Raw genomic sequence first — 219,867 nt, 5'->3', positions numbered from 1 at the left:
TTGCAGCAAATGCACGGCGGGCATGTCAATTCGGCATTGGTAAAGTCAACTGTTCTTACCTAGTTTGAGTGTCAGGGAAGGGACCAAACACTAAGAGGTTTCCAAAATGGCTGCTCACGCAACTGACATTTCGTTCGCCAACCACGGTCTGCGGGACCGCATCGCGTCGTTCTTTGCCGCAATCGGCAAGGGTTTGTCGACCTACACCTATGCTCTGTCGCGCGCCGAGCAGGTCAAGGCCTTGTCGGCAAAGACAGATGAAGAGCTGGCAGAGCTGGGTTTGACCCGTGATCAAATTCCGCAATACGTGTTCCGCGACCTGTTTTACGTCTGATCGACGAAAAAACATGCGGTGTCACCCACTGCTTAAAGCCCTGAGCTGAGAATTCAGCTCAGGGCTTTCTATTTGGTTCAAGTTATCAAACCTTGCTGGCCCGGTATTCCGAGGGCGGCATGCCAAACCGTGCTTTGAACAGCCGAGAAAACTGGGCCTGATCGGCAAAGCCGAAGCGATAAGCGACCTCGGCAAGGGTGATATCGCCGGAATTTCCCAGCCTATCGCGCGCGGCAATAAGCCGTTGATCGCGGATCTGCTGGCTGACCGTGCCATTCACGTCCTTGAACAGATCATGCAGATAGCGCTTCGAAATCCCGCAACCTTCCGCGATCAGATCGGGCGACAGATCCGGGTTTTTCAGGTTCGACCGGATGAACTGATCAACGCGTTGCAGATGCGCCGCCCGAACCGATGACGCACTTGAACTTCCGGCACCGCTCTCGTCTTCAAGAGTGAGGCCAAGCAATTCCAGCATTTGGCGTCCGACAATCTCGCTTGCGGCGCGGTTCACGCCGCTTAGCTGAGAATGACTTTGCTGCACCATGTTGACGAACAGACTGGCCGTGCCCGATGTTGCATCGAAAACCTGGGCACAGAAACGGTCGGGCTGGCGGACGCGCTCGGATAGCGCTGCCTTCGAGACCTTGGCGACGAACAAGTCGTTGGGGCGTTCATAGATAAAGCGATAGGGCTCGTCACCGCGTTCAATGATAAAGCCGCCGGGTTCACAGCGCACGTCCCGCCCCAACTGCCGAAACTCGACCGCTGTGCTTTTCGGGATGGTGATCAGGTATTCTTCTTCACGGGCCTCGCGGATGTGGCGTTTCCTGCGTTCATAGTTTGCAGGTGACGATGTCAGCCGCGACAGGCTGACATGGCCCATATCCTTGCGCATCAACCGACCATTGAATTCAAGCGGCGACCGGAAGTGGAGTTGCAGCGGGAAATAGGCTTCTGCGATGACAGATGTCCATCCTGCCGCACGGTCCTGCGGCGGCAGATGGTCTGTTGAGAATCGTAATGGCCTGTTCACGCCGCTTGTCCTCTCAAAGGAATACTTCCCTCAGGTTAGCCCATTTCACGCAACAAACAAATGGAAGGCGCATTCCTGCACGGATGATCAAAGGGTTCTGCACCCAGCGTCAAGACCATTGGCAGGACGGTGTGAATGATCGGTTCCAGACATTCAATGCAGAGAAATAGCGCCCGGTTCGATGACGGCTTTCAAGCCTGAAACCCGAATCAGGATTGCTTTTCACCAGGAAAAAGAGGACCGAAAATGGCCAAGACAGAGGTTGATCCGATTACCCTTTCAGTGGTGCGCGGGGTGCTGGAGACCACGCAGCGAGAGATGACACTGGCACTGGAGCAGACCGCACGCAGTTCGGTGTTCAATCTGGCGCATGACTATTCCACGGCTTTGTTCAATCACACGCCCGAGATGATTTTGCAGGGGCAGGATATTCCGATCCACCTTGGCTCTCTGATCCCGGCGATGAAGACCGTTGCCGGGTTCTTTGATGGCGACATCAACGAAGGCGATCTGATCCTGCATAACGATCCGGCCTATGGCGGCAGCCATATCATTGACACCTGCATGTACTACCCTGTGTTCTATGAAGGCGAGCTGGTGTTCTGGACGGTCTGCAAGGGCCACCTGACCGATATCGGCGGCCCGGTGCCCGCAGGATACAACCCAGACGCCAAAGAGATTTACGCCGAAGGCCTGCGCATCCCACCGATCAAACTGTGGGACAAGGGCGTTCCGCGCGACGACATCCTTAACATGCTGCTGACCAATATGCGCGCGCGCCGCGACCAGGAAGGCGATTTTAACGCTCTGATCGGGGCTTGTCAGGTTGGTGCCCGCAACCTGACGGCGCTTTTGGATAAATACGGCAAGGACACGGTGCAGGCGTGTATCGAAGAGCTGCTTGTCATGGCCAACAAGCACATGAACAGCCTCATTTCCGACGTGCCGGACGGGACATATTCCGGCACCGCTGTTCTCGAAGATGCAGGACACGGCTTTGGCGACTTCGACATCACCGCGACCGTCACGATCAAAGGCGACAGCTGCCATATCGAGATCGAAAGCCCGCCGCAGATTCCCTATTTCATCAACTCCTACGAGGGTAATTCGTATTCAGGCGTCTACCTGGGCCTGATGATGTTTGCGCAATTGCCGCCACCCTATAACGAAGGGCTTTACCGCAATGTGACCGTGGACATGGGCAAGAAGGGGTCGCTGTGCAACGCGCAAAGCCCCGCGCCCCACGCCAACTGCACCACGACGCCCATGGAAACCCTGACCGATGCGGTTCGCCTGGCGTTCGAACAGGCGGCACCCGACAAGGTTTCGGCCTCGTGGGGGCACGCCAATGGGTGCAACATCGCCGGTTGGGACAATCGCCACGACGAAGAATACGTCACCATGGTGCTGGCCTCGATCATTTCGGGGGCAGGGGCTACGAACAGCCAGGATGGCTGGCACGCCTGCGGACCCGAGTGTTGTTTTGGTGCGCTAACCTCGGGTGACATCGAAATGCTGGAACATTCCTACCCGATCATCATCCACGAATACGGGCTGATGCAAGACAGCGGCGGCGCAGGGAAATTCCGCGGCGGGTCCGGCACCCGTTGGGCGGTCGAGCCGCTGGAAACTGACATGACGATGATCACTTTTGGCGAAGGTCGCCGGATACCCGCGATGGGTGCCGCTGGCGCCAAATCCACGCTGATCGACAAAAAGGTTGGCCGGCTCGAGATCACCCGAAACGGCGATACCGAGGTCATCACGGACAACGTCATCGAAACCATCAAACCCGGCGAAATTGCCGCCAACATGAACCCCGGCGGAGGCGGTTTTGGCAACCCGTTCGAGCGTGACCCGTTGAAGGTTGTCGAAGACGTGCGCAACGGTCTGGTGAGCATTGAAGGCGCGCGGCTCGACTACGGCGTGGTCATCTCGGACGCTGAAACACTGGCTGTCGATGAGGCCGCCACCGCCAAGGCCCGCGCGGCCTGAGCCCCGATCGAAAGGACAATAACATGCGTACTCAATATCGTCTGGGCATTGATGCCGGCGGAACCTTCACCGATTTCATTCTGGCCGACAAATCCGGCGGATTGCAGATTTTCAAAGTGCTCTCAACCCCGACCGAGCCGACCAAGGCCATAAGAAACGGCCTGGCTCTGATCACCGAGGAAACCGGCCTGACCGCCGAAGAAATCGTTTCAAATTCAGACCTTTGCATTAACGGCACCACCGTCGGGCTGAACGCTTTGATCACCCATACCGGTGCGAAAACCGGCTTGATTGCCACGCGCGGCCACCAGGATTCGATTGAGATCCGTCTGGGCCACAAGGAAGATGGCTATCGCTATGATCCCGATTATCCGCCCGCAACCATGCTGGTGCCGCGCCACCTGCGGCGCCCGGTAACAGAGCGCGTCATCTCGACCGGCGAAGTCAAAACGCCCATGGTCGAAGAGGACGTACGCGAGGCCTGCCGCTATTTCATTGCGGAAGGCGTTGAAAGCGTCGCCATCAGCTTTGTCTGGTCGGTCCTGCACCAGGATCACGAATTGCGCGCCGCCCAGATCGTGCGCGAGATGATGCCCGATGTGCGTCTGACCGTTGGCTCTGTGCTCTACCCTCAAGTGCGCGAATACACGCGGACATCGACCGCGATCGTGAACGCCTATCTTGCGCCGATCCTGCAACGCTATGTCGAGGCTATCGACGCCTATTTCCGTGAATTGGGCAGCCAGCACCCGGTGCGGTACTTCCAGTCCAACGGTGGTCTGGCGCTTGGCAAAGTCGTCAGCGATCAATCCGTCTATGCAATCAACTCGGGCCCGGCTTCGGCACCGCAAGCGGCGCTGGATGTGGCTGCGCCCTGGGGCGACAAGAACATCATTACCTGCGACATGGGCGGTACGTCTTTTGACATCACGCTGACCCGTGACGGGCAGGCGAACGTGAACAAGAACATCGACTTTCTGCGGTATCGTATTGGTATTCCGATGATCCAGGTCGAAACCCTGGGCGCAGGAGGCGGTTCGATCGGTTGGATCGATTCAATGGGCCTGATGCAAATGGGGCCGCAATCGGCCGGATCCGAGCCCGGCCCCGCCTGCTACGGTCAGGGCGGCGAGAGCCCGACCACGACAGATGCCAACCTTGTCCTGGGCTATCTGAACGCTGATGGTCTTGTTGGCGGGCGGCTGCCGCTGGACGTTGAAAAGGCACGCACAGCGATAAAGACCAAGCTGGCCGACCCATTGGGTATTTCGGTCGAAAAAGCCGCCTATGGCATGTTCACCATCGTGAACAACAACATGGTCAACGCCATTCGCCGTGTCTCGGTCGAACGTGGTTATGACCCGCGCGATTTCGTGTTGATGGGGGCTGGCGGGGCGACAGGCGCCCATATCACGGCCCTGGCGCGTGAAATGGGGGTCAATAAGGTCTTGATTTCAAAGCTGGCTTCGGGGCTTTGCGCCTACGGTCAAATCATCTCGGATGTGAAATACAACTATATGGCGCCTGCGCCGATCCGCGTGGAAGGCGCCGAGTCCGCGGCGAAACTTGACAGCCTTTTCAAGGGGCTAGAGGCGAAAGGACAAGAGGATCTTGCCGGTGACGGGTTCGCCGAGGACAAGATCTCGATCCGGCGCAGCCTTGATATGCGCTATGTCGGTCAGGTCCATGAATGCACGGTCGAGATTGATCCGTTCGATGTCACCGAAGACCGGCTGGAGGACATCAAGGCAGCCTTCCACGCCCGCCACAAAGAGCTTTACACCTATGACGAGCCTCACAGCCCCGTCGAAGTGGTGAACGTCGAAAGCACGATCGCGGGTCATGTCGACAAGCCTGATCGCATGATCATCGGCGCCGGTAAGGGCGCGGGCGCGACGCTCAAGGGGACCCGGCCCATGGTGTTCTCGAACGATGGCGCCGCGCAGAGCACCCCGGTCTATGACGGCTCTGCTATGGGGGCCGGCGACGAACTGCAGGGGCCGGCAGTGATCGAAGAGGTCACGACCACCATCGTTATCGAACCTGGCTGGACCGTGAGCCTGCATGAAAGCGGCGTATACGTGCTGACCGCTGACATGGCGGGTGAAGAGACCGTCCAGAAAGCCAGGAAGCTGGTCGAGGCCTGATCGGTGAGCATCGCAGCAGTTCATAATGCACCCTCCCTGACGGCGTCGGGGGTGACGGTGGCGTTCGGCGGGTTCAAAGCCCTGACGGATGTGTCACTGAACGTCACTCCTGGCGCCGTGCATGGGCTGATCGGGCCCAACGGCGCGGGCAAAACCACCATGGTCAACGTGCTGACCGGGTATCAGGCCCCCACCACCGGGACCGTTTTGTTGAACGGGCAAAGTGTCGGAGACCAGACGCCCCACGCGCTGCGCCGCGATGGCGTTGCGCGCACGTTCCAGGCGGGGCGGCTTTTCACCGGGCTTGATGTGCTGGACAATCTGGCCGTGACGGGGGTGGGCCTGGGCCATTCCCGCCGCCGCGCCGAGGCCGAGGCGTTGCGCCTGCTGGACTGGATGGGCGCGCCACATCTTGCCGAGCTGCCCGCTGCGGGCCTGCCCTATACCGACGAACGCCGTGTCGGCATCGCCCGGGCGTTGATGTTCCAACCGGATTTCCTGCTGCTGGACGAACCCGCAGCCGGCATGTCCGAACTGGAAGCCGAAGACCTTGCCGCAATCATCCATCGCATCGCGAACGAGATCGGCTGTGGGGTTCTGTTGATCGAACACAATGTCGGGCTGGTTCTGTCGGTCTCGCACCATGTCTACGTGCTGGATGCTGGGCAGATCATCGAAGAGGGCGACAAAGACGTCATCCTTGGCAGTCAGGCTGTGCGCGAAGCCTATCTTGGCGCAGAACACACGGAGGATGCGTAATGTCCAAACTGGGTGTTTTCGACGTTTCCGTGCGCTATGGCAAAGTGCCTGCCCTCACGGATGTGACGCTTCAAGTCGAAGAAGGCGAGCGGGTATTCATTTCAGGGCCGAACGGCGCTGGGAAATCGTCGCTGCTTAACGCGATCTGCGGCGCGGTTGCCACATCTCATGGCCGGATCGAGGCGGATGGCGATCTATTGACCGGCCGCTCACCTGAGGCGATTGCCCGGCTGGGTCTGACGATGGTGCCCGAGGGCCGCGATATCTTTGGCACCCTGACCGTCGAGGAAAACCTGCGGGTCGGCACCGGTCTGCGCCGGGACAAGACCGCTGTCGAGAGCGATATCGAAGAGGTCTATCTGAACTTCCCAATTCTGGGCGAGCGCCGCCATGCCAATGCGGGGGCGCTGTCGGGCGGGCAACAGCAGATGCTGGCGATCGGGCGTGGTCTGATGACCAACCCCAAGCTGATGCTGGTGGATGAACCGTCGCTGGGCCTCGCCCCTAACATCGTCGATCAGGTCTACGAGACGCTCGTGAACCTGCAAAACGAACGCGGTCTTACCCTGATCATTGTCGAACAAAGCTCGGCGCGGGCTGCGCGCGTGGGCGGCCGTATGGTGCTGCTACGAGGCGGCGCGGTTGTCGGCGAAGGGGATGCCGCAGAATTCGCCGAAAGCGACCTGCTTAAGGACGCCTACTTTGGGCAAGACCGTGCAGAGGGGACGTCATGAACGCTATTCCACAACTCTTTTTCGATGCGATGAGCCTTGGCGGCATATATGCCATGGCCGCATTGGGAATCGCGCTGATTTTCGGCGTGATGAACCTGGTGAATTTCGCCCATGGTGAATACATCGCCTTTTGCGTGTTCGCCCTGATCGTGCCCTCGACAGACGCTGTGGCGGTCATGTTCCTGGGCAAGGCCCCCGCGTTCGTGCTGATCCCGTTGCTGCTGATGATAGGCGCCGCTGTGGCGGTGGCATCCGAGTTTTTCGTCTTCAGGCACATGCGCAATGCAACCCCTGTTGCGATGATGATTTCATCCTTTGCGCTGGGATTTGTCATCCAGAATGCCCTGCTGGCCATCTACTCCAGCCGCCCCAAGGCGATCAGTCTTTGGCCGGATCTGAACACGCCCGTCTCGGTGATCGGGGCCTCGGTCCCGTTGCTGCAGATCATCGTCATCCTTGCGACGCTGGTCGTCGTGGTGACGCTGGCGCTGTTGTTGAAGAAGACCCGGATCGGGCTGGAGATGAGAGCCGCAGCCGAGAATTTCACCATGGCGCGCCTTTTGGGCGTGCGGGCAAATGTGGTTATCACCGGAGCCTTTGCCCTGTCGGGCGCGTTGGCGGCAGCCGTGGCCATGATCATGGCCACTCAAACCGGGGTCGCGGACATTCGGATGGGCGGGCAGATCATGTTGGTTGCCTTCATCGCCACTGTCATCGGCGGTCTGGGTAGCTTGCCGGGGGCCGTCGCCGCCGGGTTCTTGATTGGCGCGGCATCGGTGATCCTGCAGGGCTTTCTGCCTCTCGAGGCACGGCCCTTCCGGGATGCGTTTCTCTACACGCTCGTGATCTTCAGCCTGTTGTTGCGGCCGCAAGGCCTGTTCGTGCCGCGTTCGGCAAAACCGAGGGTTTAACACATGGCACAAACACATAAACAAAAGCGCCTAAGCGCATGGTCCACGCCCGTTCTGCTGATCCTTGTCTTGCTGGTGTTCACGTTGCTGATCTCGGTTCTGGGTGACAAATCGCTTGCGCGTATGGCGGCGCAGACGTTGATCCGTGTCACCTTTGTGGTGGGGCTTTGGATATTTGTCGGAAATTCAGGTGTGGTGAGCTTCGGGCATGCCGGGTACATGGCGATCGGTGCCTATTGCTCGGCCTGGCTGACGCTGAAACCGCAGATGAAGGAGCTTTTCCTGCCTGATCTGTGGCCCTTTCTGGCGAATGCTGAATGGCCTGTCTTGCCAGCGGCGATTGCCTCGGGCCTGCTTGCGTCGCTTGTGGCGCTGGTATCCGGCGCGGCCATTTTGCGGCTGACCGGGATTGCGGCCTCGATCGCGACATTTGCCTTTCTGGCGATTGTCTACACGGTCTATTCCAGCTGGGAGGGCGTGACAGGGGCAACCTCGTCGGTTGTCGGTCTGGCGCGGTATTCGGATCAATGGGTGACATTCGGATGGGCTTCGGCAGCCGTTCTGGCCGCGGCCTGGTATGCGAACTCGGCCTCGGGGCTGGCGCTGCGAGCGACGCGCGAAGACGAGGTGGCCGCCTCTGCCAGCGGTATCAACATGTACCGCCACCGACTGCTTGCACTGGTTCTTTCGGCGTTCTTCACGGGGGTCGCGGGCGCGCTTTTCGGTCACTCTTTGGGCGTGCTGAATCCCAATAGTTTTTACCTTGGGGTCACCTTCATCACGCTGGCGATGCTGGTTGTTGGCGGCATCGGAAGCCTCACCGGGGCGGTAACCGGCGTTCTTGTTTTGTCGATCATGATCGAGGGTCTTGTTCGCATGGAACGTGGTGTGGAGATCGGTGAAACCACGCTGGCACTGCCGACCGGGGCCCAGGAAATCATCATCGGGATCGTCATGATCCTGGTTCTCATTCTACGTCCGGCCGGTCTGTCCGGCGGGCGGGAACTTCGTCTGCGAATTGGCGCGCGCTGACCGGACAACAAAACCAAACTGCCGACAGAGGAGACTACAAATGAAACAGCTACTAACTGCGACAACGCTTGTGCTGAGCCTTGGCGCCCCCGCGATGGCCGACGATATCACCATCGGTTTTGCCATTGCCAAATCCGGCTGGTTGCAAGCCTATGACGCACCGGCGGTAGAAGCGGCGCGCATACGCATCGATGAAATCAACGCGGCTGGTGGCCTGTTGGGCAAGCAGATCAAATGGATCGAGGCCGACACCAAAAGCGATCAGGCCCAATCGGCCAGCGCCGGTCTGCAACTGGTCGATGAAGGCGCAGACATGTTGATCGTGTCCTGTGACTATGATTTTGGTGCCCCTGCGGCGTTGGCGGCAGAGGGGGCGGGGCTGAACTCGTTCTTCCTGTGCGCTGAAGACATCAAGGCGGGCATTCAGGGCGTCGGCCCCAACAGTTTCTCGGCCTCGGTTCTGGCTGCGGTTCAGGGCGCGACGGTGGCCGAATGGTCACTCAATTCCCGCGATGCCAAGACCGGCTATGTCCTGCTTGATACGACCATCGAGTACAACAAGGGCATCTGCACCGGCTTTGACTGGATGTTCCCCAAAGCGGGCGGCCAGATCGTCGGCCGGGACACGTTCCTGAATGGAGATGCCTCCATCGCCAGTCAGATCACCCGCATCAAAGGCCTTGCAGCAGAGCCTGACGTGATCATGCTCTGTTCGTACATTCCCGGGGCGGCGTCTGCAGTGCGCCAAATCCGCGCCGCTGGGATCAACTCGACCATCCTGAACGGATCTGCAGTCGATGGGTCCTATTGGCTGGACGCAACGCCTGATTTGTCCAATTTTATCGTGCCGGTTCAAGGTTCGATCTACGGCGATGACACGCGTCCTGCCGTGAACGAATTTCGCGATGCCTTTGAGGCCGCAACAGGCGCTGGCCCGTCCAGCACTTATGTTTATCCCGGCTATCTTCTGATCGACCTCTGGGCCAAAGCGGTCGAACGGGCCGGCACCGTAGAGGCCTCGGCCGTGACTGCTGAACTTGAAAGGATGGACGCAGAGCCCACAGCCTTTGGCCCGCGGAGCTTTTCGGACCAGATTCACCACCAAAACACGGCAGAAATGCAGATCGTCGAAATCACAAACGGTGTGCCAGGTGTGATTGGCAGCTTTACGATCAGCGAACCCGTGCCGCTGGACGTTCTGCTGAAGTGATATACCCGGCGGCATCCCAAATGGGGTGTCGCCATCCACCGGATTCTCCACCTGGCTTGGTCCGCGGACAGCGATCAAGACGGACGGGAGCCTGCCAGTCGAAGCAGCTAGACCGACGTCAGAGAGAGAATATCCATTGCGCCGAGCGGTATTTGATCCGACCTTGGGAAAGCCGGTACGATCGAGTTGATCCGTCAAAATGGTCGATACGGTTAACGCGGATCACTCACTATTTGGGGCAAGATCGTCAGCCTGGTGTTTTGCTCGCGCAGAGAAACGCCCGTCGCCTGTCGAAGGGATGGGCTTGACCTGACCAGAAGCTGAATGATCCTCTGTATTCGAATTGGAGGCTGCGGCCAAATGGGTTTGAAGTGCGCTGAAAAGTTCCTTCTTTGACAGGGGTTTGGGCAGAAAGCCATCCATTCCAGCATCGATACAACGATCAATGTCATCCTTGAATGCACTTGCGCTATGCCCCAAAATGACGGTGTTGGACAACTGTGGCGAACCCGACCTGATCCGCCGCGCGGTTTCATATCCGTCGATACCAGGCATGTTGACGTCCAGCAAAACAAGGTCGAAGCTTTCTTTCCCTAACATAGCAATCGCCTCGTGGCCGCTGCGGGCGGTTTTTGCTGTGTGATTCAACGAAGCAAGGATAATTTTGGCGATTTTCAAGTTGGTTTTGTTATCGTCAACTACCAACACGTGATAAGAGTGCTGATGGCCCGGCGGGTTGGTCGCAAACTCATTGTTGACCAAAAGACCTTGATCCGAAGCTTCTTCCGGTGAAGCAACGTTAAGGCGGAGAGTGAAAAAGAATTTACTACCAGAGCCCGGTTTGCTTTGGACTCTCAGCTCCCCTCCCATGGCGGTGACCAGTTGCTTGCAAATGGCAAGCCCCAGACCACTGCCTTGATACTCGCGGTTGCTCCGATTGTCGACTTGCGAGAACCGCTCGAAAATCGATTGCGTATCCTCTTGTGAGATACCGATGCCGGTATCCTTCACCATAAACTCGACCTCAACGCCCCCTTTTGCGGCGACCTTATGGGCGACACCAAGAGTAATATTTCCTTCCGGAGTGAACTTGATCGCGTTCCCAACCAAATTTGCAAGAACTTGCCGAATTCGGGTTTCATCCCCCAACAACAGGTTTGGGCCTTCAAAGTCTGAAGTCGTTTCCAGTACGACGTTTTTTTTCTTTGCCGCCGTGTCAAACATTCCAAGGATCGAGTTAAGTAACGATCCTATTGAGAACGCTTCGTTTCGGAGTTCGAATTTTCCCTCTTCAAGTTTCGAAACGTCCAGGATGTCATTGATTATGGCTTTCAGTGATTTTCCGGAATCCTGGATCGTTGCGACCAGGTGGCGTTGCTCCTTGGGTAAATCACTTTCCAGCAAAAGTTCCGCAGTCGGTAAAATACCGTTCAAAGGTGTTCTGATTTCATGGCTCATCATGGCAAGGAAGCGCGATTTTGCTTGTGCGGCATGCTGGGCCTCGTCGCGCGAGGCAATGAGTTTTTCCTGGTTTTCCTTGATGGTGAGCCGCATGAAACGAAAGCTGTCAGTCAGCACGCCAATTTCGTCCTGAGAGGCGTGGGGGATGCTGGCATCATAGTTGCCCAGTGACATTTGCTTGGCGGCGGCGGCCAATAACGTCACGCGCCGAACCACCCAACGCTCGAACAGCAATCCAAGCACCAACAGAGAACTGAGGAAAAACAAGGACATCAAGATCGTCAGCGTCCGCACTTGCCGCCTGATCTTGTCCAGCTCGTTCGAGATGTCCGCCCCGACGGTCAATACAGCAAGGGTCTTGCCTTCGAATGCGATTGCCTTGCGCGTACTGATCGTATCATCGCCCTCGATTCCAAGTGTGTCGAAGAGGGGATAAAGCTGTACCCCACCTGCGCCAGTTAGGGTGACTTGACGCCAATTTTCGTTTCGTGCCTTCGTGCTGTCCAAGGTTTCAAATATTGCGCCATACTGGTTTTGTAGAAGATATGAGACCAGGGAATCCGAGAGGATTTCTATTTTACTATCAAGGTTTTGCACCTGCGCTGTAGACATGACGCGCACAATCCGAGGCTCCCAGATCAACGAGAGTCCCGCGACGCAAAGAACCATCGTTCCGGCCAGCAACGCGATGAAGCGCGTGCGGAGCTTGGTCTTTGCGCCGGTGCGTCTGAGCGCGGGAACATGTTGCATGCCGGTCAAACTGCCTCAGTTCTTGTGAAAGAATTTTTCCAGTCCCATGGATTTTAGCTCTTGATAGTCAGAAATGCTGGCTGGCGCTGCTTCGAGGATCGGCACTTGCTCCAGCATCTCGCGCCCATAGCCTGTTTGCCAAAGGGACAAGAACGCGTTCTGGACGGCTGTACGAGCCTCTTGTGGAACCCGAGGGTGCGCTGCAATGGGATGGGGGGCAACCCGCGAGGTCTTGTACAGAACCCGCAGCTGTTCAGATATTTCAATAGGTTGCGATCGGAACGTCCCCATTACGCCGCCCGCTGCTGCAACCTGTTTCAAGATAACGTTCAAATAGGCGGACCCATGGGTCGTCACATAGGCAGGAGTGAAATCGACGCCATGTGAGTTCGTCAGGTCTGCGCGGATCATGAGCGACGCCCCAAGGGCATTCGGAGCCGGAAAGGCAATTTTCTGGCCGTCGATATCCTGCACATCCGTATAAGGGCTGTCGTCGCGCACGACCAAAATACCATAGAGCTCGCGAGCACCGTCCCGGATGATTGGCTGATAATCCTGAGCTTCATTGGCGCGAATCGCGTGATATGGGTTCATGTAGGCAAAGTCGAATTTGCCCTCGATCAGCGCTGCCTCGAATTCCGGTATCGTTGATGTGCCAATGATTTCAATCTGGTGACCACTTCGTCGTTCCACCTCGTTCAGAATCGGGGCCCAGATGCGCGCCAGTTTGCGTGCCTCGAATTGAGGAACGATTCCAAAGGTATATGTCTCGGCCCTGGCGGTGAGGTTGGAGGCCAGAACAATCCCTGCAACCAATGCAAATCGCAAAAAAGCAGGTGCGATGCGTTTCATCCCATGTCCCTTCCTATGTCCGGTCATTTGGGTCCTGCGGGCTCGGATAGGGGCCGGGCCCAGGTGATAGGACAGAGCATCGTGCGAAGGGGTTAAAAGTTTGATACTCGCAAAATTTTTTCGAACGCTTGTTACCTTTGTGGATGAAACTTGGGTTCTGAGACGCAGCAACGGATTGTGTGCTCGGCGTGCGGATGTTTCATCCACGCGGCCCATAAGTCATTAAAATGCGAGATATTTTGTTAACCTTAATCAATCGTTAAGTCTTTTTTTGTTCCGTATGCGCATGCACACTCTTCGCGATAATTAATCGACGAAACTCGCCTTAAAAGGAGCATTTGAATGCCTTTCTTCATGATCGGGACACAAAGATCGGGGTCGAACTTGCTGCGCGTGATGATTAACCAGTCACCGCAGATTGTTGCTCCGCATCCGCCGCATTTCCTGGAACGCCTGGGGCCCCTGTTGCCGGGCTATGGCGATCTGTCGGTGGACCAGAATTTCCTGGCGTTGATTGATGACGTGATTTTGTTGATCAAAACCAACCCGGTCAACTGGGATTTGGGTGCGATCGACCGTCAGCATCTGCTGAAAACCTGCCCGGAACGATCATTGGTGGCGCTGAGTTTTCAGGTTCACGATCTGCTGGCGCAGGCGGTTGGCGCCCGTGACTGGGTGTGTAAATCGCTGGCCAATGTGCACTATGCCGACGAAATCTCGCGGTTTGGCGGCAGGAACGCTAAATTCATCCACCTGCACCGGGATGGCCGGGATGTGGCCGTGTCTTTCCGCAAGGCAATCGTGGGCGAAAAATCAGCCTATCACATCGCCAAACAATGGCAGGAAGAGCAGGACAAGGCTCTGGCATTGCAGAAAAAATTGCCGCAGGATCAGTTCATCTCGGTCCGGTATGCCGATCTGGTGCGAAACCCTCGGGACGAGCTGCAGAAACTGTGTGATTTTATGCAGATCGACTTTCTGGAACAGATGCTGGAGTTCCATAAATCCCGCGAGGCGATTACCACCTCGCAGGCCGGACAGATGTGGAGCAACGTTCAAAAGCCGATCATGTCCGAGAATGTCAGCAAGTTCCTTAGGGAGCTGAGCCTGCTGGATGTCTCGGTATTCGAGGCCGTCGCCGGAGAGGCGCTGACCGCGCTTGGTTATCCGCTGACCAGCAGCTTCCAAGAGGAGAATGAGCGCCTGAAAGCCAAGGCCATGGAGACCGCCGACCCGGTCGACCTGCAACGCCGCAGTGCGCAGGCTCGTGCGTTGGAAGACATCAGAAATCGCCTGAAGGGCGAGCGTCATGTCGCATGACACGGTGACAGCGCCTGACCATGCTCCGTCGTTGTGGCGGCTGTTTGCGATCTTCTTCAAGATCGGCTGCATCGCGTGGGGCGGATACATGGCGCTGGTCTCGGTTGTGCGGGCCGAGGTTGTTGAAAAACAACGGCTTATGTCGGATGACGAGATCATGGAGGGCGTTGCCCTGGCGATGGTCCTGCCGGGCCCTGTGGCGGTGAATGTCGTCGCATTCGTCGGTAACAGGCTGGCCGGAGCCCTGGGGGCGCTGGTCTGTGCGACGGCGGTGATACTGCCGTCGTTTGCCCTGATGATCGGCTTTGCCGTTGCGTTTTTCTCGGTCGAGGATCAATTGATCGCCCAAGCCCTGGTGGCCGGTATCGTGCCCGCGATCGCGGCCATTATTCTGAACGCCGCGCTCAAGATGGGTAAGAACGCCTTGGCCGGCCCCTTGGACTGGGCGATTGCCGCGCTGGCGGCCGCGTTGGTCATCTTTGTGGGGGGCATTCTGATGGTGTTTCTCCTCATTCTCGGGGCGGGGCTGATCGGGATTTTGCGCTATCGATCCTCGATCAACGCCGCCGTCCCCAATCGAGGCACCCCGCAACGGTTTGGCCTGAGTTTCTGGGTCACATCGACGTTTCTTCTGGCCTGTATCCTTTTGTTTTTGAACGCGTCTCAGCTGGCGCCCGCCGGGGCAGTGGCGCAGATGTTTTCCACCTTCTCGGGGATGAGCCTGATCCTGTTTGGTGGTGGATATATCTTCATTCCGATGCTGCAAGAGGCCGTCGTCGGCACCTATGGCTGGCTGGCCGATGACGAGTTCGCGGCAAGTATTGCCCTGGGTCAGGTCACACCTGGTCCGATCCTGATCAGCGCCACTTTTGTAGGCTATAAGGTTGCCGGATTGCTGGGGGCATTTGTCGCGACTGTTGCGATATTCATGCCGCCTGCCTGCCTGATCGTGCTTATGTCAAACCAGATGGACCGTGTCCGCAATTCGACCATGTACCAAGCCGCCCAAAAAAGTATTCGCGTGGCTGTGGTGGGGATGATCACGGCTTCGGGTCTGGCTTTGCTCGGAACGCTCGATTTCAGCGCGCTGACGCCGGGACTGCTGCTGTCTTTGGGGATTTTTGCCGCCTCACTTTTGGCCTTGATCGGCTTCAAGAAGGGTGAAGTCTGGGTGATCGTGATGGCGGGCGCGCTGGCTGCGGTGCCGCTGCTGGTTTGAATGCCCGCTGCGGGCGTAACCTGTGAAAAAGTAAGGCCCCACGGGTGTCCGTGGGGCCTTGCGTTTATTTGGCGCTCCGCTTCGCGGCTTTGGCGACAGCTGTGCGGGCACGGTTTTTCTTGCTATTGGACTTGCCCTTTGGCGGCGGCGGTCCCTTGGGCTTTTGCCCGCCCGGTTTATATCCACCGGCTTTCTGTCCGCCGGCTTTCTGACCGTCCGGCTTACGGCTGGGCTTTTTCGTGCCGCCGGGCACGCGTTTGGCTTCGCCATGGGCGCCGTCGTGATCGCGGCGCTCTTTGTCCCAGCGCGGTTTGGTCGACTGGGCCCGGTCTTCGGGCTTGGGCTTGCGTTTGCGCGGGGTGGGGTCGTCATTCCAGTCGACGGGCCCCGATGCCTTGGCTCTGGACGGGGCGTTACCGTCGCGTTTGCCTTTGAACGGAGGCTTGGGCCCGCGGCTTGGGGCGCGGTCCAGCACCGGAGCTTTGTCCAGTTGCGAGACAACCGCGCCGGGTTCCAGCGTCATGTCAGCGCCCAAACCGTTCAGGAAAGTGTGTACGCTGCTTTCTTTGATCTGAACAAAGGACTGGTCTTGCTGCACGCGGATAGCGCCGACATCGTCGCGCGTCAGGTTGGTACTCTTGCACAGCATCGGCAGCAGGCGGCGCGGCTCGGCGCCGGCATTGCGCCCGCCCGTGACTGCAAACCAGACGCTGGCGCCAAAGTCCTGGCGCGGTGCGGGTTTGGAGTCCAGTTCGGCCAGTTCCTCGGGGGCAGAGCGGACCGACCGATAAAGCCGCAAGTAAGCCGCAGCCAGTTGCTCGGGTGAATAGGCCTCGGCAAGCTTGTCCACGGTTTCGCGTTCGGATTCTTCGGTTGTGGTCTGCCAGGTGGCATCGCCCAACATCCGCTCTTCCTCGCGCTGGCTGACGGCCTCGGCTGACGGCGCAGCGGTCCATTCAGCCTTGACCTTGGCCCAGCTCAGGATGCGGTGGGCCTTTTTCTGGTTGCGCTTGGTCACGATCAAAGCGCTGACGCCCTTGCGTCCGGCGCGGCCTGTCCGGCCCGACCGGTGCAGCATGGTTTCGTGGTTCGAGGGCAGCTCGGCATGGATCACAAGATCCAGCTTGGGCAAGTCGATCCCGCGTGCTGCCACGTCGGTGGCCACACAGACCTGCGCCCGGCCGTCACGCATTGCCTGCAGCGCGTGGGTCCGTTCAGACTGGCTCAGCTCGCCCGACAGGGCCACCACCTGGAAGCCACGGTTAGACAGGCGCGTGGTCAGCCGGTTCACCATGGCGCGGGTGTTGGCGAAAACGATGGCATTGGGCGCGCGGTAATACAGCAGCGTGTTGATGACGGCCTTTTCGGTGTCATGCTCGGCCACGTTCTGCGCGATATATTCGATATCGGCGTGCTGAGTGGTTTCCGACTTGGTGATGACCCGGATCGCGTCTTGCTGATAGTTCTGCGCCAGTTGTGCGATGGAATTGGGCACCGTGGCCGAGAACAGCAGGGTCTGCCGGTCTGCGGGGGCCTCGCCCAGGATGAATTCCAGATCCTCGCGGAAGCCCAGGTCCAGCATCTCGTCCGCTTCGTCCAGCACCACCGCACGCAGCGCCGACAGATCGATCGAGCCGCGCATGATATGGTCGCGCAACCGGCCCGGCGTGGCGACAACGATGTGCGCACCGCGCGCCAGTGCCCGGCGTTCGTCGCGCATGTCCATCCCGCCAACGGTCGAGGCCATGACAGCGCCGGCCTTGGCAAACAGCCAGCTCAGCTCTCGTTTGACCTGCAAGGCCAGTTCACGTGTGGGGGCGATAACCAGGGCCAGAGGGGCCTCGGCCTGGGCAAAGTTTTCGGCATCGGCCAAAAGGGTCGGAGCGATGGCCAGGCCAAAACCCAGCGTCTTGCCGGATCCGGTCTGGGCCGAGACCAGCAGGTCTTTTCCTTGGTATTCGTCGGCCAGAACGGCCTGTTGCACCGGGGTCAGTTTGTCATAACCACGGTCATCGAGTGCGTCACGAAGTGCTTGTTTCACGGGGGAGTTCTTTTCATTGGGGGGTCGCTTGGAATCAAGGACCAGTGCCTGCCCCATGCAGGCCGCACCCTAATGTTTCGCGACGTGAAGAGGCGCGCTTACGGCATCCGCAGGCGTTTGTACAGGCGTTGCGACGGAATTCTTGGCTTTAGGCGCCGCGCGTTAGGGATTCGAGGCCAAATAGGCACGCCAGCTGCCAAAGCCCGAGATATCTGTTGCGGTTTCGGCGGCCGCGCCCTCGCAGATGAACCCGTTCACAATATCGCCCCCCGCCAGAGTGACCGAGCCGATGCCCAGCGGCGCAGGGATCAGCCGCATGAACGATCCGAATTCCGCCAGCGGCATCTGCCAGACTTCAACCGCGATTTCGTGACCTGTGCCGGCTGCAACGCGGATAAGGCCGGGGCGGGGGATGTCGCCGGGCAAGGCATAGAACTGATAGTCCGGCGCGGTGGTCGTGGCTTGCTTCAGAACCGCGCCCCGTTCGGTCAGCTGCGTATTCAGTGGCAGTCCCGCCATATGCGCGCCGCAAACTGCAATGCGGATCATGTCAGGCGTTTGGGCGGCGGGCAGGTCGGCGGGTGTCAGGCTCCAGTCGGTGGCGCCAAGACGGCGCTGGCCCATGGCCTCGATCCGGGTGGCCAATGCTGCCACTGTCGCGTCCTGTCCGGCTGGCGCCAGCAGCGTAACGCTGCCCGGGCGGCCATCGCTGCGGGCTGGCGTCGGCACGGCAATGCCGCACATATCCATCAGGTTCACAAAGTTGGTATAGGTTCCGAAATTGCTGTTGGGCGTCACCGGATCGGCCTCAAGATCTGCAACGGAATAGAAGGTCGGGATCGTCGGCACGCACAGCATATCCAGCCCCGACAAAGCGGGCTCGGCCTGACGGATCAGCTCTTTCAGCCGGTAAATCCCCTTGAAAGCATCCCCAGCAGACAAGCTTTCCCCGGCCGAGATGATCTGGCGCGTCACCGGGAACACGGCGTCCGGGTTGGTTTTCAACAGGTCCTCGATCACGACATAGCGTTCGGCCACCCAAGCGCCATAGTACAGCATTTCAGCCACTGCATAGAGAGGCGAGAAATCAACCTCTTCGATGGTGTACCCCATTGATTTCAAAGTCTGAACCGTATCGTCAAAAGCGGCTTGCTGCACTGTGTCCCCGAAAAACTGGATGGTCTGAGGCGAAGGGATGCCGATGGTCATTTTCGCCGCCGGGCTGGTCAGATCGGGCACGTCAAATTTGCGGGCATAGCTGTCGGCAGGATCGTATGCAGCGGCCGCCTGAAAGGCTGCATAGGCGTCCTCGACCGTCAGCGCGAAAACCGAGATCGTGTCCAGCGACCGGCAGGCGGGCACAAGGCCGGTGGCCGACAAGCTGCCCAAACTGGGTTTCAGCCCCACGATGTTGTTCAGCGCGGCGGGCACGCGGCCCGATCCGGCGGTGTCTGTCCCCAAAGAAAAACTGACAATCCCATGGCCAACGGCAACACCAGACCCACCCGAGGACCCGCCCGGCACGATCTGCGGATCAATCGAATTCAGCGGCGCGCCATAGGGTGTGCGTACGCCCACAAGACCCGTGGCGAACTGATCCAGGTTGGTCTTCCCGATCAACAGCGCGCCCGCTTGAAGCAGCTGATCAACCACAAATGCATCAGCCTCGGCAGTGTATTCATAAGCGGGGCAGGCGGCGGTTGTCGGCTTGCCTGCGGCGTCGATATTGTCCTTGATCGCGAAAGGAACGCCCCAAAGCGGCTTGGACGGGTCAAAATCCCCCAGCGCATTGGCTGCGGCCAGAACCTCGGACTTATCAAACAGATACAAGAAGATATTAGGATCGCCCACCGTCTCGATCTTGGCGAAAACCTGCTCGACGATCTGCGCGGGCGAGGTGCCGGACTGATAGGCCTGATGCAAGGACGAAATGGTCAGCGGAATGTCGGTCACGCGGGACTCTCCTGTCGCAATAATGGGCAAGGGGCCGCAATCGGGCCTGTCGGTCCAGCATCTGGCTTTCGGCGGGATGCCACAAATGCTAAGAATTCACAAAAGCGGTGCATTTTTTGCACCAGTTGGGGGCTCCATGCGACATTTACAGGATTATGCATTCATCGAGGCCGTGATCCGTGCCGGTTCTATCCGGCGGGCTGCCGAGGATATGAATATCACGGCCTCGGCCCTGAACCGCCGGATCAACCGGTTCGAGGACGAGTTCGGATACGAGATTTTTGAACGCTTGCCGCGCGGGGTGCGCCTGAACCCGGCAGGCGAGCTGGTCTTGCACCACATCCGCTCGCAACGCTCGGATTTCGCGCGGCTGCAATCGCAGGTGGCTGATCTGTCCGGGGTGCGGCGGGGGCATGTCTCGATTGCCTGTTCACAGGCGCTGTTGCCCTATTTCCTGCCCGAACAGATCGCAAGGTATCGGGGCGAGCATCCGGGCGTCACCTTTACCGTCAACGCCCGCGACCGGCTGGAGGCTGAACGCGAGCTGTCCACATTCCGCTCTGACATCGCGCTGGTGTTCGAACCGCGTCACCTGGTGGATTTCGAGGTTCTGCTAAGCATTACCCAGCCGATCTGCGTGCTAATGCGCCGCGATCATCCGCTGGCAGGCGAGGGAGAGCTGCGTCTGCGGGACTGCCTGGAACACCCCTATGTGGCGCCGTCTTCGCAATTTGCGGTGCGTGTTTTGCTGGATACTGCGGTGAAACGCACGAATTTCGAGCGTTTATCCCCCATCGCCGAGTCCGAAAGCTTTGATTTCATGCGTCACTATGTGCTGCGGGAAAACGCGCTTTCGTTTCAGTTTCCCGTGGGTCTCAATCTATCCGCGAGCGCTGACTATGTCGTCCGCCCCTTGTCTGATCGCGACGTGGAGCCGGGCAACCTGTTGATGGGACAACTGAAAGGCCGGGCGCTGCCTGTCGCCTCGGCCCGGTTTGTGCAGCAGTTGACCCAGGCCTTGCAGGGGCCATTTGTCTGATCGCCCCCCAATAGCGGTGCAATTTTTGCACCGCTATTGGAAAAAACTAGCATAAGACAGAACCGCTTTGGCCTTTTACGCTCCGAGTCGTCATTCAACCAAAGCGCTCCGGCACCTCTCGCCAGGATCGCTTGGGACCAACAGGAGCGCACATCGTGAAACACAAGACTGCACTAACTCGTCGTCATTTTCTGAATACCACCATGGCCTTTGGGGGCGCTGCGATGGCAGGCTCGATGCTGCCCGGTCAGGCGCAAGCAGCCAAGGACCTGACCGTCGGCTTCATCTATGTGGGGCCCAAGGATGACTTTGGCTATAACCAAGCCCATGCCGAAGGCGCCGCTGCCGTCAAAGCCATGGCAGGCGTCACCGTCGTAGAAGAGGAAAACGTCCCCGAAACCGTCGATGTCCAGAACACGATGGAATCGATGATCAACTTTGACGGGGCCAGCCTGCTGTTCCCGACCTCGTTCGGCTATTTCGACCCCCACGTGCTGGAGATCGCGCCCAAACATCCCGATGTCCGGTTCGAGCACGCCGCTGGCCTGTGGTCCGAGGGCATGCCCACCAATATCGGTAGCTATTTCGGCTATATCGGCATGGGTCAGTATCTGAACGGCATCACCGCCGGGCATGCCTCCAAGTCCAAGAAAATCGGTTTTGTCGCCGCCAAGCCCATTCCGCAGGTCTTGCAGAATATCAACTCGTTCCTGCTGGGCGCACGGTCGGTGGACCCTTCGATTACCTGTCAGGTGATCTTTACCGGCGAATGGTCGCTGGCCGTTAAGGAAGCCGAGGCCACCAACGCCCTGTGTGATCAGGGATGCGACGTCATCACCTGCCATGTGGACGGCCCCAAGGTGGTGATGGAAACCGCAGCCGGGCGCGGCGCCTATGTCTGCGGCTATCACGCGGATCAGTCCCCGCTGGCCCCTGAAAAATATCTGACTGGTGCTGAATGGAACTGGGCCGGGGTCTATACCGAAATGGTGCAAACCGTGTTGGATGGCGGCACCGTAGGTAACTTTGTTCGGGGCGGGCTGTCGGATGGGTTCATCAAGATGTCCCCGCTGGGCCCGGCCGTGTCCGATGCCGCCCGCAACCAGTTCGAGGCCACAAAGGCCGAGATCATGAAAGGTGGATTTTCGGTCTTCAAAGGCCCGCTGAAGGACAATGCTGGCAACGTGATCGCCGCCGTTGGCGAAAGCTTTGTTGAAACCGATATCGCGCTGGAAAGCATGGGCTATCTGGTCGAAGGCGTTATCGGATCGACGAGCTAAGCATGAGCGATATGACGACAGCCGACTCTTCTGGGATGCAGTCCACTTTGGCGAAATGGGTGCCAAGGGCCGAGCCTGTCGTCATCCCGCTGGCAGCCCTGCTTATGGGGCTGCTGGTGTTTTCGGTGTTTTTGCTGTTCGTCGGCAAGTCACCGTTTCAATTCTATGGGCTGATCTACAAGGCGGGGTTCAGCTCGGGGTTTTCGTGGCAAAACACCCTGTCGCGCGTTGCCCCCTTGTTATTCGCGGGTCTTTGCGTGGCTTTACCAGCCCGCCTGGGCCTTGTCGTGATCGGCGGCGAGGGCGCCATCGTTCTGGGCGGTCTGGCTGCGGCGATCCTGGGCGCATTGATGGCCCCGGCGCCTGCGATGTTGGGCTTTGCCGTGATGGTGCTGGGCGCCGCGCTGGCCGGAGGGCTGTGGATCGGCACCGTTGGGTGGCTGCGTTATGCGCGCGGGGTGAACGAGACCATCGCCTCGTTGTTGATGGCCTATATCGCGATTGCGCTGATGAACCACTTGGTCGAAGGCCCGTTCCGCGATCCGGCCAGTTTGAACAAACCTTCGACCCTGCCGCTGCCTGATGCGCTAAGGGTCGGGGACATGCCCATCGGCATCGACGTGCATTGGGGATTCGCCGTGGGTGTGATCGCCTGCATCACCGCGTGGGTGCTGATGGATCGCACCACAATTGGCTTCGCCGCCCGCATCGCCGGCGACAATGTCCGCGCCGCGCAGGTGCAGGGGCTGCCCGTGGGCAAGCTGATCGTTGGCTTCACCGCGCTGGGCGGCGCCATGGCGGGCCTTGCCGGGTTCTTCGAGGTGACGGCCATTCATGGCTCGGCCAATGGCTCGTTGATCTCGGGCTATGGTTATACCGGCATTCTGGTCGCCTTTCTGGCGCGGCATAACCCGTTGGCGATCATCCCGGTCGCTATCCTGCTTGCCGGATTCGAGGCCTCCTCGGGTCTTGTGCAGCGCCGTATGGATTTGCCCGACGCGACCATCCTGGTGATGCAGGGCATCGTGTTCGTTGTCCTGTTGTTCAGCGAAACACTGTACGGAAAATTGGCGATTTTTAATCCGAAAACACCGGAGGAACGCGCATGAGCACCGCCGCAGATATCGGCCTTTGGGGCGTTCCGCTGGCCATCATCGGGGGCGCAATCCGGGTGTCCACGCCGTTCTTGTTCGTGTCGCTTGGCGAATGCCTGACCGAACGCTCGGGGCGCATCAATCTGGGCCTGGAAGGCATCTTGGTGTTCGGCGCCATGTCCGGCTATGCCATTGCGTTTGAAACGGGCTCTGCCTGGATGGGCGTTCTGGCCGCGGCATTGGCCGGCGCCGTTTTCGGCCTGTTTCACGGCTGGATCTGCAAGTTCAAAGGCGTCAATGACATTGCCATCGGGATCGCGTTGATGCTGTTGGGGATGGGCTTGGCCTTTTTCTTTGGCAAACCCTATATCCAGCCCGTCGCGCCCGATTTGCCCGCGTTTTCCCTTGGTTGGTGGTCGGGTATCCCGCAAGTACAGGCCGCATTGCAGGTGAACGCGCTATTCATCATCGGAGCGGCCCTTGCAGTGGGGCTGGCCTGGATGTTCCGGTCCACCCGCGTGGGCCTGACGATCCGCGTTGTGGGCGACAGCACCGATGCGGCCCGCGCCATCGGTCTGAACCCCAATACCGTGCGCTTGCTGGCCACCGCTGCTGGCGGCGCGCTGGCCGGGATCGGCGGCGCCTATCTGTCGCTTTACTACCCCGGAAGCTGGAACGAGGGGGTCAGTTCGGGTCAGGGCCTGATGGCCGTGGCTCTTGTGATTTTCGCCCGCTGGAACCCCATTAATTGTTTCTGGGCGGCGCTGCTGTTTGGCGGGGCCGGGGCCTTGGGTCCGGCGCTGCAATCTGTTGGCGTGACCAGCGGCTACTACCTTTTCTTCGCGGCGCCCTACGTGCTGACGCTGGGTCTGCTTATCCTCACTTCCTCACCGGACAAGGCCATGGACGGCGCCCCCGGCGAGCTGAGCATAACCAAATAGGAGCCACCCTACATGAGCTATATCGACTCGGACCCCTATAACTGGCCCTATAACGGCGACTTGCGGCCTGACAACACGGCGCTGATCATCATCGACATGCAGACGGATTTCTGCGGCAAGGGCGGATATGTGGACGCGATGGGCTATGATCTGTCGCTGACACAGGCGCCGATCAAGCCGATTAAGGCGTTGCTGGCGGATATGCGTGCCAAGGGCTACCACATTATCCACACGCGCGAGGGGCACCGTCCCGACCTGACGGATTTGCCGCCCAATAAACGCTGGCGCAGTCAGCAAATCGGCGCGGGCATTGGCGATGCCGGCCCGTGTGGCAAGATCCTGATCCGGGGCGAGCCGGGCTGGGACATCATCCCCGAGCTGTACCCTATGGACGGCGAGCCGATCATCGACAAGCCGGGCAAGGGCAGCTTTTGCGCCACCGATCTGGAGCTGTTGCTGCGTACGCGGGGCATCGAAAACCTGCTGCTGACCGGGATCACTACAGATGTCTGCGTGCACACCACCATGCGCGAGGCGAACGACCGCGGGTTTGAATGTCTTCTGGTCGAAGATTGCTGCGGGGCCACCGACAAGGGTAACCATGACGCGGCGATCAAGATGGTGAAGATGCAAGGCGGGGTCTTTGGCTCGGTCTCGGACAGCGCGACGCTGATCGCGCAACTGCCATGAGCCACGAACCCGCTTTGCCCACGGGCGCCATCGGGGTCGAGGCCGTGGCGATGACCATGAAATTCGGCGATTTCACTGCATTGGATGACGTCACGCTGAACGTCCGTCCGGGAACGTTTCACGCTTTGCTGGGCGAAAACGGTGCGGGGAAATCCACGCTGGTAAAATGCATCATGGGGTTCTACCACGCCACCCAAGGCGGCCTGTTGGTGGACGGTCAGGAAAAGCGGGTTCGCGACCCGGTTGATGCACAGAAACTGGGCCTTGGGATGGTGTATCAGCACTTCACGCTGGTGCCGTCGTTGACTGGGGCGGAAAACCTGCTGATCAGCCGCGCCGACGCGCCTGCGGTCATCTCCTGGCAAAAAGAGCGCGCAGCCCTGACGGCCTTTCTGGACCAGATGCCATTCAAAGTGCCCCTGGACCGGCCTGTCAGAACGTTGGCGGCCGGGGAAAAGCAGAAGCTGGAGATCCTGAAACAGCTTTATCTGGGCAGCCGGTTTTTGATCCTGGACGAGCCGACCTCGGTTCTGACCCCGGCCGAGGCAGACGAGGTGCTGGGCCACGTTCGGTCGCTGTGCGAGGCCGGGCAAATCTCGGTTCTGATGATCACCCACAAATTCCGCGAGGTGACGCAATTTGCCGATGATGTTTCCGTGCTGCGGCGGGGGCGGTTGGCCGGATCGGGGCGGGTTGCGGACCTGAGCCGGGACGACATGGCCCGCATGATGATGGGTGGCCAACCCCAGGGTCACGACACGCAGCGCACCGAAACGGAAGGTGCTGTTGTACTGTCGCTTGATGGCGCAATGGCGCGCGATCGCAGCGGGTTGAAAGCCATCCAGATCGACGCGTTGCAAGTCAGGGCAGGCGAGATTCTGGGCATTGCAGGCGTCTCTGGTAACGGCCAGACCGAGCTGATGGAAATGCTGACAGGCCAGCGCAAACTGACGGGTGGGGCGATCCGGGTCAAAGACACGGAATTCAAGGCCACTCGGCGCCAGGCAGCAGCTTTGAAGGTGCGCTATCTGCCCGAAGAACCGCTGCAAAATGCCTGTGCACCCTCAATGAGCGTGGCCGAAAACCTGGCCTTTCGTCTGTTCGACAAGGGGCAGGGCGCGCGGCCCAAATTCTGGAAAAACACGCGTCAGATCATGGAAAATGCCCACGACCGGATCGCTGAATTCAAGGTCAAGACAACCTCGCCACACAGCCCGATCTCGGCTTTGTCTGGGGGGAACGTACAGCGCGCGGTGCTGGCGCGCGAACTGACCGGGGACGTGGACTTGCTGATCGTGGCGAACCCGTGTTTCGGGCTGGATTTCGCCGCTGTCGCAGCCATACGCGAGCGGATTGTGACCGCGCGGAACCAGGGGGTGGCCGTATTGCTGATCAGCGAGGATCTGGACGAGATACTGGAGCTGAGCGACAGGATTCTGGTAATGAGCGAGGGAAAGATCGCCTTTGAAACTACTGCCGCAAAGGCCGACACGGCCCAGATCGGCACCTATATGGCAGGGCATGCATGATGGCAGTGATTTCGGCGCAACCTTTTGATTTTACATATGATCCCAAGGCTATTGGGTTGGTGATGATCGACTTTCAGCGCGATTTCATGGAGCCCGGAGGATTTGGTGAAACCTTGGGCAATGACGTTAGCCTGCTGCGGGCAGCAATCCCACCGGCGCAGCGATTGCTACAGGCGTTTCGCGTGGCGGGACTGCCGGTGATCCACACCCGCGAATGTCACAAACCTGACCTGTCCGATCTGCCCGAGGCCAAGCGAAGCCGGGGCAATCCCAGCCTGCGGATCGGGGACGACGGCCCGATGGGGCGCATCCTGATCTCGGGCCAGCCGGGGGCGGACATCATCCCGGAACTCTACCCCGCAGACGGTGAATATGTGATCGACAAACCGGGCAAGGGGGCATTCTATGCGACCGAATTTAGCGAGATTTTGCAGGGCCTTGGCCTGAAGCAACTGATCTTTGCAGGCGTCACCACCGAGGTTTGCGTGCAAACCACCATGCGCGAGGCCAATGACCGCGGCTATGACTGTCTGCTTGCGACGGACGCGACCGAAAGCTATTTTCCAGCCTTCAAGGCTTCGGCGATCCAAATGATCACCGCGCAAGGCGGAATTGTTGGCTGGGCGGCAGATGTGGACACGATCGTCGGAGGTTTGGATGCCGGATAACTATGTCCTTTCGGGTATCCTGGCCCGAGGTTGGGCGGACCTGCCCTTCGAGCCGTTCAAGCCCGGGATAACCATCCATTGGCTAGAGCAGGGCGAACCTGCAATTGCCCTGTTGAAGTACGAACCCGGGGCGCGTGCTCCGCTGCATTTTCACCCCGCAACGGAATCTGTTCTGATCCTGGAGGGCGCGCAATCGGACGCGCATGGAACCTATCATGCAGGGGATTTCGTGTTGAATTTCAAAGGCACGCAGCACGAAGTCTGGAGCGAAAACGGCTGTGTCGCCCTGCTGCAATGGGCCAAGCCGGTACAGTTTCTTTGAAGGGGCATCCAATCCGCTGAATGCCCCTTGGCTGCTCTGCGCCGTGGGTTCAGGTGAAATCAGCGCGCGGCACGACGACTTCGTAGTGCTTGACTTCGGGCGGTTTGGCAAAGAAACCGCCGACCAATCCGCGCCAGTCTTGAAACAGCGGGCCTTCGCGGAAATCGATGGTGTGGTTTTCCAGCGTCTCCCAGCGGATGATGACCTCGTATTCGTCAGGGGCCTCGGTGCATTTTTGCAGATGCAGACCCCGACAGCCCTTGGCTTGGCGGAACACATTGATCGCCTCGGTGACGGCGGCTTCAAATTCGGCACCAGACCCGGGGGTCACGGTTATATGAGCGACTTCGATAATCATAACTAAGCTCCTTCGAAGAAAGGTTTCAGGCGGGCATAGCCGGGTACGTGGATCGAGGTTCCTCCGTCCGAGGCCATGGTCTGACCGGTGATATTGCGCGCCGCGTCCGAGGCCAGAAAGACCACCAGATGCGCGATATCTTCGGGAACTCCCAAGAAGCCAACAGGCGTTTCGCTCAGCACGGCCGAGTGCAACTCGTGCGGCAGGTTTTCAAGCGCGGCCTTGGTGCCGGTCAGGCCGGGCAGGACCGCATTGCAGCGAATGCCCTTGTGGCCGTGGCTGGTGGCAATGGCGCGGGTCATCTGGATCACCGCCGCCTTGGACGACGAATAAGCTGCCTGGATCACATGGCCTTGCAATGCCAGGTTCGAGGCCGTGTTGACGATCGAGCCTCCCCCTTGCGGTGACATGATCCGTAACGCTTCGCGGCAACACAGCATGGTGCCACGGGTATTTACAGCGAATGACCGATCCCAGACCTCGGTGTTCATATTCTCGATATTGCCGTCATTATGGGCCACTTCGGGTGTCAAAAGCGCCGCGTTGTTGTCCAGGAAATCCAGACGGCCATAGGTGTCCATTGTCTTTTCAAACATCGCTTTGATGTCGGATTCGCGTTCCAGATCCATCTGAAAATGAGTGGCTTCACCCCCCGCAGCACGGATGTCAGCCGCTTTCGCCTCGGCAGCATCGTCCGAAATGTCGGCGACCAGAACTTTGGCACCGCTGGCGGCCAGGATCGAGCTGACAGCCCCACCAATTCCACCTGCGCCGCCGGTGACAATGGCGGCTTTGTTCTCTAAATCGTAGTGCATGATGTCTCCGTTTTGCTTGTTTGTGCCGCGGGGGACAGGACCACGCAATTAGGCACATTTGTGTACCTGCAGGGCTGGCGCTTAGGTGGGAAAATTCTGAGCATCCACGATTTCCACAATCAGATCACAGGGGTCCTTGAAGAAGAAAGCGGCCGCAGGAGGGCGCGGATCATCTGGTCCAAGTGTCGGATTCTCTTCGGCAATCATTGGGTCGCCGGGTTTTCGGATGATGCCAATGATCTGAACATCGGGCCGAGCGTGCAGGATGTCCAACGCGCGCTGGCAGTTACCCACCGAAAAACAGGGATGCTTGGTGCCCTGTTCTGCCAGGTCTGTGTTGGGGGCCTGACGATGGGCTGGCACCGGGGTCGATCCTGCCTTTTGAAAGATCTCAAACCGAAAGTCATCGCGGCGCAAAAAAACCAGATGCGTGTCGATGGGGGGGATGTATTTGCGATCCTCGACCACCATCCCAAACACATCACCGTAGAATTCAATCGCGGCCTTGATGTCATTGACCGAGAAACCGACATGATGCCATTTCAGATCGGGAAAGAGCCCCTCAGTCATTGTGCGCCTCTTTCAAGCGGTCGTCATGTCGTTGCTGTTGGCGTGCCAGTTCCGGGTCGTAGCGGCCATCTGTCAGGACGAAAGCCATGCGGCAAATGCGATCGGTGCGGTTGGTCCAGGCGTGAATCGTGCCGCGTTGAACGACGAATTCACCCTCTTCCAGAACGACCTCGGAATCATCCAACAACAGCACGATCTGCCCCTCCAGAACGATGCCGTAATCCACGCTTTCGGTGCGATGCATCAGCGGATGACGTCCGGGGATCACGTGTTCGGCGTTTTCTGCCAGACCTACCGCATCGAACAGCTTGCGTGCGGTGTCCTTGTCAAAGTCCGGGCCGTCCTGGCCCTCGGGCGGGATGTCGACAAAGCGCACGACCACGCCATTTCTGGGCGGTTCGGTGTCGCGATGCAGGTCCGTGGGTTCTGGCTCTGCGGGGGTCACTTCAGCGGGCATCTGGCGGGTGTTCCACAGCTCGTAAAACGCCAGACCGGGCTGGACGTCTGACCGTGTCACATGGGGCGGTTCTCCGTCACTCAGGACAATCGCTTTGCCGGTCTGGTCATGGCCGGTCACCACACGTCTGACGGTTCGTTTTGCCATTGTTCTTCCTGCTTGTCAGAGCGCCCGCAGCGCGTTGTTTGATCAACTGTACAATTAACCGAGGCGAGCCAGCAGGCAATTCGTTTCCTTCAATGCGGCATATCGGTGACGCCGATAGATAAGGGCGAATTGCTCGGGCACATCAATGTGCCTTCTTTTGGGGTGGAAAATTCTGCGTATGACTAGCGGAACGAACAGATCCGACGGGAGGAAAACATGTCGAATTATGATGTTGTGATAATGGGCGCGGGGCATAACGGCCTGACAGCCGGTTGTTACCTTGCCCGCGCGGGCAAAAAGGTGCTGATCCTGGAACGTCAAAGCTTTCCCGGCGGCGGTGTGGTTACGCAAGAGCTGAACAATCCGGGCTACCGTCATGACCTGCACAGCTCGTGCCATATCATGATCCAGGGCAACCCGATGCTGACCGAGGACGAGTTGGAGCTGAAATCCAAGTACGGTCTGAACTATCGCTACTCGGATGTGCCCTATGCCTCGATTTTTCCAGATAACAAGACGCTGATCACCTACAAGGATCTGGATAAGACCTGTCAGGAGATCGCCAAGTTCAACGCCAAGGACGCCGAGACCTATCGTGCCTTTGCGACGCGCTCGATGGAGATGCTGCCGATCATCACCTCGGGTCTGTATTCGCCGCCCATTCCCTTTGGCGCCTTCATGGCCATGCTGGACAGCTCGGACGAGGGGCGCCTGTTGCTGGACGCCATGAGCCGCTCTTCGCTTGATCTGGTGAACCAGTATTTCGAAGGCGATCACATCAAGATCCACCTGTTGAAACTGGTGTCGGAGAACCTGCAGCTGCCTGACGATCTGGGCACTGGCATGGGTATTTTCCTGATGCCCGGTATCATCCACAAATGGGGCGTGTCCCAGCCGGTTGGCGGCTCGGGTGGTCTGACCGATGCCTTGGTGCGCTGTTTTGAAGATCAGGGCGGGGAAATCCGCTATAATGCCGAAGTCGACAAGGTGCTGATCGAAAGCGGCGAGGCCGTTGGCCTGCGCCTGAACGATGGCGAGGAAATTCGCGGCAAAGAAGGCGTGGTCGCCGCTTTGCACCCGCATGTCCTGTCGAAATTCGTCGAAGGCATCGACGAGGCCGTGGATCGCCGCGCCAAGGCGGTGAACCCGTCGCCGCAATCGCTGTTCGTGTCGCACTATGACCTGAAAGAGCGCACCAAATATGCCGCGGGCGAAGAGATCACCACCGCGACCATGCTGGAGTATTTCCCCTACGAGGACATGACCTCGTTCATGGATGATTTCGCCTTTTTGCGTCGGGGTCGGATCACGCCGCGCCGTCTGCTGGGCGGCGGCGATGAAACCCATGGCGATCCGACGCGTGCCCCCGAAGGGGCGGGGATCTTCCATTCGATCACCATGGCGCCCTACTGCATCGAGGGCAAAACCCCCGAATACTGGGACGACTACAAAGAGGAATATGCGGCCGAGACCCTGAAACAGTATCAGCCCTTCATTCCCAACCTGACGGATGACAACATCATCGGCGCCTCGCACTGGTCGCCGCTGGATATGGAGCGGTCCTCGCCCAACTCGTTCGTCAAAGGCGATATGCATGGCTGCGCGCCGTACATGTACCAAACCATGGGTCACCGCCCGACCCCCGATCTGGGCCAGTACACCGTGCCCGGCGTCGAGAGCCTGTATCTGGTGGGCCCGTTCATGCATCCGGGCGGGGGCGTCTATGGTGCGGGCCGCGCCACGGCGCTGCGTATGTTCGATGACATGGATATCGATTTCGAAAGGGTGATCGCGTAATGAAACTTCTGGATAACACCGGCAAAGAGCTGATGACCGTGTCCAAGCTGGAAGCGGATGATCGTAACTTTTTGGTCATCAAGGGAAAAATCTTCGGGGCGATGCCGATGACGGCGAAACTGTCCCCAGAAGAGGCCCGCGCTGCGCTAAAGATGCTGGACCTGAAAACCATCTGGTTCATCCTTACCATCCTGCTGCGCAAATCCAAGCCGGCCAAGGACAAGAAAAAACGTCAGCCCTAAGGCCTGCCCTGGGACCGCGCGCTACAGATGGCGCGCGGTCTTCTCGTACCTGCTGTGCTTTTCACGGCCATGCTGCCGGGATATGCTCTGCCCTGAGGGCGGAGAGAACATGGACTCAACAGACATCGCAGAATTGCTGAGCATTGGCGAAGGCCAGCCGACTGACGCGTCGGACCCGAGGGTTGGCGGTTTGCAAAGTTTGGTGCGGGGGATGGGGCCGGTGGCCCCGGAAAAGGATGCCCCCGTGCGCGAGGTTGTGGCGCGTCTGGGGGATAACTGGTCGGCCTTGATCCTGAAGGTCTTGGCCACCGGAGAGTTCCGCCATGCCACTTTGAAACGAGTGATCAGTGCGCTAGCGGCCGAGTCAGATATTTCGCAACGGATGCTAACCCTGCGGCTGCGGGCACTGGAACGGGACGGATTTGTCAGCCGCCGAACGGAAACCACAGTGCCCCCGCGCGTGCACTACGCGCTTACCCCTTTGGGCCGCGAGCTTGAGCAACAGCTGACTCGTCTGATCGAGTGGATCGAGGTTCACGACGCCGAAATCAGGCAGGCGCGCGACGACTTTACTGACGCAGAGTCGTCACCCCGGCCGTGGTGAATTTCAGCAAGGCCGAATAGGCCGCCGCCAAATCACCTGCTTGCACGTCATTGTCGGTCAGACTGTCCAGGCGGCGGTGTTTGGACACGGTCACCAGCATCAACTGCAACGACATGGTAAAGGCGCGCGCCAGTTCGCTGCGCCCGACCTTGGGAAGAATCTGGTAAAGACGATCCAGAAATTTTCTTGCAGTCGCATCGAAATGCTCGGCCAGCAAATACAGCCAACGATCGCCATCCGTCAGGCGCGATAGAACTTGCATATAGCTGACCCAACCGGCGTCCCCGCTTTGCACCTGTTGAAACAAAGGGGACATGAACGCATCCAGCACCGCGCCAACATTTGCGTCTGCGGGAAGGGCAGCCAGATTGGCTTCGCGTAGCTCGCACAGTACGCTGGCTCGCCGGGCGACGACCGATTCGAAAAGGTTCTGCTTGGTCCCGAAATGATAGCTCGCCAGAGCCAAAGTGACCCCGGCTTGCTCGGTAATGTCACGCAAAGATACCGCATCGAACCCGCGATCCCCAATCAGCTGTTCCGCAGCGTCAAGTATTAACTGCTTGGTTTTATTGCCATTTGCGCGGGTTTGGGCTGATTTGGACATGAATTCACCTTGGGTATGCGTCTGGATTTGATGTATCGGCTGGATCGATAGGTTGTGTGTGAATTGTCGATTTTTCCGTTACTTGGTTGAGTGTATAAATAAGGGATATGCGCGGAAAGGAAAAGCCGCTTGGCTTGGGGCAAGACCGCGCAGCGAAAAACACCGCCATGAACTGGCGAAGGGAGGACAAGATGACCAATTCGATGAAACAGAAGGTGTCGCGCCGATCCGTGTTGCGCTCGGGCGTACGCCTTGCCGCTGCCAGCTCGGTATTAAGCGCGCCTATGGTAAACACCGCATGGGCGGCCAATGACACGATCAAGGTCGGCTTCATGGCGCCGCTGTCCGGCATCCGCTCCAGCTTTACCGCCACAACCGAGCACACCATCGCCACCGTGCGCGAGTCGCTGAAGGACGGGCTGACCATTGGCGGCACCACCTATAACGTCGATATCGTGGTCAAGGACAACCAGTCCACGCCAACCCGTTCGGTTCAGGTCGGCAACGAGCTGATCCTGAAAGAAAACCCCGATCTTATCCTTGTGGCAGATGCCGAGGGCGCCACCGCGATCGGCCCGATCGCAGACGCGCGTGGCATTCCCACTTTGTCGACCATGGGCCCCTGGCAGGCCTGGGCGTTCTCGCGCAAATATGACCCGGCCAAAGGGTTCCCCTACACGTTCCACTTCTTCTTTGGAGCGGACGAGCTGGGCCGGATTTTCCCGTCCATGTGGAACCATTTGGGCAACAATCACAAGATCGGCGCGCTGTTTTCCGATAACGACGCGGGCCGTGTGATGTCGCACCCGAAAATCGGGTTCCCCCCAGCGTTCAAAAAAGCGGGCTATGAAATCGCGGCCGATACAGGGCTGTTCCGTCTGGATACCGATGATTTCTCGACCCAGATTTCAGAATTCAAGCGCGCGGGCGTGGAGATCGTGGCAGGCACCGCGTTCGAGAACCACATGGCGACCTTCTGGAACCAGGCGGCACAAATGGGTTTCCAGCCCAAGATCTGCACCATTGCCGCTGGGCTGCTGTTCCCGTCGTCGGTCAATAACCTTGGTGATCGTGGAGACGGCATGTCGACCGAGGTTTGGTGGACGCCGGACATGCCCTTTGCCTCGTCGCTGACGGGTCAGTCGGCCGCTGACGTGGCTGCGGCCTATACCGCTGCGTCTGGTGCGCAGTGGACACAGCCGCTGGGGTACGAGCACGCACTGTTCGAGATTGGCGTGAACGCGCTGAAATCATCGGGCAACCCCAAGGATCGTGACGCTGTGCGTGACGCGCTGGCCGTTTCGCGCACCGAAACCGTGATGGGCACCGTTGACTTTGGCGGATCGCCGCTGAAATCGGTGGGCCTGACCCACACCGTTGGCGGCCAGTGGCAGAAAGCCAGCGAAGGCCCGTTCAAGTTCAACCTGGAAATCGTGGACAACTCCACCAACCCGGCAGTGAACGCGACGGCTGACTTCAAGGCATTGGCCTACTAAACTCGGGCAAGACCCGGCAGCGCTACATGCTGCCGGGTCTTGCATATAGTCGGGGCAGAGCAGGGCCCCAGGGGGAATTCAATCATGAGCCAAGTGCTTCAGGTCTCGGGGCTGAACAAGGCCTTCGGTGCCATCGTGGTGGCCAAGGATGTCAGCTTTGCCATCGACAAGGGGGAATGCGTCGGCGTGATCGGGCCGAACGGCGCTGGAAAATCCTCGGTGTTTTCGCTGATTGCTGGCGTGCTGAAACCCGACAGCGGTCGGGTGGAATTGCTGGGCCGCGATATCACCAAACTGCCGGGGCACAAGCGTGTGCATGCCGGTATCGGTCGCGCCTTTCAAATCCCGCAACCCTTTGTTGGTCTGACCGTGTTCGAGAACGTCCTGTCCGCCGCGTTCTCGGGGGCGGGGCTGAAGGGGCGCGAGGCCGAGGATTGGGCTTGTGACGTGATCGCACGCACAGGCTTGGTGGAAAAGGCTGACACTCTGGCCGGATCGCTGTCACTGCTGGATCGCAAGAACCTGGAGGTTGCCAAGGCCGTGGCCACCAGGGCCGAACTGCTGATGCTGGACGAGATCGGCGCAGGCCTGACCGAGCGCGAGGTCGCCCGGCTGGTCGAACGCATCGCTGTGCTGAAAGAAGATCACGCGATCATCTGGATCGAACATATTGCCCATGCCCTGAAACAGGTTGCCGACCGCATCCTTGTGCTGAACTTCGGCGAAAAAGTCGCTGACGGCGAGTTTGAAACGGTCATGTCCTCGCCCATCGTGCGCGAGATCTACATGGGCCTGAAAGAGGATGCCTGAGGGCAGAGGAGCGGGCAGATGAAATTGATCGAGATTGAAAGCTTGGAAGCTTATTACGGGGACATGCAGGCTTTGTTCGGCGTGGACCTGGACCTGCGCCCGGGCGAAGCGTTTGGGTTGGTCGGCGCCAATGGGGCGGGGAAATCGACCTTGTTGCGCTCGATGGTGGGGTTGGTGAACGACCGGCGGGGTCATATTCGCCTGGCCGGCGATGACATCACCCATATGCAGGCCGAGGACATCGCCCAGCAGGGGATTGCGCTGGTGCCCGAGGGGCGGATGCTGTTCGCCTCGTTGAATGTCGAGGAAAACCTGATGATGGGGGCAATGAACCGTCGGCAGGGGCATTGGACGCTTGAGCGGATCTATGACCTGTTTCCCATTCTGGCCGAGCGTCGCAAGCAGATGGCGATGACCCTGTCGGGGGGGCAGCAGCAGATGGTCGCCATTGGCCGCGCGTTGATGTCCAACCCGCGTGTACTGCTATGTGACGAGTTGTCGTTGGGTCTGGCCCCGGTGATCGTCAACCAAATCTATGAAAGCTTTGCCAGAATCCGGCAGGACGGTCTGTCCATCATTCTGGTTGAACAAGATATCGAGCGCGCCATTTCGGTTTCTGACCGAATGGTTTGCCTGCTGCACGGGCAAGTCACGATGCGGGTGGATGACACCTCGCGCGTGAATCTTGACCAGCTAAGCGCAGCGTATTTCGGAGAATAAAACCATGATCTGGGTAGAAACCATATTGAACGGCGTGTTCCTGGGCGCGCTATACGGCATCCTGGGTTTGGGCTTGGCGCTGGTGTTCGGCGTCATGCGCGTGATTAACGTCGCCCATGGTGATTTCATCGTGCTTTCGGCTTTTCTGGGCGTGTTCACCGCCGCCACGGTGCCGGGCATTCCGCCCTTGCTGATCATCGTGCCGGTCGTCGTCGTGTCGGCCTTGATTGGCTGGCTGTTCCAGACCGTATTAATGAACCGGGTGATCGAGACACAGGACATGCTGGTGCCGATGCTGCTGACCTTCGGGTTCAGTTTTGTGATGCGCAACATCCTGTTGGAAACCGTGGGGGCGAACCCTGTGACGCTGGATGCGGGCGCGCTGAGCCGGGCCTCGATTTCCTTGGGTGAGTTGAACGTGGGCGTGCTGCCTGTGCTGACGCTGGCCGTGTCGGTGGTGCTGTTTGGCAGCCTGCATTGGGTGATCGGTCATACCGAGTTTGGCCGCGTGGTGCGCGCCACCTCGGACAACCCGCAGATCGCGCGGATCATGGGTGTGCGGCCCAAGCGGATCTATGCGCTGGTGATGGCGCTGGCGCTGGCGCTGGCCGCGATTGCGGGGATGTTTCTGGCGATGCGGACCTCGTTCACGCCGAACTCGGGGATTGATCGCATCCTGATCGCGTTCGAGGTGGTGGTTCTGGGTGGTTTGGGCTCTTTCTGGGGGGCTTTGCTGGCTGGGATCGCATTGGGCGTGACGCAGTTGATTGGCTTCCGCTTTGATGCGAACTCGGGGCTGCTCTATGCGCACCTGCTGTTCCTGTTCTTCCTTATCGTCCGTCCCAATGGCATCTTCGGGAGCAAGTAAATGACCATGATCCGACTTCTTCCTCTGGGCGTGGCCACGTTGCTGCTGGTGATTGCTCCGAGCTTTATGAATGATGGCCAGATGGCCCTGGGCATGGAGATGTTCACGGTGCTGATCATCTGCTCGATGTGGAATTTTCTGGCCGGCTATGGCGGGTTGGTTTCGCTGGGGCATCAGGCCTATTTCGGGATTGGCGGCTACGCGACGTTCCTTGTCTCCAACAGCCTGGACATCCACCCGTTTCTGACACTGCCGCTGGCGGCGCTGGCGCCCGGGATCATCGCCCTGATCCTGAGCCCCTTGATGTTCCGCCTGAAGGACGCGTATTTCGCCATTGGGTCCTGGGTGCTGGCCGAGGTGATTTTCATCGTCGTGCAGCGTTCGGACACGCTGGGGGGGATCACCGGGATGCCCCTGTTTACTGGTGGGATGCTGGGCGCTGATGTCTATCGCAATGTGTTCTGGCTGTCGGGAGGTGTGGCGCTGGCGCTGACGGTTGGCGCCTATCTGCTGCTGCGTTCGGGCTTTGGGCTGGGTCTGATGTCGGTGCGCGACAACGAGGTCGCCGCGGCCTCGGTCGGGGTGGATGTCACCCGCAACCGTCGCTATGCCTATGTGGTCTCGGCCGCTGGTGTGGGCTTGGCCGGAGCGATCTATCTGCTGCCGAACTATTTCATCCAGCCCGGCACCGCGTTTTCCGCCGAATGGACGGTGGTCATGACCTTTGTCGTGGTGATCGGAGGCATCGGCACGCTTGAGGGCCCCATTCTGGGCACCATCCTGTATTTCATCATCCGTCAGGGCGTGACCAACGGCCTGGGGCTGGACGGTAGCTGGTATTTGGTCGCTTTGGGGGCCGTTGCGATCCTGACCATGCTGGTCGCCCCCAAGGGGCTGTGGCCCGTCCTTCGCGACCGTCTGGGCGTGGAATGGCTGTCGGTGCGGCGCAGCTATCCGAATTAAAGCTTTCACTCACAGAACGATAAGGGCCGCAGCGCAAGCTGCGGCCCTTTTTATTTGGGATTTGGTCTCTCGGCAGCCGATTGGTGATTGGCGCCCTGACCCCTGTGCGATTATTCGTTCCAGTAGATAAGCGGCAGACCGGAAACCGGGCTTTGGAAATAGGGTATGTTGGTGCCCTGCAAGGAGCCCAGGTAGACGGTTTTCAGATCCGCTCCACCAAAGGTCAACGACGCCATCCAAGGGCAAGCGGTCCCGCCACAGGCGCCCATCAACTCTGGCGTCACTCGGCCTTCTTCCCAGGCTTTGTCCAGCTCGGCCAGGGCCTGGGTGTCGCCTCCGGCATCCAGGATCGTCAGCAGATCACCCTGCGGGGTGATCGCCACCAGCCGGTCTGCCATGATCAGGGTCGTCCACAGGTTGCCATAGGCATCAAAGGCAATGCCGTCGTTGAAACCACCCAGGTTGGATGGCCCATATATCTGGCGATCGACCAGTGTGTCGCCCTCGACCCTGAACCGGGTGATGTTGCGGGCGGTGGTTTCGGCGACATAGAGCCACTTCTCATTGGCATCAAAGCGCAGCTCGTTCGTGCCGCACAGATTGTCGGCCACGATCCGCGCGCCGCGTTCGTCAATCAGCGCGATATAGCCATCGCGCGAGTTGGTTTTCACGTGATCCGTCCACGGGTTCATCGTGGTGGTCACGGTCAGCCAGAGCCTGCCCTTGCTGTCGCGAGTAACGAAGTTGGCCTTGCCAAACGGCTGACCGTCCACGTTGTCAATGATCACGCTTGTGGCGCCGTCACGCGACATGCGCTCGACCTGATCGGTGCCGAAATTGGCGATCAGGAAATCACCGTTCTTGTCAAAGGTCAGCCCGTTGGGCAGCGAGCCCAACGTGTTGACCAGCCGATCCTCGAAGGATGAGGCGGTGTTGGCCGCAAGCCCCTGTTGCAGGATCAGTTCCTGCGTGCCGTCCGGGTCGATCCGCATAACCCCGCCGCGGCCATCAGCGGACCACAGTGTGCCATCCGGCTCGGCCAGAATGCATTCGGGGCGTTCCAGATCGTGCCCGACGAACTTCAGGTCTGCCGGGTCGATCTGAAATCCGATCAGTGGATTGGTCATGCTTTCATCTCGTCAAAGGTTTCGGCCATCCAATCGGCGATCATATCGCGCGAGAAGGTGCCGTTATCCGCGCCGCAATGCTCGACTTCGAAATGTTCGGGCATGGTGACGAAGTAATCGACCTTGGCGTTGACCGCCTGATCGCGGCTTTGCTCCGCATATTCCACCGGGATCTGCCGGTCGCCCGAGCCATGCATGATGAAGAACGGACATTCCATGTTGGCGATCACCGGGGTCAGGTCCATGTTGGGGGCCCATTCCATGAAATCGTCCACCGTGTCCTTGCCGAACACCCACATCACGTGATCCCAATAATGCGGCACCGGGTTGTCGCCCTCGCGTTTCATGCGGCGGACCTGCATTTCGCCCCAGTTGTGGTTCGCCCCCATGACGCAGCATAGTTTGTATCGCGTATCCATCGAGGCCACGCGCGGTGCGTAATACCCCCCCAGGCTAAGGCCGAACATGCCGATCCGGTCATGGTCCACATCCTCGCGGGTCAGCAGGTAGTCATAGGCGGCCGAGCCCCAGGCCTCGGCGTCATAGCGCCCTACATGGCCCAGGTTGCGCAGGGCCTCGCCAGTGCCGGGTTGGTCGATCACCAGCGTCGCCACGCCGCGCACGCGGTTGGCCTCGGGATTGCCGGCGCCGTAAATCTGTTCCTTCATTGAATCCAGACCATTGCAGGACACGACACAGGGGGCAGGGCCATCCACGCCCTGCGCGGGCACGAACAACGCGGTGAAATAGCTGTCTTCGTACGGAATTTGAACGAATTCCACAGGGGCGCCTTGCAGTTCGACCCCTTTGCGGAAGTATTTCAAGCCGTCGTTATAGGCCTGCCAGCGCGGAGCATAGTCGCGTGATTGCATCCGTTCGGCCGCCAGCAGATAGCCCGCAGCGCGCTGATACTTGATACCTGCCGATAGAGCGCGGCCTTTTTCTTCGTCCGCTTTGGCCGAGGCCAGCACCTTGTTGGCGACGATCAGCCAGCTGTCAAAAAACTGCGCGGTGCCTGCGTCCTCGCGCTTGGCGGCGGCTTCGCGGATGGGGCGGCAGGCTTCGTCGATCTCGCCGATATTTCCGCCACACATCAGGGCCAGGTTGGTCGACAGGTTCCAGATATAGTTTCCGGGAAAGGGTTCGAACATGGGATGTTCCTTTTGTTATTCGACGGTCCAGCCGCCATCCACGACCAGCGAGGTGCCAGTGACCAGCGCCGAGGCATCCGAGGCCAGGTATTGCACGGCACCCATCAGGTCCTGCACCTGGCCCAGACGGCCCAGCTTGATCTTGGCCAACACGCTGTCCAGAAATGCCTGATCCTGGAAAAACGGTTTGGTCATAGGGGTTTCGATAAATGTCGGCGCGATAGTATTGGACCGGATGCCATGTGCGGCCAAATCCAGCGCAAAGCTTTTGGACATGCCTTCGATCGCCCATTTCGAGGCACAATACAGCGACCGGTTCGGCCCGCCAACATGGCCCATCTGGCTGCTCATATGGATCAATGATCCGGGCTTGCCCGCCGCGATCAACCCTTGGGCCACGGCCTGAGCGACAAAGAATGCGGATTTCAGGTTCAGGTCCAGAACCGCGTCATAGTCATCCTCGGCCACGTCCTGCATGGGCATGGGGCGGTTGGTGCCCGCGTTGTTGATCAGCACATCAAAGGGGCCGGCCTGCGCGATTGCTGCCTTGGCCCCTGCCAGATCGCTGACATCCAGCACGATGGCGCGGGCTTTCTGGCCACGCGCGACGATCGCATTGGCGGCGTCGGTGATCTCGGTTTCGGTGCGGGCGGCCAGAACCACTTCGGCGCCCATCTCAGCAAGCGCTGCGGCGCAGGCGAGGCCAATGCCCCGGCCCGCGCCCGTCACCAGTGCCGTTTTCCCTGCGAGGGAGAACCCAGGAGAGGTTGGCAGTTCCATGCCTCAGCCCTCGACCAGGTCCAGGCCGGGCTGCGGCGCTGCACCTTCGGCATAGGGGACGTTCTGTTGACCATAGCGGCGCACGCGGACATTGGCCTGCTCGGCGTGGCCTTGGAACCCTTCCAACATACACAGTCGCGAGCAGTAGCGCCCCACCTTGGCCGAGGCCTCGTCCGTGGTAACCTTTTGATAGGTATGGGTTTTGATGAACTTTCCGACCCACAGACCACCGGTATAGCGCCCAGCCTTTTTGGTGGGCAGCGTGTGGTTGGTGCCGATCGCTTTGTCGCCATAAGCCACGTTGGTGCGCGGCCCCAGGAAGAGGGCACCATAGTTCACCATGTTCTCCAGATACCAATCATCACGGTCGGTCATGATCTGTACATGCTCCGAGGCGATGTCGTTGGCGATCTTCAGCATCTCGTCATGGTCGTCCGCCACGATCACCTGACCATAGGTTTCCCAGCTGGTGCGGGCATGGCCAGCGGTGGGCAGGATACCCAGCAGGCGCTCGATCTCGGCCATGGTTTCCCGCGCCAGTTTTTCCGAGGTCGTCAGCAGCACACAGGGGCTGTCGGGGCCGTGTTCGGCCTGGCCCAGAATATCAGTGGCGCAGATCTCGGCGTCCACGGTTTCATCTGCGATCACCATGGTTTCGGTTGGGCCTGCGAACAGGTCGATGCCAACGCGGCCATAAAGCTGACGCTTGGCTTCGGCCACAAAGGCGTTGCCGGGGCCGACCAGAATATCAACCGGATCAATGGTTTCCGTGCCAATGGCCATGGCGCCGATGGCCTGAATGCCACCCAGGGCATAGATCGTATCCGCACCCGCCATGTGCTGCGCAGCCACAATCGCGGCGGCCGGTTTGCCCTGATAGGGCGGGGCGCAAGTGATGATACGCGGCACGCCCGCCACCTTGGCCGTCAGTACCGACATATGGGCCGAGGCGAGCATGGGGTATTTACCACCGGGCACATAGCAGCCTGCGTTCTGAATCGGGATATTCTTGTGCCCCAGAATGACGCCGGGCATGGTTTCCACCTCGACTTCTTGCAGGGCGGCTTTTTGCACTTCGGCAAAGTTACGCACCTGAGCCTGCGCGAATTCAATGTCGGCGATGTCCTGTTTGGACAGCTGCGCAATGCAAGCATCGATTTCCTTTTGCGTTAGCCGATAATCGTCGCGATCCCATCCATCGAATTTGACCGACAGCTCGCGTATGGCGGCGTCGCCGCGCGTCTCGATATCGGCCAGCGTGGCCTCGACCGTTTCGCGCACGGATTTGTTGATTGCTGCAACGGCGGACGGCTCCGCCCCCTCTTTCAGCCACTTTGCCATCGGGCTCTCCCTTCGTTTCCTGGACCTGGCGGGTGGACATTACAGCCCGCCCTTTTCCTCGATAAAACCGATATCGCTCGTGTTGTCCTATTGTTTGTATCGATGGGTGCGTCCCCTAAAAACGATATCCCCCGTCAGGTCTGCGCCCCTGGAATGTCTTGTTTCATTGGGGTGGCTGTTATACTAATTGGTCGTACAACCAAATAAAAGATAGGATTTTCGATATGAAGATCGCAGTGATCGGAGCAGGGGGATTTGTTGGCACTCAAGTCTGCAAAATCCTTGGGGAAATGCCGGAAATTTCTTCGATCTCGATGTTGGATCGCGTTGCTCCGGTGGGTATCGACCTGGCCAAGGCGACGTTTTTCGAGGGCGATTTCTCCGAATCAGTGCTGCGCCAACAGGCCCTGGACGGGGCTGATGCCGTGATTTGTCTAGCGGCGATCCTGGGGGGTGGGGCCGAGCAGAACTATGCGCTGGCCCGCCGGGTGAACGTGGATGCGACGCTGGACCTGATTGAGGACCTGCGGGACCGTGCGCCAGACACCCGGTTCGTTTTTGCCTCGACCATCGCGGCCTATGCCAAGCCGCTGCCTGATCCGGTGACCGATACCACGCCGCTGGCCCCCACGATGGTTTATGGCGCGCAAAAGGTGATGATCGAGGTTGCCCTGTCCAATTTCGCAGCGCGCGGATGGCTGGATGCCGTTTCGTTGCGGCCCTCGGGGGTGATGGCGCGCGACGGGGCGGATGCGGCGCTGAAAACCGCCTTCATGTCGCGCCTGTTCTGGTGCGTGAAACGCGGCGAGGATATCACCTTGCCCGTGGCCGAAGACAGCAAGACCTGGCTGACCTCGGTCGACGTCGTGGCGCGCAACTTCATCCATGGCGCAATGCTGCCTGTTCTGGGCGCCAACCGCGCCTTTACCCTGCCGGCCCTGTCGCTGCGCTATGGTGATCTGGTCGCCGCGCTTCGTCGGGCCTATCCCGACAGCCCATCTCGGATCCGGTTCGACCCGGATCCCGAGATCGTGTCGCTGTTCGGCAGCTATCCTGAACTTGAAACTGAAACAGCCGACCAGCTGGGATTTCTGCGCGATGCGGATGCCGATGCGCTGGTGGCGAACGCGATGGTCTGAGGAGGACTTCATGAGGCTTGCAACACTTCCTAACGGCACCCCGGATGGGCGCCTGCATATCGTCAGCCGGGACAACGCCCGCTGCACCCCGGCCAAGGCGGTCGAAACGATGCAGTCAGCGATGGAAAGCTGGGACGAACTGCGCCCCGCGCTGGAGGCTGAATACGCCGAGCTGAACGCTGGTGGCGGCGACGCCTTCGATGCCGCTCAGGCGCTGGCCCCGTTGCCGCGCGCCTGGCAATGGCTGGATGGATCGGCCTTTGAAAGCCACAGCGATCTGATGGATGCCGTTTTCAAGATGCCGCCAAAGGAAAAGACCGGCCGTCCGCTGATGTATCAAGGCATGTCGGACCGGTTTATTGCCCCGATGGGTGACGTACCGTTCGCCAATGAAGAAGACGGGATCGATTTCGAGGGCGAGTTCGGCGTGATCACCAAGGCGACCCCGATGGGCACCGAAGCAACGGCCGAGGATCACATCGCGCTGGTCGTGCAGATCAACGACTGGTCGCTGCGCAAGTTGGCCCCGGTCGAGATGAAAACCGGATTTGGTTGGGTGCAGGCGAAACCTGCCTGTTCGATGGCGCCGGTCGCCCTGACCATTGACGAACTGGGGGATGCGTGGCGAGATGCCCGCGTGAACCTGCCGCTGAACGTGTTCTGGAATGGCGAACGCTTTGGCGCACCTTGCGGCTATGACATGGCGTTCAGTCTGGCCGATCTGGTGGCCCATGGCGCCTATTCCCGCGATCTGGTGCCGGGCACGGTAATTGGATCGGGCACCGTGTCGAACGAAAGTTACCGCGAAGTCGGTTCAGCCTGTATTGCGGAGCGTCGCGGTATCGAAACCATTGACGAGGGCGCGGCCAAAACACCTTTCATGTCGTTCGGCGACAAGGTCCGCATGGAATGCTTAGCCGCAGATGGCAGCCCATTGTTCGGAGCGATCGACCAAATGGTCGTCAAAGCCTGATTGCAAAGACCCGGACACTAAAAAACAAGGGGTGCCATGCGGCACCCCTTTCTTTTGGCCCCGATACGGGTTGAGCCTTAGTACGGCTCGGCAATGGCGTGCAAGCTGTCTTGCATCAGCTTGCCCTGTTGCTCGCTGGGGGCGCCAGCCATTTCCAGCTCGCCCAGTTTCAACGAGTTGCCAACAACCAGGCGGCCACGGGGCAGGCGGCGTTGCATGAAGGCGTGCAGGGCGTCTTCGAGCACCGGAGCCTTCTTCAGCTCGTCCACCAGAACGATCGCGTCTTCGACAGCCATGCCTGCGCCCGAGCCCAGATGCGGCGTGGTGGCATGTACGGTGTCGCCGATCAACGCGACGCGGCCTTTGTACCAGTCATCATCAATCAGGATGGATTCCAGCGGCCGATAGACGATTTCGGTATCCGCATTGATGGTTTCACGCAGTTTTCCGACAACGCCGCCGAAGCCTTCCAGCAGGCCTTTGATCAGGCCCGGCAGTTCTTCAGGTTCGCGCCAGGGGTTTCCGGGCACGGCCTCGAGCAAGTACATATACATCTGCGTGGGCGAGCAAGGGGTGAAGCCGACCTTGATGTCTTGCGACAGATACATCTGCCCCTGCACCCAGTCCTTGGGCGTGTCGAACAGAATGCGCCAGCAAGCCTGACCGGTAAAGCGCGGCGCGGGCGCGTTTTCCAGCGTCAAGTCCCGCATGGTCGAGAACAGCCCATCCGCCCCGATCACGAAATCATAGCGGCCGGTGCTGCCGTCGGTCAGCGTCACGTCCACGCCGTCGGCGTCCTGAGAGTAGCTTTCAACCGTGACACCCAGTTTGACATTGGTGTTCAGCTCTTTGACGCGTGCGGCCATGATCTGGTGCAGGACGGGGCGCAGAACACCGCCCTCGGCCGGGACATCCGGTGCGAACAGGCGTTCCGAGCGGACTTCGCGGATCAGGTTGCCGTCCTTGTCGTTCAGCGTCACGCCGTCATGGCCGTGCCCATGTTTCAGCAGCTCTTTGCTTAGACCCAAATCGCAAAGGGCGCGGAAGGTCAGAACCGACAGGGTCAGGCCCGTGCCATAGACCGACCAGTTCGGGTCCTTGTCCAGCAGGTCCACCTTAACGCCTTCTTCGCGCAGGCGGATGGCTGCGGACATGCCCGCGATGCCCCCGCCGACGACCAGTACCTTGTTCATATGTGTTTTCAAATGGCTCATCAGTCTGTCCCCTTAGTCCCAATCGCCTTCAGCTTGCGTATCGTTCTGCGGTACGTGATCCGGGTGCAGGCGGTATTCCCAACGCTGGTCCGTACCCAGGAATTCGGGGATCTTGTGCATCCAGCTGTAGGTGCCAAAGACTTGGTTCCATTCGCGCGGGATCCAGTTGTCGTCGATATAGTCGCTGTCCGCGCCATACTCGGCCTCGCCGCCCGCTGGGCATTCCAGATAGGAAAACAGCGCCGAGGCGATGCGGTGCCGACCCGAGCCCAGCGGTCCGGTGGTCCAGCCACGACGGGTCATATAGTTGGTGCCGATCATCAGCTCGTCGATATCCTCGACCCCGAAATTGGTGTGGTGATACAGCGGGTAGCCAGGCAGCGGACCAAAGGTCATGTCGATCAGGAACAGGTTGTGATGCTCGTTCGCGCCGTCACAGCGCAGGTAAAAGCCCATGCCGACCTGTTCCTCGGACATGCGGAAATCCAGCATGTCGCGATACCATTCGAATTCCTTGCGCGGGTTTTCACAGGCATAGACGGTGTGGGTGATCACCTTGGGCTGCGCACGGATTTTCCATTTTCGCTGTACGTTCAGTCGGTTAACGGCGCCCGGTGCATTCACCGGATCGGGGGCATAGACCACCTTTTTGCGGTTGAAGACGCGCAGGGCGATGGGGTGTCCGCAGGCGGTCAGCGTGTGCACGGTGCCGTCTTCATCGCGGGTGATATCTTGTTTAGCTTCCAGTCGGGCGGCCAGCTTGTCCAGGCTTTCCTGTGTGTCCACGCCCCAGATGGTTTCCTTGACGCCCTTGTCGCGCAGCACCGATTTGGGCAGCACCGGATCGTCGATATGGCGCAGGATGACGTTCGATCCTTCGTCCAGGCGGTAATGGGTAAAGTCTTCGCCGCTGTCAAAGCGGGGCAGGCCGAAATCGTCGAAGAATCGGGTGCATTCCTCGATGTCATCGACCCCGAACATCAGGGTTTCAATTCCAAGAATGGGCATGTCAGCTCTCTCTTATCGTGTTGGTGGTTTGGCGGCCCAGTCCCGAGACAGCCGCTTCGATAATGTCGCCATCTTCCAGACGGGTCTGGCCGGTGGGCGAGTGTTTGGGGCCTACGGCGACCAGATCACCGGGGAACAGCTGAACCTGCTGGCTCAGCTCGGACAGGGTGCGCGCGATCGGTGCGATCTGGGGGCCGGACCATTCCAGGCGGCTTTCCCCGTTGAAAGAGATCACGCATTGCAGGTTTTGCTGGTCGTCGGCAAAAGCCGCCGGCAGCAGATAGGGGCCCCCGGCCAGCAGAGTGGGCCCTTGCTTGGCGGCTATGGCGTTCCCGGCCTCCCAATCTGCGGCGACGGTGTAATCGGACAGTGTGACGTATCCGGCGATCGCGTCCGCGGCCTCTTGCAGGGTGGCGCGGTGCAAGGGGCGCGCGATCACGGCGCCCAGCTTGGCCTCGGCCCACAGCCCATCTGAGTGCGGCGGGATCAGCACTTTGGCGCTAGGTCCAACCAGGGTCGAGGCCAGGCGCGGGATGAAATCCCCGTCCGCCAATGTGTTCTGGCTAAGGATCTGGCGCGGGGCCGACAGCGGAGCATCTTGCGTAAAGAATTCCAGCGACGAGACAGCCGAGCGGAAGTATTTCCCAGCCTCGGCATCGTCCAGCGCCATGACTACCGCGCACAGGGCTTGAAAGTTGTGATCCCAGTTGCGCAACAGCCCATCCAGGCTGTCGGCCTCGGTCAGGGCCAGGCCCAGACGCGCCGCCAAAGGCAGCACCGCATCCACAGGGATCACCGCAGCATCGTCCAGCACGATAGCTGGAAACGCAGGGCTGGACGAGATGCGCAACTGCGCCAGCGCAAAGGGTATTTGTGGCTTGGTCATGCATCCTCCCAGGTGCGTACTGGGAGGGACGCTAACAGCCCTCAATCAATCCGTGAAATCGATTGTTCAAATCCAGAGCATCGGTTTCGTGGATGGTTTAGGGGGCTTCTTCTGCGAAAGCTTCCATCAGGCGAGCGCGGACCCACGCAAGGCATTCGTCGCGTTCGGCATAGCTGTGCCATTGAATGCATTGGTTCAATGCAGGCATCTCGATGGGCGAGGGGACAAGTTTCAGCGGCAGGATTTCCCGGAACCGTTCGGCCAGGCGCCGGTGCATCAGCCCGATCAGATCGGTGTTCAGCAGCAAGAACGGCAGGGACGAGAAGCTGCCCGCCTGAACCGCGATTTCGCGGTCCTCGGCCCGGTTACGCATGAACCAGTCCTCGTAGCTGGGGGTGAACGTGGCGAATTGAACCGCAGCGTGGCGCGCATTGTAGAACTGCTCTTCGGTGATGCTGTCCCCCAACCACGAATTCTGATCCCAAGCGGCAACAACATATTCGTCCTGATAGTAATGAACGAAGGGATGATCAGGTGACAGATACAGTTCTGGCATGGCAAGCATGTCAACTTCGCCCCGTTCAAGCTGGTCACGCGGGCTGTTTCCTGGTGTCTCGATGCTCAGTACCAGCCCCGGAGCAAGCTCTGATATCGCTTGCAAAGGACTTTGCAGCGCCGAAATCAGCACCGAATCCGAGGCAATCATCCGCACCTCGCGTTTGACAGTCAGGGGGTCAAACTCGGGCGCTTGGATTATCGTGCCGTCGATCTGCGCCAAAGCCGCCCGGACCTTGCCTGACAGTTCCTTGGCGCGTGGGGTCAGCACCATCTTTCGCCCAACCTGGACCAACAGGTCGTCGCCGAAATAATCCCGCAAACGGGCCAAAGCACCCGAGGTCGCCGATTGGCTGAGACATAGCTTGTCGGCGGCGCGACTGACATTTGCCTCGGTTAGCAGCACGTCCAGTGCCACCAGCAGATTCAGATCCAGACCCTTGAAACGCATGTACACTCCTTCTGAATGACATGTATCGGTATCACCGATTGCATGATGTTGAACAATCGCTTTTTCAAATGCAACGAAATTGTGCAGCTAATAGGTAAGCGGAATAGGAGACACAGATGTTGCAGGAATTGTTTGGATTGCAGGGCAAACGGGCCCTGATCACCGGGGGAAGCTCGGGGATTGGGCGCGCTGTGGCCGAGGCGTTCGCAGCGGCAGGGGCCGATGTGGTCATCGCCTCGGACCGGCAGGGCGATATTGATGAAACCGTTGCTGCCCTGGAGGCCGCTGGGGGCAACGCTGTGGGCATTCAGTGTCGCCTGAATGGCCGCGCCGAGGCGGAGGCCTTGGTTTCGCAAGCCGAGGACGCCTTGGGCGGACCCATTGATATTCTTGTCTCGAATGCAGGAATCGAAGGCCCGGTCGGGGACACAGGCGCGGGCGAAGAAGCGCAGTACTTAAAGGTCTTTGACGTCAATTTGCACAGCGCATATTGGCTAGCCGCAGCCTGCAAGGACGGCATGGCGACCCAAGGGGGCGGTGCGATCATCCTGATGGCCAGCCTCTCTGCGCTGCGCGGAAACCGCATGATCGGTCCCTATTCCATGTCAAAGGCGGCGCTGGCGGCGATGGCCCGAAACTTGGCGGTGGAATTCGGCCCGTTGAACATTCGTACTAACGCGATCGCGCCGGGCCTGATCGAAACGCCATTCTCTCGCCCGTTGCTGAGCAACCCCGATTTCGTGGCCAAACGGGTTCACGGTATGACGCCCTTGCGCCGCGTGGGCCAACCGGCAGAGATCGCCGCGGCTGCCCTGTTCCTGGCTGGGAAGGGGGGGCGTTTACCACTGGCCACACCCTGGTCGTGGACGGAGGCACCGTGATTACCGATGGCGGCTGACCTAGGCGCGGTGCGCTTAAACTAACCCGACTTATCATATTGCCAGATACCTTGGATCGAAGAAAACCGCTTTTATTTGGTTGAACGTACAAACTAACAAGACTCAACCTGACCCAGATGGGAGTCAGGAAAACTTGGGAGGAGTACCAATGAAATACCTGCTCATCAGTATGGTGGCAGCGGGCGTAATGCCAGTTGCCGCGCATGCAGAATTCAACACAAGTGGCTCGCTTTACCTTGGCTACGGAAACAACGCCGCCGGAGGGGGTGAGGGCGGCATCGGCGTATTGAACTTGCATTTCGACGGCAATCATCAGCTATCGAACGGCGTGGTCATGACGCTGAAAGGTGATCTTTACGCTCGATCAAACCAGGATGATTTGCCTTTGGTCGGGGACGAACCCTATGACATCGAACTTGGCATGGATTTCGGCGCCGGTGGCAAGTTGACCCTGTCCACATATGCGCGCTGTGACGCCAAGCTGCCAAGTTGGGTCGATGGCAATCTCGAGGATGGCGGCTCGATCGGTGTCCACCCGCGCATCGCGCCCAAATACCGCTGTGTTGGTGGTAGCGCCGCGTTGTTCAACGCTGGCCCGCTTGTCGTCGACAACAATGTCTACCTCTCCTATGAATACCATAACGGGCCATTTGGGCTGGAAATCTACTATGATCCGTTCCTCAGCTATGGTTCCTGGTCAGGAGATGACACGCACACTCTTGTCGACATGACCGTTCCTGGGACGGGTGATTTGCCTGCGCAGGCCGAGATCGTGATGTCCTATGCGACCAAGCCTGCCATCCTGTTCGCAGGAGCAAATGACCTTGGCGATTGGTTTGGTCGCGCTGTGATGCCTATCCCCTCTGCCGAGATGGCAATCATTTACGCGCACCAGTACCAAAACAGTTCGTCCAACCAGCACTCCAACGCGTTTGTGGTAGACTGGAAGCCAAAGGATATGGGCGTGTTCAAGGGTCTCTTTGGCCTCTATGTCCAGGATTCCACGGATGACAACCTGCTTATTTCAGCCAATTTTGGTGGCGAACGTTGGTCGTTTGGCGTGGGCGCCGATCTTGACGGGGATGTCGCTGTCGAGGGCGGTTACAAGCTGAACGACAGTATGGAACTGGTGTTTGGGGCGGACAGCGGCTTTGACACAGGGGATGGTTTTGACTTTGCAGGTTTCCCGCCCCCATTCGCTGCGGGGCGCGGCAATTCTTACGAAGTCGGACTTCGCATGACCTTCTGATCCCTCGGGTGGTCAATATGCGAACGGCCCGGAGCAATCCGGGCCGTTTTTTCTTTCAGAATAAAGCTTTACCAGGCGGTTGCACCGCCATCGATGCGGAAGTCTGAACCGGTCACAAAGCGGCTTTCGTCCGACCCCAGATAGATCGCAAGCCAACCGATGTCCTCGGGCTGACCCAGACCGTTCAACATGATCTTGGCCCGGACGTTTTCCATCAGGGGTGAATCCAGATGCTGCTCGGTCTCTTCGGTCACGGTAAAGCCCGGCGCGATGGTGTTGGCGCGGATGTTGTGAGGGCCTCCCTCCATCGCCAGTTGTCGGGTCATCGCCAGCACCGCACCCTTTCCCGCAGTGTGAGCCAGCGCCGGTAGCCCGTCCAGCGCCACATGGGCATTGGCGGACGAGAAGTTGATGATCGAACCCTTGCCCGATGCCTGCAACAGCGGCCACATCTTGCGCGTGACCAGAAATACCGTGTCGATCTCGCCGCGCAGGGTGATGTCCCAATCAGCTTTGCTCAGCTCGTCCACCGGGGCGAATTTCACGATGGCGGCCGCGTTCACCAGAATATCCACCGTCCCGTCAAAGGCGATGGCGGCAGTATCAGCCAGAGAACCTGCGCTGTCTTCGTCTGTCAGGTCGGCCTGATGCACCCGGATTTGCGGCGCTTCGGCGGTCAGGGCCTGCAAAGTGTCACCGTTTATGTCGCTGGCCAAAACACTGGCTCCCTGTTCAGCCATCATCAGCGCGATACGGCGCCCGATGCCTCTTCCAGCGCCCGTTACGACGGCCCTTTTCCCCTCAAGTCGCTCCACCCGCTATCTCCTGTGTATTGCGCGGCGAGGCTACACCTGTGGGCGCGCGAACAGAAATCGGTTTATTCGATATCCAATATCTGCGCTGCGGTCAGGCTTTCCTAAGATGTGCCGCAAAAGCCGAGGTCGCGGACCCCGCCCGTTCCTTGCGCCACAAGAACCCCAGCGGAGCCAGGGGTGCGCTGATGCCCGCGCGCAATTCGTGGATGTCCCCGGCCGCCAGCCAGGGCAGGGCGACGCTGCGCGGCAGGATGGCCAGGTATTGCCCGGTCAGCAGCATCTCTTTGGTCAGCTGCGGGATGTGCATCACAATCTGGCAGCGGGCGGATTGGGGCCAGCTGTGGCGGGCGGAAAGTTCCTCGAACCGGTCCCGAGCGACCGAGCCGACGCGGTTCAGCAACCACTTCGCGGCACCCAGATCCTCGGGCGTGACCTCGTCCTGCCCCACAAGCGGATGTGCCTGCCCGCAGACAACGACCAGACGGTCCTCCAGGCAGGTTTCGAAGGACCAGCCTTCGGGGATCACCGGGGGGCGGCGGCTGCAAACGATGTCGGCCCGGTCCTCGGCGATCTTGCTAAGAGGGTCGGTGTCATTCACCTGGTTGAAATGCACCTGGATGTGCGGATAGCGCTGCGCAAAAGCGTCCAGCCGACCGTGGATCATCCCGCCCAGGGCGGCCGGGCTGGCCGAGACCCGCACCACACCGCCCTGTTCCTGAAGGCGGCTGGCCACGGTTTCGGCCCCGTCTTCCAGCGCGCCAAGGATGCGGTGCGCGATGGGCAGCAGTTCCTTGGTTGCCTCTGTCGGTTCGACCCCGCGGGCGTGACGAAAGAAAAGCTCGGTCTCAAGCAGCTTTTCAAGCTCGGAAACCAGCTGTGAAATCGCGGGTTGTGTCATGTTCACCGCCTGCGCTGCCCGCCGCATCGAGCCCAGCTCGGACAGTTTTACAAGCACCTGCATGTGCCGAAATTTGGCCCGGACGGTGAACCGGTTAAGAAGGGTGCTGGCGCTGGGGGGCATCGTATTAGTATCCCTTATCTCTGTGTGCCCGTGATTATTATCTGCCTATAGCCGCCTTTGTTAAGCTTAAAACACACAAGGCGTGATCGCCTGACCCGCCTGATGACCGCGAAGGACCGTGACTTGAGCCTGCCTGACCAGACCCCAATCCCAGTGACCTTGCCCAGTGGGATCACACTGAACTATGTACGATCAGGGGCGGGGCCGGCGTTGATTTTCATTCACGGCGCGATGGGTGACTGGCGATCCTGGGGGCCACAATGGCAGGCGTTCTTGCCGCATTTCGACTGCGTGACCTACAGCCGCCGCTACAGTGATCCGAACCCAAATCCTATGAACACCCGCAGCCATAACGCTTTGGTCGACGCCGAAGATTTGCTGGGGTTGATGGATGCCTTGGGTATTGAAAAGGCTGTTCTTGTCGGCAGCTCGTATGGCGGGTTCACCGCGTTGGCGACGGGGCTGAAAGCTCCGGCACGGGTGCAGGCCATCGTTGCGGTCGAGGCGCCGATGATGCGCTATGCCCAGATGACCAGCGAAGGCGCCGCTACGGCCCAGGCCTTCCTCAAGACGTCGGCCCTGCCAGCGCGCGAGGCATTCGAGCGCGGAGACAACGAAAAGGCCGTGCAAATTCTGACGGGCGGCATTGTGGGCCGCGACCCGCAAGAGATCCCGCCCGAGGTCATGGCCCGCCGGATGCGGAACGTGCAGGCGGCGCGCAGCCTTGCCCTGTCGGATGATGAATTCCCGCTGCTGGATCCAAAGGCTCTGGCGCAGCTGCCGATGCCGATCCTGCTGATGTCCGGCGCCCAGACAGCACCCGTGCATGCTGCCATTTTTGCGAATGTCTCCAATGTTTTGGATCGGGCGCGGGTGCGGATCGTGGAAGGGGCCGGGCATTCCGTCTCGCAACAAAAGCCCCAGGTATTCAACAAAGAAGTCCTGTCCTTCCTTCGCGATCATTCGCTGACCAAAGCCCCCCTCAAGGCCTGATACCTGCCTGTCCGAAGGGGCGCCGAGCGGTTTGCTCGGCGCCCCTTTCTGGTTTGCCAGGCACAGCGCGCGCCGGGCCGTCAAAGCAGGCAGGTTAGCCCCCCAGCACCAGGTTCGGCAGCCATGTGGACAGCGCCGGAATAAAGGTCACCATGATCAGCAGGCACAGCATGATCAGGAAGAAGGGGATCGTACCGCGCAGAACCTGACTGACGGGGCGGCCGGTGACGTTGGACATTACGAACAGGTTCAACCCGATAGGGGGCGACAGCAGGGCAAGCTCGATGTTGATCACCATGACCACGGCAAAATGTGTCATGTCGATACCCAGCTCGCGGACTACGACGAACACCACCGGCAGGACGATCAGGATGATCGCGACGCCCTCCAGGAACATGCCCAGGATCAGCAGGCAAAGGTTCATGATCAGCAGGAATTGCCATGGCTTCAGATCGCTTTGCACGATCGAAGTGGCAAAGCTTTGCGGGACACCTGATTTGATGATCCACGACGACACCAGCGTGGCCCCCATGATGATCAGAATGATCACCGAGGTCCGGTCAATCGCGTCGGTCAGCATCTTCGGAATGTCGCGCAGCCGGGCCGAACGATAGAAAAACAGAACCGCGATCAGCGCGCAAAGTACGCCCAGTACGGCGGCCTCGGTCAGGGTGACGAACCCGCCATAGATGCCTCCCAGAACGACGATCGGGATCAGGAAGGCGGGGAAGGCGTGGACATTGGTGCGCACGAACTGGCGGCGCCCGACCATCGGTTCAGCCGCGCCACCGACCTTTTCAGCCACGAAAAAGATATACAGCGCGAACAGGCCCGCCTGCATCAGTCCGGGGATCACTCCGCCCAGAAACAACCGAGGAATGGATTCCTCGGCGATCAGGCCGAACAGGATCATCGGCAGGGACGGGGGGATCAGGATGCCCAAGGTGCCCGCCGCCGCGGTCAGACCCATGGCAAAGGAGGTTTTGTAGCCCTTCTCCTCCATCAGCGGAACCAGCAGGGTGCCCATCGCCATCGTCGTGGCCGCCGAGGACCCGGTGATTGCGGCAAACACTGCCGTGGCCGCAACGCCGGCAATAGCCAGCCCGCCGCGCACCCATCCGATCCAGGCAAGGGCCGCGTCAAACAGCACCCGCGCCAGCCCGCCCCCCTGCATCAGAACCGCCGACAGGATAAAGAACGGTACCGAGATCAGGATTGGCGATTGCAGATGATCCAGCACGTGCTGACCCAATCCGGCAACCGTGCGGCCCTCGGCCACCAGCAGGATCGAGGATACCCCCATCAGCACCAGGTAGATTGGAATGCCAAGGGCAAGCAAAATCAGTGCGGCCAGAACCGCGATCAAGATCAAAGAACCCATTGTCTATGTCCTAGTTGAAGGGGGTTTTCTTGGCGCTTTCACCCGAACGGATCAGGCGGCCCAGACGTTCCAGAATGAACAGCAAATGCACAGAGAAGGCCACGCTAAGCGCTAGGTACAGGATCCAGAACGGCGTGCGCAGGGTGGTTTCGCTGCGTTCATCCCACAAAATGGCGTCATCAACCACCAGCTTGCCTGAATAAATAAAGAACACGGCGACACCTGCGGCAAAGACCAGGGCGAACAGCTCGGAAATGGTCTGCCACTTCGGGCTAAACCGCGCATACAGGAAATCCACGCGGATATGCTGCGCGCGCCGCTCGATCCGGGCGACCCCTAAAAGGACCGCCCAGACCAAAAGGAACACGCAAATCTCGAACACCCAGTTCAATTGGACAGAAGGGGGAACTATGCCGAATTGGATCAGATAGCGGGTCGCGACGTTGTAGACCAACAGTACAAAGGTGATGGCCAGCGCCGCTGCCGTGATCCAGCCGATCAGGCGATCAAGAAAAGCGATCAGTTGTGTCACTTCGAGGCAGCCTGCGTTGCAAGTTGAACCAGGTCACCGTCAAGCTTGTACTTGGCGATCACGGCCTCTTGCTGTGGCATCATTTTTTCGCGCATGGCTTCGGCGGCAGAAGTGTCCGCGTCCGAGATGGTCACGCCCCACCCCTTTAGAACCTCGCGATACTCGCCATCCACCGCGATCGAGTCCACGCGTTGTTCGGCCACGACATCGTTCCAGACCTCTGTGAACAGCGCCTTTTCGGCGTCGGTCAGGCTGCTCCAGTATCCGTTGCTGACGATGGGGATCAGAAAGCCGACAATGCCCTTGTCCCAGAATCCGTACCGCACGCCGACATCGGTCAGTTTTTGCTGCACCACCGATTCAATCGAGCCCATGGTCGCGTCCACCGTGCCCTGTTGCAGAGCCAGCGGCATGTCCGAGCCAGGCATTACGACCGGAACACCGCCCATGCCTTCGACAACGGCCGCCGGGCCAGCGCCCCCGGGGATGCGGACCTGCATGCCGACGAATTCTTCGAAGTTTGTCAGGGGTTTGGTGGTCGACCAATAATAGACGCGGCCCAGGATTGGCCAGTGTCCGGGAACCACGACACCCATCTTGGCGGACAGTTTTTCGTTCAGGATGTCGCCGATCGGGCCGTCCAGCATGTCGGCACGTTCCTGCGCGGTCATGCCTTTCAGGACAGGCAGGTCCAGCACGTTGATATTGGCCTCGACCCGGCTCAGATAGGGTGAGGGGACGATGGCCATGCCGACATCACCACGCGCCACGGCCTTACCCACGTCACGTGCGTTATACAGCTGGCTGGAATCGAACACCTTGGCCTTCAGCGCCCCACCCGAGCGGCTCTCCAGCGCGGCGGCAAAGGTGGTCATTGTTGTCGTCTGGATATGTTGCGGCGGTGTGGCCGACGAGATCACAAGCTCGTCCGCGGCCTGAACGGCACTGCCGGCCGCCGCGCACAAGGCGGCGACGCTGGCGACGGACGCAATTTTTCTGGCAAAAGAAAGCATTCTGGTTATTCCTCCCATTGATGCGGCATGCGCCGCTTATCAAAACGCTACAACGGTCACACATAATCGAAAAATAAAGCACCCCCATGAGCGATAGGTATATCATATCGCTCGGATCGCTTCAGGTGTTCGAGCCTCGAATGGTGTCGATCATAGCGTCAGTGACTTCTTGAGTGGTCGCCGAGCCACCCACATCAGGGGTCATTACCCCCGCGCTGCATACGTCCTCGATGGCTTTCATCAGGCGCGCCGACAGAACAGGTTCTCCAAGATGTTCCAGCATCTGACACGCCGTCCAAAAGGTTGCCACGGGGTTTGCGATCCCTTTGCCCGTGATGTCAAAGGCCGAGCCATGAATGGGCTCGAACATCGAGGGGAACCGGCGCTGAGGGTCAATGTTGGCGGTTGGGGCCACCCCAAGGCTGCCGGCCAGGGCACCTGCAAGATCCGACAGAATGTCGGCGTGCAGATTGGTTGCAACGATCGTATCCAAGCTTTCGGGTTGCAGCGTCATGCGCACGGTCATGGCGTCCACAAGCATCTTGTCCCATGCCACGTCCGGAAATTCCCGGGCGACTTCGGCAGCGATTTCATCCCACATCACCATGCCATGACGCTGGGCATTGGACTTGGTGACAACCGTCAGAAACTTGCGTGGGCGCGATTGAGCAAGACCAAAGGCATAACGCATGATGCGCTCTACTCCGACCCGCGTGAAAATCGCGGTTTCAGTGGCCACTTCCTCGGGCATGCCGCGATGCGCGCGTCCACCATGGCCTGCATATTCACCTTCCGAGTTTTCGCGCACGATCACCCAGTCCAGATCACCTGGTCCCTTGTCTTTCAGGGGAGCGGAAATTCCGGGCAGAATGCGGGTGGGGCGCACATTGGCGTATTGATCGAAGCCCTGACAGATCGGCAGCCGTAGCCCCCACAGGGTGACATGGTCCGGAACATCGGGGGCGCCGACCGCTCCGAAGAAGAAGCGTCAAAGGGTTTGAGCCGGTCCAGCCCATCCTGGGGCATCATCACCCCGTTTGCCTTATAGTAGTCCGAGCCCCAGTCAAACTTGGTCACGTCGAACGAGACATTGCCGTCTCGTTGGGCCAGAGCCTCCAGAACCTGCAAGCCTGCATCAATCACTTCGGGGCCGATGCCGTCTGCGGGAATGGCGGCGATCTTGTAGTTTTGCATGGGACGTCCCTTGTGAGTCATGGTGATTACCGTGACGGTAGGTAGGAATGATATAAGCATCAAATAAAACAGGCAGCCTTGCGATAAGCAAAACCCATTTCCGATGATGCGCCACCGCAGGTAGGACTTAGGAATGACTGATTCAGAAATCTTGGAAAACATCCCCGCTGTTTCGCCGGTGTCGCGCCTTGTGTGGACGGCGATCGTAGACGTTGCCGACCGGCAGGATCTTGGTCCGGCCGCAGGTGGGCATCGCTTTATCGTGCCCATCTTGGGGGGGCGGTTTTATGCCGGGCCCGCATTTGACGGGTTGTCCGGCGCGGTACTGCCCGGTGGAGCGGACCGACAGTTCCTGCGCGCCGACGGCGTGAAAGAGCTGGACGCGCTTTATGAAATGCAGATCGAGGGCGGCCCCGTGATCACCGTGCGGAACCGCGTGATCGTGGACGAGACCCGAAAGCCTGAACGCTATGCCATGAGCGCGATCCAGGCGCGGGTCGAAGAGGGGCCCTTTGGGTGGCTGAACCGGCGCTTGTTGATCGGCACCCTGCTATCTGCGCGGCCCGGGCGGCAAGCGGTGATCATCCGCGCATGGGAGGTGGACACGCCCCGCTAATCCGGCGATGGGGCAATGAAAAAGGCGCGAGGGGTCCCTCGCGCCTTTTCCTTTTCAGCAGAGTCGGGATCAGGCCGTGGCCATCCCTGCCGAATTCTTACTGCGCCAGTGCCAGGCGATAACGCCAAGGGCGACGACGATGGCGGGCCCCGCGATGATCACGCTTTTCATCAGCACCAGCACACACAGGACCAGTCGGATGCCCATCTCGATCCGGCCCATGGGGCGCGCCTCGAACCGGGCCAGGACGCTGGCCAGCAGATACAGAGCCAGCGCGATGCGTACAGCGATCCAGGCCAGGTGCGTGGGGTGCACCCCTCCGTCCAGACCTTCCAAGTAACGCTCTCCGCCACCCACGGGGTTCAGCTGGGCGGCCTCGATCAGCAGCAGCTCGGGGTAGAAGGCAAAGATGAAGGGCACCACAAAGATCACCACGCCTGCGCGCACCGCGGCCACGCCCGTACGCATCGGATCAGCCTTGGTGATGGACGCCGCCGCAAAGGCCGCGATCGCCACGGGTGGAGTGATCGCCGAGGCCACCGCGAAGTAGAAGATGAACATATGCGCGGTAAAAGTCGCAATCCCCAGCCCCACAAGCATTGGCCCCATCAGCAGTGCCACGTTGATATAGGCGGGCACCGTGGGCATCCCCATGCCCAGCAGGATCGCCATCAGCATGGTTGCCATCAGCGCCAACAGCAGGAAGAAGGCGTTTTCGCCGATGATGCCGCCGCTTTCACGCAGCCAGCCAACGATGTCGATTGCGATATAGTTCGAAAGCCCGGTGAAGTTCAGGCAGAAGTCGATCACCGACACGGCCAGGAACATCAGGTACAACCGGCTGACCAGCAGACCCGCGTCGGCCAGAGCGGCCAGGATCTTCTGCGGCGATTGACGGATCTTCTTGTCCAGGAAGAACAGCACAACCAGCAGGGCGGTTGCCCACCACCCGGCCGAACCAGCATCACCGGCCGAGTTCTGGAACAATTGCAGCAACCAGGGCAGGCTTTCGGCGCGGCAGCCATTTTCAGTGATGATCTGCTGCACACCCCACAGCCCGGCCAGAGGGCCACAGCCCACGGCCTCTTTCGGGGTCAGAAGCAGTACCAGGATCAGCAGGATCGGTGCGAAGATCATGACCAGATGCAGCTTGTCCTCGCCGGTCAGGCGCATGTCGTCGGTGACGTCGCCCACGGCCTCGATGCCCTGTTTGCGCGCCTGGAAGACCACGGTCAGGAACAGGCAGCCGAAGTACGCCAGCGCAGGCAGCGAGGCGGCGATGATCACTTCACGGTAGGGGACAACGGTCATGGCCGACAGAACGAAGGCGGCCACACCCATCACAGGCGGCATGATCTGCCCACCAGACGAGGCCGCGGCTTCGATCCCACCCGAGAACGTGCGTTGGAACCCACGTTTCAGCATCATTGGGATGGTCAGCACGCCGGTTGACAGCACGTTCACCACGGGACCGCCCGAGATGGTGCCGAACATGGCCGAGCTGACGATCGCAGCATGGGCCGGACCACCGCGCAAACGGCGAGTCCAAAGGAAGGCCACCTTGATCAGCGACTGCCCGCCAGCGGACACGCCGAACAGCGCACCCAGCACGATATAGGGGAAGACAGTGTTCATCAGGATCGCCATGAACCGGCCCAGGATGCCCTGGGCGTTGTTGACAAGGATGTCCTGCATATTGGGACGGCCATCCAGCAACATGCGCGGCTCGCCGCCCAGTTTGGTGACCAGGTATTTGTTCATGTCGTCGGCGCCGAAGAAGTACCAGATGAACACGGTCAGCATGGTGTAGGTGGCAATCGCGATGGCCACGGCCACCAGCGGCAAGCCCCAGACGCGCACGTTGTAGCCAAGGAACACGATGATCGCCAATGCCATGATCGGGAAGATGCCCAGTCCCAGCGTGTTGATGCACGAAGGATCGTCCACCGTGGTTGGCGGCGGCAGGCCCATGGACTCGTTGAACTCGATCTCTTCTTGCAGGGCGCGGGCGATCAGCTCGGCGCGCTCGCCGGTGAATTGGTCGATCAGGCAAACGCTGTCGATTTCGATCAGGTACGAGGCCGATACGACGACCGCCATGATCACCAGTGCGAAGTCCATGCCAAGGCCAAAGGCGTATTTCAAAGGGCCCTTGTTGCGGAACAGTCGCGCCATGGATTGGTCCAGCGCCACGGTGCACATCATGACCAGGAAACACAGGGGCGCGAGGTATTCAAAGCTGAATCGGCGGATTTTAACATCCTTGCCGAAAGTGTCGGAAACCCAGTCATCCAGCCCCGGAAACGAGGGCAGCGTGTTGAGCAGACCGATGATGACCAGGACAAGCCCAAGCACCAGGGACAATCGAGTGAATAAGCTGGTGGGCCGAACGACGTCGGTGTTCATGGGGGGCTCCAGTCTGTGGGGTTTTGCAGAGTGTAGGGGCCCGGGCGATCAGTGTTACGCCGCCCGGGCGAATGGTGCGCTGTTTACTTGGCACACTCGGGTACGGTGTAACCGGCTTCTTCCCATGCGGCGATTGCGCCGGGGTGATACTTCAGCGACAAGGGTCCGCAGAAACCCGTGGTCTCGGCGTCCAGAATGCCCAGGTTGGTGTTTTTCATGAACGCCGTGCGGTTTTTCATCTCGTCCAGGGTCTTGATGTGCTCGGCCACCAGGGCCTTGGCCAGATCAAACGGCATGTCCTTGTTCACGATGTCGGCAAACGCCGTACCGATCCCGCGGAAGTTGCCATCCTCGGACACCATGCGCACACCGTCGCCATAGCCCATTTCATCCCAGTGGACGATCACAGGCACGTTGCCGGGCGCGTTGAAGATCTTGCGGTAGGCATCGCTTTCGAACACGTCCTTGGGGGTCGAGACGATGACAACGTCACCCGCGGCCTGCATGGTGGTCACACGCTGCGAGGGGAAGGTCAGCGGCAGCACAAAGGCGTCCATCGAACCATCCACCAGAACCGAGGGCAGCTGCCCCCAGTTGGTCTGGTGACCGGTGTAATCCTCGCCATCCTTCAGGCCGGCAGCCATCTGTGCGGCTTGACGCGCGTTCACCAGCGCGGCGCCACGGGGCGGGCCGTTCCAGACGTTTTTACCGCGCAGTTTCTCCCAGGAATCGATGCCTTCGCTTTCCAGCGCGATCAGGCCATATGCGCCCGAGTTGAACGGATACAGCGCGCGCACGTTCGAGGCCAGCTCGGCGCCTTTTTCAGCACCGGTTTTCGAGTATGGGCCACGGCCTTTGTCCAGCAGGAACACCAGGATCAGCGGCATGTTCGAGATGTCCGAGCGCCCTTCGGCGATGTTCATCAACGAGTTGGTCAGCGTCTGGCCTTCCAGCACCTGCAGGTTGGCGATGCCAGCGCGCGAACTGACCTCTGCCATATGCATGGCGGTGGCATGGGTGGCCGCGCCCGGAGTGGTGGTTTCATAGGTCAGGTTGGCTTGCGCCTGCGCTGCGGCTGCGCTCAGCCCCAGTGCAGCCGCAGCCGCCGCTAGCGTTTTGGTTACGTGTTTCATTTCTTCCAGTTCCTCCCTTGGAAAGTTATTCGGCCGCGACGCCTTTTTTCATGTTGGGCGCTTTGCGGCCGCGGTATTTCACTGTCAGCTCCAGTGGAGCTTCGTTTTCGTCATAGATGCCGATCATCACGCCGCGACGGCGGGTTTTTGTCCGCATCTCCTCCAGTTGTGTGTGGCTGCGCGTGGTGCGCTGAGACTGCCGCCGTGCCCAGGCAAACAGCTTGTCATACATCTGGTCGATGATGTCCTGATGGTCCTCGCTGTCACCCAGGTCCCGCAATTCAAGCGGGTCGTTGACCAGGTCGAACAGGATCGGGCGATGCTCGCCCTCGCAATGGACCATTTTCCATTCCTTGGTGGCGACCATGAACATCACGGCGTCGCGCACCCCGTGACCCAGCTGATCCGCTGTGGGCGAAGCCGAGTAGTCGTATTCGCAGATCGCATAGTCGCGCAGGGTTTCGGCACGCTCGCCCCGCAGCACGGGCAGCAGGCTTTCGCCCTCAAGGATGTGGTATTCCGGCTCGCCGCCCGCGACGTCGACAAAGGTGGGGGCCAGATCGATCGCTTCGACCAGCGCATCGCAGACGGTGCCGCGCGTGGCGTCGGCCTCGGACGAGGGGTCATAGATGATCAACGGCACTTTGGCCGAGTTGTCGTGGAAAAAGGTCTTTTCGCCCATCCAGTGATCGCCCAGGAAATCCCCATGATCCGAGGTCAGCACGATCATCGTGTCTTCCATCCGGCCGGTTTCTTCCAGCCAGTCGAACAGGCGGCCCATCTGGTCGTCGCATTGCTTGATCAGGCCCATATAGGCGGGGATCACGGCCTCGCGCACTTCTTTGCGGGAAAACGCCTTGCCTACGCCGCTGTCCATAAACGCCTTTAGTACCGGGTGCGCGGTTTCATATTCGTCGTCCGAGCGGATGACCTCTTGCACGTCTTCGGGGCCGTACATGCTGGCATAGGGTTCGGGCACCACATAGGGCCAGTGCGGTTTGATAAAGGACAGGTGCATGCACCAGGGTTCTTTGGCCTGTTCGATGAACTCCATGCCGCGGCCGGTCAGATAGGGAGTTTCGCTGTCCTCTTCGGCGATATTCGCGGCTTCGGACGAGTTTTTCAGGAACCATCCGGACAGCACGTTGCCTTCGTCATCCAGACCCGAATTGGCGAAGTCGTGCCAGGGGTTGTCGGATTCGTAGCCCTTGGCCTTCAGCCATTTGTTATACTCCTTGGCGCCATCCGGGTCATAGGATCCATCCGGCCCCTCGGGCAGCATCCCGTCGTCGCGTTCAAACACGTCGAAGCCGCATTCGGCCACGCGCGCACCGATGATGCTGTCGCGCTCCAGCCCCAGACGTTCCATTCCCTCGGCGTCCACGCTCATGTGGGTCTTGCCCACCAGCCAGCAGTCCATGCCCAGCTTGCGCAGGTGATCGCCCATGGTCTTTTCACCGACCTTCAGGGGGATGTTGTTCCAGCTGGCGCCGTGGCTGTGCACGTAACGTCCAGTATATGTGGACATACGCGAGCTGCCGCAGATCGGCGATTGGATATAGCAACGGTCAAAGCGCACGCCCATCTTGGCCAGACGGTCGATATGGGGGGTATGCAGGGTTTTGTGACCATAACAGCTAAGATAGTCCCAGCGCAGCTGGTCGAACATGATGAACAGAATATTTTTGGGTTTAGCCATGTATATTTTGCGCCGCGGTCAAACCGACCAGTGCCGCCGCCCTGTATGGCGACTGCTTAGCGTCTCCTCCCTTTTATTTGAAGTAAACGTAACGATTCGATATGCCGTTGAGAAATAGTGATTTGGCAAACCGCATAACGAAACGGTTATATCGAGTGGTTACGATCCCAGCCCAAGGATCTGAACCTCTTCGCGGATGACCTGCATCAAAAGCTGCGCAGGCTCCGACGTTTTTCGCGCCGTTGGTGTGGTCAAACCGACCGCGCCCATCAACTCGTCCTGGCAAAAGTCCAGCGCGGTGACCGTGCCGTCGCGCAGCTCTCGTTTCATTCCGCCCAAGGGCAGGAACACGATGGCATCCGAGACAAGGCTGAAGTTTCGCACGAATTCGAATGAAATGGTTTCGATCCGGTTCTTGAAGCGCGACAGCCCTTTGCCAATGATGAACCGATCCAGCTCGTCACGGATGATCGTGTCAGTCAGCGGGATCACAACGGGATATTCATTGATGTCGTGGATGCTCAGATTCGAGGCCCCGTCCAGCGGATGGCCGCTGCGGGCAAAGAAAACAAGTGGCTCGCTGAACAGGTGTTCGAAGTTCAGGCCTTGCATTGCCTCGGCCGATTGGATGCGGCCAAAGCTGAAGTCAGCGTCGCCAAGCCGCAGATGGTGGTGCAGCCCGCCGCCGGTGGTCGCCTTGAATTCAACATCGATCGAGGGATAGAGCGATTTGAACCGCACCGTCGCCCCCGGCATCACCATGCGCACCACGTTGGGCAGGACATAGGCGCTGACCCGCTGTTCCACGATTTGGCCACGCATGGTTTTAATGCCCAGGTCGACCTGTTCCAGCCCGCCATCGACATAGGAATACAACAGCCGCCCCGCCGCATTCATCGCCAGCCCCGAAGCCGTGCGTTCAAACAGGGTGATGCCCAGCTCTTCCTCAAGCTCGCGGATCGAGCGCGATACCGAAGGCTGCACCGTCCCCATCCGTTCAGCGGCACGCGTGACCGAGCCGAGGTCCGCCACAGCGGTAAAGCAGCGCAAGTGCCGCATACGGATGCGTTTGGAAACCATGGAGGGGGCCTTTGCGGTTGCAGGTCTGTGTACCCTAGCCGAGCCGTCGCTGGGCGTTCAACCTCTGGCCCGGCTGGATTCCGGATAATTTCTATTGCAGCCAAGTTTATATTTCGATATTTCGCGAAATATGGAAATGAATCGAGTCGAACAATTGGCCGCACTGGCCCACCCGCAGCGTCTGGCGATCTTTCGTCTGCTTATGCGCCGCTATCCTGACGCGCTGTCCGCAGGCGAGATTGCCGGCGTGCTGGATGCGCGGGCCAACACCCTGTCGGCCTATCTGTCATCCCTGCGTCACGCGGGGCTGATATCGCAGACCCGCGAGGGGCGCTCGTTGCTTTACCGCGTGTCCCAAGAGCAATCCGAGGGGCTGGTTTCGTTCCTTGTAGATGACTGCTGCCGGGGGCGCCCTGATCTGTGCCGCCCCAGTGGGGCTCGAACCGAAGAGGCCGTGATGCCAGACCGCAAATACAATGTTCTATTCATCTGTGTGGGCAACTCGGCCCGCTCGATTTTTGCTGAATCCATCCTGCGTACCGAAGCCGGGGATCGGTTCAATGCCTATTCGGTCGGGGTGAACCCGGCCACTGGCCTGAACCCTTTTGCCATCGAGATGCTGGCCGACAAGGGGCACGACGTGGGCGTTCTGTACGCCAAGCCCATGTCCGCATTTCAGGGGCCCGACGCGCCCGTGATGGATTTTGTCTTTACCGTTTGCGATCAGGCCGCAAACGAGGAATGCCCGGCCTGGGCAGGACAGCCGATCAGCGCCCATTGGGGCCTGCCTGACCCGGTCAAAGCGACCGGAACCGATGCCGAAAAGCGACTGGCCTTTCAGCAAGCCTATGCCGCGTTGCGCAACCGGATCATCGCCTTTGCCGCGCTGCCGTTTGACAGCCTGGATCGCGTGTCCCTGCAAAATCGCGTGGACGCCCTTGCCAACGATATGGAAATACAATGACGACTTATGCACTGAACGGCCTGGGCCGTATGGGGAAACTGGCGCTGAAACCCTTGCTGGACAGCGGCGCGCAGGTGGCCTGGATCAACGATGCTGTGGGCGACCCAGAAATGCATGCGCATCTGCTGGAGTTTGACACGGTGCACGGCCGTTGGGATGCCGAATTTTCGCATGATGCCGACAGCGTGACCATTGATGGCACACGTATCCCCTTCATAGGCACTTCGAAGATCGAAGATCTGCCGCTAGAAGGCGTGGACGTGGTGATCGACTGCTCTGGCGTGTTCAAGACCGAGGCTAAGCTGGCCCCGTATTTTGCCGCCGGGGTGAAAAAGGTCGTTGTCTCGGCCCCCGTCAAGGACGGCCCGACCGCCAATATCGTCTATGGCATCAACGACGAGATTTATGATCCCGATCAGCACCAGATTGTTACCGCGGCCAGTTGCACCACCAACTGCCTGGCGCCCGTGGTCAAGGTTCTGCACGAAGGGCTGGGGATCAAGCACGGCTCGATGACCACGATCCATGACGTCACCAATACGCAGACCATCGTGGACCGTCCGGCCAAGGATTTGCGGCGCGCGCGGTCTGCGCTGAACTCGCTTATTCCGACAACCTCGGGGTCGGCCACGGCGATCACCATGATTTTCCCTGACCTCAAGGGCAAATTGAACGGCCACGCAGTGCGGGTGCCGTTGCTGAATGCCTCGCTGACCGATTGCGTGTTCGAGGTCGAGCGTGAAACCACCGTCGAAGAGGTCAACGCCCTGTTCGAGGCCGCCGCCAACGGCCCGCTGAAGGGTATTCTGGGCTATGAGACCCGCCCGCTGGTGTCGTGCGACTATACCAATGACGATCGCAGCTCGATCATCGATGCGCCCTCGACCATGGTGGTGAATGGTACGCAGGTGAAGATCTATGCCTGGTACGACAACGAATGGGGGTATGCCCAGCGTCTGGTGGACGTGGCGCTGATGGTGGGCAACTCGCTGTGAGCCAGACAAAGCCAGATGGGTTGGCGGCGTATATCGCCGTCACCGCCGCCTATTGGGCGTTCATGCTGACCGACGGGGCTTTGCGGATGTTGGTGCTGCTGCACTTTCACACGCTGGGGTTTTCGCCCGTGCAGCTGGCCTATCTGTTTATCCTGTACGAGATCGCCGGGATCATCACCAACCTGTCCGCTGGCTGGATCGCCGCGCGGTTCGGGCTGACCTCGACCCTGTATGCTGGACTGGGGTTACAAGTGGTGGCGCTGCTGGCGCTGGCGCAGCTTGACCCAAGCTGGGCGCTGTGGACCTCCGTCGCTTTTGTGATGGCGGTGCAGGGGGCCTCGGGCGTGGCCAAGGATCTGGCCAAGATGAGCGCCAAAAGCGCCGTGAAATTGCTGGCGCCTTCGGGCAATGGCGGTTTGTTCCGCTGGGTGGCCGTGTTGACCGGATCCAAGAACGCCGTCAAAGGGTTCGGATTCCTGTTGGGCGCCGCGCTGCTGGGGCTGTTCGGCTTTGTGCCTTCGGTTCTGGGGATGGCGGCCATTCTGGCGGTGATCCTGATCGCCATCGCGCTGAAAATGCCAAGCGGTCTGCCGCGGGGCAAGAAGGGCGCGAAGTTTTCCGAGGTCTTCTCGAAAGATCGGAACATCAACTGGCTTTCCGGTGCGCGCCTGTTCCTGTTCGGCGCGCGCGATGTGTGGTTCGTGGTCGGCATCCCGATCTTTTTCTACGCCGTCCTGTCCGACGGCAGCGAAGAGGGCAACCGCCGCGCGTTCTTTCTGATCGGCAGTTTCATGGCCGTTTGGACCATCCTTTACGGCGCGGTGCAGGCCTACGCGCCCAAACTGCTGCGGGCCAACACCCGCCCTGTGGGCGAGTTGGTTCACGCCGCCAAGGGGTGGGTCGCGGCCTTGTTCGTGGTGCCCGCGGTGCTGGCCGTTTTGTGCGAAGTGTCAGACGGCGCAAGCACCTGGTTCACGATCACCCTGGTGATTGGCCTGCTGGTCTTCGGCGCCATTTTCGCGGTGAATTCCTCGTTGCATTCCTATCTGATCCTGGCCTTTACCAAATCAGAAAGGGTCACGATGGATGTCGGGTTCTATTACATGGCCAACGCGGCGGGGCGGCTGCTGGGCACGTTGATGAGCGGGCTAAGCTATCAGATCGGCGGGCTGCCGTGGTGTCTGGGCGTGGCTGCGCTGTTCGTGGGGCTTAGCTGGGTGGGCGCGGGCCGTTTGCACGCCCCAAGCGCCCAACCTGCCTAGGCCGCAAGTGGACGCATGGTGGCCGTTAATTCGGCCACCTTCACGCCAAATTTGCGCATCTCGGACCGGTTCAGGATCACGCCGTTCTCCATCAGATACAGCCAATCAGTGACCGACAAAACATGCCCGCCCGCGTCAGGTTCCAGCCGAATGCGGTAGCGCATGCAGATCGCTGCTCCGGATACCTCGCCTGTGGCGATGCCGATCACATCCGGTGCTGTTGCGGTAAAGCGTCCGTCATTGCCCAGGCGCAGGCTCCATTCGCGGCGCTGCGTGCGCCCCCCGGCAAAGGTGAAATCCTCGGTCAGGATGCCGTGCGCGCCCTCCCATTTTCCATGCATCTTTGCCAGAAACCGAGAATTTACCCGCCCCGTGGGGCCGTGGATCATGCCCTCGGACAGGATGGGGCCGTTCAGATGCGTGCGCAGGTCAAACGCCGGGCCTGTTGCTGCGTAATCCTCGGGGCGTTGCGAGGCGAACCGCATCCCCGGGCGCAAGAGGGCCAGCAGGGCCAGCAGCAAAACAGCGATGAAAATCAGGGATATATATTCCATCACAAGTGCCTCAGTTCGACTTGGACGACGTCTGTTTGGCCGGTCGCAAAAGATGCCGCACAGATATCAAGGTAATACAACCAGCTGCGCAGGAACCCTTCATCATAGCCCAGTTTGTAAACTTTCGGACCGGCCTCGCGCAGGCGCTGGGCCCAGATCCGGCAGGTTTTCGCATAGTCCTGACCAAATGCAAGCGTGTCCGAAACACGCAGTCCGGCCAGCGCGGCCTGATCCGCGATCACCCCGTCTGACAGCAGCATCCCACCGGGAAACGTGTGCTGGCGGATAAAGTCTGAACTGTTGCGGTAGATCGGGAAATAGTCGTCGCTGACGGTGATGGCCTGGATCACCGCGGTGCCGGTTTCGGCCAGACGCGCCTTGAGCGTGCCAAAGTAACTGGGCCAGTATTTCTCGCCGACGGCTTCGATCATCTCGATCGAGACGATATTATCGAAGGTGCCGGTCTGGTCGCGGTAGTCGCGCAGCTCGATCCGGGCGTGCCCATCCAGACGCGCGTCGGCATAGCCCTTCTGACTTGGGGAAAGCGTAATGCCGGTGACGTCGTGACCACGCTCGGCTGCGGCCTCGGCAAAACCACCCCAGCCGCAGCCGATCTCAAGCAGGCTGTCGCCGGACAAACGATCCAGAACACGAGCGTTCTTGCGCGCCTGGGCCTGTTGCAGGTCCAGCCCCGGCTGATCGAAAAGAGCCGAGGAATAGGTCATCCCGGGGTCCAGCCACAGTTGGTAAAACTCGTTGCCGACGTCGTAATGCGCCTTGATGTTGCGCGCGGCCCCGGTGGGCGAGTTGGCCCGCATCACCCGATCAACCAGACGGAACTTCAGCCCTTGCAGCATGCTGGGATAGGCAAAGCTGCCGAAGGCGTCCATGTTCAGCAGCGCCAGCTGGATCAGCGTGTCGATGTCCGGACTGTCCCACAACCCGGCCACATAGGTTTCGCCCAAGCCGATGTCTCCGCGCGCAGCCAGGGCCGTGACGACGGCCCAGTCGCGGATTTGCATCTCGGCCTCGGGGGCGCGTTGTCCAAAGCGCAGCACCTCGCCTTCGGGGGTTTTCAGGGTCAGGCTGCCCATGCTGATCTGGGCGCAGCGGTCCAGAAAGTCTTGTTTCACACGTTTTGAGAGAAAGAGCATTGTGTCACCTCGGTCGATGGAGCGTCAGGGCAGGGGCGATAGCGGGCGCCTTTCACGCGCAACCGCAGTGCTTGCCAGAAGATCAGGGCCACAGTCCTGAGCGAGCCCGCAGGCCGGCGCAGCAGGGACCATAGGATCGCGCGGTTGGTCAGCGGCGCGCGCGGGCCGGACAGCGTGGCAATCACGCCCTCGCGGCCGTTTTCATGGATGATGCGAATGGCGATCCGGTCAGGTGCCATGCGGAACTGAAACGCATACCCGCCAGCGATGTCCTGAAACGGCGAGACATGCATCAACTTGCGTGCCTTGATCCGGTCCTGAGCCGTGATCGCGCGAAAGCCGGGCAGGTGGCAGACATAGCTGTGCCTGTTGCCAAAGGTGTTGTTGACCTCGGCGATGACCGCCAGCAGGTCGGTGCCGCGTAGGGCCAGCCAGAAACTGACCGGGTTAAAGCCCATCCCCAAAAGGCGAGGCTGTGTCAGCAGGCGCAGATCATAGGGCTCGTCCAGCCCGGCGCGGGCAAAGCGATCCCTGGCCCATTTGGCGCCGTGACCCTGACCGCGGGGGCCTCCGTGGTGGCGGTCGGGCACGCTGGTCAGGTTGAACCCTCGGCGCGAGAACAGGGCAGGGCCGTCGGTGGCCTCGGGGTCAAGCAGTACGAAATCCACACTATAGCGAAAGCTGTTGGCGATGGTGCCGCGTCGCACATGAGTGGAGTGGGCCTGGATAAGTTCGAAGGCACTCATCACGCGACATCCAGCATTTGCGAGCGCCGCTTCAGGGCCTTGGCCACGCGGTGCGCGCTGGCAAAACCGTCCTCGTGGAAACCATGGCGCAAGTAGGCCCCGGCATACCACGTGTTGTTCTGCCCCTGTATCTGAGCGATTTGCACTTGGGCGTCCAGTGCGGCCCGGTCGAATACCGGGTGACGGAATGTATGCTGATCATAGATTTGCGCCTCGTCAATCGGACGGTTCGGGTTCAGCGTCACGAACAGTTGGTCGTTTTCAGGGATGTTCTGCAGGCGGTTCATCCAATAGGTGACCCCGATCGCAGGCTGATGTTGCCCCGTCTGCGCCTGGTACACCCACGAGGACCAGCAAGCGCGCCGTTTGGGCATCACGCTGGTGTCGCGGTGCAGGATCATTTGATTGTCCTGGAACTTCAGCGCGGACAGCGCACGGAGCTCGGCGCCGCTGGGGTTTTCAAGCAGGCGCAGTGCGGTGTCCGAGTGGCAGGCAAAGATCACCTCGTCGAAATGGGCCGGTTCAGCCCCCTTGGCGCGTATGGTGACGCCGGACGGCGTGCGGCTAACCGATTGAACCGGGGTGTCTGGGCGCAATGCTGTGCCGCGGGATTCCAGGTTGGCCTGCAGACGGCGAACATATTGGATGCTGCCCCCCGAGACCGTCCACCATTGATGTTGACCCGTGGCAGAAAGCAGCGCGTGATTGCGGAAAAAACGCACCAGCGAACGCGCGGGAAAGTCCTTGATCTTGTCGGGCGGGGTGGACCAGATCGCTCCGCAGATCGGCAGCAAATAATAAGCCTGGAACCAGGCGCCCAGATCCAGACGCCGGATCAGCTCGCCCACCGTTAGGTCGTCGCTGTCGGCCACTCTCTCGGCTTGCGTGTTAAAGCGGTTGATATCGCGCACCATGCGCAGAAATCCGGGGCGGGCGAGGTTGCTTTTCTGCGCTACCAGCGCGCCCAGCGTGCGCAGGCCATATTCGAGCCGCCCGTCATCGATGCTGGCGCCAAAGGACATGTCGCTGCGTTCAACGGGCACCTCCAGATCATGAAACATCCGCGTCAGGTGCGGATAGTTGGCATAGTTGAACACGATAAAGCCCGTGTCCACGGGCTGATCACCGCGCAGGCCAGCCAGTTTGGTACGGGCGTGCCCGCCAAGGCGCGGTGCGGCCTCGTACAGGGTGACATTGTGCTGGCCCTGCAATTGATAGGCCGCTGCAAGCCCCGAGATGCCGCCTCCGATCACCGCGATGCGTCTGCCTGTATTCTGTGGGATATCAAACGACATTTTGCCTCCGAGTGTGTTTTGAAAAGGATACGTGTGGGGGCAGGGATCGGATCAATCTGGGCGCAGGAAAATTTATTTGTGATCCAATCGTGGCGCGGCAGCGTAAGTTGAGTATGTTGGCTTATGACCAGATTGATATTGACCCCAGTGCAGCGTCGCCCTCGCAAGAGCGTGGGGCAGTTGTGGCTAGTCGGCGCCGGAGGAAGCAAGTGACCCAGGTGTCCGAGCAGACCCACTGGATGCTGCGCGTGAAAGAGCATCGCGACAAGGCCGCCTTTGGCCTGTTGTTCGATCACTACGCGCCGCGTCTAAAGGGGATGGTGATGCGCTCGGGGTTGGGTGCGGCCCAGGCCGAAGAGATCGTGCAGGACGCCATGCTGAAGGTTTGGCACCGCGCGGCTCAGTTCGATCCCGAACGGGCGCAGGTCTCGGCTTGGATCTACCAGATCGCGCGCAATCAGCAGTCTGATCATATCCGCAAAGAACATAGGCCGGTGCCCGAAGCGCTGAAAACCCCGGACCAGCCCGAACCTGACATGACGCAGGTGGTCGCGCTGGAACAGGAAACAGCGCATCTGCGCGCCGCATTGGACAAGCTCTCGCCCGAGCAACGCAGCCTGGTGGAACAGGCCTATCTGGGCGAGATGAGCCACAGCGAGATCCGCAAGGTAACGGGTCTGCCGTTGGGCACGATAAAATCGCGCATCCGCCTGGGACTGGAACGGTTGCGTCACGAATTGAAAGGAACACGGCCGTGATGGGAATCTCGCATCACCTACCGGATCATATTTTGCTGGCCTATTCGGCGGGCACGCTTCCCCATCCTTACGCGGTTGTGGTGGCCACGCATGTTTCCATGTGTGACGACTGCCGGGCGCGGACACAGGCGCATGCTCATGCAGGTGGGCATCTGATGGACAGCGCCCCGGTGCAGGCCAGCATGTCCGCAGGCTCGAAGGACGCGCTGATGCAGATGCTGGATGCACCCGTTGCCCCGCCCGCAGAGCCGCGCCCGATGGGTATCTATCCCGCCCCGCTGGCCGAGGCATTGAACCACGCGCCACCACGTTGGAAACGGATGGGCATGGGCTCGCGCCAGAGCATTTTGCATAACGGCCCCGAGGGCAGCGTGCGCTTGCTGTATATCCCCGCAGGGCAAGCCGTGCCGGATCATGGCCATAACGGGCTGGAACTGACGCTGGTCCTTCAGGGCGCCTTCAGCGACGAGACCGGCCGGTTTGGTGTCGGCGATGTCGAGGTGGCCGATGACGATCTGGAGCATACCCCGATTGCCGAGCCGGGCGAGCCCTGCATCTGTCTGGCCGCAACCGACGCAAACCTGCGGTTCCGGTCCTTCATGCCCCGGCTGTTGCAGCCCTTGTTCCGAATCTGAACGCGCGTACCCAACGGGTGTTGAAACTTTGTTTGTCCACCACCGATAAGTGCGGTTCGGGGCAGTGCCCAGGGAATAACCCCACGTCTCAAGTCAGATCGTATGACGATTTTGTCTTTCAATTCTCTGATACCCATGCTGTAGTTTTGCAGAATGGTATTTCGCACAGAGAAATGAGGGAGAGAGATGGATTTCGGAATCAGGGAGGAGAACCGGAAGCTGCTGGAGCGTGTCGCCGCGATGGTTCGCGATGAGATTGCGCCACTGGCCGAGGAATACGAGGCCGAAGTGGCCAAAGGTGATCGTTGGCAATACACCGCGCGCCAGTCAGAAATTCTGGAAGGGCTGAAAGCAAAGGCCAAGGCCGAAGGTCTGTGGAATTTTTTCCTGACGGACAGCGATAAGGGCTTTGGTCTGACCACGGTGGAATACGCTTATTTCGCCGAGGAGATGGGTAAAACCCCGCTGGGCGCCGAGGTGTTCAACTGCTCGGCCCCGGACACCGGCAACATGGAAGTGTTCGAACGCTACGGCACCGAAACGCTGAAAAAACAATGGCTTGAGCCGTTGCTGGCAGGCGAAATTCGCTCGGCCTATTGCATGACCGAACCCAATGTGGCCTCGTCCGACGCCACAAATATCTCGATGTCCTGTGTGCGGGACGGGGATGAATACGTGCTGAACGGCGAAAAATGGTGGGCGTCCGGAGCAGGGGACCCTCGCTGCGCGGTCTACATCGTGATGGTGAAAACCGGCGACGATGATCAGCCGAAACACCGGCAACACTCAATGGTGGTGGTGCCCGCGAAAACTGATGGGATCGAGATCATCCGCCCCATGCAGGTTTACGGCGACGATGACGCGCCCCACGGCCACATGCATATGCGGTTCACCGATGTGCGCATCCCGGCGGAAAACCTGCTGCTGGGCGAGGGCCGGGGCTTCGAGATTTCGCAAGGACGTTTGGGGCCGGGCCGCATCCACCACTGCATGCGCGCCATCGGTCAGGCCGAGGCCGCGCTGGAGCTGTTGTGCAAACGCTCGTTGGAACGCGAGGCCTTTGGCAAACAACTGGCCCATCTTGGTGCGAACTATGACATCATTGCCGAATGCCGGATGGAGATCGAGCAGGCCCGCCTGCTCTGCCTCAAAGCCGCATGGTTCATGGATCAGGGCGATGCCCGCGCCGCAGCACCTTGGATTTCGATGATCAAAACGGTCGCCCCGCGCATGGCGCTCAAAGTGATCGACGAGGCCAGCCAGATGTATGGCGCGCAGGGTGTCAGCCAGGACACGCCGCTGGCCCACGCCTGGACCCATGTCCGCACATTGCGTCTGGCCGATGGCCCCGACGCGGTGCACCGCAGGCAGATCGCCCGGACGGAAATCCGCAAATACACCCAACAAAAAGTATAAAACCAACAAAGGGGCCTACGCGGCCCCTTTCTTTCTTTGCTCTCAAAATACTCCGGGGTGAATGCGCGCAGCGCAGAGGGGCAGCGCCCCTCAACCCCTTATTCCGCGGGCTGGAACCCTTCGATCAACTGACGCAGGCCCAACGCGGCCCCGGCAAAGATCGCCAGGAACGTCACGGGTGCCGAGAATGCCAGCATTGAAAACGCGCTCAGCCCCTGGCCGACAGTGCATCCCAAGGCCAGCACGGCCCCGGCGCCCATCAGTGCGGCCCCGGTGATCTGGCGGCGCAACTCGCGCGGGTCTTCGCAGGCTTCCCACCGGAAATGGCCCTTGATCAGGGATCCGATAAAGGCCCCCGTAATAACCCCCGCGACCGAACCTACAGCAAAGGACGGCGCCCTTGCCGAGGCGGTCATGAAATACAGCAAGCTTTCCCCAACAGGGGCCGAGAAACTGTGCGAAACCACTTGAATCTCTGAAAACCCTGTGGTGGCAACCCAGTAGCTGCCAGCCCAGCCGGATACGATGGCGACGCCGACTATGACGGACCAAAAGATCGCTTTGCCTTCGGTGACGAAGGCTTTGTTGGCCAGCGCGCCCAGAATGATCAGGGTCCCGATAACAATCCCGATGACATTGACCGAGGCTCCGGTCCAGCTGCCCAGCAGATGCGCGATGCCCGGCGGCATGTCGTTCACCACGTCCTCTTGCGGGAAGATCATAACCCGAAGCGGGGCCAGCGGTCCGGACAGCACCACATAGGCTGACACGCCCATGACCAGCACGATCACAAAGGCGCGCATGTCGCCTCCGCCCAGGCGGGCGATCGAGCCGAAGCCGCAATTGCCAGCCAGTGCCATGCCATAGCCGAACATCAGCCCGCCCAGCACCGAGGCAAAGGGCATCCAGCGGATCGACAGATAGTAGGAGGTTTCGGTTTGCAAGAAACCCGTGGCGGCCAGCGCGAAGCTGCCCAGCACGGCGACGCCAATGGCCAGTGCCCACATGCGCATGCGCGTGTCCGAGCCGCCATACAGCAGGTCCTCGATCGCGCCCATGGTGCAGAAACGGCCCAATCGCGCAGCCAGACCCAGCAACAGGCCTCCGCCCATGCCGATCAGTGCGACAAGCATTTCTTCCGTCAGAAACTCCGGCATGACCCTCTCCTCCTTAGGATCGCCGCGGCATTCCCGCGTCGTTTTTCAGATTGTCAGGGCAATTGCGCCTGGTCAGCCTTCGTCTGCGCAAAACAGATCGTAGACCAGTTCCAGTATACGCCGAGGTTTGTCATCCGCCAAACGATAATAGATCGCCTTGCCTTCGCGTCGCGGCACAACCAGACCTTCCAGCCGCAAGCGGGACAGCTGCTGAGACACCGCCGCCTGGCGGGCCGAGAGCAGCTCTTCGAGTTCGGTAACAGATTTTTCGCCGGTAACCAGGTGGCACAGGATCATCATCCGGCCTTCATGGCTGACTGCTTTCAGGAAATTGGACGCATTCGTGGCGTTATCCACGATGCGGTCCATCTCGGTTTCCGTGATGGTGTCTGTAAACACCGGCAATGCCATTGTCTGTCCCTTTGGGTTCAAGCCCTGTTTTATGAACCTATTAACTATTTACTACCGTTGTGTCCAGTCCGCCGCTGCGTTGCAGCATTGTCCGGTTAACCAAGCGTCACCCCGAAGCATCCACGAAGTCCGTTTTTGCCTTCAGCATCATGTTCAGCATACCCCAGAAAAAATCCTCGCCGGGGTAGCCTTCGATCCTGCCGATTTCTGCGTTGTTTTCCACCAGCACAAAGGTCGGAGTATAAATGACCTTGCGCGCAAGGCTGATATCTTTTGGGGTGCCCTTTCCGACATCGACCATGCGCAGCGGGGCGTATTTACCCTCGGCCGTGTTGGGATAGATGGGGCCCAGGTCGTCCTTCCATTCGATGCAATAATGGCATCCCTTGCGTTCGAACATGATCAGCTCGGCCGCATGCGAAGGCAGGGCCAGCGAGGTCAGCAGAAGGAAGGAAAGAAGAAAATTACGCAGGCTCATGAAGCACCTGATTGACTGAATGTTATCGAACAACATAATATGAATATGTGAATTGATCAAGGAGTCGCGCCGTTGTTGGATATTTCCTTTGCCGGGGCGGCACTTGCGGGGCTTTTAAGCTTCTTTACTCCCTGCATTCTGCCGATGGTACCCTTTTACTTGTGCTACATGGCCGGCATCTCGATGTCCGAGCTGCAAAAGGATGGGCAGATCGCGCCGGGCGCGCAGCGCAGGCTGGTGATCTCGGCCGTTTTTTTCGCCCTAGGGGTCAGCACCATATTCGTTTTACTTGGGATGGGTGCGACTGCCTTGGGGCAGGCCTTTGCACAATGGAGCCGACCGCTCAGCTATGTGGCCGCTGCGATCCTGCTGCTGTTCGGGCTGCATTTTCTGGGCATCCTGCGCATTCCGTTGCTGTATCGCGAGGCCAAGCTGGAAAGCAAAGCCGAGCCAACGACCATTATCGGCGCCTATGTGATGGGGCTGGCTTTTGGGTTTGGCTGGACACCCTGCGTGGGGCCTGCGCTGGCCTCGATCCTGATGATTGCCAGCGGCATGGGGGATATCTGGCGCGGAGGGCTGCTGCTGTTGGTCTACGGGCTGGCGATGACAGCGCCCTTCATCGTGGCGGCCTTGTTCGCCAAGCCGTTCCTGCGCTGGATGCAGCGGAACCGCAAATATCTGGGGCATGTCGAAAAGGTGATGGGGGTGATGCTGATCATCTTTGCCGTGCTGATCGCCACCAACGCGGTCAACCTGATTGCAGACGCCATGATCCGCTGGTTCCCGAGCTTTGCCGGGCTAGGTTGAGTTTTAATGAGGGAGGAGACTATGAAACGACTGTTGATGACGATCGGCGCGGTGATCGCGCTGGCGCTGCCCGTATCGGCCGAGATCGGCGATGACGGGCTGCACAAGGAACCGTGGATGCGCGATACCTTCAAGGATCTGCGCGAAGACCTGGCCGAGGCCAACGCCGAGGGCAAGCGCTTTGCCGTGATGATCGAGCAGCGCGGCTGTATCTATTGCCGGAAAATGCACGAAGAAGTTTATGTAGATCCGGACTTGTCCAAATTCATCGAAGACAACTTTTTCGTGGTGCAACTGAACCTTCATGGCAGCGACACGGCGACCGATTTCGACGGCGAGGAAATGGCCCAATCCGACCTCATGCGTAAGTGGGGGATTCTGTTTACTCCGACCGTGGTTTTCCTGCCCGAAGAGGTCCCCGAGGGGGTTCAGGCCCCGCAGGCAGCGGTCGCAATCATGCCCGGAGCCTTCGCTAAAAGCACCACGACGGACATGTATACATGGGTCGCGGAAAAGCGGTACCTGCTTGAAAACGGGGAAGATTTCCAACGCTACCATGCGCGCCGAATCCAAGAGCGCAATAACGGTAAATCTGACTGACCTATCTGCGCAATAAATAAAAAAATTCACAACTGTGAATTTGTTGTTGCGTCCAGCGGTTCCGGTGAACTACGGTATACCGAGCTAGCACAGCCAAATAACTATCCATGGGAGGAATCATGCGGCTTACAACACTGACACTGGTGGCGAGTTTTGCTGCCGGGGCGGCCTTCGCCAATCCGGTTGCGCCCGCTGATGTAGTATTCACCGAAGATGGGGCCGTCGAGGCCTCGCTGACCGGTGCGCCGGGCAATGCAGATGCCGGTTTCGACGTGTTCTCGAACAAGAAAAAGGGCAACTGCGTTGCCTGCCATAACATCGAGGCACGGACCGATCTGACCTTCCCGGGCAATGTTGGCCCGATTTTGGATGGCGTCGGTGAAAACCGCTCTGTCGCCGAGCTGCGCGGTATTCTGGTGAACTCGAAAATGACCTTCGAAGGCACCGTTATGCCCGCGTATTACAAGGTTGATGGCTTCACTCGCCCCGGCGACGCCTACACCGGCAAAGCCGCCAAGGGCGCGCTGGACCCGCTGCTGTCCGCTGCGCAAATCGAAGATGTGATCGCTTTCCTGTCCACTCTGAAAGAGTGATCAGGGGCTGAAGACTTAAGGAGACAAACATGGAATTCTCAAGACGCGACACGCTGGCGCTTGGGCTGGGGGCAGCGGCTCTGACCGTTCTGCCGATCCAGGTCAACGCAGCATCCGAAGACGCCATCGCCGCCTTCACTGGTGGAGCAGATGTGGCCGAGGGCGGCGTTAACCTGACCGCACCGGAAATTGCTGAAAACGGCAACACCGTTCCGATTTCTGTCGATGCAGAAGGCGCCACCGCGATCATGCTGCTGGCCACCGGCAACCCGACCCCTGGCGTTGCGACCTTCAATTTCGGTGAACTGGCCGGCTCGCAAGCCGCCTCGACCCGTATCCGTCTGGCAGGCACCCAGGACGTCGTGGCGATCGCCAAGATGGCCGACGGTTCCTTCGCCAAGGCCAGCTCGACCGTCAAGGTCACCATCGGCGGCTGCGGCGGCTAATCAGGACAAGGAGACAAGACAATGGCATCTGGTGTAAAACCCCGCGTCAAGGCCCCCAAATCGGCCGCAGCAGGCGAAGCCGTTACGCTGAAGACCCTGATCAGCCACAAGATGGAATCAGGTCAGCGCAAGAACAAGGATGGCTCGGTCATCCCGCGTTCGATCATCAATCGCTTCACCTGCGAGTTCAACGGCAAGTCGGTCATCGACGTGACGCTGGAACCCGCGATTTCGACCAACCCTTACTTCGAATTCGAGGCCGTAATCCCCGAAGCAGGCGAGCTGAAGTTCACCTGGTACGATGATGACGGGTCGGTCTACGAGACCTCGAAGAAGGTCGCAATCGCATAATAATTCAGGTGACCTGTTTCGGCTCGTTGCATGGCCGGGACAGGTACACCACAGGGAGGAAGCTAGATGAAAATCAAGCACATGACCGCAGTTGCAGCTCTGGCGATGGCAATGCCCGCAATGGCGTTTGCCGACGCAGACGACGATAAGCTGGTCGTAAATGGCGAGCTGGAGCTTGTCACCAAAACCGCCGCACCCGCACACCTGTCGGACGCTTTGGACGAGGTGATGTCGGGCTGGCACTTCCGCTCGGATAACACTCAGGTGATGCAGGCGGACGATTTCGACAACCCGGGCATGCTGGCGGTCGAGGCCGCGATGGATGACTGGAACGCCGTTGAAGGATCCGAGGGCAAGTCCTGCGCATCCTGCCACGGTGACGCCGAAGACAGCATGAAAGGCGTGCGCGCCGTTTATCCCAAGTGGAACGACGGGGCCGAAGAGGTCCGCACGCTGGAAATGCAGATCAACGACTGCCGCGAGAACCGTATGGGCGCTGAAAAGCTGAAATACACCGCGGGCAAGCTGACCAACATGGTTGCTCTGATCAGCCTGCAATCGCGCGGAATGCCCGTCAATGTTGCGATCGACGGTCCCGCCGAGTCAACGTGGGAGCAGGGCAAAGAACTGTACTATACCCGCACCGGTCAGCTGGAATTGTCCTGTGCGAACTGCCACGAAGACAACTATGGCAACATGATCCGTGCAGACCACCTGAGCCAGGGCCAGATCAACGGTTTCCCGGCTTACCGCCTGAAAAACGCCAAGCTGAACTCGGTTCACGCGCGTTTCAAAGGCTGTGTGCGTGACACCCGCGCCGAAACCTACAGCCCCGGTAGCGCCGAGTTTGTTGCGCTGGAACTGTATGTCGCTAGCCGCGGCAACGGCCTGTCGGTCGAAGGCCCTTCGGTTCGTAACTGATCTATCGGCAGGAGCGGCGCTGGTCGCTCCTGCCTTCAAGAAGATCGCAACATATTGATATTTAAGGCCATTCATGGCCTGACCTCTGGCGTATTCGTCAGGGGATTGGGAACACTCTAACCGCTCGGAGTTATTGAGCTATGATCTCTCGCCGCGACTTTCTTCAGGTTTCGATGGCTGCGTCCGCCTTGTATGGCGCATCTGGTTTCGGTAATTGGGCCCGTCTGGCCGCTCAGCAGAAGCTGACCCAGGACGAGCTTTTGCAGTTCGACACGTTTGGCAACGTCTCGCTGATCCACGTCACCGATATTCACGCCCAGCTGAAACCGATCTACTTCCGCGAGCCCGAGATCAACCTGGGTGTTGGCGCCGCCAAGGGGCAGGTGCCCCACGTCACCGGTGCCGATTTCCGCAAGATGTACGGTGTCGCGGATGGCTCGGCCTCGGCCTATGCGCTGACCTATGATGATTTTTCGTCGCTGGCACAAACCTATGGCAAAGTCGGGGGTCTGGACCGCGTGTCCACCGTGATCAACTCGATCCGCGCCGAACGCCCTGATGCGCTGCTGCTGGATGGCGGCGATACCTGGCATGGCTCTTACACCTGCTATCACACCGAAGGCCAGGACATGGTCAACGTGATGAACGCGCTGAAACCCGATGCGATGACCTTCCACTGGGAATTCACCCTGGGCAGCGAACGCGTGCGCGAGATCGTTCAGGATCTGCCTTTTGCGGCTTTGGGTGCCAACATCTATGACGCTGAATGGGACGAACCCGCCGAGGATTTCGCTCCTTATAAGATGTTCGAGCGTGGGGGTGTGAAGATCGCTGTGATCGGTCAGGCCTTCCCTTATATGCCCATCGCCAACCCGCGCTGGATGTTCCCCGAATACTCGTTCGGTATCCGGGATGAACGGATGCAGGAAGTCGTCGAAGAGGTGAAAGCCGCCGGTGCCGAACTGGTCGTGCTGCTGAGCCACAACGGGTTCGACGTGGACAAAAAGATGGCCAGCCGTGTCAAAGGCATCGATGTGATCCTGTCGGGCCACACCCATGATGCTCTGCCCGAGCCGGTGCTGGTGGGTGAGACGATCATTATCGCTTCGGGCTCGAACGGTAAATTCGTCAGCCGCGTTGATCTGGACGTGCGCGAGGGCCGGATGATGGGCTTCCGCCACAAGCTGATCCCGATTTTCAGCGACGTGATCGAACCTGACGCCGCTGTGACCGCCGTAATCGACGAACAGCGCGCGCCCTATGAGGCCGCCATGTCCGAGGTGATCGGCAAGACCGACAGTCTGCTGTATCGCCGCGGGAACTTTAACGGGACCTGGGATGATCTGATCTGTGACGCCCTGCTAAGCGAACGCGAGGCCGACATCGCCATGTCGCCCGGTGTGCGCTGGGGTCCCAGTATTCTGCCCGGTCAAGACATCACTCGCGAAGACATCTGGAACGCGACTTCGATGACCTATGGTCAGGCCTATCGCACAGAAATGACTGGTGAATTCATCCATGTCATCCTTGAAGACGTGGCCGACAACCTGTTCAATACGGACCCGTATTATCAGCAGGGCGGCGACATGGTGCGCATCGGTGGCATGGGCTACAAAATCGACGTCAGCAAACCTCAGGGCGAGCGGATCAGTGACATGACCCTGCTGAAAACAGGCGAGCTGATCGACCCGGCCAAGACCTATCAGGTTGCCGGCTGGGCCAGCGTTAACGAAGGCACCGAGGGCCCGCAGATCTGGGACGTGGTCGAAAGCCACATCAAGAAAATGGGCACCGTAACCGTCAACCCGCATGACAACGTGAAAGTGGTGGGGGCCTAAGCCCCCGCGACCTTCTGGCACTTTATCGATTTAACAAATTCACTTAAATGAATTTGAGAATTCAAGAGGAGGCAAAGACAAATGACAGTCCGCTTCAAAGGTAAACAGCCCTCGCGACGCGCGTTCCTGAAAGGCACGCTGGCGTCCACTGCGGGCGCGGTTGCCGGCGCAGGGGCCGCTGGTGCGGCGACACCAGACCCGTTGATTACCGAAAAACAGGAATGGGCCATGGGCTTGGGCGACGGCGTTGACGCCACGCCTTATGGTCTGCCGATCCAATACGAAGGCGACGTGATCCGCCGCAACGTGGAATGGCTGACGGCTGACACGATCAGCTCGATCAACTTCACCCCGATCCACGCGCTGGACGGCACCATCACCCCGCAGGGCTGTGCGTTTGAGCGCCACCACTCGGGTGCGATTGATCTGAAGAAGGAAGATTTCCGCCTGATGATCAACGGTCTGGTGGATACGCCTCTGGTGTTTACCTACGAAGATCTGGAGCGCTTCCCGCGTGAAAACCGGACCTTCTTCCTGGAATGCGCGGCCAACACCGGCATGGAATGGGCGGGCTCGCAGCTGAACGGCGCGCAGTTCACCCACGGGATGATCCACAACATGGAATATTCCGGCATCTCGCTGCGTGCGCTGCTGGAAGAGGCCGGCGTGAAGCCCGAGGGCAAATGGGTCTATGTCGAAGGCGCGGATGCGTCCTCGAACGGGCGCTCGATCCCGCTGGAAAAGGCGCTGGACGACTGCATGATCGCCTTCAAGGCCAACGGCGAGGCGCTGCGCAAAGAGCACGGCTATCCCGCGCGTCTGGTCGTTCCCGGTTGGGAAGGCAACATGTGGGTCAAGTGGATCCGCCGCATCGAGGTGACCGATCAGGCCATCGAAAGCCGCGAGGAAACCTCCAAATACACCGACACGCTGGAAGACGGCACCAGCCGCAAATGGACTTGGGTCATGGACGCCAAATCGGTCGTCACAAGCCCCAGCCCGCAGTCGCCGATCAAGCACGGCCATGGCCCGCTGGTCATCACCGGCTTGGCATGGTCGGGCCGCGGCGCGATCACCCGCGTGGACGTGTCCAAGGACGGCGGCAAGACCTGGGAAACCGCCCGTCTGGCCAACCCCGGTCAGCCTATGGCTTTGACCCGCTTCTATCTGGATACCGAATGGAACGGTGAAGAGATGCTGCTGCAAAGCCGCTGCATGGACGACACCGGTTATGTTCAGCCAACCAAACACATGCTGCGTGACGTGCGCGGCGAAAACTCCATCTACCACAACAACTGCATTCAGACCTGGTGGGTCAAAGCGGACGGGGAGGCAGAGAATGTCGAAGTATCGTAATCTGTTGATCGGCTCGGCCATCGCTGCCATGACCGCCGTTCCGGCCTATGCCGGGAAAATGGGCCTGGGCCGACCCGCGCTGCCCGAGGAAGTTGCCGCCTGGGATCATGATATTTCGCCCGATGGCACCGGTCTGCCGGTTGGTTCCGGCTCGGTCGAAGATGGCGAAGTGATCTTTGTGGACAACTGTGCCGTCTGTCACGGTGAGTTCGCCGAGGGCGCTGGCAACTGGCCGAAACTGGCCGGTGGCGAGGGCAGCCTGGCCGACAAGGATCCGCTGAAGACCGTGGGGTCGTACTGGCCGTACCTGTCGACCGTCTATGACTATGTCCGCCGCTCTATGCCGTTTGGCGCCGCCCAGACCATGAGCGATGACGATGTCTATGCGATCACCGCCTATATTCTGTATTCGAACTATCTGGTCGAGGATGACTTCGTTCTGTCGAACGAGAACTTTCTGGACGTGGAAATGCCCAACGCTGGCGGGTTCATCGTGGATGACCGCGAAACCAGCGAAAAGCATTTCTGGACCGAGCCTTGCATGGAAAACTGCAAGGAAGGTGAGGTCAAGATCACTATGCGCGCAGCTGTTCTGGACGTGACCCCAGAAGAGGATAAGCCTACCGAGGCCAAGGCCGAAGCTCCGATGGAAGAGGCCAAGGCCGAACCCGCCCCTGCGCCCGAACCAGAAGCCAAGCCCGAACCCGCCATGGCAGCACTGGACCCCGAGCTGGTGAAAGCTGGTGAGAAGGTCTTTAAGAAGTGCAAATCCTGCCATCAGGTGGGCGAAGGCGCCAAGAACAAGACCGGCCCGCATCTGAATGATGTGATGGGTCGGACGCTGGGCAGCATCGACGGGTTCAAATACTCGCAAACCATGGTTACCATGGGCGAAGAAGGCACCGTCTGGAACGAAGAAACCATGGCTCAGTTTCTGGCCAAGCCCAAGACATTCGTGAAGAAAACCAAGATGTCCTTTGCCGGCCTGAAAAAGGAAAACGACATCGTGGCGATCACGGAATATCTGAAATCCCTGTCGCAATAAGCGCCAGGTAAGGGGGGCGGGTTTCCTGCCCCCTTTAAGACCATGTTGAGGGGCGTGGTCCAAAACGTTGGTAAGACCGGGAGGAGGCCATGCCAGCATTTGCACGAACAACCTTGGGGCTGCGTTTTGCGCGGTTGCGGGTTTTGTTGGCCCTTCGCTCTCCCGGAGACATGAAAGACAGTGGTTCCGATTTGGGGCCGCACAAGGGAGACGCGCGTATGTTCACCAAATGGATCAAGTCCGCCGGGCTGGTTGCCGGATTGATCTTTGTCAGCTCTGCCGCGATGGCCGACCAGATCGGCGATGTGGAAAACGGAGCCAAGGTATTCAAGAAATGCTCTGGTTGCCACCAGGTGGGGCAGGGGGCCAAGAACCGGGTCGGGCCGCATCTGAACGGCATTTTCGGGCGCAAGGCTGCGACCGTCAGCGAAGATTTCAAATACTCCAAGGGTTTGCGCCGCGCGGGTGCCGATGGGCTGGTCTGGTCGTTGGACAAGCTGGACGCCTATCTGGAAAACCCCAAGGCGCTGGTGACCGGTACCCGGATGAGTTTTCGAGGGCTAAAGGACGAGCAGGATCGTCGCGATGTGCTGGCCTATCTGCGTCAGTTCTCGGACAACCCGGCCAACATCCCCGAGGCGCAGCCGACGCAGGTCCCACCCGAGGTGGAATTGCCGCCGGAAATTCTGGCCATTGTCGGGGACCCTGACTATGGCGAATACTTGGCCAGCGAATGCACCACCTGCCACCAGCGCAGCGGGGCCGACGAGGGCATCCCCTCGATCACGCATTGGCCGGTCGAAGATTTCGTCATCGCCATGCATGCCTACAAACGCAAGATCCGTCCTCATCCGGTGATGCAGATGATGGCCGGCCGCTTGTCGGACGAAGAGATTGCGGCCCTGGCCGCGTACTTCAAGGATCTTGAAGGATGAACAAGGTCCGTCACTCATAAGGGAGGAAGACTTATGACATTCAACAGAAGAGCTTTTATCGGGACTGGTGTTGCCGCCGCGGCCGCGCTGTCTGCGCCCGCCGTACGTGCGGGCAGCCACGGCAAACCGCGTGTGGTGATCGTCGGTGGGGGTGCTGGCGGGGCCACGGCCGCGCGTTACATCGCCAAAGACAGCAAGGGTGCGATTGACGTCACTTTGGTGGAACCCACGCGGCAGTACTACACCTGCTTCTTCTCGAACCTGTATATTGGCGGCTTCCGCCAGCTGAGCTCGATCGGGCACAGCTATGGCACCCTGGCCAGCCAGTATGGCGTGAACGTGGTGCATGACTGGGCCGTGGGTATTGATAACGACGCGAAAACCGTGTCGCTGGCGGGCGGGGCCAAGCTGCCCTATGACCGCCTGATCCTGTCGCCCGGCATCGATTTCGTTGACGGCGCGGTGCCCGGCTGGGACGTGACCAAGCAGAACAAGATGCCCCATGCCTATAAGGCAGGCTCGCAGACCGAACTGCTGAAAGCGCAGATCGAGGCGATGCCTCAGGGCGGGACCTTTGCGATGATCGCGCCGCCGAACCCCTTCCGTTGCCCGCCCGGCCCATACGAGCGGGTCAGCATGGTCGCGCATCTGCTGAAGAACATTAACCCGACGGCGAAAATCCTGATTGCCGATCCCAAGCCGAAATTCTCGAAAATGGCGCTGTTCCAGGAAGGCTGGGCGAACCACTATGACGGGATGATCGAATGGGTCGGCCCCGATTTCGGGGGTGGCAATGTCGAGGTGAATGCGGACGAAATGACCGTCAGCATTGACGGCGAGGTGACCAAGGTTGACGCCTGCAACGTGATCCCCGCGATGAAGGCCGGCAAAATCTGCGACATGGCCGGCATCACCGAAGGCAACTGGGCGCCCGTTTCGGGCCACACCATGCAAAGCCGCATTGACCCGAACATCCACGTTCTGGGCGATGCGACGAACCAGGGTGACATGCCGAAATCCGGCTTCTCGGCCAATAGCCAAGCCAAGGTGGCAGCCATGGCCGTACGCGGCGCGCTAACCGGATCGAAGGTGTTCCCGGCGAAGTTCTCTAATACTTGTTGGTCATTGATCGACACTGATGATGGCATCAAAGTGGGCGCGTCCTACCAGGCCACGGATGAGAAAATCGCCAAAGTTGATGGTTTTATCAGCAAAACGGGCGAAGATGCCGCACTGCGCAAGGCGACATACGAGGAATCGGTAGGCTGGTACGCCGGTATCACTAATGATATGTTCGGCTGAACGCCAAAAGATCTGTTTCTGGTCCCCTCGGGGGCCAGAGGCACCGACGAACAGGAACTAAGGAAGACCTAGACGGCATGGACTACCAGGGATTTTTTACCGAGTCGCTCACGAAGCTGCGCGAAGAAGGCAACTATCGCGTATTCGCCGATCTGGAACGGCACTTGGGCGCGTTCCCCAAGGCGACTTTCCGCAACGAAGGTGACGCGAAAGACGTCACCATCTGGTGCTCGAACGACTATCTGGGCATGGGGCAGCATCCTGACGTGCTGTCGGCCATGCATGCCGCGCTGGATCGCAGCGGCGCAGGTGCGGGCGGCACCCGTAACATCAGCGGCACCACCCATGATCATGTTGAGCTGGAGGCCGAGCTGGCCGACCTGCATGGCAAAGAGGCCGCGCTGCTGTTCACCTCGGGCTATGTGTCCAACTGGGCGACGCTGGGCACGCTGGGCGCGAAAATTCCCGGTCTGGTGATCCTGTCGGACGCGCTGAACCATGCCTCGATGATCGAGGGCATCCGCCACTCCAAGGCGCAGCGCATTGTCTGGAAACACAACGATCTTGAGGACCTTGAGGCGCATCTGCAATCGCTGCCTTTGGAACAACCCAAGCTGATCGCGTTTGAATCCGTCTATTCGATGGATGGTGACATTGCCCCGATCGAGGCGATCTGCGATCTGGCCGATAAATACAACGCCATGACCTATATCGACGAAGTGCACGCGGTTGGCATGTACGGCGCCCATGGTGGCGGTGTGGCCGAACGCGAAGGTCTGATGGACCGCATCGACATCATCGAAGGCACGCTGGGCAAGGCGTTCGGCGTTGTCGGCGGCTATATCACCGGCACCAAGGAACTGGTCGATTTCATCCGCAGCTTTGCCAGCGGGTTCATCTTTACCACCGCGCTGCCGCCGCATGTGGCCGCCGGTGCCGTGGCCTCGATCCGGCATTTGAAACAGTCGGATCAGGAACGTCAGGGCCAGCAGGCGCGCGTGGCCGAGCTGCGCACGCGTCTGGACGGGATCGGCATCCCGCATATCCCGAACCCCAGCCACATCATTCCGGTGATGGTGGGCGATCCGGTGAAGTGCAAGTTCATCTCGGACCGACTGATGGCTGATCACGGGATCTATATCCAGCCGATCAACTATCCCACCGTCCCCAAGGGCACCGAGCGTTTGCGGATCACCCCGTCGCCCGTCCATTCCGCCGAGGATATGGATCGTCTGGTTGGTGCGCTGGAAACGCTGTGGGCCGAATGCCACCTGGCGCGCCGTCCGATGGCCGCCCAGTAAACCTGATCTGTGGAATTGAATCGAAGCCGGGGGTGCCCAAAGCGCCTCCGGTTTTTTCTTGTGCCAAGGTCGCGGGAACTAATTCAGGGCTATGCCCTTGCAGCCCCCCCGGCGCAACACTAAGACTCTGTTAGCACCAGGTGCGTAAAGGTGCGGTATCAACAGCAGGCGAGCGGATATGAAAGACCCTTTTGAGACATATATGAACACCCTGGTCCCGATGGTTGTGGAACAAACCAGCCGGGGCGAACGTGCATACGACATCTTCTCGCGCCTGTTGAAGGAGCGGATCATCTTCCTGAACGGCCCCGTGCATGATGGCATGTCCAGCCTGATCGTGGCGCAGCTGCTGCACCTTGAGGCGGAAAACCCGTCTAAGGAAATCAGCATGTATATCAACAGCCCCGGTGGCGTTGTGACCTCGGGCCTGTCGATCTATGACACCATGCAGTACATCAAACCTAAAGTGTCGACGCTGGTGATCGGCCAGGCGGCCTCGATGGGCTCGCTGCTGCTGACGGCTGGTGAGGCCGGGATGCGTTTCAGCCTGCCCAACAGCCGCGTGATGGTGCACCAGCCCTCGGGCGGGTACCAGGGTCAGGCAACGGACATCATGATCCATGCCGAAGAGACGCTGAAGCTGAAAAAGCGCCTGAACGAGATTTACGTCAAGCACACTGGTCGCACCTATAAAGAGGTTGAAACCGGGCTGGAGCGCGACAACTTCATGTCGCCCGAGGAAGCCAAGGACTGGGGTTTGATCGACGAGATCGTGACCAACCGCGCCAAAGCGGCTGACGAAGAGGCATAAGCAACCAGCGCCCCGGCTTCCAGATCACACATGATCACTCCGGGGCGTTTTTGACATTGTGGCCGCCCGCAGGCTGCCATAAGCTTGATGACCAATGATGATGCAAGACGAGGCCTGAAAGGGAGACCATGGCGAACAACTCCGGCGGCGACAGCAAGAATACACTGTATTGCAGCTTCTGCGGCAAAAGCCAGCACGAGGTCCGCAAGCTGATTGCCGGGCCCACCGTGTTCATCTGCGATGAATGCGTCGAACTTTGCATGGATATCATCCGCGAAGAAACTAAGACCGCAGGCCTGAAATCCGGCGAAGGTGTTCCCACTCCGCAAGACATCTGCAGCGTTCTGGATGACTACGTGATCGGTCAGGCAATGGCCAAGCGCGTGCTGTCTGTCGCTGTGCACAACCACTATAAGCGTCTCAACCACTCGCAAAAAAACGGCGAGATTGAGCTGAGCAAATCCAACATCTTGCTGATCGGCCCCACGGGTTGCGGTAAGACCCTGCTGGCGCAGACGCTGGCGCGCATTCTGGATGTACCGTTTACCATGGCTGACGCTACCACCCTGACCGAGGCCGGTTATGTGGGTGAAGACGTGGAAAACATCATCCTCAAGCTGCTGCAGGCCAGCGAATACAACGTCGAACGCGCGCAGCGCGGCATCGTCTATATCGACGAGGTCGACAAGATCACCCGCAAGTCGGAAAACCCCTCGATCACCCGCGACGTGTCGGGCGAGGGCGTGCAGCAAGCGTTGCTGAAACTGATGGAAGGCACCGTTGCCAGCGTTCCCCCGCAAGGCGGCCGCAAGCATCCGCAGCAGGAATTCCTGCAAGTGGACACGACCAATATCCTGTTCATCTGCGGCGGCGCTTTCGCGGGCCTTGACCGGATCATCAAGCAACGCGGCAAGGGCTCGGCGATGGGTTTTGGCGCGGATGTGCGTGATGATAGCGACGAGGGCGTGGGCGAAACCTTCAAGAGCCTCGAGCCTGAGGATCTTCTGAAATTCGGTCTGATCCCGGAATTCGTTGGCCGTCTGCCCGTCATCGCGACGCTGGAAGATCTGGATCAAGACGCGCTGGTCACCATCCTGACCCAGCCCAAGAACGCCCTGGTCAAACAATACCAGCGCCTGTTCGAGCTGGAAGACGCGCAGCTGACCTTTACCGATGACGCGCTGGCGGCCATCGCCAAACGCGCGATCGAGCGGAAAACCGGCGCGCGCGGCCTGCGATCGATCCTCGAAGATATCCTGCTGGACACGATGTTCGATTTGCCCAGCATGGAAAACGTCACCGAGGTAGTGGTGAACGAAGAGGCCGCGACCTCGGCTGCGAAACCGCTGATGATCTTTGCCGAAGGCCAAGCCGAAGAAGCCAGCGCCAGCTAAACCCTGCGGCACCTGAGACAAAAGCCCGGTATCCTGCACGGATGCCGGGCTTTTCTGTCTTGCCGCCCGCGCCGTGCAATCGTATCGCTGGGGCAAGATGAAGGAGAGCAATCATGACCATCAAACGCATTCATTCCGGCGGCGAATTCGAAGCCAAGATCGGCTATTGCCGTGCTGTTGTTGCGGGCGGGTTCGTCCATGTGGCGGGCACCGTCGGGCAGGGCGATACCGTGCAGGAACAGTGCCGCGCCGCGCTGGATACGATCAAGGGCGCGCTGGAGCAGGCAGGCTCGACCTTGGCGGACGTGGTTCGTGTGAACTACTACCTGCCCGATGCGGCCGAATTTGAACCCTGCTGGCCGATTCTGTCCGAGACATTCGGTGCCAATCCCCCGGCGGCGACCATGATCGAGTGTAACCTGATCGACCCCAAATACCGGATCGAGATCGAAGTCACCGCGTTGGCGCATTAAGATCACGGCCCGTCGCGAAAACTTGCGCATCTGCGGCATTGGCGGCGGGCCCTGCCACTGGACCTTTGGCACAAATTCGGTCATATCAGGACCAAGGCATTTTGGAGAGACCCATGGGTATTCTGAACACCATCCTCAGCGCAGTCACCTGGTGGAACGGCGGTACGATCAACACCCGTCTGTACACCGCACGCAAAGGCGTGAAAGTCGGCGAGGACGAGCAGGGCAACACCTACTATCGCAGCGTGGACGGCAAGCGCCGTTGGGTCATGTATAACGGCGAGATTGAAGCCAGTCGCATCAGCCCAGATTGGCACGGCTGGCTGCACCACACCTTCAAGGATGCACCAAGCGACAAGCCTTTTGTACATAAGGACTGGGAAAAGCCGCACCAGGAAAACCTGACCGGCTCGGCCTTGGCTTATGCGCCCAAGGGCTCGATCCGTCGCGTTGAACCCGCGCCGCGCGCCGATTACGAGGCGTGGACGCCCGAATAAGGGGCTTTTCAATGTCTGAACACAAGACCGAAGCCTTTGTTGGGGGCGTCGTGCTGGCCGTGGCCATTGGCTTTGTCGCCTATGCAGGTCAAATCACCGGATTTACCAAACAGACAACAGGCTACGAGCTGGGCGCATCGTTCCGCTCGGCCGAGGGCGTGACCGTGGGCACCGATGTGCGTCTGGCTGGCGTTAAGATCGGCACGGTGACCGCGCTGGATCTGAACCCGCAGACTTTCCGCGCCGACACCAAGTTTTCTGTTGCCGAAGGGATCGAGATCCCCGATGACAGCGCCGTTGTGGTCGCCTCAGAAGGGTTGCTGGGCGGCAATTTCGTGGAAATCGTACCCGGTGGATCGCCCTTCAACTTCGCCCCCGGCGACGAGATCGAGGACACGCAAGGGGCCGTTTCGCTTGTTGCGCTGCTGATGAAATTCGTATCCGGGAGCAGCGAATGAAGCGGCTGCTGACCCTGCTGTTGCTTTGTGCCGCGCCCGTGCAGGCACAGGATGATCCCGGTAATGGCGTCAGTCTGGAAATTGAAAACGTCGACGGGGTCGCGACAGGCGCAGGCGCCATTTTGCGCGGTCTGGACAAGGTCAATGCCGAGTTTCAGGACATCGAGATACTCAATGGCACCAGCGTCCGTTATGAGCGTCTGGTGATTGATCTGGGCGAATGCCGCTATCCTGAAAATAACCCTGCTGGCGACGCCTATGCCTTTTTGACCATCCGTGATCAGGGTGCAGCGGAACCAGTGTTCCAGGGTTGGATGCTGGCCTCGTCACCCGCGCTGAACGCGCTGGATCATTCGCGCTATGACGTGTGGGTGTTGCGCTGTAAAACCTCCTGAGCAGAGGCAGGCAGCGGCGGGTCGGTGAAATCTGCATCGTGCTCAAGCGCGTCTTCCAGCAACCGATGATACTGTGCGCGCGGGATTTCGATGGCCCCCAGCGAGGCCAGATGCGGCGTGATGAACTGCGTATCAAAGAGGGAAAAACCCGCCAAATTCAGCCGGTCCACCAGATAAGCCAGCGCGATTTTTGACGCGTCGGTGCGGCGCGAAAACATGCTTTCCCCGAAAAACGCACCGCCCAGAGTGACGCCATAGACCCCGCCAACCAGGATATCGCCTTCGTAAACCTCCAGCGAGTGGGCAAAGCCCAAGGCGTGTAACTGACTGTAAAGAAAAAATATTTCGTCGTTTATCCAGGTTTCTTCCCGGTCGGCGCAGCCTTGCACTACGCCGGCAAAGTCGCTGTTGATCCGGATAGAGAACTCCTCGCGTCGCAGACGCCGGGCCAGGCTGCGCGAGATATGAAACTTGTCCAAGGGAAAGATGCCACGACGGCGCGGATCGACCCAGAAAATCTCGGGATCGTCACGGGTTTCGGCCATGGGAAACACGCCCGAGGCATAGGCGTTCAGCAGCAGTTCCGGGGTCAGGATCGTGTCGTCCTTGGCCATGCCTTGTCCGTAGAAAAAAGGCCGGGCCACGGTGGCCCGGCCATGAAATCACTCGGCCAGATTGGTTTCCAACCAGTGTTCCAGCCAGTGGATGTTGTAGTTGCCGCTGTGGATGTCTTCTTCTTGCAGAAGCGCGTGAAACAGCGGCACGGTGGTGTCGATGCCGTCAATGATCAACTCGCCCAGGGCGCGGTTCAGCCGCGCCAGGGCTTCGGGCCGGTCGCGCCCGTGCACGATCAGTTTGCCAATCAGCGAGTCGTAATAGGGCGGGATCGAGTAGCCATCATAGAGCGCCGAATCCATCCGCACACCAAGGCCACCGGGGGCATGGAAATGCGAGATTTTACCGGGGCAGGGGGCGAAGTTCGGCAGTTTTTCAGCGTTGATCCGCACCTCGATGGCGTGGCCGTTGATTTCCAGATCGTCCTGGGTAAAGGACATCGGCAGCCCCTCGGCCACGCGGATCTGTTCGCGGACCAGATCGACGCCGAAAATGCCCTCGGTCACGGGGTGTTCCACCTGCAGGCGGGTGTTCATCTCGATGAAATAGAACTCGCCCTTTTCGTACAGGAATTCCACGGTGCCGGCGCCGCGATAGCCCATTTTGCCGATGGCATCCGCGCAGACCTTGCCGATCTTGGCGCGCTCTTCGGGGGTGATGCAGGGGCCCGGAGCCTCTTCAAAGACCTTCTGGTGGCGGCGCTGCAAAGAACAGTCGCGCTCGCCCAGATGCACACCCGTGCCCTTGCCGTCACCAAAGACCTGGATCTCGATGTGGCGGGGGGTGGTCAGGTATTTCTCAATATAGACTTCGTCATTGCCAAATGCGGCCTTGGCCTCGCTGCGCGCTGTGCGGAAGGCGTTCTCCATCTCGCTTTCATCATTGGCCACTTTCATGCCGCGGCCACCGCCGCCAGCCGTGGCCTTGATGATCACGGGATAGCCGAATTCGGCGCCGATCTTCTTGGCATCTTCGACAGTGGGCACACCGCCAGCCGAGCCGGGAACGACCGGAATACCCAGATCCGCGGCGGTTTCCTTGGCCGTGATCTTGTCACCCATGATGCGGATGTGTTCCGCGGTCGGGCCGATGAAGGTGATGTCGTGGTCTTCCAGGATCTGCACAAAGTTGGCGTTTTCCGACAGGAAGCCATAGCCGGGGTGGATCGCCTGCGCGCCGGTGATTTCACAGGCCGAGATGATCGCCGGGATCGACAGGTAGCTTTGCGTCGAAGAGGGCGGGCCAATGCAGACGGCCTCGTCGGCCATGCGCACATGCATCGCGTCGGAATCGGCGGTCGAGTGGACCGCGACGGACTTGATGCCCATTTCACGGCACGCGCGGATCACGCGCAGCGCGATCTCACCTCGGTTTGCAATCAGGATTTTATCGAACATGGCGCGGCCCTTATTCGATGATCATCAGCGGTGCGCCGAATTCCACGGCGCTGGAATCCTCGACCAGGATACGTTTCACGGTGCCGGATTTGGGCGCCGGGATGTGGTTCATGGTTTTCATCGCTTCGATGATCAGCAGGGTGTCGCCCTCTTTGACTTGGGCGCCAACGCTGACAAAGGCGGGCGAGCCCGGCTCGGCCTGCAGATACACAGTGCCCACCATGGGCGAGGTCACGGCGCCGGGGTGGCTGACAGGGTCTTCAGAGGACGAGGCAGCAGGCGCGGCGGCGGGGGCTGCGGCGGCAACAGGTGCGGGCGCTGCGGCGACGGGGGCAGCAACTTGCGTGACGATTTCCTGCGCGCGGCTGACGCGGACGTTCAGGCTGTCGTTATCGCCATATTCGCGCATCACTTCCAGCTCGGTCAGATCGTTTTCCGTAAGCAGTTCTGCCAGCGCCTGGATAAAGGCCACGTCTGCGTCTTGATTTTTCTTAGTCATTGTATCCTCGACCGTTTGCGGGTGGCCACGTTGAGGCGCAGCCCTGTGCTCTTCCGCGCGCGTTATAGGTTAAGTTTTGCGCAACGGAAAGCTTTCTTCTGGCAGGAAATGTGGGGGTTTTGCGCGCAGAATTCGAGGGGAAAATTGCACGAAAGTCGTATTTCCTTTGATCAAAGCGGCATTCCGGACAGTTTGGCCACCAGTTCCGCTAGTTTGCGGGCCTGGAACTTCTCCAAAAGCCGGGCACGGTACAATTCGACCGTGCGATAGGACAGGTCCAATTCCTTGCCGACCTCTTTGCTGGTCATGCCGCGGCAAGTCAGGATAGCTACCTCGCGTTCGCGCTGGGTCAATTCCACGATGGGACGTTCTTGCGACAGGTCAGACAAAGACCAAATGCCACGCAGGAATGGGTCTTCGGGGGTTAGGGACTGTCCGCGAACCCGGCACCAGAACAGCTCGCCCGAGCGTCGCCGCATGACACGTTCATCAGAATACCGCCCGGTCTTGCGCATCTGCGCCAACCCGCGCTTGCCGATTTTCTCGTAATCTTCTTTCGAGGCATAGAAATTCGCAAAGGGCTCGCCTTGGAAATCAGCCATCTGGCCACCGAAAATCTGCGCGAACTCGCGGTTACACCCCGAGATGATCCGGTTTTCCAGCATGCACAGCCCTACGGGGGCGTATTCAAAGGCAAGATCACTAAGCTCCATGGCGCAGGTATGCCCGGTTTTGCACGGTGATGCAAAGCGGTGCGGCCATGTGCACTTGCCTGAGAGTGCCAAAAAAGACCGCTCCAAATTAATGGAGCGGCCCAGGAGGGGGATCGGGGCCTTGCGGCCCTGACCACTGGAGAGATCGTTCAGCTCTTATTCATTCTGTTTTCGATGAGGTCGTCGACGACGGAGGGGTCAGCGAGTGTTGAGGTGTCGCCGAGGGATCCATAGTCGTTTTCTGCGATTTTGCGCAGGATGCGGCGCATGATCTTGCCCGAGCGGGTTTTCGGCAGACCGGGCGACCATTGGATCAGGTCGGGTGCGGCGATCGGGCCGATTTCCGTGCGGACCCAGGTACGCAGTTCCTTGCGCAGCTCCTCGGTGGGTTCCACGTCGTTCATCAGGGTGACATAGCAGTAAATGCCCTGGCCCTTGATGTCATGCGGATAGCCAACCACGGCGGCCTCGGCCACCTTGGCGTGGGCGACCAGCGCGCTTTCGACCTCGGCGGTGCCCATGCGGTGGCCCGACACGTTGATCACGTCATCGACGCGGCCGGTGATCCAGAAGTCACCATCGGCGTCGCGGCGGCAGCCGTCACCGGCAAAATAGTAGCCCTTGTAATCCGAGAAATAGGTCTTCTCGAACCGTTCGTGATCGCCCCAGACGGTGCGCATCTGGCTCGGCCAGCTGTCGGCGATACACAGCACGCCCTCGGTCGGGTAATCGGTGATCTCTTCGCCGGTATGCGGGTCCAGAACCACGGTTTTGACGCCAAAGAAGGGCTTCATCGCCGAGCCGGGCTTCAGCGCGTGGGCGCCGGGCAGCGGGGTCATCATGTGGCCGCCGGTTTCGGTCTGCCACCAGGTGTCCACGATCGGGCAGTTGCCCTTGCCGACATTGTCATTGTACCAGTTCCAGGCCTCGGGGTTGATGGGTTCACCCACCGAGCCCAGAACCTTCAGGTCGCTCAGATCGTATTTTTCCACCCATTCGGTGCCCTGGCCCATCAGGGCGCGGATCGCGGTGGGGGCAGTGTAGAACTGGTTCACCTTGTGCTTTTCACACACGGCCCAGAACCGGCCCGCATCCGGATAGGTCGGCACACCTTCGAACATGATCGTGGTCGCGCCATTGGCCAGCGGACCATAGACGATATAGCTGTGGCCGGTGACCCAGCCCACATCCGCGGTACACCAGAAGATATCGCCCTCGTGATAATCAAAGACGATCTCGTGGGTCATCGAGGCATAGACCAGGTACCCGCCGGTGCAATGCACGACGCCCTTGGGCTGACCGGTCGAGCCCGAGGTATACAGGATGAACAGCGGATCCTCGGCGTTCATCTCGGCCGGCTTGGAGTAATCATCCGCCTCCAGCGCCAGTTCGTTATAGTCATAGTCACGACCGTCAACCCAGGTGGTCTGACCTCCGGTGCGTTTTACGACAAGACACTTAACAGTGTCCTTACAGTGCAGCAGCGCCTCGTCAGCGTTGGATTTCAGCGGGGTCTGACGGCCACCGCGCGGCGCGTAGTCAGCGGTGATCAGAACCTTGGCGTCACAGCCGTTCACACGGGCCGCCAGCGCGTCCGGGCTGAAGCCCGCGAACACGATCGAGTGGATCGCACCGATGCGCGCACAGGCCAGCATCGCATAGGCCGCCTCGGGGATCATCGGCAGATACAGGATGACCCGGTCGCCCTTGCGCACGCCCATGTCTTCCAGAATGTTGGCCATCTTGCAAACGCTGGCATGCAGCTGCTTATAGGTGATGTGCAGCGCCTCTTCGGCCGGATCATCGGGTTCGAAAATGATCGCCGTCTGATCACCGCGGGTTTCCAAATGACGGTCGATGCAGTTGGCCGCAACGTTCAGCGTGCCGTCCTCGTACCACTTGATCGAGACATTGCCCGGCTCAAAGCTGGTATTCTTTACCTTCGTGTAAGGCTTGATCCAGTCCAGACGCTTGCCATGCTCGCCCCAGAACGCATCAGGATCAGCCATCGAGGCCTCATACATCGCGTCATATTTCGCTCCATCAACATGCGCGCCGGACGCAAAGGATGCAGGTACTGGGATAATGGGGTCGGACATGGGTTACCTCGAATGGTTAGGGGGGATTTGAAGGCCCGCCCCAGCAAGCAGCAGGGTAGGGCGGGCCTGTCCGGCCTAGATGGCCAGATACTCTTCTCGTAGTTCCTTATTCTCCAGAACTTCGGCGGCCGAGCCGTCAAATACCACGGTGCCGGTGTCCAGGATCACCGCGCGGTCTGCCAATTCCAGAGCGCGCACAGCGTTCTGTTCGACGATCACGGTGGTGATGCCCTGTTCCTTGATCTTGCGCAGGGTGCGCTCGATCTCGTCGACAATCACGGGGGCCAGGCCTTCATAGGGTTCGTCCAGCAGCAGGACCTTGATGTCCCGAGCCAGCGCACGGGCGATGGCCAGCATCTGCTGTTCGCCGCCCGACAGGGTCACACCTTCCTGGTTGCGGCGTTCACCCAGACGGGGGAACAGCTCGTACAGGCGTTCGATCGACCAGCCCAGGGGCGGGGCGATCTGGGCCAGCTTCAGGTTTTCCTCGACCGTAAGGCCCGGAATGATCCGACGGTCTTCGGGAACAAGAGCCATGCCTTTCTGGCTGGCCTGATAGCTGGCCATGGTATGCAGCGGCTGGTGATCCAGCCAGACCTCGCCCTTGTTGATCTGCGGATCATCCAGACGGGCAATCGCGCGCAGGGTCGAGGTTTTGCCAGCACCGTTGCGCCCCAGAAGAGCGAGGATCTCGCCTTCGTGGACGTTGAAGCTGACGCCTTGCACGATGTAACTCTCGCCGTAATAGGCGTGAATGTCCCAGACCGACAGATAGGCCGGGGCGGTTTCGGCAAGGTTGCGACCCTTAGAGAAATCAGGTTTGACGTTCATGGTACACTCTCCTTACGCGGTTTCGCCCAGATAGGCTTCCCGTACTTTAGGATTACCTTTGATGTTTTCCGGGTCGTCCTCGACCAGGGGGGTGCCCTGCGCCAGAACGGTGATTCGGTTGGCCAGGCTGAACACCACGTGCATGTCATGTTCGATGATGGCGATGGTGATGTCCCGCTCGTCGCTGATCTGTTTGAGCAGATCAATCGTGTTGTTGGTATCAGCCCGCGCCATCCCGGCGGTGGGTTCATCCAACAACAACAAGCGGGGCTGCTGCGCCAGGCACATGCCGATCTCAAGGCGGCGTTTGTCCCCCCGCGACATCGAGGCCGTGTGCATGTGCCGTTTGTCGGCCATGTTCATGTCCTCAAGCATGTGCTCGGCCGCGTCCACGATTTCCTTTTCGGACATCATGTTTTCGATCGCATGCATGCGGAAGGCCCCGTCGCGCTTGGCGAAGATCGGGATCATCATGTTCTCGATCACCGTCAGATCCCCGAAAATCTCGGGGGTCTGAAACACGCGTGAGATACCCATCTGGTTGATCTCGTGCGGTTGGCGCCCCAGCACCGACTGGCCGTCAAACAAGACAGAGCCGGTGTCGGGGATCAGCTTGCCCACCAGGCAGTTCAGCAGGGTGGATTTGCCAGCGCCATTCGGGCCGATGATGGCGTGAACCGAGTTTTCTTTCACACTCAGATTCACATTCCCCAGAGCCTGCAAACCGCCGAAACGTTTGTTGACGTCTTTGACTTCAAGAATTCCCATATCTCAGGTCTCCTTATTCTGCAGGTTCAGTGGACGAGGACTTGGTGTCATCGTCGGCTTTTTTACGGCGCAGCAGACGGCCCATACGTTGACCACCTTCGACCAGGCCACCCGGCAGGAAGATCACAACCAGCATGAAGATGATGCCCAGGGTCAGGTGCCAGCCCTTACCGATGAACGGGTACATGATGGTGACCACGAAATCCTCCAGCCCGTCGGGCAGGAACGCGAACCAGCTGTGCAGGATGTCGCTGTTGATCTTGGACAGGATGTTTTCCATGTACTTGATGATGCCAGCGCCCAGAACCGGACCGATCAGGGTCCCGGCACCGCCCAGGATGGTCATCAGAACCACCTCGCCCGAAGCCGTCCAGAACATCCGCTCGGCACCTGCCAGCGGGTCCATCGAGGCCATCAGACCACCGGCCAGACCGGCATACATACCCGAGATCACAAAGGCGGCCAGAGTATAGGGGCGCGGGCTGAGGCCAGTGTAGTTCAGGCGCTGCTGGTTCGATTTGATCGCGCGCAGCATCATGCCAAAGGGCGAGCGGAAGATGCGGATCGCCAGGTAGAAGGCCAACAGCATGATCACAGCACAGAAGTAATAGCCCGCGTTGAAGGTGAACACCCAGGACCCGACAACCAGATCGAAGCTGTCGCGCATCTCAAGGCCGAACAGACCGGGGACGGGGATGTTGCCCCCGGGGGTTTGGCTTGCACCCAGGATGCGGGGATCGTCCAGGGCCAGCTGCAGGCCGGTTTCACCGCCGGTGATGGGCGTCAGAACCGAATAGGCCAGCGCAAACATCATCTGGGCAAAGGCCAACGTCAGGATCGAGAAGTAGATCCCCGACCGGCGCAACGACACAAATCCGATCAGCAGGGCGAACAGGCCCGAGATGACCACCGACAGCATGATCGCGGGGATCACGTTCATGCTGAGCAGCTTGAACATCCAAACCGCCGCGTAGGACCCGACCCCCAGAAAGGCCGCGTGACCAAAGGACAGGTACCCGGTCAGGCCAAACAGGATGTTAAACCCAATGGCAAAGATGCCAAAGATCACGAAGCGCTGCATCAGGTCGGGATAGCCCGCGTTGAACTGCGCCAGGGCCGAGCCCTCGGGGAAGGGGTTCAGGATGAACGGTGCGAACAGCGTCAGGCCGATGACCAGCAACAGCAGACGCGCGTCTTTCTTTTCTAGACCGAACATGTATCAGTCCTCCATCACGCCTTTGCGACCCATAAGGCCACGGGGACGTGTCAACAGAATGATTACGGCGACCAGATAGATGATGACCTGGTTGATGCCGGGGATGATGTCGATGATCTCGCGCATCGAGGCGAAGCTTTCGAGGATACCCAGCAGGAAACCTGCCAGCACCGCGCCGGGCAAAGAGCCCATGCCGCCCACAACCACCACAACGAAGGACAGCACCAGGAAGTCCATGCCCATATGGTAGTTCGGCGAGTTGATCGGCGTGTACATCACACCCGCCAGACCGGCCACGGCCGCGGCGATCCCGAACATGATGGTAAAACGCTTGTCGATGTTGATGCCCAGCAGGCCCACGGTCTCGCGGTCGGCCATGCCGGCACGGACCACCATCCCGAAGGTGGTGAACTGCAGGAAGGCAAAGACAGCACCGATGATGATCGCGGCGAAAGCAAAGTAAACTAGACGCCAGTAGGGATAGATGATCGTGTTCTCGGCAAAGCCAATGGCGGCCCCGAAGTCGAACGAGCCCTTGAAGGCGTCGGGCGCCGGGGTCGGGATCGGGTTTGCACCGTAGTAGTACTTGATGATCTCTTGCAGCACGATCGCCAGGCCGAAGGTCACCAGGATCTGGTCGGCGTGTGGGCGTTTGTAGAAGTGCTTGATCAGGCCGCGCTCCATGATGACGCCGATACCGATCATCACCGGAATGGCGAACAGGATGGCCAGTGGTACCGACCAGTCAATAATTGCAGCACCGGTAGATTCGCCAAACATGTCATAGACATAGGGCACTTGAATCTTGGCCGGGTTACCCAAGAAGTCGGTCTTGGTTGGATCGATGACGGTATGGCTGAGCGTCAGGAACTTGTTGAGGGTCACGGCGCAGAAGGCGCCGATCATGAACAGCGCGCCATGCGCAAAGTTCACAACGCCCAGCGTGCCGAAGATAAGTGTAAGCCCCAGCGCGATCAGCGCATAGGCCGAGCCCTTGTCGAGCCCGTTTAGGATTTGCAGAACTATAGCGTCCATTGTCCCACCCTTGTGTCGGAGTGTGGAAAGAGGGAAGCCCCGTTAAGGGGCCGACAGGGAATGCGGTTTGGGGTGGAGGATGAGGCACTGCCCCATCCTCCGAAGGGCTTAGGCGCCTGCGTTACAGGTGCCCAGCTCGCCGCCAAAGATCGAGGCATCGTACTCGACCTGACCACGCGGCGTGACTTCGACGATTTCCAGAAGGTCGAACTCCGAAGTCGGGTTCTCTTTACCCTTCACGACCAGCACGTCTTTGAAGCACTGGTGGTCCGAGCCGCGATACAGGGTCGGGCCGTTGCCCAGGCCGTCGAACTCGAAGTCTTCCAAGGCTGCAGCAACACCGCAGGGGTTGAAGGTGCCGGCGCGCTGACATGCGTCTGCGTACAGCAGGGCCTGAACATAGCAGGTGTGTGCGCCAGCCGACGGCGGGAAGCCGTACTTGGTGCCGAACGACTTGACGAATGCCTTCGAGCCTTCGTCCTGCAGCGACCAGTGCCAGTTGGCGGAACCAAAGATGCCTTTGATGTTCTCACCAGCACCACGAGCCATCAGGCGCGAGAACAGCGGAACGATGATTTCAAAGTTCTTACCGTTCACCTGCTTTTCGCGCAGGCCGAACTGAACCGCGTTGGTCAGCGAGTTCACCATGTTGCCGCCGTAGTGGTTCAGAACCAGAACGTCAGCACCCGATTGCAGAACCGGCGCGATGTAGGACGAGAAGTCGGTCTGAGTCAGCGGCGTTTTCACGGCTGCAACAGTTTCCCAGCCCATGGCCTCGGTCGAGGTGCGCACGGCTTCTTCGGTGGTATAACCCCAGTTATAGTCTGCGGTCAGGTGATAGACTTTGCGGTCCGTGCCATAGTTGTTGGCCAGGATCGGTGCCAGGGCAGCGCCCGACATGTACGAGTTGAAGAAGTGGCGGAAACCGTTGGCCCGCTTGTCTTTACCCGTGGTGTCGTTCGAGTGGGTCAGACCCGCCATGAAGATAACGCCGGCCTCTTGGCACAGCGCCTGCACGGCCACGGCCACGCCCGAGGACGAACCGCCGGTGATCATCACGGCGCCGTCTTTTTCGATCATCGACTTGGCCGATGCGCGCGCTGCGTCCGATTTGGTCTGGGTGTCACCGGTGACGAATTCAACCTTCTTGCCCAGGATGCCGTTACCCTGCAGCGCTTTCGAGCTGAAGGTGTTCAGCATACCGCCGTCACCGCCACCGTTCAGGTGTTCGACCGCCAGCTCATAGGCGCGCAGTTCGTCAGCACCTTCGTCAGCATAGGGGCCGGTCTGGGGCACGTTGAAGCCCAGGGTCACAGAGCTGCCGGTGGGCTCGTTGGTGTAAGCTGCTGCCGACGATGCGGTAAAGATGGTGGGCAGTGCGACGCCAGCGCCGGCTACTGCACCCGACTTCAGAACGCCGCGGCGAGTCAGTTTGCTATTGGACATATAATCCTCCCGTTTCGTGAAATGCGAACGCACACCTCCTCTTGCGGCGTTCACGTGCACGTTTCTGTGCAAATCTATTATCAGGGCGAGCAAGAAAACTTCGCAACAAGGTCTTTTAATGAAACAATTTTTTTGTAAAGAATATCACAATGCCGTAGTATGCATTGTAAAGAACTTAATTCTGCAACGCAGAAGGTGCTTGATTTGGATGGAAAATTAACATGGCGCAACGTCAGCTGACCGGGTCCCGAATTCGCGAACGGCGGATGATGCTGGGCCAAAGGCAAGCCGAACTGGCCAAAGAGGTCGGAATTTCGGCCTCGTACCTCAATTTGATCGAGCATAACCGGCGCAGAATCGGCGGGAAGTTATTGCTGGCGCTGGCCCGGTCGCTGGGGGTCGAGCCGTCGGCATTGACCGAAGGGGCCGAGGCTGCGCTGATCGCGGTCTTGCGTGAAGCCCGGGCCGCGGACCCCGCCGCTGGGGCTGAACAGGATGCGCTTGAAGATTTCGCCGGTCGTTTTCCCGGCTGGGCGCAGTTGCTGGAACGCCGGCACCGGCGGGTGTCCGAGCTGGAGCGCACGGTCGAAACCCTGACCGACCGGCTGACCCACGATCCGCATCTGGCCGCGGCCCTGCACGAGATGATCTCGACCATCACCTCGATCCGTTCAACCGCGGGCATCCTTGCCGAAACCCGAGAGCTGGAGCCTGAATGGCGCGACCGCTTTCACCGCAATATCAACGAGGATTCCGCCCGTCTGGCCCACAGCGCCAAGGCCCTGGTCGGGTATCTGGACAGCACCGAGGATGGCGCCGAAAGCGAGCTAAGCTCGCCCCAGGATGAACTGGATGCGTTTCTGGGCGACAGCGGCTTTCACATTCCCTTGCTGGAAAGCGACCACCCCGAGGACGTGGACATCGACGCGCTGGTCGAAAAGCAGGAAGTCCTGCAATCTTCGGCAAGCCGGGCGATGGCGCGCAGCTACATGTGGCGTTATGCCCAAGATTCTCAAACCATGCCCTTGGGGGCTACCACCAAGGCGCTGGCCGAGCATGGCCCCGACATCTCGGCGCTGGCGCGGCACTTCCGGACGGACCTGGCCACGGTGATGCGCCGGCTGGCCGAAGTTCCCGAAAGCGTGACCGGCGGGCCTGTGGGGCTTGTGGCCTGCGACGCCTCGGGGACCATGATATTTCGCAAAGCGCTGGACGGTTTCACGTTGCCGCGTTTCGGCTCGGCCTGTCCGCTTTGGCCCTTGTTTCGTGCGCTTTCGCGCCCTTTGACCCCCATTCAGGAAACTGTCCGCCAGGTGGGTCGGGGCGGGGGATTGTTCCGCACATTCTCGATCGCACAGCCGGTTGGCGAGGTCAGCTTTGATGCGCCGACGCTGTTCGAGGCCTACATGCTGATCCTGCCGCTGGGCGCAGGTGAAAGGACCGACGGCAAAGAGGCCGAGATCGGCGTCAGCTGCCGTATCTGTCCAAAGGAAAACTGCCCGGGCCGTCGTGAACCTTCGATTCTAACTGATGGATTCTAAGGATGGTTTTGACACGGACGCCGACTTTGTTGATAAAAGCAGAGTCCGACAGGCACCATATGCACTAAGGGGAGGATGCATGGGGAAACATGTCCTTGTGATCGAAGATGAGCCCAACATTATCGAGGCCATCAGCTTCATCCTGTCCCGCGATGGCTGGCAGGTGGATACGCATTCCAATGGGCATGATGCTGTGGACGTGGTTTGGGCCAAGTCCCCAGACCTGTTGATCCTGGACGTGATGTTGCCTGGTGCCAGCGGATACGAGATTCTGACCGAGCTGCGCGCCAAGGAGGTCACCCGCGATCTGCCTGTGCTGATGCTGACTGCACGCGGTCAAAGCAAGGATCGCGAGATGGCCGAGAAAATCGGGGCGAGCCACTTCATGACCAAGCCCTTCTCGAATGCCGAGGTGCTGGAAGTCGTGCGCCAACTGGTGCCGTGATGGCCAAGTCGCGCCCCTCGTTGTTTCTGGAACGCAAGGGCTATCGTCAGCGCCGCGTGCGCGACATGGCCCGGCTGATGCCCTTTGTTGGGGCGATCCTGTGGGGGCTGCCCCTTCTGTGGGCCCCGCCGGGCGAGTTCGGCATCTCCAGTTCGCGGGCAATCGTGTATATCTTCGGTGTCTGGATCCTGCTGGTCCTGTGCACCCTGGCCGTCACTCGCTGGCTGGACCCGGATTCCGACGCCGAGCAAGGCGATGGATCGTAAGGGGGCACGATGGGCGCGCTGAATCTGCTGATCGCTGTCTGTCTGGGCTATGTGGCGCTGCTGTTCCTGGTGGCCTTCATGGCCGAGCGAGCCGCACAGCGTGGCCGCAGCGGCTGGCTGCGTTCGCCCATGATCTACACCTTGTCGCTGTCGATCTATTGTACCGCCTGGACGTTTTATGGCGCCGTTGGCTATGCGGCGCGTTCGGGGCTGGAGTATCTGACCATCTATATTGGTCCAACGCTGGTGATGATGGGTTGGTGGTGGGGCCTGCGCAAGCTGGTCCGGATCGGAAGAACACAAAGGATTACCTCGATCGCCGACCTGATTTCCTCGCGCTATGGCAAGTCGAACGCGCTGGCGGTTTTTGTCACCGTGGTCGCAGTGATCGGCACGACGCCATATATTGCACTGCAATTGCAATCTGTTACCTCCTCTTTTTCAAGTTTTGCCTTATATGATCCTTCGGTCGCTCAGCTGGGTGACAGTGATGCCACGGCCTTGTGGGTTGCCGTGGGGTTGGCGCTGTTCACGGTGCTGTTCGGCACCCGGAATCTGGATGCGAACGAACGTCACCACGGCGTGGTCATGGCCATCGCAATGGAGGCCGTGGTCAAGCTTTTTGCGCTGGTGGCCGTGGGGGTGTTCGTGGTCTGGGGTGTGGGGGGCGGTGTGTCTGAAACCTTCGCGCGGATCGACAATTCCGACATTGGCCAATGGCAGGTACATAACGGCCGCTGGGCCGCACTGATCTTTTTGTCGGCCGCAGCCTTTCTGACCCTGCCGCGGATGTTCCAGGTGCTTGTGGTCGAGAACGAGAACGAGAACCACCTGCGTACCGCCTCGTGGGCCTTTCCGACCTATCTGATGACCATGAGCCTGTTCGTGGTGCCCATCGCGGTAACGGGGCTGGAGCTGCTGCCCTCGGGATCGAACCCCGACCAGTTTGTGCTGACCATCCCGCTAAGCCAGGGGCGCGACGGGCTGGCGATGCTGTCATTCCTGGGGGGCTTCAGCTCGGCCACGTCGATGGTGATCGTGGCCGCGATTGCGCTGTCGACCATGGTTTCGAACCATATCGTGATGCCGATCTGGCTGTCGTTTACAGGTGGCGGGGCGATGATCTCGGGCGATGTGCGTCACGTGGTGCTGCTGGCGCGGCGTTTGTCCATCGCGGGCGTTCTGGCGCTGGGCTATCTGTACTATCGCTTCTCGGGCGGGGGCGAGGCATTGGCCGCGATCGGCCTGATCTCGTTCGCAGGGGTCGCGCAGTTCCTGCCGCCGCTGATGGGCGGGATTTTCTGGCGCGGCGCAACACGCGTCGGTGCGCTGGCCGGTCTGGGCGTGGGCTTTGTTTTCTGGCTCTATACCTCTTTGTTGCCCAGCTTTGGCGCGGATGCGGTGATGACGGCATCTTTGCTGAGCGAGGGGCCCTGGGGCATGGCTTGGCTGCGCCCGCAGGCACTGTTTGGCATTGGGGGGCTGGACCCGCTGGTGCACTCGGTCATGTGGTCGCTGCTATTCAACACAGTGGTCTTTGTCTTCGTCTCGATGGTCACCTTCCCTGAACCGCTGGAGCGTCTTCAGGGCGCTCAATTCGTCAATGTGTTCCAACATTCGGGCAACCCGCAGGGCTGGTCCGGGGGCGTTGCACAATCCGAGGACCTGCTGATCATGGCGCAGCGTATCCTTGGTGCCTCGGAAGCGCAGGCCTTTTTCCATCACGAGGCCGCCCAGCAGGGCCTTGCCGGGTTCCTGCCCGAACCGACGCCCGATTTCCTGCAACGCCTGGAGCGGGAGCTGTCCGGTTCGGTCGGGGCGGCGACAGCCCATGCAATGGTGGGGCAGATCATGGGGCGGGCCACGGTCTCGGTCGAGGATCTGCTGGCCGTTGCCGATGAAACCGCGCAGATGATGGAGTATTCCAGCCAGCTGGAGGCCAAATCGGCCGAACTAACCCGCACGGCCCGGCAGCTGCGCGCGGCGAACGAAAAACTGACTCAGCTGTCGGTGCAAAAAGACGCGTTCCTGTCCCAGATCAGCCACGAGCTGCGCACGCCGATGACCTCGATCCGGTCGTTCTCGGAAATCCTGCGCGATGCGGATGGGCTGAGCCAGGCAGATCTGACCAAGTATGCCACAATCATTCATTCCGAGGCGATCCGACTGACCCGTCTGCTGGACGACCTGCTGGACCTGTCAGTGCTGGAGAACGGACAGGTCAGCCTGAACTTGCAGCGCGGGGTGTTGCGCGATGTAATCAGTCAGGCCCTGGATGCGACAGGTGTGCAGGGCAACGGGCTGACGGTGGTCCGCGCCGAGGTGTTAGAGGATGTCTCGATCGAATCCGATCTGGACCGGCTGGCGCAGGTCTTTATCAACCTGATTGCCAATGCCCAGAAATATTGTGACGCCGATGCCCCCAGGCTGGCAATTCGCGTGGCAAATCGTGATGGGTATCTGGTGGTGGATTTCGTCGACAACGGCTCGGGGATTCCGTCCGAGGCACAGGCGCTGATCTTTGAAAAATTCAGTCGTGTCAGCGACAACAAGCGCGCCGGGGGGGCCGGCCTTGGACTGGCCATCTGCCGCGAGATCATGATCCGTCTGGGCGGGGCGATCACCTATCTGCCGGGGCAGGGCGGTGCTGCCTTTCGGGTCAGCCTGCCAATGAAAAACGCCAAGGCGGCAGAATAATTTGCCGGGCGTAAGCCTTTGGTAACCCTTGCCAGATTAGGTGTCTAAGTAGATGCGATCTCCGGACAGAATTTTGGCGATTTATGAAAGACATCAGGAATATCATGCAGCTCAAGTCCGCATCGCAACGGGTGCCGGATAATGCAGTGATGACGGCCGAAACGGCGTTGCAGCGGGCCTTGTACCGCGCAGCGCATCTTGGGCTTGGCCTGACGTTGGAAATCGCGCAGTCAAGTTCCCGGGTTCGTGACCGCGACGGGGTGCTGACGCAGGTTCAGCCCTCGGATCTTATTGTTCGGCTGGAGCAGGAAGGCGACGGCGCTGGCGTGATGGTCCTGGATCTGGATCTCGTCTCGGCCTTGGTCGAGGTGCAAACGCTTGGCTCCGTGATGGACAGACCCGCCCCCGAACGCGCGGTCACAAGCACCGATGCCGCGGTTGCCTTGCCACTTATCGACGGTACGCTAAGCGGGTTCGAAGCGCTGCTACCGCGGGATGAAACCGATACGGCGCCTGGCTTTCATTTCGGCGCGTGGGTCCGTGATCCCAGCCTTCTGGCCGCGCAACTGCCCGATGGCGCCTACGATACTTTTGCCTTGTCGGTGACGATCGGCAGTGGAGACCGGACGGGGCGTTTGTTCCTTGCGCTGCCCGTACCACCCGAGCCAACTCCTGATCCGACAGATGCGTCCGAAGATGCCGATCGCGACAGTCTGGGAAACGAGGTTATGGACGCGCCCGCGCGACTGGATGTGGTGCTTCACCGGATGGAAATGCCGTTAGGAGAGATTGGCGCATTGCAGCCCGGCGATGTCCTGACCTTGCCCCTCAGGGCGCTGAGCGAGGTGACCCTTCATGCGGGCGAACGCAAAGCTGTGGCGGTTGGCGTGCTTGGGCAATTGTCCGGTCAACGCGCCGTTTGCATCAAGAGTTTCGGCGCCGGGGGTGGCAAGCCTGCCAGTAGCCCGGCTGAACAGGCGCAAGCGATGGCTCAGGTGGATCTGGCCGACCCCGGGCTGATTGAGGCTACGCCCGCAGCGCCCAACCTTCTGCCGGAAACGCCACAGGCGACGGTGCCCGAAACAGCGGACGACATCTTGCGTGACCTGGGGCTGGGCGAGGGGTTGCCGACAGACCCGGGCGCCTTGGCCAAAGCGCCCGCGCTGCCCGGTGACTTTCATCAAGAAGGGAAAGACGCGGGCGGGTAGGCCTCAGGATTCCAGGGCGGATCGCAGGCCAGACAGATCATAACCGGCCCGTGCAGTCGCTGCCAAAATCTCGTCTGCGGACAGTATGCCCTTGTGACCCAGTGACCAAACCACGCTGCAACGGGTCCCCGAGGCACAATAGGCCAGTACCGGCCCGTCCGAGGCTGCGGCGGCCTCCATCTGCAGGGCCACATTCTCTGGGGTCATGGTCTGGTGTGTCAGGGGGAGAACGAAAAATTCCAACCCGGCGGCCTGTGCGGCTTGGGCCATCACCTCGGCGTGGTGGCTGGGTGGGATTTCAACATCGGGCCGATTGCAGATCACCTTGGTAAACCCGGCCGCCTTGATGGCGGCCAGATCTTCGGGGTTAATCTGCGGGCTGACAGAGTAGCGGGGGGTGATCTCACGGATATCCATGAGATCGATTTATTCCGCCGGGACAGCCCTGTCCAGTCTGACGCGCACGCCGGGGGCGATGATCATGCCCGCGATCATTGCGGCGACAAAGACCCAGTGACCGACGCCGCCATAGGACAGCGAGGCGATCGAGGGGCCGGGGCACAGGCCAGCCAGACCCCAGCCAAAGCCAAACATAACCGATCCCAGCACTAGGTTGCGGCCGATCTTGGGTTCAGGCGGAGTGGGAAAATCACCGCCTACCAGGGGTTTACGCCCCGGAACAAACAGCCAGGCGATAGCCATGGGGATGATCGCTCCGCCCATGACGAAGGCCAGGGTCGGGTCCCAGTTGCCAAAGACATCCAGCCAACCCTGTACCTTGGTGGTGTCCGTCATGCCCGAGATGAACAGGCCTGCTCCGAACAAGCCGCCAGCGATGAAAGCAAAAATCAAACGTTGCATCAGACGATCCCCAGAATGTGACGGAAGATAACCACGGCGATACCGCCAGCCATGATGTAGAACACGGTGGCAACCATGCCCCGCAGCGAAAAGCGCGAGATGCCGCAAACCCCGTGCCCCGAGGTACAGCCATTGGCCAAGCGCGTCCCGACGCCGACCAGAAGGCCGGCGGCGATGATCACGATCCAGTTGTCGGTGATATGGGTGTCGACCTCGCGATAGACAGGGTAGAGCGGGATCGGCAGCAAGAAGACGCCCAGCAGGAACACGGCGCGCTCGGTCCACGAGTTCCAACCGCTGCGGTCCACCAGGCCGCCCAGAATGCCGCTTGCGCCCATGATGCGGCCATTGGCCAGCAGATAAACGGCGCCACCTGTGCCGATCAGCAAGCCGCCGATCAGGCCCCAGATCCAATCGACCGGGATAGAGTTCATCATCGCGTTTCCTTCCCTGAATGATGAGATGTCAATGAATGACCCCGGCACCCGTTCGCGCGGGTCCCGGGGGACGCTGGTTTTCCCAGCTTTTACAGTTTGTTGACGGGCACCTTAAGGAACACGTCACCCTTTTCATCGGGCTCGGGCATCTGGCCGGCGCGCATGTTGACCTGCAACGAGGGGATGATCAGCTTGGGCATGTCCAGGCTGGCGTCCCGCTCGGTCCGCATGCGGACGAAATCGTCGCGATCCTTGTCGCTGGCCACGTGAATATTGGCGGCCTTTTGCTCGGCCACGGTGGTTTCCCATGCATACTCATCCCGGCCCGGTGCCTTATAGTCGTGGCCCACGAAGATGCGGGTCTCATCCGGCAGAGACAGGATTTTCTGGATCGAGGCATAAAGCGTTTCTGCCGAACCACCGGGGAAATCGCAACGCGCGGTGCCAAAGTCGGGCATGAACAGCGTGTCGCCCACGAAAGCCGCATCACCGATCACATAGGTCAGGCAAGCCGGCGTGTGTCCGGGGGTATGCAGCACATCGCCGCGCAGCTGACCGATGTGAAAGCTGTCGCCCTCTTGGAACAGCTTGTCGAACTGGCTGCCGTCGCGCTGAAACTCGGTGCCTTCGTTGAAGACTTTGCCAAAGGTGTCCTGCACGATCTTGATGCGGTCGCCGATGCCGATCTTGCCGCCTACGCGTTCCTGGATATAGGGGGCGGCGGACAGGTGATCGGCGTGTACGTGGCTTTCCAGCAGCCATTCCACCTTCAGATCATTGTCCAGCACGAACTTGATCACGGCGTCTGCCGACTTGGTATCGGTGCGGCCCGACGAATAGTCGAAATCCAGAACCGAATCGATGATGGCGCAAGAGCTGCCAGCGGGGTCACGCACCACGTAAGAGATGGTGTTGGTGGCGTCGTCGAAAAATGCGGTTACTTCAGGTTTCATAAGGGGGTCCCTCCGTTTCATCCATCATATATAATTTTGCGCATATGTTGCAAGGCCTCAATTTACGGTTTGTTTGCGATGGTGAGGCAGGGTTGATTTGGGTCAATGTTTTTGCACAGGGAATGTGCGAAATTGCGGCGCCATTAGGAGGAAGCGCGATGAAAGATTTGGCACATTACAAAGCCACCCTGCTCAAAAGACTGTCTGAACTGGACAGCCGCCTGCATGCCATCGAAGCTGAACTGGACGCCCCGCATTCCAAAGATTGGGAGGAATCCGCGGTTGAAAGGGAAGGGGATGAGGTATTGGAATCTCTGGGCCAGGCCGGTCAGGCCGAAATCCGGGGAATCCAGGCAGCGCTGCAACGAATCCGTGACGGAGAATATGGATTCTGCGCAAAATGCGGCGAGGAGATTTCGTCGGAGCGGTTGAGCGTGCTTCCAGCCACACCTCTATGTCGAAAATGCGCCGCCTAAGGCAGCAAAAGGAGAGGAGAGACAAATGCCAGAAAAAAAATTCATGGACCTGATTTCGCAACTGGAATCCGAGATCGCCGAAGCGACGGACGAAACCCGTCATGAAATCCAAGCCGAGCTTCACAAAACGGTGGAAAAGATGCGCTCGCAGGGCGTCACTATTCCGGCCCGTCTGCGCGAGTTGGACAACCAGGCGATCGACGAAGAAATGGAAGACCGCTTCGACAACATGCCTTTGTAAGCGGTCAAAAGCCTTTTAACAAAGAATCGAGCTCTGAAAAGGGCTTGCATCGGTATGGACGCTTTTGCACCCTGTCTGGAACGGGGTAGGCAATGGCGCCCATTTCGAATTAGGGGTTCTTGTTTGGCAGACAAGCTGAAAATTGAACGGGTAGGCCGGGTTGCTATCATGCTGCTGGCCAACCCTCCGCAGAACTTTCTGGGGCCGTTGATGCGGGCGCAGATTGCCGAGCAATTGCAGCTGCTGGAAGCAGATCCCGACGTTCAAGCCATTGTCCTGACCGGCCGCAGCGCTGGTTTCTCGGAAGGTTACTCTCATCTGCGGCCCGATTTGCGGGAAGGCGCGGTGTCGCTGGCCGATATTTGCCTGCAAATCGAAGATTGCCCCAAACCCGTTGTCGCCTGCCTGACCGGGGCTGCCCTTGGCGCCGGGTTCGAGCTGGCTCTGGCTGCGCATGCACGCGTGGCGCAGACGGGTACGCGGGTTGGAATGACCGATATCGCGCTTGGCGTGACGCCGGGGGCTGGCGGCTCTCAGCGGTTACCGCGATTGGTTGGCGCGCGAACTGCCTTGATGATGATGCTTTCGGGCGAGGTAACGCAGGTCTCAGATCCGCGGCTGTCCGAGGTGTTTACCCAGATCATTGAGCAAGACCCCGAGCCTGCGTCGATCGCGCTGGCCGAAAATCTGGCCTCTGATGGAACCCGACCGGTCCGGACCCGCGACCGAGCCGAGGGGTTCAAGGACCCGGCGGCGTATCAGGACGCGATCAGAACCTGTCGTGCGGCCCTGGGCACGTCCGCGCGCCCGGCACAGCATGCGGTTCTCAGGTTGGTTGAAAACGCCTTGGTGCTGCCTTTCCTTGCAGGACAAGCGATGGAAGAGGATCTTTGCCGCGAAAGCCTTGGCTCGGAAGATGCGCAGGGTAATCTTTACATGCTGTCGGCTTTGCGCCGGTTGGTGAACCTGCCCGAGGCCACCAAGGCCAAGCCAAAACCCGTTCAGTGCTTGGGGGTGGTTGGCAGTGGCCCGGCGGCGGTTGCGCTTGTGCTGGCGGCTTTGGAACACGGGGTGCCGACGGTTTGGTTCGAGCGCGACGAGGCGTCGGTGCAAGGTGCCAAGGAACGGTTGGAACAGGCGCTTGAGGCACAGAAAACCCCGCCAGAACGCTGGTATGAATTGAACCAGCACCTGACCACCACGCATGACGCTGGTGAATTGACGAAGGCTGATCTGCTGATCGAGGCCGTCGCAGACAATGCCAGCACCAAGCAACAGGTGATCGCATGGCTGGCTGGTTTCATGCCCGAAAGCGCGATTCTGGTGACGCACAGCGCGACATTGCCGGTTGATCCGACGGCCCGGGCTTCGGGGCGGGCGGGGCAGGTGGTCGGTCTGTCCGTGGCCTTGGGCGTCAAGCGCGCTCGATTGGTCGAGCTTATCCCCGGTCCCGACAGCGCGGCGGTTGCGACGCTGACATTGCACAGGTTGATGCTGAAAATCGGCATCTCGCCAGTGCGCTGTGGCAGTCAGGGGGGCACAATCGGTCTGCGGATGATGGCGGCGCTGCGGGACGCGGCGGATTACGCGTTGGATCTGGGGGCGACGCCCGCCCAGGTGGATCAGGCATTGGTGCAATTTGGCAAGGCAACGGGCGTCTTTGCCGAGATGGATATCGCTGGTTTATTGGCCGAACTGGACAGGGCCCTGCAGACCCATCACGCCGAGCGCGCGGCGCACCGCCATCTGACCCGCCTGCAATCCCTGGTCACACAGGGGCGGCTTGGTCGGACCTCGGGCAAGGGGTTTTATGACTGGGAACAAGGCGCCCCGAAACCGCGCCCCGAAGATGCCCCGCGCCCCGATGCGCCAGATGCCCAGACGATCACACAGCTTTGCCTTGGGGCCATGATGAACGAAGGCGCGCGTCTATTGCGCGAGGGGGTCGCCCTGCGGCCCTCGGATATCGACATGGTGATGGTACGCTCGCATGGCTTTCCTGCCTGGCGGGGCGGGGTGATGAATGCGTCCGATCAGGTGGGGCTGTTCACCTTGCAGCGCGCAATGCGACCCCATGCCGAGGCCGAGCCGCGCCTGTTTTCCCCCGACCCGGGGATCGAGGCGCTTGTCCGTAATGGGGAAGGGTTCAGCGCGTTGAACGGCGTTGGTGCGAAACGGCGCCGGATCGACGACCCGGCTTAGCCCAGGAACACGCCCAGGATCACCAGCATCAGGCCGATCACCGACATGAACAGCGCGCCCAGGTTGATGGGGACCACGCGCTTGACGGCCTCGCGCAGTTCGTCATCGTTCAGGCCCGCGCGTTTGGCCTTGGCCACGCGGAAAATGCACCACACCAGGCCCAACAGACCTGCCACCGAAATGGCCGCACCGACCCAGACCAGAATATCCATGCTCATCCTTTCGGGGCTGCCCCGCGTGTTTGATCGTAAGCCTGCGCCTAGCAGCTTGGTAGGCGGCGCGCAACGCGGCGCTTTTTCGCATCTGACCCCGGCGGCAGTGCCCGGCGGGCTTGCGGCGCGGCCCATGGCCGGGTAGGGGAGGAAGACACCAATCCGGAGGCAAGAATATGAACGAAATGAACCCCGATGCCACCTACCGCGTCACCGCGGACGAGCTGCGCCAGTTCGTTGAACGGTTCGAGCGTCTGGAGATGGAAAAGAAAGACATCGCCGACCAGCAAAAAGAGGTGATGGCCGAAGCCAAGGGGCGCGGCTATGACACCAAGGTGATGCGCAAGATCATCGCCCTGCGCAAGCGCGACCAGAACGATATCGCCGAGGAAGAGGCCGTTCTGGAGATGTACAAAGAAGCGCTGGGCATGTCCTAAGCGCCTCGCCCTAGGGCATCAGAACACGCACACCGGGGACGTTGGCCATCTGGGCGACGTCCCTTTCATATTGCAGGGCCATCTGGTCGGCCTCGGTCGCGGACCAATCGTCGCTCCCGACTTCTTCCTCCAGCATCTCGGGGCGGGCGAACTTCGCCAGGAAGGCCGAGATGACCCGTCGCTTCTGTTCCTCGGACATCACCGGATGCGTCTTCAGATAGGCGCGAAAACGACGCATGCCGTCCGTGGTCATCAGCTCGGCAATCAGATCAAAGCCGCCCAGGATTCTCTCGTTTTCGGGCAGTCCCATCATCTCGCGCAGGATATGCGCCCACAAAAGTGGCGTGTCCTCGTTGGCCCACAGGGTGATTGGCAGGTCGGGCAGGGCGTCGCGGATGCGCAAGATCAGCTCGGACCAGCGCAGGGCCGAAGGTTCCGAGGAATCCAGGAAAGTCTGGAACGGCATATCGGGGGATTGCAGGTGAAGCTGCGTCAGAAAGGCCGCCGGATTGCGCAGCCCCAGGTACAGCTCGACCTCGTCGGCCTCGAACAGCTCGCAAAATCGCTGCAGCTTGACCTCGGCGCCGGGATAGATCTGGCCGCGCGCCACTGCATTCTTGGGGGTCGAGAAAAACGCCTCGTTTGACAGAATCAGCCGTTCCGGCGGGTCACTTTGCAGGATCGCGTCCAGCAGGATATCACGCCCGTCTTCGGCCAGTTCGCCCTGGGCCATCGCGTTCAGCGTGTCCCGGATCAACATGCGATAGCGCGAGGGACCGGGCACCGCCACATTGCGCGCCTTCAGGTCCTGTGCGTTTTTCAGCAGGCATTTCATCAACCGGTCTTCGTCGGTTGCATGGGCGCCCGCATGAAGAATGATTTTCATTTCAATTCCGTGGCTGCTCGGGTGTTTTGTTGGTCATACCCCGACACGGAGGACAAAAACAGGGTCTTTTCTGGACAGTTTGGCCGCATTCAGGCAATGAAGCGGCATGAGCGAACAGGTTCAGATGCCCGCCAAGCCCGCGCTGCTGCGCGTGATGCCCTCCAACCTGTGGTCGGTCGGGGCCAGCGCCATTGCTGCCATAGTTCTGGCGCCCATTTTGGCCGTGGTCTGGATCGCGCTGAACCCCACTGACAATATCTGGCCGCATCTTCTGTCCACGACCCTGCCGCGCTATCTGGGCACGACACTGGTGCTGATGCTTTCGGTCGGGGTGCTGTCGGGGATGGTAGGCACGGGCGCGGCATGGTTCATTGCCCGCTATCGTTTCCCCTTGTCGGGTTGGCTGGAGTGGCTGCTGCTGCTGCCGCTTGCGATCCCGGCCTATGTGGGGGCCTATGCGCTGGTGGACCTTCTGGAATACAGTGGCCCGGTGCAAACGGCGCTGCGCGGTCTGATGGGCTGGCAAAGCGCCCGCGACTATTGGTTCCCCGAGATCCGCTCGCTTGGGGCGGCGATCATCGTTTTGACAGCCGCGCTTTACCCCTATGTCTATCTGCTGGCCCGTGCGGCCTTCCGCGAGCAATCAGGCTCGACCGAAGAGGTCGCCATGTCGCTGGGCGCAAGCGCGTTGTCGCGGTTCCGCCGAGTGGCGCTGCCGCTGGCCCGTCCTGCCATCGCCGCTGGCATGGCCGTCGTGATGATGGAGACCGTGAACGATTTCGGCACCGTTGACTATTTCGCCGTGCAAACCCTGACCACCGGGATTTTCAGCGTTTGGCTGGAAAGCAACAACGCAGGCGGCGCCGCCCAGATTGCCAGCGTGGTGCTGGTGATGGTGATCATGCTGGTCACGCTGGAAAAGTTCAGCCGCCGCCGCAGCCGGTTCTTCAACCTGTCGGGCCGTCACCGCACGCCTGAACGCAAGCGCCTGACAGGATGGCGCGCCGCGCTGGCCCTGGTTGCCTGCGCGATCCCCTTTGGCCTTGGATTCGTCCTGCCAGCCGGGGTGATCCTGTCCCATGCCCTTGCCAATGCCGAGCGCTGGGCCGATCCCGATCTGGTACAGTCGCTGCTGAACACCCTGATGGTCGGCGGGATCGCTGCACTCGTCACCGTTCTGGCCGCGATTTTCATGGTCTATGGCGTGCGCCTTTCGGGGCGCCAGTTGCCCCGGATGCTGCTGCCGCTGACCACCATCGGCTATGCTGCGCCGGGCGCCGTGCTGGGCGTCGGTATCCTTATCCCTCTGGCCGCGCTGGACAATTTTGTCGCTGACGGTATCGAGGCTGCGACAGGCGTGGACATCGGTCTGGTCCTGACCGGCTCGGCCTTTGCGCTGATCCTGGCCTACGGAGTGCGCTTTTTCGCCATCGCCCAAGGGGCGGCCGACGCCGCTATGGGCCGGATTGCCCCCAGCCTTCCAATGGCCGCGCGCTCGCTTGGGCGTACCCAGGGGCAGGTGCTGCGCCAGATCTATTTTCCGCTGATCAAGGGCTCTGTCGGGTCGGCCCTGTTGCTGGTGTTCGTGGACTGCGTGAAAGAGCTGCCCGCAACGCTGCTGCTGCGCCCTTTCAATTTCAATACGTTGGCGACCCGTGTTCATGATCAGGCCAGCCTTGAAAACCTGGGCGATGCCGCCCCCGCGGCGGTACTGGTGATCCTGGTTGGCCTTGCGGCCGTCACATTACTGGCCCGCGCCAGTCGATAAAGCTCTTGCAGGCCGCTTCCCGTTCGCCTATTTCATCGCCCGAGTGCCCCTATAGCTCAGCTGGTAGAGCAACTGATTTGTAATCAGTAGGTCCGCGGTTCGAGTCCGTGTGGGGGCACCATAATTTACCAATAAAAACAATACTTTGCAGCAAGCCCTGCCTACGGAATGTTGCCCAGATTCGCACCTACATGCGGGCTGCATGCCCCGCTGTGAAGCCCTGACTCGCTCAGCAAAAAGCGCCCCGCTGCACATGCGCTCGGGCCGCACTACCGCTCCAAACGATAAAGAGAAGTCGCTGACCGCTGGCTGGGTTGGGTTTGCGCGGGACATTTGCGTACGCTTCGCGCGGTTCGCGAAACTCCCGCTGACAGAAACTTCCAGCGACGTTATGCTACGCCTCATACCACGTGGCATCATGATCGGAGTTGCTCGCAGGAGAATTGGGTTGGAGTTGATTGTTCATTGCGGATTGCACAAAACCGCGACAACGACGTTTCAGAAGATCTGCGCCGACAATCGAAAAGTGTTGGCCGAAAGTGCGGTTCTATATCCACACTACGACGAAATGCCTCAGCATAGCCGTTTGATGCATAAGATTCAGGCTGAGGGTGTCGAAGCTTTTGGCGACTTCTTGCGCGCTTGCGTTGAAGAGCATGATGCAATAATTGAAACCGTCGTTCTCAGTGGCGAAGATTTCGAAAACTGCCTCATCGATATTGAGACAGCAATTGGAATCGAAAGTGAAGCATACCAGATCGGATTCGAAAAGATAACTTGGCTGTTTGTGAACCGCCCAATGGACAGGTACCTAGACTCGCTGTATTCGGAAATGAGCAAGCATGGTGTGGTTTTGGACAAGTCGGTGATGCTGAGAGCAGCAAATGAGCGGGGATCCTTCTTCGTTTCTACGCGGGATTTCAACTACATGTTTGCGCTAGATTTCTGGAGACATGAGAAGAAATTCTCCAAACGCGTTTCAGGCACGACAATCTCAATTTCGATGGAAGAATTCACCGAAGGATTTTCAGGAAAGGTTTTTTTCCAATCCATCTTGTCTCCTGAACAATTTGCAACGTTTGAAAATGCCGCAATTTTATCAGAAGAGAAATTGAATGAAAGGCTGTCGAGCGAGAGCATTGAGGAGAACTATGTCGCCACGGCATTGCGCATGAACGCGGCAAGACGAACGAAGCTGCCAAATCGTCTGCTGCTGCATTTTCTTGGCCGTCTCAGACTTCGTGGAAATTGAGAACGCTTTAGTTAAGTTGAGCTACGGCACACATGTCAGATCAAGGACAGGTTCCCGACGCTTGCCACCGTCGAACGGCCAAGGGTCGGGTTCACTGAACCCTGACGACCCCCTACCAGCGCCGTTTGCAGCGCGGGCTTGGGGTTTCGCGCGGCTACCCCCTTGGCTCGGTGCGGCCTGCGGCTGTAGCGGCGGCTGTGCCGGGGCTGCGGGTGCGGTGCGCCCTTCCCGCCATGCCACCAGCCATGCAGGGTCGTCCGTCAGCACAGCTTCTCGCGCTCCCATCGCTCCGGTTCAGAAGGGTGCGGGCGCTACTCATCAGCCAACCCGCGCAATGCAGCCCCGAGGCTCAGCGCGGCGGCGAGGTTGGCGGTTGCACGGGCTTGCCGAGCTTCCACCGCTTCAAGTCGGCGCTGGTCCATCACGAGCCGGTCCTCCACCGTCACCGAATAGTCGGGGTTGTGGCGGCTCGTCTCTTGCAGGTATGCGCGCCCACCAACCCGCGTCACCGGCCCATCTGGGACGGGCGCGGGTTGCCGCTCTCGGCGTTCCGTTTTGGTGAACGGCAACTCTGCGAAGCTGCCCCGTCTCATGCTGCTTCCAGCTTCGCTAGCAGTGCATCGACCTCGGGCCAGAAGACGCTGTTGGCTTCGTCGTTGCGCAGGCCGGTCAGGACAGCGAGGGCACGGTTGACCACGGCGAAAGCGTCATCCGGGTCCGCCCCGTCCAAGCGCTCGGTCACCGCCTTGTCGAACAGAGCGACAAACTCGGCCCCGGTGTAGGTCATCAGGTAGACGGTTCCGGTGTCCGGTAGGTTGCGAAGCAGCGTCTGGACCGCCTCGCGGTAGAGCGAGCTTGTGGTCACGCACACCATCTTCCCGTTGAGCATGACCATGATGAACGCGGCGTCGTCGGCTAGCGCATCGACCGCAACGCTCGCCCCACCTGTAGTCTGAATGATCTCCATTACACAGCCTTTCCTTCGAGCGTGATGATGCGCTGTTCCAGTTCCTCAACGGCGCGGATGTTGCCCAGTGTGCCGATGGCTTCGATGATCTGCCGCCCCACTGTCTGACGTCAGCGCTTATGGGGCCAAATAGGGCAATTTGATAAGAGAGTGTTTCTGGCGCATCGTCACCACTGAGGAGTTGAAGATGAGAAAGACAACCAAGAGCCCGGGCGAGAAGATCGTCAAAGACATCAAACGCGCCACGCGTAAACAGTATTCCTCCGAGGAGAAGATCAGGATCGTCTTGGACGGTCTGCGTGGCGAGGACAGCATTGCAGAGCTGTGCCGCCGTGAGGGGATTTCCCAAGGGGTTTACTACAAATGGTCTAAGGACTTCATGGAGGCAGGAAAGAAGCGGCTGGCGGGCGATACAGCGCGAGCAGCGACGAGTGACGAAGTCAAAGATCTGCGCCGTGAGGCCCGTGACCTGAAGGAGGTCGTGGCTGAGCAAACGCTGGAATTGCGCCTTCTCAAAAAAAGCATGACAGGCGATGGGGGCGACCACGAATGAGGTATCCCGCATCTGAGAAACTGGAGATCATCAGGCTGGTCGAAGAAAGCCACCTGTCAGCACGTCAGACACTGGCCAAGCTCGGCATTCCGCGCACAACGTTCTACCGCTGGTACGACCGATACCTGCAACGCGGCGAAGCCGGTCTTGCGGACCAATCTCCCAAGCCAAAGCATGTCTGGAACCGCATCCCGGACGAAGTGCGGCACAAGGTCGTCAAGCTGGCGCTGAAGGAAACAGAGCTCTCGCCGCGAGAGCTGGCGGTGACGTTCACGGATACAGAAAGCTACTTTGTATCAGAGGCTTCGGTTTATCGCGTACTGAAGGCGCATGATCTGATCACCAGCCCGGCCTTCATCGTGCTCAAGGCTACAAGCGAGTTCAAAGACAAAACCACCGCCATCAACCAACTTTGGCAGACGGACTTCACTTACCTGAAAGTTCTGGGCTGGGGCTGGTTCTATCTCAGCACGATCCTGGACGACTACAGCCGTTACATCATCTCGTGGAAGCTTTGCACCAATATGAGGACGGAAGATGTGACGGACACGCTGGACCTGGCGTTACAGGCTTCGGGTTGCGATCAGGTCCACGTCGTTCACAAGCCACGACTGCTGAGTGACAACGGCTCCAGCTACGTCTCTGGCGATTTGGCCGAATGGCTGCAGGACAAGGGAATGAAGCATTCTCGCGGTGCGCCGTATCACCCCCAAACCCAAGGCAAGATTGAGCGCTGGCATCAAACCCTGAAGAACCGCATCCTGCTGGAAAATTACTTCTTGCCCGGCGATCTCGAAACCCAGATCGGTGCCTTCGTCGATCACTACAACCATCAGCGCTACCATGAGAGCCTGAACAACGTCACGCCGTCCGACGTCTACTTCGGGCGCTCACAAGCCATTCTAAACCAAAGAGAAAGGATCAAACGAAACACGCTCGAAGCGCGACGCTTGCATCACAGAAAACACGCCGCATAATCAAACCAACCAGATGAGCCAAACTCTCACTCAGTTTAGGCCCGCTTTGGCTCCAAAAACCCTGACGACGTACAGAATGGCGATACTGCGAAAACTGCGGCATAGAACCTTTCTTCATGCCCAGGGTCCGCCAAGGGCCGAAGTGCCAGTTGGACCCTTCAGCGCGAAGGTCTGGAATGTCCCGTGTCTTGTCAATTCGACACCTGATCCATGCAGCGAGCCGCACGAATGGCTGTTTATTCCGCTGCGCGGCGGCGCGGCACACGGTTTTCGCCCTGGACTGGCTGCCACAGTGCCACTCGGAGGCCGGTGTTAGCCCGAAGCGGACATGACACATTTACGCCAGCGACACCAAACGGACTCGCTCTTCTTATACACCAAAAAACGAGACTGAAGCTGAAACGATAAGGACGCGTTACGATCCCTATCTAAAATTCGGTACCCTGCGGGACGTAAAGGAACGGGCAGAGGATCTCGACCTCAGATCCCGGCGCCGCGGCCGGGAGGGCGGACGGATCTCGGGTGGAACGCATTTCGACCGGGGTCACCTTCAGCACATTCTGAGCAACCCGGTCTATGCGGGCCGCATCCGGCACAAACAAAAAGTCAATGATGGTCAGCATCCGGCTATCATTGATCCGGCGGTTTGGGATAAGGTTCAGGACCTGGTGCAGAGTAGGGCAGCGGTTGCTCACGGCTCCAGACAAAAGGCGACAAGATCCCCTCTGGCGGGCAAGCTCTTTGATGAAACCGGCGATCGTCTGACGCCCAGCCACAGCCGAAAGAACGGCAAACGACTTCGCTGCTATATTTCCCGCAGGCTGGTCAAAGGTCGCAGCCAGAAACATCCGGATGCCTGCAGAACAGGTGGAGGGCTTGCTGGCTGAACTGATTGGGCAGCATCTGACCAGACCCGGTGTCGCGGCAGTGATGACTGTAGATTTGACGGCAGCCGAACTGGTAGACGTCTCGATAAAGCTTCAGGATCAGGGCGATGCAACTGAACGACTGGCTTTGATCTAGCGAGCCGATCTGCGACAGGGTTTCCTGACAGCGCGGCTGGACGAGGCAATGCTTGCTGACCGCCTTGGCTGCATGCCGGAGCAGACCAATCCAGTGGAATTGAAACTGCATCTGGGCGAGGCACCGGCAAAGATCGACAGAACGCTGGTACAGAATATCGTGAAGGGGCGTAGCTGGCTGGCGATGGGCATCGCGGGCAAAACCTTCTCCGAAATTGCCGACACCGAAGGAGTGTCGAAGCGCCGGGTTCAGGACGTGACCAACCTGGCATTGCTCTCGCCTGACGTTCTTGACAGCATCGCTATGGGTGAACCGCCGATGGTCTCACCACGGACTACCTGATCAAGACGCGGTTCTCGGCTGTCTGGTCAGAGCAGCGCGCACAGTTCGCATCGCTCTGAAACAAAACACCCTGAAATCTGTAAACTCGTACCGCCGGTATCGCAAACAGAGACTACGGCCTGAAATCTGTTTGGTTCGTGCTCTTATCTGCGTCTCTGTTGAAAACCCTGTCTGCCAAACGCCCGAAAACGCGACAATAGCGCGACAAACTCTCAGCGTCTGAAAACAGGGAAAATACAGGGAAAAACTGCCGATTTCGCCAATATTCAAGCCCATCGCCTTGATTGTGAATGAGGAAACAGTGGTTTAGCCGCGATTTCCCTAGGTTCGTTAACAAGGAAATTCCGTTCCGACATCAGTGAATTTTATGGAACTAACAGGGAAGCGATACTGAACCTGATCTATGGGGCATTATGATTTAGCTGCCCGAAATTCCTGGAGCCGACGTTCGAGCGGAGTGCAGCGAACGGCTGCCTAGAGCCCTTGGACTAAGCCGCTCCGCGGCATTGGCGCCTTTGGTTGGTGTGGTGACCTGACCAAATCAGTGCGCATTTTGCGATTTTGATGACCTGCCGGACGATTGGGGCCTTCTCAATCATTAGACAGGAGGTTTCCATGACAGAGGAGAGAGTAAGCCCGCTGCGTCAGCGGATGGTCGAAGACATGCGTATCCGTGGCATGGGCGACAAAGCTCAGAAAGCCCACATCCGAGCGATCAAAGACTTCACCGCATTCCTTGGCCATTCGCCTGATACCGCAACGCCGGAGGAACTGCGCGCCTATCAGCTTCATATGACCAACGCAGGGGTCACGCCGTCAACTTTCAATGCGCGGATCGTGGCGCTCAGGTTCTTCTTCGGCATGACCTGCGGGCGGGAGGAGATGAAGCGCTATATGCAATTCCGCACCGAACCGCGGAAGTTGCCGATCGTTCTCAGCGTCGAGGAGGTGTCCGACATCCTGATGGCGGCACCCGGGCCAGGGCTGAAGTATCGGGCGGCGCTCAGCATTTCTTACGGTGCCGGCCTCAGGGCAGCGGAAGTCTGTAATCTCAAGATCGGTGATATCGACAGCGACCGGATGCTGATCCATGTCGAGCAGGGCAAGGGGCGTAAGGATCGCAAGGTCATGCTGTCCCCGGGCTTGCTGAATCTGTTGCGTGATTGGTGGCGCGAGGCCCGCCCGGAAGGCTGGCTGTTCCCGGGCAAGCCAAAGATCAACCCGATTTCGCCGAGGCAGTTGAACCGTGCTTTCACCTCAGCCAAGCACATGGCTGGCATCAGCAAACCGGCAACACTGCACACGCTGAGGCACAGTTTCGCGACACATCTGTTGGAGGCCAACACGGATGTGCGGGTGATCCAGGTGCTGCTCGGTCACGCCAAGCTCACCACGACGGCGCAATATACCCACGTCGCCACCAAAACGATCCGCGACACGGTCAGCCCCTACGAGATGCTGGCCAAGCTGCAGGACCAGACTGTGAAGCGAAGTCTGGAGTGATTGGCTGTCGGGGTGCCCCGGCCAAAGCTAGAGATCGCTGACATCTTCCGTGCCCATGGTCCTGCGTGGCGGCAGGCCAATGCCGGGCATGTCAGCCTCTCGCAACTCAAGGTGATGTCAGCGATAGAAGCCTGCCGGACCGACGCGCTCGGCGGGCATGTGGCCGGTTGCACCAAGTGCGGCCACCATCACATCGCCTACAACAGTTGCAAGAACCGCCATTGCCCGAAGTGTCAGGGGCCGACGGCGCGAGACTGGATTGAGGCCCGCGCCGAGGACCTGCTTCCCGTGGAATATTTCCACGTCGTGTTCACGCTGCCCGCCGAGATCGCGCAAATCGCCTATTGGAACAAGAGGGCGGTCTACGCGCTGCTGTTCAAAGCGTCGGCGGAAACGGTCATGACCACTGCCGCCGACCCCAAACGCATGGGTGCGAAGGTGGGGCTGACCAGCGTCTTGCACACCTGGGGCTCTGCCATGACACACCATCCGCATATCCATATGATCGTGCCCGGCGGCGGTCTGTCGAGGGACGGCACCAGGTGGGTCGCCAGCAAGCCCGGGTTCTTCTTGCATGTGCGCGTGCTGTCCCGCCTGTTCCGCCGCCTCTTTCTGGACGGCCTGATGGCGCTGCACCAAGCCGGAGACCTGGCTTTCTATGGCGACCTGGAGCGGTTGGTCCGGCCGGATGCCTTTACCGCCTGGCTCACCCCATTCCGTAAATCCGAATGGGTGGTCTATTCCAAACCGCCCTTTGGCGGCCCAGAGGCCGTGCTTGCCTATCTGAGCCGCTATACCCACAGGGTAGCGATCTCGAACCATCGCTTGGTCAGCGCGGATGCCCACACTGTAGCTTTCCGTTGGAAGGATTATCGCATCAAAAATGGCGATCGCCAGAAGATCATGCGCCTTGCCACACCCGAGTTCATCCGCCGCTTCCTGATCCATGTCCTGCCCGATGGGTTCCATCGCATCCGCCATTACGGCCTGCTGGCCAGCGGTGTCCGCAAAGCGAACCTCACCAAAATCCGCGCGCTGCTCTGCGTCCAGCCAGTGGAACAGGCGGATAACCACGATCTTGAGCCAGAGGTTGCCCCTCTTACGCTGCGTGAACCCTGCCCATGCTGCGGCGGACCCATGCGTATCATCGAGATCTTCCGTCGTGGGCAAAAACCGATGTCGCGCGCGCCACCAAGGGAGCAGGCCGCATGACCGAACGCCTCGCAAAGATCATAAACCCATGCTGGCAGCTCCATGCAGGCCCGGCCCAAGCCACCTGCGCCGATCAGGTACCAGCGCGGTTCCAGACCGCACATGCACACAGTCCGACGGTTAGCGCTTGGCGGCTGGACTGGGAAGCCCGCGTGTCCACCGCCGTGAAAAACGTGAAACGGCCCGCTGAAATCGCCGTCGCATCAACCGCCGGCGCTCTTTCCCCATAGTCTCACCAAGACCCTCGCGGCTTCGTCCTTGGGAGGTTTTCCAACGCGGGTCGTCCGCCCGCCAAGGCGCCAACCTTACGCCGCGACCCGCATCAGAAAACCTTCACCAAACCGCACGATGCTGCACGCCGTTCGAATGTCCGTATTCATTCGATGTCAAAAGCGTTCACCAAGGAGGCGATAGCACCAAAAGGGTTCCTCGGTTTCGATCGCTTTGTTGAGCCGGGCCGGCGAGAACCCCGTTGCGCGGCGCACGGCACGCCCCATATGGGACTGGTCCGAATACCCCGCGTCAGCGGCAATTCCCGCCAGAGGTTGTTCCGCCGAGCGCCTCGAAAGCTCATGGAGCCGTTCGAAGGTTGAATAGAAAGCCAAACTGCGTTGCGTTTGGCCAGAGAAGCGTTTGATCTTGCGCTCGATGCTGCGCAGGCTGCGCCCGGCTCCTGAAAGCGCGGCACGGGTCGTCAGCGCTGTGGACCAGTCTGATATGCGTGCAGCAGGCTGCCAGATATCCGGCCTCGCGGCGGACCATGCGGCCTGAAGCCTTTGGCAAAATGCGACCCAGCCTTCGGCAGCATCGCCTGCGAAATCTAAGCCCTCGAACGCCTCATCCAGAACGGGCGGCAATGTCGAACAGGCCTCCTCACCGCTAAGGGCACGCCACGCGTCAGGAAAGACACCGACGGTCAACGCGACAACATCACCCTGCGCCCAACTGGATACGGGCATGTCTTGTGGAGGGAGAACCGATTTTTCTCGAAGGGGCGGTATCAGTGCCGCCTGCCGCCAGTTTGTGCCTGATGGCAACAGATGCAGCGTCCCATGCTGAACGAGCGTAATAGCAACAAGCGGTGACGCCGGAAAATGGTTCATTCGGTCGGCATCGGACAGATTTGCCCCGCGTGTGTCCCGATAAACACCGGCCATGAGGCAGCCCGCCAGGTCAGGCGGTGGCAGGAACAGTTTTGCGATCGGCGGCATAACAGGATCCTTTTGACGCAATCATTCTATAATTTGCAGCCCCCGTTGAGACAATAAAGGCCCAACCAGCTAACAAGGACAAAAATATGGGTAAAATAGTCTATTCTGGCTCGTTCCAGCTACGGGTGCGAAGCCTTGCGAAACTCAGTCAGATCGCGATTTCGACGTCGGTGCGGCACGGTTTCGGGCGACGCATGGCCAAGGATTGGGACGCCAACATGGAAACCGGCATCCGGTTCGTCCGTCACCAGTTTACCGCCGCCATGCGCCATCCGGACATCCGGGAGGGGCGCAAACTGTTCGACTGCGTTCAGTTGCAGACGGACGATGTCTATGCAGTTTCAGAGACTGATGCCGAAGGGGTCAAAGGGCGTTGGTATGACCCCAATCATCGCGAAAGCGACGCGGCCCTGCTTTATTTCCATGGCGGAGGGTATGCCTTCCACGGCGGAGTGAGTGGCCGCTTCGCGCAAATGCTGGCGCATCACACCGCAGCAAGGTTGTTCGCCCCCGACTACCGTCTGACACCCGAGCATCCCCATCCTGCCCAGGCAGAAGACGCCATGGCCGCATGGGACTACTTATCGGCGCAAGTGCCCGCGGAAAGGATCGTCGTGATTGGCGACAGCGCTGGCGGGCATATGGCTTTGATGTTGCTTCAGGCTCTGAAAGCACAAGGAAAACCCCAGCCCGCGTTATGCATCGGTCTGTGCCCTTGGACGGACATAGGCGATCGCGGCGCCAGCCTGCACGAAAACAATCCAACCGATCTGGTGCAGGGTTGGATGGCGCTCCAATTCGGCCGCTGGCTTGATCCCGATCAGGCGTATGGGCGGGGTGCCTTGTCTCCGATCTCGTACGATTACAGCGGACTTGCGCCACTCTATTTGCAAGCGGGAGGGCGGGAAGTTTTGCGTGATATGATCATCGACTTCGCGCGCGAGCAGAAAGCGAAAGCAGCCGAAGTGAGGCTCGATCTATGGCCCGACATGCCGCATGATTTTCAGGCCTACGACAGCATGACGTCATCATCACAGGCCGCACTAATGAGGATCAGGCAAGCAATTGACAGTCAACTTCTTGAGGGCGCCCCCCTGCACGGCCTGCAGGATGTGACCGTTGTATAGACGGTGAGAAGATGGGGTTGACGACAGGAAAGCGGCCATTGGCGCAAAACGCAGTAAAAGTCCGCTTTCCGCCCCTGGTGCCGATCAGCGATGTCCGCTTTGGTGAAGGTTTTCTGATGCGGGTCGCGGCGTAAGGTTGGCGCCTTGGCGGGCGGACGACCCGCGTTGGAAAACCTCCCAAGGACGAAGCCGCGAGGGTCTTGGTGAGACTATGGGGAAAGAGCGCCGGCGGTTGATGCGACGGCGATTTCAGCGGGCCGTTTCACGTTTTTCACGGCGGTGGACACGCGGGCTTCCCAGTCCAGCCGCCAAGCGCTAACCGTCGGACTGTGTGCATGTGCGGTCTGGAACCGCGCTGGTACCTGATCGGCGCAGGTGGCTTGGGCCGGGCCTGCATGGAGCTGCCAGCATGGGTTTATGATCTTTGCGAGGCGTTCGGTCATGCGGCCTGCTCCCTTGGTGGCGCGCGCGACATCGGTTTTTGCCCACGACGGAAGATCTCGATGATACGCATGGGTCCGCCGCAGCATGGGCAGGGTTCACGCAGCGTAAGAGGGGCAACCTCTGGCTCAAGATCGTGGTTATCCGCCTGTTCCACTGGCTGGACGCAGAGCAGCGCGCGGATTTTGGTGAGGTTCGCTTTGCGGACACCGCTGGCCAGCAGGCCGTAATGGCGGATGCGATGGAACCCATCGGGCAGGACATGGATCAGGAAGCGGCGGATGAACTCGGGTGTGGCAAGGCGCATGATCTTCTGGCGATCGCCATTTTTGATGCGATAATCCTTCCAACGGAAAGCTACAGTGTGGGCATCCGCGCTGACCAAGCGATGGTTCGAGATCGCTACCCTGTGGGTATAGCGGCTCAGATAGGCAAGCACGGCCTCTGGGCCGCCAAAGGGCGGTTTGGAATAGACCACCCATTCGGATTTACGGAATGGGGTGAGCCAGGCGGTAAAGGCATCCGGCCGGACCAACCGCTCCAGGTCGCCATAGAAAGCCAGGTCTCCGGCTTGGTGCAGCGCCATCAGGCCGTCCAGAAAGAGGCGGCGGAACAGGCGGGACAGCACGCGCACATGCAAGAAGAACCCGGGCTTGCTGGCGACCCACCTGGTGCCGTCCCTCGACAGACCGCCGCCGGGCACGATCATATGGATATGCGGATGGTGTGTCATGGCAGAGCCCCAGGTGTGCAAGACGCTGGTCAGCCCCACCTTCGCACCCATGCGTTTGGGGTCGGCGGCAGTGGTCATGACCGTTTCCGCCGACGCTTTGAACAGCAGCGCGTAGACCGCCCTCTTGTTCCAATAGGCGATTTGCGCGATCTCGGCGGGCAGCGTGAACACGACGTGGAAATATTCCACGGGAAGCAGGTCCTCGGCGCGGGCCTCAATCCAGTCTCGCGCCGTCGGCCCCTGACACTTCGGGCAATGGCGGTTCTTGCAACTGTTGTAGGCGATGTGATGGTGGCCGCACTTGGTGCAACCGGCCACATGCCCGCCGAGCGCGTCGGTCCGGCAGGCTTCTATCGCTGACATCACCTTGAGTTGCGAGAGGCTGACATGCCCGGCATTGGCCTGCCGCCACGCAGGACCATGGGCACGGAAGATGTCAGCGATCTCTAGCTTTGGCCGGGGCACCCCGACAGCCAATCACTCCAGACTTCGCTTCACAGTCTGGTCCTGCAGCTTGGCCAGCATCTCGTAGGGGCTGACCGTGTCGCGGATCGTTTTGGTGGCGACGTGGGTATATTGCGCCGTCGTGGTGAGCTTGGCGTGACCGAGCAGCACCTGGATCACCCGCACATCCGTGTTGGCCTCCAACAGATGTGTCGCGAAACTGTGCCTCAGCGTGTGCAGTGTTGCCGGTTTGCTGATGCCAGCCATGTGCTTGGCTGAGGTGAAAGCACGGTTCAACTGCCTCGGCGAAATCGGGTTGATCTTTGGCTTGCCCGGGAACAGCCAGCCTTCCGGGCGGGCCTCGCGCCACCAATCACGCAACAGATTCAGCAAGCCCGGGGACAGCATGACCTTGCGATCCTTACGCCCCTTGCCCTGCTCGACATGGATCAGCATCCGGTCGCTGTCGATATCACCGATCTTGAGATTACAGACTTCCGCTGCCCTGAGGCCGGCACCGTAAGAAATGCTGAGCGCCGCCCGATACTTCAGCCCTGGCCCGGGTGCCGCCATCAGGATGTCGGACACCTCCTCGACGCTGAGAACGATCGGCAACTTCCGCGGTTCGGTGCGGAATTGCATATAGCGCTTCATCTCCTCCCGCCCGCAGGTCATGCCGAAGAAGAACCTGAGCGCCACGATCCGCGCATTGAAAGTTGACGGCGTGACCCCTGCGTTGGTCATATGAAGCTGATAGGCGCGCAGTTCCTCCGGCGTTGCGGTATCAGGCGAATGGCCAAGGAATGCGGTGAAGTCTTTGATCGCTCGGATGTGGGCTTTCTGAGCTTTGTCGCCCATGCCACGGATACGCATGTCTTCGACCATCCGCTGACGCAGCGGGCTTACTCTCTCCTCTGTCATGGAAACCTCCTGTCTAATGATTGAGAAGGCCCCAATCGTCCGGCAGGTCATCAAAATCGCAAAATGCGCACTGATTTGGTCAGGTCACCACACCAACCAAAGGCGCCAATGCCGCGGAGCGGCTTAGTCCTAGGGCTGTTATTGGCGGCACCGCACCAATTTGCCATGTTTGGGACGGTTCTTTGGGTGAGATGGCTGATTGCATTGAGCGTCGATCATCCCACTTCGTCCTCGTCATCTCGATCAGCTGCGGTCGCTACGTCCTCTGCAGCCAAACGCTCTGGTTTGATTTTTGGCGCTGGTTTCCGCCATTCTTGGAGATTCTGACCAATCTCTCGATAGAAAAAGGGAACCACTTCTTCGAGTTCTTTGATGAAATTGATCTGCTGGGTAAATTTTGCACCAAGCCTACGAGCGATGAAAATATGGAATCGAGTTACCTGTAATCCGTTTTTATCTTTCTCACAGATAGTTGGGTCTGCGATGAGTTCTGACAGTTGAAACTGAGTGGTTTCGCTTCTGCCTGGCCAGGTCATCCTGACGAAAGCTTCCTCCAACTTCTCAGTTTTGATCTGTCGTATCAGCCAGTTAACGCGTGCTTTGGACGACACTCTGTCTTCTGGCGCGCGCAGGGTCATCCCGATATCTATGGTGCGACGCGCAAGATCTGCCACTATTTCGACCGGTGCAGCCGCGTCGGGCACATCCAAAACTAACTGCAATTGGCCATCCTCTCGAAGCAGCTGCAATTCGTCTTTCCGTCGTTGTGCAGGGTCCACGCGATGCTTTCGGGGCAGTTTCTCCTGTACTTCGGCCTCAGTTTGTCGGCTCAGAATAAGAGAGAGATCGCGTGTTTCCTGGTGCCAAGAATCCAATACGATGGCTGCTTCAGGGGACTTTGCCGCGATCTTCCCGCCAGCAGATACAAGCCTATTGAGTTCAGTCCATTCAGGGGGCATTCGATCGAAGCCTTTGACGCCTGCGCTCTCGTGGGTGAGAAAACGCCGGAGTTCATTTAGAAGCAGCTTTTGGTCTTCGTCCGCGACTTTGTCTTGGTTCAGCAAGATGTCAGTGACGGTCAGAATGAACATCCATGACCAGTGAAAAACGGGAATTTTGGAACGGCTCTTGCGAATAGCTTCGACCGGATGATGTTCAGGTTGGGTCGCAAACTGGTTTGAAATTGTAATAACGCAGTCGAGGCCCTGTTCCTTGGCAATTTCTCGGTATTTCTCAACTTGGTCCGCACCAATTTCGGCATTTCCAACCTTGGCTTCCACCAACGCGCGCCATTCGTTTGCCCCTGTACTTAAGACGATCAGCCCATCCGGGCGATCTTTCACCTGGGTTTTTTCGTTTTTGAAGACGATCTCGGTATACGTCTCAAGTTTGGAGCGTTTTCCTACGCGCTTGCCTACTGTGTGCAGTATCTCCGCGCCGAATTCGTCAATCTTCGAAATGCAGGCGAGAACGATTGAGGTGGTTCGTCCTTCTTTTGATGTCGTTGCCAACACCGGAAATAGGCGTGCTACTTCGCCTTGTTCGAGATAATCCGGACGATGCATATGCGAGCCTCCTACTTCACAATTTCGTCAACCTTAGGTGAGAATAGCCACTTCCTACAACCCAGAGCTGCTATGGTGGGTTTTGGCGTGAAGAATTGGCTCAAAGAAGATTGCTTTCCTTACCGGATCCGAAGAGAAAACCAGCGTCCGCTTTGGTGAAGGTTTTCTGATGCGGGTCGCGGCGTAAGGTTGGCGCCTTGGCGGGCGGACGACCCGCGTTGGAAAACCTCCCAAGGACGAAGCCGCGAGGGTCTTGGTGAGACTATGGGGAAAGAGCGCCGGCGGTTGATGCGACGGCGATTTCAGCGGGCCGTTTCACGTTTTTCACGGCGGTGGACACGCGGGCTTCCCAGTCCAGCCGCCAAGCGCTAACCGTCGGACTGTGTGCATGTGCGGTCTGGAACCGCGCTGGTACCTGATCGGCGCAGGTGGCTTGGGCCGGGCCTGCATGGAGCTGCCAGCATGGGTTTATGATCTTTGCGAGGCGTTCGGTCATGCGGCCTGCTCCCTTGGTGGCGCGCGCGACATCGGTTTTTGCCCACGACGGAAGATCTCGATGATACGCATGGGTCCGCCGCAGCATGGGCAGGGTTCACGCAGCGTAAGAGGGGCAACCTCTGGCTCAAGATCGTGGTTATCCGCCTGTTCCACTGGCTGGACGCAGAGCAGCGCGCGGATTTTGGTGAGGTTCGCTTTGCGGACACCGCTGGCCAGCAGGCCGTAATGGCGGATGCGATGGAACCCATCGGGCAGGACATGGATCAGGAAGCGGCGGATGAACTCGGGTGTGGCAAGGCGCATGATCTTCTGGCGATCGCCATTTTTGATGCGATAATCCTTCCAACGGAAAGCTACAGTGTGGGCATCCGCGCTGACCAAGCGATGGTTCGAGATCGCTACCCTGTGGGTATAGCGGCTCAGATAGGCAAGCACGGCCTCTGGGCCGCCAAAGGGCGGTTTGGAATAGACCACCCATTCGGATTTACGGAATGGGGTGAGCCAGGCGGTAAAGGCATCCGGCCGGACCAACCGCTCCAGGTCGCCATAGAAAGCCAGGTCTCCGGCTTGGTGCAGCGCCATCAGGCCGTCCAGAAAGAGGCGGCGGAACAGGCGGGACAGCACGCGCACATGCAAGAAGAACCCGGGCTTGCTGGCGACCCACCTGGTGCCGTCCCTCGACAGACCGCCGCCGGGCACGATCATATGGATATGCGGATGGTGTGTCATGGCAGAGCCCCAGGTGTGCAAGACGCTGGTCAGCCCCACCTTCGCACCCATGCGTTTGGGGTCGGCGGCAGTGGTCATGACCGTTTCCGCCGACGCTTTGAACAGCAGCGCGTAGACCGCCCTCTTGTTCCAATAGGCGATTTGCGCGATCTCGGCGGGCAGCGTGAACACGACGTGGAAATATTCCACGGGAAGCAGGTCCTCGGCGCGGGCCTCAATCCAGTCTCGCGCCGTCGGCCCCTGACACTTCGGGCAATGGCGGTTCTTGCAACTGTTGTAGGCGATGTGATGGTGGCCGCACTTGGTGCAACCGGCCACATGCCCGCCGAGCGCGTCGGTCCGGCAGGCTTCTATCGCTGACATCACCTTGAGTTGCGAGAGGCTGACATGCCCGGCATTGGCCTGCCGCCACGCAGGACCATGGGCACGGAAGATGTCAGCGATCTCTAGCTTTGGCCGGGGCACCCCGACAGCCAATCACTCCAGACTTCGCTTCACAGTCTGGTCCTGCAGCTTGGCCAGCATCTCGTAGGGGCTGACCGTGTCGCGGATCGTTTTGGTGGCGACGTGGGTATATTGCGCCGTCGTGGTGAGCTTGGCGTGACCGAGCAGCACCTGGATCACCCGCACATCCGTGTTGGCCTCCAACAGATGTGTCGCGAAACTGTGCCTCAGCGTGTGCAGTGTTGCCGGTTTGCTGATGCCAGCCATGTGCTTGGCTGAGGTGAAAGCACGGTTCAACTGCCTCGGCGAAATCGGGTTGATCTTTGGCTTGCCCGGGAACAGCCAGCCTTCCGGGCGGGCCTCGCGCCACCAATCACGCAACAGATTCAGCAAGCCCGGGGACAGCATGACCTTGCGATCCTTACGCCCCTTGCCCTGCTCGACATGGATCAGCATCCGGTCGCTGTCGATATCACCGATCTTGAGATTACAGACTTCCGCTGCCCTGAGGCCGGCACCGTAAGAAATGCTGAGCGCCGCCCGATACTTCAGCCCTGGCCCGGGTGCCGCCATCAGGATGTCGGACACCTCCTCGACGCTGAGAACGATCGGCAACTTCCGCGGTTCGGTGCGGAATTGCATATAGCGCTTCATCTCCTCCCGCCCGCAGGTCATGCCGAAGAAGAACCTGAGCGCCACGATCCGCGCATTGAAAGTTGACGGCGTGACCCCTGCGTTGGTCATATGAAGCTGATAGGCGCGCAGTTCCTCCGGCGTTGCGGTATCAGGCGAATGGCCAAGGAATGCGGTGAAGTCTTTGATCGCTCGGATGTGGGCTTTCTGAGCTTTGTCGCCCATGCCACGGATACGCATGTCTTCGACCATCCGCTGACGCAGCGGGCTTACTCTCTCCTCTGTCATGGAAACCTCCTGTCTAATGATTGAGAAGGCCCCAATCGTCCGGCAGGTCATCAAAATCGCAAAATGCGCACTGATTTGGTCAGGTCACCACACCAACCAAAGGCGCCAATGCCGCGGAGCGGCTTAGTCCAAGGGCTGGCAGCGGCCACCGAGAGGCACCTTCACAGCCGGTCCAGGGCGAAAATCGCGTACTGCACCGCCGCAAGGCAGCTTCGAGCCCATTTCGCCCGATGCTGTAGCCGGCATGAATGGCACGGATACCTTCCAAAATAATCGTCCAGCGATGGTCTTTCCGCTTCCACAGCTTCGAGTCGGCGGGCTTTGCAGATATGGTATCCGCTGAGAGGGAGGCGAATTGACAGCGGGGCAGCCTCGCGGCCCATTCGCCCGAAAGCCGCATTCATGGTATTCCTCGACCCGATCGCTCGCATAATGCGACGTTTCACTCAAACTGATCGAAAGCAACAATGGATAAGCTCTCCGTCATGAACGCCTTCCGCCGCATTGTCGAGCGTGGCAGCTTTGCGCGTGCGGCAGAGGATCTCGGCGTGTCACCCGCCCTTCTCAGCCGTGAGATCAAGCTTTTGGAAGAGAGCCTAGGTACGGTATTGCTCAACCGCACGACCCGTTCGATGTCACTCACCGATGCGGGCCGGCTCTTCTATAACGAAGCATCAGGTATTCTTAATGCCGTATTCCAGGTCGAGACCCGCATCCGTGACGGCGCCGGGGCAATTCGCGGCCATCTGAAGGTCAACGCATCCAGTTCCTTCGGTCAGACCGTCATTGCGCCGATCCTGCCCGGGTTATTCGACGCCTATCCCGACCTACGTCTGACGCTGTCGATGGATGACCGGGTGATCGACATGGTGGAGGGCGGCTTTGATGTTTCGATCCGGATCCGAGCGGCGATGCCAGACTCCGCGCTTGTGGCGCGTAAGCTGGGGACGATGCGGCAACGGATCTTTGCGGCGCCGTACTATCTGGACAGTGTCGGCGCTCCGCAAACGCCGCTGGACGTGGCCAATCACCGTGTCATCGGTTTTTTGCTTGCCGATCACCTGACCACATGGACCCTTCATGGTCCCTCTGAAACAGTGACCGTGGATCTTGATCCCCCCATCCGCGTTGGCAACAGCCTTGTGCTGCGCGATCTTCTGATCGCCGGTCAGGGCATCGGCACCTTGCCGGATTTTGTTTCAAAGGATGCAGTCACGCGCGGCGAGCTGGTCCGCGTGCTGCCAGATTGGGAACTGCCCGCACCGGAAATCTACGCGGTGACCGCCTCGCGTCTCGGAATGGATGCGAAAGTCACGACGTTTCTTGATCATCTGAGCGTGGCGCTGCGCCCCTGACATTCTTCAACTCACGTAAAGAGTGAAGTGAAAGCGAGCCGGTTATTCCGGACCGGCTCATCCCCGATCTTCTCAGGTGACGAAACCCGCACACTTGAGAGGATCCCATGACCCGTGTTCTTGTTCTTTATTATTCCAGCTACGGCCATGTCCGCGCCCTTGCCGAGGCCGAGGCCGAAGGTGCACGTTCGGTACCCGGCACCCATGTTGACGTGCGGCGCGTACCCGAAACCGTCCCTGCGGAGATCCGGCAAAAAGCCGGGTTCTTGCCGGACGAGACCCCGGTTGCGTCTACCACCGATCTGGAAGGCTATGACGCAATCATTTTCGGCACCCCGACGCTGTTCGGCATGATGGCCGGTCAGATGAAGTCTTTCCTCGATCAGGCTGGCGGCCTGTGGGCGCGGAATGCGCTGGTCGGCAAGGTCGCGGGCGTCTTCGCCTCCACCGGCTCGCAGCATGGTGGTCATGAGGCGACGCTGCTGTCCACCCAGATCCCGCTGCAGCATTTCGGAATGCTGATCGCGGGCATGCCCTACACCTTTGCCGGTCAGAAGACGGGCGAGGAAATCGTCGGCGGCGCCCCCTATGGCGCGGGCACGATTGCCGGGGCCGACGGGTCGCGCGCCCCCTCCGAGACCGACCTTGCCGGGGCGCGTTTTCAGGGGGCGCATGTCGCCCGGATCGCCGCGCGTCTGGCAGGGGCAAATCAACAAGAGGAGGCCGCGTGATGGCGTCCCTTACCATTGATTTCTTTCACGACGTCGTCTGCTGTTGGTGCTTCAACATCTCGTCGCGTATGCGGCAACTGGCAGAGGAGTTCGACCTCGGCATTCGGCACCGCACCTTCGTCCTGCAGGCCAGCCCAGCCGAGATGGCCGACCGCTGGGGCACGCCCGAAGAGGCCCGCGAGACCATCCTCGGGCATTGGACGGTCTGTCGGCAGGCCAGCGATCAGCCCGAACGCGTCGATATCGACGCCATGCGCGCCGCGCCCTTTGATTATCCCCACGGGATGATCGCCGCCCTTGGCTGCAAGGCTGCCGAACGGATGGGCGGGCAAAAGGCGCACTGGGACATGTTCGATCATCTCCAACGGGCTCATCTGGGCGAGGCGCGCAACATTGCCGACCGCGACACCATTCTGGCGGTGGCTCGCAATCTTGGGTTCGAAGACGCGGGTTTTCGCGAGGCGTTCGACGCTCCGGAGACGGCACGGGCCGTCGACGCCGACCGGCAACAGGCCCGCGTGCTACAGGTCCGCTCCGTGCCCATGCTCATCGTACGCGAAACGGGTGCGCGCCTGATCAGCGGGCCGCGAGAGGATCTGGCCGCACAGCTCCGTGCCGCCCTGCGCCTTGTCGCCTGAAAGGAAACGTCATGACATTCCTGTTACGCCTCACAAGCAAGCGCCCCCGTCGCCGAAAATCACCTGGCACCCTGCCAGATCTTTCGCCCCATATGATGCGGGACGTCGGCCTTGCCCCCCGGTTGGGCACCCCGCGTCTGCCCATCTATCCGCTCTGGTAAACCAACGGATCCGAGGTCCATCATGCCCGATAGCCCCCCGACACTTCACCTGATATGCGGTAAGATCGCCGCAGGAAAATCCACTCTGGCGGCCAGGCTTGCAGGTGCGCCCGGGACTGTCCTGATCGCCGAGGACGACTGGCTGAAGGCGCTCTTTGCCGACGAACTGGTTTCTCTGACCGATTATGCCCGATGTTCCACCAAGCTGCGGCGGATCATGGCCCCTCATGTTGGCGCTTTGCTGAACTCGGGACTCTCGGTCGTCCTCGACTTCCCGGCGAACACGCCCGTGCAACGCTGTTGGATGCGTCGCATCCTCGAGGGCACGACGGCCTTTCATCAACTTCACCTGCTCGATGTATCGGACGAAGTCTGCCTGTCGCGGTTGCGAGACCGGAACCATCAGGGCGACCACCCGTTCACGGCAACAGAAGCCCAGTTCCGTCAGTTTTCCAGCCACTTCACCCCGCCCACGCAGGCCGAGGTTTTCAATGTTGTCAGGCATGACGACGGCGATTGACGCTTGCGCCGCCTTTTCGCCCCTTCAGTAACGGGATTACACATATGTCGAGAAGAACCGATATCTTTCTTACCTCACTTGCGCCTGCAATCTGGGGCAGCACCTATCTGGTCACAACCGAGACCTTGCCAGAGGGCTACCCGGTAACCCTTGCGGCGCTGCGCGCGCTGCCTGCCGGGCTGTTTCTGCTGGCCTTCACGCGATGCCTGCCACCGCGCGCATGGCTGGGCCGCACCTTCGTGCTCGGCAGCTTCAACTTCGCCCTGTTCTGGGTGCTTTTGTTCGTGGCTGCCTATCGACTGCCGGGGGGCGTCGCGGCAACACTTGGATCGCTGCAGGCGATGATGGTCATTTTCATGGCGCGCGGCTGGCTCGGCACACCGATCCGGGCAGGCGCGGTCGCTGCGGCAGCTGTGGGCGCCCTTGGCGTGGCGCTGTTGGTGATCGGTCCCGAGGCCGCGCTTGATCCCATCGGTATCGCAGCAGGTCTGGGCGGGGCCGCCTCCATGGCGGCGGGAACCGTGCTCAGCCGGAAGTGGCAGCCCCCCGTTTCGGCGCTGAGCTTCACCGCGTGGCAGTTGACCGCAGGAGGTCTTGTCCTGTTGCCGCTCGCTCTGGCCATAGAACCGCCCCTGCCACCGCTGACGGCGACCAATCTGGCTGGACTGATCTGGCTTGGCCTTATCGGCGCGGCGGCGACCTATGCGCTCTGGTTTCGAGGGGTGGCCCGGATCGAACCCGGCGCCGTCGCCATGCTGGGCATGATGAGTCCGATGACTGCAGTTTTTCTGGGCTGGGTGGTTCTGGGGCAATCGCTTTCGCCCCTGCAGGGCTTGGGTGCAGTCATCGTTCTGGCTTCTGTCTGGGCGGGTCAGCACGCGACCCGGACTATGCCCGCGCCAAGCCCGATCCGCGCCCCTCTGCGCGGTTAGAAACCACCTGATCCCCCCTTTAACGAAAGGACCCTTCCCATGCCTGCTCTTACCCTATCCGACGACCTTGTCCGCAGCGCGCACAGTTCGCCACTGTCTGAAGTTCCACATTCCAAACTCGTACCGCCGGAATCGCATACAGAGACTGCGGCTCGAAATCGGCCCAGTTCGTGCTCTTGTCTGCGTCTCTGCTGAAATCCCTGTCTGCCAAACGCCCGAAAACACGCGACAATATCGCAGTGAGCTTTCAACGTCTGAAAACATGGAAGTGAATGGCTGGGGTGGTAGGATTCGAACCTACGGTACACTGTACCAAAAACAGTTGCCTTACCACTTGGCTACACCCCAACGGTGAGGGCGTAAATAATGCGATGATTTGGCGGGCGCAAGCCCCAAATGACGAAAATATTGTCATTTTATTCACGCGGGATTCTGGCGTGGGTTGGGGCTTTGCAGGCTTGGGTTTAGTCGCGGATTTCGTCGGGGGCGACGCCCCACAGGGCCCCCTTGGGGGACCAGCCGCGGAAGCCTCCGGTGGAAAGGCGACACCAGTCGGGGCCGCAATCCTCGAGCCGGGCGATGACGCCCATTTCAAGGCGCGCTTTGATCGGTGCAGCCGCGTCGGGGCGGGCGCGCAACTCGAGCAGGTCCTGGTCTACGATGACCGTGCGCATACCCGACAGCAAAGAATAGTGCACCCAGCCGCTGGCGCCGTCGCGGTCGCGCACGCGGCGCCAGTGTTCATATTCGGCGGTAATCTCGACCGGCATGTCGCGGCGCTTGAAAATCCAGTCGATACGGTGCGTGAGGCCGGGGCCGCGGCGCACGTTCGCCTCGCTGGCCTTGATCGAGACATAGCGCGGAATAGGCAGGTTGGTGACTTTCCCACGTTCTTGCGGGGCCGCTGCGGCCAGTGATGCAAGGAAAATACCGCCGATTGCAGTCACGAAGAGCGTCGCTCTCATCGCTGTCACCTGTTTTTTGCCTGTCATGCGCAATTATTTTTTCGCGCCTTATTATGCCGGGGGTTCTTGTGCCTCGGCGATACATCCGCCACTCTGACATCAAAACGCGCAGTTGAAAAGAAATGGGAGGACCCTGATGCCATCTGAGCGCCTGAGTGTTGTCGTTACGCGACGCTTGCCGGAAGTGGTGGAAACGCGGCTGATGGAATTGTTCGACGTCAAGCTGCGTGAAGACGACACGCCGATGACGCGGGCCGAATTGATCGAGGCCATTCAGGACTGCGATGTGCTGGTGCCAACTCTGACCGACGACATCGATGCCGGTCTGATCGGACAGGCCGGCGAGCGTCTGAAGCTGATCGCCAACTATGGCGCGGGTTTTGACCATATTGATGTGAATACAGCCCGCCAGCGCGGCATTCTTGTGTCCAACACCCCCGGTGTGGTCACCGATGACACCGCAGACATGACCATGGCGCTGATCCTTGGTGTGACACGCGGTATCCCGCGCGGTCTGAGCGCCATGAGCTCGGGCGAATGGAACGGCTGGTCGCCGACGGCATTTCTTGGTGGTCGTATCGGAGGCCGCCGTCTGGGCATTCTGGGCATGGGCCGCATCGGTCAGGCCGTTGCTCGCCGTGCCCGCGCCTTTGGCATGCAAATCCATTATCACAACCGTCGCCGCCTGCGTCCCGAGATCGAGCAGCCCCTGGAGGCGACCTATTGGGAAAGTCTGGATCAGATGGTGGCGCGGATGGACGTGATCTCGGTCAACTGCCCGCACACGCCTTCGACCTTCCATTTGATGAATGCGCGGCGTCTGAAGCTGATGAAACCCAGCGCGGTGATCGTGAACACCTCGCGCGGAGAGGTGATCGACGAGAACGCGCTGACCCGGATGCTGGCCACAGGTGATATCGCCGGCGCCGGTCTGGATGTCTACGAGCGCGGCGCCGAGGCCAATCCCAAACTGCGCGAGTTGGATAACGTTGTGATGCTGCCGCACATGGGCTCGGCCACGGTCGAAGGCCGCATGGAAATGGGCGAAAAAGTCATCATCAACATCAAGACCTTCGCTGACGGTCACCGTCCGCCCGATCAGGTCGTCCCCGCCATGTTGTAATACCGGCGCAAGGCCGGGAAAGGAGCGCGTGATGCTACGCCATATCTCGGCCTTCGTTCTGGGCCTGTGTTTCGCCAGCGCAGCCGTCGCCGAACAGGCGGCGGACAGCGTGTTGCCCGAACTTGGCGGAGCAGGAGAGCAAGCCCTGGATCAGGCGGTCGCGGCCGCTCAGCAGGCCAAGGCCAATGGGGTTCCCGTCACCGCAGACGAATGGATGATCGTCGCCGCCAATCCCTATGCCACGCGGGCTGGGGCGCAGGTTCTGCAAGCGGGCGGAACCGCCGCGGATGCCGCCATTGCCGTGCAACTGGTTCTGGGGCTGGTCGAGCCGCAATCCTCGGGACTGGGAGGCGGCGCTTTCGTGGTCTGGTATGACGCGGCCAGCGGTCAGCTGACCACGCTTGACGGGCGCGAAACCGCCCCGCTCGAGGTCACACCGCGCTTGTTTCAAGACGAAAATGGTGCCCCGCTGAAATTCTTTGACGCGGTGGTCGGGGGGCGCTCGGTTGGCACCCCGGGCACGCCCGCGCTGCTGCAGGAACTGCACACCCGCTGGGGCAATCAGCCCTGGGACAGCCTGTTTGACGAGGCGATCACCCTGTCCGAACAGGGGTTCGAGGTATCACCGCGCATGGCGGCCTCGGTCGCGCGGGATGCAGACCGTCTGGCACGATTTCCTGCGACAGCTGCGTATTTCCTGCCCGGCGGAAACCCGGTGCAGGCCGGTCAGGTCCTGACCAATGCAGACTATGCCAAGACGTTGAAAACGCTGGTATATCAGGGGGCAGGTGGCTTTTACAGTGGCCCGATTGCCGCTGATATCGTGCGCACGGTCCGCACAGCCCCCGGCAATCCGGGTGTGCTGAGCCTGCTGGACATGGCGATCTATCAGGTCAAGGAACGCGCGCCCGTTTGCGGCGCGTATCGCGCGCTTCAGGTCTGCGGGATGGGGCCGCCGTCCTCGGGGGCGCTGACCGTGGGGCAGATACTGGGCATGGTGCAGCATCATGACCTGTCCGCAGGGCCGGATGATCCACAGGTGCTACGGATTTTGGGCGATGCCAGCCGCTTGGCCTTTGCAGACAGGGCGCATTACATGGCCGACAGCGATTTCGTGCCTGTTCCGGCCAAGGGTCTGCTGGATGCCGACTATTTGCGGGCACGCGCTGCGCTGCTGAACGATCAACGCCTGCCTGAGGTCGGCCCCGGCGCACCCGAGTTTGACCACGCAGGCCTGTGGGCTGCGGATCAGTCGCTCGAGCTGCCCTCGACCTCGCATATTTCCATTGTGGACCGCTATGGCAACGCCTTGTCGATGACCACCACGATCGAGAACGGCTTTGGCTCGCGCTTGTTTGTGCGTGGCTTTTTGCTGAACAACGAGTTGACGGATTTTTCCTTTCGCAGCCACCACGACGGGCGGCCCATCGCCAACCGGGTCGCGCCGGGAAAACGTCCGCGTTCCTCGATGGCGCCGACAATTGTGATGAAGGACGGCAAACCCGTTCTGGTCACCGGATCACCCGGAGGCAGCCTGATCATCGGCTATGTCGCGCACAGTATTCTGGCCTGGGCCGAATGGGGCATGGATGTGCAGCAAGCCAGCAGCCTGCCGCACCGGATCAACCGCTTTGGTCGCTATGATGTCGAGGACGGGCAGGGTGGGGCAGCCACGGCCAAAGCGCTTGAAGACATGGGATATCCGGTGAAGGTTGGGGCGATGACCTCGGGGCTGGGAATGATCCAGATCGGTCAGGGCTTGACGGGGGGCGCCGACCCAAGGCGCGAGGGGATCGCCCTGGGTCAGTAAGCGTCATCCGTGGCGGATAAAGCTGCCGTTCTGAAGCTCGCGGAAGGCTTGGCGCAGCTCGTCCTGGGTGTTCATCACGATAGGTCCGTGCCATGCAACGGGTTCCTGGATGGGGCGGCCGGTCATCAGCAGAAACCGGATGCCCTCGTCGCCTGCCTGAACCGTGATCTCATCACCTGATCCAAAGCGTACCAGCGTCCGATTGCCTGTCATGTCACGGATGTTCAGTTCTTGCCCGCGGAATTCTTTCTCAACCTTGATCCCCACGGGGTCCGAGGCATCGCGGAACGTGCCCGATCCCGCAAAAACATAGGCCAGCGCGTTCGAGCGCGTGTCCACAGGCAGCACCTTGCGCTTGCCTGCAGGCACCGAAACATCCAACAGCATCGGATCAGCAGCGATCCCGTCAACGGGGCCTGTCTTGCCCCAGAACTTGCCGATGATCACCTTGACCACGGTGCCATCATCGTCAATCTCGACCGGAATATCACTGGCCGTGATATCCTGGTAACGCGGCGCGGTCATCTTCAACGACGCGGGCAGGTTGGCCCACAACTGAAATCCGTGCATCCGCCCCAGCGTATCTCCCGCGGGCATTTCCTGGTGCACGATCCCCGATCCGGCAGTCATCCATTGCACAGATCCGGGTCCCAGAAGGCCCTTGTTCCCCAATGAATCCGCGTGCTCGACCTCCCCCTCCAGAACATAGGTGATGGTTTCGATCCCGCGATGCGGATGCCAGGGAAACCCCTTTGAATACATCCGCGGATCGTCGTTGCGAAAATCGTCCATCATCAAAAACGGGTCGGTCAGCGTCGGATCGTCAAAGCCGAAGACGCGGTGCAAATGTACGCCTGCGCCCTCCATCGTGGGCTGAGCAACCGAGGTGGCGGCAACTGGTCTGAAGGTCATAAGGGATCTCCTGTTCGTTGCGCCTAATGTGGACCTGAACGAGGTAAAATCAAATCCCATCCGGTGAACTCGAGTTGTGCATCCGCGCACACAAGCGCCAACCGGAGCATGGCGCCAAAGGCGCAAGGCGACAAATAAAGCGCGCCCCGCAAGGGGCGCACCATTGGATCAACCGTCTTTGCGGATGGTCTCGTTCTTGGGGTCATATGGACTGTCGCAGGTCACGACGGCATCCCACAGCTGGTCGAACATCTTGACCTTCAGCTTGGTACCCTCGACCGCCAGATCGGGGCGGACATAACCCATGCCGATGCTTTTCGCGAATGCCACCGAATACCCGCCCGAGGTCAGGCGCCCCACCTTGGTGCCGTCTTCCAGGTACAGCGCTTCGCGGCCCCAGGGATCGGCATCTTCTGGCCCGTCGATCAGCAGTGTGCAGCATTTTGAACGAATGCCCTTGGCCTCCATCGCGGCCTTGCCGTGGAAATCCTTGGACAAGTCAATAAAGCGTGGCAGGTCCGCCTCGGCCGGGGTCGCATCGCGGCCAAGTTCGGTGCCGAAGGCGCGATAGGATTTTTCCTGACGCAGCCAGTTTTGTGCCCGCGCACCGACCAGCTTCATCCCGTGCTTTTCGCCTGCCGCCATCAGCTGGTCCCACAAATAGCGCTGCATCTCGATCGGGTGGTGCAGCTCCCAGCCCAGCTCGCCGGTATAGGCCACGCGGATCGCGTTTACCGGACACATGCCCAGCTCGATCTTGCACTCGGACAGCCAGGGGAAGCGTTTGTTCGACAGCACGGTTTCAGGGTCGGCATCGCGGACCAGCTCGTTCAGAACATCGCGCGATTTGGGGCCGGCAATGGCGAACACTCCCCATTGCGTGGTCACGTCCTGGGCTGCCACATAGGCGCCGGGGTTGGCGGCATTCCAATCCTCGATCGCCTTGAACAGATAGTCCTGGTCATAGGCCGTCCAGGCCCCAGCCGAGACGAGGTAATAGTCATCCTGACCACGTCGCACGATGGTGTATTCGGTGCGCGTGGTGCCCGCGCTGGTCAGCGCATAGGTCAGGTTGATCCGGCCCACCTTGGGCAGTTTGTTGGTGGTGAACTGGTCCAGAAACGCGGTGGCGCCGGGGCCTTTGACCTCGTGTTTGGTAAAGGCCGAGGCGTCGATCAGACCCACGCCCTCGCGGATCGCCTTTGCCTCGTTCACGGCATATTGCCACCAGCCGCCCCGGCGGAAACTGCGGGCGTCGTGGTCGAAACTGTCGGGCGCATCCAGCGGGCCATAGTAATTGGGCCGTTCCCATCCGTTCACCTGTCCGAACTGCGCGCCAAGTGCCTTTTGTTTGTCATAGACGGGCACGGTGCGCAGCGGGCGGGCGGCCTCGCGCTCTTCATCGGGGTGGTGCAGGATATAGACGTGCTCGTAGCATTCCTCGTTCTTGGTGACCGCATATTCGGTGGTCATCCAGGGGCCATAGCGTTTGGGGTCCAGGCTGGCCATGTCGATCTCGGCCTCGCCTTCGACCATCATCTGAGCCAGATAGTATCCCGTTCCGCCCGCAGCCGTTATCCCAAAGCTGAACCCTTCGGCCAGCCACATGTTTCGCAGACCCGGCGCCGGGCCAACCAACGGGTTACCGTCGGGCGTATAACAAATTGGGCCATTGAAATCGTCCTTCAGTCCGCTTTCAGCACAGGAGGGTACCCGTTCGGCCATCGCCATATACTGATCCGCGATCCGGTCCAGATCCAAGGGAAACAGATCGGCGCGGAAACTGTCGGGCACCCCATGTTCGAACCGCGCCGGCGCACCGCGTTCATAGATCCCCAGAATCCAGCCGCCACGTTCCTCGCGGGCATAGGATTCGTTGTCCGCGTCGCGCACGACCGGGTGTTCAGGGTTGCCAGCCGCGCGCCATTTGACCAGCTCGGGGTCCTTGTCCATGACGATGAACGTATGCTCGACCGGGATGGCGGGCATCTTGATGCCCAGCAATTTTGCGGTGCGCTGCGCGTGGTTTCCTGAAGCAGTGACGACATGTTCAGCGGTGATGACGACCTGCTCGTCGCTAGGGATCAGGTTGCCACCCTTTTCAATCATTTTGGTGCAGGTTACCTCCCAGTGGGTGCCGTTCCAATGGAAGGCGTCGGCCTGCATCTTGCGCACGATTTCCACACCGCGTTGACGCGCGCCCTTGGCCATCGCTTGGGTCACGTCGGCGGGGTTAATATAGCCGTCCTCGGTGTGATACAGCGCGCCTTTCAAATCACTGGTTTCGATTAGAGGCCAGCGCTCCTTGATCTGCTCGGGGGTCAGCCATTCATAGGCCACATCGCAGGTTTCTGCGGTTGAGGCATAGAGCATGAATTCGTCCATGCGCTCTTGGGTTTGCGCCATGCGCAGGTTTCCGACCACGGCAAAGCCTGCGTTCAGGCCGGTTTCTTCTTCCAATGTCTTGTAGAAGTCGACCGAGTATTTGTGGATGTGCGTCGTGGCGTAGCTCATGTTGAACAGGGGCAGCAGGCCCGCCGCGTGCCAGGTACTGCCGCTGGTCAGCTCGTCCCGTTCCAGCAGCATCACATCAGACCAGCCCGCGCGGGCCAGGTGATAGGCGATCGAGGTGCCGACGGCCCCACCGCCGACGACCAGAGCTTTGACATGAGTTTTCATTGCGCAGACGACTCCGTTGCGTGGATTTTTCCTGATGTTGGCCGATCACGCCGGGGCGCGCATTTACCAGCCGACCCATGATAGCGCGAAACCGACATCCGTCCGCATACGTAGCGGCACATAACCGACCACGCGGTCAAATGGGCTTGCCGCGCTGCAGCGAATACCGTAGATATACGGTGTTTTTGTGAGGAGACCCCGACAGAATGCAAATCTGCCGTACCGTTGCCGAAACCCGCGCGGCCATCGCGGCCTTGCGTGCCAGTGGCAAAACCATCGGATTCGTGCCCACCATGGGGTATCTGCATCAGGGACACATGTCCTTGGTATCCCGCGCGCAGGGCGCTGCCCCAGCCACCGTCGTGTCCATCTTCGTCAACCCGACGCAATTCGGAGAGGCCGCCGATCTGGACGCCTATCCCCGCGATGAAGAACGTGACCTGACCCTATTGCGCGACGCGGGCGTGGATGTCGTGTTCTTACCCGACGTGGCCACCATGTACCCCGAAGGCAACGAAACCATCGTCGAAACCACCCGTCTGGCCAATATGCTGCATGGCAAAGTGCGGCCGGGGCATTTCCGGGGCGTGACCTCGGTCGTGGCGCGGCTGTTTAACATCGTTCAGCCCGACGTGGCCGTGTTCGGCGAAAAGGATTACCAGCAGCTGCAGGTAATCCGCCGCATGGTGCATGATCTGCATTTCCCAATCGAAATCATCGGCGGCACCACCGTGCGCGAAAAGGACGGGCTGGCCATGTCCTCGCGCAATGTGCGCCTGTCGGCCGAGGATCGCGCCGCTGCCGTGGTGCTGTCGCGCGCGCTAAGCGCCGCCGAAGTGGCCGCCCGCCAGCCCGGCGCCACCGTGGATGACATCCGCGACACCATCGCCAACATGATCCAGGCCGAACCGAGCGCCACGCTGACCGGGCTGGATACCGTCTCTGCCGAGAGCCTTGAAAACCTCTTTGGCCCCATCACCGAACCCGTGGCCGTGATGATCTCGGTCCAGTTTTCAGACATTCTTTTGATTGATCAAAGGGTTATCCAAGCATGAGCACTCAGACCCAAATCCGCCGCATCACTGCCCCGCAGATCGCGGCCCGTAAGAATGGCGAGCCCATCGTCTCGTTGACCAGCTATCACGCGCATACCGCCGCGATCGTGGACAAATACGCCGATTTCATTCTGGTGGGCGACAGTCTGGGCATGGTGATGCACGGCATGGACAGCACGCTGGGTGTGTCTCTGGACCTGATGATCATGCATGGCCGCGCCGTGGTGCGCGGCACGCAGCGCGCTCTGGTCGTGGTGGATATGCCCTTTGGCACCTACGAGGAAAGCCCTCAGATTGCCTTTCGCAACGCGGCACGGATCATGCAGGAAACCAACTGCGGCGCGGTCAAACTCGAGGGCGGGGCGCGCATGGCTGACACGATCCGCTTCTTGGTGGAACGCGGCATTCCGGTGATGGCGCATATCGGCCTGACACCCCAGTCGACCAACACGATGGGCGGTTTCAAAACCCAAGGTCGCGATGAAGACAGCTGGCCTGCGCACGAGGCCGATGCCAAGGCCGTGGCCGAGGCTGGCGCCTTTGCCGTGGTGCTGGAGGGCATGGTCGAACCGCTGGCCGCGCGCATCACCAAACAGATCGACATTCCCACCATCGGCATCGGTGCCAGCGCCGATTGCGACGGTCAGATCCTGGTGCTGGAGGATATGCTGGGTCTGAACGAGTGGACCCCGAAATTCGTCAAAGTCTACGGCAATCTGGGCCCAGCCATCGAAGAGGCCGTCAGCTCCTATGCCGACGAGGTCAAATCCCGCGCCTTTCCCGGCCCGGATCAGACCTACAAGTAATACGTCTGCGATTGCGCAGTTGCTGGCAAGTTGCGCCGCTGCCGAAATTGTCGCAACCTACTGTTTGCAAAAGAAAACCTTCGCGTAAACCTGCGAGGATAAGGGCGCCCCCAAGGGGCGTTTGTGGACGATTCTGATGGAAAGAGGACGCGTTCGTCGCTGATACCTAAAGCGCGCTCGCTTTGGGTTCAGGCAGGCCCTTCACTGGTCCCGATCTCCCTTGGAGACGGTCGGCGTTTGCTTCTGTCAGAATTGCCGGTTTGGGCCCATGACCCGTTCCGGATGGTGTCATTCTCCAAGCTCTTTGATTTCGCGCTGTATCGACCATTCGATCAGTTCGGCCCAAAGCTTGCGGGCCAGATCCGGGTCCAAACCCTTTTCGGATGCGGTTGCGCCGACTTTGTTCAGTACCTCGGCCACGCGATCCGTCGTTCGAGCGGGCAGGTCTTCGATTTTCTTAAGGTCCACGGCACGGTCGATATAGCGGCTGCGCGTAACCAGCAGGTTGATAAGCTCGACGTCGATTGCATCGATCTGAACGCGAAGCTGGGCCATGGTCTGGCAGGATGAAGGGGCGAGGAGGGGCGTCATATCAGTAGGTCCAATCGTCATTGTTGTCTCATCCCAAAAGATGACAGAGGTGGCGGACCGCGCGTTCTGATCGATCCTGGCAAAAGGCTTTTGACGGGCTGGGCAGGCGGCCGATGACGCGCCTGATTTGCTGGTCGCCGATTAGCAAATCAAGGTAAAGCGCCACTGCCTGTGCTGTATTGTCGAAGGTAAGCGCGCCCTCGTCGCGGGCGCGTAGCAGCACCTGTTCCAGAAGCGGAAACACCGCCTCGCGCCCAGCCTTGGACAGAGTCGCGCCAAGTTCGCCGCTGCTGTCTGCCGCTGCGGCCCGGTTCAGCGCAACGGCCCGGTCTCCGGTCAGCAGGTCAAGCAGCTTGGGGCCAAGCGTGCCGAGAATGGAAATCGCGTCGTGATCGGTTTCCAGTTCCGCCTTGAGATGCTCTTTCACCTCTTCTGCATTGCGCGTGACAAGCGCCTGAAACAGGCCCTGCTTGTCGCCGTACCAGTTGTACAGCGTTTCATTCGAGGCCCGGGCCCGCTTTGCAATGCCCAGCATAGACGTGCCGCCATAGCCTTTGGCCTCCAGCACTTCATAGGCCGCGTCTTCGATCTGCTGTTGGCGGATGGATCGTTTATCTTCGCGCATTTATTTCTTCCTGCCGTGTTGACAGAAGGCGTAACCGATATTACGGATATGTGCAACCGTAATCACAAATACGCTTTTAGGAGAAGTAATATGACCCAAAATGACCGTACCGCCGTGGCGGCGCTGGCAACCCTGATCGTGCTGCAACTGATCATGCTGTCGGCGCTTTATGCAGGCATCCGGCCGCATCCGCCGGTGGCCACGCCCTTGTTTGGCATCGCCCCGTTTCTTGGCGCCTCGGTGGCCGTTGCGCTGTCCGCGATGATCGTGCAGCCGCTTGCAACCGCCGCCGGGCGCGGCCTGAGCCTGATGGCCGCGGTGATGGCGTTGGTTTCCTTCGGGCCGCAGAAATACTTTGATGCGCAGTTCGCCTTGATCTGGCCCGCTGTTATTCTTGGCCAGATCGCGGCTCTTGTGATCTTGGCCCGCGTGCTGAATGCCCTGCGCCAAAAGGGCGAGGCCGCCCCCTATGCGGCCGCATCCGCGGGACAAGCGTGATGGCGCGCCTTCTTATGCCGATGTCGATGCTCTCTTTATTGAGCATCGGCGCCATTTTCGGGTTCTTCTATGCCTGGATCTGTTCGACCATGTGGGGCCTGGACGCGACCCAGCCTAAGGTCGCGATCACGGCGATGCAGGCGATGAACGCCTCGGTCCGCAACCCGGTTTTCTTTCCGGCGTTCTTTCTGACACCCGTCATTCTGGCCGTGACCGCGTTCATTGCGGCGAACCAGAACTTGATGCGGGCCGCGGTTTTGTTCTTTGCAGGTGGGGCGCTTTATTTCGTCGGGGCGCTTCTGGTCACAGCATTGGTCAACGTTCCGATGAACGAGGCACTGGCGCAAGTGACAGTGCCAGAGGACAGCGATGCAGCCCAAGATATATGGCAGGCCTATTCCGCGCCGTGGCAGTTCTGGAACACGCTTAGAACCATTGCCAGTGGGGGCGCTCTGGTCCTGACCGGCCTTGCCATTTTTTCCCTGAGATCAAAGGCGGCATGATGGAGATATCACTCGCAACATTCGCCCTGCTGGCGCTGGTGGTTGTGGTGACGCCCGGGCCGACAGTGATTTTGGCCTTGTCCAATGGATCGCGGTTTGGCCTTCGGGCCGCCGGCTATGGGATCGCGGGCGCGGCGCTTTCCGACGGCGTTGTGATCGCAGCGGCGGGTCTGGGGCTGGGGGCCGTTCTTGCCGCCTCTGTGGTTTTGTTCAACGTCGTGAAATGGGTCGGGGTCGCCTATCTGCTGTGGATTGGTGTGCAAATGTTGCGGTTCTCGGGGCAGTTGGGGGTGGTTCCAGCACAACCAAACGAGCAGAACTCGGGCGTATCCGGGCGTAAACTGGCGCTATTGCGAAAAAGCTTTCTGGTCGCTGTGACGAACCCCAAAGGGTACGTTTTCTTCACCGCGTTCCTGCCACAGTTCATCGACCCGACTGCGCCACTTTTGGAGCAATATGCCTTGCTTGGGCTGGTCTTTATCGCGACCGACGTGGCCGTGATGGTCGCCTATGCCGGCCTTGGGACAAAAGCGGTGCAATTCCTGAGCGACCGGGGGGCTTTGTGGATCGAACGGTCTTGCGGCGGCCTGCTGATCGCCATGGGCTGCACCCTGGCCTTTATTAGGCGCGGCAATGCGTAGCCCGCTAAATGATCTGCGCAGAACCGGCATCTCAGGCTAAGAAAAACCTCTTTCGTTACCGCGCAACTGCTGGATAATGGCCGCCTAGCCTGACCCGAAAGGAACGCGCGGATGCTGCCCAGAAAAGACCTGTTCGATTTGCCCGAGGGGGTGATCTATCTGGATGGTAACTCGTTGGGGCCTTTGCCCAAAGGGGCGGCTGCGCGGGCCGCGCATGTGATCACCGAGGAATGGGGGCAGCAGCTGATCCGCGCTTGGAACAGCGCTGGCTGGATGGAGCTGCCGCGCCGCGTCGGGGACCGGATCGCACCTTTGATCGGGGCGCCGGCGGGCTCGGTTGCAACCGGGGACACGCTGTCGATCAAGGTCTACCAGGCGCTTGCGGCTGCGCTGCGGATGCGCCCCGACCGGCGGGTGATCCTGTCAGACAACGGCAATTTCCCATCTGACCTGTATATGGCGCAGGGTCTGATCGAGACGATCGGGCAGGGGTACGAATTGCGCACACCCGCACCGCAAGACGTCGCTGCTGCGATTACACCCGAGGTGGCCGTGGTGATGCTGACCCAGGTCGATTATCGGACGGGACGGATGCATGACATGCAGGCCATCACGCGGGCGGCGCATCAGGCGGGGGCTGTGATGATCTGGGATCTGGCGCATAGCGCCGGCGCAGTCCCTGTACAACTGGCGGACGTGGGGGCCGAATTTGCCGTGGGCTGCACCTATAAATACCTCAACGGTGGGCCGGGCGCGCCGGCCTTTATCTATGTGCGCCCCGATCTGGTGGACAGCGTGCAACCCGCTCTGGCCGGATGGCTGGGCCACAAGGCTCCCTTTGCGATGGAGCCGCTCTATCGCCCCGCCATGTCCACCGAGCGTTTGCGTGTGGGCACACCGCCGGTGGTGCAGCTGTCTGTTCTGGATGCGGCGCTGGATGTTTGGGATGAGGTCAAGATGGGCACGCTGCGTGCCGCCTCGATCCACCTGTCGCAGCTTTTCATCACCGAGGTGGAAAAGCTGTGCCCGCAGTTGCGGCTGGTTTCGCCGTCAGATCCGGCGCAAAGGGGGTCTCAGGTTTCCTTTGCGTTCCCTGATGGTTACGCGGCCATGCAGGCTTTGATTGATCGTGGTGTGATCGGGGATTTCCGCGCGCCGGACATCATGCGGTTTGGCATCACGCCGCTGTATCTGGACGAGCAGGACATCCGTCAGGCCGCCCGCATTCTGGCCGAGGTCATCACCGATGAACTGTGGAATGACCCAAAATACCAGACCCGCGCGGCCGTGACCTGAGGGGTCAGTCTTCCCAGTCTTTCAGCCGTTCGCGCACCGTTTCGGGCCACGAGGCAGGCTTGCCCGTACCGTCCACATGCACCAGCGTCGCACGAGTTTCGAACCGGATTTCGCCCTCGGATTCCGCTTGCATGTGATAGCTCATCGAGGTCCGCCCCACCTTTTCCACGCGCAGCACCAGCTCCAGCATGTCGCCGTGACGGCTGGGGCGCAGGAACCGCGTTTCGATGCTGGCGGTGGGCACGCTGTCGGTGCGCAGCAGCAGTTGGAACGGCCAGTCCAGCCCCTCTTCAAAGAAGGTTTCAACGCAGTCGTTCATCATCTCGAAATAGCGGGGAAAGAACACGATCCCCGCCGGATCGCAGTATTTGAACAGAACTTTCTGAACGTAGCGAAATGCCATGAAAATGGAGCCTTTGCATGCAAGAAGAGAAGCGCAAGCAAAGGCCATACACGTGCCGGGGCAGAAAGGAAATGCGGCAGATTTTGCCTTAGACCAGCTGGTGCAGCATGTCCTTTTCATAGGCATGCAAGCTGTCGAACTGGCCAGCGGCCACCTGGTTGGCCCAGTCGGGGTTGGCGATCAACGCGCGCCCCACGGCGACCAGATCGAACTCGTTCCGCTCAACCCGTTCCAGCAAAGTGTCGATACTGGCCGTTTCAGCGGCGCGGAAATCGGCGGTGCCATCATCGGGCAGGAAATCTGCGTTCAGACCGACACTGCCCACGGTGATGCTGGGTTTGCCGGTCAGCTTGCGGGTCCAGCCCGCTAGGTTCAGGTCGCTGCCTTCGAACTCGGGCTCCCAGAAGCGGCGGGTCGAGCAATGGAAGATGTCAACGCCTGCCTCAGCCAGAGGCTGCAGAAACTCGGCCAGTGCCTGGGGCGTTTCGCACAGCCGGGCGCTGTAATCTTGCTGTTTCCACTGCGAATAGCGGAGGATGATGGGGAAATCAGGGCCGACGGCGGCGCGACAGGCCCGGATAATTTCCAGCGCAAATTTCGAGCGCGCGGCCAGATCGCCACCATATGCATCCTCGCGCTGATTGGTGCCGTCCCAAAAGAACTGGTCGATCAGATAGCCATGCGCGCCATGGATTTCGATCGCGTCAAAACCGATGCGCTTGGCATCCGCTGCGGCCTTGGCAAAGGCCGCGATAACGTCGTCGATATCCTCTTGGGTCATCGCGTGGCCTGTCACCTTGCCGGGGCGCGCCATGCCGCTGGGGCTGTGACCGGGCGTGTCACCGCCCGGCATCACGCCGGGGCGCCGGATTGCCCCCACGTGCCAAAGCTGCGGCGCGATCTTGCCGCCCGCCGCATGCACGGCGTCAACCACGCGTTTCCAGCCGGCCAGCGCGTCCTTGCCATAAAAGGCCGGCACGTTGGGATAACCGCTGGCTGCGGGATGGTCGACAAAGGTGCCCTCGGTGATGATCAGGCCCACGCCACCCTCGGCACGGCGGCGGTAGTAATCCACGACCTTGCTGTTCGGCACATTCCCGGGCGAGAAGGTCCGCGTCATCGGCGCCATGGCGATCCGGTTGCGCAGCTTCAGTTTGCCAAGGTCCACGGGGCGAAACAGGATGTCGGTACGGCTCATGGGCGCTCCTTTATTAAATTCCGAGTGTCGGGACGTAATTCCGCGACAGGTTTCCCTCAGAAGTAACGCCTGAATTTACCGGTGCAATTGTTCCCTTGGGTCACATGGACCCAGCGTCAAACTACCAAAGCGGCGCATGTCACCAGCAGGCCGATCTCGCAGATTTGTTGCGAGGCACCCAGCACGTCTCCGGTCTGACCACCAATCTTGGCGCGCGACAAAAGCCCAACCGCAAAGGTCAGCAGGGCGCAGATCGCAGCGCCGGGCAGGGCAGTCGGGCCCAGTGTCAGCACGCCCACACCAAGGGCAAGAAATCCGGCCAGAAGCACCGCCAAGACAGGTGGGTGCCCCACGGAATGGCTGAGCCCGGTGTTCCTTGCATTGGGCAGCCATGTCATCAAAGTGGGCATCCCGGCCCGAGACATCACCGCCACGCCCAGCAGCGCGGGCAACAGCTGGTTCGCAGAGATCAGCAGCTCCAACGCCCACCAGCGCACGGCCAGTCCCAGGATCAGTGCCAGCACGCCATAGGTTCCGATCTGGCTGTCTTTCATGATCTCCAGCCGGCGCGCGGGATCCCATCCGCCCCAGAACCCGTCGGCACAATCGGCCAGACCGTCCTCGTGCATGGCGCCGGTCAGCACGGCCTGTACGGCCAGAACCACCAGCGCGGCAAAGCCGGCGCCCAGCGGCGCCGAAACCCACCCGGACAGCCCGGCTAGCGCGCTGATGACCAGCCCAACAAGCGGATAGGCCCAGGCCGCCTGAGATGCGCGCGCATATGCGTCCTCGGGCAGGCGCAGGGGCAATCGCGTCAGCAGCGAAAGCGCGACGGGCAGGTCACCCATCCGGGGAGTGAAAGAGGTTTTTTCCGCCATGTTGCGCCCTTTTGATCTGTGCACCCCCGATAGCATTGCGCTAAACATCCCGGCAACACTCAGGCAAGCTAAGATCCGGAAAGAGACCCCATGACCCAAGCATTCGCAACCCTCGATCAGTTCCGCTCGATTTTGGCACAAGCCCCGACCGCCGACCTTGAGACCCGCAAAGAGGCCGAGGCGCGAAACGGTCAGCTGACCAAGCCTCCGGGTGCTTTGGGTCGGCTCGAGGATCTGGCGATCTGGTATGCGGGGTGGCGCGGGGATGCGCGGCCTCAGATCAGTGCGCCCCAGGTGGTGGTTTTTGCGGGAAACCACGGTGTGACCGCGCAGGGCGTTTCGGCCTTTCCCGCCGAGGTGACCGAGCAGATGGTGCTGAACTTCCAGCATGGCGGCGCAGCGATCAACCAGCTGTCCAAGGCGTTCGGCGCCAAGATGGATGTTGTCGCCCTGTCGCTGGACACGCCCACCGCTGATTTCACCCAAGCCCCCGCCATGTCAGAGGCCGAGCTGGTTGACGCCCTGCTGACCGGGTGGAACGCCGTTGATCCCAATGCCGATCTGCTGGTGACCGGCGAGATGGGGATCGGCAACACGACCTCTGCTGCGGCGATTGCGCTGGCCCTGTTTGGCGGTGATGCCGCTGATTGGACCGGGCGCGGCACTGGCGTGGATGATGCCGGGCTGGAAACCAAGACGCGCGTCGTGGCCCAGGGCGAGGCGCTGCATGCCGAAGCCATTAAGGACGGTCTGGACGCGTTGCGTTGTCTGGGCGGGCGCGAGCTGGCGGCGATGACGGGCGCGATTGCCCGCGCGCGCGATCTGCGTATTCCGGTGATTCTGGACGGGTTCATTTGCTGCGCCGCCGCCGCATGCCTTGAGCAGACCGTGCCCTTCGCGCTGGATCATTGCGTGGCCGGTCACGTCAGCGCCGAGGCTGCCCATCCGCGTTTGCTGAACGCGTTGAACAAGGCGCCGCTGGTGTCGCTTGGGTTGCGGCTGGGCGAGGGTTCGGGCGCGGCGCTGGCGATCGGCGTTCTGAAGGGGGCGGTTGCGTGCCATTCGGGCATGGCCACCTTCGCCGAGGCAGGCGTGTCGGACGGCTGATCACCGGGCCGGGGCCTTTGGCCCCGATCCCGATCGACCCAGAAGGCTATTCTTCCAGCTCGGCGCGCTCGTCAAGTTTGGCCTGAAGCGATGCTTCCAGTTCCTTGTCCAACTCAAGCGCGCGTTTGATATAGGCTTCGTTTTTCGAGGCAGGGATGTTCGGATCCCACAGCTGCGCCAGATCGCGCACGGCGGCGCGGTCGTGCTGAAAGAACACCTTTTCGGCCATTGCGGCCTCGTATTCGCTAAGGCCGATATTCTCCAGCACATAGCGACCAGCCCGCAACGAGCTGTCGAACATCTCGCGGATGATGTCATCGGCGCCCGCTTTGTACAGCCGGAAAACGTGGTTGCGGTCGCGGGCACGGGCGATGATATGCAGGTCGGGGCGTTCACGGCGCGCGAAAGTGACCAGCCGAACCGAGGCGTCAGGGTCGTCCAGAGCGACGACAAGGATATGCGCTTCTTTCAGGCCCGCGGCGTGCAGCAGCTCGGGCCGGGTCGGATCGCCAAAAAAGCCGCGAAAGCCAAAACGGCGCATCAGCTGGATCGTTTCCATGTCATGATCCAGCACCACGGTCTTGAAGCCGGTGTTCTGAACCAGCCGGTTAACGATCTGACCAAAGCGGCCCATGCCGGCGATGATCACCGGACCTTGTTCGTCAATCTCATCTGCCTCAAGATCAACGCTGTCGTCTCCTGACCGGTGCGAAAGCCAGTCATAAAGGATGAACAAAAGAGGCGTGGCCAGCATGGACAGGGCCACGATCATCAAAAGCTGCTCGGACAGCCCCTGACCCAGAACATGCGTCTGCTGGGCAAAGGACAGCAGGACAAAGCCGAACTCGCCTGCCTGTGCCAACGACAGGGTGAACAGCCAGCGGCTGCGGCCCCTCAGTTTGAACAGGGTGCCAAGGCCAAACAGGATCACGCCCTTGCCCGCGATCAGCGCGGCGGTCAGGGCCAGGATGGGGGCGGCATTATCCGCCAGCAGTGTAAAGTTGATACCCGCGCCCACGGTGATGAAGAACAGGCCAAGCAGCAGGCCCTTGAAAGGTTGGATATCGCTTTCCAGCTCGTGGCGGAATTCGGTGTTCGCCAGAACGACGCCCGCCAGAAAGGTGCCAAGCGCGGGCGACAGCCCAACGGCGTTCATCACATAGGCGATCCCCAGCACGATCAGCAGCGCCAGGGCGGTGTACATCTCGCGCAGGCGGGCATGATGGATATAGCGGAATACCGGGCGGGTCAGGTAAACGCCGGCCAGAATGATCACCGCCACGGCGCCCAGGGTGATCAGGGTCACGCCCCAGCCCGGCAGATCCTGCATCAGCGCCGATATGGTGTCCGTGCCCCCGCCGTGCGCGTCGCCATGGCCTGCAGCCGCATCAGAGCTTCGCTCGATCGAACCGTCCTCGCGGATTTGGGCCAGGGGGACCACGGCCAGCAGTGGCAGCAGCGCCAGCATCGGGATCACTGCAATATCCTGCGTCAGCAGAACCGAAAAGGCCGAGCGGCCTCCGCCGGTTTGCATCAAGCCCTTTTCCGATAGGGTTTGCAGCACGATCGCGGTCGAGGATAGTGAAAATATCAACCCGATCGCCAGCGCTTGCGGCAGCGGTTGCCCTAAGGCCAGCGCGCCGGCCATCACGGCCAGCGTGGTAAGCGTGACCTGCAGGCCACCCAGGCCCAGCAGCTTGTGGCGCATATCCCAAAGGGTGCGCGGCTCCAGCTCTAGCCCGATCAGGAACAGCATCATTACCACGCCGAATTCGGCAAAGTGCTGCAGATCGGCGGTTTCACTGCCCACAAGGCCCAGCACCGGGCCGATTACGATCCCCGCCATAAGGTAGCCCAGGACCGAACCCAGCCCCATCCGCGCGGCAATCGGCACGGCGATCACAGCGGCAGCCAGATAGATCGAGGCTTGAAACAGGATGGATTGCATTGAGTATCCTTTAAGGGGTTAGCAGGGCAGGGGGGCGTCTGGTTTAAATTGGTTCATCACGATCTGGCTTTGCACGCGCGACACCGCGGGATGCGGCAGCAGCACCTCGTGAACCAGCCGGTTAAGCGCGGCCAGGTCCTCGCAATAGACCCGCAGCAAATAGTCAGCCTCGCCGGTCAGCGTCCAACCCGAGATCACCTCGGGGCGCAGTTCGATCAGGCGGGCAAAGGCGCGCGATTGTTCAGGCCCATGAGAGGCCATCTGAACCTGCACGAAAGCCTGCACGCTCAGCCCCACGCGGTGGGGGTCCAGCGTGGCGGAATAGGCGCGAATATAGCCCTCGGCCTCCAGCCTTTGGCGTCGTCGCCCGGCCTGGCTGGGCGACAAGTTCAGCACCTCGCCCAGCTCTAGCGCCGTCAAGTGAGCATTCTTCTGCAATTCGGCCAGAAGCCGTTTGTCCGTATCATCCAACATGTGCGTAGTGTCCGCGTTCTTTGCGAATATTGTGCGACATCTGCGCATATTCGTAAAGGCAAACGGGGTAAAAGACGCATTCGAACGGTGAGGAATGCTTATCCGCGCGGCATTTTCAGAACCACGGATTTTCCGCCCTTGGTATAGCGCAGCTCGGTTTCGGTGATCGAGGACACTTTGCCGCCGTCCAGCCGATCTCCGATCTTGACGGTTTTGTAGCGCCCGTTCTGGGTGCGTACCAGCGCCCGGCGGTCTCCGCCTTTGCCATTCACGCCGATCAGGTTCAGCTTTTTCAGGTTCAAAGCGTTCTTGACCGTCGCTTGACGCGCCACCGATGCCGAGGACGGGATTGATGGGGCGGCAGCGGCAACCTGGGTTTCGACCTTCTGCGTCCGGGCCACCAACTGTGCAAAATTCTCGGGCCGCGTCTTGGGCCGCAGCGAAAGCGCCACGGCCTGCGGCGTCGGGGCGCCTTCGACTTGCGGCGTGATCCAGGCAGGTCGCGCCTTGGGACGCAGTGCCGCCAGCTCGGACAGAGTGCGCCCGCCCAGTTGGCCACGCTCGGTGGTTTCTTTCAGATCGCCGGGGCGTGCGCGCGGGCGGACCTGGGCAATACGCTCCAGCTCGGCAGGGTTCAGGCCATCGCCACGGCGTTCAGGCAGCTTGTCGGGCACCGAAGACGGCTTGCCAGCGTAAACGGTGATGCCTTCGGGGGTTAGGGCGCCTTCGGGGGTGGCGCGTACCAGCCCGCGTTGGTCCACGTCAAAGGTGGTGCCAGCTGCGGTTGGGTTCAGTGTCTCGTTGGGCGGCCCGTCGTGCTGCAAAGAGATATCGGGCAGCGCGATTGCATCCACGGCGCGTACCTGCGGATCAAGCGAGGCCAGATAGACATCGGCATCCCCCGAAGCGTCGGGGACCTGCGGTTGCTCTGGCGCGACCTGCCAGATTCCGGTGGCGATATAGCGTCGCTCGGCCTCTTCGGGGGTGATCAGATCTGGCGTGACGGGCAGCAAAACGGCCTGTCCTTCAGTCAGGGCCGGGTCTGCGGCGCCGGCTGGCTCGACGTCTTGGGCTTCGGCCAGTTCCTCGGCGGTGGCAGCGTTCGGATCTTCAGTGCCCGAGGCGACGTCCATCTCGATCTGTTCGGGGTTCGATCCGAAAAGCCCCGCGATCCCGCCGGGGCTAAGGAAGCTGGCCCAAATTGCGGCGATCGCCAGGAACATCAGCAACACCACGGTCAGAGCCAGGCCCATGTGTCGCGGTTTGCCCCCGATCATCGGCATCTTGGCGGCCGGTTTGCGTGCGCCGAAAAGTGTCAGGCGCTGCTGTTCGTCCTGATCGGCGGTTGGGTCAACGGATTTGGGTTTTGGTGTGGGTTTTGGCTTGGGGGTCGCGATCTTTTGCGGCTTCGGTTTTGCTTTTGGCGTGGCTTCGGCCGTGGTTGCAGCAGGCGCCGGGGGTTTGCGGCTGGACTGGAACCCGGTGGTTGCGGTCGCTTCACCCTCGGGCGGGGCCGGGGGGATCGAAGGAGAGGTGACGCTTTCGATTGCACCCTCAGTCTTTGAAGGCTGGGGCGCAGTGGGGGCTGGCGGTTGGTCCGGGGGAGCGCCCGTGGTGCGCACACTTGAAAACGCCATGACCGGCGCGGCGCCATCGGGGGCCGGGGCCTCGTCATCCGGATCATCCTGGCGCGCATTGGCGTCCAGCAGCATCGGAGCTTCGGGGACAGGGGCGGGTTCTGGTTCTGGCGCCAGTTCAGGATCGGGGATATCCGCCTTGCCGATCACTTGCAGTGGTTGCAGGTCCCGCGCGACGTTTTGCGTGGGGTCCAGCAGTTCCCGCGCAGCCCGCGTCAAGCCAAAGAACGGCTCTCCGGGAAAATCATTCTGTTCGGGCAGGGCGACGAAACTCATCGGGTTGAAACCATGCTCGGCGGCAAAGCCCTCGGCTTCGGCCAATGTTTCGCGTGCGACTGCGGCCAGGAACAGCTGACCGTCATCCAGCGACCAGTCAAACGCCAGTTCGGACAAGGAATAGGGCGTGGCGCCTTCCAGCGCGGCGGCGGCCTCGGTTTCGGCTTCTTCTTCTGATGTCGCAGCCGAACGGACGGTCATATATTTGATCTGGTCGTTGGGCAGCACCAGCTTGGTGTGCACCTTGGACGGGGACAGCCGCTCGGCCTTGTTGCGCAGATCGGCCATAACCCGGGTCAGCTCGGCGTCCGCGAAATCGGCGTCGCCCACCAGCAACCAGCCCGACGGCGCGCGTTGCAGCAGCCGGATTCCTTCAGCGGACAGGGTCAGGGCGAAGTTCGGTTTCATTCTTCTGGCAATAGCATTTCGCGGACCCCGATTGGAGTCCCGTTCCCAACGCGGCGCAGGTTATAGCAGCTTCCCGCCGAGGGGAAGGAAAACAAATATGTGATTGTTGTATCAGACAGAATTATGCGCACCCTAGGGACATGCCGAAAGGAACAGAACATGAGCAAGATTGCGAAATTCCCGCTTAAAACTCCCGGAGTGATACTGGCGTTGGTGCTTGGGCTTGCAGCGTCAGGCCCCGCCTTTGCACAAGAGGTGCGCCAGATCACGGTGACCGGGCAGGGCATTGTTCACGCGGTGCCGGACATGGCCACGCTGTCGCTTGGGGTCGAGCATCAGCACCGTGATGCGAGCCAGGCGATGGCCCAAAGCTCGGCCGCGATGGGTGCGATGCTGAAGCGGCTTGCGGCCTTTGGGATCGAACCGCGCGATGTGCAGACCGGTCAGGTCAGTCTTTCGCCTATTTACACCCATCGCAACAACTCTCAGCCCCGGATCGAAGGCTATCGCGCAGTTCAAAGCGTGAATGTCCGCGTGCGTGATCTGGACAGTCTGGGGCAGGTCATGGGGGCCGTTCTGCAAGACGGGGCGAACCGGTTCTCGGGCCTGCGGTTTGGGGTGCAGGACCCGGCGCCGCTGCAGGATCAGGCGCGTCAGGCCGCTGTGGCCGAGGCACTGCGCAAGGCAAAACTCTATGCCGAAGCCGCAAGCGTTGAGTTAGGCGATATCCTGTCCATCTCAGAGACTGCGGTGCAAAACGTTGCGCCGATGATGCGCATGGCAGCCGACATGGCCGAGGCCGTCCCGATCGCCGAGGGCGAACTGAACCTGACGCAGTCGGTCAGGGTGGTGATCAAGCTGGACTAGGACCTGGACTAGGGCAAAGAAAAACGGCGCAAGGGGACACCTTGCGCCGTTTCCTTTTGTAACGCTGGATCAGCGCGGCAGAGCGGCGTCCAGATCGCGGATCAGGTCGTCGGCATTTTCAATCCCGATGGAAATCCGCACCACGTTGGGGCCAGCCCCGGCGGCGACTTGCTGTTCCTCGGACAACTGACGGTGCGTGGTCGAGGCGGGGTGGATAATCAGCGAGCGCGTATCCCCAAGGTTGGCCACGTGGCTGAACAGTTCCAGCCCGTCGACCATTTTCACGCAAGCCTCATAGCCACCTTTCAGCGCGACGGTGAACAGACCGCCGGTGCCTTTGGGATACAGCGCCTTGGCACGGTCATGATAGGGCGAGCTTTCCAGGCCGGCATAGGTCACAGCCTCGACCCGGTCGTCCTTTTCCAGCCATTCCGCGACTTTCTGCGCGTTTTCGCAATGACGCTCCATCCGCAGGGACAGGGTTTCGATGCCCATCAGCGTGTAATGCGCGGCTTGCGGGTTCAGCGTCATGCCCAGATCGCGCAGACCAATGGCAATGCCGTGGAAGGTGAAAGCCAGCGGGCCGAAGGTTTCGTGGAATTTCAGGCCGTGATAGGCGGGCTCGGGCTGCGACAGCGAGGGGAATTTGTCGCTGGCGGACCAGTCGAACTGACCACTGTCGACCACAACGCCGCCGGTGACGGTGCCATTGCCTGTCAGGTATTTCGTCATCGAATGCACAACCAGCGTGGCGCCATGGGCGATCGGGTTGCACAGGTAAGGCGTGGCGCTGGTGTTATCCACGATCAGCGGCAGACCGGCGTCACTGGCGACTTTGGCCGCAGCGGGCAGGTCGGTGACATAGCCGCCGGGGTTGGCGACGGATTCGCAGAATACGGCACGGGTATCATCATCGATGGCGGCGGCGACGGCGTCCATATCCTCGAAATCGACGAACTTGGCGGACCAGCCGAAACGCTTGATGGTCTGGCTGAACTGCGTGATCGATCCACCATAGAGACGGGTCGAGACCACCACGTTGCGCCCCGGCGCCATCAGCGGGAACAGCGCCATAATTTGCGCCGCATGACCCGAGGAACAGCAAACCGCGCCAACGCCGCCTTCCAGCGTGGCAATGCGTTCCTGCAGAACGGCCACGGTGGGGTTGGTCAGACGCGAGTAGATATAGCCGACCTCTTGCAGGTTAAACAAAGCCGCCGCGTGATCGGCATCGCGGAACACGTAAGCGGTGGTCTGATAAATCGGTGTCTGGCGCGCACCGGTGGCCGGGTCGGGCCGGGCGCCTGCGTGAATGGACAGCGTGTCAAATCCATAGTTGGGGGCGTCTGTCATTGGGGTCTCCTCCTGATAAAAAATTCCGGGTTTTGCCCGGCGGTAATTCTATTGCCAAAATGGATAGGCCATCTGAGAATAGGCGACAATGACAAAGCAACCTTGGGGAGCAATTGATGCGATCCGCCTTTCATCTGGCCTTTAACGTGCGTGATCTGGACGAGGCGCGCGCTTTCTATGGCGGGCTTTTGGGCGCGGCCGAGGGGCGCAGCACTGAAACTTGGGTCGATTTCGACTTTTTTGGTCACCAACTGAGCCTGCACCTGGGCGAACCCTTTGCCACGGCCGATACCGGTAAGGTTGGCGCGCATATGGTGCCCATGCCGCACCTGGGGGTCGTGCTGGAGATGCCCTATTGGCAGCAGTTGGCGCATAGGCTGCAATCGGCGGATCTGGAGTTTGTCATCCCGCCATCCGTGCGGTTCGAAGGGCAGCCGGGCGAGCAATGGACCATGTTTTTCAGGGATCCTTCGGGTAATCCGATAGAGGTGAAGGGTGTGGCAGATCTGGACCGCCTGTTCGAGGCTTAAGCTTGATCCAAAGGAGCGCTGCGCGCGCTTGATTTCTCGTCGTTGCCCCTGCGGGGCGCCTCCTCGGGTGGGCGCGTGGGGCGAATGGTGCGACCGGAATGGGCTTAGCGCATCCAGTAGCCGTTTTCCTTGATCCGTTTACGGATGGCGCGTTCCTTGCGGGGCAGGTCGGCCTGATCGAACAGGGCGCGGACTTTCTGGCCGCGGCCGTGGTAGATCATGTATTTGATCGGGTCGTATTGCTTGAGGACCTTCTTGATCGCGTTTGGCTCGGCGATCTGTTCCAGCACCCTGATCACATGATCGTTTTCGCGCGCGTAGAGCAGCGGAAAGAGGCGGTAGTGGCAGGTGACCTCTCCGTCCAGCAGGCCGGGCGGCACCATGTTCCGACCGCCCCCTAAAGAGTGGATCACAAGCGGCAGGGCGATCTGGTCCAGCCACGGCCACATCGGCTGACAGACCAGTTCGGGTGGGGGATTATCGCGGATTTCGGTGGCATAGCGCAGGTAGCGTTGGCCGAATTCGTGCGGGCATTTGTAGAAGAACCAGCCGGCGTTGAAATATAGGTAGCGTTGCCAATATTCATCGGGCTGGCTGAGATCCAGAGAGCTTTCGAAATCCAGCCCGAACCGGTCGTAAAGCGCCCCCCAGATCTGGGTGAACCCGGGGCCGTAAAGCTCGATCTTGGGCCAGGTGCCGGTCACGTTCTGCGAGGCGCCGGGGCGCGAGAAATCGAAGGGCACGCGGGACAGATCGTCCAGCACCAGCGTGTCGGTATCGAAGAACACGAAGGGTTCCCCCTTGGGCAGGGCCATCAGGGCCTGGATCTTGTTGCCATTGGGATAGCCTTCGCCGAATTCGGGGGTATCGAAGGGCACGATGTGGGCGCCAAGAGATTCCAGAATTTTGATGACCGGCTTGTTGCGCAAGGTCGGGGACTTTGACCACAGGGGGCTGTGGTTGGGCGTGGCGACGATCAACTGGCCCTTGAAACCGGGGCTTTGCTGGCGCAGCGAGGCGGCAAACAGAATCGCCTCGTATTGCAGGCGGTTGGCTTGCCCGACGATTACGATATTGAACGATGTCTGGCTGGTCATGCGCCTGCAACTACCCGATTTTTTTGCGCTTAACGATTTTCGTGGCAGTATGGGCCAAGAGTAGCGGATTTGAAAGAAGAGGAATGTCTAATGATCAACAGGTTGCTTGTCGTTTTGGCCGCTGCAGGGGGTTTGGCCTCGCCGGCGTGGGCCGAGTTCCAGGCCGAGGACCAGACACCCTCGGGCAAGTTTACGACGGCCGGTGAGATCAAGATGATCCTGACGGCGACAAAGCCCAATTGGGTGGCGGTGCGCCTGTATGACGGGCAGGATATCGTGTATTTCACCCAGCTTCTGTCGTGGCGCTGCGGATTGCACCAGGTAAAATATGCGATCAACGATGGGCCGATGCAGACCTATGACCTGCCGCCTTGCCACCTTGATTTGGCTGCACCGAATTCACTGATCGACAACGAGGCGATGCCGATCATGGGGCTGGCGCCCGAGTCGGTTCAGTCGCTTTCGATAGAGATTCTGTATGATGATCTGAGCACCGACAGCGCCAGTTATCAGCGCGGTCAGGTCTTGATTCCCTAAAGCGCAAAAAAGCCCTTGGGCACCATCATTTTCGTCAGCAAAAATTGGGGAAAATGGTGGGCGACCCTGCACTACCACGACACCTATTTCGGCCATATTTTGTTGACCTAAGTGTCCCGCAAATTTGGACTGCGGGACACCCTACCAGTCCAGAGCGGCCAATGCCTGGATGCCATCAGCTGCCAATAGGCGGCGTTGAACCCCCTTTGTATAGACCTCAGATGTGCGCGCTTCGGTGTGTGCCATCACCGCCATGATCTGGTGTTGACTGCAGCCGGACTCGGCCATGAGTTCGGCCACAGCCTTGCGAACACCGTGAGAAGAGCGCCCAGACAGTCCAGCTGCGTTACACCAACGTTGGACCCGAACGCGCAGCGCTTCGGTGGATGCGAATGGCTTGCCCTTTTCGTTTAGCACATAGGCCGGGCCGATGATCTTGGCTGCGCGTGTCGCTTCAAAGAGCGGTGGCAGCATCGGGATGGATACCGGCGCCGATCCCTTCTTGCGCGGTTGCCATTCCAGCCAAACCTGACCGTTGTGGGTCACTTCCTGTTCGCGGCCCAGCCAAATGGCATCGCCAATTCGGCAAGCCGTGAACGCCTGAAGGGTCAGCCACAGATAAGCCGTGGTGCCCTTCGGATGCGCTTTCTTGAACGCCTTCAAGTCTGCTGGCGTCCAAGGTGTCGCGCCACCCTTCGGATTGCGATTGATAGGCGCAATGCCGGCCGCAGGGTTGTGGGCGATTTCGTCACGCTCGATCGCCCAGGCATAGACCGCGCGGATGGATTTAATCAGGTTGTCAGCTGCGCCGGGCCGGTTCGCCCAGGCATCACGGATTTCCACGAATGCGGCCGTGGGCGCATCCATGTCACAATCGCCGTAGCGGGTGCCTTCATGGTCTTCGAAGTCGCACAGGCGCGACAGAACGCTGCGGCGCTGTTTGAGCGTGGCCGGTGACATCTGGCCCGCTTCGACCATCTTTTCCAGAAATTCCATGTAGCGCCCGACCAGCCAGTCCAGCGACCGTTCGGCCACTTTGGACCGTGAAGGCGTCCAGATTTCACCGGCGCGCGCGGCGTAGTAATAGTGCGGGAAATCGGAATGGTCAGGGCCGACAGGGATAGTGATGCGACGGCGTTTGTCGCCTTCCACGCGCACACGGTATCGCGGTGAACCGTTGCGATTTCGCTCTATCAAAAGTCCCGGAAAGTCGACGCGCACCCCATTCACCGTGTTGCCCATTTCTTGGGTTGCAACACTTGCGCAGAAGGTTTGGCCGTGTCCACCGCTTTTTCAGTGACGGTTTCCACGCGCACGGTCCCATCTTTGCTGACCGTGACCGCGATTGGCGTCAGCCCTGCGGCTTTCGTGGCCTCGATGGCGCGCTGGATCGCGGCTTTGGTGACAGTGGGTGCAGGCATGGTCAGTTGGTCACAGATACGAATTGCAGTTCACGGTTCGGGTAGGCCTGAGCGATGCGCGCTTCGGCGTCTTTCTTGGACTTGGCTCGTGTGACGTGCTGGATCTGGCCAACACCTGACACGATGACTTTCACGATGAAGCGTTGCATGTGTCTTCCTTCTCGATCGAGGTTTTCCAATGGAATCGGGCGGCGTCGGCTACGGCATCCGCGATGATGTCGGCGGTGTCGCGGGCAATGCGGCCTGTGCCGTCGCAAAGGTTGCAGGTCATGTCCGCACCCCTCTGCCGCCCGAACGAAAATCCAACAGAGCGGTTTCCCGGCGCAGCTGGCATGCGGGGCAGTTGAAGCCGTTGCCGTGCAAGAACTTATTTGGCATCGCGCAATTCCTTCAGGCTGCGGCTGATGTTGGGCTGTCTGCCGCCAACACCTTTCGGTTTATGACGGCAGACAGCATCCCCTTCCGCGTGGCACTCATACAGCATGGGGTCAGCGAAGCTGCACTTGCGCCCCTGACCAAGCACGGTTCGGGAATTCTCTATGGGCGCGCACGGTGTTTTGTTGTCGTGAGTGATGGCATCCGTGCGCGCCCCGGTCCGGGCTGGCCCCAACAGCCCGCGGCAAAGTGTTCTGAAAAATCCGGGGACGTGGGATGCCACGCCCCCGGCGGGTTGCCCGACCCCGGAGGCAGAATCACAGGCAGTGTTCAACGGGGTCGGTTTTCGAGTTGCAAACATCAGGCTGCATCCTTTGCAGGAAGGCCGCGCAGGATGTTGCGAGCAGCGCGCATCCAGTTGTCGGGTAAACGTTCGATGTCATCGGAGATAGCGGGGACGCCAAACAGGGACACTTCATACAGCACGGGGCTGTAGCGACTGTGATCCTGCGGAACGGTCCAAACGCCATTGTTTTCGCAGAGGTTCTTCAGGTGCAGCAGTTGCGCATCAGCGCTGCAGATTTCCAGAAGGGCAAGCGCCTCAGCTATTCGGGGGAAATCCAGATGGGGTGTCATGCTGCAGCCCCTTTCAAATGTGACAGGATTTCTGCCGTGCGCTCTTCCAAGGTGGCCATGCGCACATTGGTTTCGGCCAGTTCATCACAGGCGTATTGGGTCAGACCCTCGATGCGTTCGATGGGGTCATCATCGACGCCGGTGGCTGGCAGGGCTGGGTCAAGACGTGCCGCAGCCCGGTAGGACATCAGTTCGCCGCAGATGTCAGGCAGCACCATGACCAGCATCGACTGGAATTCTTCGGAGATAACACCGCGCTGCCAGTCTGGTTCTCCCTTGGCCAGCATGCGCAGGTTTTCATCGGTCACCAGTTCACGCGGGGTGAGTGGCTGAACCAGGGTCGCGGCTGCGATGGTACGTAGGTCTTGCTGCATGGAAGCCTCCTTTTTGAGAAGGCATAGGGTAAAAGATTACCAATTGTCAACTGAATAGATAATTTATTACCAATGTCGCGATCCACATTGCGAATCTACGCGAGAGCGAGCCGCAATGAACGTCCCGCACAGGTTGTGCGAATTTAGTGAAAGGATGTTCCATGTCTGAGGTGGAAGAAAAGAAGTTCCAGGCGGCAATTTCGCTGCTGAATGATGCCGAACTGGTTGATCTGGCTTTCAGTCTGATTTGCTCTGACGGTCAAGCGCTTGTTCGGCGCGTTCAAGCCAATCAAGGCGACGATCAGCGGGTAAAGACCGGAAAGCAGCAAGTAGGCGTTCCTCGATAACTGGCCTTGCGTCACCGAAAATGAGGCTTTGAGGGGTTCGGCCAAGCGCTTCCGCTAGGTCTTCGATGGTTTCGAGCCTTGGACTCTTTGAGGCGCCGCTGAGAATTTGCCGGACCATGCTTTCGCTGCCGCCTGCCGCAAGCGACAGGGCGCGGGCGGATGGTGCGCCTTTTTCATCAAGTGCAGCCCGCAAATTGGCGCGAAATTGGTCCGTTAAAGTCATGTGCCAATTCTCATGCGTCACAGGATGCTTGACAACGGATATAAATTACCCGATTAGTGGGTAATAAATTACCAATTGCTAGGGGCGCAAGATGCATGAGCGCAAGATCATCAACGACCTTATCGCAGAAATGCGGCAGTTTTCCGATGACACTGGTGTCGATTTGAAGACCCTTTCTAAACGGGCGACAGGCAACGCGGACTTTTTCAACCGTCTGGTCGGCGGGGGAGATGCAACAACAAGCGTCGTTATTCGTGTTCGCAATCACATGGAAACGAACCGGCCAGACATTCCTGCTGAGGTAAATGCAGCATGAATGAGCGTTCGGATCAGCCCCAAATTGTCGTCGTGTATAGCGATGGTTCGTCATACCCAGACGCTGACACGGTCAAGGGGTTGGCCGACAGAGGACTTTTGCGCGGACAAAGGTTCGAACAAAAGGGCGGACAAGATGTCGGCCAAAAGTGCCGTTCGGAAAATGTGTCCGCACAAAAGTCTGACAGCTTCCCGCATGCCGCCCATAACGCGATTTTGGGCCGGGGTGATTCGGTCCCCGTCTATGACCCGCACCGGGTTCATCGTGAGTTTCCCGACCGCTGGCAGGCTTATATCCGAGCCAACTATCGCGATCTGAACCATGTGCAGCAGGTGTTTGGCGTGTCTGAGCGCACCGCCCGCAAATGGTGGAAGGGCGAAACTGGTGCCAATGGTGGACATGTCGCCATCGCGGTCAATGAACATCCCGTGGCCGCGCCGCGCATGTTGTTCGCGGCGGAGTGATGGCGATGGTGGGGTGCTCTTTTTTTTCACTCGACCGGACAAAAGTACGGGCTTTTGTCCGTAGAAGTAAGTGCGAGGCAGACCTAGGCGTTGCAGGTGGCTTCATAGAGCCAGCTGTTGTCGGGTGTTCCAATGCCATTTGGTTTGAAGGCGTTGCCATTGAACACACCGTTGAAGGTGGTGAAGCCAACATACCCACCGAACGAGTTCTTTCCATTGACTTGGCCGCAAACCAGTGTGCTGACCGTGCCATCTTGGTGGGTGCGTTCGATCATCCGTATTTCCCTGAACTGAGCGGAACTTGGGTCTTTCAACTTGTAGGCTACGGCGCGCTCAACCTCCTGAATCTGCGTTCTTGTCATCGGCACAAGTTTCCGCTCAGCAATTGGAGCCATGCATGCGCTCAGCGAAAGCACCGCTCCAGCCATCACTGCGAAAATCTTCTTCATCTGAATCCCTCCCTAAATCCGAATCCCCGCCACCATAGGGTGCGCTTGCGGGGATGTCAGCATCCGAGACCTGCGGGCACCAGCGCGTTTCGTGCGGGGCTGGGCCATACCGCAAGGGGGCGTGGCCGTCCGCATCTGAGTGCCCCCTTTACCTCCCTGTTGGACTGCGGGCGGCATCATGCCGGTGTCGCCCGCATTTTTCCGGTCGTCCGGGGGGGGGCATCATGAGCGCGAACCGTTCCACCGCTGTGATGCAGCGCCGTCATGAACCCCATGACAGCCTTGATTATTTCCCAACACCGCCTTGGGCCACGCGCGCGCTGTGCGAACGGCTTATGGCGCTGTCGCCGCTTCACCTGCTGCATGTCTGGGAACCGGCCTGCGGCGAAGGCCATATGGCCCGCCCGCTGGGTGAATATTTTGACCGTGTCTATGCCAGCGATGTGCATGACTACACCGACGCCTTCCCGGCGCAGGATGATGTCTGCGATTTCCTGTGTTCGTGGGATCACCCGTCCCGGTTCATGCCCGCGCCGCAAGAATTCACCGGCGAGAAAGATGCGGTGGACTGGATCATCACCAACCCACCGTTCCGCATGGGTGAAGAGTTCATCCGTACAGCCCTGATGCGCGTTCAGGTCGGTGTCGCGGTTTTTGTCCGCACTGCGTTTCTGGAAGGCAAGGAACGCCATCGATCACTGTTCACGCCCACGCCACCCGCGCTGGTTCTGCAATTCGTGGAACGGGTGCCGCTGGTGAAGGGCCGGTTGGACAAGGAAGCATCATCCGCCACCAGCTATTGCTGGATTGTCTGGCTGAAGGACGGCGCGACCGGCACCGCCTTTGACTGGATTGCGCCTTGTCGCACCCGTTTAGAACAAGCCCGCGACTATCCGATTGCGGAAACCGAACTGGCCCCGGCGCCATTGTTTGATCAAGCGCCCCCGGCAGGGGCGCGTAGCCTGACAGGCGCATCGCAAAGCGATGCTGCCGAGAAGGGGGGCGCGGCATGACCCAGAACCCTGTCGTTGCATTCGGGCTGAGCGCCACCGCCGCCGCCATGGGCGCGAAATGCGGTCAAACATCGTTGCGGTCCCGCATGGATCTGGCCATCGCTACCCTTCGCTTGGTGCCGCGCGATGAAGCGGCTTGCACCGCAGTGGCCGATTTCCTTGTGCAAAGTGAACGCGACCCGGTGACGGCGGGCCATGGCCTGCAGGATTTCGTGTCGACCTGGGTGAACCGGATACCGCGCCAAGATACGCAAGAGGTCACAGACGGCGCGCCGCTCTTTGACTGGCAGAAACGGGCGGACCTGCAATGAGCAATCGAACCGCCTCTGCCGAACGCTGTCTGGTCGCCGCCTGTGCGCATCTGAGCATGATGACCGTTCGCAATGAGAATTTCCCGATGTGGGTCAGCATCATCCGCGATGTGCTGCCGGATTGCGAGGGCTGTGCATCGGCCATGGCGCAGCTGAAGGCCGCGGCTGACGTGCTGGCCTCTGCCGAACGCGGCAGACCGCAGGACAACGCCATGACCCGGCTTCGCTGGGAAACGGAACGCTATTTCGCCTTGGCCGCAGCGCATCGGTTTGAGGCGTGGAAACAAGCAAAATCAGAGGGGCAGCGCACATGACATCCAAGGTAAAGCATATCGTCGGGCCGACTATACTGTGCCGCACAGGTGCATATTTCGACTTTGAAGACCCGGAATCGTCCGACTTTACCATCGAGGAGATTGCGCACGGCCTGTCGAACATCTGCCGCTTCACGGGCCAGTGCCGGAACTTTTATTCCGTTGCCGAACATTCGGTGCATGCCAGCTACATCGTGCCGCCAGAATTCGCCTTTGAGGCGCTAATGCATGATGCGCCCGAAGCTTTCATCGGGGACATATCCAAGCCGCTGAAGGGGTTGCTGCCGGATTACAAGCGCATCGAGGACATGGCCGAACGCGCGGTGCTGGGTCGGTTTGGATTGTCGCTGCCGATGTCGCAGGCGGTCAAAGATGCTGACCTGAAGATGTTGAAGGCAGAACAGGCACAGGCCATGCGAAATGCCGATATTTGGCCTGCCGTTCAGGCGCTGGATGCCGCCGATGTCATTCTGAAGTTTTGGCCACCGATTGAGGCCAAAGGCCGTTTCCTGTCGCGGTTCAAGGAACTGGGTGGGGAGGTCTGATGTCGTTTCAGGATGACCCACGTATCAGGTGCGAACGCGGTTCAGGGCGAAACCCTCGACTTGCTGCGCAATCTCCAAAAATCCTTGCGCGAAAGCCTCTTTTTTTGGGCTTCCTTCGCACAGTTCGCGGGGTGGCATGATGGCGCAAGCGTTTTCGACAAACTGTTCTGCGTCGTCTTCATCCCAATCCCGCGCAACGTGGGCCAGCAGCTGCGCCATAAGCGACATCAATGCCCGGTTCTGCCCGGCTAGTCTTCCCAATTCCAGTTCTCTGTCTTTGTTCATCAAACGTCCTTTCCAATCTGGGTTTGGGGTCGAAGCTATTCAGATGGGGGTAGTTTGGCCATGAGTTTTCCAGATGACCCACGCCTGATGGAAGCCAAGGCGATTTCAATGTCGGAGGTCATTGACCGTCTTGGCATCGCGGGTTTGCGGCGCAACGGCTGGGAATTGTCTGGCCCGTGCCCAATCTGCGGCGCCAGTGGTCATGATCCGAAGTCAGGCCCTGTGGATCGATTCAACATAAATCTGCGCACCAATCAGTGGCTGTGCCGAAAGTGTCCCGATGGCGGCGGCGATCAAATTTCATTGGTGCAGTTTGTAGAGCAGTGCAGTTTTCCAGAGGCGTTGACCATCTTGCGCGGCGATAAGCCGAAGGAAGAAACCGAAGAGCAGCGGCGCGCGCGCCAGAAACGCCAAGACGCTGCAAAGCAAAAGGTTGAACGGCAAGCGAGAGAACAGGAACAGCAATCTGCAAAGTTTCGCCGGAAGGCCATTGCGAATGCACGAAGCCTTTGGGCGAACGCGCGTGATGGGAACCTAGGTGTTGTTCCGACATATCTGAAGGCGCGCGGCATCACACCTGAAGCACTGCCGCGCATTCCGATGGCGCTGCGCTTTGTTTCGAAGCTGCCTTATCTGGTCAAGATCAATGGTCGCTATGAGGCAATTCATACCGGCCCGGCGATGGTTGCGGAAATCCTGAACCGACGCAATCAGCTGACCGCTGTGCATCGAACATGGATCGACCCTAATCCGCCGCACGGTAAAGCCAAGATTTGGCATGACGGCGAAGCCAAGGTTTCGAAAAAGGTCTTGGGATCGAAACAAGGTGGCGCCATTCGCCTGCACACCCCTGAAGGCGCTGACACGCTGGTCATGGGCGAAGGGATCGAAACGACGCTGACGGCGATGGTCGCCGACCCGTTCCCGAACGCTGCCTATTGGGCCGGTGTGGATTTGGGCAACATGTCTGGCCGGATGCAGAAGATGAAGGGCCAGCGCTATTCCGGCCTGCCGGACATGAGCGACTCCGACGCCTTTGTCCCGCCGTCCTGGGTGAAGCGACTGGTGTTCATCATGGATGGCGACAGCGACCCTAAGATGACGCGCGCCAAGCTGGAATGTGGGCTGCGCCGGGCCATGGCCCTGCATCCCGGCCTTGAAGGCAAAATCGTTCACGCAGGCAAAGGTGTCGACCTGAATGATGTGCTGATGGGTGCATCCCCTGATGATGAAGGGGGTGATGATGTCTAAGCCATTCGAAATCGGCCCTGACGATGATGAAATCATCAACCAGTTGGAAGACAGTCTTGCGCACTTTTTGCATGCTTACTCTGCCGCTACCGGCATCAATTATTGGTCACTGATGCTGATGGTCTTTGACATCAGCGCGGGTGCTTTGGGCCATGTCGATCAAAAGGCAACGGTTTCGTTGCTCGATGCTACGGCAAAGATGACCAAGGCTCAGGGCAATCCGCCGGCGCAAGTGGATCGCCGTCGCAAAGCGATGTTTCGACTGTTGGAACGTGGCAGTTTTCTGACCTCGACCCCCAAGGGTTCAGCATGATCGGCGCGACCTTCTGTTCCGGCATCGGTGCCCCTGAAGCTGCGGCCCCTTGGGTTGACTGGCGCTTTGCGTCGGAGATTGAGCCGTTCCCCCGCGCCGTGTTGGCAGAGCGGTTCGGCTACCGCGAACCCGGCGATGAAGACAATGATCACTTCCAGGGTGAACCCCTTCTGTGGGGGGATATGACCGAAGTTACGCCAGAGATTTGGCAAGACTACGGAATACCCTTGCCCGAACTGATTGTGGCGGGGACGCCCTGCCAGTCGTTTTCGGTCGCTGGCTTGCGGCGTGGCCTGAAAGATGCTCGCGGCAACCTGACCCTGAAATTTGTGGAGATCATGCATGACATCGTCGCAGCTAGACATGATGGACAGCTTGTTGTCCTCTGGGAAAACGTCCCAGGCGTCCTCAGCGACAAGTCCAACGCTTTCGGATGTTTCTTGGGAGCGGCTGTTGGGTCAGATGGTCCCCTCATTCCAGCTGCCCGCCCGCCGCGCGGTCGAAGCACAGATCACTGGGCATGGAACCGTCGAAGACGTTGGCGTGACAGAGGGCGCCGGAAGTACCGCAAACCCTTCCACAGCCCCAAATGGCCATGCGCAGGTATGGTTGCCGGGCCTTTCGCACGGGCGGCATGGATCGTTCGGGACGCTCAATATTTCGGAGTGGCCCAACGACGCCGCCGTGTGTTCGTTGTCATCGACTTTGGAAACCGGGTCGATCCCGCGCAAATATTATTTGAGCGCCAAGGCCTGCAGGGGAATTCTGCGCCGCGCAGAGAAACGGGGGAAGAGCCTGCCCAAACTCTTGATGCAGGCATTGGTCGCCGCCGCGGCTCAGGAATGAACCCAAATTCCCTTGCTGTGCAGGGGCACCATGGCGATGTGGCAGGCACCGTGACCGCGAAATGGGCCAAGGGTCTGGGTGGACCAGCGGGCGATGAAACCCAGAACATGGTCGCCTTCGATTGCAAGGGAACAGAGGTCCAACACGACACAGTCGCGCCGCCGCTGCGCGCCATGGGTCATGCCGGATCGCACACCAATGGCGGCGGTCATGCGGCTGTGGCCATTCAGGAACGTGCCGTGTCCGAAAACCCCGATGCCGGGCCGGATGGCAAAGGCGTTCGGGATGATGACACAGCTTTCACGCTGGAAGCCCGCACCCAGCCACAGGCCGTGGCCTTCAAGCCGTCACACTACACGCGCGGCAAGGATGGCGCGCCGTCACAAGTTTTCCCGCCCCTGACCGCCGATGCAGACAAGGGCGACCAGGACCCGGTCATTGCCTTTGATCTGAGAGGCCGCGAGGGGGGGGCATTGCCCGAAGGGCCGCACGATACGGCCAACCTGCGCGCGGCCTCTGGCGGATCATCGCGCAGCTACGTGCAAGCGGGTCCGATTGTTCGCCGTCTGACGCCGGTGGAATGCGCCCGACTGCAGGGCTTCGAAGACAATCATTGTCAAATCACATACCGGGGTCGGCCCGCCGCGGACGGCCCCCAATACAAAGCATACGGCAATTCAATGGCCGTGCCCGTGGTCGCGTGGATCTTGGACCGTGTCCAAGCCGCTGTCGCGGCGGGCGATAAGAACTGAACGGGGCGAGGATGACAGGCAACATCGAGGATGTCAGAGGCAAATTTGACGCGGCAGAGGATGTCACCCCTGCCGATGGTCTGACACCGCCTGATGATGGCCGTTTCGGCGGGCCGTCCTATGGCGATGATGGACCGCCGCCCCGCACCCCGGACTTGCCGATGCCCGAAATGGATGGGGCCAAGCTGCCCTTGAACGATACGGGCAATGGGCAGCGGTTCGCGCTCTATTGCGGCGATGATGCCATGTTTGTCCCCCGCGTCGGGTGGCACATCTGGGATGGCAAGCGTTGGAAGCTGGACCCAGACGGCATTGACGTGCGCCGTCATGCGCAGACGATTCATGAGCGCATCGAGAAGGAAATTCCCCACCTTCAGCTGAATTCGGCTGAACAGCGCCGGGTCGACCGCCTAGAAACCATTCGTGTCGACTTGCGAGATTTCGACCAGACATTTGTCGACCTATCCGACGAAGAGCGCATCGAAAAGCGCCAGAATCTGGTGGCGGAAAAGGATAAGTTGAACTCTGAACTCTGGGGACGCGGGTCGACCAGGCAGCGCCACAAGGCCTTCGCCAGATCAGCTGGCAACAGCAACGCCATCAAGAACCTTTTGGCGGAAGCTGTGACCAGCCTTCACCGCGATGTTGAAGACCTCGATGCCGATCCGCTGACAGTGAACACTGAAACCGGAATTCTGAGATTTGTCCGCAAGGATAACCCAAACTTTGGCGTTGCGGGCGCGACAGGATCAAGCCTGAAGTGCTTCGCTGAAGTCGAGATTGAAGAACACACGCGCGTCGTGTCGATCGAGGGCAAGAATCGCCCTCAGTACATCACCAAGATGATGCCGGCCGCGTATGACCCCGACGCCAAGTGTCCAAAGTTTGATGCGTTCTTAGAGCGGGTGCAGCCCGACCCGGCGATGCGGGCGTGTCTTCAGCGTTGGTTTGGCCTGAGTATGACCGGCGAACCGATTCAGAAATTTCTCTACATGTATGGCATGGGTGCCAATGGCAAATCGCTGTTGGCGGGTTTGATGCGCCGCATGTTGGGCGATTATGCCACCATGGTCCGCATCGAAAGCTTGACGGGCAAGAACCGTAAATCCGGCTCAGATGCCACACCGGACCTGATGCGCTTGATTGGCGCGCGCGCGGCCATCACCAACGAACCTGAAGAAGGCGAACGCCTGCAGGAACAGAAGGTCAAGGAAATGACCGGCGGCGACGAAATGCTGGTGCGGAACCTGCATTCCGACTTTGTCGCCTTCACGCCCTATTTCAAGCTGACCTTTACCGGGAACCACAAGCTTGAAATACGCGGCACCGATGACGGTATTTGGCGGCGTCCGCTGCTGTTTCCATTCGATGTCCAGATCCCCGAACATGAGCGGGATGAAAAGCTGGGCGACAAACTCTTCGAGGAAGAGCGGTCGGGCATCCTGAATTGGATGATTGCAGGTCTTCTGGATTATCTGGAAGGTGGGTTGCAAGAGCCAGCACAGGTTCTTGAGGCAACAGAAGAATATCGCAAGGACAGTGACCCGGTGGGCGACTTCCTTGCCACTGGCTGTGAGATTGATGGCGGAACGGATTTCCTTGCCGCCCGTGACCTTGTCGACGCCTGTTACCTCTACCTGCTAGAGAACACCGCCCATGCATGGCAGCCAGGCAATCTGCAGCGCAAGCTGAAAGAGCGCAACGGCAAATATATGCATCCGGCCACGGGTAAGTCCTATACCCGCCACAAGCGAAATGGGACCTGGGGTTATTCGGGCATTCGTCTGACAAACGATATGCGTGACCGACTGGCAGATGCGCCACGCGACCCCAAAGGTCTGCCAATGTTGCGAAAAGATGGAAGTAGCGGTTCTTCGCCGCACTCCGAGGGCTACCCACTGTGACGCGCCGGGCGGCACATACGCAAGCCACCGCCGCCCGCACCCCGCACCCCTACAATCACATTCTTCGAAAATCGGGGCAGCTTTCTGACTTCTGCCCCGTATCGGGGCGCAATTCCCAAATCCATCTGTTGAGAAAAAGCATTTGGTTTCTGAGGCTTGTGACTGTTTCGGGGCGTTTGGGGCGCTTGGGGCAGAAAAATCCGGGTTACGTGCGCGCGCGTATTCTGGGGGGTCTGGGGGGGAGATGTCTTGCGTATAGGTTGCGCCCTTCTGCCCTATCTGCCCCGCGCGCCCCGCCAGACGGATTGCGCTCATGTTTTCAGTGGGTTGCCGGTCTAGCGATTGTTATGGGGTTCTGCCCCGTTCTTTTGCGTTCTGCCCCGTCTGCCCCGCCATTCATCATTAGAAATCAACATCTTGGTTTCCTTTCATTCGAAACAACAAAATCTAGAAAATAGAGGTCAGGCATGAAGCTAAAGAGGGTCGAAAAGACGTGCTGTGTGGATGAAACAGGGGCAAAGCTGGCCTTTCATCTGTGCTGCCGGGATTGCCGCAAAGAGTTGGCACAAGAGGAACGGGCGCGGCTGATGGATGTGGGGACGGCACCGGATGGATGCAGCGCTGAGATTATCACGGCACCTGCGCGCGGCTCGCTTGCCCCGTTCCGTGAAGGCTATTGGCATGAGAAAGACGGCCAAGGTGAATGGCGGCAAGTTCCCTATCGGTCGGGTTGTCCCGGTCAGGCGCGTGACATCTTCGACACCATGACAGACCAGGCAACGCGGCGGGGCGGTGATGCGCCGTTCACAGCCGCACAGGTTGGCGCGGCCCGCGACTATCGTGCCCTGCATGAGCGGGTGCAGTCTGCAGGCGTCAAGTGTTCGAAGGCTTTCGATGTCCAGATGGGTGGTCAAGGCGATACCGATTTCATGACCGCCTATATGCGCGACACCGAACGGCTGGCCATGTTCCATGACGCTATCGGCAGTGTGATTGCCAAGGATATGAAGCGGGTCAGCCCCGACAAAGCGCAGCGCGTCATCATCACAGATGACATCCTTGCCCACGTCGACAAGCGCATCATCACTGTTCGAACGCTGGTGGATGACGTGTGCATCAAGGAGCGCGCACTGAGCGACGTTCTGGGGGCGCATGGCTGGTCTGTGACTGGAAAAAACCGAAAAGCCCTTCGGGACGCCCTGTGCGGCGCTCTGGGGCGTATGCAGGGCATTTGAGTAGCGGAGATACAAAATGTTGTTGACATAAGGACCACCGGATGATTCTAAATGGCTATCATCACGAAATGCGCCCGCAGGAAACTGTCGGGCGCTTTCTTATGGGCGGCTTCCCCGGTGAAACCTATGAAGCCGCACCCGATGCGAACCGTAGCACAGCCGATGGGAACGGCACTGGGGAGAAGGCATCGGGCCGCTGCAGCGGACATAGGGGGCAACTGTCCGGGCCTCAAACATGACTGCAGTCGAAGCTGGCGCACCCAAAAGCCAGCAGGGCAGAGAATACCTGAGAGGCATCCCGCCGGGTCAAACCGGAAGCCAGATAACCGCTGGGCCAGTAAGTCGGCTGATACCGCAGGCAAGTGGCACTGCCCTAATCGGGATAGGGGCAGCGCTGCGACGAAGGGGAAAGTGGCAATGGATATTGGAATGATTGAGGGCGTGACCCGCATCTGCGGCAAGTCGCAAGGCTTCCTTGGCCTTCCGTTGCGTGATGGAACACGCCTCTGCAACGTCGCGGGTGGTGAGGTTCCGACTATGACCAGCGCTTGGTTCCCATCACCTGATGAATTGCGGGCACTGAATGCGGGTGCGGCTATCCATGTGCATATCGACGGCACGACGCCAGCTCCAATGATGTTGAGTGTCGGCCCGGAGCCTGACCCGGTCTGACCATGGGTCGCCTGTCCGCTGCCAAGCCGCGCCTTGGTTCCATGCCATCCCGCTTGGGTGGCGCGCCAAAGTCCGAAGCCGAACGGTCCCGTCACCGTGACCAAGCACACGGATGGCGCAGCTGGTATAAGACCGCGCGTTGGCAGCGGCTGCGACTGAAGGTGCTGCAACGCGACGGCTACACCTGCCAAGCCACGGGTGCGCTGCTGGTCGGCAAGCATCCGGCACCCAACAGCCCGGTGGTTGACCACGTTCGACCACATCGCGGCAACCCAGACCTGTTCTGGGATGAAGACAACCTGCAGGCCGTGTCGAAGGAATACCACGACAAGGTCAAGCAAAGCATCGAGAAGCGCGGGCGGCACTGAGCGCCCAGCCATCACCACAACAATCAATCAAGGGGGGGGCGGTCAAAAGTCTGACGGCCCCAAACGCCTAGACCCGCGTCCCCCCAATTCGGAGATTTTTTTCCTGTGAAACCTGAAAATTCCACTGCAGATCTGGAAACAGACCTCTTTGGAAACCCCTTGCTGCCGATGAAAGACCCGCGCGGGCGAAAGGCGTATGCAAAAAGCAAGGCAAATCAGGAGCTTGTCGTGGACCTGCGCGCCGGGGGTATGACGCATGGGGAAATCGCCACCGTTCTGGGGTGTGATGAAAAGACATTGCGGAAGTATTATTCCCGCGAACTTCATGAGGGTGCGATTTTGGTGCAGGCCGAAGCCATCCGGGTGATGATGCGCAAAATGCGCACCGGCAACATGGCCGCGACAAAACAGGTGCTGGAAATGGCCAGCCTGCAGAATACGCCCACGAAAAAGCCCCAGGCGGCTGAGCCAAAGCCCGAACCTTTGGGCAAAAAGGCTTTGCTGGAAAAGGGCGCGTCCGAAGTGCCGTCCGGCTGGGGCGACCTGCTGGGTGACGGGAAACCGGTGAACTGATGCCCTTCGACTTCGCTTGCCCAGACTGGATTGAAAAGCTTCAATCCGGCGAAACGCCGATTCCTGAACTGCCGCTGGATGATGTAGCGGCGGAACGTGCGGTCGGAGTGTTCAACAATCTGCGCCTACCGGATGTTCCCGGCAATCCGTCGCTTGGCGATGCGGCCGGCGAATGGATGCGGGACATTGTCCGCGCCGTCTTCGGCTCGATGGCCACTTCCGCCGATGCGATGGCGTCCCGTCAGGTTGGCGAAGTCTTCATCCTTGTTCCCAAGAAAAACGCCAAGACCACCAGCGCCGCCGCGATCGCGCTGACCTTCATGCTGCTGAATGAGCGCCGCCACGCGGACATGCTGATCATCGGCCCGACCCAGAAGATTTCGGATGTGGCCTTTGAACAGGCCAAAGGGATGATCGACAGCGACCCGGAAGGGTATCTGCAGAAGCGCTTTCACGTCCAGGACCACAAGAAAACCATCCTGTGCCGTGTCACCAAAGCGCGCTTGATGATCCGAACCTTTGGCATGGACGTTCTGACCGGGGCAAAGCCTGTCTTCTGCCTGATCGATGAAGTTCACATTCTGGGGTCCATTCCCCATGCCGCTGATGTCATTCGCCAGATCCGGGGCGGCATGCTACCATTCCCCGAAGCGCTGTTGGTGATGATCACCACGCAAAGCGACCATCCCCCCGCGGGCGTATTCAAATCGGAACTGCAATATGCGCGCGGGGTGCGGGACGGCAGCATCACGGAAAACGTGCGCCTTCTGCCGGTGCTGTATGAGTTCCCCGAAGACATCCAGACCAGTGAAGACCAGAAATGGCTGGACCCGAAGAATTGGTTCATGGTTACGCCCAACATGGGGCGGTCCATCAATCTGGACCGGCTTGTCGAAGGATTTGAGCGCGCCAAACATGACGGCCCAGGCGAAATCGCCGCTTGGGCCACCCAGCACCTGAATGTCGAAGTGGGACTTGCCCTTCACACCGACCGCTGGATCGGCGCCGACTATTGGCAATCTTGTGCCGAACCGTGCCTGACCAAAGAAGAACTGTTGCGCCGCTGCGATGTTGTCGTGGCTGGCTTCGACGGTGGTGGCCTCGATGACCTTGCCGGGCTGGTTCTGATCGGGCGTTGCCGCGAAACGCGCAAGTGGTTGTTCTGGGCGCATGCCTGGGCGCAAACCGACGTGTTTCAGAAGCGCAAGGAAATCGCGGCGCGGCTGCGCGACTTCGCGGATGATGGCGACCTGACCATCTGTCCCGAAGGCGACCCACAGCGCGACTTCCGCGAAGTGACCCAGATCATTTCGGAAATCAACGATATGGGGCTGCTGCCTTCGCATGGCGCGGTCGGGCTGGACACCTATGGCGTTGCTGATCTGGTCGACATGCTTTTGGAATCTGGGCTGACCGAAGACCAACTTGTCGGGGTGCCACAGGGCTACAAGCTTTCGTCTGCGATCTGGGGCATGGAACGCAAGCTGAAGGACCGGTCGCTGCTGCATGGCGGCGCACCGATGATGAACTGGGTTTTGGGGAACGCCAAAGCCGAACTGCGCGGCAACAACATCTACATCAGCAAATCTGCGGCGGGCAAAGCCAAGATTGACCCGCTGACGGCAGGTTTCAACGCCTTCCAGCTGATGGCCCGTAACCCTGAGCCTGCCGGGCGCGGGTCAATGCTGCTGGACATGGAAGAGGTGCTTGTCTGATGTTCCGTTTTCTTCAGAGAAAATCAGCCGTGGAAGCGCGCATCCTTGAGGCCATCGACAGCGGTGTGCCGGGCGGCGCAACCGCAATCAAGGTTTCGGCAGAACAGGCTTTGGGTGTCATGGCCGTCTTTGCCGCAGTTCGGGTGATTTCGGAAGATGTGGCCAAGCTGCCCGCGAAGCTGAAGCGCGAAACCGAAGACGGCAGCGAAACGGCGACGGCGGAGCCGGAACACATCGTTTTGAGCCGTATCGGGAAGCCCGCCAGTGAAGAGGATGACGGCTTCACTGCAATGGAATGGATCGAGGCGGTTGTGGCAGCAGCTGCGCTTGGCGGGTGCGGCGTGGTCTATCTGAACCGGGTTGGCGGCAAGGTCCGCGAAGTGGTTCCTATCAAACGCGGTTGTTGGCGCGAAGAGCGTGGCAAATGGCGCATCAAATGGCGCAAAGACCGGTGGGAAGAGGTCGACCGCGCTGATTTGATGGTGTTGCGCGGCCCCCAGTTGGGCATGGATGTGACCCAGACTGCCCGTCAAGCCATCGATCTGGCGCGGCGGCTTGACATGATGATGACCAGCCTTGCCAAGAAAGCGGGACGGGCTAACGGCATCATCAGTTCGGAAAGCCTGAATTCGCAGGACAAGGCCCAGACCTTTGTCAGCCGCATCAAGAACTATTTCGGCCCGTCTGGCGATGGTGGTCTGATGCCCGTGGACTTGGGGGCGCTGCACTACATTCGGCTGAGCATGACGCCAGAGGAACTGCAGCAAGACAAGACTTATTCCCGCGTTGTCACCCAGATTGCCAGCGCCTATCGGGTTCAGCCAGCACACCTGATGCATGCCTTGACGGAACACAACAACGCGAGCCTCTACAGTTCGAACCGGCAGCACGTCGAGGTTTGCATCCAGCCTTGGACCAAGCGCTTTCGCCAGACCTTCGACAAGGATGTCCTGGGCGAAGCCAGAGTTTCTGAAGGTTACTATTGCGACATCGCCCTTCAGGGACTTCTGCAGGGTGACCCGGATTCGCGCGCCAAGCTTTACATGGCATTGCGAACAGTTGGCGCGATGTCGCCGCTGACCGTGGCCAAGCTGGAAGACCTGCCGACCAAAGGTGTCAGCGATGACCCGGCATTCCCGCTTTTGACCAACCCGAAACCGAAAGAAGAAAAGGACGGCGACGATGATGACGAATGATTGTTGTCACCCGATGGAACGCAAGTCGGCCGTCGAGGTGGCAGAGGGTCTTGTGACCCCTGAATTCAAAGCGGCCAAGGATGGCACCGTGGAAGGCTATGGTGCAATTTTCGGCAATATCGACAAGGGCTATGACATCGTTGAGGCAGGCGCATTTGCTGACAGCCTGAAAGGCGGCGTCAAGGTCAAGATGCTTTGGCAGCATGATCCCTACAATCCGATTGGTGTCTGGGATGAAGTCAAAGAGGATGACAAGGGCCTTTGGGTCAAGGGGCGCATCCTTGGTGACGTTGAGAAGGGCCGCGAAGCAACAGCCTTGGTCAAGGCTGGTGCCATCGACGGTTTGTCGATCGGCTATCGCACATTGGAATTCCGCGAAGCCAAGGTCGATGACCGTTGGGTCCGCGTGATCGAAAAAGCAGAACTTTGGGAAGTGTCTCTTGTGACCTTTCCGATGAACCCCGAAGCGACCATCGACGCGGTGAAGGCCGCGGCGATGTCGCAACGGGAATTTGAGCGGCAACTTCTGAGGGATTCGAAGATGTCGCGCAGTGTCGTCAGCGCCTTGGTGCGGGACGGCTTCAAAGGTGTTCAAGCCCTGAGTGACTCGGGCGATGAGGACTATTCCGAACTGCTGGAAGCCCTAGAGGCATCCAGTCTCATGAACTCGTTGTCATAGGAGGAAATCATGGCAACTCTTGCAGAAGTGAAAGCAGCGATCGAGGATCAGGCCAAAGGCACCCAGACGTTGCGTGACGAAGTGAAAAAGCTTCAGGGTGATGCGGTCGACCGTGACAGCTTCGCCAAGCTGGAAGCGCTGGTGACCGATCTGGACGAAAAGCGCCAGAAGATGGAAACCGAATATCTGGCGGAACTGAAGGAAGCCAAGGAACTGGCCGAAGAGGCTTCGCTGAAGGCCGGTCGCCGGGGTTCCGGGACCGATGAAGTCCCGAACGAAGACCAGATCGCGCACAAGTCGGCTTTTGTTGATTTCATCCGTGGTCATGGCACGGCGGATCTGAAACACGCCGCCGACGAAGCCGAAAAAAAGGCCCTTGGCTCTGCCACCGGTTCTGGCTCTGGCGTGGCTGTGCCTACCGTGATCGCGCAGGACATCCAGACCAAGACCAATGATGACAGCGTCATGGCCGGTCTGGTGAAGGTCGTTCGCGTCGGCACCAGCGATTACAAGGAAATCGTGGACAAGGGCGGCCTTGGCTTCGGCTGGGTTGGTGCGGGTGATGCCCGTGCGGCCACTGGCAAGCCGGATGTCTATGAGGTCGAACCGGCCATGGGGACCGTTTATGCCTACCCCGAAGCGCAGGAAGAACAGCTGGACGATGTGTTCTTCGACATCGAAAACTGGCTGGTGGATTCGGCCCGCACGTCCTTCGCCAATGCGCGCGACGTGGCGGTGATCGCTGGTGATGGCACCAAGAAGCCGCTTGGTATGCTTGGCACCGCACCTGTTGCCACTGCCGATGGTGCCCGTGCGGACAAAGTGTTCCAGTTCTTGGCGTCTGGCAATGCGGGCACGATTGGTGACGCGGACAAACTGGTCGAACTGGTCTATCTGACCAAGGCCCAGTATCGCGCCAATGGCCGGTTCCTGATGAACTCGCTGACCACGTCCAAGGTGCGCACCATGAAGGACGGCGATGGCCGCTTCCTCTGGGCCGATGGTCTGGCCGTGGGCCAGCCCGCGACCCTGCTGGGCTATGCGGTGTCGACCGCCGAAGCCATGCCTGGGATTGCGGCGAACGCCACGCCCATTGCCTTCGGTGACTTCCGCAAGGCCTACACGCTGGTTGAACGTCATGACCTGCGCGTGACCCGCGACGAAATCACCAAGCCGGGTTTCGTCAAGTGGCATATCCGCCAGCGTCTGGGTGGCGCGCCCACCAATGACGATGCCGTCAAGTTCCTGAAGGTCGCCGCGTAAGCCGGACCTGCAGGATTGCAATGCAATCACCCCGCGAGGTTTGCGCTTCGCGGGATTTTTCATGAGGAGATCGAAAGATGATCAAGCCAATCTTACCGTTCCGCGCTGTCGTGCCGGGTTCGGCATATCCGAAGGAATTCACGGTCGAAGACGAATTCGAGGTGGATTCTGTCGAGGCGGAAGCCGCACTGAACTTGGGTTGCCTGAGCGATGAAGACCGCGTCGAGGTCAGTGAGGCGCTGGGTTTGGGCGAAGACCAAACCGGCGCCGAAGCGGAAGCCAAAGCCAAGGCCGAAGCGGAAGCCAAAGCCAAGGCCGAAGCGGAAGCCAAGGCCAAAGGCGCAGCACCTGAAAACAAAGCGGGCGGAGCAAAAGACTGATGCGCCCGTTTCGAGTGGAAGCGCCGCAGGGCGCTTTGGTTCCCTTGGAAGAACTGCGACAGCAGGTCCGTGTGGATACCGATGAACAGGACAGCTTGATCGAGGCCTATGAACGGTCTGCGGTCGACTTCCTCGATGGCTACACCGGTCGGTTGGGCCGTTGCATCCTGCGCCAGAAATGGGCGCTTCCGCTCGTTGGTAATCCTGAAGCGGTATTTCTGCCGTTCCCTGATTGCCGGGAATTTGCAATCGAACGGCTTGATGCTCAAGGCGCTTGGGCGCAAGTCGACGGTGTCACTGTGACCCAGATGGAAGACTATGCGCTGCTGGTGGACCTGCCCGGCGATCAAACCGGCCTGCACCTGACATGCTGGGCGGGCTGGACAGCTGCCGACGATGTGCCCGAAAATCTGAAACAGGCGGTTCGGCTGTTGGTGGCGCATTGGTTCGACCCGGAAGCTGACAGAAATGCGCGGAGAATTTCGCCTGGCGGGTTGCCGAATTCCGTTGCGGCGATGATCCAGCCGCTTGTGCATGTGTTCGTCTGATGCGCGCAGAAAAATTCAACACGCGCGTGACTTTCGAAGAGAAGGTCAAAGTGCCCAATGGCGGCGGCGGTCACGCTGTCGATTGGCGGGAAATGCTGGGCGCGGACTTGGGTAAACGGTGGGCCGCGGTCTGGCCGGTTGCGCAGCACAAGTCCGACGAAGAGGCCACCGCGTCACATGTCAGCAATGCGCCAGACTACAAGCTGACGGTTCGTACCGATCGCGGCACCCGCACTGTGAAATCTGACTGGCGCGTCATGATCGACGGCCAGCCTTTTGCCATCAAATCCGTTGCCCGCCCCGACCGCGCGCGCGGCACCATCACCATGATCATCCAGGAAGGTCAGCCGACATGAGCCGTTTGAAAGGGGTCACAAAGGCCCGCGCGCGCGCCCGTCAGCTTCCTGACATCCTCGATCAAAAGGCCGTGGCCGCGGTTTCCGACACGGTCGATGAAGTTCACCAGGCGGGCCGCGCGAACATTGACAGCATGGTCAAGCGCCGCAGCGGTCTTTTGCGCCGGCGCTATCGCAAAGCCGTGCGAAAGCAGACGAAAACCGGGAAGGTTGGCTACATCACCAAATCTGCGCAGCGCGCCGCTTTCTATGCGCGGTTTGTGCATGACGGGACCAAATTTGTGACCGCGCGCCCGTTTCATGATTTGGCTGTGGCCCAGACTGAAGGCGCATATGTTCGCCGCATGCGCCGCGCTTTGGGTTCCACCATCCGGGGCCGCAAATGACCGTCGCACAGCGTTGGGCGTTGCAGCAGGCCGTCTATGCCCAGTTGGTCGCGCAGCTGGCCGGTCAGGGCGTCGATGGTGCGGATGTGCCGGTCTTTGACCACGTCCCGTCTAATCCGCCCCGGCTGCATGTGCGCATCGACGGCTTTGGCGTCATTCCCGGTTCGGCCTCGAACGGGCGCCGTGCCCGTCACGATTTTTCCGTGCATGTCTTCGATGACAACACCGGCACCGACACCGGCGCGGGCACGGCAGAGATTGCGCGGCTTCAGCCCATCGTGGTTGTCGCGCTTGAGGATTGGTCCCCGTTAGTTGGCGCGACGGGGATCACGCATATCAGCAGCAACAGCGCCGCAGACGAAGACCCGTTGACCCAGCATGGGGTCAGCCGGTTCTCAACCCACATAGGAGTGTGACATGGGCACAGCAGTGAAAGGCAAGGATCTTCTGATCCACATCCACGATGGCGGCGATCCGGGCGGCATGGTGGAAGTTCCCTATCAGGGGGACGCAACCTACAATCCGGGCAAATCGTCCAATATTTCGGTCACCAAAAACGGCAAACACCCGTATCAGACCGAAGAGGGCGCGACGATCACCTTTTCGTTCGAAAAAGAACGCCCTGCGTTGGCGGTTCATACCCGCCTGCGGACGCTGTCGCAGACCGGCGATGCTGTCGCTGTCGAATACAAAGACAGCAATTCCGGCGGCGAATCCTATTCCGGCAATGCCGTCATCACCCTGGGTGAAGAGGAAAGCGGCGTCGAAGGCGTCATCAAGACCAACGTGACCATCGCCTTTGTGGACGATCCGGTCATCGGGAACGTCGCCTGATGGCGGGTGGCGTTGTCCAGGTCACCCTTGGGGGGGCTTCATACCATATGAAGCCCTCCTACGGGTCGATGCGCGATATTGAGACGCGCACCGATTTCACCATCACCGAACTGTTGGAACTGGTGATCGCGCAGCGCCTCAAAATCCAAGAGGCCGCTTTGGTCATCTGGTTTGCCTGTCAGGCGGCAGGCGAAGGCTTCGATAGCATCGAGGCCGTTGGCGATGTGCTATTCGAAGAGAAGCTGACCAGCCCTGCCTTGCGCAAATCGCTGTCTCAGTTTCTGCTGAACTGCCTTTACGCCCCGGCAGAGGCAAAAAAAAAGTTCGAAGACGAGGTGGCCCCACTCCTGACGGCAGACCTCGATCAGAACGCGACTGGTTAGAAACCACATTTTCCTTTGCGGTCGTTTACCTCGAATGGCCCCCATCTGATTTCTGGCGGGCCACGCCATTTGAGTTCTGGCCCGCTCAGCAAATGCACCTGAAGAAAGTCAAGGCACAGTCCAAATGACAACCGAACGTCTGGTCACAGAATATACAGCTGACACGCGGAACTTCCGCCGTGGCGCACGGGTCTATGACCAGACCTTGGCGCGTCAGGAACGGCTGACCAATGACCGCCTGTCCCGCATCGATCGACGTTGGGAACGGTCGACCCGGTCAATCCTGAACACGCGCACAGCGCTGGTTGGTCTGACAGGGTATGTGGGTGGCGCGGCGCTCAGCCAGCTGCGTAACTATGCCGAACAGTGGCGTGATGTCGAACGTCGCTTGCAGTCTATTGGTGTGACATCGGCGGATGCTCAACGTGATCTGGTCGACCTCGCAATCCGAACCCGCAGTTCAGTGGGCGGCACAGCGGCTGCGGTGCAGCGGATGGCGAAGTCGACCGGCGATGGAATTGAGATCACCACGCGCCGCGTAGAAACCCTGCAAAAGCTATTGGCTGCTGGTGGCGCGAGTGGTTCTGAACGTGCTTCGGTTTCGTTGCAATTGGGTCAGGCCTTGCAATCCGGTGTCCTGTCTGGTGATGAATTCCGGTCCATTCGGGAAAATGCGCCGGTCGAATTCCTTGATGCATTGGCGAAGGCTGCGGGCATCACCCGACAAGAACTGAAGGGTTTTGCAGAAGACCAGAAGCTGACATCGGACATCGTGTTGCGCGCGCTGGATGGGCTGGCCTCGACCGCCGATGAAAAGTTCGGCGCGTTGGCCATATCGGGGGAAGAAGCATTCAGCGTCTTGACGACTGGGCTTGTCGCATACGTTGGGAACGTCGACAAATCTCTGGGCGCAACTTCCACATTAAATTCCGCCATGTCTTTCCTTGGAGAGTATATGGCAGGCGTTGGCGAAGGTGCCGAAACAATGGCATCGGCCATCAAGGTGGCTGGGGCAGTTGCAATTGCCACTGCGGGCAGTCGTGGTTTCGGAGCTTTGAGCAAGGCCTTGCGGGAGTCCTCTGAAGCCCGCCGTCTAACCGTATCTGCAGCACAAGCCGAAAGCCGTGCCAGCCGTCAAGCAGTGATCGATGCACAAACGGAACTGGCTGCGAAGCGAGCCATTCGCCGCGAACGGGAACTGGATCATCAGCGTCAGGTCTTTAGTGATCGGGCCACAACGCAGTCAGCCAAGCGCCGCCGCGCCGCCATTATCGCGGAAGAACAAGCGTTGAGCCGCCTGCAGGTCGCCCAAGCTCGTGCAACAGCCAGTTCCGCAGCCCTTGCCGCCGCGCAGAAGAACCTTGCAATTGCGGCTAGGGCTACGGCTGCAGGGCTGCGTGTCATCAACGGGGTCATGGCTTTCTTTGGCGGGCCAATCGGTTTGGCGATCACAAGTTTAACCTTGTTTGTGGCGTTACTTTCGCAGGTGAAATCCCCTGTCGAGCGTTTGGACGGCGCACTGTCTTCGCTGTCTGCCACAATGGGAAAATTGGAAGGCGTAAATACAACCCTGGCGTCGGACTATGCCGCGTTGGAGCGGGCGCAAGATGACTTGGCAGATGCAACACGTCGCGGAGGTGATGCAGCAGTCGACGCTGCCACGCGCGACGTGGCGGCAATCAATACACGTATCCGTGCCAATGAAAAACTGCGCAGAGAATTGGCGGTTCAAGCGCGCCTTCGCTTGGCCGATGCTCAGCAAGCACACCAGCAAATGCTTGACCAGTTGGCTCGTGATGCGAGGCAAGCACAACTGGAACAATTGGCGAATGCGCCCGATACCCGCAGATTTTTTGGTAAACCGATTGCCGACGCTCAATATCTGGAAGAATTCAATCGCATTCAGCGCCAAAGCCGCGGGGAACTTCTGGAATGGATTGATGCTGAGCATGAGCGCGCGCGCACAATGGCAGAGAGCGGCGCGGCAACGGAGGATTTAACGGAGTTACAAAGATTCTTGATTGAAGAATTGGGGGCATCTGAACTTCAGGTTGAACAGCTTTCGGCGGAACTTGAAGCCTTGGTGGCTCCTGCTGCTGTTGCGTCAGCAGCGATTGATGCAACGGCGGCGTCCGCAAATAACTTGGCCGCGTCCGCGGCAAACGCACAGGCGGGTATCGCGGGCCTTATCGCGGCAATTCCCCACTTGCGTGAAGCGCAGCGAGTAGAAAGCGCCTTGGCAGAAGCGCGCAGCAATCGTGACGCCGCCTTGGCAGGGCTTGGTCCGCAGGATCTATGGGGGCCGGGAGATTTCGCACGGGCATCGGAGATCAATGAACTTTTCAACACGGCGACATCAGAAATCGACGGGACCGCTCAAGCTATTCGTGACGCTGACAAGGCATTGGACGAATACACTGATCGGGCACATTTGGATAGCTTGTCAGCCCGCGAACAAGCCATCATTCGTGAACGCCGCGCATATGATGAATTACGCGCTTCTCTGGTTGAAACAGGGGCTACAGAGGAAGAACTGCGCCGCGCCGAGTTGGCCCATAATCAAAATCTTCAGACCATCGAAAACCGCTTTAAGGAGCGTGGCCGCGGTGGCGGTGGTGGTCGTTCGCGTGGTGGTTCTGCCCGCGAAGCCGAACGTGACCTCGCCGCCGCCCGCGAACTTTTGGTCGAGAATGGTCAGAAAGCGCTTTACATCGAACAGGAGTTGAATGCCGAACGTCAGCGCTTGCTGGAATTGCTGCCCGCCCTGATTGACCTGGGCCTGTCACGGGCAGATGCTGAAGCCGTCATCAACTCTGAACTGGAACGCACTGAAGAGCGCCTGAAGCGGGTCAAGACGGCCAGCGAAGAGGCCGCAGAGTCATTTGCCAAGGGTATCCTTGCCGACATTCGCCATGCCGACAGTCTGGGCGATGCCATTGGACGCATTGCCGACAGGCTGCTGGACCTGGCGCTGGACCCGGTCTTTGATTTCCTGGCGCAACAGTTTGCCAGCTTGGCCACCGGCGGCGGTGGTGGTGGGCTGCTGGGTCAGATTTTCGGGTTTCTGTTCAGTGCGAACGGCAATGCCTTCAACAGTGCGGGTGTGGTGCCTTTTGCCCGCGGTGGTGTGGTCGACCGGCCAACGCTGTTCAGTTTCGCGGGCAACCGCAAAGGGGTGATGGGTGAAGCCGGACCAGAGGCCATCTTGCCCCTGAGCCGCGGTAAGAATGGCAAGCTGGGCGTGGTCGCAGAACTACCCACGACGCCATCAATGCCGGCCGGTTCAATGCAGGCAAATTCGACCTTCAGTTGGACCGGCGACATGGTCATCCAGTCGAACAGCGACGAACCGCAAGAGGTCGGGCGCGAAGCCACGGAACAGATGCGCGCCATGTTCAATCAGATGTTCAGCAAACAGCTGGGTGATGCGATGCGCGGTGGTGGCGTTCTGAATTCGACCTATCAGAAAAAGGCAGGTGCCTGATGCCCGCACCCATTTTCACCCCAGCTTATGAGCCGACGCTTTCCGGGTATTCGGATGAAAAGGCCGCAAAGGTCCGACGTGCCGAGTTTGAAGGGGGCTATTCGCAGCGGTCCCGTGTTGGCCCGAACGCCCTGGGCCGCACTGTTCCGGTTCAATGGGAAGTGCCCGACAGCGTGAAGACCTATATTGACGGGTTTTTCGAAGCCCGCGGCGGGTCTGAGGCCTTCCAGTATCAACTGCCCTGGGACGGGACCGCCAAGCTTTGGACTGCTGAGGCGTGGACCGTTGTGCCTATCGGCAAGCGCGGCGTGGAAACCATGTGGCGCCTATCCGCAACCCTTCGCCAAGAGTTCGATATTCTCTGATGGAACAGTTTGTTGACCCTATCCGCGAAGAGTTGGAGGGCTTTGCGGTTGATGATGTCGTGGAACTGTTCACGGTCGATGCCAGCCGCATCGGCGGTGCGCAGTATCTCTTCGCGCCTACATCGGTGCAGGCGTCGGATGGTTCCTATGTTGCGCCGACCTTTGGCGGCAACACCTACATGGTCATTCCATTTGAATCTGAAGGCTGGGATTTCGCGGCGGGCGGGACGCTGCCGCAGCCGACCATCCGCTTCATGATGGCCCGCGAAGATGGCGATAGCTTGACCATCGCCAGCTATCTGCTGTCCCTGCTGTCATCGCTGGATGACATGCTGGGCGCGAAGGTGCTGCGCATCCAGACCCTGCGCAAGTTCCTTGACGATGGGGCGGAGCCGAACCCGCAGGCGCATATGGGGATCGAGGTCTACACCGTCGCGCGGAAATCGAACCAGACACCGGATTTTGTCGAATTCCAGCTGCAGTCCGCGCTGGACATGGAAGATGTCTTTCTGCCCCGGCGGCAGGTGTTGAACTATTGCCAGTGGGCCTATCGGCGCGCGCTGAGCGATGGCACGTTCGACTATTCCGATGCCACATGCCCCTATGTCGGCAGTTCATATTTCGACGCCAATGGCGATGTGGTCGCAGACCCGAAACTGGATCGATGCGGGCGGCGGCTGGCCGATTGCAAGCTACGCTTTGGTGAGAATGCCAAGCTGCCCTATGGCGGGTTTCCGGGCGCTGGAAAGCTGCGGACGGGCTGACATGGTTTACCATCCTGATTTCTTTCGCCGCCCGGCCAAGCCTTTCACCCGCCGTGTGCTGCGGCAGGCTGCAAAACATGCTTGTGCAGAGGCCCCCAATGAAGCCTGCGGGCTGGTCTGTGATGGCCGGTATGTGCCCTGCACCAATATGGCTGAAGACCCGATGCAGGAATTCGTCATTGCGCCGGATGAACTGGCCGAAGCCTACGCCAGCGGAACGCTTGAAGGCATTATCCATTCGCATCCGGGCGGGCCGTGGCGGCCGTCGCGCGCCGATATGGCGGGGCAAATAGAAACCGGGGTGCCGTGGGCCATTCTGGTGCCGGGTGAAGACGATGCGCAGCTGGCCTGCTGGTGGGGTGCGCAGCGCCCGCCAGTGATGACAAAACAGGGGCTGCATGTGCCGCGCGCGTTTCTGCATGGCGTCAGCGACTGCTATTCGCTGTGTCAGGATTTCTACCGGGAAACCGCCGGTCTGGACCTGCCCGACATTGCCCGCGATTGGGAATGGTGGCTGGACCCGGATCTGCACGGCAACCTCTATGTCGACAATCTTTCGGCACAGGGGTTCGAGGTCATCGCAACTGACCCGCAGACCTATGCTGAACTGGCCCGGCCGGGGGACGCTTATCTGATGGCGATCCGCTCAAAAGTGCCGAACCACGCGGGCATCTATCTGGGCGACGGGTTGCTGCTGGAACACATGCACGGCAACCTGTCACACCGGGAACCGATTGCCCGGAAACTGAAACACATCACCCACTGGCTTCGGCATAGGGGCTGACATGATCCGCACAATTCATCTTCACGGCGCGCTTGGCAAACGGTTCGGGCGCGAAATCCAGCTTGCTGTCGACACGCCAGCAGAGGCGGTGCGCGCGCTTTGCACCATGCTGAAGGGTTTCGAAGCGCACGTCACCGAACGCTACTATCAGGTGTTTCGGGGATCGAGGCGCGCCGGGATCGATCTGGACCCGCAGGAACTGCATGCGCGGTTTGCGGATGCAGAAACCGAACTGCATATCGTGCCGCGCGCTGCTGGTGCCAAGCGGCAAGGTCTGGGCAAGATCATTCTGGGCGGTCTTCTGATTGCCGCGTCATTCGTCATTCCCGGTGGCTGGGCCATCGCAGGCACAGCCATTTCCGGCATCGTCGCGCAAGCCGGTGTGGCTATGGTGCTGGGCGGCGTGTCGCAGATGCTGGCCCCGCAGCGGGCGTCTGACTATGAGAACCGCGACCAGCCACAATCTGAACTGTTCAGCAGCGCCACAAACGTGACCACGCCCGGTGTCGCGGTGCCAGTCATCGTGGGCGAATGCGAAGTCGGGTCGGTGGTCGTTTCTGCCGCCATCCATGTAGAGGACCGCGCCACCGATGCTTGATGACATCAAACCCGTTTCCGGTCGCAAGGGTGGCAAGGGCGGTGGATCGAGCCGCACCCCCTATGAGGCCCCGGACAACCTTCTGACGGATTCCACCGCCTATCTGATTGATGTGGTGTCCGAAGGGGAAATCGAAGGCTGGGCAGATGCGGACAACCCCGGCACCTGCATCTATTTCGATGACACGCCGCTGCAAAACGCCGATGGGTCATTCAACTTCGAGGGCGTTGAATATTGGCTGCGCACTGGGACACCTGATCAAGAGCCGGTGCCCGGCTTCAGTGCTGTCGAAAATGAAGTCGGTGTCAGCGTCGTTGTGGAGCAGCAGCAGCCTGTGGCGCGTAGCATCACAGCAACGGATGTGGACGCAGTGCGGGTCAAGGTGGGTGTGGCTTCACTGTCCACGCTGAACACCGAAAACGGTGATCTGACCGAAGCCACCGTTGATTTCGCCATCGAAATGCAGGCCGGTGCCGGTGGTTGGGAAGCAGTCGGTACCCACACCATCAATGGTAAGACCACGTCCGGCTATCAACGCGCTTACAGGGTCGAATTGCCTGAAGTGCGGCCTGTCTCAATCCGGGTGCGCCGGATCACTGAGGATTCCGACAGCAGCAACATCCAAGATGATCTGTATTTCATTTCCTACACGGAAGTGATCGACGCCAAGCTGCGCTATCCCGACACTGCCTATGTGGCGCTTGCCGTCCCCGCATCGGCGTTCGGTGGCCGCGTTCCGCGCCGTTCCTATCGCTTAAAGGGCGTCAAATGCTGGGTGCCCAGCAATTATGACCCGGTCGCGCGCACCTATGATGAAAGCACCATCTGGGATGGCACTTTCATCCGTGCCTTCACCAGCAACCCCGCTTTCCTGACCTACACCGTTCTGATCGAAGACCGGTGGGGATTGGGTGAACGCATAGCGCCTGAACTGGTCGACAAGTGGCGCATCTATCAGATCGGCAAATATTGCGATGAACTGGTTCCCGATGGTCAGGATGGCATGGAACCGCGTTTCACCATGAATGGGGTGATGAACACCCGCGAAGCGGCCTATCAGGTCATCACTCAGCTGTCTGCGGCGTTCCGTGGTGTGACCTATTGGGGCGCTGGTGCTGTTGTGCCGGTGCAGGACGCGCCTGCGGACCCGGTCAAAATTGTAACCAATGCCAATGTTGTCGACGGCGCATTCAACTATGCGGGCACGGGCCTGAGCGCGCGCAAGACGGCTGTGGTGGCCAGCTACCGGCACCCCGATGATCATTTCAAGGTCAAGGCGGGGTTGGTCTTCGAAGATCACGATGCCATCCAGCGCTATGGACGGCGACAGATCGACACCACATTGGCCTTCACATCCAGCCGGGGCGAAGCGCTGCGCACCGCCAAGTGGATCGTGGACACCAACCTGACCAGTCAGGAAACCGTCAGCTATCAGGCGGGTTTTGATCACGCGGCCATTCGGCCTGGCGACAAGCTTCTGATTTCGGACAAGCACCGCATTGGGTTCCGTGTCGGTGGACGCATCACTGGTGTGGCTGGCGACAGGCTTTCCGTCACGCTGGATGCGCCGGTGTCGATCGAGGCGGGCGAAAGCTATCAGCTGCTGATTGCAACCGATGTCGGGGAATACCTGACCGTCAATGTGGACACCGATCCGGGCGACGGTATCACTGACCTTGGGCTGGTGTCCGCGCTGCCTGTCAATGTGATGCCGGGTGCTGTCTTTGTATTGAGCGCGACCGATATGGAGCCGCGGCTGTTTCGTGTGGTGTCGAACACGCCCGAAAAGCATCTGTTCAACATCGTGGCGCTGGAAGACGATGCCGATAAATATGCGCGCGTAGAACAGGGTATTTTCACCAGCGACGATGCCCCGTTCATCATCCCGGCCAATGATCCACTGTCGCCCCCTGAAGGGTTGACCGCCCAAGCCTTTGTTCGTCCTGATCCGGGGTCGCTGTCCAAGCTGCGCATTTTGGCAAGCTGGTCATCGTCGCTAAGCCCGTTGGTGACCAATTATATCGTTCATATCAAAGAGCCGGATGCGCCATGGCGAAAGGTAGGAGAGACGGCGGAAGCCAGTTTTGAGATTATCCCGCGTAGCGATGCGCTTGGCGAATATCGCGTCCGCGTCCGCGCTGTCAGCATTCTGGGAGAGAAGTCCCCATTCTCTGTCGCCACCCTTCAGGTCGATGACGTTCACCCGCATCCGCCCGCGCCGGATGCATGGGTTGGAACGCCGCGCCCCGGTGCCGTGCTGTTGGCGGGACCAGCCAGCGCCGCGCCGGATTTCCGGTTCTTTGAGATTTACGCGGCCACGTCCGCCGACCCGGCGCTGGTTCATATCGCAGATGTCACAGCGCCAAACCTTGTGCGCGTTGTGCCGCCCGGTGATCCATATTCGCGCTACAAGGTGCGCGAACGCAATTGGGCCGGTTTGGCGGGCGATTACAGCGACTGGATTGCAGTGCTGCCAGACCCCGTTGGGCCGGACGGCCTTGCCCCGGAAGTCTGGACCGCCATTGCTGAAGACGCGACCGGCATCACCAACAGCTTGCTGGGTGATTTTCAGACGGATGTGATTGATCCGATTGTGGCCAGCTTCCCGGCATTGGTGGATGGGTCGATCAACACCTTCGATGCGACCGTGGTGGACCCGATCCGGCAGGCTATCCCGGAAATCGAAGCCGAAATCACCGCTATCGACTATGATCTTGAACTGGTCGAAGTGGGTCAGCGCAGTCTGGACACGGCGTTGGCGCAGATCAGCGATCATGTCCTTTGGGCGCTGTTGCATCAGTCCCAGACCGATAGCCTGATCCGTGATGCGGGTGTCTATGTGGACCCTGACGATGGTCTGGTGCGGATTTCGGCAGTGGAATCGGTGCGCGATGATCTGGGTGCGCGCGTCTCGGAAGCGGAAATCAAGGTGGATGCGCAGGCCGCAGCCATAACCCTGCGCGCGACCTATTCCGATGTTGAAGGCATGCTGGCAGCGGCACAACTGAATGAGGTCGATTTCACCGCCTTTGAGAACCTCAACCTGCGGGTGTCCACGGCGGAAGCCGACATCAATGCGCTGGAAGGATCGATCACGCTGAAGGCTGACACCACCGTGGTGCAGGGACTGGACGCGCGCCTATCAACTGCTGAGGTCGATATTGATGGGCTGGAACAGGCGATCACCCTGAAGGTGGACAATACGGAATTCACTGATGTGGAAACCCGCCTGTCCACGGCAGAGGTGCAACTGACCACGCTGGACGGTCCGGCCATCACCCAGACTGTGGCGGATGTGCGCTATCTGACCGATAGCGTTGCGGCGGCGGATGCGGCCAATCTTGAGGCGCTGCTGGACATCTATCGCAACCGTGATGCCCTGCGCGAAGATTTGGCCTACGCGACCCAAGACATGCGCGCCTTGGTGGATGAAGACCGCGAAGCCATCGCGGAACTGAACCAATCCTTGGGCGCAGTGATTGACGGCAACTCGGCCCTGATCGGGATCGAGCGCACCGCGCGGGCCGATGCGGATGGGGCGCTTGCCACAAGTATCACCGCTTTGGAAGCGCGCGCCGGGAACAGCGAAGCGGCCATCACGGAATTGAACCGGGTCGAGGCTGACAGTGGGTCAGCGAATGCCCGTGCGCTGCATCAGGTCCAGTTGGATGTTGAGGGGGCGACGGATGATGCTGCGGCCAACGCATTCGCCATCAGTGGCCTGACAACACGGGTCACGGATGCCGAAGGCGATCTGACAGCGCAATCGCAGCAATTGACCGACTTGTCATCGCGGGTCACGGACGCGGAAACCGATGTGTCCGGCAATGCGACGGCCATTTCCGGGCTTTCCACGCGGGTGACGGATGCAGAGGGCGTTCTGTCTTCGCATGGTCAGGACTTGACCCAACTGGATGCCCGGATCGGAACAGCTGAAGGCGACATCAGCGGCAATGCCACAGCGCTGACCCAACTGGATGCCCGCGTCACCGATGCGGAAGGCGACATCACGTCCCAAGCGCAGCAGTTGACCAACCTGTCATCGCAGTTGACCGATGCGGAAGGTGACATCACCGGCAATGCCACGGCGATCAGCGGCCTGACCACGCGCGTGACCGATGCGGAAGGTGACATCACTTCACAGGCAGGGCAGATCACATCGCTTTCGACCACGGTGGGTGGGCACACCGCAACCATCAATCAGCATTCGCAGTCCATCAATGGGATGGAGTTGGAACACACCATCCAGTTGGACAACAACGGGCACATTTCCGGGCTGGTGCTGCGGTCGCAACTGGATGATGCGGGCGCGGCGGTCTCTGAGGCGGCGTTTCTGGCTGACAAGTTCGCCATCGTCGGGCCGGGTGACAATCCGGTCTCGCCTTTCGTGGTCTATACGTCCGACACCAATGTCGATGGCGTTCTGGTGCCCGCCGGGGTCTATATGCAGGACGCAACCATCCGGCGCGCCTCAATTGGCACGTTGGAAATCGCAGGCAATGCTGTCACTGGCACGGTTCGCGCGTTTAGCAACCCTTGGCCAAACCTTATCGACGTTACGTCCACAGCGCAGGTCGATTTGATTTCAGTCACATTGGAACGGATTAGTGGGTATTCAACCGATATTCATTTTTCATGCAATTTCGACGCTTGGGGCAATGCTGTCCCCGCACTTCAAGTGCATCGAAGCACCGATGGCGGAAACACATGGCAGCAAATTCGATACTATGCTGCTGGTAGCAGCATCGGCGGTCGCCAAACCTTGGCAACATTCAGCACAGTCGATTTCAACACGGGGTCGGGTCAGACCATTTACAAGGTCACGGCGTCGAAGATCGATCCTTCCCTAACTGGCGGTTACGACGCGAATTGTCGCTTCTTCCGCCTCTACGTCAGCGCAACCCAGTTCAAAAGGTAGGACGATGTTCGCAATCGTGAACGGTGACGGCACGGTCGATAAGGTCGTGTCTGGATCGGCTGTGCAAGCGCAACAGCAATGCGCAGAGGGGCAGGCATGCCATGGGCTGTCTGAAGCACAGGCCGAATTGGTCATGTCGGTCCCATGTGCCCTTCTTGATGGGAAAATTGTTCCTGTCGATCTGGACAACGATGCAGAGGAACAGGCCCGCAGCGCCCGCCTTACGCGCGATCAACTTCTTTCCGCTTGTGACTGGACGCAGGCTCCAGACGCACCGGTCAACACTGCCGCATGGGCAGCCTATCGCCAAGCCTTGCGCGATCTGCCGTCGCAACCCGGCTTTCCATCCAACATCAACTGGCCGGTTCGGCCTGAAGAAACCTGAAGAGAGGACAAAGAATGGCACTTTATTCGACCGGGACGGTCACAGTCACAAATGGGTCCACCACGGTGCAGGGCAGCGGAACCGCATGGTTCGGGGCCTTGCAGGCGGGCTGGATGTTCATTGGCCCGGACGGGCGCACCATTGGCATCGCGGATGTGGTCGATAACGACACTCTGACGTTGACCAAGCCCTATCTGGGGTCCAGCGCGTCCGGGCAGCAATACGAATGTTTCCCGACCATGTCGCTGGCCGGTGATCTGGCCACCGCGTTTCAGGGGATCAGCGCTGATTTCCAAGGAATGATTGACGGCGTGGGCGAAGGAAAGTTTCCGGATGGCAGTGCCGCTGTGCCGGGGGTTCGGTTTGAATCTGACACAGATACGGGCGTCCGCCGGGTATCGTCCAACAAAGGCGCGCTCGTTGCAGGCGGCAATGATGTTCTGACGTTCGCGTCCAGTGGGATTTCCGGCACCGGGGTGCAAACGAACGGGGCGGACGCTGCGGCCAAGGTTCTGAAGGCCGGGGCCGCGAACCTGCTGCTGGATGATGGAACCGCCTTGACGGTGGAAAACGCGACGGGCACCAACAGTCTGGACGCGCTGCGCAAAAGCGGCTTCTGGCGCTACTTGTCGGATACTGTCGGTGCGCCCTCTTCAACCGGCCTTGCCCTGCATTTGTGCCGTTTGGGAGGGATCGAGAGCGCCGGGCGGCACATCCAGATTGCGTTCAGCCATTCCGGCCCGATCTATCATCGCTATATGAACGACAGCGCAGGGGGATGGTCGGGTTGGTCATCTGTGTTGAGCAGTGATCTGATCGGCCAGCTTCCCGAACTGCGCCTGAACGGCAGCGCCATCGGTGGCGGGATGATTGCTGTTGCCAATGACGGCGTTGCCACCATCACCCCGCCCCGTAAGGGCGGGTTCTTACTGCTGACAGATGGTGGCGCATCGGATTATCCGCAACAACGGACATCTGCTTTCATCTATTTCGATGTCGGCAATTCGCTTGTCGCGGAAATGTCGGGCGGGTTCACCACCACAGGCTTGGATGTCGATGTGACCCACACGGTTGACCCGACTGGAACGTCTGGAACCGCTGGCCGCGTTCTGGTGGCAGCGGTTGCCAATGCCATCAAGATCGAAAACCGGTCTGGCAGCACAAAAACCTTCAACGCCACTTTCCTCTAAGGATAGCCCCATGACAATCACAGCCAAACCCACCGAATTCGCCGGTCAATGGACCGTCTCTGAGACCAAGGAAGACAGCGCCCCGTTCGAAATGACGGTGTCTGGTGCATCGTCAGAGGCCGATGCAATCGCTTTGTTCAATGAGGCTATGGCCGGTCTGGCCGATCCGGTGCCAACCCATGCCCAGCTACGCACCACGGCGCTTCAACGGGTCGATCAGGAACATGCAGCCTTCATGCGTCACCTGACAGGCGACGCGACGATTGAAGAGCGCGACACATGGAAGACCAAGGAAGAGGCTGCGCGGGCCGTGCTTGCTGATGCAGCAACGCCCGGCCAGCAAGCCATGTTGGCGCTGGAAGCCGAAGGGCGCGGCGAAGAGGTTGCCACGCTGGCTGCAACCATCGTGGCCAAGGCCGATGGGTTCGCCATGCTGATCGGTTTGGCGTCCAAGCTGCGGGCCAAAGCGCGCGCGTCGATCACTCAGGCAACCGATGACACTGTGCCTGTTGCGGATGTTTCTGCCGCGCTGGACGCGGTGTTCACGGCACTTGGCGCGCAGGTGCAGACCGCCATTGCCGAGTGGCAGGCCGCGTCCTGACGCGCAGGCAATACGCTCTTTTGGGCTGAGCCAAAACCGGGCCGGGCGGTCACATAACAAAATACCCCGGCGGTGAAGCGAACCACCCACTGAATGGAGATGAGCGGGACAATGGAAGATCAGACAAGTTTGGCGGCGCTGTTTGCCAACATGAAAGAGCAAATGGCCTTGCTGGCCTTCTCTGGCATCGGTGGGGCGTTCTTCCGCGCGGTGCTGGCCCCGGAAGAACAATGGAAGCGCCGCGTGGTGCAGGGCATCAGTGGTGCGCTGTCCGCGATCTTTCTGGGCGGTGTGCTGGCCCATGTCATCGACGCGATGACGGGCGCGGGGCTGTTGTCCTATCTGGCCGCAGGCTTCCTGATGGGGTCTGGCGGTGAATTGGCCGTGAAGGCCATGCAAGACAGACTGATGGTGAAGAAATGAACTTCCTTTTGGTTGCTGACAACATCGTGTCATCGGTGCTGGTCATCATCTGTTGGTGGCTGGCGCATCAGAATTCGGGCGGGCGTGAGCCGTTCAAGCGGTCCATCGCCACGGGCTACAGTCTTTTGGCCATGGCCGTTCTGGCCTCCATGCTGGTTCACAACTTCGCAGATCTGCAATGGCTGGTGCCCTATGCGGAACTGGCAGCGCGCATGGTGTTGGCCCTGACCCTTGGGGCTGTCGCCACCCGTCTGGCATGGCTCTATTCGCCGCCGCCAAATCACTGATCAACCCGAACACCTGACCTTAACCGGCCCGCCACCCGTGCGGGCTTTTTTCATGGGGATTGCCATGACGATTGATTGGTTCGCCGTCCAGAAACGGCTGCAAGACCTTGGCTTTGATCCGGGTCCGATTGATGGGGTGCGTGGCCCCAAAACCGATGCCGCTGTTGTTGCGTTCAAGCGCAGCGTGGGCTTGCGCCCGCGCCCCTATATTGGGCCACTGACCTATGAAGCCCTGATGGGGTCACAGGTCCAAAAGGGTGGCAAGCCCGCCGATCTGCCTTGGATGGCAGAAGCAGCGCGTGTCCGGGGGCTGCATGAGGCCCGTGACCTTGGCCAGTTGCGCGGCTGGTTCGACAAGTCGGTCAGTTGGATCGATCCACGCGACGTGCCGTGGTGCGGTGCATTCGTGGCCACCTGTTTCCGTCAGTGGAAACCCGGCATCGACATCCCTGAAAATCCGCTTGGCGCGCGCAACTGGGGCAAGTTCGGTCAGCACTGTAACCCGCAATTCGGGGCGATCCTGACCTTCTGGCGTGGCAGCAAGTCCGGCTGGAAAGGTCATGTGGGCTTCTATCACGGCGAAGACGCCACCCATTTCCACTGTCTGGGCGGCAATCAGTCGAACGCGGTGACGGTATCGCGCATCGCCAAGTCGCGGCTGCTGACCGCGCGTTGGCCCAATGACTTCCCGCTGTCCGGCAAGCGCCTGCAGGTGAGTGCGGCGGGCGTCCAAACCACCACAAACGAGGCGTGACATGCTGAAATTCTTTGGCCGCTACATGATTGGCGGCAGATCGGGCAAGCGGGAGCAGGCATGGGCCGTGTTCCTGCTGTGGTGTGGTGCCTTCGGGTGGATGGCTGCGAAAGAAGCTTCGGGCATTCCCATGGATGGCACTCAGTCCATCCTGTCGCTGGCCTTTCCCATGGTCATCGCCAATCTGGCTTTGGCCCATGGCATGGAATGGGTCAGCACCCAGACCAACATCGCGTCCAGTTGGGGTGAAGGCGAATGATGGCGATTGTCCTTCGCGTCGGTGGTCGGCTGCTGTCAAGCCGCGCCGGGCTGGCCGTGGTCCTGTGTGCCCTTCTGTGGGGCTGGCATGTCTATGACAAACGGCAGGCCATCAACGCCGCCCGCGAAGGCTTTGTGCGCCAGTTTGAACTGACTGCAGCCCAGACCGAATTGGAAACACTGCGTCGCCGGATGGCAGCGGCAGAAGAGGCCAACCGGGTTCTTCAGGAAAAAGTGCAGGTGGCAGAGGGCGAAGCCCTGCGTTTCGCTGCTGAATTGGAGGTGTTCGAGCGTGAGACGGAAATCAATCCTGATGGCGTTGTCGATTCTGGTCTTCTTGGCCGCTTGCGGTCAAACTGATCGGGAACGCATCGACGCCGCCGCGCAGGCGGTAGGAGAAGCTCGCGCGGCTGATGTTTGGCCGGAACTGCCTGCAGATTGTCGCCGGACATCCCGCAGTGGCATTCAGCAGGGTGACAGGCTGGATGTGGCGGTCCTGAAGGCTGATGAAGCCTTGGCTCGCCAGAACGCCCGCACAATCCGCTGTGCGGACTGGTACGATCAGCAGCGCGCCGATGCTGCGGCAGGTGATGTAGAATGATCACGCTTGCCTTCTACAAAGGGCGCGGCAAAACGCGCTGGCAACGGCTTCAGGATGCGGCCATCCGGTTGACCACCCGTGGACGCTATAGCCATGTCGAATTGATTGCGGGCACCGCCCTGCATGGCGACATCGCGCAATGCCTGTCTTCATCTGGCCGTGACGGCGGGGTCCGCGCCAAACGTATCCTACTGAAGCCGGAAAGCTGGGATCTGGTCGAACTGCGGATCGATCCTGCCAAGCCTGCCCAGTTCGTCCGCGCCCGCATTGGCGCGCAGTATGACTATAAGGGCATTTTGCTGTCACAGGTACTGGCCCTTGGCCGTCACGATGAATCGCGCTGGTTCTGTTCAGAGATTTGCGCCGCTGCGCTTGATCTGCCCAACCCACAGCGCGTGTCGCCGCAGTTTCTGTTCGATGTGGTGACCTGGGGCTATCAAGGAATCGAGAACGCTGGGTGAACTTTACCTGAAATTGCGGGACACCTTCCTGCTAACCTATTGATATGTTTAGGGCCGTTCTGATATTTTGCGGGACACCACACCTTTGATTTTATTGGGTTTTTTGGGAAAGTGGTGGGCGACCCTGGAATCGAACCAGGCATGAGTCTCCTCGGCGGAGTTACAGTCCGCTGCCGCACCTTGCAGCCCGTCGCCCGTGTCTGCGGCATTGCCTCAGAACGTGGGGGGGTGATTACAAGCGTCGAACGGGGGCGTCAACAGGAAAATTCCTTGCAGATGCATCACAGGAGGCGCATTAACGCCCCCAGCATGAAATCAAGGGGTAAGCGCGATGAAAAAGCCCAAATGGGTCGTCGAAAAAGAGCAGGCGAAAAAGGCATCTGCCGCCGAAACCGTGTGGATGTTCGGCCTGCATGCGGTGCGCGACGCGCTGCAGAACCCCAACCGCCAGCGGCTGCGGCTGGTGGTGACGAAAAACGCGCATGATAAGCTGGCAGATGCCATCGAAGTCAGTGGCATGACCCCTGAAATCGTGGACCCGCGCAAGTTCAACGTGCCGCTTGATCGCAACTCGGTTCACCAGGGCGCAGCCCTTGAGGTCAAGCCCTTGGAGTGGGGCCGGATGGAAGATGTCTGCGTCGGCAAACCCGATCTGCCGCCTCGCGTGGTGCTTTTGGACAAGGTAACAGACCCGCATAACGTGGGCGCAATTTTGCGCTCGGCCGAGGTGTTCGGAGCCTGCGCGGTGATCGGTACGCGGCACCACTCGGCGCCCGAAACCGGTGCTTTGGCCAAGACCGCCAGCGGTGCGCTGGAGCGCCAGCCATATTTGCGCATCCGCAACCTGTCTGACGGAATCGTGGCCCTGCAAAAGATGGGATATATCGTGCTGGGCCTGGCTGGCGAGGCCGATCAGACCATCGAAGAGGCGCTTGAGGGCAAGCGTGATCGCCCTGTCGCCCTGGTTCTGGGGGCCGAGGGGCCCGGCCTGCGCCAGAAAACCCGCGAGACTTGCGATGCCCTGGTGCGGATCGACTTTGCGGGGGGCTTTGGCTCGCTCAACGTGTCCAATGCCGCCGCCGTGGCGCTTTATGCAGCAAGGGGCTAGTCGTTTACGGGATGTTCACGACTTCTTTACAAGCTCTTTTAATGTGACTTAGCGGTCTTATGTAGATGAGCAGGAGCACGGGGTCGGAACCCCCGCGTCTCAATTCACTGTCCCTCGTTCCGTGACTTGCACCCCGGGTCTTCCCGGGGTGTTTTTTTGCAGAGGCGTAATTGGGTTTGGCACGCTTTGCGGGACTTAGCTGCCATTCAGTTGGATTATTCGTTTACCCTTACATCAAGATCTCGAAAATTCCCCGGCACGGCATCATTACCAAAAGAATAGCATTCCAATGTAACCTCGCCGTTTTCAACAAAAGCGATAAACCCGGTCTGCAATTCACCGGCAGTTCCTGAGATTATTGGTCTGTCTAAAACCACTCTATCCTCGGGTAAACTGCTGTGGCGCAACGTTAGAAAGTACCCAACTCCTGTAAAATAAAGCTCCACCAATTCGCCTTCGTCACTTAATTGCTCAATCAGTAATGATGAAAGCTTTTGAATGGCAAGTCTTTGGAGAATGTCAATTTCGAACTCCTTGAGAATACCCATTGTTTGCGTTCTCCACAAATTCGGAATCAATGTCTGAGACGGTTGCTTGTAAGTCAACATGGGCTCTTCGTCGACGTCACGTTGTTCAAAATAGCGATCTGAGTGCTTTGCATGGGCACGTGGGCACGCTAACGCTTGGGTATGAGCGAGACCTATACAGACGATCATCTGAAAACGATTCTGAAACGTACCCGCCGCGTGGCCGTGGTGGGGGTGTCTATGAACCCGGTGCGCCCGTCCTATTATGTGGCGCGCTATCTGGGTCTGAAGGGCTATACAGTGATCCCCGTCAATCCCGGCCACGCTGGCAAGCGATTGTTTGGCCAGGAGGTGGTGGCCAGCCTGTCCGATATTCAGGGCAGCGTGGACATGGTGGACATTTTCCGCCGCTCCGAGGCAGTGCCGCCCATCGTGGATGAGGCCTTGGAGGCCTTTCCGGGTGTGCAGACCATCTGGATGCAGATCGGTGTGGAACATGCCGAGGCCGCGGCCAAGGCGCGCGCGCAGGGCGTGGATGTGATCATGAACCGTTGCCCCAAAATCGAGTATCAGCGCCTGTTCGGCGAGCTGCGCATGGGTGGGTTCAACACCGGGGTGATCTCGTCCAAGCTGTGACGGGGTTGTCGCTGTTTGCCTTCGGCAAATGCGCCCCACCCGCCGTCCCGCAGTCGGTGCGCATTTGCAAAAGCCTTAAGGCTGACGCGCGGCTTTTTCGGCCAGGCCTGATTGGCCCTGACGGCGCGCGAGTTCGGCCTTCACATCGGCCAGGGCTACGTCGCGCGATTGCAGCATCACCAGCAGGTGGAACAACACGTCGGCGGCTTCGGAAGTCAGGCCGTCACGGTCGCCTTTCACAGCCTCGATGATCGCTTCGATGGCTTCTTCGCCAAATTTCTCGGCCACTTTTTCGGGGCCTTTGGCCAGCAGCTTGGCGGTCCAGCTGTCATCGGGCGAGGCCGAAGCGCGGGTGGCCACGATTTGTTCGAGTTCTTCCAGAGTCATCATTCGATCCTCATCGGGATGCCGGCGGCGGCCATGTGTTCCTTGGCCTCGCGGATGGTGTAATCGCCAAAATGGAAGATCGAGGCGGCCAGAACGGCCGAGGCGCCGCCTTTGGTGACGCCTTCGACCAAGTGATCCAGCGTGCCGACCCCGCCCGATGCGATGACCGGCACATCGACCGCATCCGAGATCGCGCGGGTCAGGGGCAGGTTGAAGCCAGCGCGGGTGCCGTCGCGATCCATCGAGGTGAGCAGGATTTCACCGGCGCCCTTGGCGACCACGGTTTTGGCGAAGTCCACAGCGTCAATTCCGGTGGGTTTGCGGCCGCCATGGGTGAAAATCTCCCAGCGGATGCCGTTTCCCTCGGCGTCGGTTTCAACGGTCTTGGCGTCGATGGCCACCACGATGCACTGGCTGCCGAACTGGTCTGCGGCCTCGGCCACCACGTCAGGATTGGCCACGGCGGCCGAATTGAAGCTGACCTTGTCCGCCCCAGCCAAAAGCAGGTTGCGCACGTCCTGCACGGTGCGCACGCCGCCGCCCACGGTCAGCGGGACATAACATTGTTCAGCCGTACGCTGGACCACATCGAACATGGTGCCGCGGTTTTCGTGGGTCGCGTGGATGTCCAGAAAACAGATCTCGTCCGCGCCGGCGGCGTCATAGGCCTTGGCAGATTCCACGGGATCACCAGCATCGACCAGATCAACAAAGTTCACGCCCTTCACGACGCGCCCATCGGCAACGTCCAGGCAGGGGATGATACGGGTTTTCAGCATCCGGGCCTCTTTCGCGGTTTGAGTTGGGTTTAGGTCAGTTCCGGGGCGGAGGCAATGCGGAGGTTCGGTTTTCGAATGGGGGATGGGAGGGGGCGTTGCCCCCTCTGGCCTGCGGCCATTCACCCCCAGAGTATTTGCCGAGCAAAGAAGCTGGAGCGCTTCAGGATTTGAGCAGGGTGAGGGCCTGGCCCAGGTCGATGGCGCCGTCATAGAGTGCGCGGCCAGAGATAGCGCCGTTGAGGGGCGCGCCGCAGGATTTCAGGTTGCGCAGGTCCTCCAGCGAGGAGACGCCACCGCTGGCGATCACCGGGATCGACACGGCATTGGCCAGCGCGGCGGTTTCGGCCACGTTGGGGCCTTGCATGGCGCCGTCACGGTTGATGTCGGTGTAGATGATGGCCGCGACGCCCGCATCCTCGAAGGATTTGGCCAGATCCGTAGCGTTGACGTTGGTTTCCTCGGCCCAGCCCTTGGTGGCGACCATGCCGTTCCGCGCGTCGATCCCAACAGCCACGTGACCAGGGAATTCCTTGCAGGCTTCGTGCACCAGATCGGGGTTTTCAACGGCCACAGTGCCCAGAATCACGCGCTGCAGGCCCTTGGACAGCCAGCGTTCAATCGTTGCCATGTCGCGGATGCCGCCGCCCAGCTGCGCGGGCACCTTGGTTTGGGCCAGGATTTCCTCGACCGGTTTGGCGTTCACCGGCTCCCCAGCAAAGGCGCCGTTCAGGTCAACCAGGTGCAGCCATTCGCAACCCGCGTTCACAAACTCCAGCGCCTGGGCAGCGGGGTTTTCGTTGAAGACCGTCGCCTTCTCCATCTCGCCTTTGTACAGGCGCACGGCGTTGCCGTCCTTCAGGTCAATCGCGGGATAGAGGATCATGGTCCGGGCCTTTCTGTCACTATGCTGCGCGCGGTTTTGCACGAGCGGCGAGAAATTGCAACTTTCCGCCGCTTTATCGAGGCTTCCGTCATGTCAGGCTTGATCGGAATCGCCTGTGCGGGTCAGGATCAACCCAACATTCAGGGAGGATATCTGATGAAAACTCTGGTTTTGGCCGCTGTGGCGTCGGTTTTGATGGCAGGGGCTGCGTCGGCCGATCCGGTCGAAGGTGTGTGGAAAACCCAGGTGGATGAGGGTTCGTATGCCCATGTGACCATGGCGCCTTGTGGTGCAAGAATCTGTGGGGTGATTTCCCAGACGTTCAACGCGGAAGGCGAGTACAAATCCAAGAACATCGGTAAACAGTTGGTCTGGGATATGGAGCCGCGCGGCAAGGGCGCATACCGCGATGGCAAGATCTGGCAGCCGTCCAAGGACAAGATCTATAGCTCGAAAATGGACATGTCCGGCAATACGCTGAATGTCAAAGGCTGTATCGGCCCGGTTTGCAAGAAACAAACCTGGAGCCGCGTGAAATAAGGGCAATCAGCCCGCACAGGCAGGCCGCGACGCATTTGTGATACGCGCCTGTCACATCATTTATGGTATGGTTGGCGCCGTAGGACAGTACCGGAGGGCACGGTCATGCGGCGCCTTTTCTTATGCATAATGGTCATCGCCAGCGCCTCGGCGCTGCGGGCCGAACCCTTGGTCGGCACCTGGCTGACCACGCCCGACCGAAAAGGGCAGGTGGCCCATGTGCGTGCCGAACGATGCGGAGACGCGCTGTGCGGTACGATCGTCCGGGCTTTTGACCAAAGCGGCATGCCCGTGACCACGCCCAATGTCGGCAAGCGTATCTTTTGGGATGTTCGCCCGCTGGACAAAGCGGTGTACAGCGGCACCGGATGGCTGCCTTTGCGAAACAGGACGTTCAAGGCCACGCTGCGCCTTGCACAGAACACCTTGACCGTCAGCGGCTGCATTGGGCCGATTTGTCAGAATCAAACGTGGAAACGAGTGCAGAACTAGCGCGCGTTACGGCGCCCAGTTCAGGAAGTTCGCGATCATGTGCAGGCCGGTTTTCTGACTTTTCTCGGGGTGGAACTGCATCCCGACCAGGTTATCGCGCCCGACGATGGCGGTGATTTTGCCTGCATAATCCACATGCGCCAGCAGATGCGCAGGATCGGCGACCTTGAAGTGATACGAGTGGACGAAATAGGCGTGATTGCCCGTCTCGATCCCGTCGAACACCGGGTGGTCCGTGTCGATCACCAGGTCGTTCCAGCCCATATGCGGCACTTTCAGGCTGTCATCTGACGGCGCAATCTTGTCCACATCCCCACCGATCCAGTCGAAACCGGGCGTTTCGGTATATTCCAGCCCGCGGGTCGCCAGCATCTGCATGCCGATACAAATCCCAAGAAAGGGTTTGCCCTGACCGATCACCACCTCTTCCATCGCTTCGAACACGCCGCGATGGTCGAACAGGGCCTCGCGGCACGCAGGAAAAGCCCCGTCGCCGGGCAGCACGATGCGATCGGCGCGGCGGATCACCTCGGGGTCCGAGGTCACGATGACCTCGCCCGCGCCGGTTTCATTTGCCATCCTTTGGAATGCCTTCTCGGCCGAGTGCAGGTTCCCGCTCTCGTAGTCCACAATGACCGTGGTCATTTACAGCGCTCCCTTGGTCGAGGGGATGGCGTCGGCCTTGCGCGGGTCGGTTTCGACCGCGATGCGCAGGGCGCGGGCCACGGCCTTGAACGCCGCCTCGGCCACGTGGTGGGCGTTGAAGCCATGCAGCTGGTCCACGTGCAGGGTGATCCCGCCGTGGGTGCTGAGGGCCTGGAAAAACTCGCGCACCAGTTCGGTATCAAACGTACCGATCTTGGGCGCGGCAAAGTCCACGTTCCAGATCAGGTAAGGACGTGCCGACAGGTCCAGCGCGCAGCGTACCTGGGCGTCATCCATGGGCAGGTGACATTCGCCATAGCGCCGAATGCCCTTTTTGTCGCCCAAGGCCTGCGCCAGGGCCTGACCCAGAGCAATGCCGGTATCCTCGACCGTGTGGTGATCATCGATGTGATAATCGCCTTGCGCGCGGATGGTGAAGTCGATCAGCGAGTGGCGCGCCAACTGGTCCAGCATGTGATCAAAGAAGCCCACGCCGGTCTGGTTGTCATAGGCCCCGGTGCCATCCAGGTTCACCGTTACGGAAATTTCCGTCTCGGCGGTCTTGCGGGTGATCGTGGCTGTGCGCATGTCGCTCTCCAAATCTGTCGCGGCTCTTATAGGCGGGCGGTTGCAAATGGCCAAGCCCTTACAGGGCCGTATCTTTCACCGATTGCATCGACACATGGGTCGATGTCGAGCCAACATAGGGCAACCCCGAGATCACCTCGCCCAGCACCCGCCGATAGCTTTGAATGTCGCTGGTGCGTATCTTCAACAGGTAATCGAACGAGCCGGCAATCATGTGGCACTGTTCTATCTCGGGCACGTCCATCACCGCGGCGTTAAAGGCGCTTAGCGCGGTTTCGGTGGTATCTGTCAGCTTGACCTCGGCAAAGGCAACATGTTCCAGCCCCAACTTGCCCGCGTCCAGTACCGCGCGGAAACCTTGTATATAGCCGTCCTCCTGCAGCCGCTTCAGCCGGACCTGACAGGGGCTTTTGGACAGGCCAACCTGTTTTGCCAGTTCGGTCACGGCGATGCGGCCGTCGGTGGACAGAACGCTCAGGATTTTCAGATCGATGCGGTCCAGATCGTCGTTGATCGCTAGGTATTGCATTCAAAGCTCCTGATTTCGGGGCAATTTACAGGATTTGCGGCCATGATTTTGGAAAAATCGGGCAAAATGACTGTGCATTCTTTGCTAGGCTCAGGTCAAGACTTCACCAACAAGAGGGGCCACAGAAATGACTGCGCCAATGTTTGCTGCCGACAAATTCACCGCATCCGATCGCATTACTCAAGCGTTGGAGCCCCTGCGCCAAGCCGTGCGTGCGCAGCAACACCTGCCCGAGGCGCAGGTCCTGACACAACTTCACGCGCTTGCGCCGGCCAAGTCTCAGCGCCAATCGGCCTTTGCCCAGGCAACGCTGATGGTCAAAGGGCTGCGCGAGAAGGGCGACATGGGCCTGATGGAGGTTTTCCTGTCCGAATACGGCCTGTCCACCAGCGAGGGCATCGCCCTGATGTGCCTGGCCGAAGCTTTGCTGCGCGTGCCTGACCGCGACACGATCGACGAGCTGATCGAGGACAAGATTGCCCCTTCGGAATGGGGCGCGCACCTGGGCCAGTCGTCCTCGTCGCTGGTGAATGCCTCGACCTGGGCGCTAATGTTGACGGGCAAGGTGCTGCAAGAAGATCAGGAACCGGGCATCGCCGCCACCCTGCACGGCGCCATCAAACGTCTGGGCGAGCCGGTAATCCGCACAGCGGTCGCCCGCGCCATGAAAGAGCTGGGCGCGCAGTTCGTCTTGGGGCAGACCATCGACGAGGCGCTCAAGCGCGGCAAGGCTCGGGCGCGGCAGGGTTATACCTTCTCGTATGACATGCTGGGCGAGGCCGCGCTGACCGCGCGCGATGCCGCGAAATATCACGCCGCCTATCTTGACGCGATCCACCGGCTGGGCCGCGAGGCCAAGGCGCAGGACATCCGGTCGAACCCCGGTATCTCGATCAAACTGTCGGCTCTGCATCCGCGGTATGAAGTGGCCCAAACCGCCCGTGTCATGGCCGAGCTGGTCCCCGCGACGCTTGAACTGGCCCTGGCGGCCAAGGACTCTGGCATGGGTCTGAACATCGACGCAGAAGAGGCCGGCCGACTGGACCTGTCGCTGGACGTGATCCAGGCCGTTCTGTCTGATCCGCGTCTGGCTGGCTGGGATGGTTTTGGTGTGGTCGTGCAGGCCTATGGCAAACGCGCGGCCGCGACGCTGGACTGGCTGTATGCGCTGGCCGAAAAGCTGGATCGCAAGATTATGGTCCGCCTGGTTAAAGGCGCCTATTGGGATACCGAGATCAAGCGCTCTCAGGTCGAGGGGCTGGAGCATTTCCCCGTCTTCACCCGCAAAGCCGCAACGGACGTGTCCTATATCTGCTGCGCGTCGAAACTGCTGAGCATGACCGACCGCGTTTATCCGCAGTTTGCCACCCATAACGCCCATTCCATCGCGATGATCCTGCAGATGGCGGACGATCCAAGCAGTTTTGAATTTCAGCGCCTACATGGCATGGGCGAGGGGCTTCACGATCTGGTCATGACCCAAAGCGGCACCCGCTGCCGGATCTATGCTCCGGTCGGGGCGCATCGCGACCTTTTGGCCTATCTGGTGCGGCGCTTGCTTGAAAACGGCGCGAACTCCTCGTTCGTGAACCAGATCGTAGACCCCGAGGTCGCACCCGAAATCGTGGTGGCCGATCCCTTTGACGCGCTGGGCGACGGTCCCGCGCCGGGGGTGGTCGCGCCAAGTGATCTGTTCGCGCCCGAGCGCGACAATGCCCGCGGCTGGGACCTTGAGGATGCCCTGGATCTGGAAGCACTCGAGGCCGCCCGCGCACCGTTCCACGCGGCGCAGTGGCAGGGCGGGCCTTTGACGGTCAGCCCCGTTGTGCAGGGCACGCAGGTGCAGGTTGTGAACCCCGCGGCCCCTTCGGATGTGGTGGGCCAACTGACCGAGGCAAGCGCCGCCCAGGCCGAACAGGCTTTGCAGGACGCCCAGCCCTGGCAGGCCCCTGTTGCCGCGCGCGCCGCAGCGTTGAACGCAGCGGCAGATCTTTTTGAATCGCATCATGGCGAACTGTTCGCCCTGCTGGCCCGCGAGGCCGGCAAGACCCCGAATGACGCGATTGGCGAACTGCGCGAGGCGGTCGATTTTCTGCGCTATTACGCCTCTCAGGCGGCTCATCTGTCGGCTCCTGCGCGCGGCGTTGTCAGCTGTATTTCTCCTTGGAACTTCCCCTTGGCGATCTTCACTGGACAGATCGCAGCGGCATTGGCTGCGGGCAACGCGGTGCTGGCCAAACCAGCCGAGGCAACCGGCCTGATTGCCACCCGGGCCACGCAGCTTATGCATCAGGCGGGTGTGCCCGTGGCGGCGCTGCAACTTCTGCCGGGGCAGGGGGGCGCATTGGGGCCTGTTCTGACCGGCAGCGCCCAGATCAGCGGCGTTTGTTTCACCGGATCGACGGCGACGGCACAGCGGATCAACCGCACGATGGCCCAGGGCGCGCAGCCCGATGCCAGCCTGATCGCTGAAACCGGAGGTCTGAACGCGATGATCGTGGACAGCACCGCGCTGCCCGAACAGGCGGTGCGCGATATCGTGGCCTCGGCGTTCCAGTCGGCCGGTCAGCGGTGCTCGGCGCTGCGGTGCCTGTATGTCCAAGAGGACGTGGCAGGCACGCTGCTGCCGATGCTGTACGGCGCCATGGACGAGCTGTCCCTGGGTGATCCGTGGCACCATTCCACCGACGTGGGCCCGGTGATCGACGCCCGTGCGCAGGCAGATTTCGCTGGCTATATCGCGGACGCGCGCGGCCGGGGTGATGTGCTGAAAGAACTGACGGCCCCAGAGGGCGGTCATTTCATCGCGCCCACCGTGATCCGCGTGGACAGTATCGCCGATCTTGAGCGCGAGATCTTTGGGCCCGTGCTGCATGTGGCCACTTTCAAGGCTGAACAGATCGACCAGGTCGTCGACGACGTGAACGCCACGGGTTTTGGCCTGACCTTTGGGCTGCACACCCGGATCGATGGGCGGGTCGAGCAGGTCGCCAACCGGGTGCACGTGGGCAACCTTTATGTGAACCGCAACCAGATCGGCGCCATTGTCGGCTCTCAGCCCTTCGGCGGCGAGGGGCTGTCGGGCACGGGGCCCAAGGCGGGCGGGCCGGCCTATCTGCCTCGGTTTACGCGTGCGGATCGTCAGTCACTGCCGGCAACGCAGGGGGGCGACGCGGACATCACGCAGGTGCAAACCGCGCTGCAGGCCTTGGCGCAAGAGATCCCGGCCAAGCTGAGCGTTCAGGATTTGCCCGGACCCACCGGCGAATCCAACCGGCTAAGCACCTATGGGCGCGGCGTGGTTCTGTGTCTGGGGCCCACGCCTCAGGCCGCGGCGCAACAGGTGCAGATCGCGCGTCAGAACGGCTGTCCGGCCCTGGCTGTGGTGCCGGGGGGCTCGGCCGATCTGGGGCTGGATGGGTTCCTTCCGCGCGAGGCACTGTCGCAGCTGTCGGGCATGGCCCTTGTTGCCTTGTGGGCCGATGATGCAGATATCATCGCCGCTCGTCAGGCCTTGGCTGACCGTACCGGTGCGCTGATCGGGCTGTCGACCGGGGATGATCTGGCCGCGCGCTGCCGGATCGAGCGTCACATCTGCATCGACACCACCGCAGCAGGGGGCAACGCGCAACTGCTTGCGGCCTCGGGGTAAGGGGCGCGCGCAAGCGCCCCTTTCATTCCCGGTATGCGGAAGTATATTTCGCATGATTTCCTTGGCAGGTGCGCGCACCTGTGCTAGCCTTCCTGTCGTAGCGGTGGTGAACGTGCCGCACACAGGGAGGAAAAACATGAATAAACTGATGACCAGGGCCGCAATCGCGGCGCTTGCTTTTGGCTTTGCAACCGAGGCTGTGGCAACCGAATGGAACGTGTCCGTCTGGGGCAAACGCCGCGCCTTTACCGAACATATCGAAAAACTGGCCGAGCTGGTCAGCGCAAAGACCAATGGCGAGTTCACCATGAACATCAGCTATGGCGGTCTGTCCAAGAACAAGGAAAACCTGGATGGGATTTCCATCGGTGCCTTCGAGATGGCTCAGTTCTGCGCGGGTTATCACCGTGACAAAAACCCAACCATCACCGTGTTGGAGTTGCCCTTCATCGGTGTGAACACCTTGGAAGAAGAAGTTGCCGTGGCCCGCGCGGTCTATGCCCATCCGGCCGCGCAAAAAGATCTGGCACGTTGGAACGCCAAGCTGCTGATGCCTTCGCCCATGCCGCAATACAACATCGTTGGCACCGGCGAGCCGCGCGATACTCTTGCCAAGATGGAGGGCATGCGTGTCCGCGCAACGGGTGGCATCGGGCAGGCGTTCAAAACCGTTGGCGCCGTGCCCACCTCTGTGACCGCGACCGAGGCGTATAGCGCCATGGAAAGCGGCGTGGTGGATACTGTGGCTTTTGCCCAGCACGCGCATTTTGCCTTCCGTACCATTGATCAGGCCACCTGGTGGACCGCGAACCTGAATCCGGGCACGGTGAACTGCCCGGTCGTGGTGAACACCGATGCCTATGACGCGCTGTCGGATGCGGAACGCGCCGCTCTGGATGGGTCGATCGACGAGGCGCTGGATCACTATCTGGCCAACTATGGCGCCCTGCTGGCAAAGTGGGATACAGTTTTGGCTGAAAAGAACGTGACCAAGGTCATGATCTCCGAGGCCGAGTTGGCCAAGTTCCGCGCCGCTGCCGCTGATCCGATCCGCGAAAAGTGGCTGGCCGATATGTCCGCGCAGGGCATTGACGCGCAGGGGCTGTATGACACGGTCGTGACCACACTGGCCGAGACCCGCAAGTAACTCCAATCCGCCCGAAGGCTTAGACCCTCGGGCGGTCTGCATTTCAGAGACAGCAAAATAGCCCGAAAAAGGGCAGAAAACAGGGGGATGCATGGCAGGTTCTGCATCGGTGCTTGAGGACGGCTCGACACTCAGTCGTCTAGACCGCGGGTTACACAAGATCGAGACCGTTCTGGCCTTGGTCAGCGGCGTGGCGGTGTTTTCGCTGATGGTGCTGGCGGTCATTTCCGTGGGCGGGCGCAACACCATGAATATGCCGCTGCCCGGATACGTGGACTGGATCGAGCAAATCATGCCGTTGATCGCGTTCATGGGCATCGCTTACACCCAGCGCGACGGCGGGCATATTCGCATGGACATGCTGGTGGGGCAGCTGTCTGGCCGGACCTTGTGGGCGGCCGAGTTCATCACGGCCCTGGCCACGCTGATCCTGATGGCGCTTTTGGTCTGGGGCAGCTGGGAACATTTCCAACGCAGTTTTGATTTCGCCGCGCCTTTCTGGAGCCGCGACAGCTCGATCGATATCGGCATCCCGATCTGGCCCGCGAAACTGCTTGCGCCCGTTGCTTTCAGCGTTCTGTGCCTTCGCCTGGTTCTGCAGCTTTGGGGGTATGGGCGCGCTTTTGTGCTGGGCCTGGTCGAGCCCGTTGCCGTGCCGCTGGTCCTGTCCGCTGCCGCACAGGCCGCCGAAGAGGCAAGCCTGCTAAGCGACGCTGATCCTGTCGATGACCTCAAGGAGCGCCGCTGATGGAACCGATTGAAATAGGTCTTGTTGTCTCTGGTGGTTTGCTTTTGCTGGTTGTTCTTGGGATGCGTGTTGCGTTTGCGGCTGGCATTGCGGGGATGGTTGGGCTGGTTTGGATATTCTGGGCCAAGTTCGGCTATGATCCCAGCCGGTTCGGCAAGGCTTTGGGGATTGCCGTCAAGACCGCGGGGCAGGTGCCGCATTCGAAGATCTCGAGCCAGGCGCTGAGCCTTATTCCCACCTTTATCCTGATCGGATACCTGGCCTATTACGCGGGGCTGACCAAGGCCCTGTTCGAGGCCGCCAAGCGCTGGCTGGCCTGGGTGCCGGGGGGGCTGGCGGTGTCGACCGTGTTCGCCACGGCGGGGTTTGCCGCCGTTTCGGGTGCCTCGGTCGCGACCTCGGCTGTCTTTGCCCGTATCGCCATCCCTGAAATGCTGAAAATCGGCTATGACAAGCGCTTTGCCGCAGGCGTCGTGGCCGCGGGGGGCACGCTGGCCAGCCTTATTCCGCCCTCGGCCATCCTGGTGATCTATGCGATCATCGTGGAGCAGGACGTGGGCAAGCTGCTGCTGGCGGGCTTTATTCCCGGGGCGTTCTCGGCGCTGATCTATGGGCTGCTGATCATCGGCATGGCCGTCACGATCAAGGGGTTCGGCCCGCCCGTGCGCGGCTTTACCTGGAAAGAGCGCTTCGTGTCCTTGCCGCCCGCGCTGCCTATCGTCTTTGTCGTGGTGACGATTATCTTCTTTGTTTACAACCCCTTCGGCGGTGACGCCTGGGGCACCCCGACCGAGGGCGGGGCGATCGGCGCCTTTGTCGTCTTCGTGATGGCGCTGTATCAGGGCATGCGCTGGCCGCAGCTGAAGGACGCCCTTTTGGAGACCGCCAAGCTGAGCGTGATGATCTTTACCATCATCTGGGGCGTGCTGATTTACGTGCGCTTCCTTGGCTTTGCCGACCTGCCGGGGGCCTTCGCGAACTGGATCACCTCGCTCACCATGTCGCCGATGCTGATCCTTGTGTGCATCCTGCTGGCCTATGCGGTGCTGGGCATGTTCATGGATGCGATCGGGATGCTGCTGCTGACCCTGCCGGTGGTCTACCCGGCGGTCATGGCCCTGAACGGGGGCGAGTTCGTCAGCGCCGCCGACAGCAGCTTTGGCATGTCCGGGCCGATGTGCGCAATCTGGTTCGGTATCCTGGTGGTGAAAATGGCCGAGTTCTGCCTGATCACGCCGCCCATCGGGCTGAACTGCTTTGTCGTCGCCGGCGTGCGCGACGACCTGAGCGTGCAGGACGTCTTCAAAGGCGTCACCCCCTTCTTCATCGCAGACGCCATCACAATCGCTCTGCTCGTCGCATTCCCAGCTATCGTCCTGTGGTTGCCGAGTATGGCCTAGATGCGGATCAGGTGATTGTCCCAGGCCAGATCGGCCTGGGCGATCTGGCGCTGTTCGGGGCCATCAAAACCGATGATCCGGCCGGTCCCCGCAGTGGCCACAAAGCCGCCGGGGCCGCGGTTCAGGCCGCAGACGTCTTCTTCGGTGACATGCCAGTCAAAGGCGCCGGTGGCGGCTTCGAACACATGGATCATCCCCCCGCGCGGCGAGCTGATCGCCACCTGCGCGCCATCGCGCGAGAACGCGATCGAACCGGCATAGCCCTTCATCGCGCGGTGCAGAACTTCGGGGGCTTGCCCCAGAACGGGCGCGGCGTCGCTGCCGGGCAGGTAAGTCCCGACCAGGGCAGGGTGGCGGGTGCTATCCCCTTGCCATTGCATCGCAAATCCAACCATCCCGTCGGACCGAACCGACAGGTGCCGGATCGAGTTCAGCCGCAGCTCGGGCGGCAGCTGGGTGATTTCCAGCAGCTCTCCGCTGGCTGAAACAAGCGCAAGGTTCGCCCGCATCGAGGGCAGGTTCAGCGCGGTGCGGCCGCTTTCGGGATGGGTGTCGATGCCGCCATTGGCGATCACGAATGTATCAGTTCCCGGCAGGTGCAGCATGTCATGCGGCCCAACCCCGCCCGAGCTGAAATCACCAATGCGCCGGTATCCGCGGGTCCGGTCCCAGATGGCGATCCGGCCCGTGCCTTGCTCATAGTCATTTTCCGGGGTGAAGAGCATCTGCCCATCAGCCGAGAACACGCCATGGCCATAGAAGTGCCGCCCCTCGGGGCTGTGCAGCTGGGCTTTGACGGTGCCGGTGGCGCAGTCGATGACCTGGGCAAAGGTGCCCGGGCGGCGCGCAAAGGCGACGACCTCGGCCTGGTGGGGATGGGCGGCGGCGGCATGGCCCCGACCCGGCATCGGAACCCGGAAAATGGGCTTTGCGGACGCGTCCAGCCCGATCAGGGCATAGCCCTTTGCCGTTTTTGCGGCCGACAGATAGCGCGGACCGCCCAGATCGGCCCAGCTGACGCTGGGGCTTAGGCTGGCGGCCAGAAGTCCGGCCAGAAATCCGCGTCTTGTGGTCATGTCAGTCCCCGTCCAGCGCGTTGAAACCCGCCGCGACGCCCAGCTTGGCCCCAATATTGGCCAGCTGCTGTTCGCGGATCAGGTCGATGTCTTGCTTCAGGATTTCGATCTGTAGCCGCCCCGAAGGATCGTTGACCCCGGCAAACACCGGATCCTCAAGAGCGGTGGCTTGCGTGATGACGGCGTCAAAGGCGTTGGCGATATCGGCCGACAGGCTGTCATCACCCGCCGACAGGATCAACGCCAGATCACGCAGGGCGGTCAGCGACAGCACCACATGGCGCAATGACCGACCCGAGCGGCGGGCCTCGGCGCGGTTGGGGCGAGGGCGGTCAAACGTGCCCAAGGGGCGGCCCAGACGCGTGTCCGAGGTAAACTCAAGGCCCGCTGACAGGGCTTTGAACAGCTCTTGGTGGACTTCCTCGGTGCTGCGATAGGGGCTGTAATCCTGTCCCGGAGCCTTCATCAATGCGCCGTAACTGCCGCGCCAGTCCTGCGCGATGGAATGGCTGGTGGCCGCGATATCCGCCGTCAGGGCGCGGATCAGGGCGCAGCCATAGGTGGGGTCCGCACGAAAAGCCGGATCATACAGCAGAAATTCCAGCGCATAGTACCCGCGCGCTGCAATCGAAAGCGACGCAACGCCCCCCGGAGTGGTGATGATCGGGTCGGTCGTGGCGATCATCTGCGCCAGCGCCTTGGGGGTTTTGCCGCGACTGTCGGGCCAATAGGCCAGCGCAAAGGCGCGGTTGTCGCTTTCGGTTGGTCCAAAGCGCAGGTGGCTGACGCGGATCCAATGATCAAAGGCCAGTCCCCAGGCGCGGCGCAACTGTTCCGAGTCGGGGGCGCAGTCGGCCTTGGCGGCCTCGGCCATCCGGCGCGAGGCATCCTCGAGCGCGGTGAACCCCGGCAGGATATGCGCGTCGACCGCAGTTTTCGACACGGGTGTTTGCGCCAGCGCGGGCAGGGGCACAAGGACAATGGCGGCAAGCAACAAGGGTTTCAGCATCACAGGCTTTCCAAAAAGGCAATCAGAGCGTCCCGGTCCGGGGCGGGCAGGCTTACAAAGCGGTCTCGGGCTTGCTGGGCTTCGCCTCCGTGCCACAAGATCGCCTCGGTCAGGGTGCGGGCGCGTCCGTCATGCAAGAAGTGTTCGGTCCCCGTGACCTGTTTCACGCGCCCAATACCCCAAAGCGGCGGGGTGCGCCACTCGGAACCCGAGGCGCGGCTGGCGGGGCGCCCATCAGCAAGATCCGGCCCCATGTCGTGCAGCAAAAAGTCCGAGTAGGGCCAAATCATCTGAAACCCGCGCGGATCACCTGCGCGCCGCTGCGTGACAAAGGCCGGTGTGTGGCAGGCCGCGCAGCCGGCTGCAACGAACAGATCTCGGCCTGCGATGACGGTTTCGGGGGCTGCGGCGCGGGCCGGCACCGCCAGCGCGGCCACGAAATGTGTTGTCAGGTTCAGAGCGGTCATGTCCGCCTCGGTTCCCCGCGCGTCCTGATCGCCATGCGGCGCTGCGCGGCAGGCTGTCTGCTGCGCGGTGCAATCGCCCCAGGGATCCGGGAAAAGCGGGGTCGAGATGCCAATGTCATGGGCAAAAGCGTCGGCCACCTGTTCTGTCAGGCTACCGATCTCGGCCTTCCAGCCGAAGCGGCCGACACTTGTCTGGCCGCTTTGGGCCGAGAT

At 60.1% G+C, this 219,867-nt stretch carries 230 protein-coding genes, 3 tRNA genes and 2 pseudogenes (1 of these 235 only partly in view); 143 read left to right on the top strand and 92 right to left on the bottom strand.

The window, feature by feature from the left end; all coding sequences use genetic code 11:
• The first annotated feature begins 106 nt into the window (after nt 1-106).
• Nucleotides 107-334 carry a hypothetical protein gene (locus ACOQOQ_RS16250; RefSeq protein WP_420568018.1) on the top strand — a complete coding sequence of 76 codons (228 nt, stop codon included), beginning with the start codon at nt 107-109 and terminating at the stop codon, nt 332-334.
• An 85-nt stretch (nt 335-419) separates the two neighbouring features.
• Here the strand turns inward: ACOQOQ_RS16250 and ACOQOQ_RS16245 are convergent, their stop codons facing one another.
• Nucleotides 420-1,370: a helix-turn-helix domain-containing protein gene (locus ACOQOQ_RS16245; protein WP_420568017.1), complete on the bottom strand. Its 951-nt coding sequence runs from the start codon at nt 1,368-1,370 to the stop codon at nt 420-422.
• A gap of 246 nt (nt 1,371-1,616) precedes the next feature.
• On the opposite strand from ACOQOQ_RS16245, the gene ACOQOQ_RS16240 reads away from it, so the two are divergent.
• Genes ACOQOQ_RS16240 through ACOQOQ_RS16210 form a run of 7 tightly spaced genes read left to right on the top strand, consistent with a single transcriptional unit; the run spans nt 1,617 to nt 10,158 of the window.
• The gene (locus ACOQOQ_RS16240) at nt 1,617-3,365 is read left to right on the top strand and encodes a hydantoinase B/oxoprolinase family protein (protein WP_420568016.1); all 1,749 of its coding nucleotides are present in this window, start codon (nt 1,617-1,619) and stop codon (nt 3,363-3,365) included.
• A 23-nt stretch (nt 3,366-3,388) separates the two neighbouring features.
• Nucleotides 3,389-5,512 carry a hydantoinase/oxoprolinase family protein gene (locus ACOQOQ_RS16235; protein ID WP_420568015.1) on the top strand — a complete coding sequence of 708 codons (2,124 nt, stop codon included), beginning with the start codon at nt 3,389-3,391 and terminating at the stop codon, nt 5,510-5,512.
• Between the two features lie 3 nt (nt 5,513-5,515).
• Nucleotides 5,516-6,271, top strand: a complete 756-nt coding sequence (locus ACOQOQ_RS16230) for an ABC transporter ATP-binding protein (protein ID WP_420568014.1) — start codon at nt 5,516-5,518, stop codon at nt 6,269-6,271.
• Complete coding sequence (locus tag ACOQOQ_RS16225; RefSeq protein WP_420568013.1) at nt 6,271-7,005, top strand: ABC transporter ATP-binding protein; 735 nt, start codon at nt 6,271-6,273, stop codon at nt 7,003-7,005. The genes ACOQOQ_RS16230 and ACOQOQ_RS16225 overlap by 1 nt, the downstream gene beginning before the upstream one ends.
• Complete coding sequence (locus tag ACOQOQ_RS16220; RefSeq protein ID WP_420568012.1) at nt 7,002-7,916, top strand: branched-chain amino acid ABC transporter permease; 915 nt, start codon at nt 7,002-7,004, stop codon at nt 7,914-7,916. Before ACOQOQ_RS16225 ends, ACOQOQ_RS16220 begins: the two co-directional genes overlap by 4 nt.
• A gap of 3 nt (nt 7,917-7,919) precedes the next feature.
• Complete coding sequence (locus tag ACOQOQ_RS16215) at nt 7,920-8,948, top strand: branched-chain amino acid ABC transporter permease (protein ID WP_420568011.1); 1,029 nt, start codon at nt 7,920-7,922, stop codon at nt 8,946-8,948.
• A 40-nt stretch (nt 8,949-8,988) separates the two neighbouring features.
• Entirely contained in the window at nt 8,989-10,158 is a 1,170-nt protein-coding gene (locus ACOQOQ_RS16210; RefSeq protein ID WP_420568010.1) for an ABC transporter substrate-binding protein, read from the top strand.
• 222 nt (nt 10,159-10,380) lie between these two features.
• Here the strand turns inward: ACOQOQ_RS16210 and ACOQOQ_RS16205 are convergent, their stop codons facing one another.
• Entirely contained in the window at nt 10,381-12,369 is a 1,989-nt protein-coding gene (locus tag ACOQOQ_RS16205) for an ATP-binding protein (RefSeq protein WP_420569790.1), read from the bottom strand.
• 15 nt (nt 12,370-12,384) lie between these two features.
• Entirely contained in the window at nt 12,385-13,221 is an 837-nt protein-coding gene (locus tag ACOQOQ_RS16200) for a phosphate/phosphite/phosphonate ABC transporter substrate-binding protein (RefSeq protein ID WP_420568009.1), read from the bottom strand.
• A 342-nt stretch (nt 13,222-13,563) separates the two neighbouring features.
• Here ACOQOQ_RS16200 and ACOQOQ_RS16195 point away from each other — a divergent pair, with 342 nt between their 5' ends.
• Together ACOQOQ_RS16195 and chrA are read left to right on the top strand one after the other, a co-directional pair.
• Nucleotides 13,564-14,541 carry a sulfotransferase family protein gene (locus ACOQOQ_RS16195; RefSeq protein ID WP_420568008.1) on the top strand — a complete coding sequence of 326 codons (978 nt, stop codon included), beginning with the start codon at nt 13,564-13,566 and terminating at the stop codon, nt 14,539-14,541.
• Nucleotides 14,531-15,760, top strand: coding sequence for a chromate efflux transporter (gene chrA / locus ACOQOQ_RS16190; protein WP_420568007.1), 1,230 nt, complete (start codon nt 14,531-14,533; stop codon nt 15,758-15,760). The genes ACOQOQ_RS16195 and chrA overlap by 11 nt, the downstream gene beginning before the upstream one ends.
• Before the next feature lie 64 nt (nt 15,761-15,824).
• Here the strand turns inward: chrA and ACOQOQ_RS16185 are convergent, their stop codons facing one another.
• Nucleotides 15,825-17,801 carry a DEAD/DEAH box helicase gene (locus ACOQOQ_RS16185; RefSeq protein WP_420568006.1) on the bottom strand — a complete coding sequence of 659 codons (1,977 nt, stop codon included), beginning with the start codon at nt 17,799-17,801 and terminating at the stop codon, nt 15,825-15,827.
• Between the two features lie 162 nt (nt 17,802-17,963).
• The gene (atzF, locus tag ACOQOQ_RS16180; protein ID WP_420568005.1) at nt 17,964-19,754 is read right to left on the bottom strand and encodes an allophanate hydrolase; all 1,791 of its coding nucleotides are present in this window, start codon (nt 19,752-19,754) and stop codon (nt 17,964-17,966) included.
• Between the two features lie 136 nt (nt 19,755-19,890).
• Here atzF and ACOQOQ_RS16175 point away from each other — a divergent pair, with 136 nt between their 5' ends.
• The 8 genes from ACOQOQ_RS16175 to ACOQOQ_RS16140 all read left to right on the top strand — a co-directional run bounded on the left by ACOQOQ_RS16175 (nt 19,891) and on the right by ACOQOQ_RS16140 (nt 27,317).
• Complete coding sequence (locus ACOQOQ_RS16175; protein ID WP_420568004.1) at nt 19,891-20,793, top strand: LysR family transcriptional regulator; 903 nt, start codon at nt 19,891-19,893, stop codon at nt 20,791-20,793.
• Between the two features lie 155 nt (nt 20,794-20,948).
• Entirely contained in the window at nt 20,949-22,073 is a 1,125-nt protein-coding gene (locus ACOQOQ_RS16170; protein ID WP_420568003.1) for a BMP family ABC transporter substrate-binding protein, read from the top strand.
• A gap of 2 nt (nt 22,074-22,075) precedes the next feature.
• Nucleotides 22,076-23,182 (top strand): ABC transporter permease, encoded by a 1,107-nt coding sequence (locus tag ACOQOQ_RS16165; RefSeq protein WP_420568002.1) that lies wholly within the window; start codon nt 22,076-22,078, stop codon nt 23,180-23,182.
• The gene (locus ACOQOQ_RS16160; protein WP_420568001.1) at nt 23,179-24,108 is read left to right on the top strand and encodes an ABC transporter permease; all 930 of its coding nucleotides are present in this window, start codon (nt 23,179-23,181) and stop codon (nt 24,106-24,108) included. The genes ACOQOQ_RS16165 and ACOQOQ_RS16160 overlap by 4 nt, the downstream gene beginning before the upstream one ends.
• A gap of 12 nt (nt 24,109-24,120) precedes the next feature.
• Complete coding sequence (locus tag ACOQOQ_RS16155) at nt 24,121-24,798, top strand: cysteine hydrolase family protein (RefSeq protein WP_420568000.1); 678 nt, start codon at nt 24,121-24,123, stop codon at nt 24,796-24,798.
• Nucleotides 24,795-26,327 (top strand): ABC transporter ATP-binding protein, encoded by a 1,533-nt coding sequence (locus tag ACOQOQ_RS16150; protein WP_420567999.1) that lies wholly within the window; start codon nt 24,795-24,797, stop codon nt 26,325-26,327. Before ACOQOQ_RS16155 ends, ACOQOQ_RS16150 begins: the two co-directional genes overlap by 4 nt.
• Nucleotides 26,327-26,995 (top strand): cysteine hydrolase family protein, encoded by a 669-nt coding sequence (locus ACOQOQ_RS16145; protein ID WP_420567998.1) that lies wholly within the window; start codon nt 26,327-26,329, stop codon nt 26,993-26,995. Before ACOQOQ_RS16150 ends, ACOQOQ_RS16145 begins: the two co-directional genes overlap by 1 nt.
• Complete coding sequence (locus tag ACOQOQ_RS16140) at nt 26,985-27,317, top strand: cupin domain-containing protein (RefSeq protein ID WP_420567997.1); 333 nt, start codon at nt 26,985-26,987, stop codon at nt 27,315-27,317. Before ACOQOQ_RS16145 ends, ACOQOQ_RS16140 begins: the two co-directional genes overlap by 11 nt.
• 49 nt (nt 27,318-27,366) lie before the next feature.
• Here ACOQOQ_RS16140 and ACOQOQ_RS16135 read toward each other — a convergent pair whose 3' ends face one another.
• The 4 genes from ACOQOQ_RS16135 to ACOQOQ_RS16120 all read right to left on the bottom strand — a co-directional run bounded on the left by ACOQOQ_RS16135 (nt 27,367) and on the right by ACOQOQ_RS16120 (nt 29,664).
• Complete coding sequence (locus ACOQOQ_RS16135) at nt 27,367-27,675, bottom strand: antibiotic biosynthesis monooxygenase family protein (protein WP_420567996.1); 309 nt, start codon at nt 27,673-27,675, stop codon at nt 27,367-27,369.
• A 2-nt stretch (nt 27,676-27,677) separates the two neighbouring features.
• Nucleotides 27,678-28,490 carry an SDR family NAD(P)-dependent oxidoreductase gene (locus ACOQOQ_RS16130; RefSeq protein ID WP_420567995.1) on the bottom strand — a complete coding sequence of 271 codons (813 nt, stop codon included), beginning with the start codon at nt 28,488-28,490 and terminating at the stop codon, nt 27,678-27,680.
• An 81-nt stretch (nt 28,491-28,571) separates the two neighbouring features.
• Nucleotides 28,572-29,060, bottom strand: a complete 489-nt coding sequence (locus tag ACOQOQ_RS16125) for a VOC family protein (protein ID WP_420567994.1) — start codon at nt 29,058-29,060, stop codon at nt 28,572-28,574.
• The gene (locus tag ACOQOQ_RS16120) at nt 29,053-29,664 is read right to left on the bottom strand and encodes a cupin domain-containing protein (RefSeq protein WP_420567993.1); all 612 of its coding nucleotides are present in this window, start codon (nt 29,662-29,664) and stop codon (nt 29,053-29,055) included. The genes ACOQOQ_RS16125 and ACOQOQ_RS16120 overlap by 8 nt, the downstream gene beginning before the upstream one ends.
• Before the next feature lie 216 nt (nt 29,665-29,880).
• Between ACOQOQ_RS16120 and ACOQOQ_RS16115 the strand changes: the two genes are divergently transcribed.
• The 3 genes from ACOQOQ_RS16115 (at nt 29,881) to ACOQOQ_RS16105 (ending at nt 32,307) form a co-directional block, all read left to right on the top strand.
• On the top strand, nt 29,881-31,461 hold the full coding sequence (locus tag ACOQOQ_RS16115) for a phytoene desaturase family protein (RefSeq protein WP_420567992.1): 1,581 nt from the start codon (nt 29,881-29,883) through the stop codon (nt 31,459-31,461).
• Nucleotides 31,461-31,703, top strand: coding sequence for a hypothetical protein (locus ACOQOQ_RS16110; protein ID WP_420567991.1), 243 nt, complete (start codon nt 31,461-31,463; stop codon nt 31,701-31,703). The genes ACOQOQ_RS16115 and ACOQOQ_RS16110 overlap by 1 nt, the downstream gene beginning before the upstream one ends.
• 109 nt (nt 31,704-31,812) lie before the next feature.
• Nucleotides 31,813-32,307, top strand: coding sequence for a winged helix-turn-helix transcriptional regulator (locus tag ACOQOQ_RS16105; protein ID WP_420567990.1), 495 nt, complete (start codon nt 31,813-31,815; stop codon nt 32,305-32,307).
• Here ACOQOQ_RS16105 and ACOQOQ_RS16100 read toward each other — a convergent pair.
• Nucleotides 32,273-32,911, bottom strand: coding sequence for a TetR/AcrR family transcriptional regulator (locus ACOQOQ_RS16100; RefSeq protein ID WP_420567989.1), 639 nt, complete (start codon nt 32,909-32,911; stop codon nt 32,273-32,275). The two genes, ACOQOQ_RS16105 and ACOQOQ_RS16100, sit on opposite strands and share 35 nt — an antisense overlap.
• A 191-nt stretch (nt 32,912-33,102) precedes the next feature.
• Here ACOQOQ_RS16100 and ACOQOQ_RS16095 point away from each other — a divergent pair, with 191 nt between their 5' ends.
• The 5 genes from ACOQOQ_RS16095 (at nt 33,103) to ACOQOQ_RS16075 (ending at nt 37,768) form a co-directional block, all read left to right on the top strand.
• Nucleotides 33,103-34,407 carry an ABC transporter substrate-binding protein gene (locus tag ACOQOQ_RS16095; RefSeq protein ID WP_420567988.1) on the top strand — a complete coding sequence of 435 codons (1,305 nt, stop codon included), beginning with the start codon at nt 33,103-33,105 and terminating at the stop codon, nt 34,405-34,407.
• 84 nt (nt 34,408-34,491) lie between these two features.
• Complete coding sequence (locus ACOQOQ_RS16090) at nt 34,492-35,217, top strand: ABC transporter ATP-binding protein (protein ID WP_420567987.1); 726 nt, start codon at nt 34,492-34,494, stop codon at nt 35,215-35,217.
• 18 nt (nt 35,218-35,235) lie between these two features.
• Nucleotides 35,236-35,937 (top strand): ABC transporter ATP-binding protein, encoded by a 702-nt coding sequence (locus ACOQOQ_RS16085; protein ID WP_420567986.1) that lies wholly within the window; start codon nt 35,236-35,238, stop codon nt 35,935-35,937.
• 4 nt (nt 35,938-35,941) lie between these two features.
• Entirely contained in the window at nt 35,942-36,805 is an 864-nt protein-coding gene (locus tag ACOQOQ_RS16080; RefSeq protein ID WP_420567985.1) for a branched-chain amino acid ABC transporter permease, read from the top strand.
• 6 nt (nt 36,806-36,811) lie between these two features.
• The gene (locus ACOQOQ_RS16075; RefSeq protein ID WP_420567984.1) at nt 36,812-37,768 is read left to right on the top strand and encodes a branched-chain amino acid ABC transporter permease; all 957 of its coding nucleotides are present in this window, start codon (nt 36,812-36,814) and stop codon (nt 37,766-37,768) included.
• 110 nt (nt 37,769-37,878) lie between these two features.
• On the opposite strand, the gene ACOQOQ_RS16070 is transcribed toward ACOQOQ_RS16075, so the two are convergent.
• From ACOQOQ_RS16070 to hisD, 4 genes are read right to left on the bottom strand one after another with little or no spacing between them, the layout of a single operon-like run.
• Nucleotides 37,879-38,895: an SMP-30/gluconolactonase/LRE family protein gene (locus tag ACOQOQ_RS16070; protein ID WP_420567983.1), complete on the bottom strand. Its 1,017-nt coding sequence runs from the start codon at nt 38,893-38,895 to the stop codon at nt 37,879-37,881.
• On the bottom strand, nt 38,892-40,046 hold the full coding sequence (locus tag ACOQOQ_RS16065) for an alpha/beta hydrolase family protein (protein ID WP_420567982.1): 1,155 nt from the start codon (nt 40,044-40,046) through the stop codon (nt 38,892-38,894). The genes ACOQOQ_RS16070 and ACOQOQ_RS16065 overlap by 4 nt, the downstream gene beginning before the upstream one ends.
• A gap of 15 nt (nt 40,047-40,061) precedes the next feature.
• On the bottom strand, nt 40,062-40,826 hold the full coding sequence (locus tag ACOQOQ_RS16060) for an SDR family NAD(P)-dependent oxidoreductase (protein ID WP_420567981.1): 765 nt from the start codon (nt 40,824-40,826) through the stop codon (nt 40,062-40,064).
• Nucleotides 40,827-40,829: 3 nt separating this feature from the next.
• Nucleotides 40,830-42,167, bottom strand: a complete 1,338-nt coding sequence (gene hisD, locus ACOQOQ_RS16055; RefSeq protein WP_420567980.1) for a histidinol dehydrogenase — start codon at nt 42,165-42,167, stop codon at nt 40,830-40,832.
• Nucleotides 42,168-42,391: 224 nt separating this feature from the next.
• Here hisD and ACOQOQ_RS16050 point away from each other — a divergent pair, with 224 nt between their 5' ends.
• Nucleotides 42,392-43,306, top strand: coding sequence for an NAD-dependent epimerase/dehydratase family protein (locus ACOQOQ_RS16050; protein WP_420567979.1), 915 nt, complete (start codon nt 42,392-42,394; stop codon nt 43,304-43,306).
• A 10-nt stretch (nt 43,307-43,316) separates the two neighbouring features.
• A complete protein-coding gene (locus ACOQOQ_RS16045) occupies nt 43,317-44,279 on the top strand; it encodes a fumarylacetoacetate hydrolase family protein (RefSeq protein WP_420567978.1) in 963 nt (320 codons plus the stop codon).
• A gap of 77 nt (nt 44,280-44,356) precedes the next feature.
• Here the strand turns inward: ACOQOQ_RS16045 and ACOQOQ_RS16040 are convergent, their stop codons facing one another.
• The 4 genes from ACOQOQ_RS16040 to ACOQOQ_RS16025 form a co-directional block, all read right to left on the bottom strand.
• A complete protein-coding gene (locus ACOQOQ_RS16040) occupies nt 44,357-45,493 on the bottom strand; it encodes an FAD-dependent oxidoreductase (protein ID WP_420567977.1) in 1,137 nt (378 codons plus the stop codon).
• A gap of 12 nt (nt 45,494-45,505) precedes the next feature.
• Nucleotides 45,506-46,501, bottom strand: coding sequence for a VOC family protein (locus ACOQOQ_RS16035; RefSeq protein ID WP_420567976.1), 996 nt, complete (start codon nt 46,499-46,501; stop codon nt 45,506-45,508).
• 1 nt (nt 46,502) lies between these two features.
• The gene (locus tag ACOQOQ_RS16030; RefSeq protein ID WP_420567975.1) at nt 46,503-47,387 is read right to left on the bottom strand and encodes a fumarylacetoacetate hydrolase family protein; all 885 of its coding nucleotides are present in this window, start codon (nt 47,385-47,387) and stop codon (nt 46,503-46,505) included.
• A 97-nt stretch (nt 47,388-47,484) separates the two neighbouring features.
• Nucleotides 47,485-48,393, bottom strand: a complete 909-nt coding sequence (locus tag ACOQOQ_RS16025; protein WP_420567974.1) for a LysR family transcriptional regulator — start codon at nt 48,391-48,393, stop codon at nt 47,485-47,487.
• A gap of 116 nt (nt 48,394-48,509) precedes the next feature.
• Between ACOQOQ_RS16025 and ACOQOQ_RS16020 the strand changes: the two genes are divergently transcribed.
• Both ACOQOQ_RS16020 and ACOQOQ_RS16015 read left to right on the top strand, forming a co-directional pair.
• Complete coding sequence (locus ACOQOQ_RS16020; protein ID WP_420567973.1) at nt 48,510-49,274, top strand: SDR family NAD(P)-dependent oxidoreductase; 765 nt, start codon at nt 48,510-48,512, stop codon at nt 49,272-49,274.
• A gap of 166 nt (nt 49,275-49,440) precedes the next feature.
• Nucleotides 49,441-50,541 (top strand): hypothetical protein, encoded by a 1,101-nt coding sequence (locus ACOQOQ_RS16015; protein ID WP_420567972.1) that lies wholly within the window; start codon nt 49,441-49,443, stop codon nt 50,539-50,541.
• Between the two features lie 68 nt (nt 50,542-50,609).
• Here ACOQOQ_RS16015 and ACOQOQ_RS16010 read toward each other — a convergent pair whose 3' ends face one another.
• Entirely contained in the window at nt 50,610-51,356 is a 747-nt protein-coding gene (locus ACOQOQ_RS16010; RefSeq protein ID WP_420567971.1) for an SDR family NAD(P)-dependent oxidoreductase, read from the bottom strand.
• Nucleotides 51,357-51,447: 91 nt separating this feature from the next.
• Complete coding sequence (locus tag ACOQOQ_RS16005; RefSeq protein WP_420567970.1) at nt 51,448-52,377, bottom strand: LysR family transcriptional regulator; 930 nt, start codon at nt 52,375-52,377, stop codon at nt 51,448-51,450.
• A 123-nt stretch (nt 52,378-52,500) separates the two neighbouring features.
• Here ACOQOQ_RS16005 and ACOQOQ_RS16000 point away from each other — a divergent pair, with 123 nt between their 5' ends.
• Entirely contained in the window at nt 52,501-53,370 is an 870-nt protein-coding gene (locus ACOQOQ_RS16000) for an alpha/beta fold hydrolase (RefSeq protein WP_420567969.1), read from the top strand.
• Between the two features lie 94 nt (nt 53,371-53,464).
• On the opposite strand, the gene ACOQOQ_RS15995 is transcribed toward ACOQOQ_RS16000, so the two are convergent.
• The 4 genes and pseudogenes from ACOQOQ_RS15995 to ACOQOQ_RS15980 all read right to left on the bottom strand — a co-directional run bounded on the left by ACOQOQ_RS15995 (nt 53,465) and on the right by ACOQOQ_RS15980 (nt 57,490).
• The gene (locus tag ACOQOQ_RS15995) at nt 53,465-54,751 is read right to left on the bottom strand and encodes a TRAP transporter large permease (protein ID WP_420567968.1); all 1,287 of its coding nucleotides are present in this window, start codon (nt 54,749-54,751) and stop codon (nt 53,465-53,467) included.
• 10 nt (nt 54,752-54,761) lie between these two features.
• Nucleotides 54,762-55,283 carry a TRAP transporter small permease gene (locus ACOQOQ_RS15990; RefSeq protein ID WP_420567967.1) on the bottom strand — a complete coding sequence of 174 codons (522 nt, stop codon included), beginning with the start codon at nt 55,281-55,283 and terminating at the stop codon, nt 54,762-54,764.
• Nucleotides 55,280-56,296 carry a TRAP transporter substrate-binding protein DctP gene (dctP, locus tag ACOQOQ_RS15985; protein WP_420567966.1) on the bottom strand — a complete coding sequence of 339 codons (1,017 nt, stop codon included), beginning with the start codon at nt 56,294-56,296 and terminating at the stop codon, nt 55,280-55,282. Before dctP ends, ACOQOQ_RS15990 begins: the two co-directional genes overlap by 4 nt.
• A gap of 121 nt (nt 56,297-56,417) precedes the next feature.
• Nucleotides 56,418-57,490: pseudogene (locus ACOQOQ_RS15980) on the bottom strand (tartrate dehydrogenase).
• Nucleotides 57,491-57,623: 133 nt separating this feature from the next.
• Between ACOQOQ_RS15980 and ACOQOQ_RS15975 the strand changes: the two are divergent.
• The gene (locus tag ACOQOQ_RS15975; RefSeq protein ID WP_420567965.1) at nt 57,624-58,106 is read left to right on the top strand and encodes a DUF3237 family protein; all 483 of its coding nucleotides are present in this window, start codon (nt 57,624-57,626) and stop codon (nt 58,104-58,106) included.
• A 69-nt stretch (nt 58,107-58,175) separates the two neighbouring features.
• On the opposite strand, the gene ACOQOQ_RS15970 is transcribed toward ACOQOQ_RS15975, so the two are convergent.
• The 4 genes from ACOQOQ_RS15970 to ACOQOQ_RS15955 form a co-directional block, all read right to left on the bottom strand.
• Entirely contained in the window at nt 58,176-60,512 is a 2,337-nt protein-coding gene (locus ACOQOQ_RS15970; RefSeq protein ID WP_420567964.1) for a TRAP transporter permease, read from the bottom strand.
• An 83-nt stretch (nt 60,513-60,595) separates the two neighbouring features.
• Nucleotides 60,596-61,645, bottom strand: coding sequence for a TAXI family TRAP transporter solute-binding subunit (locus ACOQOQ_RS15965; RefSeq protein WP_420567963.1), 1,050 nt, complete (start codon nt 61,643-61,645; stop codon nt 60,596-60,598).
• Between the two features lie 25 nt (nt 61,646-61,670).
• Nucleotides 61,671-63,344 carry a sulfatase-like hydrolase/transferase gene (locus ACOQOQ_RS15960; RefSeq protein WP_420567962.1) on the bottom strand — a complete coding sequence of 558 codons (1,674 nt, stop codon included), beginning with the start codon at nt 63,342-63,344 and terminating at the stop codon, nt 61,671-61,673.
• A gap of 159 nt (nt 63,345-63,503) precedes the next feature.
• Nucleotides 63,504-64,424 carry a LysR substrate-binding domain-containing protein gene (locus ACOQOQ_RS15955; protein WP_420567961.1) on the bottom strand — a complete coding sequence of 307 codons (921 nt, stop codon included), beginning with the start codon at nt 64,422-64,424 and terminating at the stop codon, nt 63,504-63,506.
• 130 nt (nt 64,425-64,554) lie between these two features.
• Here ACOQOQ_RS15955 and ACOQOQ_RS15950 point away from each other — a divergent pair, with 130 nt between their 5' ends.
• The 3 genes from ACOQOQ_RS15950 to arsJ all read left to right on the top strand — a co-directional run bounded on the left by ACOQOQ_RS15950 (nt 64,555) and on the right by arsJ (nt 67,645).
• A complete protein-coding gene (locus tag ACOQOQ_RS15950) occupies nt 64,555-65,388 on the top strand; it encodes a metalloregulator ArsR/SmtB family transcription factor (protein WP_420567960.1) in 834 nt (277 codons plus the stop codon).
• Nucleotides 65,385-66,383, top strand: a complete 999-nt coding sequence (locus tag ACOQOQ_RS15945; protein ID WP_420567959.1) for an ArsJ-associated glyceraldehyde-3-phosphate dehydrogenase — start codon at nt 65,385-65,387, stop codon at nt 66,381-66,383. Before ACOQOQ_RS15950 ends, ACOQOQ_RS15945 begins: the two co-directional genes overlap by 4 nt.
• A 62-nt stretch (nt 66,384-66,445) precedes the next feature.
• Nucleotides 66,446-67,645: an organoarsenical effux MFS transporter ArsJ gene (gene arsJ / locus ACOQOQ_RS15940; protein WP_420569789.1), complete on the top strand. Its 1,200-nt coding sequence runs from the start codon at nt 66,446-66,448 to the stop codon at nt 67,643-67,645.
• On the opposite strand, the gene ACOQOQ_RS15935 is transcribed toward arsJ, so the two are convergent.
• The 4 genes from ACOQOQ_RS15935 to ACOQOQ_RS15920 are packed head-to-tail and all read right to left on the bottom strand — an operon-like array spanning nt 67,642 to nt 71,394.
• Nucleotides 67,642-68,199, bottom strand: coding sequence for a DUF3833 domain-containing protein (locus tag ACOQOQ_RS15935; RefSeq protein WP_420567958.1), 558 nt, complete (start codon nt 68,197-68,199; stop codon nt 67,642-67,644). The two genes, arsJ and ACOQOQ_RS15935, sit on opposite strands and share 4 nt — an antisense overlap.
• Nucleotides 68,199-69,353: a class I SAM-dependent methyltransferase gene (locus tag ACOQOQ_RS15930; RefSeq protein ID WP_420567957.1), complete on the bottom strand. Its 1,155-nt coding sequence runs from the start codon at nt 69,351-69,353 to the stop codon at nt 68,199-68,201. The genes ACOQOQ_RS15935 and ACOQOQ_RS15930 overlap by 1 nt, the downstream gene beginning before the upstream one ends.
• Nucleotides 69,329-70,099, bottom strand: a complete 771-nt coding sequence (locus ACOQOQ_RS15925; RefSeq protein ID WP_420567956.1) for a DUF1365 domain-containing protein — start codon at nt 70,097-70,099, stop codon at nt 69,329-69,331. The genes ACOQOQ_RS15930 and ACOQOQ_RS15925 overlap by 25 nt, the downstream gene beginning before the upstream one ends.
• Nucleotides 70,099-71,394 (bottom strand): NAD(P)/FAD-dependent oxidoreductase, encoded by a 1,296-nt coding sequence (locus ACOQOQ_RS15920; RefSeq protein ID WP_420567955.1) that lies wholly within the window; start codon nt 71,392-71,394, stop codon nt 70,099-70,101. Before ACOQOQ_RS15920 ends, ACOQOQ_RS15925 begins: the two co-directional genes overlap by 1 nt.
• Before the next feature lie 239 nt (nt 71,395-71,633).
• On the opposite strand from ACOQOQ_RS15920, the gene ACOQOQ_RS15915 reads away from it, so the two are divergent.
• The 3 genes from ACOQOQ_RS15915 to ACOQOQ_RS15905 all read left to right on the top strand — a co-directional run bounded on the left by ACOQOQ_RS15915 (nt 71,634) and on the right by ACOQOQ_RS15905 (nt 74,203).
• Complete coding sequence (locus ACOQOQ_RS15915) at nt 71,634-72,152, top strand: sigma-70 family RNA polymerase sigma factor (protein WP_420569788.1); 519 nt, start codon at nt 71,634-71,636, stop codon at nt 72,150-72,152.
• Nucleotides 72,149-72,787 carry a ChrR family anti-sigma-E factor gene (locus ACOQOQ_RS15910; protein WP_420567954.1) on the top strand — a complete coding sequence of 213 codons (639 nt, stop codon included), beginning with the start codon at nt 72,149-72,151 and terminating at the stop codon, nt 72,785-72,787. Before ACOQOQ_RS15915 ends, ACOQOQ_RS15910 begins: the two co-directional genes overlap by 4 nt.
• Nucleotides 72,788-72,973: 186 nt before the next feature.
• On the top strand, nt 72,974-74,203 hold the full coding sequence (locus tag ACOQOQ_RS15905; RefSeq protein ID WP_420567953.1) for an acyl-CoA dehydrogenase family protein: 1,230 nt from the start codon (nt 72,974-72,976) through the stop codon (nt 74,201-74,203).
• A 98-nt stretch (nt 74,204-74,301) separates the two neighbouring features.
• Here ACOQOQ_RS15905 and ACOQOQ_RS15900 read toward each other — a convergent pair whose 3' ends face one another.
• The 3 genes from ACOQOQ_RS15900 to ACOQOQ_RS15890 form a co-directional block, all read right to left on the bottom strand.
• Nucleotides 74,302-75,360, bottom strand: a complete 1,059-nt coding sequence (locus tag ACOQOQ_RS15900; RefSeq protein ID WP_420567952.1) for a YeeE/YedE family protein — start codon at nt 75,358-75,360, stop codon at nt 74,302-74,304.
• Nucleotides 75,361-75,432: 72 nt separating this feature from the next.
• Nucleotides 75,433-75,771 (bottom strand): ArsR/SmtB family transcription factor, encoded by a 339-nt coding sequence (locus tag ACOQOQ_RS15895; protein ID WP_420567951.1) that lies wholly within the window; start codon nt 75,769-75,771, stop codon nt 75,433-75,435.
• A gap of 106 nt (nt 75,772-75,877) precedes the next feature.
• On the bottom strand, nt 75,878-76,249 hold the full coding sequence (locus ACOQOQ_RS15890) for a thioredoxin family protein (protein ID WP_420567950.1): 372 nt from the start codon (nt 76,247-76,249) through the stop codon (nt 75,878-75,880).
• Between the two features lie 72 nt (nt 76,250-76,321).
• Between ACOQOQ_RS15890 and ACOQOQ_RS15885 the strand changes: the two genes are divergently transcribed.
• The 18 genes from ACOQOQ_RS15885 (at nt 76,322) to ACOQOQ_RS15800 (ending at nt 91,775) form a co-directional block, all read left to right on the top strand.
• Nucleotides 76,322-77,059: a cytochrome c biogenesis CcdA family protein gene (locus ACOQOQ_RS15885; protein ID WP_420567949.1), complete on the top strand. Its 738-nt coding sequence runs from the start codon at nt 76,322-76,324 to the stop codon at nt 77,057-77,059.
• 21 nt (nt 77,060-77,080) lie between these two features.
• Nucleotides 77,081-77,659 carry a thioredoxin family protein gene (locus ACOQOQ_RS15880; RefSeq protein WP_420567948.1) on the top strand — a complete coding sequence of 193 codons (579 nt, stop codon included), beginning with the start codon at nt 77,081-77,083 and terminating at the stop codon, nt 77,657-77,659.
• A gap of 119 nt (nt 77,660-77,778) precedes the next feature.
• Entirely contained in the window at nt 77,779-78,252 is a 474-nt protein-coding gene (gene soxX / locus ACOQOQ_RS15875; protein WP_420567947.1) for a sulfur oxidation c-type cytochrome SoxX, read from the top strand.
• Between the two features lie 29 nt (nt 78,253-78,281).
• On the top strand, nt 78,282-78,698 hold the full coding sequence (soxY, locus tag ACOQOQ_RS15870; RefSeq protein ID WP_420567946.1) for a thiosulfate oxidation carrier protein SoxY: 417 nt from the start codon (nt 78,282-78,284) through the stop codon (nt 78,696-78,698).
• A gap of 21 nt (nt 78,699-78,719) precedes the next feature.
• Nucleotides 78,720-79,049 (top strand): thiosulfate oxidation carrier complex protein SoxZ, encoded by a 330-nt coding sequence (gene soxZ / locus ACOQOQ_RS15865; protein ID WP_420567945.1) that lies wholly within the window; start codon nt 78,720-78,722, stop codon nt 79,047-79,049.
• Between the two features lie 66 nt (nt 79,050-79,115).
• Nucleotides 79,116-79,970 (top strand): sulfur oxidation c-type cytochrome SoxA, encoded by an 855-nt coding sequence (gene soxA, locus ACOQOQ_RS15860; protein ID WP_420567944.1) that lies wholly within the window; start codon nt 79,116-79,118, stop codon nt 79,968-79,970.
• Between the two features lie 140 nt (nt 79,971-80,110).
• The gene (gene soxB, locus ACOQOQ_RS15855) at nt 80,111-81,808 is read left to right on the top strand and encodes a thiosulfohydrolase SoxB (protein ID WP_420567943.1); all 1,698 of its coding nucleotides are present in this window, start codon (nt 80,111-80,113) and stop codon (nt 81,806-81,808) included.
• 81 nt (nt 81,809-81,889) lie between these two features.
• Nucleotides 81,890-83,164: a sulfite dehydrogenase gene (soxC, locus tag ACOQOQ_RS15850; protein WP_420567942.1), complete on the top strand. Its 1,275-nt coding sequence runs from the start codon at nt 81,890-81,892 to the stop codon at nt 83,162-83,164.
• A complete protein-coding gene (locus ACOQOQ_RS15845) occupies nt 83,148-84,209 on the top strand; it encodes a c-type cytochrome (RefSeq protein WP_420567941.1) in 1,062 nt (353 codons plus the stop codon). Before soxC ends, ACOQOQ_RS15845 begins: the two co-directional genes overlap by 17 nt.
• A 218-nt stretch (nt 84,210-84,427) precedes the next feature.
• Nucleotides 84,428-85,144, top strand: a complete 717-nt coding sequence (locus ACOQOQ_RS15840; RefSeq protein WP_420567940.1) for a c-type cytochrome — start codon at nt 84,428-84,430, stop codon at nt 85,142-85,144.
• A 33-nt stretch (nt 85,145-85,177) separates the two neighbouring features.
• On the top strand, nt 85,178-86,446 hold the full coding sequence (locus ACOQOQ_RS15835; RefSeq protein WP_420567939.1) for an FCSD flavin-binding domain-containing protein: 1,269 nt from the start codon (nt 85,178-85,180) through the stop codon (nt 86,444-86,446).
• A gap of 77 nt (nt 86,447-86,523) precedes the next feature.
• Nucleotides 86,524-87,747 carry a 5-aminolevulinate synthase gene (gene hemA, locus ACOQOQ_RS15830; protein ID WP_420567938.1) on the top strand — a complete coding sequence of 408 codons (1,224 nt, stop codon included), beginning with the start codon at nt 86,524-86,526 and terminating at the stop codon, nt 87,745-87,747.
• Nucleotides 87,748-87,925: 178 nt separating this feature from the next.
• A complete protein-coding gene (locus tag ACOQOQ_RS15825) occupies nt 87,926-88,558 on the top strand; it encodes an ATP-dependent Clp protease proteolytic subunit (protein WP_420567937.1) in 633 nt (210 codons plus the stop codon).
• A 128-nt stretch (nt 88,559-88,686) separates the two neighbouring features.
• On the top strand, nt 88,687-89,952 hold the full coding sequence (gene clpX, locus ACOQOQ_RS15820) for an ATP-dependent Clp protease ATP-binding subunit ClpX (RefSeq protein ID WP_420567936.1): 1,266 nt from the start codon (nt 88,687-88,689) through the stop codon (nt 89,950-89,952).
• Between the two features lie 113 nt (nt 89,953-90,065).
• Nucleotides 90,066-90,425 carry a RidA family protein gene (locus tag ACOQOQ_RS15815; protein WP_420567935.1) on the top strand — a complete coding sequence of 120 codons (360 nt, stop codon included), beginning with the start codon at nt 90,066-90,068 and terminating at the stop codon, nt 90,423-90,425.
• A gap of 113 nt (nt 90,426-90,538) precedes the next feature.
• The gene (locus ACOQOQ_RS15810) at nt 90,539-90,922 is read left to right on the top strand and encodes an NADH:ubiquinone oxidoreductase subunit NDUFA12 (protein ID WP_420567934.1); all 384 of its coding nucleotides are present in this window, start codon (nt 90,539-90,541) and stop codon (nt 90,920-90,922) included.
• 11 nt (nt 90,923-90,933) lie between these two features.
• Nucleotides 90,934-91,380 carry an outer membrane lipid asymmetry maintenance protein MlaD gene (gene mlaD / locus ACOQOQ_RS15805; protein WP_420567933.1) on the top strand — a complete coding sequence of 149 codons (447 nt, stop codon included), beginning with the start codon at nt 90,934-90,936 and terminating at the stop codon, nt 91,378-91,380.
• Nucleotides 91,377-91,775, top strand: a complete 399-nt coding sequence (locus ACOQOQ_RS15800) for a DUF2155 domain-containing protein (protein ID WP_420567932.1) — start codon at nt 91,377-91,379, stop codon at nt 91,773-91,775. Before mlaD ends, ACOQOQ_RS15800 begins: the two co-directional genes overlap by 4 nt.
• Here the strand turns inward: ACOQOQ_RS15800 and aat are convergent.
• From aat to ACOQOQ_RS15750, 10 genes are all read right to left on the bottom strand, one after another.
• Complete coding sequence (gene aat / locus ACOQOQ_RS15795) at nt 91,739-92,389, bottom strand: leucyl/phenylalanyl-tRNA--protein transferase (RefSeq protein WP_420567931.1); 651 nt, start codon at nt 92,387-92,389, stop codon at nt 91,739-91,741. The two genes, ACOQOQ_RS15800 and aat, sit on opposite strands and share 37 nt — an antisense overlap.
• Before the next feature lie 48 nt (nt 92,390-92,437).
• Entirely contained in the window at nt 92,438-93,787 is a 1,350-nt protein-coding gene (accC, locus tag ACOQOQ_RS15790) for an acetyl-CoA carboxylase biotin carboxylase subunit (protein ID WP_420567930.1), read from the bottom strand.
• A gap of 10 nt (nt 93,788-93,797) precedes the next feature.
• Nucleotides 93,798-94,286, bottom strand: a complete 489-nt coding sequence (gene accB / locus ACOQOQ_RS15785) for an acetyl-CoA carboxylase biotin carboxyl carrier protein (RefSeq protein WP_420567929.1) — start codon at nt 94,284-94,286, stop codon at nt 93,798-93,800.
• Between the two features lie 170 nt (nt 94,287-94,456).
• A complete protein-coding gene (locus tag ACOQOQ_RS15780; protein ID WP_420567928.1) occupies nt 94,457-94,999 on the bottom strand; it encodes a LuxR C-terminal-related transcriptional regulator in 543 nt (180 codons plus the stop codon).
• A gap of 149 nt (nt 95,000-95,148) precedes the next feature.
• Nucleotides 95,149-97,098 carry an acetate--CoA ligase gene (acs, locus tag ACOQOQ_RS15775; protein WP_420567927.1) on the bottom strand — a complete coding sequence of 650 codons (1,950 nt, stop codon included), beginning with the start codon at nt 97,096-97,098 and terminating at the stop codon, nt 95,149-95,151.
• A gap of 75 nt (nt 97,099-97,173) precedes the next feature.
• On the bottom strand, nt 97,174-97,929 hold the full coding sequence (locus tag ACOQOQ_RS15770) for an ABC transporter ATP-binding protein (RefSeq protein ID WP_420567926.1): 756 nt from the start codon (nt 97,927-97,929) through the stop codon (nt 97,174-97,176).
• A gap of 12 nt (nt 97,930-97,941) precedes the next feature.
• Complete coding sequence (locus ACOQOQ_RS15765) at nt 97,942-98,697, bottom strand: ABC transporter ATP-binding protein (protein ID WP_420567925.1); 756 nt, start codon at nt 98,695-98,697, stop codon at nt 97,942-97,944.
• Nucleotides 98,698-98,710: 13 nt separating this feature from the next.
• Nucleotides 98,711-99,913, bottom strand: coding sequence for a branched-chain amino acid ABC transporter permease (locus tag ACOQOQ_RS15760; protein ID WP_420567924.1), 1,203 nt, complete (start codon nt 99,911-99,913; stop codon nt 98,711-98,713).
• A gap of 3 nt (nt 99,914-99,916) precedes the next feature.
• Nucleotides 99,917-100,948: a branched-chain amino acid ABC transporter permease gene (locus ACOQOQ_RS15755; protein ID WP_420567923.1), complete on the bottom strand. Its 1,032-nt coding sequence runs from the start codon at nt 100,946-100,948 to the stop codon at nt 99,917-99,919.
• A gap of 108 nt (nt 100,949-101,056) precedes the next feature.
• Complete coding sequence (locus tag ACOQOQ_RS15750) at nt 101,057-102,394, bottom strand: substrate-binding protein (RefSeq protein WP_420567922.1); 1,338 nt, start codon at nt 102,392-102,394, stop codon at nt 101,057-101,059.
• 221 nt (nt 102,395-102,615) lie between these two features.
• Here ACOQOQ_RS15750 and ACOQOQ_RS15745 point away from each other — a divergent pair, with 221 nt between their 5' ends.
• From ACOQOQ_RS15745 to ACOQOQ_RS15725, 5 genes are all read left to right on the top strand, one after another.
• A complete protein-coding gene (locus ACOQOQ_RS15745; protein ID WP_420567921.1) occupies nt 102,616-103,935 on the top strand; it encodes a short-chain fatty acyl-CoA regulator family protein in 1,320 nt (439 codons plus the stop codon).
• A gap of 79 nt (nt 103,936-104,014) precedes the next feature.
• Nucleotides 104,015-104,380, top strand: coding sequence for a response regulator transcription factor (locus ACOQOQ_RS15740; RefSeq protein ID WP_420567920.1), 366 nt, complete (start codon nt 104,015-104,017; stop codon nt 104,378-104,380).
• Nucleotides 104,380-104,646: a hypothetical protein gene (locus ACOQOQ_RS15735; protein WP_420567919.1), complete on the top strand. Its 267-nt coding sequence runs from the start codon at nt 104,380-104,382 to the stop codon at nt 104,644-104,646. Before ACOQOQ_RS15740 ends, ACOQOQ_RS15735 begins: the two co-directional genes overlap by 1 nt.
• Before the next feature lie 9 nt (nt 104,647-104,655).
• Nucleotides 104,656-107,343, top strand: coding sequence for an ATP-binding protein (locus ACOQOQ_RS15730; protein WP_420567918.1), 2,688 nt, complete (start codon nt 104,656-104,658; stop codon nt 107,341-107,343).
• A 104-nt stretch (nt 107,344-107,447) separates the two neighbouring features.
• Nucleotides 107,448-108,551 (top strand): FliM/FliN family flagellar motor switch protein, encoded by a 1,104-nt coding sequence (locus tag ACOQOQ_RS15725; protein ID WP_420567917.1) that lies wholly within the window; start codon nt 107,448-107,450, stop codon nt 108,549-108,551.
• Between the two features lie 3 nt (nt 108,552-108,554).
• Here the strand turns inward: ACOQOQ_RS15725 and ACOQOQ_RS15720 are convergent, their stop codons facing one another.
• The 4 genes from ACOQOQ_RS15720 to ACOQOQ_RS15705 all read right to left on the bottom strand — a co-directional run bounded on the left by ACOQOQ_RS15720 (nt 108,555) and on the right by ACOQOQ_RS15705 (nt 110,802).
• Nucleotides 108,555-108,968 (bottom strand): TIGR01244 family sulfur transferase, encoded by a 414-nt coding sequence (locus ACOQOQ_RS15720; protein WP_420567916.1) that lies wholly within the window; start codon nt 108,966-108,968, stop codon nt 108,555-108,557.
• 9 nt (nt 108,969-108,977) lie between these two features.
• Nucleotides 108,978-109,412: a DUF6691 family protein gene (locus ACOQOQ_RS15715; RefSeq protein ID WP_420567915.1), complete on the bottom strand. Its 435-nt coding sequence runs from the start codon at nt 109,410-109,412 to the stop codon at nt 108,978-108,980.
• Nucleotides 109,412-109,837 (bottom strand): YeeE/YedE family protein, encoded by a 426-nt coding sequence (locus ACOQOQ_RS15710; RefSeq protein ID WP_420569787.1) that lies wholly within the window; start codon nt 109,835-109,837, stop codon nt 109,412-109,414. The genes ACOQOQ_RS15715 and ACOQOQ_RS15710 overlap by 1 nt, the downstream gene beginning before the upstream one ends.
• A gap of 101 nt (nt 109,838-109,938) precedes the next feature.
• Nucleotides 109,939-110,802: an MBL fold metallo-hydrolase gene (locus ACOQOQ_RS15705; RefSeq protein ID WP_420567914.1), complete on the bottom strand. Its 864-nt coding sequence runs from the start codon at nt 110,800-110,802 to the stop codon at nt 109,939-109,941.
• A gap of 158 nt (nt 110,803-110,960) precedes the next feature.
• Between ACOQOQ_RS15705 and ACOQOQ_RS15700 the strand changes: the two genes are divergently transcribed.
• From ACOQOQ_RS15700 to ACOQOQ_RS15690, 3 genes are all read left to right on the top strand, one after another.
• Nucleotides 110,961-111,278, top strand: a complete 318-nt coding sequence (locus tag ACOQOQ_RS15700; protein WP_420567913.1) for a TraR/DksA family transcriptional regulator — start codon at nt 110,961-110,963, stop codon at nt 111,276-111,278.
• Between the two features lie 25 nt (nt 111,279-111,303).
• Nucleotides 111,304-111,519 carry a hypothetical protein gene (locus tag ACOQOQ_RS15695; protein ID WP_420567912.1) on the top strand — a complete coding sequence of 72 codons (216 nt, stop codon included), beginning with the start codon at nt 111,304-111,306 and terminating at the stop codon, nt 111,517-111,519.
• A gap of 123 nt (nt 111,520-111,642) precedes the next feature.
• Nucleotides 111,643-113,721 (top strand): enoyl-CoA hydratase-related protein, encoded by a 2,079-nt coding sequence (locus tag ACOQOQ_RS15690; RefSeq protein ID WP_420567911.1) that lies wholly within the window; start codon nt 111,643-111,645, stop codon nt 113,719-113,721.
• Here the strand turns inward: ACOQOQ_RS15690 and ACOQOQ_RS15685 are convergent.
• Complete coding sequence (locus ACOQOQ_RS15685; RefSeq protein ID WP_420569786.1) at nt 113,718-113,933, bottom strand: hypothetical protein; 216 nt, start codon at nt 113,931-113,933, stop codon at nt 113,718-113,720. The two genes, ACOQOQ_RS15690 and ACOQOQ_RS15685, sit on opposite strands and share 4 nt — an antisense overlap.
• 176 nt (nt 113,934-114,109) lie before the next feature.
• Between ACOQOQ_RS15685 and ACOQOQ_RS15680 the strand changes: the two genes are divergently transcribed.
• On the top strand, nt 114,110-114,370 hold the full coding sequence (locus ACOQOQ_RS15680; protein ID WP_420567910.1) for a DUF2312 domain-containing protein: 261 nt from the start codon (nt 114,110-114,112) through the stop codon (nt 114,368-114,370).
• A gap of 10 nt (nt 114,371-114,380) precedes the next feature.
• Here ACOQOQ_RS15680 and ACOQOQ_RS15675 read toward each other — a convergent pair whose 3' ends face one another.
• Complete coding sequence (locus ACOQOQ_RS15675; RefSeq protein ID WP_420567909.1) at nt 114,381-115,256, bottom strand: hypothetical protein; 876 nt, start codon at nt 115,254-115,256, stop codon at nt 114,381-114,383.
• 124 nt (nt 115,257-115,380) lie between these two features.
• On the opposite strand from ACOQOQ_RS15675, the gene ACOQOQ_RS15670 reads away from it, so the two are divergent.
• The 3 genes from ACOQOQ_RS15670 to ACOQOQ_RS15660 all read left to right on the top strand — a co-directional run bounded on the left by ACOQOQ_RS15670 (nt 115,381) and on the right by ACOQOQ_RS15660 (nt 118,276).
• Nucleotides 115,381-117,024 carry an ABC transporter permease gene (locus ACOQOQ_RS15670; RefSeq protein ID WP_420569785.1) on the top strand — a complete coding sequence of 548 codons (1,644 nt, stop codon included), beginning with the start codon at nt 115,381-115,383 and terminating at the stop codon, nt 117,022-117,024.
• Between the two features lie 45 nt (nt 117,025-117,069).
• Nucleotides 117,070-117,145: transfer RNA gene (locus ACOQOQ_RS15665), tRNA-Thr, on the top strand.
• Between the two features lie 81 nt (nt 117,146-117,226).
• Nucleotides 117,227-118,276: a hypothetical protein gene (locus ACOQOQ_RS15660; protein WP_420567908.1), complete on the top strand. Its 1,050-nt coding sequence runs from the start codon at nt 117,227-117,229 to the stop codon at nt 118,274-118,276.
• A 589-nt stretch (nt 118,277-118,865) separates the two neighbouring features.
• Here ACOQOQ_RS15660 and ACOQOQ_RS15655 read toward each other — a convergent pair.
• Nucleotides 118,866-119,243 carry a hypothetical protein gene (locus ACOQOQ_RS15655; protein WP_420567907.1) on the bottom strand — a complete coding sequence of 126 codons (378 nt, stop codon included), beginning with the start codon at nt 119,241-119,243 and terminating at the stop codon, nt 118,866-118,868.
• 187 nt (nt 119,244-119,430) lie between these two features.
• Here ACOQOQ_RS15655 and ACOQOQ_RS15650 point away from each other — a divergent pair.
• Nucleotides 119,431-120,773, top strand: a protein-coding gene (locus ACOQOQ_RS15650) for an IS3 family transposase (RefSeq protein WP_420566748.1) whose coding sequence is annotated in 2 segments (ribosomal slippage) — nt 119,431-119,758 and nt 119,758-120,773 — 1,344 coding nt in all. Because the reading frame shifts where the segments join, the coding sequence is not laid out codon by codon here.
• 335 nt (nt 120,774-121,108) lie between these two features.
• Complete coding sequence (locus ACOQOQ_RS15645) at nt 121,109-121,660, top strand: recombinase family protein (RefSeq protein WP_420569784.1); 552 nt, start codon at nt 121,109-121,111, stop codon at nt 121,658-121,660.
• On the opposite strand, the gene ACOQOQ_RS15640 is transcribed toward ACOQOQ_RS15645, so the two are convergent.
• The gene (locus ACOQOQ_RS15640; RefSeq protein WP_420567906.1) at nt 121,599-121,907 is read right to left on the bottom strand and encodes a hypothetical protein; all 309 of its coding nucleotides are present in this window, start codon (nt 121,905-121,907) and stop codon (nt 121,599-121,601) included. The two genes, ACOQOQ_RS15645 and ACOQOQ_RS15640, sit on opposite strands and share 62 nt — an antisense overlap.
• On the opposite strand from ACOQOQ_RS15640, the gene ACOQOQ_RS15635 reads away from it, so the two are divergent.
• From ACOQOQ_RS15635 to ACOQOQ_RS15625, 3 genes are all read left to right on the top strand, one after another.
• Entirely contained in the window at nt 121,890-122,138 is a 249-nt protein-coding gene (locus ACOQOQ_RS15635) for a hypothetical protein (protein WP_420567905.1), read from the top strand. The two genes, ACOQOQ_RS15640 and ACOQOQ_RS15635, sit on opposite strands and share 18 nt — an antisense overlap.
• A gap of 615 nt (nt 122,139-122,753) precedes the next feature.
• Nucleotides 122,754-123,641: a tyrosine-type recombinase/integrase gene (locus ACOQOQ_RS15630; RefSeq protein ID WP_092465131.1), complete on the top strand. Its 888-nt coding sequence runs from the start codon at nt 122,754-122,756 to the stop codon at nt 123,639-123,641.
• 12 nt (nt 123,642-123,653) lie between these two features.
• Entirely contained in the window at nt 123,654-124,853 is a 1,200-nt protein-coding gene (locus tag ACOQOQ_RS15625) for an IS91 family transposase (RefSeq protein WP_420566739.1), read from the top strand.
• Between the two features lie 386 nt (nt 124,854-125,239).
• On the opposite strand, the gene ACOQOQ_RS15620 is transcribed toward ACOQOQ_RS15625, so the two are convergent.
• On the bottom strand, nt 125,240-126,064 hold the full coding sequence (locus ACOQOQ_RS15620; protein WP_420567904.1) for a helix-turn-helix domain-containing protein: 825 nt from the start codon (nt 126,062-126,064) through the stop codon (nt 125,240-125,242).
• An 86-nt stretch (nt 126,065-126,150) separates the two neighbouring features.
• On the opposite strand from ACOQOQ_RS15620, the gene ACOQOQ_RS15615 reads away from it, so the two are divergent.
• Complete coding sequence (locus ACOQOQ_RS15615; protein ID WP_420567903.1) at nt 126,151-127,191, top strand: alpha/beta hydrolase; 1,041 nt, start codon at nt 126,151-126,153, stop codon at nt 127,189-127,191.
• 439 nt (nt 127,192-127,630) lie between these two features.
• Here ACOQOQ_RS15615 and ACOQOQ_RS15610 read toward each other — a convergent pair whose 3' ends face one another.
• The 5 genes from ACOQOQ_RS15610 to ACOQOQ_RS15590 all read right to left on the bottom strand — a co-directional run bounded on the left by ACOQOQ_RS15610 (nt 127,631) and on the right by ACOQOQ_RS15590 (nt 133,887).
• Nucleotides 127,631-128,830: an IS91 family transposase gene (locus ACOQOQ_RS15610; RefSeq protein WP_420566739.1), complete on the bottom strand. Its 1,200-nt coding sequence runs from the start codon at nt 128,828-128,830 to the stop codon at nt 127,631-127,633.
• 12 nt (nt 128,831-128,842) lie between these two features.
• Nucleotides 128,843-129,730, bottom strand: a complete 888-nt coding sequence (locus ACOQOQ_RS15605) for a tyrosine-type recombinase/integrase (protein ID WP_092465131.1) — start codon at nt 129,728-129,730, stop codon at nt 128,843-128,845.
• Between the two features lie 215 nt (nt 129,731-129,945).
• On the bottom strand, nt 129,946-131,295 hold the full coding sequence (locus tag ACOQOQ_RS15600; protein WP_420567902.1) for a hypothetical protein: 1,350 nt from the start codon (nt 131,293-131,295) through the stop codon (nt 129,946-129,948).
• Nucleotides 131,296-131,787: 492 nt separating this feature from the next.
• Complete coding sequence (locus ACOQOQ_RS15595) at nt 131,788-132,987, bottom strand: IS91 family transposase (protein WP_420566739.1); 1,200 nt, start codon at nt 132,985-132,987, stop codon at nt 131,788-131,790.
• A 12-nt stretch (nt 132,988-132,999) separates the two neighbouring features.
• Entirely contained in the window at nt 133,000-133,887 is an 888-nt protein-coding gene (locus ACOQOQ_RS15590; protein WP_092465131.1) for a tyrosine-type recombinase/integrase, read from the bottom strand.
• A gap of 467 nt (nt 133,888-134,354) precedes the next feature.
• On the opposite strand from ACOQOQ_RS15590, the gene ACOQOQ_RS15585 reads away from it, so the two are divergent.
• From ACOQOQ_RS15585 to ACOQOQ_RS15565, 5 genes are all read left to right on the top strand, one after another.
• Nucleotides 134,355-135,242 (top strand): LysR family transcriptional regulator, encoded by an 888-nt coding sequence (locus ACOQOQ_RS15585; RefSeq protein ID WP_420567901.1) that lies wholly within the window; start codon nt 134,355-134,357, stop codon nt 135,240-135,242.
• 107 nt (nt 135,243-135,349) lie between these two features.
• Entirely contained in the window at nt 135,350-135,973 is a 624-nt protein-coding gene (gene wrbA / locus ACOQOQ_RS15580) for an NAD(P)H:quinone oxidoreductase (RefSeq protein ID WP_420567900.1), read from the top strand.
• Nucleotides 135,973-136,611, top strand: coding sequence for a DsbA family oxidoreductase (locus ACOQOQ_RS15575; RefSeq protein ID WP_420567899.1), 639 nt, complete (start codon nt 135,973-135,975; stop codon nt 136,609-136,611). Before wrbA ends, ACOQOQ_RS15575 begins: the two co-directional genes overlap by 1 nt.
• Nucleotides 136,612-136,794: 183 nt before the next feature.
• Nucleotides 136,795-137,292 carry an AAA family ATPase gene (locus ACOQOQ_RS15570; RefSeq protein ID WP_420567898.1) on the top strand — a complete coding sequence of 166 codons (498 nt, stop codon included), beginning with the start codon at nt 136,795-136,797 and terminating at the stop codon, nt 137,290-137,292.
• 44 nt (nt 137,293-137,336) lie between these two features.
• A complete protein-coding gene (locus tag ACOQOQ_RS15565; protein ID WP_420567897.1) occupies nt 137,337-138,224 on the top strand; it encodes an EamA family transporter in 888 nt (295 codons plus the stop codon).
• A gap of 273 nt (nt 138,225-138,497) precedes the next feature.
• Here ACOQOQ_RS15565 and ACOQOQ_RS15560 read toward each other — a convergent pair.
• Both ACOQOQ_RS15560 and ACOQOQ_RS15555 read right to left on the bottom strand, forming a co-directional pair.
• A tRNA-Gln gene (locus ACOQOQ_RS15560) sits at nt 138,498-138,572 on the bottom strand.
• Between the two features lie 116 nt (nt 138,573-138,688).
• Complete coding sequence (locus ACOQOQ_RS15555; protein WP_420567896.1) at nt 138,689-139,189, bottom strand: SH3 domain-containing protein; 501 nt, start codon at nt 139,187-139,189, stop codon at nt 138,689-138,691.
• A 136-nt stretch (nt 139,190-139,325) separates the two neighbouring features.
• Between ACOQOQ_RS15555 and ACOQOQ_RS15550 the strand changes: the two genes are divergently transcribed.
• Nucleotides 139,326-140,312, top strand: coding sequence for a 2-hydroxyacid dehydrogenase (locus ACOQOQ_RS15550; RefSeq protein ID WP_420567895.1), 987 nt, complete (start codon nt 139,326-139,328; stop codon nt 140,310-140,312).
• Nucleotides 140,313-140,343: 31 nt separating this feature from the next.
• A complete protein-coding gene (gene ggt, locus ACOQOQ_RS15545; protein WP_420567894.1) occupies nt 140,344-142,122 on the top strand; it encodes a gamma-glutamyltransferase in 1,779 nt (592 codons plus the stop codon).
• Nucleotides 142,123-142,125: 3 nt separating this feature from the next.
• Here the strand turns inward: ggt and ACOQOQ_RS15540 are convergent, their stop codons facing one another.
• Nucleotides 142,126-143,034, bottom strand: coding sequence for a pirin family protein (locus ACOQOQ_RS15540; RefSeq protein ID WP_420567893.1), 909 nt, complete (start codon nt 143,032-143,034; stop codon nt 142,126-142,128).
• 168 nt (nt 143,035-143,202) lie between these two features.
• Nucleotides 143,203-145,713 carry a GcvT family protein gene (locus ACOQOQ_RS15535; RefSeq protein WP_420567892.1) on the bottom strand — a complete coding sequence of 837 codons (2,511 nt, stop codon included), beginning with the start codon at nt 145,711-145,713 and terminating at the stop codon, nt 143,203-143,205.
• Between the two features lie 206 nt (nt 145,714-145,919).
• On the opposite strand from ACOQOQ_RS15535, the gene panC reads away from it, so the two are divergent.
• Nucleotides 145,920-146,768, top strand: coding sequence for a pantoate--beta-alanine ligase (panC, locus tag ACOQOQ_RS15530; RefSeq protein ID WP_420567891.1), 849 nt, complete (start codon nt 145,920-145,922; stop codon nt 146,766-146,768).
• The gene (gene panB / locus ACOQOQ_RS15525; RefSeq protein WP_420567890.1) at nt 146,765-147,574 is read left to right on the top strand and encodes a 3-methyl-2-oxobutanoate hydroxymethyltransferase; all 810 of its coding nucleotides are present in this window, start codon (nt 146,765-146,767) and stop codon (nt 147,572-147,574) included. Before panC ends, panB begins: the two co-directional genes overlap by 4 nt.
• 288 nt (nt 147,575-147,862) lie before the next feature.
• On the opposite strand, the gene ACOQOQ_RS15520 is transcribed toward panB, so the two are convergent.
• Together ACOQOQ_RS15520 and ACOQOQ_RS15515 are read right to left on the bottom strand one after the other, a co-directional pair.
• A complete protein-coding gene (locus tag ACOQOQ_RS15520) occupies nt 147,863-148,186 on the bottom strand; it encodes a chorismate mutase (protein ID WP_420567889.1) in 324 nt (107 codons plus the stop codon).
• 7 nt (nt 148,187-148,193) lie between these two features.
• A complete protein-coding gene (locus tag ACOQOQ_RS15515; RefSeq protein ID WP_420567888.1) occupies nt 148,194-148,790 on the bottom strand; it encodes a TetR/AcrR family transcriptional regulator in 597 nt (198 codons plus the stop codon).
• A gap of 90 nt (nt 148,791-148,880) precedes the next feature.
• Here ACOQOQ_RS15515 and ACOQOQ_RS15510 point away from each other — a divergent pair, with 90 nt between their 5' ends.
• The 4 genes from ACOQOQ_RS15510 (at nt 148,881) to kynU (ending at nt 151,728) form a co-directional block, all read left to right on the top strand.
• Nucleotides 148,881-149,288 (top strand): hypothetical protein, encoded by a 408-nt coding sequence (locus tag ACOQOQ_RS15510; RefSeq protein ID WP_420567887.1) that lies wholly within the window; start codon nt 148,881-148,883, stop codon nt 149,286-149,288.
• The gene (locus ACOQOQ_RS15505; RefSeq protein ID WP_420567886.1) at nt 149,288-149,791 is read left to right on the top strand and encodes a DUF1772 domain-containing protein; all 504 of its coding nucleotides are present in this window, start codon (nt 149,288-149,290) and stop codon (nt 149,789-149,791) included. Before ACOQOQ_RS15510 ends, ACOQOQ_RS15505 begins: the two co-directional genes overlap by 1 nt.
• Entirely contained in the window at nt 149,791-150,432 is a 642-nt protein-coding gene (locus ACOQOQ_RS15500) for a LysE family translocator (RefSeq protein ID WP_420567885.1), read from the top strand. Before ACOQOQ_RS15505 ends, ACOQOQ_RS15500 begins: the two co-directional genes overlap by 1 nt.
• 111 nt (nt 150,433-150,543) lie before the next feature.
• Entirely contained in the window at nt 150,544-151,728 is a 1,185-nt protein-coding gene (gene kynU / locus ACOQOQ_RS15495) for a kynureninase (protein WP_420567884.1), read from the top strand.
• Between the two features lie 4 nt (nt 151,729-151,732).
• Here kynU and ACOQOQ_RS15490 read toward each other — a convergent pair whose 3' ends face one another.
• The 3 genes from ACOQOQ_RS15490 to cobS form a co-directional block, all read right to left on the bottom strand.
• Nucleotides 151,733-152,131, bottom strand: coding sequence for an acyl-CoA thioesterase (locus ACOQOQ_RS15490; protein WP_420567883.1), 399 nt, complete (start codon nt 152,129-152,131; stop codon nt 151,733-151,735).
• A gap of 88 nt (nt 152,132-152,219) precedes the next feature.
• Entirely contained in the window at nt 152,220-153,329 is a 1,110-nt protein-coding gene (locus tag ACOQOQ_RS15485) for an NADH:flavin oxidoreductase (protein WP_420567882.1), read from the bottom strand.
• 116 nt (nt 153,330-153,445) lie between these two features.
• Nucleotides 153,446-154,207, bottom strand: coding sequence for an adenosylcobinamide-GDP ribazoletransferase (gene cobS / locus ACOQOQ_RS15480; protein ID WP_420567881.1), 762 nt, complete (start codon nt 154,205-154,207; stop codon nt 153,446-153,448).
• A 90-nt stretch (nt 154,208-154,297) separates the two neighbouring features.
• On the opposite strand from cobS, the gene cobT reads away from it, so the two are divergent.
• Entirely contained in the window at nt 154,298-155,314 is a 1,017-nt protein-coding gene (cobT, locus tag ACOQOQ_RS15475; protein WP_420567880.1) for a nicotinate-nucleotide--dimethylbenzimidazole phosphoribosyltransferase, read from the top strand.
• Between the two features lie 46 nt (nt 155,315-155,360).
• On the opposite strand, the gene ACOQOQ_RS15470 is transcribed toward cobT, so the two are convergent.
• The 3 genes from ACOQOQ_RS15470 to ACOQOQ_RS15460 all read right to left on the bottom strand — a co-directional run bounded on the left by ACOQOQ_RS15470 (nt 155,361) and on the right by ACOQOQ_RS15460 (nt 160,057).
• Nucleotides 155,361-157,262, bottom strand: coding sequence for a cation:proton antiporter (locus ACOQOQ_RS15470; RefSeq protein WP_420567879.1), 1,902 nt, complete (start codon nt 157,260-157,262; stop codon nt 155,361-155,363).
• A gap of 18 nt (nt 157,263-157,280) precedes the next feature.
• Complete coding sequence (locus ACOQOQ_RS15465) at nt 157,281-157,736, bottom strand: Lrp/AsnC family transcriptional regulator (protein WP_420567878.1); 456 nt, start codon at nt 157,734-157,736, stop codon at nt 157,281-157,283.
• A gap of 98 nt (nt 157,737-157,834) precedes the next feature.
• Nucleotides 157,835-160,057 carry a hypothetical protein gene (locus tag ACOQOQ_RS15460; RefSeq protein WP_420567877.1) on the bottom strand — a complete coding sequence of 741 codons (2,223 nt, stop codon included), beginning with the start codon at nt 160,055-160,057 and terminating at the stop codon, nt 157,835-157,837.
• Nucleotides 160,058-160,216: 159 nt separating this feature from the next.
• Here ACOQOQ_RS15460 and ACOQOQ_RS15455 point away from each other — a divergent pair, with 159 nt between their 5' ends.
• Nucleotides 160,217-160,924, top strand: a complete 708-nt coding sequence (locus ACOQOQ_RS15455) for an SIMPL domain-containing protein (protein ID WP_420567876.1) — start codon at nt 160,217-160,219, stop codon at nt 160,922-160,924.
• A 69-nt stretch (nt 160,925-160,993) separates the two neighbouring features.
• Here ACOQOQ_RS15455 and ACOQOQ_RS15450 read toward each other — a convergent pair whose 3' ends face one another.
• The gene (locus ACOQOQ_RS15450; RefSeq protein ID WP_420567875.1) at nt 160,994-162,277 is read right to left on the bottom strand and encodes an O-acetylhomoserine aminocarboxypropyltransferase/cysteine synthase family protein; all 1,284 of its coding nucleotides are present in this window, start codon (nt 162,275-162,277) and stop codon (nt 160,994-160,996) included.
• Nucleotides 162,278-162,393: 116 nt separating this feature from the next.
• On the opposite strand from ACOQOQ_RS15450, the gene ACOQOQ_RS15445 reads away from it, so the two are divergent.
• Nucleotides 162,394-162,807 (top strand): VOC family protein, encoded by a 414-nt coding sequence (locus ACOQOQ_RS15445; protein ID WP_420567874.1) that lies wholly within the window; start codon nt 162,394-162,396, stop codon nt 162,805-162,807.
• A 104-nt stretch (nt 162,808-162,911) separates the two neighbouring features.
• Here the strand turns inward: ACOQOQ_RS15445 and ACOQOQ_RS15440 are convergent, their stop codons facing one another.
• Complete coding sequence (locus tag ACOQOQ_RS15440) at nt 162,912-163,904, bottom strand: hypothetical protein (RefSeq protein WP_420567873.1); 993 nt, start codon at nt 163,902-163,904, stop codon at nt 162,912-162,914.
• A gap of 90 nt (nt 163,905-163,994) precedes the next feature.
• Between ACOQOQ_RS15440 and ACOQOQ_RS15435 the strand changes: the two genes are divergently transcribed.
• Nucleotides 163,995-164,441, top strand: coding sequence for a hypothetical protein (locus ACOQOQ_RS15435; RefSeq protein WP_420567872.1), 447 nt, complete (start codon nt 163,995-163,997; stop codon nt 164,439-164,441).
• A gap of 141 nt (nt 164,442-164,582) precedes the next feature.
• On the opposite strand, the gene ACOQOQ_RS15430 is transcribed toward ACOQOQ_RS15435, so the two are convergent.
• The 6 genes from ACOQOQ_RS15430 to ACOQOQ_RS15405 all read right to left on the bottom strand — a co-directional run bounded on the left by ACOQOQ_RS15430 (nt 164,583) and on the right by ACOQOQ_RS15405 (nt 167,247).
• Nucleotides 164,583-165,662 (bottom strand): tyrosine-type recombinase/integrase, encoded by a 1,080-nt coding sequence (locus ACOQOQ_RS15430; RefSeq protein ID WP_420567871.1) that lies wholly within the window; start codon nt 165,660-165,662, stop codon nt 164,583-164,585.
• A 5-nt stretch (nt 165,663-165,667) separates the two neighbouring features.
• Nucleotides 165,668-165,862 carry a hypothetical protein gene (locus ACOQOQ_RS15425; protein ID WP_420567870.1) on the bottom strand — a complete coding sequence of 65 codons (195 nt, stop codon included), beginning with the start codon at nt 165,860-165,862 and terminating at the stop codon, nt 165,668-165,670.
• 2 nt (nt 165,863-165,864) lie between these two features.
• The gene (locus ACOQOQ_RS15420) at nt 165,865-166,011 is read right to left on the bottom strand and encodes a hypothetical protein (protein WP_420567869.1); all 147 of its coding nucleotides are present in this window, start codon (nt 166,009-166,011) and stop codon (nt 165,865-165,867) included.
• Entirely contained in the window at nt 165,993-166,133 is a 141-nt protein-coding gene (locus tag ACOQOQ_RS15415; protein ID WP_420567868.1) for a hypothetical protein, read from the bottom strand. Before ACOQOQ_RS15415 ends, ACOQOQ_RS15420 begins: the two co-directional genes overlap by 19 nt.
• A 464-nt stretch (nt 166,134-166,597) precedes the next feature.
• Nucleotides 166,598-166,873 carry a hypothetical protein gene (locus ACOQOQ_RS15410; protein WP_420567867.1) on the bottom strand — a complete coding sequence of 92 codons (276 nt, stop codon included), beginning with the start codon at nt 166,871-166,873 and terminating at the stop codon, nt 166,598-166,600.
• Nucleotides 166,870-167,247 carry a hypothetical protein gene (locus ACOQOQ_RS15405; protein WP_420567866.1) on the bottom strand — a complete coding sequence of 126 codons (378 nt, stop codon included), beginning with the start codon at nt 167,245-167,247 and terminating at the stop codon, nt 166,870-166,872. The genes ACOQOQ_RS15410 and ACOQOQ_RS15405 overlap by 4 nt, the downstream gene beginning before the upstream one ends.
• Before the next feature lie 161 nt (nt 167,248-167,408).
• Here ACOQOQ_RS15405 and ACOQOQ_RS15400 point away from each other — a divergent pair, with 161 nt between their 5' ends.
• From ACOQOQ_RS15400 to ACOQOQ_RS15390, 3 genes are all read left to right on the top strand, one after another.
• Nucleotides 167,409-167,594, top strand: a complete 186-nt coding sequence (locus tag ACOQOQ_RS15400; RefSeq protein WP_420567865.1) for a hypothetical protein — start codon at nt 167,409-167,411, stop codon at nt 167,592-167,594.
• A gap of 314 nt (nt 167,595-167,908) precedes the next feature.
• Nucleotides 167,909-168,133 (top strand): hypothetical protein, encoded by a 225-nt coding sequence (locus tag ACOQOQ_RS15395; RefSeq protein WP_347510089.1) that lies wholly within the window; start codon nt 167,909-167,911, stop codon nt 168,131-168,133.
• Nucleotides 168,130-168,597 carry a hypothetical protein gene (locus ACOQOQ_RS15390; protein ID WP_420567864.1) on the top strand — a complete coding sequence of 156 codons (468 nt, stop codon included), beginning with the start codon at nt 168,130-168,132 and terminating at the stop codon, nt 168,595-168,597. Before ACOQOQ_RS15395 ends, ACOQOQ_RS15390 begins: the two co-directional genes overlap by 4 nt.
• An 83-nt stretch (nt 168,598-168,680) precedes the next feature.
• Here the strand turns inward: ACOQOQ_RS15390 and ACOQOQ_RS15385 are convergent, their stop codons facing one another.
• Entirely contained in the window at nt 168,681-169,046 is a 366-nt protein-coding gene (locus ACOQOQ_RS15385) for a hypothetical protein (protein ID WP_420567863.1), read from the bottom strand.
• Nucleotides 169,047-169,270: 224 nt separating this feature from the next.
• On the opposite strand from ACOQOQ_RS15385, the gene ACOQOQ_RS15380 reads away from it, so the two are divergent.
• Genes ACOQOQ_RS15380 through ACOQOQ_RS15365 form a run of 4 tightly spaced genes read left to right on the top strand, consistent with a single transcriptional unit; the run spans nt 169,271 to nt 171,229 of the window.
• Nucleotides 169,271-170,059 carry a hypothetical protein gene (locus tag ACOQOQ_RS15380; RefSeq protein WP_420567862.1) on the top strand — a complete coding sequence of 263 codons (789 nt, stop codon included), beginning with the start codon at nt 169,271-169,273 and terminating at the stop codon, nt 170,057-170,059.
• Nucleotides 170,056-170,370, top strand: coding sequence for a hypothetical protein (locus tag ACOQOQ_RS15375; protein WP_420567861.1), 315 nt, complete (start codon nt 170,056-170,058; stop codon nt 170,368-170,370). Before ACOQOQ_RS15380 ends, ACOQOQ_RS15375 begins: the two co-directional genes overlap by 4 nt.
• Nucleotides 170,367-170,684: a hypothetical protein gene (locus ACOQOQ_RS15370; protein WP_420567860.1), complete on the top strand. Its 318-nt coding sequence runs from the start codon at nt 170,367-170,369 to the stop codon at nt 170,682-170,684. Before ACOQOQ_RS15375 ends, ACOQOQ_RS15370 begins: the two co-directional genes overlap by 4 nt.
• Nucleotides 170,681-171,229, top strand: coding sequence for a hypothetical protein (locus ACOQOQ_RS15365; RefSeq protein WP_420567859.1), 549 nt, complete (start codon nt 170,681-170,683; stop codon nt 171,227-171,229). The genes ACOQOQ_RS15370 and ACOQOQ_RS15365 overlap by 4 nt, the downstream gene beginning before the upstream one ends.
• Before the next feature lie 24 nt (nt 171,230-171,253).
• Here the strand turns inward: ACOQOQ_RS15365 and ACOQOQ_RS15360 are convergent, their stop codons facing one another.
• A complete protein-coding gene (locus tag ACOQOQ_RS15360) occupies nt 171,254-171,514 on the bottom strand; it encodes a hypothetical protein (RefSeq protein WP_420567858.1) in 261 nt (86 codons plus the stop codon).
• Nucleotides 171,515-171,601: 87 nt separating this feature from the next.
• On the opposite strand from ACOQOQ_RS15360, the gene ACOQOQ_RS15355 reads away from it, so the two are divergent.
• The 37 genes and pseudogenes from ACOQOQ_RS15355 to ACOQOQ_RS15175 all read left to right on the top strand — a co-directional run bounded on the left by ACOQOQ_RS15355 (nt 171,602) and on the right by ACOQOQ_RS15175 (nt 203,041).
• Complete coding sequence (locus ACOQOQ_RS15355) at nt 171,602-172,765, top strand: DUF7146 domain-containing protein (RefSeq protein WP_420567857.1); 1,164 nt, start codon at nt 171,602-171,604, stop codon at nt 172,763-172,765.
• The gene (locus ACOQOQ_RS15350; protein WP_420567856.1) at nt 172,758-173,078 is read left to right on the top strand and encodes a hypothetical protein; all 321 of its coding nucleotides are present in this window, start codon (nt 172,758-172,760) and stop codon (nt 173,076-173,078) included. The genes ACOQOQ_RS15355 and ACOQOQ_RS15350 overlap by 8 nt, the downstream gene beginning before the upstream one ends.
• A pseudogene (locus tag ACOQOQ_RS15345) lies at nt 173,075-173,440 on the top strand (DNA cytosine methyltransferase); the annotation flags it as partial. The gene ACOQOQ_RS15350 and the pseudogene ACOQOQ_RS15345, both read left to right, overlap by 4 nt.
• Nucleotides 173,421-173,924: a hypothetical protein gene (locus ACOQOQ_RS15340; protein WP_420569795.1), complete on the top strand. Its 504-nt coding sequence runs from the start codon at nt 173,421-173,423 to the stop codon at nt 173,922-173,924. The pseudogene ACOQOQ_RS15345 and the gene ACOQOQ_RS15340, both read left to right, overlap by 20 nt.
• Nucleotides 173,921-174,676, top strand: coding sequence for a DNA cytosine methyltransferase (locus tag ACOQOQ_RS15335; RefSeq protein WP_420569783.1), 756 nt, complete (start codon nt 173,921-173,923; stop codon nt 174,674-174,676). The genes ACOQOQ_RS15340 and ACOQOQ_RS15335 overlap by 4 nt, the downstream gene beginning before the upstream one ends.
• Nucleotides 174,677-174,687: 11 nt before the next feature.
• Nucleotides 174,688-176,580, top strand: a complete 1,893-nt coding sequence (locus ACOQOQ_RS15330) for a DNA primase family protein (RefSeq protein ID WP_420567855.1) — start codon at nt 174,688-174,690, stop codon at nt 176,578-176,580.
• A 467-nt stretch (nt 176,581-177,047) separates the two neighbouring features.
• A complete protein-coding gene (locus tag ACOQOQ_RS15325) occupies nt 177,048-177,815 on the top strand; it encodes a hypothetical protein (protein WP_420567854.1) in 768 nt (255 codons plus the stop codon).
• A 417-nt stretch (nt 177,816-178,232) separates the two neighbouring features.
• Nucleotides 178,233-178,487, top strand: a complete 255-nt coding sequence (locus ACOQOQ_RS15320) for a hypothetical protein (protein WP_420567853.1) — start codon at nt 178,233-178,235, stop codon at nt 178,485-178,487.
• A gap of 41 nt (nt 178,488-178,528) precedes the next feature.
• Nucleotides 178,529-178,855: an HNH endonuclease gene (locus ACOQOQ_RS15315; protein WP_420567852.1), complete on the top strand. Its 327-nt coding sequence runs from the start codon at nt 178,529-178,531 to the stop codon at nt 178,853-178,855.
• A 228-nt stretch (nt 178,856-179,083) separates the two neighbouring features.
• Complete coding sequence (locus ACOQOQ_RS15310) at nt 179,084-179,428, top strand: hypothetical protein (RefSeq protein ID WP_420567851.1); 345 nt, start codon at nt 179,084-179,086, stop codon at nt 179,426-179,428.
• Complete coding sequence (locus tag ACOQOQ_RS15305) at nt 179,428-181,143, top strand: terminase large subunit (RefSeq protein ID WP_420567850.1); 1,716 nt, start codon at nt 179,428-179,430, stop codon at nt 181,141-181,143. Before ACOQOQ_RS15310 ends, ACOQOQ_RS15305 begins: the two co-directional genes overlap by 1 nt.
• On the top strand, nt 181,143-182,339 hold the full coding sequence (locus ACOQOQ_RS15300; protein WP_420567849.1) for a phage portal protein: 1,197 nt from the start codon (nt 181,143-181,145) through the stop codon (nt 182,337-182,339). The genes ACOQOQ_RS15305 and ACOQOQ_RS15300 overlap by 1 nt, the downstream gene beginning before the upstream one ends.
• The gene (locus tag ACOQOQ_RS15295; protein ID WP_420567848.1) at nt 182,326-183,018 is read left to right on the top strand and encodes an HK97 family phage prohead protease; all 693 of its coding nucleotides are present in this window, start codon (nt 182,326-182,328) and stop codon (nt 183,016-183,018) included. The genes ACOQOQ_RS15300 and ACOQOQ_RS15295 overlap by 14 nt, the downstream gene beginning before the upstream one ends.
• 9 nt (nt 183,019-183,027) lie before the next feature.
• Nucleotides 183,028-184,281, top strand: coding sequence for a phage major capsid protein (locus ACOQOQ_RS15290; RefSeq protein ID WP_420567847.1), 1,254 nt, complete (start codon nt 183,028-183,030; stop codon nt 184,279-184,281).
• 77 nt (nt 184,282-184,358) lie between these two features.
• Nucleotides 184,359-184,661: a hypothetical protein gene (locus ACOQOQ_RS15285; RefSeq protein ID WP_420567846.1), complete on the top strand. Its 303-nt coding sequence runs from the start codon at nt 184,359-184,361 to the stop codon at nt 184,659-184,661.
• On the top strand, nt 184,661-185,209 hold the full coding sequence (locus tag ACOQOQ_RS15280) for a head-tail connector protein (protein WP_420567845.1): 549 nt from the start codon (nt 184,661-184,663) through the stop codon (nt 185,207-185,209). The genes ACOQOQ_RS15285 and ACOQOQ_RS15280 overlap by 1 nt, the downstream gene beginning before the upstream one ends.
• A complete protein-coding gene (locus tag ACOQOQ_RS15275) occupies nt 185,209-185,565 on the top strand; it encodes a phage head closure protein (RefSeq protein WP_420567844.1) in 357 nt (118 codons plus the stop codon). The genes ACOQOQ_RS15280 and ACOQOQ_RS15275 overlap by 1 nt, the downstream gene beginning before the upstream one ends.
• Nucleotides 185,562-185,951 carry an HK97-gp10 family putative phage morphogenesis protein gene (locus ACOQOQ_RS15270; RefSeq protein WP_420567843.1) on the top strand — a complete coding sequence of 130 codons (390 nt, stop codon included), beginning with the start codon at nt 185,562-185,564 and terminating at the stop codon, nt 185,949-185,951. The genes ACOQOQ_RS15275 and ACOQOQ_RS15270 overlap by 4 nt, the downstream gene beginning before the upstream one ends.
• Nucleotides 185,948-186,367 (top strand): tail completion protein gp17, encoded by a 420-nt coding sequence (gene gp17, locus ACOQOQ_RS15265; protein WP_420567842.1) that lies wholly within the window; start codon nt 185,948-185,950, stop codon nt 186,365-186,367. The genes ACOQOQ_RS15270 and gp17 overlap by 4 nt, the downstream gene beginning before the upstream one ends.
• Nucleotide 186,368: 1 nt before the next feature.
• Nucleotides 186,369-186,785, top strand: a complete 417-nt coding sequence (locus tag ACOQOQ_RS15260) for a phage tail protein (protein WP_224826286.1) — start codon at nt 186,369-186,371, stop codon at nt 186,783-186,785.
• 47 nt (nt 186,786-186,832) lie between these two features.
• A complete protein-coding gene (locus ACOQOQ_RS15255; RefSeq protein WP_420567841.1) occupies nt 186,833-187,168 on the top strand; it encodes a hypothetical protein in 336 nt (111 codons plus the stop codon).
• Nucleotides 187,169-187,292: 124 nt separating this feature from the next.
• Nucleotides 187,293-190,652, top strand: a complete 3,360-nt coding sequence (locus tag ACOQOQ_RS15250) for a tape measure protein (RefSeq protein ID WP_420567840.1) — start codon at nt 187,293-187,295, stop codon at nt 190,650-190,652.
• Entirely contained in the window at nt 190,652-191,017 is a 366-nt protein-coding gene (locus ACOQOQ_RS15245) for a phage tail protein (RefSeq protein WP_420567839.1), read from the top strand. Before ACOQOQ_RS15250 ends, ACOQOQ_RS15245 begins: the two co-directional genes overlap by 1 nt.
• Nucleotides 191,017-191,781 (top strand): phage minor tail protein L, encoded by a 765-nt coding sequence (locus tag ACOQOQ_RS15240; protein WP_420567838.1) that lies wholly within the window; start codon nt 191,017-191,019, stop codon nt 191,779-191,781. The genes ACOQOQ_RS15245 and ACOQOQ_RS15240 overlap by 1 nt, the downstream gene beginning before the upstream one ends.
• A gap of 1 nt (nt 191,782) precedes the next feature.
• Nucleotides 191,783-192,565, top strand: a complete 783-nt coding sequence (locus ACOQOQ_RS15235; protein ID WP_420567837.1) for a C40 family peptidase — start codon at nt 191,783-191,785, stop codon at nt 192,563-192,565.
• Between the two features lies 1 nt (nt 192,566).
• A complete protein-coding gene (locus ACOQOQ_RS15230; protein WP_420567836.1) occupies nt 192,567-193,163 on the top strand; it encodes a tail assembly protein in 597 nt (198 codons plus the stop codon).
• Entirely contained in the window at nt 193,156-198,081 is a 4,926-nt protein-coding gene (gene gpJ, locus ACOQOQ_RS15225) for a TipJ family phage tail tip protein (RefSeq protein ID WP_420567835.1), read from the top strand. Before ACOQOQ_RS15230 ends, gpJ begins: the two co-directional genes overlap by 8 nt.
• Nucleotides 198,082-198,085: 4 nt before the next feature.
• Nucleotides 198,086-198,466 (top strand): tail fiber assembly protein, encoded by a 381-nt coding sequence (locus tag ACOQOQ_RS15220; protein ID WP_420567834.1) that lies wholly within the window; start codon nt 198,086-198,088, stop codon nt 198,464-198,466.
• Between the two features lie 14 nt (nt 198,467-198,480).
• Complete coding sequence (locus ACOQOQ_RS15215; RefSeq protein WP_420567833.1) at nt 198,481-199,656, top strand: hypothetical protein; 1,176 nt, start codon at nt 198,481-198,483, stop codon at nt 199,654-199,656.
• A 10-nt stretch (nt 199,657-199,666) separates the two neighbouring features.
• The gene (locus tag ACOQOQ_RS15210) at nt 199,667-200,257 is read left to right on the top strand and encodes a hypothetical protein (protein ID WP_420567832.1); all 591 of its coding nucleotides are present in this window, start codon (nt 199,667-199,669) and stop codon (nt 200,255-200,257) included.
• 111 nt (nt 200,258-200,368) lie between these two features.
• Complete coding sequence (locus ACOQOQ_RS15205; RefSeq protein ID WP_420567831.1) at nt 200,369-200,680, top strand: hypothetical protein; 312 nt, start codon at nt 200,369-200,371, stop codon at nt 200,678-200,680.
• A complete protein-coding gene (locus ACOQOQ_RS15200) occupies nt 200,677-200,967 on the top strand; it encodes a hypothetical protein (protein ID WP_420567830.1) in 291 nt (96 codons plus the stop codon). Before ACOQOQ_RS15205 ends, ACOQOQ_RS15200 begins: the two co-directional genes overlap by 4 nt.
• Nucleotides 200,968-201,031: 64 nt before the next feature.
• The gene (locus tag ACOQOQ_RS15195) at nt 201,032-201,721 is read left to right on the top strand and encodes a TIGR02594 family protein (RefSeq protein ID WP_420567829.1); all 690 of its coding nucleotides are present in this window, start codon (nt 201,032-201,034) and stop codon (nt 201,719-201,721) included.
• A 1-nt stretch (nt 201,722) separates the two neighbouring features.
• Nucleotides 201,723-201,980, top strand: a complete 258-nt coding sequence (locus tag ACOQOQ_RS15190; protein ID WP_420567828.1) for a hypothetical protein — start codon at nt 201,723-201,725, stop codon at nt 201,978-201,980.
• Nucleotides 201,977-202,339 carry a hypothetical protein gene (locus tag ACOQOQ_RS15185; protein ID WP_420567827.1) on the top strand — a complete coding sequence of 121 codons (363 nt, stop codon included), beginning with the start codon at nt 201,977-201,979 and terminating at the stop codon, nt 202,337-202,339. Before ACOQOQ_RS15190 ends, ACOQOQ_RS15185 begins: the two co-directional genes overlap by 4 nt.
• Complete coding sequence (locus ACOQOQ_RS15180; RefSeq protein ID WP_420567826.1) at nt 202,293-202,580, top strand: hypothetical protein; 288 nt, start codon at nt 202,293-202,295, stop codon at nt 202,578-202,580. Before ACOQOQ_RS15185 ends, ACOQOQ_RS15180 begins: the two co-directional genes overlap by 47 nt.
• On the top strand, nt 202,577-203,041 hold the full coding sequence (locus ACOQOQ_RS15175) for a hypothetical protein (protein ID WP_420567825.1): 465 nt from the start codon (nt 202,577-202,579) through the stop codon (nt 203,039-203,041). Before ACOQOQ_RS15180 ends, ACOQOQ_RS15175 begins: the two co-directional genes overlap by 4 nt.
• 112 nt (nt 203,042-203,153) lie before the next feature.
• Here ACOQOQ_RS15175 and ACOQOQ_RS15170 read toward each other — a convergent pair.
• Nucleotides 203,154-203,237 (bottom strand) — tRNA-Tyr (locus ACOQOQ_RS15170).
• Between the two features lie 135 nt (nt 203,238-203,372).
• On the opposite strand from ACOQOQ_RS15170, the gene rlmB reads away from it, so the two are divergent.
• Nucleotides 203,373-204,149, top strand: coding sequence for a 23S rRNA (guanosine(2251)-2'-O)-methyltransferase RlmB (rlmB, locus tag ACOQOQ_RS15165; protein WP_420567824.1), 777 nt, complete (start codon nt 203,373-203,375; stop codon nt 204,147-204,149).
• Between the two features lie 215 nt (nt 204,150-204,364).
• Here the strand turns inward: rlmB and ACOQOQ_RS15160 are convergent, their stop codons facing one another.
• Complete coding sequence (locus ACOQOQ_RS15160) at nt 204,365-204,697, bottom strand: hypothetical protein (protein ID WP_420567823.1); 333 nt, start codon at nt 204,695-204,697, stop codon at nt 204,365-204,367.
• Between the two features lie 141 nt (nt 204,698-204,838).
• On the opposite strand from ACOQOQ_RS15160, the gene ACOQOQ_RS15155 reads away from it, so the two are divergent.
• Nucleotides 204,839-205,312 carry a CoA-binding protein gene (locus ACOQOQ_RS15155; protein ID WP_420567822.1) on the top strand — a complete coding sequence of 158 codons (474 nt, stop codon included), beginning with the start codon at nt 204,839-204,841 and terminating at the stop codon, nt 205,310-205,312.
• 75 nt (nt 205,313-205,387) lie between these two features.
• On the opposite strand, the gene ACOQOQ_RS15150 is transcribed toward ACOQOQ_RS15155, so the two are convergent.
• The 3 genes from ACOQOQ_RS15150 to hisA form a co-directional block, all read right to left on the bottom strand.
• The gene (locus tag ACOQOQ_RS15150) at nt 205,388-205,699 is read right to left on the bottom strand and encodes a phosphoribosyl-ATP diphosphatase (protein WP_420569782.1); all 312 of its coding nucleotides are present in this window, start codon (nt 205,697-205,699) and stop codon (nt 205,388-205,390) included.
• On the bottom strand, nt 205,699-206,478 hold the full coding sequence (hisF, locus tag ACOQOQ_RS15145) for an imidazole glycerol phosphate synthase subunit HisF (protein WP_420567821.1): 780 nt from the start codon (nt 206,476-206,478) through the stop codon (nt 205,699-205,701). The genes ACOQOQ_RS15150 and hisF overlap by 1 nt, the downstream gene beginning before the upstream one ends.
• 160 nt (nt 206,479-206,638) lie before the next feature.
• Entirely contained in the window at nt 206,639-207,361 is a 723-nt protein-coding gene (gene hisA / locus ACOQOQ_RS15140) for a 1-(5-phosphoribosyl)-5-[(5-phosphoribosylamino)methylideneamino]imidazole-4-carboxamide isomerase (RefSeq protein ID WP_420567820.1), read from the bottom strand.
• A gap of 156 nt (nt 207,362-207,517) precedes the next feature.
• Between hisA and ACOQOQ_RS15135 the strand changes: the two genes are divergently transcribed.
• Complete coding sequence (locus ACOQOQ_RS15135) at nt 207,518-207,901, top strand: DUF2147 domain-containing protein (RefSeq protein WP_420567819.1); 384 nt, start codon at nt 207,518-207,520, stop codon at nt 207,899-207,901.
• A gap of 105 nt (nt 207,902-208,006) precedes the next feature.
• On the top strand, nt 208,007-208,393 hold the full coding sequence (locus tag ACOQOQ_RS15130) for a DUF2147 domain-containing protein (RefSeq protein WP_420567818.1): 387 nt from the start codon (nt 208,007-208,009) through the stop codon (nt 208,391-208,393).
• A 6-nt stretch (nt 208,394-208,399) separates the two neighbouring features.
• Here the strand turns inward: ACOQOQ_RS15130 and hisH are convergent, their stop codons facing one another.
• Genes hisH through ACOQOQ_RS15115 form a run of 3 tightly spaced genes read right to left on the bottom strand, consistent with a single transcriptional unit; the run spans nt 208,400 to nt 210,155 of the window.
• On the bottom strand, nt 208,400-209,038 hold the full coding sequence (gene hisH, locus ACOQOQ_RS15125) for an imidazole glycerol phosphate synthase subunit HisH (RefSeq protein WP_420567817.1): 639 nt from the start codon (nt 209,036-209,038) through the stop codon (nt 208,400-208,402).
• A complete protein-coding gene (gene hisB, locus ACOQOQ_RS15120; protein WP_420567816.1) occupies nt 209,039-209,626 on the bottom strand; it encodes an imidazoleglycerol-phosphate dehydratase HisB in 588 nt (195 codons plus the stop codon).
• Between the two features lie 58 nt (nt 209,627-209,684).
• Nucleotides 209,685-210,155 carry an Lrp/AsnC family transcriptional regulator gene (locus ACOQOQ_RS15115; protein WP_420567815.1) on the bottom strand — a complete coding sequence of 157 codons (471 nt, stop codon included), beginning with the start codon at nt 210,153-210,155 and terminating at the stop codon, nt 209,685-209,687.
• 127 nt (nt 210,156-210,282) lie between these two features.
• Here ACOQOQ_RS15115 and putA point away from each other — a divergent pair, with 127 nt between their 5' ends.
• The 4 genes from putA to ACOQOQ_RS15095 all read left to right on the top strand — a co-directional run bounded on the left by putA (nt 210,283) and on the right by ACOQOQ_RS15095 (nt 217,102).
• Nucleotides 210,283-213,807, top strand: coding sequence for a bifunctional proline dehydrogenase/L-glutamate gamma-semialdehyde dehydrogenase PutA (gene putA / locus ACOQOQ_RS15110; protein WP_420567814.1), 3,525 nt, complete (start codon nt 210,283-210,285; stop codon nt 213,805-213,807).
• Between the two features lie 136 nt (nt 213,808-213,943).
• Nucleotides 213,944-214,954, top strand: coding sequence for a C4-dicarboxylate TRAP transporter substrate-binding protein (locus tag ACOQOQ_RS15105; protein ID WP_420567813.1), 1,011 nt, complete (start codon nt 213,944-213,946; stop codon nt 214,952-214,954).
• Between the two features lie 91 nt (nt 214,955-215,045).
• Entirely contained in the window at nt 215,046-215,702 is a 657-nt protein-coding gene (locus ACOQOQ_RS15100) for a TRAP transporter small permease subunit (RefSeq protein ID WP_420567812.1), read from the top strand.
• A complete protein-coding gene (locus tag ACOQOQ_RS15095) occupies nt 215,702-217,102 on the top strand; it encodes a TRAP transporter large permease (protein ID WP_420567811.1) in 1,401 nt (466 codons plus the stop codon). Before ACOQOQ_RS15100 ends, ACOQOQ_RS15095 begins: the two co-directional genes overlap by 1 nt.
• On the opposite strand, the gene ACOQOQ_RS15090 is transcribed toward ACOQOQ_RS15095, so the two are convergent.
• The 3 genes in view from ACOQOQ_RS15090 to ACOQOQ_RS15080 are tightly spaced (at most 1 nt apart) and all read right to left on the bottom strand, a layout consistent with a single transcriptional unit that may run on beyond the window.
• Nucleotides 217,099-218,178, bottom strand: coding sequence for a DUF1513 domain-containing protein (locus tag ACOQOQ_RS15090; RefSeq protein ID WP_420567810.1), 1,080 nt, complete (start codon nt 218,176-218,178; stop codon nt 217,099-217,101). The two genes, ACOQOQ_RS15095 and ACOQOQ_RS15090, sit on opposite strands and share 4 nt — an antisense overlap.
• Nucleotide 218,179: 1 nt before the next feature.
• On the bottom strand, nt 218,180-219,187 hold the full coding sequence (locus ACOQOQ_RS15085; protein WP_420567809.1) for an imelysin family protein: 1,008 nt from the start codon (nt 219,185-219,187) through the stop codon (nt 218,180-218,182).
• A protein-coding gene (locus ACOQOQ_RS15080; protein ID WP_420567808.1) for a di-heme oxidoredictase family protein crosses the window boundary here: on the bottom strand, nt 219,187-219,867 show its end. The gene runs 807 nt beyond the window's last position; the window shows 681 of its 1,488 coding nt (coding positions 808-1,488); the start codon falls outside the window, past its right edge; its stop codon occupies nt 219,187-219,189. Before ACOQOQ_RS15080 ends, ACOQOQ_RS15085 begins: the two co-directional genes overlap by 1 nt.

It is taken from the genome of Thalassovita sp. (genome assembly GCF_965218685.1).
GTDB lineage: Bacteria > Pseudomonadota > Alphaproteobacteria > Rhodobacterales > Rhodobacteraceae > Thalassobius.
This window is presented reverse-complemented; position numbering and strand designations above follow the sequence as displayed.

Excerpts from the sequence above, each read along its gene's own strand:
- ACOQOQ_RS16025 (WP_420567974.1), bottom strand. The coding sequence starts at position 48,393 with ATGCGTTTCAAGGGTCTGGATCTGAATCTGCTGGTGGCACTGGACGTG.
- ACOQOQ_RS15315 (WP_420567852.1), top strand. The coding sequence starts at position 178,529 with ATGCCATCCCGCTTGGGTGGCGCGCCAAAGTCCGAAGCCGAACGGTCC.
- ACOQOQ_RS15835 (WP_420567939.1), top strand. The coding sequence starts at position 85,178 with ATGACATTCAACAGAAGAGCTTTTATCGGGACTGGTGTTGCCGCCGCG.
- ACOQOQ_RS16045 (WP_420567978.1), top strand. The coding sequence starts at position 43,317 with ATGAGGCTTGCAACACTTCCTAACGGCACCCCGGATGGGCGCCTGCAT.
- ACOQOQ_RS15415 (WP_420567868.1), bottom strand. The coding sequence starts at position 166,133 with ATGACCTGCAACCTTTGCGACGGCACAGGCCGCATTGCCCGCGACACC.
- ACOQOQ_RS15235 (WP_420567837.1), top strand. The coding sequence starts at position 191,783 with ATGGTTTACCATCCTGATTTCTTTCGCCGCCCGGCCAAGCCTTTCACC.
- ACOQOQ_RS15405 (WP_420567866.1), bottom strand. The coding sequence starts at position 167,247 with ATGCAGCAAGACCTACGTACCATCGCAGCCGCGACCCTGGTTCAGCCA.
- mlaD (WP_420567933.1), top strand. The coding sequence starts at position 90,934 with ATGTCTGAACACAAGACCGAAGCCTTTGTTGGGGGCGTCGTGCTGGCC.
- ACOQOQ_RS15250 (WP_420567840.1), top strand. The coding sequence starts at position 187,293 with ATGACAACCGAACGTCTGGTCACAGAATATACAGCTGACACGCGGAAC.
- ACOQOQ_RS15350 (WP_420567856.1), top strand. The coding sequence starts at position 172,758 with ATGTCTAAGCCATTCGAAATCGGCCCTGACGATGATGAAATCATCAAC.
- ACOQOQ_RS15355 (WP_420567857.1), top strand. The coding sequence starts at position 171,602 with ATGGAAGCCAAGGCGATTTCAATGTCGGAGGTCATTGACCGTCTTGGC.
- ACOQOQ_RS16175 (WP_420568004.1), top strand. The coding sequence starts at position 19,891 with ATGCGACATTTACAGGATTATGCATTCATCGAGGCCGTGATCCGTGCC.
- ACOQOQ_RS15615 (WP_420567903.1), top strand. The coding sequence starts at position 126,151 with ATGGGTAAAATAGTCTATTCTGGCTCGTTCCAGCTACGGGTGCGAAGC.
- ACOQOQ_RS15400 (WP_420567865.1), top strand. The coding sequence starts at position 167,409 with ATGTCTGAGGTGGAAGAAAAGAAGTTCCAGGCGGCAATTTCGCTGCTG.
- ACOQOQ_RS15585 (WP_420567901.1), top strand. The coding sequence starts at position 134,355 with ATGGATAAGCTCTCCGTCATGAACGCCTTCCGCCGCATTGTCGAGCGT.
- ACOQOQ_RS16240 (WP_420568016.1), top strand. The coding sequence starts at position 1,617 with ATGGCCAAGACAGAGGTTGATCCGATTACCCTTTCAGTGGTGCGCGGG.
- ACOQOQ_RS15895 (WP_420567951.1), bottom strand. The coding sequence starts at position 75,771 with ATGGCATTGCCGGTGTTTACAGACACCATCACGGAAACCGAGATGGAC.
- ACOQOQ_RS15890 (WP_420567950.1), bottom strand. The coding sequence starts at position 76,249 with ATGAGCCTGCGTAATTTTCTTCTTTCCTTCCTTCTGCTGACCTCGCTG.
- ACOQOQ_RS16225 (WP_420568013.1), top strand. The coding sequence starts at position 6,271 with ATGTCCAAACTGGGTGTTTTCGACGTTTCCGTGCGCTATGGCAAAGTG.
- ACOQOQ_RS15440 (WP_420567873.1), bottom strand. The coding sequence starts at position 163,904 with ATGACCAGCCAGACATCGTTCAATATCGTAATCGTCGGGCAAGCCAAC.
- ACOQOQ_RS15465 (WP_420567878.1), bottom strand. The coding sequence starts at position 157,736 with ATGTTGGATGATACGGACAAACGGCTTCTGGCCGAATTGCAGAAGAAT.
- ACOQOQ_RS15220 (WP_420567834.1), top strand. The coding sequence starts at position 198,086 with ATGTTCGCAATCGTGAACGGTGACGGCACGGTCGATAAGGTCGTGTCT.
- ACOQOQ_RS15905 (WP_420567953.1), top strand. The coding sequence starts at position 72,974 with ATGGATTTCGGAATCAGGGAGGAGAACCGGAAGCTGCTGGAGCGTGTC.
- ACOQOQ_RS15150 (WP_420569782.1), bottom strand. The coding sequence starts at position 205,699 with ATGACTCTGGAAGAACTCGAACAAATCGTGGCCACCCGCGCTTCGGCC.
- ACOQOQ_RS15290 (WP_420567847.1), top strand. The coding sequence starts at position 183,028 with ATGGCAACTCTTGCAGAAGTGAAAGCAGCGATCGAGGATCAGGCCAAA.
- panB (WP_420567890.1), top strand. The coding sequence starts at position 146,765 with ATGAGCACTCAGACCCAAATCCGCCGCATCACTGCCCCGCAGATCGCG.
- ACOQOQ_RS15730 (WP_420567918.1), top strand. The coding sequence starts at position 104,656 with ATGGGCGCGCTGAATCTGCTGATCGCTGTCTGTCTGGGCTATGTGGCG.
- kynU (WP_420567884.1), top strand. The coding sequence starts at position 150,544 with ATGCTGCCCAGAAAAGACCTGTTCGATTTGCCCGAGGGGGTGATCTAT.
- soxZ (WP_420567945.1), top strand. The coding sequence starts at position 78,720 with ATGGCATCTGGTGTAAAACCCCGCGTCAAGGCCCCCAAATCGGCCGCA.
- ACOQOQ_RS15470 (WP_420567879.1), bottom strand. The coding sequence starts at position 157,262 with ATGCAATCCATCCTGTTTCAAGCCTCGATCTATCTGGCTGCCGCTGTG.
- ggt (WP_420567894.1), top strand. The coding sequence starts at position 140,344 with ATGCTACGCCATATCTCGGCCTTCGTTCTGGGCCTGTGTTTCGCCAGC.
- ACOQOQ_RS16015 (WP_420567972.1), top strand. The coding sequence starts at position 49,441 with ATGAAATACCTGCTCATCAGTATGGTGGCAGCGGGCGTAATGCCAGTT.
- ACOQOQ_RS15135 (WP_420567819.1), top strand. The coding sequence starts at position 207,518 with ATGAAAACTCTGGTTTTGGCCGCTGTGGCGTCGGTTTTGATGGCAGGG.
- ACOQOQ_RS15720 (WP_420567916.1), bottom strand. The coding sequence starts at position 108,968 with ATGGATATCCGTGAGATCACCCCCCGCTACTCTGTCAGCCCGCAGATT.
- ACOQOQ_RS15240 (WP_420567838.1), top strand. The coding sequence starts at position 191,017 with ATGGAACAGTTTGTTGACCCTATCCGCGAAGAGTTGGAGGGCTTTGCG.
- ACOQOQ_RS15390 (WP_420567864.1), top strand. The coding sequence starts at position 168,130 with ATGAATGAGCGTTCGGATCAGCCCCAAATTGTCGTCGTGTATAGCGAT.
- ACOQOQ_RS15460 (WP_420567877.1), bottom strand. The coding sequence starts at position 160,057 with ATGAAACCGAACTTCGCCCTGACCCTGTCCGCTGAAGGAATCCGGCTG.
- ACOQOQ_RS15780 (WP_420567928.1), bottom strand. The coding sequence starts at position 94,999 with ATGGAGCTTAGTGATCTTGCCTTTGAATACGCCCCCGTAGGGCTGTGC.
- ACOQOQ_RS15505 (WP_420567886.1), top strand. The coding sequence starts at position 149,288 with ATGGCGCGCCTTCTTATGCCGATGTCGATGCTCTCTTTATTGAGCATC.
- ACOQOQ_RS15210 (WP_420567832.1), top strand. The coding sequence starts at position 199,667 with ATGACAATCACAGCCAAACCCACCGAATTCGCCGGTCAATGGACCGTC.
- ACOQOQ_RS15180 (WP_420567826.1), top strand. The coding sequence starts at position 202,293 with ATGGCGTTGTCGATTCTGGTCTTCTTGGCCGCTTGCGGTCAAACTGAT.
- ACOQOQ_RS15115 (WP_420567815.1), bottom strand. The coding sequence starts at position 210,155 with ATGCAATACCTAGCGATCAACGACGATCTGGACCGCATCGATCTGAAA.
- ACOQOQ_RS15880 (WP_420567948.1), top strand. The coding sequence starts at position 77,081 with ATGAAACGACTGTTGATGACGATCGGCGCGGTGATCGCGCTGGCGCTG.
- ACOQOQ_RS16080 (WP_420567985.1), top strand. The coding sequence starts at position 35,942 with ATGATCTGGGTAGAAACCATATTGAACGGCGTGTTCCTGGGCGCGCTA.
- ACOQOQ_RS15215 (WP_420567833.1), top strand. The coding sequence starts at position 198,481 with ATGGCACTTTATTCGACCGGGACGGTCACAGTCACAAATGGGTCCACC.
- ACOQOQ_RS15810 (WP_420567934.1), top strand. The coding sequence starts at position 90,539 with ATGGGTATTCTGAACACCATCCTCAGCGCAGTCACCTGGTGGAACGGC.
- ACOQOQ_RS15590 (WP_092465131.1), bottom strand. The coding sequence starts at position 133,887 with ATGACAGAGGAGAGAGTAAGCCCGCTGCGTCAGCGGATGGTCGAAGAC.
- ACOQOQ_RS16130 (WP_420567995.1), bottom strand. The coding sequence starts at position 28,490 with ATGCACTACGATTTAGAGAACAAAGCCGCCATTGTCACCGGCGGCGCA.
- ACOQOQ_RS15555 (WP_420567896.1), bottom strand. The coding sequence starts at position 139,189 with ATGAGAGCGACGCTCTTCGTGACTGCAATCGGCGGTATTTTCCTTGCA.
- ACOQOQ_RS15565 (WP_420567897.1), top strand. The coding sequence starts at position 137,337 with ATGTCGAGAAGAACCGATATCTTTCTTACCTCACTTGCGCCTGCAATC.
- ACOQOQ_RS15375 (WP_420567861.1), top strand. The coding sequence starts at position 170,056 with ATGACCCAGAACCCTGTCGTTGCATTCGGGCTGAGCGCCACCGCCGCC.
- aat (WP_420567931.1), bottom strand. The coding sequence starts at position 92,389 with ATGGCCAAGGACGACACGATCCTGACCCCGGAACTGCTGCTGAACGCC.
- ACOQOQ_RS16250 (WP_420568018.1), top strand. The coding sequence starts at position 107 with ATGGCTGCTCACGCAACTGACATTTCGTTCGCCAACCACGGTCTGCGG.
- ACOQOQ_RS15160 (WP_420567823.1), bottom strand. The coding sequence starts at position 204,697 with ATGGGTATTCTCAAGGAGTTCGAAATTGACATTCTCCAAAGACTTGCC.
- ACOQOQ_RS15515 (WP_420567888.1), bottom strand. The coding sequence starts at position 148,790 with ATGCGCGAAGATAAACGATCCATCCGCCAACAGCAGATCGAAGACGCG.
- ACOQOQ_RS15450 (WP_420567875.1), bottom strand. The coding sequence starts at position 162,277 with ATGACAGACGCCCCCAACTATGGATTTGACACGCTGTCCATTCACGCA.
- ACOQOQ_RS15750 (WP_420567922.1), bottom strand. The coding sequence starts at position 102,394 with ATGTCCAATAGCAAACTGACTCGCCGCGGCGTTCTGAAGTCGGGTGCA.
- ACOQOQ_RS15435 (WP_420567872.1), top strand. The coding sequence starts at position 163,995 with ATGATCAACAGGTTGCTTGTCGTTTTGGCCGCTGCAGGGGGTTTGGCC.
- ACOQOQ_RS15925 (WP_420567956.1), bottom strand. The coding sequence starts at position 70,099 with ATGAGTGCCTTCGAACTTATCCAGGCCCACTCCACTCATGTGCGACGC.
- ACOQOQ_RS15975 (WP_420567965.1), top strand. The coding sequence starts at position 57,624 with ATGACTGATTCAGAAATCTTGGAAAACATCCCCGCTGTTTCGCCGGTG.
- ACOQOQ_RS15275 (WP_420567844.1), top strand. The coding sequence starts at position 185,209 with ATGCGCGCAGAAAAATTCAACACGCGCGTGACTTTCGAAGAGAAGGTC.
- chrA (WP_420568007.1), top strand. The coding sequence starts at position 14,531 with ATGTCGCATGACACGGTGACAGCGCCTGACCATGCTCCGTCGTTGTGG.
- ACOQOQ_RS15900 (WP_420567952.1), bottom strand. The coding sequence starts at position 75,360 with ATGCCGGAGTTTCTGACGGAAGAAATGCTTGTCGCACTGATCGGCATG.
- soxA (WP_420567944.1), top strand. The coding sequence starts at position 79,116 with ATGAAAATCAAGCACATGACCGCAGTTGCAGCTCTGGCGATGGCAATG.
- hisF (WP_420567821.1), bottom strand. The coding sequence starts at position 206,478 with ATGCTGAAAACCCGTATCATCCCCTGCCTGGACGTTGCCGATGGGCGC.
- ACOQOQ_RS15760 (WP_420567924.1), bottom strand. The coding sequence starts at position 99,913 with ATGTTCGGTCTAGAAAAGAAAGACGCGCGTCTGCTGTTGCTGGTCATC.
- ACOQOQ_RS16030 (WP_420567975.1), bottom strand. The coding sequence starts at position 47,387 with ATGACCAAGCCACAAATACCCTTTGCGCTGGCGCAGTTGCGCATCTCG.
- ACOQOQ_RS15955 (WP_420567961.1), bottom strand. The coding sequence starts at position 64,424 with ATGGTTTCCAAACGCATCCGTATGCGGCACTTGCGCTGCTTTACCGCT.
- ACOQOQ_RS15745 (WP_420567921.1), top strand. The coding sequence starts at position 102,616 with ATGGCGCAACGTCAGCTGACCGGGTCCCGAATTCGCGAACGGCGGATG.
- ACOQOQ_RS16140 (WP_420567997.1), top strand. The coding sequence starts at position 26,985 with ATGCCGGATAACTATGTCCTTTCGGGTATCCTGGCCCGAGGTTGGGCG.
- ACOQOQ_RS15620 (WP_420567904.1), bottom strand. The coding sequence starts at position 126,064 with ATGCCGCCGATCGCAAAACTGTTCCTGCCACCGCCTGACCTGGCGGGC.
- ACOQOQ_RS15270 (WP_420567843.1), top strand. The coding sequence starts at position 185,562 with ATGAGCCGTTTGAAAGGGGTCACAAAGGCCCGCGCGCGCGCCCGTCAG.
- ACOQOQ_RS15520 (WP_420567889.1), bottom strand. The coding sequence starts at position 148,186 with ATGACGATTGGACCTACTGATATGACGCCCCTCCTCGCCCCTTCATCC.
- ACOQOQ_RS16040 (WP_420567977.1), bottom strand. The coding sequence starts at position 45,493 with ATGAGCCATTTGAAAACACATATGAACAAGGTACTGGTCGTCGGCGGG.
- ACOQOQ_RS15680 (WP_420567910.1), top strand. The coding sequence starts at position 114,110 with ATGAACGAAATGAACCCCGATGCCACCTACCGCGTCACCGCGGACGAG.
- ACOQOQ_RS15800 (WP_420567932.1), top strand. The coding sequence starts at position 91,377 with ATGAAGCGGCTGCTGACCCTGCTGTTGCTTTGTGCCGCGCCCGTGCAG.
- ACOQOQ_RS15930 (WP_420567957.1), bottom strand. The coding sequence starts at position 69,353 with ATGCTCTTTCTCTCAAAACGTGTGAAACAAGACTTTCTGGACCGCTGC.
- ACOQOQ_RS15410 (WP_420567867.1), bottom strand. The coding sequence starts at position 166,873 with ATGACACCCCATCTGGATTTCCCCCGAATAGCTGAGGCGCTTGCCCTT.
- ACOQOQ_RS15385 (WP_420567863.1), bottom strand. The coding sequence starts at position 169,046 with ATGAAGAAGATTTTCGCAGTGATGGCTGGAGCGGTGCTTTCGCTGAGC.
- ACOQOQ_RS15090 (WP_420567810.1), bottom strand. The coding sequence starts at position 218,178 with ATGACCACAAGACGCGGATTTCTGGCCGGACTTCTGGCCGCCAGCCTA.
- ACOQOQ_RS15740 (WP_420567920.1), top strand. The coding sequence starts at position 104,015 with ATGGGGAAACATGTCCTTGTGATCGAAGATGAGCCCAACATTATCGAG.
- ACOQOQ_RS15100 (WP_420567812.1), top strand. The coding sequence starts at position 215,046 with ATGGCAGGTTCTGCATCGGTGCTTGAGGACGGCTCGACACTCAGTCGT.
- ACOQOQ_RS16100 (WP_420567989.1), bottom strand. The coding sequence starts at position 32,911 with ATGTCCAAATCAGCCCAAACCCGCGCAAATGGCAATAAAACCAAGCAG.
- ACOQOQ_RS15085 (WP_420567809.1), bottom strand. The coding sequence starts at position 219,187 with ATGCTGAAACCCTTGTTGCTTGCCGCCATTGTCCTTGTGCCCCTGCCC.
- ACOQOQ_RS15300 (WP_420567849.1), top strand. The coding sequence starts at position 181,143 with ATGTTCCGTTTTCTTCAGAGAAAATCAGCCGTGGAAGCGCGCATCCTT.
- ACOQOQ_RS16195 (WP_420568008.1), top strand. The coding sequence starts at position 13,564 with ATGCCTTTCTTCATGATCGGGACACAAAGATCGGGGTCGAACTTGCTG.
- wrbA (WP_420567900.1), top strand. The coding sequence starts at position 135,350 with ATGACCCGTGTTCTTGTTCTTTATTATTCCAGCTACGGCCATGTCCGC.
- hisD (WP_420567980.1), bottom strand. The coding sequence starts at position 42,167 with ATGGCAAAGTGGCTGAAAGAGGGGGCGGAGCCGTCCGCCGTTGCAGCA.
- ACOQOQ_RS15770 (WP_420567926.1), bottom strand. The coding sequence starts at position 97,929 with ATGAACGTCAAACCTGATTTCTCTAAGGGTCGCAACCTTGCCGAAACC.
- ACOQOQ_RS15570 (WP_420567898.1), top strand. The coding sequence starts at position 136,795 with ATGCCCGATAGCCCCCCGACACTTCACCTGATATGCGGTAAGATCGCC.
- ACOQOQ_RS15735 (WP_420567919.1), top strand. The coding sequence starts at position 104,380 with ATGGCCAAGTCGCGCCCCTCGTTGTTTCTGGAACGCAAGGGCTATCGT.
- ACOQOQ_RS16135 (WP_420567996.1), bottom strand. The coding sequence starts at position 27,675 with ATGATTATCGAAGTCGCTCATATAACCGTGACCCCCGGGTCTGGTGCC.
- ACOQOQ_RS15660 (WP_420567908.1), top strand. The coding sequence starts at position 117,227 with ATGCCCCGCTGTGAAGCCCTGACTCGCTCAGCAAAAAGCGCCCCGCTG.
- ACOQOQ_RS15705 (WP_420567914.1), bottom strand. The coding sequence starts at position 110,802 with ATGAAACCTGAAGTAACCGCATTTTTCGACGACGCCACCAACACCATC.
- ACOQOQ_RS16205 (WP_420569790.1), bottom strand. The coding sequence starts at position 12,369 with ATGCAACATGTTCCCGCGCTCAGACGCACCGGCGCAAAGACCAAGCTC.
- accB (WP_420567929.1), bottom strand. The coding sequence starts at position 94,286 with ATGACTAAGAAAAATCAAGACGCAGACGTGGCCTTTATCCAGGCGCTG.
- ACOQOQ_RS15995 (WP_420567968.1), bottom strand. The coding sequence starts at position 54,751 with ATGGGTTCTTTGATCTTGATCGCGGTTCTGGCCGCACTGATTTTGCTT.
- ACOQOQ_RS15335 (WP_420569783.1), top strand. The coding sequence starts at position 173,921 with ATGAACCCAAATTCCCTTGCTGTGCAGGGGCACCATGGCGATGTGGCA.
- ACOQOQ_RS15575 (WP_420567899.1), top strand. The coding sequence starts at position 135,973 with ATGGCGTCCCTTACCATTGATTTCTTTCACGACGTCGTCTGCTGTTGG.
- ACOQOQ_RS15365 (WP_420567859.1), top strand. The coding sequence starts at position 170,681 with ATGACATCCAAGGTAAAGCATATCGTCGGGCCGACTATACTGTGCCGC.
- ACOQOQ_RS15550 (WP_420567895.1), top strand. The coding sequence starts at position 139,326 with ATGCCATCTGAGCGCCTGAGTGTTGTCGTTACGCGACGCTTGCCGGAA.
- ACOQOQ_RS16020 (WP_420567973.1), top strand. The coding sequence starts at position 48,510 with ATGTTGCAGGAATTGTTTGGATTGCAGGGCAAACGGGCCCTGATCACC.
- ACOQOQ_RS16125 (WP_420567994.1), bottom strand. The coding sequence starts at position 29,060 with ATGACTGAGGGGCTCTTTCCCGATCTGAAATGGCATCATGTCGGTTTC.
- ACOQOQ_RS15105 (WP_420567813.1), top strand. The coding sequence starts at position 213,944 with ATGAATAAACTGATGACCAGGGCCGCAATCGCGGCGCTTGCTTTTGGC.
- ACOQOQ_RS16035 (WP_420567976.1), bottom strand. The coding sequence starts at position 46,501 with ATGCCCATTCTTGGAATTGAAACCCTGATGTTCGGGGTCGATGACATC.
- ACOQOQ_RS15765 (WP_420567925.1), bottom strand. The coding sequence starts at position 98,697 with ATGGGAATTCTTGAAGTCAAAGACGTCAACAAACGTTTCGGCGGTTTG.
- ACOQOQ_RS16050 (WP_420567979.1), top strand. The coding sequence starts at position 42,392 with ATGAAGATCGCAGTGATCGGAGCAGGGGGATTTGTTGGCACTCAAGTC.
- ACOQOQ_RS16210 (WP_420568010.1), top strand. The coding sequence starts at position 8,989 with ATGAAACAGCTACTAACTGCGACAACGCTTGTGCTGAGCCTTGGCGCC.
- accC (WP_420567930.1), bottom strand. The coding sequence starts at position 93,787 with ATGTTCGATAAAATCCTGATTGCAAACCGAGGTGAGATCGCGCTGCGC.
- ACOQOQ_RS15245 (WP_420567839.1), top strand. The coding sequence starts at position 190,652 with ATGCCCGCACCCATTTTCACCCCAGCTTATGAGCCGACGCTTTCCGGG.
- ACOQOQ_RS15155 (WP_420567822.1), top strand. The coding sequence starts at position 204,839 with ATGAGCGAGACCTATACAGACGATCATCTGAAAACGATTCTGAAACGT.
- ACOQOQ_RS15970 (WP_420567964.1), bottom strand. The coding sequence starts at position 60,512 with ATGAACACCGACGTCGTTCGGCCCACCAGCTTATTCACTCGATTGTCC.
- soxY (WP_420567946.1), top strand. The coding sequence starts at position 78,282 with ATGGAATTCTCAAGACGCGACACGCTGGCGCTTGGGCTGGGGGCAGCG.
- ACOQOQ_RS15500 (WP_420567885.1), top strand. The coding sequence starts at position 149,791 with ATGGAGATATCACTCGCAACATTCGCCCTGCTGGCGCTGGTGGTTGTG.
- ACOQOQ_RS16155 (WP_420568000.1), top strand. The coding sequence starts at position 24,121 with ATGAGCTATATCGACTCGGACCCCTATAACTGGCCCTATAACGGCGAC.
- soxC (WP_420567942.1), top strand. The coding sequence starts at position 81,890 with ATGACAGTCCGCTTCAAAGGTAAACAGCCCTCGCGACGCGCGTTCCTG.
- putA (WP_420567814.1), top strand. The coding sequence starts at position 210,283 with ATGACTGCGCCAATGTTTGCTGCCGACAAATTCACCGCATCCGATCGC.
- ACOQOQ_RS16105 (WP_420567990.1), top strand. The coding sequence starts at position 31,813 with ATGGACTCAACAGACATCGCAGAATTGCTGAGCATTGGCGAAGGCCAG.
- ACOQOQ_RS15380 (WP_420567862.1), top strand. The coding sequence starts at position 169,271 with ATGAGCGCGAACCGTTCCACCGCTGTGATGCAGCGCCGTCATGAACCC.
- rlmB (WP_420567824.1), top strand. The coding sequence starts at position 203,373 with ATGAAAAAGCCCAAATGGGTCGTCGAAAAAGAGCAGGCGAAAAAGGCA.
- ACOQOQ_RS15510 (WP_420567887.1), top strand. The coding sequence starts at position 148,881 with ATGACCCAAAATGACCGTACCGCCGTGGCGGCGCTGGCAACCCTGATC.
- ACOQOQ_RS15370 (WP_420567860.1), top strand. The coding sequence starts at position 170,367 with ATGAGCAATCGAACCGCCTCTGCCGAACGCTGTCTGGTCGCCGCCTGT.
- ACOQOQ_RS16065 (WP_420567982.1), bottom strand. The coding sequence starts at position 40,046 with ATGTTCGAACCCTTTCCCGGAAACTATATCTGGAACCTGTCGACCAAC.
- ACOQOQ_RS15920 (WP_420567955.1), bottom strand. The coding sequence starts at position 71,394 with ATGTCGTTTGATATCCCACAGAATACAGGCAGACGCATCGCGGTGATC.
- ACOQOQ_RS16120 (WP_420567993.1), bottom strand. The coding sequence starts at position 29,664 with ATGGCAAAACGAACCGTCAGACGTGTGGTGACCGGCCATGACCAGACC.
- ACOQOQ_RS15330 (WP_420567855.1), top strand. The coding sequence starts at position 174,688 with ATGACAGGCAACATCGAGGATGTCAGAGGCAAATTTGACGCGGCAGAG.
- ACOQOQ_RS15655 (WP_420567907.1), bottom strand. The coding sequence starts at position 119,243 with ATGGAGATCATTCAGACTACAGGTGGGGCGAGCGTTGCGGTCGATGCG.
- hisH (WP_420567817.1), bottom strand. The coding sequence starts at position 209,038 with ATGACCACGGTCATTGTGGACTACGAGAGCGGGAACCTGCACTCGGCC.
- ACOQOQ_RS15295 (WP_420567848.1), top strand. The coding sequence starts at position 182,326 with ATGATGACGAATGATTGTTGTCACCCGATGGAACGCAAGTCGGCCGTC.
- ACOQOQ_RS16215 (WP_420568011.1), top strand. The coding sequence starts at position 7,920 with ATGGCACAAACACATAAACAAAAGCGCCTAAGCGCATGGTCCACGCCC.
- ACOQOQ_RS16160 (WP_420568001.1), top strand. The coding sequence starts at position 23,179 with ATGAGCACCGCCGCAGATATCGGCCTTTGGGGCGTTCCGCTGGCCATC.
- hisA (WP_420567820.1), bottom strand. The coding sequence starts at position 207,361 with ATGATCCTCTATCCCGCGATTGACCTGAAGGACGGCAACGCCGTGCGC.
- ACOQOQ_RS15845 (WP_420567941.1), top strand. The coding sequence starts at position 83,148 with ATGTCGAAGTATCGTAATCTGTTGATCGGCTCGGCCATCGCTGCCATG.
- ACOQOQ_RS16110 (WP_420567991.1), top strand. The coding sequence starts at position 31,461 with ATGAAACTTCTGGATAACACCGGCAAAGAGCTGATGACCGTGTCCAAG.
- ACOQOQ_RS15490 (WP_420567883.1), bottom strand. The coding sequence starts at position 152,131 with ATGGCATTTCGCTACGTTCAGAAAGTTCTGTTCAAATACTGCGATCCG.
- ACOQOQ_RS16075 (WP_420567984.1), top strand. The coding sequence starts at position 36,812 with ATGATCCGACTTCTTCCTCTGGGCGTGGCCACGTTGCTGCTGGTGATT.
- ACOQOQ_RS16115 (WP_420567992.1), top strand. The coding sequence starts at position 29,881 with ATGTCGAATTATGATGTTGTGATAATGGGCGCGGGGCATAACGGCCTG.
- panC (WP_420567891.1), top strand. The coding sequence starts at position 145,920 with ATGCAAATCTGCCGTACCGTTGCCGAAACCCGCGCGGCCATCGCGGCC.
- ACOQOQ_RS16090 (WP_420567987.1), top strand. The coding sequence starts at position 34,492 with ATGAGCCAAGTGCTTCAGGTCTCGGGGCTGAACAAGGCCTTCGGTGCC.
- ACOQOQ_RS15185 (WP_420567827.1), top strand. The coding sequence starts at position 201,977 with ATGATGGCGATTGTCCTTCGCGTCGGTGGTCGGCTGCTGTCAAGCCGC.
- ACOQOQ_RS15425 (WP_420567870.1), bottom strand. The coding sequence starts at position 165,862 with ATGCCTGCACCCACTGTCACCAAAGCCGCGATCCAGCGCGCCATCGAG.
- ACOQOQ_RS15840 (WP_420567940.1), top strand. The coding sequence starts at position 84,428 with ATGTTCACCAAATGGATCAAGTCCGCCGGGCTGGTTGCCGGATTGATC.
- ACOQOQ_RS15445 (WP_420567874.1), top strand. The coding sequence starts at position 162,394 with ATGCGATCCGCCTTTCATCTGGCCTTTAACGTGCGTGATCTGGACGAG.
- ACOQOQ_RS16070 (WP_420567983.1), bottom strand. The coding sequence starts at position 38,895 with ATGACCAATCCACTGATCGGATTTCAGATCGACCCGGCAGACCTGAAG.
- ACOQOQ_RS15195 (WP_420567829.1), top strand. The coding sequence starts at position 201,032 with ATGACGATTGATTGGTTCGCCGTCCAGAAACGGCTGCAAGACCTTGGC.
- ACOQOQ_RS15320 (WP_420567853.1), top strand. The coding sequence starts at position 178,233 with ATGGATATTGGAATGATTGAGGGCGTGACCCGCATCTGCGGCAAGTCG.
- dctP (WP_420567966.1), bottom strand. The coding sequence starts at position 56,296 with ATGCTTTCTTTTGCCAGAAAAATTGCGTCCGTCGCCAGCGTCGCCGCC.
- ACOQOQ_RS15325 (WP_420567854.1), top strand. The coding sequence starts at position 177,048 with ATGAAGCTAAAGAGGGTCGAAAAGACGTGCTGTGTGGATGAAACAGGG.
- soxB (WP_420567943.1), top strand. The coding sequence starts at position 80,111 with ATGATCTCTCGCCGCGACTTTCTTCAGGTTTCGATGGCTGCGTCCGCC.
- ACOQOQ_RS15945 (WP_420567959.1), top strand. The coding sequence starts at position 65,385 with ATGACGACTTATGCACTGAACGGCCTGGGCCGTATGGGGAAACTGGCG.
- ACOQOQ_RS15230 (WP_420567836.1), top strand. The coding sequence starts at position 192,567 with ATGATCCGCACAATTCATCTTCACGGCGCGCTTGGCAAACGGTTCGGG.
- ACOQOQ_RS15700 (WP_420567913.1), top strand. The coding sequence starts at position 110,961 with ATGAAAGATTTGGCACATTACAAAGCCACCCTGCTCAAAAGACTGTCT.
- ACOQOQ_RS16095 (WP_420567988.1), top strand. The coding sequence starts at position 33,103 with ATGACCAATTCGATGAAACAGAAGGTGTCGCGCCGATCCGTGTTGCGC.
- hisB (WP_420567816.1), bottom strand. The coding sequence starts at position 209,626 with ATGCGCACAGCCACGATCACCCGCAAGACCGCCGAGACGGAAATTTCC.
- arsJ (WP_420569789.1), top strand. The coding sequence starts at position 66,446 with ATGCTGACCGACGGGGCTTTGCGGATGTTGGTGCTGCTGCACTTTCAC.
- ACOQOQ_RS15535 (WP_420567892.1), bottom strand. The coding sequence starts at position 145,713 with ATGAAAACTCATGTCAAAGCTCTGGTCGTCGGCGGTGGGGCCGTCGGC.
- ACOQOQ_RS15095 (WP_420567811.1), top strand. The coding sequence starts at position 215,702 with ATGGAACCGATTGAAATAGGTCTTGTTGTCTCTGGTGGTTTGCTTTTG.
- cobT (WP_420567880.1), top strand. The coding sequence starts at position 154,298 with ATGACCCAAGCATTCGCAACCCTCGATCAGTTCCGCTCGATTTTGGCA.
- ACOQOQ_RS15605 (WP_092465131.1), bottom strand. The coding sequence starts at position 129,730 with ATGACAGAGGAGAGAGTAAGCCCGCTGCGTCAGCGGATGGTCGAAGAC.
- ACOQOQ_RS15600 (WP_420567902.1), bottom strand. The coding sequence starts at position 131,295 with ATGCATCGTCCGGATTATCTCGAACAAGGCGAAGTAGCACGCCTATTT.
- ACOQOQ_RS15200 (WP_420567830.1), top strand. The coding sequence starts at position 200,677 with ATGAACTTCCTTTTGGTTGCTGACAACATCGTGTCATCGGTGCTGGTC.
- ACOQOQ_RS15965 (WP_420567963.1), bottom strand. The coding sequence starts at position 61,645 with ATGAAACACGTAACCAAAACGCTAGCGGCGGCTGCGGCTGCACTGGGG.
- ACOQOQ_RS15675 (WP_420567909.1), bottom strand. The coding sequence starts at position 115,256 with ATGAAAATCATTCTTCATGCGGGCGCCCATGCAACCGACGAAGACCGG.
- ACOQOQ_RS15255 (WP_420567841.1), top strand. The coding sequence starts at position 186,833 with ATGAAGCCCTCCTACGGGTCGATGCGCGATATTGAGACGCGCACCGAT.
- ACOQOQ_RS16085 (WP_420567986.1), top strand. The coding sequence starts at position 35,236 with ATGAAATTGATCGAGATTGAAAGCTTGGAAGCTTATTACGGGGACATG.
- ACOQOQ_RS15280 (WP_420567845.1), top strand. The coding sequence starts at position 184,661 with ATGCGCCCGTTTCGAGTGGAAGCGCCGCAGGGCGCTTTGGTTCCCTTG.
- ACOQOQ_RS15670 (WP_420569785.1), top strand. The coding sequence starts at position 115,381 with ATGCCCGCCAAGCCCGCGCTGCTGCGCGTGATGCCCTCCAACCTGTGG.
- ACOQOQ_RS15755 (WP_420567923.1), bottom strand. The coding sequence starts at position 100,948 with ATGGACGCTATAGTTCTGCAAATCCTAAACGGGCTCGACAAGGGCTCG.
- hemA (WP_420567938.1), top strand. The coding sequence starts at position 86,524 with ATGGACTACCAGGGATTTTTTACCGAGTCGCTCACGAAGCTGCGCGAA.
- ACOQOQ_RS15815 (WP_420567935.1), top strand. The coding sequence starts at position 90,066 with ATGACCATCAAACGCATTCATTCCGGCGGCGAATTCGAAGCCAAGATC.
- gpJ (WP_420567835.1), top strand. The coding sequence starts at position 193,156 with ATGCTTGATGACATCAAACCCGTTTCCGGTCGCAAGGGTGGCAAGGGC.
- ACOQOQ_RS15960 (WP_420567962.1), bottom strand. The coding sequence starts at position 63,344 with ATGGCTAAACCCAAAAATATTCTGTTCATCATGTTCGACCAGCTGCGC.
- ACOQOQ_RS15130 (WP_420567818.1), top strand. The coding sequence starts at position 208,007 with ATGCGGCGCCTTTTCTTATGCATAATGGTCATCGCCAGCGCCTCGGCG.
- gp17 (WP_420567842.1), top strand. The coding sequence starts at position 185,948 with ATGACCGTCGCACAGCGTTGGGCGTTGCAGCAGGCCGTCTATGCCCAG.
- ACOQOQ_RS16150 (WP_420567999.1), top strand. The coding sequence starts at position 24,795 with ATGAGCCACGAACCCGCTTTGCCCACGGGCGCCATCGGGGTCGAGGCC.
- ACOQOQ_RS15285 (WP_420567846.1), top strand. The coding sequence starts at position 184,359 with ATGATCAAGCCAATCTTACCGTTCCGCGCTGTCGTGCCGGGTTCGGCA.
- ACOQOQ_RS15630 (WP_092465131.1), top strand. The coding sequence starts at position 122,754 with ATGACAGAGGAGAGAGTAAGCCCGCTGCGTCAGCGGATGGTCGAAGAC.
- cobS (WP_420567881.1), bottom strand. The coding sequence starts at position 154,207 with ATGGCGGAAAAAACCTCTTTCACTCCCCGGATGGGTGACCTGCCCGTC.
- ACOQOQ_RS15540 (WP_420567893.1), bottom strand. The coding sequence starts at position 143,034 with ATGACCTTCAGACCAGTTGCCGCCACCTCGGTTGCTCAGCCCACGATG.
- ACOQOQ_RS16235 (WP_420568015.1), top strand. The coding sequence starts at position 3,389 with ATGCGTACTCAATATCGTCTGGGCATTGATGCCGGCGGAACCTTCACC.
- ACOQOQ_RS15360 (WP_420567858.1), bottom strand. The coding sequence starts at position 171,514 with ATGAACAAAGACAGAGAACTGGAATTGGGAAGACTAGCCGGGCAGAAC.
- ACOQOQ_RS15685 (WP_420569786.1), bottom strand. The coding sequence starts at position 113,933 with ATGGATATTCTGGTCTGGGTCGGTGCGGCCATTTCGGTGGCAGGTCTG.
- ACOQOQ_RS16200 (WP_420568009.1), bottom strand. The coding sequence starts at position 13,221 with ATGAAACGCATCGCACCTGCTTTTTTGCGATTTGCATTGGTTGCAGGG.
- ACOQOQ_RS15260 (WP_224826286.1), top strand. The coding sequence starts at position 186,369 with ATGGGCACAGCAGTGAAAGGCAAGGATCTTCTGATCCACATCCACGAT.
- ACOQOQ_RS15640 (WP_420567906.1), bottom strand. The coding sequence starts at position 121,907 with ATGCAGTTTCAATTCCACTGGATTGGTCTGCTCCGGCATGCAGCCAAG.
- ACOQOQ_RS16145 (WP_420567998.1), top strand. The coding sequence starts at position 26,327 with ATGGCAGTGATTTCGGCGCAACCTTTTGATTTTACATATGATCCCAAG.
- soxX (WP_420567947.1), top strand. The coding sequence starts at position 77,779 with ATGCGGCTTACAACACTGACACTGGTGGCGAGTTTTGCTGCCGGGGCG.
- ACOQOQ_RS16060 (WP_420567981.1), bottom strand. The coding sequence starts at position 40,826 with ATGGAACTGCCAACCTCTCCTGGGTTCTCCCTCGCAGGGAAAACGGCA.
- ACOQOQ_RS15695 (WP_420567912.1), top strand. The coding sequence starts at position 111,304 with ATGCCAGAAAAAAAATTCATGGACCTGATTTCGCAACTGGAATCCGAG.
- ACOQOQ_RS15485 (WP_420567882.1), bottom strand. The coding sequence starts at position 153,329 with ATGAGCCGTACCGACATCCTGTTTCGCCCCGTGGACCTTGGCAAACTG.
- ACOQOQ_RS15935 (WP_420567958.1), bottom strand. The coding sequence starts at position 68,199 with ATGGAATATATATCCCTGATTTTCATCGCTGTTTTGCTGCTGGCCCTG.
- ACOQOQ_RS16165 (WP_420568002.1), top strand. The coding sequence starts at position 22,076 with ATGAGCGATATGACGACAGCCGACTCTTCTGGGATGCAGTCCACTTTG.
- ACOQOQ_RS15190 (WP_420567828.1), top strand. The coding sequence starts at position 201,723 with ATGCTGAAATTCTTTGGCCGCTACATGATTGGCGGCAGATCGGGCAAG.
- ACOQOQ_RS16220 (WP_420568012.1), top strand. The coding sequence starts at position 7,002 with ATGAACGCTATTCCACAACTCTTTTTCGATGCGATGAGCCTTGGCGGC.
- ACOQOQ_RS15420 (WP_420567869.1), bottom strand. The coding sequence starts at position 166,011 with ATGCAACGCTTCATCGTGAAAGTCATCGTGTCAGGTGTTGGCCAGATC.
- ACOQOQ_RS15305 (WP_420567850.1), top strand. The coding sequence starts at position 179,428 with ATGCCCTTCGACTTCGCTTGCCCAGACTGGATTGAAAAGCTTCAATCC.
- ACOQOQ_RS15715 (WP_420567915.1), bottom strand. The coding sequence starts at position 109,412 with ATGCAACGTTTGATTTTTGCTTTCATCGCTGGCGGCTTGTTCGGAGCA.
- ACOQOQ_RS15175 (WP_420567825.1), top strand. The coding sequence starts at position 202,577 with ATGATCACGCTTGCCTTCTACAAAGGGCGCGGCAAAACGCGCTGGCAA.
- ACOQOQ_RS15725 (WP_420567917.1), top strand. The coding sequence starts at position 107,448 with ATGCAGCTCAAGTCCGCATCGCAACGGGTGCCGGATAATGCAGTGATG.
- ACOQOQ_RS15455 (WP_420567876.1), top strand. The coding sequence starts at position 160,217 with ATGAGCAAGATTGCGAAATTCCCGCTTAAAACTCCCGGAGTGATACTG.
- ACOQOQ_RS15340 (WP_420569795.1), top strand. The coding sequence starts at position 173,421 with ATGACATCGTCGCAGCTAGACATGATGGACAGCTTGTTGTCCTCTGGG.
- clpX (WP_420567936.1), top strand. The coding sequence starts at position 88,687 with ATGGCGAACAACTCCGGCGGCGACAGCAAGAATACACTGTATTGCAGC.
- ACOQOQ_RS15205 (WP_420567831.1), top strand. The coding sequence starts at position 200,369 with ATGGAAGATCAGACAAGTTTGGCGGCGCTGTTTGCCAACATGAAAGAG.
- ACOQOQ_RS15950 (WP_420567960.1), top strand. The coding sequence starts at position 64,555 with ATGGAAATGAATCGAGTCGAACAATTGGCCGCACTGGCCCACCCGCAG.
- acs (WP_420567927.1), bottom strand. The coding sequence starts at position 97,098 with ATGTCCGACCCCATTATCCCAGTACCTGCATCCTTTGCGTCCGGCGCG.
- ACOQOQ_RS15395 (WP_347510089.1), top strand. The coding sequence starts at position 167,909 with ATGCATGAGCGCAAGATCATCAACGACCTTATCGCAGAAATGCGGCAG.
- ACOQOQ_RS15825 (WP_420567937.1), top strand. The coding sequence starts at position 87,926 with ATGAAAGACCCTTTTGAGACATATATGAACACCCTGGTCCCGATGGTT.
- ACOQOQ_RS15915 (WP_420569788.1), top strand. The coding sequence starts at position 71,634 with ATGCTGCGCGTGAAAGAGCATCGCGACAAGGCCGCCTTTGGCCTGTTG.
- ACOQOQ_RS16005 (WP_420567970.1), bottom strand. The coding sequence starts at position 52,377 with ATGCCCCCCAGCGCCAGCACCCTTCTTAACCGGTTCACCGTCCGGGCC.